Source organism: Tissierella sp. MB52-C2 (genome assembly GCF_030931715.1).
Taxonomy (GTDB): domain Bacteria; phylum Bacillota; class Clostridia; order Tissierellales; family Tissierellaceae; genus Tissierella.
The window spans coordinates 3,114,261-3,344,946 of sequence record NZ_CP133261.1; the positions used below are offsets into that span (position 1 = coordinate 3,114,261).

Genomic DNA, 230,686 nt, shown 5'->3' on the forward strand with positions numbered 1-230,686 from the left:
ATTATAGTATTGATTTCATGGTAATTGTCTTCTCTTTTATATAATACATCTAAACCTAAGTTTATTTTCCCATAGGATTCTATTTTCATTTCTTTCATATAGGTTACTCCTTAAAAAATTTAACTCCTATATTATATCATAGTCCTTGAGATAATTTAAAGGTTTAAATTTAGAAAGATATATCTACTGTTTTTTCAATGATTATTTTTTCCCCTACTACTATATCATTTGGGCTTATACTATCATTTGCTTGAAGAATTTCCTCTACAGTTGTATTATATCTCTTAGCTATATCCCATAGTTTATCTTCTCTTTGTACTATATAGATTGTTATACTAGGACGGTTTCTCTTATCTATTATTTCTCCAGTCTCCTCTAGAGACTTAATTAAGGACAAAGATCTATTTCTATTGATTTTAATATTATGTTTAACAGAGGCTTCTACTACAAATATATCTTTAGATAAGTTTGCCCTAATAGTTTCTAAATCTAGACTAATTTCCGCCAATGGATCGACTACTTTCTCATCTAGAGATAGATAGTATTTATAAGGAATTTCTTCCCTTAAAGTATCTATGCTTTCTGTTACATCATCTAAGTAAATTCCCTGTACTATACAAATACCCTCTACTATAAACTCTCCATCTATAAATCTACTTTCTATAATGGAAGGGTAACCTGTTAAGTCATAGATTTCCCTTATTCTATATTGTGACAAATCCTTAACTATACTTTCTCTATGGACTACATTTTTTATATTTTCAACTAAAGTCAGTTCTTCCTTCTCAATCTTAACTTTTTCCTTAGTAGAATATGCATCTACTATTAAATTCTTTTCATTTTCTGAATATGCTAATCCGGATATACTAATCTTTGCCTCTATATCTAGTACTTTAAGTTCTCCTACATCATTTTCCAATACCTCATATCCACCTTCTACTACTTCCATAAGAATTTCTCCTTGAGATCCAGATAAAGCTCCAGGTATTTCTAGGAAATGGTTAAATGGCATTTCTTCTTCTATTGTGGCAATTTGACCTTCACCGTAATAAACTACTCTAGCATTTACCATACCAGATATGATTATTCTATCATCTGCCACAGTGGCATCTTCCTCATAGGCTTGAATAGATAACTTAAGTATTTCCTCTATGGCAGGCTTATCTTCTCTTAATTCAAAGGCCTCCTTTACAAAGGCATAGGCAGTTTCTCTACCATGGATTTCTTTATATTTAATTGTTTCCTTTAGAGTTTGAAGACTTTCTTTTCTTTCTATGTCTTTTATTATTTCTATATTTTTTACTTCTTCCACTTTTCCCTCTAGGCTGACTAAAGCCTTTAGAGATACCTTTCTTTCATCTAATAACTCATGTTCAATATATTCTATATTTGTCTTTACAGTTGCTGACATATCGTCTGTTATTCCCTCTATTCCTATTTCTTCTCTAAAATCTGCATTGGAATCTATAGTATAGATGCTCTTTTCCTCTTCCTTAGATTTATATACTACTTTAAATTTTACTACTCCTGATACTACTAGCCTATCTCTAATGACTTTTGTACTAAGTACTTCTACGACTCCATCCGCCCATAGTATACTTTCTAAATCCGGTCTTGATGGGTTTAAGTATATTTCAGTTTCTACTAAGGCTTGGGTATCTTCTTTTCCTCGTAGTTCCTCAATTCTTAAGATATCTTTTATTAACTCTATAGACATATTATCCCCCCTAATCTTTTCCTATAACTATCCTATGAGAATATATATGCTTTAATGTCCAAAATAATGAATTAAAAAAAATAACTGTACAATTAGCTGTACAGTTATTTCTAAGATATCTTTACTTTCTGTTGAGTTTCTGAGCAAACAGTTACTTCTACTGTTCCTGTTAATATATCGGTATAGGTATATGATACTTTCCTTGAGCTATCGTATTCATTGCAAATCCTTACTACAAATAGGTTAGGATATGCAGCTTCCAATATTCCATCTCTAACTACTGTTCTTTTTCTACCTTTATTAGCTCTTAATATTACCTTCTTACCAATATATTTTTCGATGTCCTTACGAATTCCAATCAATATGTTTTTTTCCAATATAGCAAACCACCTTCCATTATTTGCTCCTTAAACATAAGGGCAGAAAGAAGTGTTTGGGACACTCATATTATACTATAACATATTATAATATATTTGTCAAATAAATAGTTTATTATACTATAACTTCATATAGGTTGTCAATTGGAAAATATAAATTTTTTTATAATTTTTTATTTGATACGGAATTTAACCTCAATAAATCCTTTTCTGTAAGCTGTATATGTTCCATCATTAGATTAACTGCCTTTTCAGGATTTCTTTCTTTTATGGCATTTAATACATTTCTATGTTGTTCAACAAAATAATATGTTTTTAAATACTCATCATGTTCCTTATATATTTCTCTTATGGACTTTATAAAGGGCTGCATAAGGTTAGATACTGAATCTGATATGATTTGAAACATTACATTATTCATCATCCCTATTAACTTCCCATGAAATTCTATATCTAACTGTGATTGTTCGTCTTCGTCTATTGCATCTTCCATTTTGTTAACAATAACTTCTAATTCCTCTATTTGCTCTTCTGTCGCTTTTATTGATGCAGTCCTTACGGCTTGAATCTCCAAAGAATGTCTTAGCTCCAATATATCTTCTATGGTTCCATTATTTAGCTTATATGCTATTGATATGGATTTCAAAATAGTTGAATTTACATTATTAGATATATAACTTCCCTCACCTTGTTTAGATTCAATAAGACCCAGAACTTCCAATGCCTTTAGGGCTTCTCTTAGGGATGATCTACTTACACCTAATTTAGTTGTTAGTTCTCTTTCTGGCGGTAATTTATCTCCCTTTTTAAAAGTACCATCCAAAATAAGCTCTTGAATTTGTTCTACTATTTGTTCATAATTTTTCTTTGTATTTACTGATTCAAACAAGGTCAGCACTCCCTCTTTTATAAAGTATCGTTATATTTTTATCTATATCCATTATATGATTTATAATCTTTAGTATCAAGCACTAATTGATTTTATTGTGACTTAAATACTTTTCAATCTTTTCTTTATCTCTTTCTGAAGGTTTTGTAATTAGAGACATTGGTATAAATACTAGGGCTGAAACCAATAGTCCAGGCCACAGTGGATCTATATTAAATATGGGTCCTAAGTTAAAGTTATTACCTAAAAACCATAGTACAACAGTACTTAAAGATAATGTCATACTCCAAAAAGCAGATTTACTGTTTGCCTTTTTCCAGAAAAATATTCCTATGGTAGGTAAAAATAATCCTGCTGAATTTATGGTAAAAGCTAAATAAAGTATATTTACTATATTCATCATTTTAATTGCCATAATTGTGCTCAATGCTCCAATTAACATAGAACTTATTGTTCCTAAGTTTAACAAATGTCTTTCTGAAGCCTTAGGATTAATATATCTTTGATAAATATCTCTAGTTATATTTGCTGATGCAGTTAAAGTAGATATGTCACTAGTTGACATTAAGGCTGATATAATTCCTATTAACATAATCCCCTTTACACCAGTAGGAAGTAAGTTGCTTATTATAGTAGGTAATATTGCACTGGTATCTCCTATATTTGGGAATATAATCCTACCTGCCATCCCTATATAAGTGGAAACTATAGCTATAAAAGCTGTTCCTATAATTGCAAGTAGTGTACCATTTCTTGCCGATCTTTCATCTTTGGCAGCAAAGCATCTAGTATAACTATCCATACTTGTGAAAAATGTTAAGGTAATTGATACTATAAATCCTAAAATTGTACTAGTTCCCCATGCTCCTAGTTTAAAGAAAGATGGAGGAAATTGAGATGGAAAATTTGTTATACTTCCTGATGCTTTATATATAAATGGTATAACAATAACTAATGAACCTAAAATCAATACAGTTTGAGCCACATCAGTATACGTAACTGCTAAAAGCCCGCCTGTTGCCGTATATATACTAACTACGACAGCAGATAATATTATACAAAATGTAATATTCCATCCAGTAAAGGTATAAAGTATACCTCCAGCTGCCACCAATTGTCCAGCATTATAGGCTATATTTGCCAGTATCGTGGTAATTATGGAAACCATTCTACATCTACTATCATATCTGTCTTCTATTAAATCTGGATAGGTTATATGGCTAAACTTATCTCCTACTTTCTTTATCAATGTAGTAAATGTTAGTCCGAATACAGCGAAACCTACACACATAGCACCCACATACCAAACAGCCGTAATACCTAATTCATAGGCATTGGCAGCTGTGGCAACGATTGCAGCTCCACCTACCCAGGATGATAACCAAAGACACATCATAGAAATAGTTCCCGTCTTCTTTCCTCCAAGGTAAAAATCTTCCATACTGTTTTGTTTTTTACTTGCATAAAATCCTAAATAAAGCATAAAAACCAGATAAGAAATTATTAAAATTATATCTATTATATTCATACCCATCCTCCCATAAGGATTTTTTTCATTAGATTCAAGGCTCCATTACTAGGAGCCTTGGTATTTTAGTTTATTTTTATTTTCTTACACCATTTACTATACTAAGCTTGTCATATTCACCTTTTAAGTAGGTGTCTATGTTTTGAGCAGATAGCTTCTGAATTTCATATTGTGATGTTTGAGAGTAATATGCTACGTGAGGTGTTATGATCACGTTGTTTCTTCCAACTAACTTAGACTGTCTTAAGTCTGGATCTTCTTCTTCTAACACATCAAGTCCTGCTCCTCTAACTAGTCCTTCATCTAGAGCTTTAGCTAAACAGTCTTCATTTATAATAGCTCCCCTACCTGCATTTATAATTAAAGGTTTCTTTTTCATCATATTATATTTTTCCATGGTGAAATATCCCTTAGTTTCATCTGTAAGAGGTGCATGGATAGATATAATATCTGATCTTTCCATTAGCTCCTCCATAGTAACTACTTCTACATTTAACTGTTTAGCCAGTTCCATATTCATATATGGATCTGATGCAATAATTTTCATTCCAAAAGCATTGGCTCTTTTTGCAACTTCTCTAGCTATATTTCCAAAACCAAATAATCCCAATGTTTGTTCACTAAGTCTAGTTACATCTTTACAAAGGTCATATCTCCATTCTTTATCTTCTTGTACATTTTTATCGAATTCTTTTATTCTTCTATCTAATGTTAAAATTAAAGCCATAGTATGGTCTGCTACTTCTGGCGTACAATAGCTAGGGTTATTTAATACTGCTATGCCTCTTTCAGCCGCTGCTTTAATATCTACACTATTAAATCCTATAGCAGCTTGAGATATTATCTTCAGCTTAGGTAAAGCATCCATTACTTTAGCTGTAAAAGGTTCATAGGCAGATATTACTGCATCTACATCCTGAAGATTTTTTATAAGGTCCTCTTCTGTAGGAGAATGTTTTATTTCAAGAGTTGCTCCTTCAGGAATAAATTTTTCTTCTATTTCTGCTGTTTCTTGGGGATGAGTCAAAACTATTTTATACATTTATCTCTTCCTTCCCATTTATTATTCTTTTAGTATGATTAAAGAGTCTGCCACAGATAGACCTTCTCCCTTTTCATATAGGAATACTGGATTTATATCTATTTCTGCCACAATATCTTTATTTTCTACTGCAAAGTTTGATACCTTGACGATTAAATCTACTAAGGCATCTATATCTAATTCATTACTACCCCTATAGCCTGTTAGAAGCGGATACCCTTTTAGAGATTTTACCATTTCTAAGGCTTCGTTATGGTTTAGTGGTGCTGGGTATAATGCAACATCCTTAAATATTTCGACAAATACTCCACCTAATCCGCAAAGAATCATCGGCCCGTATAATGGATCATTATTTACTCCTATTATAAGTTCTGTACCTTTTGGTAACATTTCCTGGATTAGTATTCCATTGATCTTTGCATTTGGATTATATTTTGCTACACTTTCCATTATCTCATCATACGCTTTTTTAACATCTTCTTCAGATTGGATATTCAGTTTAACTCCACCTGCATCTGATTTATGTGGAATATCTGCTGATTCAATTTTCATTACTAGAGGATAACCGATTTCATTTGCCATTTTTATGGCTTCTTCCTTATCTTTTGCAATATCTTCCTTTGGTACTGGTATTCCTGCTTTAGACAGCATGGTTTTACTTTCATGTTCTGATAAAAACTTTCTAGTTTCCTTTTTATCATCAGTTGGCAGACCCACATCTAATGTATGTTCATCTGGATTATACTCAATAAATTCACTGAATTTCTTTAATATTTCCATGGCATAAACAACTGGAGGTAAAATAGAAACCCCTGCTTTTTCTAGTCTTTCTGCATATTCTTGATTTCTTGTGTTCTCAATATAAGGAATCATTACCATAGGCTTTGTATTACCTTCTTTAACTACCTTTTCTATACCTTCTGTCATATAGTATATACAAGGGTCTGCTATATTAAGTAGTAAGGTATATCCTATTAGAACCATGTCTACATTAGGATCATCCATTACTGCCCTTAAGGCTCCTGCATACTTTTCACTATCATAGGATAGACTTGCTGTCATATCCAGTGGATTGTTTGGAGTTGCATAACTTGGTAACATTTCTGTTAGTTTTTTCAGTGTACTATCTGTAAAATCAGGATAGTTTATTCCCTTTAAGGAACCTATATCTGCTGTAATTATGGTTTCTCCGCCTGAAAGGTTCATAGCTGCAAATCTTGCGTTCTTTGGATATTCTTTTATGGTAGATAATAGGTGAGTCATGGATAATAATTCTTCCATATCATTTACCCTTATTACCCCAAACTTCTTAAATAATGCATCATAAGTCTTATCAGAGCCTGATAAACTTCCTGTATGGGATGCAGATATTGCTGAACCTTTTTCTGACCTACCAGTCTTTAAGATTACAACAGGTTTTCTTTTTATTGCTGCTTTTTTAAGGGCATTTACAAATACTTCTGGTTTAGAAACTCCCTCTAAATATGCTGCTACAACTTTTGTATCTTCATCATCTACTAAATAGTCTAAATATTCTTCTACTTTCACTACAGAACTATTTCCGGAAGAGATTACATAAGAAAACTTACCCTTTGGATTGTCCATAAGTGAAAGACATAGTTGTCCACTTTGAGATACTAATCCAACTGTACCTTTTCTATCTCTTTTTTCTGCTACAAAAGCAAAACTATAAACATCATCAATATAGTTGATAAATCCACCACAGTTTGGTCCAAGAAGGGCAATTCCTAATTCTTCACAAGTATTTATTAATTCTTTTTCTGCCCTTCTTCCCTCTTCTGTTCCTGTTTCAGAATATCCACTGGCGTATACTACTGCTCCCTTACAACCTTTTTTGTGAGATTGTTTTAATATATCTAAAACTGTACTTTGAGGTGTACAAATAATTACCATATCAAAGTTTTCTGGTATATCACCTACTGATTTATAACATTTTTGTCCAAATACTTCTTCTCTTTTAGGGTTTACGAAGTAATATTTAGATGGATTACTGAAATCCATTATATTTTTACAAGTATCTCCACCGAAGGAACCTTCTCTTTCACTGGCTCCTACTAAGGCGATTTTGTTTGGTTTTAAAAGGTTAGATACGTTCATTAATCCGCCTCCTAGTTTTCTACTGAATTATATCCCATTTCAAAACAAACTCCGTTTGCTGGATTTACTTTGCCCTTATCTGCAAAGAAGTTTTCAATTCCTTTAGCAAAAGTATCTTTATCAAGAAGGTTTGTTGCCTTTATAAAAGCTCCTAAAATTGCAATATTTACTCCTCTAGGATTACTTGCTTCATGGGCAATATCATTTGCTGGTACTTCAACTACTTTTATATCATCTCTATATTGTCTATCTTTTACCATGGAGGAATTTACTATTAAGACTCCACCTGGTTTCATATTTTTTTCAAACTTGTCTATGGAAGGTCCATTCATGGCAATAAGTACATCTATGTTCTTAACGAAAGGACTGGCAATTTCATCATCACTAATTTTTACTCCACAGTTAGCTGTTCCTCCACGCATTTCTGAACCATAGGATGGAATCCAAGTAACATTTTTACCATTATCCATGGCAACTTTCGCTAAAATCAGTCCTGCTGTTAATACTCCTTGACCTCCAAAGCCTGCAGATATAATTTCCATCATTACTTTGTTCCCTCCTTGTCAATATACTCACCTGTGTTGAAAAATTCTTTAACTACACCGTCTATTCTTTCGGAACAAGCTACAGGTGCCATACCTAAGTTAGTTGGGCAAGGTGATAGTATTTCTACTAAACAGAACCCTTCATTATTCATATGCTTTTCAAAAGCTTTTTTTATATATTTTTTTGTTCTCCTAATATCTCCTAGATTAGATACTGAGCCCCTTGCTAAATATGGAATATCTAAACTTCCCATAACTTTTACTACGTCAAAGGGTTGTCCTGTTTTTGAAGTATCTCTTCCCTTAGGAGAAGTAGTAGTTTTTTGTCCTTCTAAGGATGTAGGTGCCATTTGTCCACCTGTCATTCCGAAAACTCCATTATTTATAATTATTGTTACTACATTATCGTTTCTTAGAGCTGCGTGCATGGTTTCTGCAATACCTATGGAATAAGCTGCTCCATCTCCTAGGTACGCAAGTACTGGATTATCTTTTCTAATCTTTTTTACACCTGTCGCAGTAGCTATAGGTCTTCCGTGAGCTGCTATTACGGTATCAAATTTCCATGTATCTATGTGTAAAGAAGAACAAGCCACATCTACTACTGTTAATAGTTTTTCTGTTAATCCCATTTCTTCCATTGCTTCTCCGATTAAACGTGAAACAATTCCATGTCCACATCCTGGACAAAATGATGTCTGTGCAAAGGATATTGATTCTGGTGCTCTTAATTCCATTATTATACCTCCTCACCTGATAATATTTTATTTGCTTTTTCAATAATAACTTCTGTTTCAGGTACATCTTTAACTGTTGTATATTTGTGTACAGGATACTTATTACCTGTAGCTAAAATCACATCGTCTACCATCTGACCTAAAATGTTCATTTCCACTGTCATTAACGCCTTACATGAAGCTGATAATTCTCTGAAAGCCTTTATAGGGTATGGCCATAAGCTAATAGGCCTTATTAAACCCAACTTTATTCCTTGACTTCTTGCAACTTTTACTGCCTCTTTACATACTCTTGAGCTGATTCCATAGGAAACTAGTACAACTTCTGCATCTTCTACTTCCATTGACTCCCATCTTTGCTCGTTTTCTTCCATTTCTTTATATTTATTTGCTAAGAACTCATCATAATTATCCATATAGTATAAAAGATTTGTGATTTTCTTTTGTTCTTCACCTTTCTTACAACCTTTCATGGACCAATCAAACTTGTCTATATTATGTTCTTCCATTTCAGGTAAAGCTACTTTTTCCATCATTTGACCAATGGCTGCATCTGAACCAATAATTACTGGATGTCTATATTTTTCTGCTAAGTCGAAAGCCAAGTGAGTTAAGTCAACATTTTCTTGAACAGAGTTAGGTGCCAGTACTATGGTTCTATAGTCTCCATGTCCTCCACCTCTAGTTAATTGCCAGTAGTCTCCTTGACTCTGTCCAATATCACCTAGTCCATTTCCATATCTCATAACATCTACTAGTACAGCTGGAAGATCTGCTGCAACAAGGTAAGATATTCCTTCTTGAAAAAGACTAAATCCTGGACCTGATGAACTTCCTATTACTCTAGCTCCAGCTGCTGAAGCACCAAGCATCATATTTATTCCACCTAGTTCAGATTCAGTTTGTACAAACTCACCACCTATTTCATCCATTCTCCATGATAAATACTCTAATATTTCAGTTTGCGGTGTAATAGGATAACCGCTATAAAATCTACAACCTGCTCTTATGGCAGCTTCTGCTAATGCTTCATTACCTTTCATCAATACGTATTCCATATATTTACCTCCTATCATTTTGTTCCTAGTCTATATCGAATAAAGTCTTATTCTATTGTATAAACAGTATCTGGGCATACAGTATAACAAGCCCCGCAACCTATACATTTTTCTTCATCTACTTGAGTTGGTGAGTAACCTTTTTTATTTACTATGCCCATTATGGATATGGCGTCTTTAGGACACGCCTTGATGCAATAGTAACATCCTTTACATTTCTCAGGATTTGTTTTAGCTTTCGCTGTATTTTTTATTGCTGTTGCCATGTTAATTCCTCCTATATAAGTTATTTTGTTATATATTATTTTGTTTTTTATACTTATTAGATAATTTCACAGCTACTAAAGCTACTAATAAGGATACAATTGTTACTCCTATGGTAAATATAAATATACGACTATATCCTGCATCCCCATAAGTATCTAGCCACTTGCCAAATAAAGTATATACAAACATATCAGGTAAGTAACCGATTACTGTAATAATAGCTAAAGCTGTTCCAGTAACTGCTGCTGGTACTTGTAGTTCTGATATAACTGCATATAAAGGTCCTTTGGCCATATATAAAGCAATGGCATTAAGAAGCATTACAGCTATTATTAAAATATTATTTCCTCCTGGCATAAGTAAAAGCATAGCCATGGATATTGCACATAATCCTAAGGAAACTACTTGACCTTTACTAGCTGATTTAAATACATTATCTGAAACATAGCCTCCTAATGGTCCACCAATAAATCTAGTTGCATAGTTTCTAATAGTTCCTATACTTGCTGCTAATGTTAATGACAATCCTAGTACACCTGTGCTATATGGAGTTAAATAACTTAGTCCTGCAATAAATGTAACTTGTCCAAACATTATAATTGCCACAATCCATACTGCTGGGTATTTTAATACTCCAAAGTAATCTTTAATGCTGATTTTTTCAGTTGTAGTAGTTTTTTCTTCAGCATAGGTAAGTTTTTCATCGTATAAAAATATAATTAATATTCCTGCTATTACACATAAGACACCCATAGTTGCTACAGCACCTTTGAATCCTAGTAGAAGGTTGTCAGCAAATAATGATAATACATAAATCATAATAAAGTTAATTAATAATGATGCCACACCATTCATGGCTTCGAAGATTCCAAACATTCTACCTTGTTCTTCTTCACTGCCTAATAAACGAATTCCCTTTAAAAGGGCAGGCCAGAATGCAAAACCACCTGTTATGGCTGCTCCAAACCACACTAATTTCACCATTGTAAAACTTCTATAAGTCACCATAAGTAAGAAACATATTGCTGCATTACCAAATGTAGATGCTAATAGAACAGTTTTGGGTTTAAATTTATCCGCAATCCATCCACCTGGTAAATATGATAATGTACAAGCCATTGCATAGATTGATAACAATGAGCCAAGCTGGGCATTGGTAACTCCCATAGCTGCAATCATTTGATCATAAAATGTACGGCTCATATATGGTAGCGTATACATAAATCCGTAGGTCAGACCTAATGCAAATAGCAATAATAATCTTTTAACTTTTTTATTCATGTTTATCCTCCTAATTTCACATTTTAATCTTTAGTTTTTATCTGAGAATAAAATACAATAATGCATCTATCCCTCCTTATATAAATAATATTAATTTTATGACAATTCATCTTGATAATCATATTATAGTATGGTCATACCAATAATGCAATAATTGTTATTTTTCTTTCATACCTCTTAGTATCTAAATAAAATATATTTTTTTGTTTAATACCATGATATACCAAATCTTTAATTGGTTGTGATATAATATATTTAAATTGTACAGAGGAGGAATTACTGTGAAAGGTACTATAGTTTCTGCATGGGTTGACACTTGCAGGGAATTGTATGGAGAAAAAATAACAAACCAAGCATTGGAACATTTTAATATAAGTCCTAATAAAATATTTTCGCCTACAGAGGATATAGAAGATAATGTGGCTCGAGGAATTCTTGAATATATTGCTGAAAAATTAAATAAGTCTTCTGATGAAGTATGGAGAACCATGGGAAACCATAATGTTCTTACTTACTCTAAAGTTTATCCCGCATTTTTTAGATATAAAAATTTATATTCATTTCTCCAAGCAATGTATGATATTCATGTAGTTGTTACTAAAAGAGTTAAAGGGGCAAATCCCCCTATATTAGGAATTAAGCCTATAGATAAATTTACTGCCCATATGACCTATTCTTCTCAAAGGGGAATGTTTTCTTATTTCCATGGTATGCTAGAAGGTGCTAGTATGTATTTCAAAGAAGACATTGTGGTGGAAACTGTAGAAAAGACGGAAGACTTTTTAAAACTATCTATTACATTTCCTGAAGAAATCTACTATAAAAAGAAATACAGGTTTAATAAACTATTATCTCTAGGATTTATAAAGAATATAGAAGGAAAAATTGCCTTGGCATCTCTTATATTTTTAGGTATTCCAGTAAGCATTCTCTCTAGATTCGTAGATTCTTCCATTACAATACCTTTAACTTTAATTTTATCAATTTTAGTTCCATTTTTAGTTACTAAGGGTCTTTTTATTCCTATAAAATCTATCTATAGTTCCCTTGATGAAATTATAAATAAGGATTTGTCCATGATTCATGATATATCTACTGGAGATTTTTTTGAAGATATTAATCTTAAATTAAAGGACTTAAAGGAATCTATCAAAAAAGATTTTGTTGGATTTAAAGGTACTACAGATGAATTAAACGTCTTTGCTGATAAATTCGCTGATATTTCTGCTAACATGAGTTTTACCTCTGGAGAAATATCAAATGTGGTGGAACAAGTGGCAACCGGTTCAATTAATCAGGCTGAAGAAACAGAACAGACTGCTTATAGCCTAAATAATTCTATTATCTCATTAAATGAAGTAGTAGATAAGGAAATCAAAGGAAAAGATCAACTAGAATCTGCCGTGGATCAAATCAATAAGGGATTTAATGATTTGAAGTCTACTTCTGATAGTTTAAATAATATATTAGCTCAATTTTCCCATGTAAAATCTAAAGGTCAAGATTTACAAAATAGGGCCAATGAAGTAAAAGATATTGTTGAAACTGTAGAAAGTATTGCGGAGCAAACCAATTTACTTGCCTTAAATGCAAGTATAGAAGCATCACGTGCTGGAGAATATGGTCGAGGTTTTACTGTTGTTGCCATGGAAATCAGAAAATTAGCAGAAGGCTCTAAGGAAGCGGTTCAAACTATAAATAATAATTTAGAATCTTTTGTAAGAGATGTTGCTGGATTTGTTGTTTCTATATCGGATCAATTTAGTATTCTTGAAAAAGAAAATATTAAATTAAGTTCAGTTGCAGAGGAAAATTACTCTGCTGTAAATTCTGTAGCTAAGGTATCTCAATTGATTACTGAGCTAACAAAAGAACTGACAATGGAAACTGACAATATAAATTCCCTTTTCCAAGGTATAGAGTCATTGGCAGCAATTGCAGAAGAAAACTCTGCGTCATCACAGGAAGTATCTGCCAACGTTCATGCATATACTGAAGAAATTAAAAAGATGACAAAAAGTATATATGAGTTTAAGGAAGTTAGTATGGAATTTAGTAAAGAGCTGGAGAAGTATGTAGTTTAAGGTAGAAGCTTATTTAGTGAATAGTGAATAGTTGTGAAAGTTTCTAGTAAACTAGAAACTATTAACTGGCGACCAAAAGGTCGCCTTCATTATTCACCATTCACTATTAGATATCAACTAAAAAAAATTCTCGCCACGTACACTGCCGACACCAATCCAACCAAGTCTGCTATTAATCCTGCTGACAATGCGTGTCTATGTTTTTTTATGGATACTGAGCCAAAATATACTGCTAGGATATAGAATGTAGTTTCACTGGAACCCATCATCACTGCTGCTGTTCTACCAAGTAAAGACTCTGGTCCATGGATCTTTATTAATTCACTCATAATTCCTTGAGCGCCGCTGCCTGATAAGGGTCTCATAAATATCATAGGGACTACTTCTCCTGGAATCTTAAATAGCTCTATGACTGGACTGAAAAGCTTAATTAGCATATCCATAGCTCCTGATTCTCTAAAGACTCCAATGGCTACAAGCATGGCTACAAAAGAAGGTATAATTCTTATGGCAGTAGTAAATCCATCCTTTGCTCCTTCCATAAAGGATTCATAAACCTTAATATTTCTAATAATTCCATAAAATATAATCCCAACAATCATGAAAGGAATAGCAAATCTAGATAAAATCTCCATTACTTCAATGAACATTCTGCCTTCCTCCTTTACTTCTACCTCTTTTTATTTTGTATTTAGGTAATCTTTGAAGTGTCTTTGCTGCTATTATGGCTGTAGTTGTAGATATGGTAGTGGCAATTATGGTAGGCCCTACTATTTGCGTTGGATTAGTGGCACCTGCTGCTGCCAGTATTGCTATGGTGGAAGCAGGTATTAGAGTTACAGATGAAGTATTTATGGCAAGAAATGTGACCATTGCATCTGTTGCTGTGTCTTTCTGTCTATTTAACTTTTGTAATTCTTCCATTGCCTTTAATCCAAAGGGAGTTGCTGCGTTACCTAAGCCTAAAATATTGGCAGATATATTCATTATCATGGCTCCCATGGCTGGATGATCAGCTGGCACGTCTGGAAATAAAAGTATCATTATTGGTTTAAGAAGTCTTGATATTCCTTTTATTAGTCCAGAATCCTCTGCTATTTTCATGATTCCTAACCACAAAGCCATAACTCCAATGAGTCCCATGGCTAATTCTACAGCTCCTTTAGCACTTTCTATGGCACTTGTAGTTACATTATCTAAGTTTCCAGTAATAGCTCCAACTATAAATCCAATAATAATCAAAGCTGCCCAAATAAAATTAATCATATAAACACCCCTAAAAAAACAATTGATAATTATTTATTTTTATTATTAATCTTTATATTCTATTCTATGAAGCTTATCCATATTCAAAAAACAAAAGAACCCAAGACTTTCCTTTGAAAAATCTTAGGTTCTAATTCTTTAAATTATCAATCGTTAATCGATTTTCTTCATTATTAATTATATTCCAAGTAATGTTTTTGCTATACCAAAGTATACCATTAATGCTAATGCATCTACTATGGTTGTAATCAGTGGACCTGCCATTATTGCTGGATCTGCCTTTAGTTTTTTTGCTATTAGCGGTAATATTCCACCTACTATTTTTGATGCCATAACTGTAACTACTATAGTTATGGAAACAGTTAAAGCTACAGTAGCATCTACTTTTTCTAAAAATATAATTCTTATGAAGTTAATCCCAGCAAGGACTGTTCCAACTATAAAGCTTATTCTTAATTCTTTCCATAATACTTTCCACCAATCGTGGGTAGTTATTTCACCTGTTGCCAACCCTCTTATTATTAAAGTAGATGATTGGCTTCCTGAATTTCCTCCAGTATCCATTAACATTGGAATAAATGTACTAAGCACTACTACAGACGCCAAGACATCTTCAAATTTACCCATTATTCTTCCAGTAAATGTGGCTGAAACCATTAATACTAAAAGCCAGGGCAATCTATTTTTAGCCAGTGTCATAACTCCTGTGTTTAAATAAGCATCTTCAGATGGAGACATAGCGGCCATTATCTGAAAGTCTTCTGTAGCCTCTTGTTCCATAACATCCATAATATCATCAACAGTAATAATTCCAGTAAGCCTATTTTCATTATCTACTACAGGAAGTGCTAAAAATCCATATTTTCTAAATACATTGGCTACACTTTCCTGATCATCATGGGTATATACTTTTATTACTTCATCTTCCATTATATCTTCTATAATTTTATCTTCATCTGATGTAACTAGAGTTCTTAGGGAGACAAATCCCTCTAGAGTTCTTTTTTTATCTGTTACATAGCAAGTATACACAGTTTCTTTATTTAGCCCTATTTCCTTTATATGATTCAAGGCTTCTTTTACAGTTGCTTCTTTTCTCAAATCAACATATTCTATAGTCATTATGCTACCAGCAGAGTCTACAGGATATTTCAAAAATTGATTTATTAATTTCCTTTCTTCCTCTTTTGATGATTTAAGAATCTTTTTTACAATATTTGCTGGCATTTCTTCAATTAAATCTATCATGTCGTCAAAAAACAATTCATCCACAATATATTCCAACTCTTTATCGGTTATGGAATTTATTATGCCTAATTGTTGTTCTGTAGAAAAATGAGCAAATACTTCTACTGCTAAATCCTTTGGTAACATTCTAAAGATTAGAAGAGTTGAATGTACATCCAAGGGATCTAATAGTTCTGCCACGTCTACTTCATTCATTTCTGATAATTCTTTTTTAATTTGTACGTACTTCTTTTCTTGTATTAATTCCAATAATATTCTTTCATCCATGTTCTCCCTCCAACTAGAGAACCACTATTTGTGACGAAAATGGTTCTCCTATTATTCTCTTTATTTTTCTTTTATTTATACTGGGTAAAGGCCCCGAATCCATTTTCATCACCAACCTTCCTTTCTTAGCGAATAACTAATAGTGAATAGCTAATAGCTATCTGTTATTCACTACTTATAAACTTTAACTTTTTCTATTATACCATACTTTCCTTATCCACCCAAATAAAAAAAGATAGGGCATCCTATCTTTTTTTATTTAAACTATTCACTCTTAACTAATTAACATCCACCTGTGCCTCTATCTGGAATTACTGTAAATCCTCTTCTTAGCCAATCATCACTATAATCTACAGTAAACTTTCCATAGTTATCTTCTAATCCTTCTTCTATTAAAAACTTAAAGTCTCCAACTGACATTTCTAAATCTCCATCTTTGTGCTCATCCAGAGCTATGCCAAATGATGGACCGCCTCAACCATAGCCTGCAACATAAATTCTTAAAGGTTTATCCGTTTGTTTAGATTCTATGACTTTGGTTAGTTCTTCTGATGCTTTTGAAGTTACATCTATTATCATATTAATTGCCTCCTTTGAGTGTTTTCTTATTACATTATATACCCACTAGGGGTATTTGTAAACAGTTATTTATAAATTCTATCTATAAATGAATTTATACTAATAGATTACCCTTATCGTTTGCTTTTAATTATTAATTATAAAATAAAAAGAGCTTCTAAAAAAGCCCTTTAAGAAAGCTTTTTTTGAAACTCATTGAAAGTGGAACTTTCATATTCCCTATAAAAAATAGAGGAAATATCTTCCTCCATTTTTTATAATTTAAAATCGTCAATTGTCAATTATATATTGTCAATCCTACTTCTACATTGCTCTTCCTGGTATTATAGCATCTACTATACCTATTACTAAAGCACCTATTATGGCACCCCAAACAGATATATTAAATCCAGGGATTATAAACTTGGTAACATAGAGAATAAGTGCAGCTACTAAGAATCCTGATAATCCTCTTCCGAATGGAGAAGCATTTACACCAGTAAACTTTTGGATTAAGTGATCCAACACTCCAATTACTACTGATGCTAGTAATAAGCTCCATATACCGTCTATTGTGAATCCTGGAGTAAAGTAAGCTGCTATAGCTACAACTATTGCTGTTACTAATATCCTTATGATCATTTCTCCTATGTTGAAACTATCATCTCTGTCTCTATCTCTGTCTTTTTCTGGATTTTTATTTCTATCATTATTATCCATAGTTTCACCTCCTGATATAGTATTCTCCAAGAATGCTTTTTTTTATACAAAGAAATATTAAATAATTTTTATATTTTGAGAAATGATATATTTATACTAGAAAGGGTATAAAATATATGCTACTATATTAGTAGAGTATAAATAAGGAGGTTGAAAAATATGGAAATCACAAAAGATATGCTTATTGGCGAGTTAATTAGGAAAAAGCCAGAATCAGTAGAAACTCTTATGAGATTTGGTATGGGTTGTGTAGGTTGTCCATCTAGCCAAATGGAAAGCTTAGAAGAAGCTGCTATGGTACATGGCCTAGATTTAGATAAATTAATGGCTGCTTTAAATGAATAATATGAAGCTATAATTACAAAAAGGAAGAGATTTTTCAGTAAATCATCTTCCTTTTACTATTATTTTTCTAATAGCTCATCGATTTTTTCTTTATCAAAGCCAACTATTTCTTCATCATCTATAACTAAAACTGGAACACCCATATGCCCCATAGCCATTAGTTCTTTTCTCGCATCTTTATCTGTTTGAACATTTTTTTCAGTATAATCAATACCTTTTTCTGTCAAGTAATCTTTAGCTGAAACACAATATGGGCAGGTGTTACTAGTATAAACTATTACATTTGCCATTAAAACCCCTCCTAAATTTTTCTGATTTATATCATCTTTGAATAATTAATCAATATTCTCTGATGTTAGTATTTTACCCATAGTTTTTAATAATAATCACATATTAAAATTTAATATCATAGGTTTGACAACAATATTTTAAAATAATATAATATTAATTATTTGAATTAGAGCGAATATAATATTTATAACTAAGGATGATGGTATGATAAAAAACTACATGGAAATATTAGTAGATGAAATCTTTAAAGAAATGAAAATTTCTAATAAAATGTGTAAAAACGAAAGTTGTGAACATGATATAAAAGTTACTGCTTTAAATAATTTACATCCTGTTTACTTTAAATACGATGTAATAGCAGGAGAGAAGAAAGCTTTCTTGCTAGACCGTCAAAGAAGAATATCTGTATTGGCAAAGATAATTGAAGCTACAGATATAATATGTTCATCTTGCATTGAAAGTGGAGAATAAACCTACATCCCATAGGGATTGTAGGTTTATTTATGTTTGACGTGATCTAATGCCTGTTCGAACAGCCCCAATACATGATCGTCATCTAAGGAATAAATTACTAGTTTTCCTTCTCTTTTAAACCTAACTAATTTCATATCTCTTAATATTCTCAGCTGATGGGATATAGCTGATTGAGTCATATCTAATATACTAGCTATATCACATACACATAGAGATGATTTTGATAATATATAGATTATTTTAAGTCTAGTGGAATCTGACAAGGCTTTAAATGTACTGGAAAGAATATCTATCTCCTTTTCATCTTGTAACTCTTTTTTTAACTTTTCTAAAGATATATCGTCTATATGATGAGTCATACATATTAATTTGTCTTTAGTTTCGTCCATTTATCTATACCTCCTATTTTAATCTGTGGGCATCATAGATACAGGTGAATCTACTGGCTTCCCCGTCATAGGATCTATGTGTATTATCCAATATCCTTCCGCATTTATACCTTCGTACCAAGTATTAAATTCTCTTTCTCCAACATAAGGGTGTTCTTCTCGCATAAACTTGCCTGGTATTCCATATACAAAATATTTTACATTTTCTCCCTCATTATATAGTCCAAATAAATAGTGTTGATATTTATCCATTAACTGACTGCAAGTGGCAGTATTTTCCCTATAGAATTCTTTATTATTACCACCAATAATATAGGAGAAATATGGAAGGAATGCTCTATATTCATTTTCTTTATCTAATTCAACTATCCACCAATTATAACCTTTGAGTTTATATTTGAAAGGTTCTATATATGGGAAAAACCTTAAAATACTAAGCACATAATTAGTCGTCTGATTTTTTTGGTTTAGCTTTTTCATATAATCTAGAGTTTTATAATCAGGCTCAAAGTCATCTTCGTCATCTTCATCATCTGCGTCTAATCCTACTACAGTTTCTTCTATATTTTCTTCTAATTCTTCCACTTCTAATTCTTGTACTTCTTCTTCTAATATCATTAACTCTTCTATAGCTTCCTCTTCTAATGCTTCCGCTACTGGTTCCTTTGCAGGTATATCATATTTTGGGTTATATTCAGGCTCCCTAGCTGGAATATCATATAATGGATTATATTCCATTTCTTGAGCAGGTACATGATATATTGGTTCAATTTCTTGTTCTTTAGCCGGTATATCATATATTGGATTATATTCTTGTTTTATAGATTCAGTATATACCTCTTCTTTTGGTTCAACACATACTTCTTCCTCTGGTTCTTCTATTGTTTCCTTCTCCACTTCCTGAACTTCTTCCACTACTTTAGTCTCCTGAATTTCCTGAGTTTCTTCTATCTCTTGGATTTCTATGACTTCTTCTACCACCGAACTCTGTTCTACTTTTTCTATTTTTTCTACTTCTATGCTTTCCTCTACTTCTTCGACCTCTATCTTCTCTTCCTTTGGTTCTTCTTTAGACTCTATAATTGGACTTAAAGGCATTGTATCTATGTACCTTTGAATTGTTCCATTTTCTTGGTCTAAATATCCACCTAATAATACTTTTCCATCTCTTACTATTAGAATACCCGATATTTTATCTAAGAAAAGGTTTTCTTTTTCCAATTCCTGTTGCAAAAATACATATTCTCCCTTTCCTTTTCCAAGTTCATCAGTAAATATCTTCCCTAGATTCCAAACATTATTTCCACTGTCGTTTAAAACAAATACTACATTGTATGCCTTATCTTTTTCTGCATTTTCAATATTTACAGTAACTAATCCCCTAATCCCCTTTATTTCTAATTTACAGTGGCCCTTGGGATTTCCTCCTATGTTTGAAAACTCTTTTTTCAGTATTATAAACTTTCTCGTATACGCTAATGATGATGGCATAAAATTACCCCCTTTTCATACTATATTTAATTATATGTCTAATGGGGGTAATGTTTTACTAATCTTTATAAAATCTTCTACAGAAAGGCTTTCTGCACGTATATTTTCATCAATATCTAAAGTTTTTAATGTATCTCTTATGACTTCTTTATGGATATTAAATCCATAGGTAGACAGAGCATTGATTAAAGTCTTTCTTCTTTTACTAAAAGAGGCCTTAACTATCTTAAAAAACTTTTCCTTATCCACATCTGGTAATTCCTTTTTTATATCTAGCTTTATTACAGCGGAGTCTATCTTTGGTTGAGGCATAAATACAGTCTTAGGCACTTTAACTATGATTTTAGGTTCGCTATAAAAATTAACAAATATGGAAAGTGAACCATATTCTTTTCCACCGGGGGATGATTCCATTCTTTCTGCCACTTCTTTTTGAACCATTACTATTATAGAATCTAAATTTAAATTATCTTCTATCAATTTCCCGATTATAGGTGTAGTTACATAATAAGGCAGGTTTGCCACTACTTTCACAGGCCCGCCATTTAGCTTTTCATTAATTAGCTGTTTCATGTCAACCTTCAATACATCTCCATGAACTATTTCTACATTTTTATATTTCCCAATAGTTTCATCTAATATAGGCAGCAAAGTCTTATCTATTTCAATGGCTACAACCTTCTTTGCCCTTAATGCCAACTCCTCCGTTAGTGTACCTATACCTGGTCCTATTTCTATTACATAATCTTCTGATGTAATTTCTCCTGCATCTGCTATTTTTCTTACGATATTTCCATCCATTAAAAAATTTTGTCCTAGACTCTTTGAAAACTTAAATCCATATTTCGATAAAATCTTTTTTACATAGGCTGGAGAATAAAGTCTTTTATCTTCCATTTTCTTTTTCAATCCTTTCCAAAGCCTTTTCAAATTCTTCCCTAGTTATACCAAAATTATTTAATCTATTTAGCAATTGTTTAGAATTAGAATATCCAATTCCTAAAATATTGCCTAATCTTTCTCTTTTCTCCCTAGAACCTTCTCCACCCGCTAATCCAAGAGCTATTATCTCTTCTTTAGTATATTCTTCTTTTCGCTCAACATTACTTGGTCTAGCCTTTAAGATTGCCTCAAGTATATCTTCTTTAGTGGCATTTTCCACGCCAATATCACCTTTTTTTAAGGCCTTACCTTGAGGTAAAAAAGCGTGTTTACAATTCTTTATATGTTTAGATAAATCCTTCCTTATCTGTTCTCCAGCATAGTCTGGATCTGTAAGTATGATTATCCCAGTCTTTTCGGCTATATTTTTTAAATTGTTTATAAACTCTTTTTTATATCCAAATCCACCGGTGGCAATGACCTCTGCATCTACAGCAGATTTGACGGCAGTTATATCGTCTCGCCCTTCAACAACAATGACTTCCTTTATCAATAAATCAACCCCGTTCTTTTTAGTGAATAGTGAATAGTTGAAAAGATTGAAAGACATTTCTGCCTAACTACAAGCTATTCACTTTTCACTTTTCACTGTCCTTTTAACTATTCACTATTTATCAATTCCAAATAGGTCTCTAGTATTTTTATTAGTCGCTTTTGTCAATTCCTCGTAGGTTATACCTCTTAATTCAGCAATAGTACCTGCTACATATTTTACAAATACAGGCTCATTTCTCTTTCCTCTATGAGGTTCTGGAGTTAAATATGGACAGTCCGTTTCTATTAAGAGTTTATCTAGAGGTACTGCCTTAGCTACCTCTTTACTCACTCTAGAGTTTTTAAATGTAACTGGTCCTCCTAGAGATATATAAAGTCCCATTTTTATATACTCCATGGCTATTTCAGGACTTCCTGAAAAGCAATGAAGAACTCCCCTTAGTTTTCCATCTTTAGCTGCATCTTTTATTATATCGAAGGTTTCCTGCTGTGCTTCCCTAGTATGAATAACAACTGGCAAATCCAATTCTTTAGCAAGGTTCAATTGCTCTATAAACCATTTTCTTTGTAAATCTCTCGGTGAGTTATCATAGTAATAGTCTAATCCTATTTCTCCTATGGCAACTACCTTATCTCGTTTGGCAAAGGATTTTAAGACTTCAATAGTCGAGTTATCAACTTCTTTAGCTGAATGAGGATGTACCCCTATGGCAGCATATATATGATCGTACTTTTCAGCTAAGGCAACAGAGGCAATACTTGTTTGTAGATCTGCCCCTATATTGATGACTATTTCCACCCCATTATTCTTTAAAGAGTTAATCAACTTATCTCTATCATTATCAAATCTTGGATCATCTAAATGTGCATGGCTATCTATTAACATTTTATTCTCCTTTTATGATATAGTAGCTCCTGATTGTAAATCTTCTAATGTAGATACTAGGCTTAATTTTCCAGTACTATCTTCAGCCGCAAGTATCATTCCCTTTGATTCTATTCCTCTTAATTTTACAGGTTTTAGATTTGTAACTACTACTACCTTTTTACCTATTAAATCTTCTGGTTTATAATATTCTTTTATTCCTGATACTACTTGGCGTTGTTCTTCACCTAGTTTTAGTTGGAATACATATAGTTTATCAGCCTTTGGGTGATCTTCACAGGATATAACTTCTGCCACCTTTAGCTTTACCTTATCAAATTCATCTATAGTTATTTCTTCTACTTTTTCTTCTACAACTTCCTTGTTTTCTTCCACTTTATTGACCTTCTTTCCTTTAGTTCTTTCTTCTATAAGTTTTTCATTGGCATCATTTAATTTAACCAATTCTTTTTCAATCTCAAGCCTAGGGAATATTATATTTCCTCTTGCAACTTTAGTACCTACTTCTAGTTTACCCCATTCTTTGGCATCGTCCCATATAGCTTCATTATTTAATCCCAATTGTTTTCTTATTTCCATAGAAGTCTTTTCCATAAATGGTTTAATTAATATTGAAGTAATTCTCAAGGATTCTGTTAAATTATATAATACTGTATCTAATCTTTCCTTATTGTCTTTAGCCAGTATCCATGGTTGAGTTTCATCTATATATTTATTTGTTCTTCTAATTAGTTTCCATACTTCTTCCAATGCATTGGAGAAACTAAGTTTATCCATATGTTCTTCTACCTTAGCAGCTGCATTTATTCCCACTTCTTTTAGAGAAGTATCAAATTCTCCTTCTTCATTAGGTGTAGGTATAAAACCTTCATTATATTTCTCCACCATAGTCACTGTTCTACTTACTAAGTTACCTAAATCATTTGCTAAATCTGAATTAAGCCTTTGTAAGAATTTATCTCTATGGAATGAGCCATCTTGCCCAAAGGAAAATTCTCTAAGAAGAAAATATTTAAATGCATCTATTCCATATAATTCAATAATTGGTTCTGGATATATGACATTTCCTTTTGATTTAGACATTTTATCATCTTCAAATAATATCCAACCATGACCAAATACTTTCTTTGGTAATTCCATATCCATTGCCATTAAAAGTGCTGGCCAAATTATAGTATGAAATCTCACTATTTCCTTACCTACTAAATGAACATCAGCAGGCCAAAATTCTTTAAATTTCTCATCATTATCGCTACCATATCCTAGTGCTGTAATATAGCAGGATAAAGCATCTATCCATACATATACAACGTGCTTAGGATCAAATGGTACTTTTATACCCCAGTTAAAGCTAGTTCTTGATACACATAGATCTTCTAATCCATCCTTTAAGAAGTTATTTACCATTTCATTTTTTCTAGATTCTGGCTGAATAAAGTCTGGGTTTTCTTCATAAAATTTTAAGAGTTTATCTCTATATTGAGAAAGCTTAAAGAAATATGCTTCTTCTTCTGCTAAGTGAACTTCTCTATTACAATCTGGACATTCACCATCTACTAGTTGTGATTCTGCCCAAAAGGCTTCACAAGGAGTACAATAATGCCCCTTATATTTTGACTTATATATTTTACCATTTTCATATAGTTTTGTAAAAATCTCTTGTACTGCCTTCTCATGGTGAGGATCTGTAGTTCTTATGAAAGTATCGTAATCTATTTCTAGAGTCTTCCATAACTCCTTTATATCTGCAACTATTTTATCTACATATTCCTTTGGTGTTACACCACTTTCCTTAGCCTTTTCTTGAATTTTTTGCCCATGTTCATCTGATCCAGTTACCAAATATACATCATATCCTTGCATTTTCTTAAATTTCTTTATAGCATCAGAGGCAACTGTAGTATAGGTATGTCCTATATGCAAATTATCAGATGGATAATAAATTGGCGTAGTTAAATAATACTTTTTCATATTTAAAACCTCCTCTTAATATGGTGAATTAGCTGTTCGTTAAGTTTGACTTAACTCAAAGCTCACTTATCGTTCGCTAAGTTAGGTCATTTCCCACAGTTTCGCAACTCAAATCTATTTACTCGCTACGCTCGTATAGATTTGGTGCTCATTGCCTTTTTGTCCAATGAGCATAGCGAATTGTAGACAAAACGGACAGCGAAGTGAACGCCAGTGAGCGTAGGAATGAGCGTAGCGAATGTTGCGTTTGACTTGACTCAAAGCTCACTGGCTTAGGTTCTGTGACGTAGTCTCGAAACTCAAATTCATTTGCTCGCTACGCTCACATGAATTTGGTTCTCGTTACGTTTGACCTACCTACAGTTCACTCACTACGTTCGTTTACTAAGTTAGGTCATAAAAAAAGCCTTCGCCTCCATATAGAGACGAAGGTATTCTTCGTGGTACCACTCTAATTTATCTAAATCTTGCGATTTAAGAACTCACTAGGTTAAAAAACCTTGCAGTATAACGGCTGCCTCCGTCTTAGCCTAATTCTTTGGCTAAAAGGTTCAGGGGCCATTTTCAGAATAGATTAATCACTGGTTTTCACCTTTTTCCAGCTCTCTAAAGAATAATCTTAGTCTTACTCTTCCCTTCCACACCTTTAACATGAGTTTACTCAACAGTCAAACTTAATATCTAATTTAGTCTAATTTATCTTTAGTATATCTTTCCTTATTTGATAATATATTATACTCTAACGGAAATATTTAGTCAACTAAATAATTGGCATTACAGTATTAGTTAAGTGAATTTTATAATCCTTGTTTTTTAATTGCATAAAGACACATTTAGTCTGCAATCTATTTAAGAGGTCCGCTAACATCTATTGTATATGAACCTGTTCCCGAATATTTATATATATAAAGATAATATCTACCTACTGTTGCATCATAAGAACCTGTTAGTCTTTCACCTGTAGTTGAAGTAGGATACGCTACATAATTTATAGTATCTGATGCTTTATAAAGCATCCAGCTAATTCCTAAATCCCTATCTGGTGTTACATTGATATCGACTTCTCCATTGGAGATTACATCAAAATAGTATATATCTTCATTGTCATTACTATGAAACTCTGCTAAAACTGTAAGTTCACTGGTTATAGGTCCATTTGCATTATCAAATATATCATTTGGTTCAGCCTCAGATGTGATACCATCACTAGGATTAATTTCAGGTTCATTAATTATTACCTGTGCCTCATCTGTATTTATCTCTCCTTTATCATCTACTACTGTCAAAGTTGCTGTAAATGTACCTGCCGTTAAGTAGGTATAGTATGGATTTGCTTCTGTGCTTGTACTGCCATCTCCAAAATCCCATAGATATGATATTATAGTCCCATCACTATCTTTAGAGCCCATACTACTAAAGCTTATCTCCTCACCTTTCGTCGCAACATATGGTCCATTTGCTTCTGCTACTGGAGGATTGTTTACCTGTATTGTCCCATCACCTGTAAGTATTCCATGAAATACTACATCAAATTCTGCTTCATCTAATGAATTCACTTTATAATTTGTAAAGTAGCATACTACTGTTTCATACCCACTCCATGGATAAGATGTAAGTGCGTTTAAAGATTCATTCGCCATTAAATCCATGTATTCCCAATCTGCTATAGGTCCTTGAGATGTTGCTTTTGTATATGTCCCACGTAATGTGAATGTTTTAAAAAATTCTGATTGTGATTGAGTTGTTGTTATATTTGTCAAATCCACAACTGAAGTTATATCTGAGTATATTGACTCCAGGTCTTTTCTTGTATGGGTTTCTAAGTAGTCATCAGCTACAAGAGGAACATAGTAAGTATTTATGTTGTCTACTAAATGTTGCATTTGATTTTGATATTCTGTGTTTAATCGATTATCATTACTATATTGGCTTATTAAGTTATCATATTCCCTTACATTATTTGTCTTTACGGCATTATTTAAACTGTTAAACATATCCTTATTCTTTTCATGCATATAATTATAAACAGCAAAACCATAGGTATAAAAAGTAAAACCACTATCATATGATGAATGTAAAGTTTTAGATAAGGAATATCTGTCTTCCACTCTTCCAATATTGGATACCATAGTTTTTCTCGGAACAATCCCATCAGTACGAGTAGAACCAGCAAACCATTCAGCTCCACCTTCTTCAAACCATGTTAATCTTTCATTATTATAAATCTCCGATTCCCCCCACATACCAGGTACTAAATATCTACCTTGTAAATAGTGAGTAAATTCATGGCGGAATAACTCTTCTAATGTATATATGCTATCTTGAGGAGTTCTTTCATAGGTATAAAAGGATCCCCAGCTCTCTATATACATACCGCCATTATTAGTATCTAGCCCAAACAAATATCTATTCATATTATACTCATGAGGACTATTATAAATATAGCATGTCAATACTTCATCAGTATTATTGGCCTCAAGTGGAGTATCACTTCCTATGGCTCTATAAAATTGTGCTCTAACTTCATGTGAAGCCCAATATAGCCTTTTAACTTTATCAATTGTAACATCATCTCCAGCATATATGATTAATTTATCATCATCAAAAGTATATCTTTTAGGCAGATATTTATTTATTCCATCTTGTGTGATTTCCTTAATATCTATTCTTCTGCCATAATAATCTAATCCATCATAATTATCTACTATGGATGAAGCAGCTTGAAAATACGGTTCCTCTAAATACGGATAGGAGCTCATTGCCTGTGTGAGGACTCTATTTCCTTCACTTGGATTACTATGAACTTTCCCTAACGTTCCCATCCAGTATAGTCCATTATTTATAAGCCATCCATTATCTGAATTAAAGTTTCCTAATAGTGCTATATTGGATACTTGTGTTATAAAATCATCAATTCTGCCGTACCAAATAGTTTTTGATGGTATAACTCCATTATAAAGTTCTTCATTAATGTCATATTCTATACCACCACCTAAGTTGTAAATAGCTGTTCCTTTTGCATTATCCTTTATATAGGTATTTATATTTGATTGAAATTGCTGAAATATAGGAATAGTGCGGTTGATTATATCTACATTGGTTGACCCGTTCCACATAAGAAGACCTATGGAAGATACTAAATCATCCTGCTGTGCTGTACCTAATTTGAAGTTAACATTATTCATAACTGAAACTATTGCAGGTAAACATTTATCATGATAATTTCTACTATTAAGCTCACTTAATTGACTATTATAAAATCCTAAATAAAAACCTGCTCTAACTACTTCACAAAGTGTAGGGATACCTTTGTTATCTGTACTTGTATATTGTCTTCCACGAACATTTATTGCATCAATAAGCGCTTCCATACGACTTTGATTAGAATAAAATTCATATGCATCTTGGCTATATTGAAATAAATCTGTAATATCACTGTATTTAAGGGTAACTAGCAGGTTTACTAAATCAGTATAATTTAATGTCTTTAGATAAGACATTGAGTAGGTGCTTTCCCCTGCAGCAAATGGTCTTATATCCTGGAAACTTTGGTCAATAGATTCCGACTGTGGCGGTTCAGGTGATTTGATTGCTAATAAATCATCTGTGATTTCTCTTGAAAATATACTACTCTCCTTTTTTTCTCTATTCTCTATTTTTCCTATAGGTAGTTGATTTGATACTGATGAAGCATTGGGATTATCATTTACTGCTAAAACTAAGCCACTGAAAACATTGCTTAACAACAAAGTAATAATGCAAAACAAACATATAATTTTATATAATTTATGACTGCCTTTTTTTTGATTTTTACCAATTGTTTTTTCCATAATATAATCCTCTCCTTTAAAACAATTTTATTTTATAAACAGCTCTTGATAAAAATGCAATAGTCACCTCCTTGGATAATATAGTTAAAACTTAATTGATATACTTTCTTCCCTACTGATTTAATGAGATAATATTCATGACTTTTATATAGTTTCTTTATCTGCCAAACTTGCCAATAATATTGATATCATTTAACTTTGTTCAGATTGGGAGTATGAAAGTATTAATCTTCAAATATTCCAATATTCTGAATATTTATTCCGTGCATAAAAGTAATAATGCTATGCCTCTTAATCTAGTAATAATATGGGAAAGATAATATTAAATGATAGAAATTACAACATCTATATTACAGTAGGAGCTGGATACTATTTTCAAGTAAACTATGAGTCAACTTTTTTAGAAAGACCATGTACTAAGAACTGAGTATAAAAGATATAATTGTATATTGCAATCTTTATGCCACTTTTGCACTTTATTGAAATACAATGATATCAATAATATTAATACATTAAAATTAAAAATAAATAAGAAAAAGTATTAAATTTAATACTTTTTCTTATTTATTTTTAAAAATCAGTATGAAATTTCAGACCTAATCCAAAGTTATAGTAAAATTAATTCATATCCTATCTACCCATTTGTATTATTACCGCTCTTTTAATCCAGCAATATAACTTTTAAAATTAAATTTAAGTTCTTCTATACTATCTCCGCCAAATTTTTTCATTATTTCATTAGCCAATACATATGCCAGCATATTTTCTGCTACAATGCTAGCTGATGGTACAGCACAAACATCTGATCTTTCAAATTGAGCATAAGCCTGCTCTTTTGTCTCCATATCTATAGTATTTAAAGGTTTCTTTAGGGTAGGTATAGGTTTCATAACTGCTCTAAATACTATATTTTCTCCGTTGGAAACTCCTCCTTCAATTCCACCTGCATTATTGGTTTCTCTATGGTATCCATTGACATCATAGTATATCTCATCGTGTACTTTTGAACCAGGCTTATTAGATGTATTAAATCCTAGACCAAATTCAATTCCCTTTATTCCAGGAATACTCATTATGCTATAAGCAATTTTTCCATCTAATCTTCTGTCCCAACTAGTATAACTTCCTAACCCTACTGGAACATTCATACCTATTACCTCTATGACTCCACCTAAAGTATCTCCTTCCTTTCTTATATTATTTATTTTTTCTATCATAATTTTTTCGGTTTTTGAGTCTAGAACCCTTAGAATAGATTTATCTGCCTTCAGAAGTTCTTCTTTATTTATATTAACGCAGTTTTCTTTGGGAACTTCAACTTCTCCAATTTTAATTACATGGCTATATACTTCTATATTGAGAGTTTTTAATAACAATTTACATATACCGCCTAATGCAACTCTCATAGCCGTTTCTCTTGCGCTAGCCCTTTCTAAAACACTTCTCCCACCTTTCCGATTATACTTCAACGTCCCTGCTAAATCTCCATGACCTGGTCTAGGTCTCATTACCTCTGTTAATTCAATATTAGTTCCTCTATTTTTAATCATAATTGATATTGGATTTCCTGTAGTATGGCAATTATTTATCCCAGATAAAACTATTATTTCATCTTTTTCTATAGCCATTCTTTCACTTCTTCCATATCCTTTTTGTCTTCTTTTAAGCTCATGATTTATATATTCTATATTAAAATATAAATTTGCTGGAAGTCCTTCTATTATTCCCTGCAAACTATCACCATGAGATTCTCCCGATGTTAAAAACCTAATCATTTAGACCCTCCTATAAAATTAAATAAATTAATATTTTAAACAAAGAATTTTATTTTATTACAATATTTTATTTTCAACTTTTGCAATAAGCTTTAAAGATTCCATAAGCTTTTTAAATCTACCTGTGGTTATAGACTGCTCCCCATCACACCTAGCATTTAAAGGGTCATTATGAACTTCAATAATTAATCCATCTGCTCCTACTGCTATAGCAGCTTTTGATAGAGGTTCTACTAACCACCACAAACCAGTGCCATGGCTAGGATCTACTATGACTGGAAGATGACTTAGCTTCTTCAGTATAGGAACTGCACTTAGGTCTAAAGTGTTCCTTGTATATCTTTCAAAAGTTCTAATTCCTCTTTCACATAAAATTACATTTTCATTTCCTTCCAACATAATATATTCAGCAGCCATTAAAAACTCCTCAATAGTAGCTGACATTCCTCTCTTTAAAAGCACTGGTTTTTTTATCTTTCCAACTTCTTTTAAAAGAGGGTAATTCTGCATATTTCTTGCTCCAATTTGGATAACATCTACATCTTCTAAGAACCTATCTAAATATTCTAAAGACATGAGTTCTGTCACAATAGGAAGTCCTGTTTTTTCCTTGGCTATTTTTAATAACTCTAATCCATTTTCACCTAATCCCTGAAAGCTATAAGGTGAAGTCCTGGGCTTAAAAACTCCGCCTCTTAAAAAAGTTGCTCCTGATACCTTTACTCTTTTTGCTATATTAACTATTTGTTCTTCACTTTCTACAGAACAAGGTCCAGCTATTATTGTTATATTATTACCGCCTATGCTATTTTCACCAACATTTATTGTTGAGTTAATAGGATGTAAAATTCTATTAACCTTATTAAGACCTATTTCCATGAGCCTCCCCCTATTCATCAATTGCTTCTTTTAAGCTTTTCACAAATTCATAAACTCTTCTTTCACTATTTCCTGATTCTATACCTTTCTCTATTTCTTTAACAATTGCACTTCCAACAATCAATCCATCAGCTAAACTCTTTAATTTTCTTAGACTTTCTGCATCAGATATGCCAAAACCTATAGCTAAAGGAATCTTTGAATACTTCCTTACTTCCTTAATAAAATTCTCTAATCCTTCATCAAAATTCTCTCTTGTTCCTGTAACTCCTTTGGAAGAAATGCAATAAATAAATCCTCTCCCTTCTTTAACTATTGATTCTATCCTGCTATGAGAAGTTGGAGCAACTAGGGCTATTAAATCCATAGAATAATCCTTAATCATTTCATTTAATATTTTCCTCTCTTCCAAAGGAAGATCTGGGATAATCAAACCATCTATTCCACATTTTTTACATTTATTTAAAATTTTTTTTACTCCATAAGAAAAAACCGTATTGTAATATACTAAGAAAACCAAGGGAATTTCTGTTTTGATTCTTAGTGTTGAAACCATTGAAAAAATAGATTCCATATTAATATTTTGACTTAAGGCCCTTGATGAAGCTCTTTGTATAACAGGTCCGTCTGCTAGGGGATCTGAGTATGGAATTCCTAATTCAACAATGTCAGCTCCTGCTTTTTCCATTTCCAAAACTAATTCTATGGTTTTATCCAAAGAAGGATCTCCCAAAGTAATATAAGTTATTAAAGCTTTTCTATTTTGTTCCTTAATTTGGTTAAACTTCCTTTCTATTCTACTGTCCATCTTCCAGTTCCTCCAACACATTAAATAATGTATCCATGTCTTTATCTCCTCTTCCGGATAAATTCACTACAATAATATCTTCTTTATCTGTTTCTCTAGTTAATTTCATTAAATAGGCTATAGCATGAGCACTTTCTAAAGCAGGTATAATTCCTTCTATCTTAGTTAGGTATCGAAAAGCTTCTATTGCCTCATTATCATTTATGGCTACATATTTAATTCTGTTAATAGAATTAAAATAAGCATGTTCTGGTCCAACCCCTGGGTAATCAAGACCTGCTGATATTGAGTGCACTGGTTTAATCTGCCCATTTTCATCCTGCAACAAATAAGTCATCATTCCATGTATGACTCCTAATCTGCCTTTGGAAATACTAGCTGCATGATATTCTGTATCTATTCCCTTTCCTCCTGCTTCAACACCATACATCTCTACCTTTTCCTCAATAAAAGGATAGAATAGACCCATTGCATTACTTCCTCCACCTACACAAGCTACTAAATAATCTGGCGTTCTACCTTCCTTCTCCATAATTTGCTCCTTCACTTCATCTCCTATAATTCTTTGAAAATCTCTCACCATTGTAGGATAAGGATGGGGTCCTACTACTGATCCAATTACATAAAAAGTATCTTCTGGATTAGCAACCCAATGTCTAATAGCTTCATTAGTAGCATCCTTCAAAGTTTTTGTACCTGAAGTTACAGAGTTTATTCTAGCTCCTAGCATCTTCATCTTCAAAACATTTAATCCTTGCCTTTTTATATCCTCCTCACCCATAAACACTTCACAAGAGATATCAAACATTGCACAAATAGTAGCTGTGGCTACTCCGTGTTGCCCTGCACCTGTTTCTGCAATTATTTTCTTTTTTCCCATTTTTTTAGCAAGTAGTACCTGACCGATTACATTATTTATCTTGTGAGCTCCTGTATGGTTTAAGTCCTCCCTCTTTAGATAAATCTTACCTCCACCTAGTTTTCTTGTTAAATTTTCCGCGTAATATAGTGGAGTAGGTCTTCCAGAATACTCTTGACAATAATACATATATTCCTTTTTAAAACTATCATCATCTTTTATATTAACAAATGCTTTTTCAAGTTCTATTAATGGATTCATTAAAGTTTCTGGTACAAACTGCCCTCCAAATTGTCCAAATCTTGTATTCATATAAATTATCCCCTTACTTTTTCTATAAAATCTTTTATCTTTCCATAATCCTTATATCCATCTGTCTCTACTCCAGAGCTTACATCTACTACTGTAGGTCTAACTATCTGTATAGCATTTTTAATATTTTCCGAATATAATCCCCCTGCTAAAACTATAGATTTAGTTTTACCAATCTCTTTAGCTAATTCCCAATTAAACCTTTTTCCTGTCCCCCCAACTTCTCCTTCTATCCAAGTATCTAAAAGATATTTATCAACCTTATATTCTTCTAATAAACCTAGACTTTTTTCATCCTTTACAAGAAAGGATTTCCATACTTCATTTTCAAAACAATTACAATAACTAGGGCTTTCATCTCCGTGGAATTGAAGTATATCCAGATTACAAAGTTTTTCTATTTCTTTTACTTCTTCTATAGAGTGATTTAGAAATACACCAACCTTTTTTATATCTTTATTTAAGCTATTCACTAATCTCCTTGCCATATAAGGATCAATTTGTCTTTTACTTTTTGTAAATACAAATCCTATATATTCTGGTTTTAATCTATTTACATAATCTATGTCTTCATATCTTCTCAATCCACAGATCTTTATTCCTACCAAATCATTCACCTCTTAATTCCTTTATCTTATCTTCAATAGATTTAGATTTCATAAAACTTTCCCCAATTAAAACACCGTCTACACCTATGGTTTTTAGATACTCCATATCTTTTCTATTAGAAATACCACTTTCACTAATGACTACTTTATCCTTTGGTATATAGCGTATTAATTTTTCTGTAGTTTCTACCTTTACTTCAAAGGTCTTTAAATTTCTATTGTTAATCCCTATTATTTCTGTCCCAACCTCTAATACTTTTACTAACTCATCTAAATCATGGACTTCCACTAAACACTGAAGATTAATGTCTTTAGCTATTTTTTGGAATTCTATTAATTCTTTTTTTGTTAGAAGAGCTGCAATAAGCAAAATAGCATCTGCTCCTAATGCCTTGGACTGATATATTTGATATGAATCAATTATAAAATCTTTTCTAAGGATAGGTATTTTAGTTTCTTTTCTTATTAAGGATAAATATTCATTTTTTCCAAAGAAAAATTCTTCTTCAGTCAAAACTGAAATAGCATCTATTCGATTTTTTTCATAAATTCTACCTATTGATATAGGGTTAAAATCTTCCCTGATAATACCTTTTGAAGGAGAAGCTTTTTTTACTTCTCCTATTATATTTAATTTTTCTTTTTTTCCTATAGCTCTTTTAAAATCTCTAGTATCTAAATTTCTAATTTGTTTTTTCAAATTTTCAATGGACATAATTGACTTTTCTATTTCTACTTTTTTTCTTTTTAAAGAAGCAATTTTTTCTAATATCACTTCTTCATCTCCTGACTAAGTTTAATCAATTGATTTAATTTATCCAATGCAAGTCCTTTATCTATTGTTTCCTTTGATTTCTCTATTCCTTCTCCCAAGGAGTTTGCTGCTTTTCCTACATATATGGCTGCCCCTGCATTTAATAAGACCATATCACGCTTAGGTCCTTTCTCACCTTTTAATATATCTAGTAAAATCTTTGCATTTTCTTCTGGATTACCTCCTTGGATTTTTTCAATTTGATTAAAAGGTATTCCATAATCCTTAGGGTCTAAATAATATTCATAGATTTCACCATTTTTTAGTTCAGACACCTTGGTCTTTGTGGTAATAGTAATCTCATCTAAGCCGTCTAATCCATGAACTACCATACATCTTTCCAACCCCAATTCTTTAAGAGACTTTGCCATAGTAGTCGTGAGTTTTTCACTAAACACACCAAGGACTTGCCCTTTAGGGTTGGCAGGATTTGTTAAAGGGCCTAAAATATTAAATATAGTTCTCGTTCCTAATTCTTTACGAGGATTTATAGCATATTTCATACTCTGGTGAAAGTTTGGGGCAAATATAAATCCTATTCGTAGTTCGTCTATACACCTTTTAACATCTATAGGAGAAAGATTAATATTGACTCCTAAACTTTCTAATACATCTGCACTTCCACATTTGCTGGACATAGACCTATTTCCATGTTTTACAATAGTCACTGAGGCAGCTGCTGCTACAAAAGCTGCTGCCGTTGATATATTAAATGTATTACCTTTATCTCCTCCAGTCCCACAAGTATCTACTGTATAGTTGCTATTTGCTTCAATCTTTATAGATCTTTCCTTCATAACCTTAGCAGCACCAGTGATTTCTTCTAAGGTCTCTCCCTTCATGCGAAGAGCTGTAAGAAATCCACCTATTTGAGAAGGAGTAGCCTTACCTTCCATTATGCTATTCATTACACTACTTATCTCATCTTCCGTTAAGTTTTTATAATTTATAACTTTATCTATTGCTGACTGCATATTTTACTCCCCTCCCCAATACACTCCACAAGTGCTCTTGCTTTCCTTAAAGTCTCTTCATATTCACTTTCAGGGTTTGAATCCGAAACTATCCCTGCTCCGGCTTGTATATATGCTATATTATCCATAAAGACTATAGTCCTTATGGCTATACAAGTATCCATATTGCCATCAAACCCCAAATATCCAATAGCCCCTGCATATATTCCTCTTTTTCTATTTTCTAGCTTTTCTATAATCTCTAATGCTCTTAATTTTGGTGCTCCAGATACAGTTCCTGCTGGAGCACAAACTTTTATAACATCATAATTACTTAAACCTTTTTTGATTTTTCCTGTTACATGGGAAACTATATGCATTACATGAGAATATTTTTGTATTTCCATAAATCGATCTACTTCCACTGTTCCATCTTCTGATATTTTTTCTATGTCTTCTTTAGACAAGTCTACTAACATCAAATGTTCCTTTTGCTCCTTTTGATCTTCTAATAAATTTTTTGCATAAATTTCATCTTCCTCTAAGTCTTTTCCTCTAGGTCTAGTGCCTGCAATAGGGCAGGTTTCTACCTTATCTTTGTTTACCTTCACTAAAGTCTCTGGAGAAGAACCAACTATATGATAAAATCCAAAATCTATATAATACATATATGGAGAAGGATTTAAAACTCTCAGTTTTCTATAAGATTCAAAAGGATCAATTTTTGTATGGAAATCAAGTCTTTGGGATAAAACTACTTGCAATAACTCCCCACTTTTTATATATTTCTTAGCTTCTAAAACCTTTTCTATAAAACTTTCCTTTGTTTCATTACTAGTATAATAAACTTCTTCAAAATGTATTTTTGCCTCTTTCTCTATATAAAGTTTAGTTTCGAGTATTTCTTCCTTTGCTTTTTCTATCTCTAATACTCCTTCTTCATAGGTTTCTTTTAAGGATTCTCCTATTTCTAGAATTACAACAATCTTTATCTTTTGTCTTATATGATCATAGATGATGATATTTTTAGGCAATAAAAGGTGTAAGTCTGGAGTTTTTATGCTATCCTTATTTGTACTTACTACTCCATTGCCATCTTTTATTAAATCATAACCAATGAAGCCTACGGCTCCACCTGTAAAATCCTCTGGACTTTCTATTGGAGCTATTTTGTATTTGTCTATAATTTCTTGTACAATACTAAAAGCGTCTCCCTCTTTTTTTATTGTCTCATCCTCTTTAATTATTGTAACTTCATTGCCATAAGCCATAATCTCCATAAAAGGATTTCTTCCCATATAAGAATATCTCCCCCACTTAATTCCCCCTTCAACACTTTCCAATAGAAAGGTCTTTTTACATTTGCACAACTTACTAAATAAAGAAATAGGTGTTTCCATATCACCATCTATTTCCAATGAAATAGAAACTACTTTTCTTTCTTTACTTAGTCTTTTAAATTCTTCATAATCTGGATACATAGTATAATCCCCCTTTTTTTGGTACAAAAAAAGCACTTCGTCCTAATAAGGACGAAGTGCTTAACACTCCGTGTTGCCACCTTTTTTAGGTAATCTTATATCCTAGGTAATAAAACAAAAAAACATTTCAATCCTAATGTTTAGGACGAAATGTTACACCTCGCTATGCCACCTAATATAGATAGTTGACTACCTCACTCTAAAGATACGGAAATAATAATATTTCGATATCCCGTCTTTATAACGTAAGACACTCGGCTAATGATACTCTCCTAAGATTTCACACCGCTTCTCATGGAACCATTCAGCAGACCATCCGTATCGGGCTTCCACCGTCCCCGACTCTCTAAACCTTCAAGTATTGCTTACTTTTTCCAATCAATGAATTCTTTAACTTTTAAAGATTGTAATATAAAAAAACTTTTTTGTCAATATTTAATTTTATGAATATTTTTCCAATTATTGTATATCATATCTAATATAACTAATCACACAGTCCTTTTTTCAGAATAATATGTATATTATCTTGAAAATTTGACAAAGTAAATCTTTTTGATTACAATACTAGAATAGTGAATTTATAGGAGGTATTTTATGGAAAATTATCCAATTAGCAAGACTTGGAAATTCTTAGTCTTGGCAGCCCTCACTATAGCTATAACTGTATCTTTAGGGTTTTTTATGTACCAAGGTAGTATAAGTGATATTACCTTACAAGTGGAAGACGAAGTCATTGAAGTGGCTTCAAAGGCCAAAACAGTGGAAGCCTTTCTTAAATCTGAAGGCATCTCCATTGAGGAGGATACCTACATCAATGTAAATTTGGACACAGAAATTGAAGACAATATGAATATAATTATAAAACAACCTAAGTCATATACTATTTCATTCAATGCTGGGGATTTGGATATTAGATCTGTCCATTCTACTGTTCGAGAAATATTAGATGACCAAGGCATTGTATTAGGTGAGAAAGACTTTACTTATCCTGAACTGCATAAGAAAATATCCAGTGGTGATAAGATTGAGTTATTCCAAGTTGAGGAAAAAATTGAAACCGTTGAGGATGTTATTCCCTTTGAAAGGACAGTAAATAAAAATCATAAATTAGATTATGGAGTAGTACAAACTGTTCAACAGGGTAAAAATGGACTTAAGAAATCTCAATACAAAAAAGAATATGTAAATGGTGTATTGAGATCAACGGAATTAGTAAAAGAAGAAATAGTCACTAAACCTGTTTCTGAAATTGTGGAAAAAGGTACAAACAATTTAATAGTTACCTCTAGAGGTAACACTAGCTATAGAAAAGCTGTGACTATGACAGCTACTGCATATGATCTATCCTTTGAAAGCTGTGGTAAACGGCCAGGGGATAAATATTATGGCCTTACAGCTTCTGGTACAAAAGTTAGGCCTGGAGTAGTTGCTGTTGACCCTAAAGTAATACCACTTGGCACTAAACTTTATGTTAAGAGCCTTGATGGAGCTAAAGATTACGGTTTCGCTGTAGCAGAGGATACAGGTGGTGCAATAAAAGGAAATAAAATAGACCTTTTCTTTGAAAGTGGCAAAGATGTATCTAATTTTGGAAGAAGAAAGGTTAAAGTATATATATTAAATTAAAGTAGGCTCCAAAAGAGCCTACTTTAATTTATTTCATTCCATTTGCATTTGAGAACTTCTTCTACAAATACTTTTGCCAAATAAGGATCAAATTGAGTTCCTGCATTGTTTTTAAACTCTATTATTATTTTATCATGGGGCAGTGCCTTTCTGTAAACTCTATCAGCTGCCATTGCATCATAGGAATCAGCAATTGCTATGATTCTTGATATTAAAGGTATCTCATCTCCTTTTAACCCCTTAGGATAACCAAGTCCATCATATCTTTCATGATGACTAAGGATATATTCTGCTATTTCTGACATTTCATTGACTGTACTAAGTATTCTATATCCAATTTCAGGATGTTTCTTCATCTCTTTCCATTCAGATTCACTAAGTTTTCCCGGCTTGTCCAATATATTCTCATTAATTGCAATTTTTCCTATATCATGGAGCAATCCAACATTTTCTACCTTCTTTAATATATCCTCTTTCATTCCTAGGGCCTTTCCTAATTCTTGAGATAATTTTGCCACTCGTTGAGAATGTTCTTCTTCCCTTTTATTTTTCTCATATAGTGTCTTTATTATGGTTTCTATGGTTTTGCTTCTCATACTAGGTCCTTCAAAGAGTTTATTTGAATACATACTATCTTCAGCTTTTTTCAATACCTTGGAAATATTAGTATCCATATTATATTTAGTTCCAACGCCAAAGGATACAGATATTTCTATTTTAGATAATTTCTTATTTTTTAATTTAGCATTCAAATTTAATTTCTTTAATCGATTTACAACATCTTCTGCCTGTTTTTCACTAGTCCCTGGTAGGATAATTACGAATTCATCTCCACTGACCCTTGCTACTATATCTCCTTTTCTACAACCATCTGCCATAAGACTGCCCACAGTCTGTAACAACTCATCTCCAGCCTTATGCCCAAAGGAGTCATTTATGAGTTTCAATCCATTTACATCTGCCATTATGATTGTAAGAGGTAAACATTCTGGCATATCTAATCTAATAAGTTCCTCTTCAAAAAATCTTCTATTATATAATCCTGTTAATTGATCTTTATAGGATAGCCTCATTAGTTCCTTCTCCATTTTCTTCCTATTTGTTATATCTCCAACTACTGACAATACTTCTTTATGATTGAGTTTTACCATTCTAACTTCGTAATCATAACTAGTATTTGAAAATTCAAGAGCATATTCAAAGTTTTCCATAGTATCATTTTCCAATACAGATCTTATTTTTTCCATGGCAATATTTGATATTTCAGCAGAAAATAGTTCATGAATTTTTCTTCCTAAGAAATCCTCCTTTTGGAAATATAATTCATTACTATTAGATGCCTCTACTTCTAAGAACTTCCCCTCACTATCTATTATAAATAATATATCAGGCAGAGCTTCCATTATTGCATTGTTTTTTTCTAAAGCTTGTTTCAATTCTTTTTCCGATTTAACTAAATTAATATATTGATACCTCACCTCTTCTTCCATGGCTGCTAATTGTCCATAAGAGGCTTCTAATTCTTCATTTTGAGCTACTATTTCCTCACTATCTTGTTCTATTTGTTGAAGAAATTCTTGAGTTTTATTTAATACACAATTAATAGCATTTCTTAGTTGGGCAAAAGGATCTTTTTCATCTATTGACATACGATAACCGATATTTTCTTCGATATTTATATTTTTAATATCTCTGTCAAATTCATATATGGGAATTATTAAATTAACTTTTTGTAAATATATAAAGGATCCATAAATGATTATAGATATGATTAATGCTATAATAAGCATTCTTATAATAACCTCATTATTGCCTTTAAACTCCTCTAAAGACATGAAATTTCCAATAACCCAATCTGTGTCTTCCATTGATTGGTAAGATAGGTATCCTAAAACTCCATCTAGCTCCATCTCTATTCTTCCAGTCTTATTTTTGATAATCTCTTCATATATACCATTATATATACCATTTCCTATGGAATTGATATTCACCAAATCTTTGTTTACCTCATATTTATACTTTGGATGTGCCAATAGGTTCCCTGAACCATCTATTAAAAATGAATATCCTAAATCTCTAATTTTAGTACCTTGAACTATTTCTATAATTCCCTCCATACTAATATCCGCTGCTATGACACCTAGTAATTCTCCATTGTTATTATATACAGGTTGGGATATACCTATTATGAGTTCATTATCCTTTGCATCCTTATATATATCTGAAAATACAAGATTTTCTTCTTCTACAGCCTTTATATACCAATCTCTTTTTCTAATATCATAATCACTAGGCGGAATCCAACTGTCTGAATTTATGAGGACATTATTTATATCTCCAAAATATATTTGCTTAATTAAAGGCTGAATCTCCACTATTCTACGAAAATAATCCTTTACTTCATCCTCTGCCCATTTTTCTGTTGCCATATGTACTCCCATTCCAATAATATACTGGCTATAATGGTCTAAATTGTCTTTTATTTGGTAGCCTAAGTTTTCTATGGATTTTTCCATATTTAATTCTTTATTTTTAGTTATTACATTATTAAAATAAGAGTATTGGATTATTAATCCCATACAAACAATTATAGTCAATATCAGGGCGAATAGATAAAATCTCCTTTGAATAGTCCTCATATATACCACCTCGACAATTTAATATAAGCATATACTTTATTTGACGTGAACCTCACATGACTACAGTCACGTGCTTCTAGTATCAATACTTATACCCATATTATATACATTTACCATCCCCATAGGTAATGTTTTCCAAATATTCAAAAAAATGTTTCTTAAAGAAACATTTTTTCATAGTTATATATTAAATTCATTAGTTAACTTTACTAATTGTATCGCCCTATATTTCTTTATATCTATATCCGAATATGGTCTCTTCCTTCTTTATATAGCTCTTATCTACCATTTGTTTCAGCCTATCTTCTAAGGAGTCTAAGGTAAATGTAATATTAGCTTCCTTTTCAATTTCTATAACTATATCTAAAAGTTCTGTATCATTTATAGGTAGTTTAGATTTTATTATATTTAAAAACTTTTCATCATCTTCTTTTCCCTTGGTTTTTAACTCATCAAAGGGATTCTCTGTATGGGGGCTTGAACTTATGGCTGCTCTAATCCTTGCAAATATGGTTCTTCCCATGGAAGCCGAGGAAATAAATACGTCTCCTGTCCTTAAATAAGGAAGCCTTCTAGTTTCTTCCATTGTAAGGTCTGTTTCTTCCTTTATAGTCTGTATATCTGATGCCCTAACTGTTCTAAATATAAATTTAGTATTCAATTGAGCTGTTATAGTTTCATCTAATAATGTAGGTCTTTGAGTTGCCAAGATTAGAAATGCTCCATATTTTCGTCCTTCCTGAGATATTTCCTTAAGTATAGATTTAGATGGAGAATCATATCCTTTAGGCGCAAAGTTGTGGGCCTCATCTGTAACTACTATGAATGGTGGAAAATATTCTGAATGGATTTTCTTATATAAAGCATCTTTATAATCTCTTCTCTTATGATATAGGCTATTTAACAGGTAGGTACTAAATACTTGAAGAATTCTAGTATTACCTTGAATAACCATTAATTTCCCCCTTTGAAGCCCATCTTCTATTTCACGTACATCTTTAGAAAATATACCTTCGTTATCTAACCTTTTTAGTCTCCATATTATTCCCTTTACTGAGTTGTAAGGGCAAGTTTTATCGTAGGATAAATAAAGCTCTTTTCTCTTCTCCCATGCCTTTTTTTCTTCTTGATGATCTGCATAGTTAATCCTATTGTCTATCCTATCTATAGAACCTTCCTCTTGAGCCTCTGTCAACATCTGAAGTTTATTATAGAAGCTGCTGAAGGAATCCTTTCTCTTAAACAATACGTCTACTACATTGTTCATGGAATCAGTAAGGTGAGAAGCCGCATCTAGCAAGTTTTTTAAGTCCTGACTAGATAAATCCTCAAACTTAACTCCTACATGATACCCTACTTGCAGACATTTGAACTTGTCCTTAAAGTCTATGGTATGATCTTCTAAATATCCTGCCCTTTCACTAAAGTCCATTTCAAAATGCGGGTCTAATACTATAGTAGGAATATTTTGTTTCATTAATTCTTCCAGCACTACCCTAAGTCCAAAGGACTTACCTGAACCTGAACCACCGAATACTCCTATGTGAGGATAATGGTGCATAGATCTTACATCTAATATATATGGTATCTCCCTTTGAGGACACAGTCCCTTTTCTTCAAATGTATATAAAAGATTTTTATATTCTTCGTCCATATCTACAGCCATATCATCTGTATTTTTAATAACACCTAAAACTAAGCCATCTTCTTTTTTAGTCTTTATCATTAAATCTTTTACTTCATGGAATTCTGGAAGTCTAACATCTGCTCCTGTTTGTACTGGATACAAAGCTTCATTTAAAAGTCTTACCTTAGCTATATAAATAGTTTCCTCATCAATATTATAGCCTAGAGTCTTCAGAGATTCCAATACAGAAGAATCTACAAAGTCTCCTGCTATATTTAAGGGAATATATCTATTAAAAGTCTTAGCCTCAACAACTTCCCCCATCAAATCATTTTGATAAGGATCTTCTATAATTAAAAATTCATTTATTCTAAAATTCCTAGTCTTAGATCCTATAAACACTTCCTGTTGAGTAGTAATGCCGACTATTTGCATATTTTTCCTCCTTTTTAGTGATAACTATTTACCCTTTACTGCCTTTTAGCTCTTTCTGATACAAAAAACCTTTCATATAAATCTCTATCCATATATCTTTCCATAAGCCCCTTCATTATGGCATCAGATATCTGTACTTCTTTATCTACTATATCTAGCCATAAAGGCACACCTCTGCTATTTTCTGGTGTTAAGGTAAATACTAGTCTGCCCATTTCTTCTAAGTATTCCTTTTGACTATCTATTATGTCCATACCTATGACTGTAGGCTGAAGAGATGATCTCATAAAGAGAGAAGAATATCCTTCTATATTCTTTTTATTTACTTCATCATTTATGATTATCATTTCACCATATTTAAGCTGCCCAAAGAGCAATTCTCTATCATAAACATCTACACTCATATTAGAGTATACTTCCTTTAGTTTATCTCCTATAATAGAAGTCTTTATATCCTTTATAACTCCAACTAATAATATCCCTTGTTTTTCACATTCTTCCCTTAGATTTATCCAGGAGTCATAGGAATATATATTATATCTAATTAAAGAACCATCCATAAGTATTGCATAGGGCTTATGGCTTCTTACAGCTTCAAGGGCAACTTCTACTTCTATACTGGCTAATAATTTGTTTCTCTGTTCAGCTATTTCCTTTTCATCCTCTGCTAATATGCTTCTCTCCTTATCTGGAATCAAAGGTGTATATAGATCTGACTTAAATATAGGTTTATTATTGACTATTGTAGACTTTGCCAATCCCTGAAATATATCTACAAAATGAGGATAAGCTCCGCCTATACGATTAGTAGAGCCATCTACCCCAACAATACCACCCTTAGCTTCATATAAGGCTAAATATTTATTATCTAGCTTTTCAAGAAAAGTAACCTTTCCTATATATTCTTCTATAAACTTTCTCAAAGATGGCTTGTCTATGGAAAGAACTTCCCTATACCTCTCTTCCATGGAACTATTAAGACTAGATACTTTCTCCTTTAGTTCATTATGTATATTATAAATAAAAATCACCCCCGCTATTTTAGTGAATAACTAATAACTAATAGTGAATAGTTGAAAAGATTAAAAGACACTCCTGCCTAACTACAAGCTATTCACTATTAACTATTCACTGATTTTAACCGATATTCTATATACTTCATTCTTCGCCACTCCATATTCATGGGCTATTTTTTTTACTGCTTCTTTTTTTGTCATTCCTTCCTCTATAAATTTCCTAAGTAAGGATTCTATATCTACTTCTTCCTCTACCTCTTCCTCTTGGTTTCCTTCTAGAATAAGTACAAACTCTCCCCTAACTCCAGAGTCTCTAAAGTAATTCAAAGCTTCATCTATGGTCCCTCGAAAGGTTTCTTCGTATTTCTTTGTAAGCTCTCTTGATATGGAGATTTTTCTTTCTCCCAGGGCATCTAACATATCTTCCAATAAATTTAATAATCTATGAGGTGCTTCATAGATTATAGTTGTATATTTGTATTCTTTAATCCTTTTTAATTCCTTTACTCTCTCATTTTTCTTAGGAGATAAAAATCCTTCAAAAATAAACTTATCAGTTGGTAATCCTGACCCTACTAGGGCAGTAATAGAAGCTGTTGCTCCAGGAAGGACTATTACCTCTATACCTTCATCTATGGCTTCTCCTATGAGGGCTTCCCCTGGATCTGATATACCTGGCATTCCAGCGTCAGATACTAAGGCTATATTTGTACCATTATTTAATCTTTCTATTAGCTCCATACCCTTTTCCTTTATATTATGTTCATGGTAAGAAGTAAGGGGCTTCTTTATATCATAGTGATTCAATAATTTTATAGTATGTCTTGTATCTTCTGCTGCAATTAAATCTGCTTCTTCCAATATCCTTATGGTTCTAAAACTAATGTCCTCTAAGTTTCCAATAGGTGTAGGACATATATATAATTTTCCTCGTTCCATCTTCTTCTCCTCGTTTTCAGAATGTTTAATAACTCCTATTTTTGATGCCTGGCTCCATAAATCGGAGTTATTTCTTCAGTATAACTTCCATCATCATTATATACTATAAGGGGATCGTAGAATTTTAAATCTGGCTTTCCACCTTTTACTGCTTCTATTAATATTAAATTTGGCTTCTTATTTAATTTTGGTTGAACAAATCTTATGTATTTTGGTTCTAATTTATGTTTTCTTAGTAGGTAAATTATATCTACTAGTCTATCAGGTCTATGTACCATATAAAACTTTCCTAATGGCTTTAATAAATAATCTGTCACTTCTATTATATCATCTAAAGTACAAGCTACCTCATGGCGAGATATGGCAAAATTTTCATCTGGATTTACTAAGGCTCCTCCCGACTTCATATATGGCGGGTTTGATGTTATAGTATCCACTGTATTTTTTCCAAAGATAGATGGTAGTTTTTTCAAATCCATATTTAGTATCTTTATCTTCTCTTCCAATCCATTTAATTCTATACTTCTCTTAGCCATTTCAGCTACTTCTTCTTGAATTTCCACACCATAGATTATACCCACTTTATCCTTTCCATATAGCCTAAGAGGAATAATTCCAGTTCCTGTACCTAAATCTACTACTACACCCTTAGATTTAGCAAAGTCAGATAAAAATATGGCATCGGTACCATAGGAGAATCTTTCTTTATTTTGTATTATCTTAAAATCAGTACCTGGTACTATGTCTATTCTTTCATTTTCCTTTAACATAAATTTCTCCTTTAAAATAATTTAAATGATGAAGATGCCTTACGCCTAAAATACAAATTACTAAAAAAGACCCTTAAGGGTCTTTTTTATAAGTACTATTCTGGTTTTGGTGCATCTACTGGACAAACGTTAGCGCAAGCACCACATTCGATACATTTATCTGGATCTATTACATATATATCGCCTGCTGATATAGCATCTACTGGACATTCTGGTTGACAAGCACCACATGCAATACAATCATCGTGAATTTTATATGACAATTGTTTCACCCCCCTAATTATTCTTATGTTTATACACGCTTCTATTTTAGCAGATTTTTTATAAGAATAAAAGGTATTTTGAACTTTTTTATTATTTAATTAATCTTCCAGTATTTTTATATCTATATCTTCATCTGATATTTCTATGATTTCTTCTCTTTCCTTTATATAAGCTGGATCTATTTCTCCAGTATTTGTAATATCTTTTACTAGGAAATAAAGTAAGTCCTCTGTATTATCCTGTAGTTTTACCTTTGCTTTTACTTTTTCAAGTAATGTAAATGTTTCTACTACAGTACCTTTTCCCTCTGGAGTAATTATTATATCTCCAACATGAGGCATTTTTTCTAAAAGTTCTTCATATACATTATGTTCATATTTTAGACAACACATAAGTCTGCCACAAAGTCCTGAAATTTTAGTTGGATTCAGAGACAAGCTTTGTTCTTTAGCCATTTTTATAGATACCGGTTCAAATTCACCTAAGAATTGTCCACAGCATAATACCTTTCCGCAGGGACCTATGCCACCTACCATTTTAGCCTCGTCTCTTACTCCTATTTGTCTAAGTTCTATTCTAGTCCTAAATATTGCAGCTAAGTCCTTTACTAATTCCCTAAAATCTACTCTACCATCAGCAGTGAAATAAAATATTACCTTATTATTATCAAAGGTATACTCTACATCTACTAGTTTCATAGATAATTTATGTTCTTCTACTTTTTGCTGACATATGATTAAGGCTTCCTTTGCCTTTCTTTTGTTTTCTCTATGGGTATCAAAATCCTCATCCAAGGCTACTCTTATGACCTTTTTTAAGGGCGCTACTATTTCTTCTTCTGTGATTTCCTTTGGTCCTACTACTACATGTCCAAATTCTATTCCCCTGGCTGTTTCTACCACTGCAAAATCATTAAACTTTACATCTATATCATCGGGATCAAAATAATAAATTTTCCCCGCCTTCTTAAATCTTACTCCTACTACCTTTACCATATTTATAATTCCTCCTATATACCGAGAAGCATAATTTCTATAGATAAATTAAAATTCACATTTCTTTTTATGTTTATTTTAGTATCTTCTATTGTATATATTATATCATTAATTCTATGTAAATCTATATAGGTTTCTTTAGACAATATTTCGACTTTATCCTTGTTTACTAATAGGGATGTATCACCTATCTCTTTATAGATGAGCAGATCCCTAAACCAATAGAGAAAAATGTCTAAAATTTCTTCAATATTTTCCTTATCTTCATTAAATAGGTCTATGGAAGTAAGTGCTTTTATCTTATCTCCTTTTAACAAACTATCAATAACCTTTATGATTTCTTCTCTCTTTTGAAAGAAGTCTTCTGAAGTGGCTAATTCTCGCGAACGCTCTAAGGATCCTTTGGTGAAGCTTGCAATAAATTGTGCTTTATCTTCATCTATTCCATAATCCCTTATTAATAAATCCTTTACCTTATGTATTTCCAGTGGATAAAACTTAAATATTTGACATCTTGATAATATCGTAGGTATGAGTTTACTTATACTATTTGTAATCAGAATAATATTAATATACTCTGGGGGTTCCTCCAGAGTTTTTAATAGTGCATTTTGACTTTCCAGTCTCATCATATGACAATCTTCGATTATAAAAACTTTTCTCTCGCTTTCAAAGGGAGATGTTGACATGGAAGATATAAGTTTATCTATATTTTCCTTCCTTATTATTCCTTTTTCTGGTGATAATATTTTAAAGTCTGGATGGTTCATTGTATCAAATTTAATACAAGAGCTACATTTATTGCAGGGTCTTTCTGCTTTATCTTTACATAAGAGAGATTTAGAAAAGGCTAGGGCGACATTTCTTTTCCCCAAGCCTTTTTCTCCCTCAAATAAATAACAATGACTTATAGTTCTGTTTTCCATTGATTTTTTTAAAGCTTCTATTTGTTTTTCATGACCTATTATCTCGTTAAAATCCATATTATCCCCTAACTTATATCTTCATGTATTTATCTATATCCACTACAAATAAATTAGCTCCCCCAAGGGTTATTTCATTATTTCCATCCTTAACCTTCTTACTAGAACATTCTTCCTTGATTAAATCCACAACCTTGTCAATTTCCTTATCCTCTACTCCAATAAAAAGTGTTGTATTTCCTGATTTAAGAAAACCACCTGTTGAGGAAAGCTTTGTTGCTCTTATTTTGTTATCCATTAAAGCCTTTATAAGCTTTGTAATATAATCATCCTGAACTATGGCAATAATAAGTTTCATTTTCCTCACTCCTAAATTTTAATATGTTTTTCTACATCAAGTATAAATACTGTTGCTCCACCAACTTTTACTTCCAGTGGATATGGTATATAAGTGTCTCCTGGCATAGTTACTGTAAGCAGTGATGTAGTAAGTTCCCTAGTTTTACAGTTGTCCTCTATTACTTTGAGTACAGGGGAAACATCTTTCTCATCTACTCCTACTAAAAGAGTCGTATTGCCTGACTTCAAAAAACCACCTGTAGATGATAATTTAGTAACTCTGTATTCTTGTTCTGTCAAATCATCAATTAAAGCTCCTGCATCTTGATCTTGAACTATACATATAATTAGTTTCATATTATCACTCCCTTTTTTTAGTTAACAACTCTTCTATTTCTCCAATGCTTTGTTCTAATACTTCTTCAATAGTTTTAGTTGCATCTATTATTTTAATATTTTCAGGATATAGTTTTAAAAGTTCCATATAGCCTTCATATACCTTTTTATGAAACTCACTTCCTTCTTGTTCCAATCTATCAGGGGAATCCTCAAGAAACTTTCTCTTTAAAGTCAACTCTGGATCTATATGGAAAAATAGGATTAAATCTGGATTTAATCCTTTAACCCCAAAATCATTAATAGCCTTTACTTCATCTATACCTAAACCCCTTCCCACACCTTGATAAGCTAAGCTAGATAATACAAATCTATCACAAAGCACAAGCTTTCCTTCTTCTAAGGCAGGCCTTATCTTTTCATGAACATGCTGAGCCCTTGAAGCTGCATATAGTAAAGCCTCTGTTTCTTTTCCCATATTTGTATTTTTCTCATCTAGGACAATATGACGAATTTCCTCAGCTATTAAAGTACCACCAGGCTCTCTAGTCATTATAAAGTCTATGCCTTTTTTCTCTAGATAATTTCCTATTAATTTTATTATTGTAGATTTACCTGAACCATCTGGTCCTTCTAAGGTTATAAAAAGTCCTCTCACCTAATTCTTCCTTTCTATTCGACAACTACTAATCTATCTTTATTATACCCCATCAGACCTACTATTTCTATATCGTTTTCCATTAGAAAGATTATTTGGTCGTATAATTCCTGAGTTATTTCTTCTCCTGGAACTACTAAAGGTACTCCAGGTGGATAAGGAATAATAGATGTAGCAGAGATCCTTCCTATACTATCTTTTAATTCTCTTTGTTTTTTCTCACCATGATAAGCCTCATATATAGGTTTTATTATTTTAGGTTCTGGCATATTTATACTAACTGGAGATATTTCCTCATAAGATGCATTCTTTGCTAAATCCTCCACAGCAGCTATTAGTTTTTCATAGTCTTCATCTTCATTCATTAGTGATGTAAGGGCTAATGCGTAGTAGTAATCAGTCATTTCAAGTCTTATATTATATTTTTCATATAATCGTCTCTTCACCTGGGCACCCTTCATACCTTCTATTCTAAATAATATCTTCGTATTATCCTTTGCAAATATTGTTTTATCGCTTTCATCTCCTGTAAATACAAATACTCTATCTATGGCATTAAGTCTCTTTATAGTCTCTTCACATTTATCTATATTCCACTCTAACTTTTTCTTAGCCTCATCAGTATCCATATATGCTACTGCTATTTCATTAGACGCAGTAAATAAATATGATGGTGAAGTAGTAGTATATAGTTGGAATCTATCCTTAAGTTTATTCAAATCTACCCTATCTGACCCTATATGAATCATAGAAGTCTGTGTAAAGCTTGGTAAGGTCTTATGGGTACTATGAATTACTATATCTGCACCACATTCTAAAGCAGATTTAGGTAATCTGTCTGAGAAAGTCATATGAGGTCCATGGGCCTCGTCTACCATTAATATTCTGTTATGTTTGTGAACTATATTTGCTATTGTTTCTAAATCTGAACACACTCCATAATAGTTTGGATAAGTTAAGACTACTGCTTTTATCTCAGGATCATCAGATAAAATCTCATCAATCTCCTTTGGATCTATACCAGTCATTACATGATATTCTTCATTATAATTAGGATACATATAAATCGGTTTTAATCTATTTAAAATCATCGAATTGTATACTGCCTTATGACAATTTCTTTGCACTAATATTTTATTTCCTGGCTTTGTTATGGTAGCCAAGGCTATATATATACTTCCCGTTGAACCGTTTACTCCGTAGTGGGTAGATTTTGCTCCAAATATACCAGCTGCCAAATCTTCACTCTCTTGTATAATTCCCCTTGGATCTAGGAGATTGTCCATGCCATAAGTTTCTGTTGTATCTATTTGAGGTATATATTCTCCCCAATTAATCAGTGAGTTTTTGCCTTTATGTCCTGGCATATGGAAGAAAACGCTATCTTCTTCCATCAATTTTTTTAGTGCTTCAAATACGGGAGTTTTCATCCCTGTCATCATCCTCCTAATAAAAAATAAATTTTCTTACTTATTATATATCACTTTTTGAGATATATAAACTATAATTTGAAAAAACCCTGTATTAATTTACAGGGTTCAGTTGGTGCTTTTCAGATATGTAGTATCCTAATAAAATTCTAATAAAATTTTTATACAAGTCATAGTTCTCATCGAATATGGATACATTTACTATTTCGTCTATACAATCTTTACATACTGTTTGCCTCAATAGTGTTATCCCTGTTTTTTCATTTCCACATATTATACAATACACATAGCTCACCCCTTATTTTATTTCCATTAGGATTATTGCCTTAATACTATATTTTATTCTTTATAATTTATTTCGTGCTTGGCAAGGGTGAAGTATTGTTATTTAAAATTTACTGTGTACTGGCATTTTTTGGATTTTGCTTATATTATATTGAAAAATAAAAACCCATAGGAAATATGGGTTTTTATATGACGGATAGGAAAACTCTACTTTTGTACTTTTCCTATTATAAACTTAATCTGACTTCAACAAGTCTTGACAAAAACTAATTTAACATTTCTATAAAAGCTTTTATCATATTACTCTTTTGATTCAATTTCATCTGGTGCTGCTTCTGTTGCTTCTGGTATATCATCTTCATCTGTTTCTTCCTCAGATACTGATGGCTGAGATAATGTACAAACTACATCTTCTAAATCTCTTAATATTGTAATACCTTCTATATTTGCAATATCTAAATCCTTTACAAGTATTGGCGTTGTAAAGTCCATATTTTCTACATTTACTTCTGCTCCATTTGGAATATTGGTTGGTAGACATTCGATTTCTATCTGGTCTAACAATTGCATTAATATTGAAGGTTGTAGTCTTATATTATCTCTATTAACTAATATAACAGGAACAGACATTTTTACTTTTTCATCCATATTTAATTTTTGGAAATCAATATGAAGTATTTCTCCCTTTACAGGATGTCTTTGAATATCCTTTATAATAGCTGGCATTACTTCTCCTGCTACATCTAATTCTAATAAGGATGATGCTCCTGCTTCTCTATATACTTTTTGGAATTCCGCTGAAGATACTGAAGCGCTAATTGTTTCTCCGCCTCTACTGTATATAACTGCAGGTATTATATTTTTTTCTCTTATTTTCTTTACTAAATTTTTTCCAGTCTCAGTTCTCTTTGTCATTTGCATTTTTATCGCTGGCATATAATATACCCCCTGTTCATTTTTATATTTATTATTACTAGTATATCATATTTTAGCCACTTATACAAACTTCGGATTTCATACCCTAGTATACTATATTATCATTTGAAGAATAAGTAATAATATCACACCAGGGACCCCTAATAATCCCACTATAATAGCATTTAATGGATTAATCGCTATACCTAATCCAAAGTATTTTCCTATGGTATTAAAAAGAAGTAATATCAATCCTCCTAAAATACCATTACCTACCAATTTAAATATCTTCTTGATAGGCCATACTAGTATAAGTCCTATGATATATAATAAAAAAAGACCAATGATATAATAAAAAATTGTACCCAATTCCATTACTATCCCTCCCGTTCCTATTATACTATAAATATAGGAGAGAATTAGAAAATATTACATATTTTTGTACTAGCTATCAACTGAAATATTTTCCATCTGTTGATTTATGAGTTCTTCTGAAATATCTTTATCCCACTCTTTTATTTTCTTCAACAAATATATATATTTTAGTTTAGATGCCTCTGCTTCATATATGGCATAATCTATTAAATCCGGGTCTGAAACCGATTGAAAAAACTTTTCATTATCCTGCCATTCCTCATGAGCCTGTCTTAGATTTTCTAGCATCTGAGTTTTTAATTCATTTAATTTATCTAATTCTGTCTTTTCTCTTTTTCCTAAGTCTTTTTTTATAAAGCTCAACATAAAAACACCCCCTAATTTCTATTACTATCATTGACAAAAATTAAGGGGTATATACGTATTAAAGTTTTTCTACATTTATATATCTGTTACACTAAATAACATTTTTGAAACCTTAGTTGCTTCTTCAGCATTTAAACAGAATATCTGAGACTTATCTAGTTCCATCATTTCAACCCAAGTATTATATTCTTTCTCCGTACAGAAGAAATTCATTATGTTTCAGCAGTTACCTGACCAGTTTAGATTTTTATTTAAATCCACATGGAGTATATGTAAGTCACTAGGTTCATAGCTATATAATTCACCATTTTTTATACTTACTTTAATATCAGAACCACATTGACTACATTTTGATTCTATATTCGTATCTTGTTTGAAAGTAAAGGCTGCTCCAATAGCATCTATTGCACACATAGCAGTAAATTCTCTACCATCCTGAAGTCTTACCCTATGATTCGTAGGAATTGCTGAAACCGGATACATAAAATTAACATTTCCTTCTTCATCTACTACTAGCCCATTTTTTTCAATTAAACTATCTAATACATTATTTACCTCTTCACCTATAATTCTCATGTCTTTTGCAATTTTAGATGTATTAGATAAATTGAATGCCCGTCTTTTATTGATGACATAATTCATCAAATATCTTCTAATTTTCTTTTCCTCTTTTGACAATCTACTATCTATACTATCTATTTTCAACTGTTCATTAGAATAGTATCTATATTCAAGTTTATCCACAAAACCATTCCTTTCCATTCTATTACTCAACTTATAATATCATTTTAAAAAATGATTGTTAAATAGATAATATTAATAACTTGTCCTCTTGTCATAATATATTTAAATTGTTAATTTTTATCCAATTATGATATTATTTAGGGGATTTTAAAGATATAGGGGGAATTTTTGTGAAAGTTGCATATGTAATAAGTTCTGATAATGCAAGAACTATCTTAAGAGACATGGTAATACCACAGCTTGAAGCTGGTAACCATGGAGCAGAAGTGGTAGGTATGTTTTTTGTATTTGATAATACCTTCTTATTATTGAAGGACACTGATATTGGGGAAAGGCTTCAAAAGCTACATGAAGAAACCGGTATGATACTTCTAGCCTGTGATCAGTGTGCCATTGAAAGACAAATAGAAAACAATCTTGTAAAAGATGCTGCTATTGGATGCTTCCCAGTATTATATGGTGCCCTTAATTCAGTAGAGCTTGACCAAGTAATCACATTTTAGAACAAGGTCCGTTAATACGGGCCTTGTCTTATTAGACCATGGAGGTGGAAGTATGTCTAAGGTTTTAGTGGAATTTATCAACACATGATCTGGATGTGACGGTTATACCCGTGCTGTAGAGGATGCTGCAGCTAAACATAAGGATAAAGTAGATGTAAAGATTTATTATGCAGGTAAAAACATGGACTATATAAAAAAATATGGAGTTATATTTCGAGGAACTTTAATTATAAATGAAAAAAAGAAAATTCAAAGAATATCTAAGGATATTATTGAAAAAGAAATTGAATCTGCAGTAAGAGAATTAGAAAATAGGAAGTGATTTTATTGTTATTATTAAAATTTTTAAAAGATATTTTATTATCTTCAATTAATTTATTAAATGGTGCTTCAGGTTGGCTTGTTTTTAGTTACATAGTTGCAGGACTCCTTCACGATGTTATAACCCCAGCTAGATTTCATAAATCCTTGGGAAACACTAAAATCAGCTCCATTTTTAAATCAACCATATCAGGTATGTGTCTGCCTATTTGCAGCTGTGGGACAATTCCCCTTGGTATTAGCTTATACTACTCTGGAGCTTATGTAGGACCCACATTGGCATTTATGGCTTCTACACCTGCCCTTAATCCCATAGCCTTAATACTTAGCTATGGACTATTGGGAAAGGAATTGACCATGATAAATGTAGCTGCAGGATTTCTACTCCCTTTTATTATTGGAATAATAGGCAATAAATTAGGTGGAGATGAGTTAAGAAAGCCTAACCTAGAGGAAGAGATAATGTTAGCATCATTGGATCAGACAGAAAAGATTCCTTTATTAGAAAAATTAAAATCAGGTATGCATTGGGCTATACATGATTTAGCCACAGTTTTAAGCAAATATGTGGTTTTGGGAATGTTATTCGGTGGATTTATCTTAACTGTATTTCCAGATTCATTTATACAGAAATACTTAGGAAATCCTAGTATGTTGTCCCTTTGGAATGTGGCAATCCTGGCAGCATTGATGTATGTTTGTGCAGTTGGACATATTCCGTTCATAGCAGCTTTAATCGCCAGTGGAGCTTCACCTGGAGCCGCAATTACCTTTTTAATGGCAGGGGCAGCTACTAATATTCCAGAACTATTAAGTATATATAAGATGATTGGTAAAAAAACTGCTATTATATATGGTTTAGTAATCTCTATTTTTGCATTTAGTGTTGGATATTTGACCAACTTATGGTTGATGCCTGGATTTAAACCTGCCATTAATTTCAATAAAATCGATAATAGTATTGAAAGTGCAAATAAATTTCTGTTTACTTTACCAGAACCGCTTAAATATTTATGTTCTCTTATAATTTTCTTATTTTTCTTAAAGGCTATATATCCGAAAATCAAAGACTTATCCAGAAGTCTTGCAAAGCAAACGAGGTAGAGAAATGAAAAAAAGTACTAAAATTATATTAATAGGATTGATACTCTTTATATTGGGCTTCTATGCTTATTATTTAGAAAACGGCAATACTTTGCAGGCCTTAGGAGTAGAACCAGACAATGAACTTCTTCTTTATTTTAATGAAACTCATCCTGAGAATAAAGTAATACTGTGTGGATATGAAGATTTAAATGATGATGGACGTAAGGATTTACTGGTTATATATAATGAATCTCATAAAAAAAATGCAATGGTTGTAGTTATAGATACAGGTAATGGATTTAAATTATCTGAACATGTAAAGGCTCCCATAGATAATCAAGTAATTGAGTTTAAAGATATTGACAAAACTGGGCCAATAGAATTTATTATCTCTGGTTCAAAGGATGGTAATTTCGGATACTCTATATTTAGACTAATTGATGATATTGAAATAAGAGATTTATTTGGTGAAGGTATGGAAGATTGTTGCTAAAAACAAAGAGCTGCTGAGAAGTAATTACTTCTCAGCAGCTCTTTGTTTTCCCACTATTTATTAGCTTTTATTGCCTTATTTATAGTTTCCATTATAATTGAACCACAACATCTACCTAATGGATTATTTAAGGTACAGTTTCCATTCTCCATTGCCCCTGTAATTTTTATAACATCATTCATATTTTCTGCACCTTGATTTATTACAGCATCTATAATTTCTTCTTCAGTAACCTTACTACAATAACATATATACTTAGGGTCGGCATCCTTCTTGAACCATATAGGCACCTTTATTTCTGTCCTATTAAAAATATCTTCTCTATCTAAATTATAATATACTACGTCACAGTCTTCACTCATACACAAATAATAAATCTCTTTATCAGGAACTTTCTCAGCAAGACTTTCTGTTACTAGATGCTTTACAGTTATACTTTTTACCTTTTTTCCTGATTGATTACACCTCGGACATTCTATTCCCATAAACCCACACCCCTTTACTTAGTTTTATTATAAACCTTAAAGTAAACTTTAATGTCAAGTTATATTATAAAACATATGTCCTTATTATGAAATATAAAAATGGAGCTTAAATAAGCTCCATTTTTATGTTTATTAATCTAATTATTACTAGCAGTGCTTTCTTCAATTCCATCTACGGCTTTTGCCTTGACTAACCATTCCTCATAGGTATCTCCAATTGGAAAGTTTGTATCAATATTTTCTTTTATGAATGTATTAAAATCTTCAATGCCGCAAGTCTCAAGTAAATCCGTTGACATGAACTTTTGAATATCATTTATATTTGGAATTTCTTCTTCTGGAATTTCAAAATCATAGAAATATTGAATATAATTATCTAAATTCTCCTCAGAAAATTTCCATGTAATAGTTCTACCTTCTGCTACAGTCTTCATATATACAGTTTTTAATCCAACTTCTGGAGCAGTACCAAATCCTTCTGCAAACATCATTGAAGCATTGTAAGGATGTTCATATAGATATTTAATAGATAAAGCGTGGGCAAGTACTAGCCTTTTTGCTAATTCTGGATGATCATTTAAAAAATCATTGTTCATACAATAAATACAGCATATACCCCATCCTTCATCCATATTATCTGAAACATGGGCACCCCATCCTGTAGCCATGATACGGCCAAAACCTTCAAATTCTACCATAGATCCATAAGGGTCACAAGCAGAAAAAGCATCAAGCTGTCCAGCTTTTAATGCAAACACCTTATCTTTATCACCCATATCAACCACTTCATAGTTTTCTAATCCCACTGGAATATCCAATTCTTCTGCCCAGTTTCTCCATTCTGGTCTTGTTTCTGCCCCTGAACCAATGGCTAAAGTTTTACCGATTAAATCCTTTGGTTCTTTTATATCATTGCTTACAACTAAATATCTAGAACCCCCTAAATGATTTGCTGCTGCCATAAATAATGGTGCTCCTTGATTAACTGATTTAATAGCACCTTCAATTCCTTGGTATCCTACGTGCATTTCACCTGAAGACATAGCTTCCATGATTTTACCAGTCTTCGTAACAACTACATTTAGACCCAATGCTTCGTAAATTCCAGCTTTTTCTCCTATAATAGATGGAACCATATGGTCACAATCTCTGTATCCCAATTGGATTACGAAATCCTTATCTCCAGCTGATAGCTCTCCTAATTCATATTTGGCTACCTCTACAGTTGGATCATAGTCAACCTCTTGAATTACAGTATTTTTGCTGCTGTCTGTACATCCTACTACAACTGCTGCCATCATTGCCAATACTAAACTCATAGCAATAATTCTTTTTTTCATATTACATTTCCCCCTATTTTTTTATCTTGTTCTTCTTCAATGCCTTCAATATAATGACATATTTTGCCCTTACATCCATCTACTTTTTTTGCATCAGATAAATATTTTTCCAATTTATCATTTTCCTTCTGAAGTCTAGCTATTTCTGTTTTTATAAAAGATATCTTTTCCTGTATCTTACTACTTACATAATTACAAGGGGCTATTCCACTATCTTTTAGCATCAATATTTTTTTTATTTCTTCCAATTCAAAACCTAGGCTTCTAGCTTTTTTTATGAAAAGTAATCTTTCTATATCTTTTTCATCAAATATTCTATAGTTATTATCTCGCCTTTTTACTTCTCCTAATAAGCCTTGGCTATCATAATATCTAACGGCAGAACTATTAAGTCTGGTGATTTTACATATATCTTTGATAAATAACATGGGCTGTTACCCTCCTATTATAAACCTTAAAGTCGACTTCAATGTCAATAGAAAAAATCTCCACCAGTTTTTCTAACTGGTGGATGATTTTAATCTGCTTTCCACCTAAGTAATATACTTTCAATTAAGAGCATCAATCTATCAATACCAAATCCAATTAAAGCAGCTATAAACATATATGCTATAATTGTATGAGTTTCCATTCTAGATTGAGCTTCTACCATACAGTAGCCGAACCCGGCACTGGTCGCTATGAACTCCGCTCAGATAACAGACATCCAGCCCATACCAATGGATAGTCTTAAACCAGTAATAATCCCTGGCAACGACCCTGGAAGTACAATATCTTTAATAATATCCATAGTCTTTGCACCCATACTCCGTGCTGCATTGTAATAATCTTTACTAATGTCTTGGACTCCTGCAATAGTATTTAAAATAATTGTAAAAATACCAGAAAAGGCAATCATAAAAATCGTAGGTCCGTCACCAAGACCAAACCAAATAATAGACAGTGGTACCCATGCCATTATAGGAACCTGTCTTAAAGAGTTTATAAAAGGCGCAAAAGCTCTTAACATAGTCTTAGAATATCCCATAGTCATTCCAATAGGTAGTCCAATAATAAATGCATAAAAAGCACCTGTTAAAACACGCCTCATAGTAATACCAATATTCCTAAGTACGTATAAATCTGTAATAGCCTTAAATAAAGCTTCCATTACACTTTTTAAGGAAGGGAAAAGAAAAGGTTTATCAACGATTTCTGCTGCAACCCACCATATTGCGGCAATTACTATTAATGCAATTGGTGTATAAATATTGAAGTCTTTTCCATTGAGCTTTCTCCAATTATTTCTATCTTTCATCTTAGTAGCATGTACCATTCTCTTTACATCTTTTTCTTGAGAATTCAAATTTGTCACCTCCTTTTAAAACATCTTTAAAAAAGCCCTATTAACTATTCTAATAGAAGCTTATTATCTTACCCTAAACTTTTGTTATTCTTAAAGAACACCAGTCTAAATAAATGCTGCCTTCTTACTATCTTTTTTCTCTGTTTTCTGAATAAACTCTAATAATTCCTCATCTCCTTGATTTTTCACTTCTCCATTTAAGGCAGATCTTAAAACATCAGATAGTTCATTAGTATATTGATGATATTTTTCACTTTTTCTATCTCTAGGTCTAGGAAGTTCTATCTTTATATCTGCCAATATCCTTCCATGATCCCTAGACATAACTATAACTCTATCACTTAAATAAATAGCTTCATCTACATCATGGGTAACCATAAGTGCAGTCTTGTTACTTCCTTGCAGCATTGCTTCTAACTGTACCTGAAGCATCTGACGCATCTGAAAATCAACTGCACCTAGGGGCTCATCCATTAATAATATCTTTGGATCACAGGCTAAAGCCCTTAATAAAGCAACTCTCTGTTTCATTCCACCAGATATTTCATGGATATAATAATTTTCGTATTCTTCAAGGTGTGCCATCGTTAATAGCTCTTTAAGTCTTTCTTGACGTTGTTTTCTTGGTATTCCTTGCTTCTTCATTGGATAAACAATATTTTCTCCTACTTTCATCCAAGGAAAAAGTGCATAATTTTGAAATACAAAGGCTCTATCTGGCCCAGGCTTGTTTACATCTTTACCATCTATTGTAATATTTCCACCTTCATGTTTTAAAAAACCTGCAATAATATTTAGTGTTGTCGTCTTTCCACAGCCCGATGGCCCTAATAGTGACACAAATTCTCCTTCCCTTACATCAAAGGAAATATCCTGCAATACAGTATTCATTGACTTCTTATCTCTTCTATTGGAAAAAACCTTAGTAATTCCTTTCACTGATATTGACATATCTTCACCTTTCCTATTCTAAACTTAAAAGTTTTATATTTGTATTATCCCAAAATTCCTTTGGCATACTTATATATTTTTTAAGTGTTTCCACTTCATTTAACTCTTCTATTGTTTTGTTGTATTCTATCAGAAATTCTCGAAAAGCTTTTGTATTTACCACATCTTTCCTTACAATTAGGCTATAGGAAATATAATCATTTTTTGAAAGAGAAGTAAATTTAAACTTAGGCAATAAAGCTGCCTTCGTTATATCTAAAACTGCCCCATCAATTTGTCCTCCTTCTAATGAATAAGGTAGATTAACAGGAGATATTTCAACAATTTCCTCTATATGTCCATAACTTTCTTTAACCAATTCATATAAATGTTCTCTCTTTTGCCCTATGCCAAGTTTGTGTATATCACTTACTTCATCTTTATAAGCAATGACTTCTGCATTCATAACAACAGGGCCATATATTTGAAAATCATCATTGGCACGGACCAAATGTAAAGCCATATGATTACAATAAAAGGCCATATCAACTTCATCTGAGCTCAAGGCCCATTGTGCTGTGTTACTTCAGCAGTCTTTAAATGTAAAATCAAATAGAGTATCTTCTTTTTCCTCTATAGTATAAGGACTGTCTGTACCCATTTCTTTACTCTTATTAATGATCTGCTCTAAAAGTAGTCCAGTTATATCATCTCCTGAACCAATCCTTAATCTTATGTCTGTTTTTTGTATCTTTTTCTCTTTAGGCATGAATTTAGAAAATCCTAATCCTAAAACTATAACTAATATAAAGAAAAAGAATATTTTTTTTGTTATGTTCATGTAATCATCACTCTATACTTTAGTTTGTAAGCCCATGTAAAGTATTGTCTAAAATTATCTATCAACACTTCGAAAATAATATATCAAACTTTGTCGTTTAATAAAATAATTATAGATATTTTTGATGGTATTATTCACCACTATAGGAAAACATAATGCCATTTTCCAGCGGCTTCCAGACCCTTATCTATTTTTTATAACATTTCTATAAATGCTGATATTCTAGTAGTTAGCTGTCCAATAGTTTCTTGAGAATAGTCTGTTTCTAAATGAAGATAAGGTTTTCCTTTCTCGTTTACTGTGTGTTTTACTCTATCGCCTTCCATATTGTAAGTATGGCAGGATTGAAGGGTTATATCTATTACTCCATCTATCTTATATTCATCAATATAATCTGATATCATATTCATTCTATGGTTATTTGGACTCATACAGGCACATCCTGATTTTAGATATCTTTCAGTAAGTGCATCAAATGGATCTCCATCTTCCCTTACTTGTTCTTCCTTATCCTTTATGGATGAACACATTTCAAAACATACTACTACTCCACCATTTTCTTCGATTATTTTTATTATGTTCTCAGTGGCATCACCAAGGGGTGAACCTGTTACAAGTATTCTCTTTGCTGAAAGAGGTACTTGGCTGCCATTTTTCTCATAGTCCTCCATTATATCTCTAGTCAATTTCTCTATTCTTTCTATTTCTTTTTCCTTATCAGAGATAAATAATGTGGCTTGAATAACACGTCTTAAATCAAATCCACGAATCGGTGGTGGAGATAATTTACCTATTTCATAAAAACTTCTCAAGGCCTTTCTCTCTCTATTTCTAATCTTAATCCTATCTCTTATATCTTCATCTGTTATCTCTACATCAAGTTGCTTTTCTATGACTTCTTTTAATTTCACCATCTCAGATCTATAGTATTTAAAGGAATTAGGAGCATTGGGATTTTGAGGCAGATGCATTATGTGCATAGGTTTAAAATCACTTAAAAACTCATACATTTTTTTCTTGCCATCACAGGTTGTCTCACCTATTAACATATCTGAAAAATAGAAATAAGGACATTTATCTGCAACAGCAAATCCATAACTCGATTTAATTAGAGGACAAAGGTTAGCTGGAAGATGTTTTTCTGCATATGGAATAGTCTCTGCCGACATACCGCATAGCCATGCAGCCATAGCTCCAGAGGCTGTAATTATCTCCCATGGTGCAAACCCACAGTATACTCCTATTACCTTCTTACCTTGATCCTTTAGTTCCTTAGTAGTAATAAACCCATTTTCTCTAGCTTCTGCAAATTCATTTAACAATTGGGTAAAATCCATATTATCATCCTCCTTTATAGTATCTCCATGAATGCTTCTATTCTAGTACGAAGTTGTCCTATTTCTGCTGCCGTAATGTTAGTTTCAAGATTTAAGTATCCAATATTTTTTTCCTCTGTTATAAATCTCTTCATCAATACAGTTTCAACCCCAAATGTAAGACAGGCTTGAAGTGACAAATCAATAACTCCATCTATATTATATTTATCAATTAATTCAGATATAAGATTCATTCTTCTATTGTTTGGCGTCATTGCTGGACAGGGGATTTGTAAGTATTTTTCTGCGATTGCATCTATCGGGTCAATATCTTCATTTATTAAGTCCTGATTATCTTTCATCCAATCACAAGTCTCTAAACAAATAAGATTTCCACCTGCTTCCTCAATAATGCCAATTATCCTTTCCATTTTTTGTCCCAATGGGCAGCCAGTAAGTAGAATTCTAGGAGCATTATTCTTTCCTTTGTTATCCAGTTTAGGTTGAGATTTAATTATTTCCGTTATAGTCTTTATATCTTCTAATGCTTTCTCATTATCTAGCCTATAGCCAAAATTGGTCAATATTGTGAAAACATCTTTACTACTTATTAATTCAGTATTTTTAATCCAAGATTCATAGAAGTTCTTCAATGTTTTTCTCTCAGTATTTTTTATTTTTATTGCTTCTCTAATTTTTTCATCTAAAATCTCAATATTAAACTGCTTCTCAAGATTTTCTCTTAATCTCTGAATTTCATTTCTCCATAATGATGATTCTTCTGAACCTTGATTTTTTTGAGGTAATTGTAAAACGTATGTTGGCTTGATACTTTCTAAATACTCATACATTTTTTTCTTACCATCACAGGTTGTCTCACCTATGACTAAATCAACAGCATTAAAATATGGAGAATCAGATAAGGCTTCACCATAGCTTGATTTAACTATATTACAGATATTGCTAGGTAAAACCTTTTCTCCAACAATTACATATTCATCACTTGTATTACACATCCTAATAACCTTTGCATTGGCTGCTAATATTATTTCTTCTGGAGCGAATGAACAATATGTACCAATTATTTTTACTTCTTGATCTTTTAACTTTGCTATTTCCATGGCTAAATCGGATCTAGCGTTGATAAATCTTTCTACGATTTTCTTTATTTGCTCCATCAAATATCCACCTTTCCTTGTATATCTAGTCTTTAATTTATCAAAGATTTATCTCATATTAAAGTTTTATTAGTAGATTTTATATGACTGAAGGATAATATACGTCTTCTTAATAACATAAAAACTCCACCTATTGGCTGAAAGATTTCAGCCAATAGGTGGAGCCAAATGGTTTTTATTTGTTCCAAATAGATACTCTATTTTTTCCATATTTTTTAGATAAATAAAGTGCATTATCTGCCTCATTCAAAAGATCATCTATAACCATTCCCTCTGCAGGGATAGTACTAGCTACACCTATACTTACAGTTTGATATCTATCTATAGGGGAATATTCATGGCTTAGCTTTAAATTGTTTACTTCCTTTAATATTTCATTTGCTACTATTTCACTTTGATTTAAATCTAGTTTCGGAAATAAGATCAAAAACTCATCTCCTCCATATCTGCATGTATATCCGTCTAGAGCTGCAGCTTTTCTCTTGAGAACAGATCCCATAGCTTTTAGTAAAGCATCACCAGTTACATGACCATAGTTGTCATTAAATTCTTTAAAATAATCTAAATCTATTAGAATTAAGGATAGCTCTTCTTTCTTTTCCTTAGCATCCTTCCATAGTTTTTCAGATATTTCATTAAATTTTCTTCTATTAAATACACGTGTGAGATCATCTATTCCCGAAATAATTCTTTCTTCCTCTAGTTCACTATATATATTTTTCATATGTTTATATAAGAAAAAAACTATATACCCTATTACAAGATTTATAACTATATATAATATTATAATGTTCATATAATTATTTATTATAGTTTTAAAAATATTTGCAGAAACTTCCACGCCTATTAATCCTATATAATTACCTTCCACCGTATAAAAAGGAGCATATGCATTTATATATTCTCCCCTTTTGGTTTTAATAAAATTGTAATTTGAAATCTTGGTGTTATTCACTTCTTCAAATAATTCATTAGCCTTATCATATCTTAAGTTTTCATTATAACAGCCTTCATTATCTGCAGCATCTAAGATATATATTATATTGTTGGAATTATTAGTATCTCCTTCTTCTAATCTAGATGCTAAGTAAATACACTTATAATCTGAAATTTCCATTATAGTTCTAGCGTTCTTTTCAAATTTTTGATTTGTTTCACTCTTTAATAACTCTTCAAAGGATAGAGATTTTAGGTACACTATATCTTCATCTGTCAATTCTAGTGTATTTGCTATATATGTTGCTAAAATAATAGCCCTATCACCAACTTGCCGTTCCACATTGCGGCTTATTTTATGATTAGAGTAAAGAGTTAGACTAACTAGTATGATAAACCAAAAACTGATAATGGCTTTAAAACAGGTCTTGATATTATAATGTTTATCCTTAATAATACACATGCCCATTTACCTTATCCCCCCGTATGTATTTGGTCACTACTTTCTATTAATCATATCATAATTAGGAATAAAGTCCTATATTTTTTGCCAAAATTTGGCTACTGCTAATTTTTCATAATTTATATTACAAATCTCTGCTATATATGTTATAATTATGTAAAGAAACATTTTTAAGTAGGTAAATGATAAAATTAAATACCTATTATAAATTTTTTACTTGTTATAAGAGCTTATTACTCTATTCATGATATAAAGACTCCTTTACTCATTAGTCTAATAGCCCAGTGATAAATCTTTTATTAGACTTAACACTGGGCCCTATTACGGGAACTAATAGAATTGGAAATACATAAATAATAGAGATGATTTTTGATAATCATCTCTATTTCTTTATTTTATTTTACAATTGATAATTTCACCATTAGATTTATTTAGATTTAAACACCAATGACCTATGAATTTTATATCTTTTCGTTCTTCTTTTATGTTTTTAATTATATCTAAATAATCTTGTCCTTCAGCCTTTATTCTTTCAACTTCAATAAGTCCTATGGCTTCCAAAGATGTAGAAGTCTTTCCACAAATATGAATTATAGTTTTTCCCAATCGACTTTCAACTCTTTTTAATATATTATATGTAGATTGTCCCGATATATCTTTATATATCTTAGGTCCAACTATATCCATAGTACCTACAGGATCTGCAAAGGAAATGAAATCTACTCCTTGTTTGATTCCTGCTAGGATAAACTCTACTATACTGCTTTCTATTATTTCTAAAAGCTTATTAATCTTTTCTCTATTTTTTCTGACAGATCTATAGAACAACCCACTATCCATAATAGATGTAGCTACACTAAAGGGACCTGTTATATTGAGGATTACATTTTCTTCATTCTTCTTTAGGATATTTATTGCCCTTAGAACTTCAGCAATTCTTCCCATGTTTAAATCTATTTCTGATATATCTTCAAATAAATTTATATCATTGATTTTATATTTTTCAATCCTATTGCCTACTTTTTGATCAAAAATTACTTTTGAACCGAAAGCCTCAGCTTCTACAGTATGACAGAAAGGTAATTTACAATATTTTTCATTTCTATATTCTTTTAAAGCCTTTGCCAATATAGCCATCTCATAAGCATTTTTATTTGATTCTTCATATGATATATTTAATCCTTCTAGAATACTATCAGATATTATTTCGACTTCCTTTCCTACACATTTAAAAATACTTATAGCTCCCATATTCTCACCTTTTCTAAAAATTTAATTGAGATACAAAAACATCTTGGAAGTTTTCCCTAAGAGATAATTCCAACACTTCTATGTTTTCACTAATATTATATGTCTCCTTAAAACATCCTTTATTAATTAATGCCAACCTAGTTCCTTCTAAGGAAGTATTACCTAAAAAGCTTATATCTCCTTTAAATCCCTTAGGAATAAGCCCTATTATTTTCATATTAGAGGGATTAACATGGTATCCAAATGCACCAGCAATATATATCTTTGATATTTCTTCTATATTTAGTCCTATTTCCTCCAGCATTAAAATTACACCAGTGGCTATGGCTCCCTTTGCCAGTTGAATCTGTCTTATATCCTTTTGAGAAATATATATATCTTCTGTTATATAAAATTTCTTATCTACTAATCTATTTTCGAGTTTAGAGTTTAAATTTTTATTCCATCTTCCAGTTTTCAAGAGGATATTTCTTTTTACTAAGGCTCCTACTATGTCAATAAGCCCACTTCCGCAGATTCCTAATGGTTTATCATCTCCGATTGTATTATAGCTAATATTAAATTCCTCATCTATATCAAAGGTTTCAATTGCTCCCTTTTGTGCACGACAGCCACATTCTATATTCATCCCCTCTAGAGCAGGACCTGCCGCAGTAGATGTGGCTATTATCATTCCATCCTTTAAAACTGCCATTTCACCATTGGTGCCAATATCTATAAATACAGCTTTCTCATCGTTCTTAAAACCTGATGCCATAATACCAGATACTATATCTCCCCCTACATAGGATGAAGCCGATGGAATTATACTAAGGATGGCTTCATCATTGGCTTCAATAGATATATCTTTTGCTTTAAAATCCTTTGGATTTAAAAATATTGACCTATAGGGAGCCTTAGCCAATAAAGTTGGATCAACTCCCAGTAGGAGATGAAGCATAGTAGTATTGGCAGCAATTATAATATGATAGATATCATCTATATTATAGCTGTTCCCTGTTAAGATTTTTATTGAATTATTTATTTCATCTACTATCAATTCCTGAAGCTTAATAGCTCCTAATGGATTTTCCATACAATATGTAATTCTCGTTAACACATCTCCTCCATATTGAGTCTGAGGATTTAAGGATGACAATTTGTCTATTATTTCCCCACTGAATAAATCTATTAAATAATAAGAGATACCCGTGGTTCCAATGTCGATTCCAATTCCTAGAATATTATTTTTGTGACTCTTTATATCTAATAATTTATCCTCAAATACAACTCCCCATAATTCTTCAAAATTGTTTTTTTCTAATATACTAATTTTTCTATATAATCCTACTGAATTAAGTTCATATCCTAAATAGTCAACATATGGAATAGAACTATCTTCATTGATCCTAGGAAGTTTTTTAATTTTAACAGGACTATCTACTGAAACATGAATACTAAACCCTTTGTTAATAGTCTTTAAAATCCTTTCATTTTCCATAAGCTCCACTTCTATTTCTCCAAGTATTATTGCCATACAGGACAATCTTTCAGATTTATTCTCATCTATGATTTTTCTTTCTCTATCACTAGTTTCAGATAGTCGTCCCCTTGCTATTACCTTACACTTGCCACAAGATCCCATGCCATTACATGGAGTTTCAATCTTTAGCTTAGCTTCTCTAATAGCTTCTAGTAAAATTGTACCTTTCTCTACTTCAATATCTATATTCTCTTTAATGAATTTTACTATAGGCATTATATACTTCCTTTCACATAGTCTGTCATAGCCCTAAGATTTCCTATTGGAGTAGACATACCTAAGCCGCATGCTGGAGATACAATATCTACCTTAGAATCCATTGCATTCTTTGTAATTGAGATAATCTTGTCTATGGGCCCATTTTGTATAAGTAATGTACTTACATTGCCCATGAGTCTTGTACTAAGTTTTGATTTGGCGAATCTCATATTTACTATAGAATCAAAGCTAAGTGCTTCTACATCTAAAGAGTTTAAGCTATCAATTATTGTCTTTGCATCACCACATATATGAATGATTACAGGAGTATCTATCTCTTTCATAGCCTCTAAAAACTTAACATACATAGGCATTGCAAATTTATCAAAGTTTTTCTTACCTAATATTTCACCTGTTGCTGTAGGGTCTGAAATTGCAATAAGATCAGCACCTACTCCTACCATTTTTCTTGCGTATTCTATCAGATAATTATTCACATATTCAATAAATCTATATGCTTCATCAGGTTCTTTTCTTAGCATTTTAAACAGTTTAAGAGGATCTACAATTGAAGTGGCTGTGCTTATTGGTCCTGTAATATTTCCAATTACAGGAATTTCATCGTTCCTTAACCTTTCAATTGCTTTGATTACAGTCTGACCCTTTGAATTTATAGATAATTTGGGATTGAAATTTCTCATAATTTCTTCCAAATCAGAATCATTATATTTTAGTATCCTTGGTTCGTTGTTTTTATCACCTTCACTAATGACTACACCAAAAGGCTCTGATTCGCAAGTCATACAAAAAGGTACCCCATAGTTTTCAAACCCTATGATTTCTCTCACTTTAATAGCAGTAGACACCATAGCATCTAAATCAGTATTATGATTATCATTTATCTCTCCTAAGAGTTCTGTAACTGCTGCATTCATCATGCCTCCGGGACATATTACAGGAGGTCTATCTACGTTCTCACCCCTAAGGATTTTTAGCAATCTCTCTTTTTCATTCATTATATTTTCTCCTAATCTTCACTAAATAATAGTTCTTCATTGATAGGATAGCTACCATATATCCTGGCCGCATCCATTAATGCATCAATATTTTCCATTGGCGAATCCTTTGGAATCTGACATCCAGAACTAAGTATATATCCTTTTTTAGTTCCATAAGTCTTTCTAATACATTCTTTGCCCGCTCTAAGTACATCTTCCCTGGTACCTTTTTGTATTACATCAACTGGTGGAATATTTCCTGATATTGTAATTCTATCTCCCATTATTTCCTTAGCATCTTGAAGATCTTCTACATTATCTATGCTAAAACTTGAAATCCCCGTATCCATAACAGATTCCCAGATACCTTTGCTTTTACCACAAATATGAATTGAAAGACTACATCCTGTCAAGGATTTCATCTTATCCACATTTTTCTTAATATATGGTGCGGAAAATTCATTAAATTGTTTAACACTTATTAGACTTGTGGATGAAACAGGATCTGATAATCCTACTCCTATACCTAGTTCTGCAGCCTTTTCTATAAACCTATTATTAGATTCAGTTACTATCTCCATTAATGTATGAACCTTATTTGGATATTTTAGCATCCATTTTAATAGATTTTCCGTACCAACCACCGAAGCAGCAGTGCTAAAAGGTCCAGCCAATCCTGCTCCAACATTTACCTCATGTCCTATCTTATCTTTTATAATCTGTACAGCCTTGAGAACTAAAGGTAGTTTGCCATCCTTTTCAGGGTTGGAAGGTTTTAAACTTTCTATTTCATCTACATTTTTTATAGCAGGTGCATCCATAAGTGAAATATTATTATCAGGATAATACATTTTTGAACCCATGGCCTCCGCAACTCCCCTTAAAGTAGCTGAGACACTTACACCATCATGTCTTAATCGTTTAAACAATGCTATCTCTAGTTCTGCCATTCTCTCTGCTGAATGATAATATTCTTTTAGAGTGATACCTATAAATGGTGCCATAGTCACTCCCATATGTGGATTGCACGGTATACGATCTATTTCAAGTCCTTGAGCGAAGGCTGTCATTCTTTCCTTTGGAGTCATTTGATCCTTTTTCAATTTTACCCCTCCAATCAATTAATTAGCTATCATTGATTTCATTCTCTTTACTGCTTCATTTGCATCTGCAGTATATGCATCTGCTCCAATTTCATCTGCAAATCTTTGGGATATAGGCCCTCCACCAATCATTACCTTATATTTATCTCTTATATTTTTTTCCTTTAAGGTATCTATTACAGTTTTCATCCCCATCATAGTAGTTGTCATCAGAGTTGACATACAGATAAAGTCTGCTCCTACTTCTTCTGCTACTATGATAAAATTTTTTAATGGGACGTCTCTGCCTAAGTCATATACCTCAATACCTGATGATTCGGTCATTATTTTGACCAAATTCTTTCCTATATCATGGGTATCTCCTTCCACAACTCCTATAACTACCTTAATAGGATTGTCTGTAGCTTCTGCCTTTATATGGGGTTTCAATATATCTAATCCTATGTTTAATGTATCTGAACAGGTAAGCACCTCTGGTAAAAAGTATTCTTGCTCTTCATAGAGTTGTCCAACCTTATCCATTCCTACTACCAAGCCTTTGGTGATGGTTTCATCAGCCGGTATGGATAACTCTAGTGATCTATTGCAAAGTTCCTCTACTAATTCATCCTCCATCTCTACCACGGCTTCACTTATTTCTCCAAATAATTTTTCTTTGTTCATCCTTTAACCTCCTTGATTTGCTAGACTTATTAATTACCATTGTATATTAATTGACAATTGTATTCTAATTGTGATTATCTATCAATGTTATGATTGCTATAGAATAAAATAATATGTTTTGAATTTAACAAACCTGCTCATAGTCTTATTTATGTACTTTATTTCTTCTACATATAATTTTTTATCCTATCTAGTTGATAAATAAGAATTTACAAAGAACCAGTGAAATTTCTTCTCTGGTTCTTTGGTTAACCATTATTAATTTAAGTAATAATCATCAAAAATATGTCTTATTTACTATCTACCTTGCCAATCTAGTCATTAAATAATTTATATGCACCACCATAAAATTCATTAAATTTTTCTTTAAACTCATCTGTTTGTGTAACTTCAATTAAAGCCTTTACCCACTCTACATCAACATTTTCTGGTTGTACAACTAGGCCTGTTGGAAATTGAGTAGAACTTTCATCTTCATAAAGATATACTTTTGGATCAAATCCAGCCATCTTCATTGTACTGGAGAAAGTTATTATTGCATCTACATCTTCAATACTTCTAACTGTTGCAGTAGTTTCCGTTTCAATCAATTTTACATTTTTAGGATTATCCTCAATATCTAATAGCGAATAAAAATTTCCTGTTTTCTCACCTAAAGTAATAAGGCCTGCATCTCTAAGCACCCTCAAACTTCTATCCATATTAGTAGGGTCACCTGCTATTGCGATTTGGGCATTTTGTGGCAATTCATCTATACTATTATATTTAGATGAATATACTGCAAAATAAGAATAGTAAACATAAGGCTCTACCATAGTAAGATTAGTATTATTTTCTTGGTTAAAAGTATTTATCCAAGGTAAGTGATTGAGAATCAGACTATCGATATTACCTTCCTTAAGAGCTACAGCAGGAAGATGATTACCATCAAATACAGTTACCTCTAGGTCGTAGCCCTTTGACTCAAGCAATTCCTTCATTATTTGAACCGCTGGTTCATTTAGGGGCATACATCCAACTGTAAATTTTTTCTTTTCTTCTATCTTAGTTTTATTATCTAGTTCATCATCTGAATTAACTATAACATCCTGCTTTTTATCATCTTCTCCACAAGCCGTCAATATGGTAGATAAGATTATCAAACTCATCATAAAAATTAGTATTCTTTTTCTCTTTTTCATTATTTCGCCTCCATTGACTATTTTACTTTTATTTATAGTTATCTAGACCCTTTATACCTATGTATGCTCCATCATCATAGTTTTTGTTATATTCAATATTTAAAGTATCCTCTAAATTATTTTCTTTAAGCTTTTTCTCAATTATTTTCTTCTGAGGATTTCGCTCCAAAGGATTTACAGTCTGCTTTATTCCATCTAATATAGTTGCAAATTTATTAAATGGAACTCCTATAGCCAGCTCATCTCTTTTCCACTGCGCTAAAAATCTTGTGCCAGAACACATCATTGATATATTAATCTCGTTAGTTTCAAATGGAAAGGAAGTGCATTCCTGACATAATGCCTGCATTCCTGCCATTTTTATCCCTTTAGCTTGTCCATTATGATAGGCATTCCCCTGTATAATTCTCATGGCATTATATGGATCGGTTATTATTATAACTACGTCTGGGTTTTCTTCATATTGTTCTAATGGCATTATTCCAACTCCATAAATCTCATGCTGGCAATATACCATATCCCTTGATAAACTTCTGCTAATGCATAAATCTTTATATGACCCATTTTCTGAACGTCTTCTCCCTGATATAGTTCCATTATTCGGTTTTAATAAACCTAATGCCATAGCTGCACCAAGACATGCGAAGTTTTTCAAACAAACCTTATAGGATTTACCCCGTGATGCATTTCTTACCATGGTACAATACGCCATCATATTATCTATTGTGTTGGCTTTAAATTCATCATATTCTTCCTTTTCAAATATAAATTTTATACCTACTGCTTTTCTCTCTAATTCCAATAAAGATTCTAGCAAAATTGAACTAGTATTAATATCTAACATATTTAATTTTCACCTCCTGAATCTATAAGAATTTTTTATATAACCAGGACCCAATTGCCTGAGTAATTATTACCATTATAAATAGTATAAATACAGATGTATAAAGTATTGAATTATTAAAGCTTTGATATCCATAGTTCAAAGCTACAGCACCTAATCCTCCTCCTCCTACTGCTCCTGCTATAGTTGTACTTGCAATATAAGTAATTGTAGACATGGTAGCAATGGATATTATAGAGGGTACAGATTCCTTAACAATAATCTTAAATATAATCTGCATATCTGTTGCACCAAAGGATCTAGCTGCTTCTACAAGCTGCTTGTCCACTTCTCTAAAGCTATTTTCCAGCATTCTTGCAATAAATGCAGTTGCAGCAATAGATAAAGGCAATATAGCCGCCTTTTCACCTACAGTAGTGCCTACAATCTTTCTAGTTAAAGGAGATATGGCAACAATAAGTATCAATATTGGAAACGACCTTATGGTATTAACAAGGAAATCAAGTAGCTTATATATCTTCTTTTTAGGATTTAAACCGTCTGGTCCATAGATTGTAAGCAATATTGCAAGACCAAATCCCAAGGCAAATCCAATAGTTACTGTGGCTATAACCATCCTCAATGTGGCAAAAATAGATGGTCCAATTATCTTTTTAAAATATTTTAGCCATAGTGTCCAAAATTCACTATTCAACATATTTCCTCCTCTCCTAAGAATTCCTCATCTAATTCAAAATATTTCCAAATAACATTTTTTTCATCAAGATACTTCCTTACATTATTAAATTCATCATTGGGTATATTTATTATTATTGAACCTAATGGACTATTTTTATAGTTTTCCATCTCTCCGCCTAATATTATGCAGTCTATATTAAGCTCCCTTGCCATCTTTGTAATAATAGGCTGAGAAGCATTATCTTGAGAATAAAATATCTCGATATTTACTCCTATTTCAGGTAAAGCTATTTCCTTCTGTCCTATAAGGTTCTTTAAGGCTGGAGGTTGATTTAGAAACACTTTATCTACTGGTCCAACTGCCTCAATCCTTCCATCTTCAATAATTGCTATTTCTTCGCATATACTTCTCAAAACGGGCATTTCATGGGTAACAATCACCATTGTTATTCCTAAATCTTTATTAATCTTATTCAACAATGAGATTATAGATTTAGTACTTTTAGGATCTAATGCGGATGTTGCTTCATCACATAAAAGTATCTTAGGTTCCATGGCTAATGCTCTTGCTATTGCAACCCTTTGCTTTTGCCCTCCTGATAATTCTCTAGGTTTTGAGTTGATTTTATCTGGTATATCTATTACCTCCAACAATTCCCGTACCCTTTTGTCTATAAAGGATTTGTCATAATTCCAGCATCTCAAAGGCAAAGCTATATTCTCATAGACCGTCAGCCTTTCCAGCAATGAGAAATGTTGAAATATCATACCTATATCCTTTCGAAAACTTCTTAGTTCCTTTTCTGAAAGATTTTTTACATCAACATCACCTACATATAAACTTCCTTCATTATATTTCTCCAAGCCATTTATGCATCTAAGCAAGGTTGATTTTCCGGTTCCGCTTCTTCCCACTAATCCAAATATTTTGCCTTCTTCAATTTGTAAATCTATACCTTTTAATACTTCCAAATTACCATAGAATTTCCTAAGGTTTTTAATTTCTATCATATTTTCACTGTCTTCCTTTCCTTCCCATAATCTGATTTTTTCCCTTAATCAATAAAGTTCTTATTAGTTAACTTTTAACATCTTTTATCAGTGTATATTAATTTTAAAAGCTAATCTAATTGTTTTTCCAAATACTAACAGTTCAATTTATAGCTACAATTTATGGTGAAATCATCGCTAAAATTCTTTTATATTTATTAAATGTAATATTATTAATCTAATTATGGGTGAATTTACTACAAAGTGTAAAATAGCTAGTATTAATAGAGTATTATTCAATAAATTACTGTCTTTTATATGGTTAATTCATTTGCCCAAATACTATTTTCAATTAATGACTTTAATTGCAGTTCAGAGGATTTTCCAAATGAAAGCCTATCTATCATAGCATTTGCTGCGGGATGATAATATTCTCCTCTTTCTTCTGCTTCTTTACCTGCATTTTTAGCTTTTTCTATTATAGTTAAATCTTTTAATCTAATCTCATTTGGTATGGGATTTAATAGTAATGTTTTTTCTCCTAAAGGTTGTCCACTATATTTACCTGTAAGTTTAATTGACTTAGTGGTTAGCATAAAACCATCTATAGTATCTGTATCTTTTCCCCATATGCTGACATTATGTTCTAATAGCCATTTAATAGTTCCCTCTATATCTATAACATCCTTTGGTGAAGTAGCTATCAATGTTACATTCATAGTTGCTATAGCAGGTAAATCTGCACATAGTTCTTCTCCTACAATATCTCCAGTACCACCCATTCCAGCAGTTACTGCAATCCGAATTCCTTTTTCCTTTGCTGCCATCATAGTCCCAGAGGCAGTTAATGCACCACTTATACCCTTATTACAGGACTCTATAAAAATATCTCTATCTATACGTATCAATTCCTTTGCTCTGGCTCTAAAGCCAATAAACTCCTCTATATCTCCTATTATTACTTCTCCCTTATCAACCCAGGCTATACATCTATGTTCCCAAGGCCATAACTCAAGAAGAGTTTCATTATCGATGGATTTTAAGCCATGGGTCAATAAAGCTGTTTCTACAAGAAATTTTGTTTCTACATTCATTAAATCTTCACTTCCTTAAATTAATATTATTTTATCTAGGATTATTCCTCTGTAGTTCTCACCATTCTATCTAATATATTATGCTCTAATATCTGCTCTTTTCCATATCTTATATTGCCATAATTCACGTGTATACCATTTTTAAGTCTCTCAAGATCAGATTTCTTCACTAGATACCCGCTTACTCTAACTAAATCTCCATCCTGTGTATATGCTGAAATATATCTCATGCCAACTTCAAAGGCACCTCTAAATATATTTAAAATAGCCTCTGGATTATTTATTGCTGTACTGTCAAATGGAAAATGGTCACTGACTCCTGATGGAAAATATTTATGAAATAGACCTGAATGTCTTAAATGAGCATATATAGGGAGTTCTTCTCCATTGGCTATTCTAACTCCAGCAGTAGTTTCTGCTGTTGATTCTATTTGAGCATGAAGTAAAAAACGATTATTCATTGATTTTCCATACTTGCTCTTAAAGTTCTTCACCCTATTATCTATAAAATCCATTATTTTTAACCCTAGTTTATTTGCTTCCTGATCCTTTCCATATATAAATGGTTTTCCTTGAATTTTCATTAAATGTGTAACACATTCATGCATACCAACTATACCAAACATTCCTACAAATCTATTAAGGTCTATAAATCCTTCTGTTACTAGGAAATTAGTTTTGAAAAAGGTACTCTCCTCTACTAAAAATCTGATTTTCCTTTCCATAAAATCACACAATATATCTATGGCATAGGGTAAGTCCTTTTCAAAAAATTCTTCCATGGATTTTGAATTCAAAGCTACTTTGTTTAATCTAATCTTTGATAATGTAAAAGCTCCTCCATTTGATGGAAGTCCGTTAAAGCAGCTTGCTATACCATAATCATCACCGAAATCTTTTCTAAACATTTTATCGTTGGCAAAGGCAGGATTTGCACATATAAGAGAAGATTCTATACATTTAACAGCAAACTTATCTGGAGTTTTTTCTTTATCATATAATAGCGTCATATTTGGAATGGCATTTTGTAATTCCTTTTCTAAATCAATTATTATATTCCCTGCCAATGTTTCTTCTGGTCCTATATTGGCATGACAAAAACTATCATTTATAGTTCTATCCAGATGAATTAGAAACCATTTAATCTGTTCCCTTGCCATATCTTCATCCTCAATATATGGGTCTAATAATTTATCTATTCTTCCAATAAATACTGGATAATTACTAAAGGATGGCACATGATGATAAAATATTAAAAGAGAATTTATTGCCTCTGTCAATGTCTTGGCTGGTTTTAATCTTAAAAACTCACAGCCTTCTTTCAAAAGCTTTTCATAATTTGGCAATATATATCGTGGAGTAAATATGGCATGTCCCTCACCAAGATCTGATATTATATCTTTTTCCGATAACTCAAAGTATTTTTCATCAACACCCTCAGGATATGGAAGTTGATTTTCTGCTATTTTGGCTAATCTTGATACTATCTGATGATATGTTAAACTTGGGTTTTTTATTTCCTTTAAAACATCTGCTTTGGTTTCATCTATATTTTTATATATCAATATGTCCACCTCCAGCTATTGATTATCTATTATAGGATTCTTGCTGAAATTCTTCAAATTACTAATTATCAATACTAAAATAACTACTACAAAAGGCAGCATTTGCAATAATTGAGTAGGTACTCCGAAGGATGTTAAGGTAAGGGTTATTGCATTGGTATAAGCAAATAACATGCCTATAAATGCGGCTTTTAAAGGATTACCCTTCCCTACAAGTATAGCTGCAAAGGCTAAAAATCCACGACCTGCTGTCATATTTTCTGAGAACATACTTAGGCCTGATAAAGGCATATATGCACCTCCTAAGCCAGACATTACCCCCATAATAATCAATGCTATCCATCTATATTTCAATATATTTACTCCAGAGGTCTGTGCTCCTACTTGGTTTATTCCAATACCTCTAAGTCTTAGCCCAAAGGGAGTTTGATACATGATTATAGCTCCAATAAATATGGAGATATAAGCTATATATACTAATATGATTTGATTATTTAAAACCTTATGGATATATGGGATTGATCTTAAAATAGGTATATCTATAGGTTGGAAATTCACAATTTTAGGACTGTGAAAAAATCCCCTTACCTTAAATACCTTAGTTAATAATAAGGTGGTCATTGCCCATGATCCAAAATTAAGTGCTATACTTACTATCATTGGATTTGCATTAAAATGAAGGACAAATACACCAAAGACTGCAGCAAGAATTACTCCCGCAACTATGGCGAGCAAAGCACCTATATAGGGATTTGCTGATAAATAACTTCCCCATGCAGCAAAAAATGCTGCTGAAAGCATAAAACATTCAAATGCAATACAAAATGTTCCAGTTTGTTTACTAAATGAACCACCTACACTTGTTAATATAATTGGAGTGCTCAATCGAAATGTAGCTGACCATGTTACAGTTCCAAATAAAATTTCCATTATAGTCAACATATTGAGGATCCTCCTTTATAATTAGTTTTCTTTAATTTTATTTTTTCCTTCCATTTGCTAAATAAATTATCATAATCAATAGAAACAAATAGTACAAATAACATTTGAATTATAATAACTACGAGCCTGTTTAATGTAGTCATACGCTCCATATGTAATGACCCTTGTTTTAAAGCTCCCCATATAATAGAAACGATTATTACTGCAATTGGGTTATTATTTGCTACACGAGTTATCATAATTCCATCCCAACCTAAATTATTACTGAAATTAGGCATAAATCTATAATATGAACCAGTTACCTCTATACCTCCACCCATTCCAGATATTAATCCTGACATTAGAAAAACCATTATAAATGATTTATTGATATTCACTCCGCCCATTCTAGCGAAATTCATATTTTGTCCTATTTGAGTAAATTCATAGCCCTCTAAAGTATATTTATAAATAAATGCTATGAAAAATAAAATTCCCAATGCTATAAAGATTCCTGTATTGGCAGTTGTACCTTTAATAATTGTAGATAGTCTCGCAGTATTGAGTATCTGTGGAGTCGTTATAGATGCAGAACCATTGGCAGACTGCTGTCCTCCCATTATTACCCACATGGTTATATATTCGGTTAAATATTTTGCTATGAAATTAAGTATTAGAGTTGTTACAAGCTCATTGATTTTAAAATACATCCTCAGCAATGCTGGTATTAACGCATATAACATTCCAAGTATAGATGCAGCTAACAGACAGACTATTATATGTAATCCTTGAGGTAATTCCAAAGAATATCCAATTATAGCTGCTGATAATGCTCCCATATATAGCTGGCCTTCAATACCTAGGTTGGAAACTCCTGATTTAAAGGCAACTGTAGCCGCTCCTCCTACCATTAAGCTTGATATAACCCATCGAATTGTATTTCCAATATTTATTCTATTTCCAAAGGCACCTTCAAAAATATGTCCTACAGCTTCCAAAGGACTTTCTCCTTGAATGGCAATCAGAATACCTCCAAATAAAAGTGTCAATATAATGGATATTCCATATCTTAATATTGTTTTCTTAACCTCATGACTAATCTTAAGCTTCATGGATTTCACCGCCTAACATCATAAGACCTATCTGTTCTTCTGTTAATGATCTGCTGTCTTTATGTTCAATCATTGAGCCATTATACATTACTAATATTCTATCAGAAAGCTGCATTACTTCATTGAGTTCATGGCTAATCAATAAAACTGCCACTCCCTCTTTTGCCATCTGAATTATTCTATTCCATATGAATTCAACTGAACCAATATCAATTCCTCTAGTAGGATCTTCTATAATTAGAAGCTTTTGTCCCTGTAGAAACTCACGTCCCACTAAAAGTTTTTGTATATTACCACCAGAAAGTGTTTTTACTTTATCCTCTACTCCTTGTATCTTTACTGCATAGTCTTTAATTATTTTATTTGTAAATGAATTTATATCTTCATAATCAAGTAAATGTTTAGTTCTAAATCCTTTGGCTCTATGATATCCCATTATTGCATTTTCCCATATAGTTCCCTCTTTATTAGTGCCTACTGCTGACCTATCTTGGGCAATATAGCCAATTCCTAATTTACGCCTTTTAGCCACTGTTTGATCTATTATATTTTCTCCATTGAATAGTATTTGTCCCTCTATATTACCATTTGATAATCCCACTAATGCTTCCACTAACTCAGTTTGTCCCGAACCTGCTACTCCAGATATACCTACGATTTCTCCAGCCTGTACTTTAAAACTAACATTTTTAACTCTTTCTACTCTTGAAGAATCTTTAACTGATAGATTTTCAACCTTTAATATAATCTCTCCAATATTGTATTCTGGTTTTTCAACCTGTAATATTACTTCTCTCCCAACCATAAGCCTAGCTAGTTCTAATTCATTTGTATCTTTAGATAATAAAGTTCCTGTCACTCGACCATTTTTTAGGACTGTAATATCATCAGCTATTTCTAATACTTCTTTCAATTTATGAGTTATGAGTATTATTGTTTTTCCTTGAGCCACTAAAAATCTTATGGCATGGAATAGACTCTCTACTCCTTGAGGAGTTAATACAGATGTGGGCTCATCTAATATTATAATATCAGCATTTCTATATAAGACCTTTATTATTTCTACCTGTTGCAATGCAGCAACAGGTAGTTCATCTACTTTCGCATCAATAGGAATATTAAATTTATACTTTTTACAGATTTCTTCAACTCTTCTTCTAGATTCTTTATAATCTATGAAAATTCCCTTTTTCTGTTCAAATCCCATTATTATATTATCCAAAACTGTCATTTCTGGAAAAACCATGAATTCTTGATATACCATTCCTATTCCATGTCTCACTGCATCTAGGGGATTTTTAAAATTTACCTGCTCCCCACGAAGATATATCTGACCACTATCAGGGTTTTGAATATTGGTTAATATATTCATTAAAGTACTTTTTCCAGCACCATTTTCTCCAATCAGTGCATGTACTGTACCTGACCTAACTTTAAATGTAATATTATCATTGGCCAGTAGATTTTTAAATTTCTTGCTGATATTGTGCATTTCCAATACAAATTTATCTTTTTCCATATCCCTATCTCCTTGATATGCAAATATAGGAACGATTAAACGTTCCTATATTTTAAAAATATTATTAATAATTTAATCTATATTGTTCGAATCCTTCATAAACATCTATTTTACCGCTTTTAATATCATCAATTAATTGATTAACTTTTACTAATAATTCTTCTGGAATATTTTTTTCATCTCTTTCATCATAAACGGCACCACCTGAACTTAGGTCAAAATCCACTGATGTTTCAAATTCTTTTCCTGCTGCATGATCTTCAGCTAAGGATATAACTGCAATATCCATTGATTTAACTGCTGACCAGAATACAGCTGGATCTATATCTCCTTGCCAGTCATCAACACCGATAACTTTAATACCTGCTTCAGCACAGGCTGATATTACTCCAGGTCCTCCTAAATATGCACTTTGATATATAATATCTACATCATTATTTTGAATCATTGTCTTAGCTGTCTCTTGTCCCTTGACTGGATCAAATGGGTCTCCTGTAAATGCAGAGATTATAGTTTTTCCATTGTTAGCATAGTTAACACCTGCTGTATATCCATCACGGAATCTTTGAACTTTTAGTATATCCTTATGTCCAATCCAACCAACTATATCTTTTTCTGTCATATTTGCAGCTACATAACCTGCTACAAAAGATGATTCAAATGGATCAACAGATACACTTGTTGCGTTTTTCTTATCATGTTCCATATATGTATCTAACATAAATATATGAAGATCTGGATAAGTTTCTGCCAACTCGTCTGAAAGCTCTAAAGCTACCGTGCTTAATTCATCAAACATAGTAAACATAGCTGTATATCCTTGAGCTGCCATTGCTCTAATTTGCTCTGGATATTCTGATGCCTCTGATACTTCAATTGCTTTAACTTCCCATCCCTTTTTCTCTAACTCTTGAAAACCACTCCATATTAAATCTGTAAAGTCGTTTCCTAATGGTGTTGTTGTTATTAAACAGGCTTTCTTTGCAATTCCATCTTCTACAATTTCTTCTCCTGCAGCTGCTGGTTGTCCTTGTTCTACATTATTTGGTTCTACATCTTTTTTTGTACAGGCACTAAGTGTTACTATCATCATAATTGCCATAATTAAACTAAGTAGTCTTTTCACTTGTATCTCCCTTTCTTTTAAACTTATAGTTTTTGTAATTATTATTTTTCCCTGTACCGGAATTAAAGTATAATTAATTTATGATTACCTAATTTATTAGTTGAGCTTTAATTATATCGCCTTTGTACAAAAATAATTGCTCAACATTTTGTCGAAATTATATTTAAAAAATTAAATCATCTGAATGTTCTGGTTATTATTTTGAGCAAGTGGATTTGCCGCCATATCCCCAATTTTCACTTGGATGTTCTTCAATGATTACAGTAGTCTTAGTATAATAGTCTTCATTGCCTATGGCTTCTGCTAAGGCACGACTAACCTTCTCTATTGCATCTTGCTTCATATTGCTATCTTTTAATACTCCTTCTCTCATCTTCAATATCACTAATGGCATGAGATTCGCTCCTTTCCAATGATTATTTTAAAATAGGCTTTCGACATATATCGACACTCTTTTATCCTATCATACTAAATTTAGATAGTACAATTAAATATATCTATTCAAATACCACCTCTATCAATTTTATCTATGATAATTAAATCTCAAAAATACAGTTTACTCCTCGCTAAATAATAATTCCTTATTAATGGGATAACTCCCATATATCCTGGCTGCATCAACTAACGCTTCAATATTTTCCGCCGGTGTATTCATAGGGATTTGGCATCCTGCTGAAAGAACAAATCCATTCTTAGAGTCATAAGCTTTTCTAATACACATTTTAGCCGCCCTCAACACATCTTCTCTAGTACCCAATCTGATTACATCTACTGGTGGAACATTTCCCGATATTGTTATTCTATCCCCCATTATTTCCTTTGCATCAGCAAGATCCTCTGCATTATCTATGCTAAAGCTTGAAATTCCAGTATCCATTACAGACCTCCAAATCTCTCTGCTCTTACCACAGATATGTATGGATGCACTACGTCCTGTTAACTCTTTTATTTTGTCCACATTTTTCTTTAGATAAGGTGCAGAAAACTCATTAAAATGCTTAACACTTATTAGACTTGTAGATGAAACAGGATCAGAAAATCCTACTCCTACTCCTAATTCTGCAGCTTTCTTTATAAATCTATTGTTAGCTTCAGTTATTATTTCCATCAATATATAGATATCTTTAGGATATTTAATCATCCACTTTAATAAATTTTCCGTTCCTACTACTGAGGCAGCTGTACTAAAGGGTCCAGTCAGTCCTACACCAACTTTTGCTTTATTGCCTATCTTTTCTTTTAGTAATTTCAAAGCTTTAAGTACAATGGGCAGTCTTCCATCCTTTTCAGGATTTGATGGTACTAAGTTCGCTATATCCTTTACATGGTTTATGGCAGGTGTCTCCAATAGTTGGAGACTATTATCTGGATAATGTAATTTAGACCCCATAGCCTCACCAATTCCCTTTAATGTTGTTGAAATCCTGACACCATCAGCTTCAAACCTTTCATATAATGCAAGTTCCAGTTCAACCATTTTCTCAGCAGAATGATAATATTCTTTAGTATTGATGCCTATGAAAGAAGCCATAGTTTCTCCAGTACTAATGCTACAAGGTATTCGATCTATTTCTTCTCCCTTTGCAAAAGCCGTCATTCTTTCCATTGAAGTCATTTGATCCTTCTTAGGCTTCAGCCTATATCCTTTCAAATTTATTCCTCCCTTGATTATTATATAAACAATAAGAGAACAGCAATCTCTTTATACTGTTCTCTGTTTTCTATTTTGTATTAATTCTACAAGTTTATTTATTAGAACGAATAAACTGTACTACATCTTCAACAGTTGCTCTTGTTCTTGGACCCTTATACATACATTTTAGGGCAGCTGATGCAGAGGCAAATTCAATAGTTTCTTGTTTGTTCATTCCTTTGTAAAAATAAGCATAAATAAATCCTGCTAAGAAACAATCCCCAGCACCTGTGGTATCTATAGCTTCTACAGGATAGGCATCCCTATGAATAAAATCTTTAGCATCTCGCCATAATACCCCTTCATCTCCAGCAGTACAGATTACCCCCTGTGGAACAGGATACTTTTTGAAAAATATTTCTACCCCTTTATGATAATCCACTTCACCAGTCATTTCAAAATAGCCTTCTCGGCCGCTGGAGAAGACGGTAGAAAGGCTAATCATTTCTTGTATTTCTTCAATGGTAACGCCACATGTCTTCATAAAGCTCGGCGTACACTGCATATTATATACAACAGGAATGCCTTTTTCTTTAGCCAATTTTCCTAGATAAATCGATGCACGAGATGAAAACATATCTGTATAAAATACATCAATTCCCTCCAATATATCTTTTGGAAGTTCTTCTGGTTGTAAGTTTGCTACTGAATCTCCTAGGTTTGCAATTATGCAGTGTTTTCCACCTGGAGTAGTTATAATAAATGTATGTAAAGTTGATCCACTTGGTTTAGTAACTAAAAAACGATCATCAACACCATCTTCAACCAAAGTCCTTCGGAATTCATTTCCATATTTGTCATCGCCAATTTTCCCAGTCTGATAAGCCTCTATACCATAACGAGCCAATGCCACTGAAAGGTTAGCAGCACTACCTCCAGGTACAAGTCTTTCAGAATCTATAAAACCAAATCCATCTTCTTTCGGTAATTCTCTTGTTTCTAATATAACATCCATGGCCACTGTACCAAGGGAAAGTACTTTCTTCTTTTGTTCCATTCAATATCCACCTTTCTTTGCCATACTAATTTTAAATCTATCAAACTCTTATTCTTGATTAAAGTATTATTAGGAGATTTGATAACTTGCATTGTTGTTATAGATAATTTTAATACCGATGTAAAATATTCATCTATACAGATAATCTATTTACTATTCTTTGCAAAATCCTTTGCACTAAAAGTGCTTATGATAACAGACATTATAGCAACTGTTTTCCAAATATATATTTTCAAAAGAACTTAAAGCAAAGGGATTTAAATAAGGTTTTACATGTAAATATATAAAAAATGCCAGAAGAGCAACTCTTCTGGCAATATTTATAAAAAGCAAAAATATACGTCTATGGTCAAGGGGTATTCATACTAATTATCTAGTGATGATGGAATATACTCATGGATAATGCCATGACTATCATACCTGCTATAGCTCCATATACAGATACATGATGATTTTCATATCTCTGAGATGATGGCAGTAATTCATCTAATGATACAAATATCATAATGCCTCCCACTATGGAAAAAAGAATTCCAAAAACTAAATCGTTGAAAAATTGCGAAAGAATTAAATACCCAATAATTGCACCTAAGGGTTGGCAAAGACCTACAAATAAGGGATATAAAAATGCTTTCTTTTTACTTCCTGTTGAATAATAAATTGGCACCGATATGGCAATGCTCAATGGTATATTATGAAGAATTACTGCTGCTGCTATTGGGACTGCTACAGATATGTCTTTTAATCCGGCAGTAAAAATTGCCAATCCTTCAGGCAAATTATGTATGGCTATTGCAACAGCTGACATAATTCCTAGTTTTGATAAATGCTCATCATTTGGTCCATGGTGGTGATTACCATGTCCATGATAATGTCCTCCAAATTTGTGGACTAATTTCTCTACAGCTGCAGTAATTAACATTCCTCCAAAAAATCCCATTAAAGCTATTAGATGACCTCTTCGGTCTCCAAAATATGATTCTATCAATTCCATACTCTCTGGTAACATGGCCATAAAAGATACATATATCATTATTCCAGCTGAAAAACTTAATGCGATGGCTAAAAATCTTTTATTTGTTTCTTTTATAAAAAAAGATAATAAACTACCAACCCCCATGGATAAACCCACTATAGTTGTAAGTCCTAAGGATAATATTGCTGCTTTATTCATTTTTCACACCCTCTCTTAATCTTTGATTCTACTAAAATAATATATCCGACAATGACTTAACTACCTCTATAACTATTATATCTAATTTCATAATCTTTATTAAAGTCCTTTCATAAGCCGTGAATAATTCTTTTATTGAAATCATAATCTGTTTCCTGGTGAAACTTTTTAAAATACATATTGCCAAGAGAATCCTTTCCCTTGGCAATACTCTAGCTAGTTCCTAATGTTATAATTGGTACAATAATAGATATTACAAAAGATGCTATAAGTAAATATACTATAATTTTAGTCATTTTTGATCTATTCATAGCACACCTCCAACTATATAAATTATACTCCAATTATATACAGGATTCCAGTATAATATATTGTAAATTCTTAAATTTTATGATAATATATTGTAGAACTGTTTAAGGGTGGTTAACTCAGCTGGTAGAGTGTCATCTTGACGTGGTGAAAGTCGTAGGTTCGAGTCCTATACCACCCACCAAAGTTCAGTTCACATAAATAATTAAAACATTGATTCAGGAGACAGCATAAGGTATTTGCTGTCTTTATTTTTTTGCCTACTTTTTCCTGATTATATTTGGTATAATTAGAGTATCTAAATAAATTAAAAGGGGTGTTTTAGTTGAAGATATTGATTGGTAAAGGTGGACAAGTAGAAGTGTTACTTATCTTTAAGGAAACTGAGCAATTAGATAAATCACAAGAGTTATATGATTATCTAAAAGAGAGAGAAATCTTTAAGGCTGCCTCTGGTGAAGTCTATTCAGATATTTCACCTAAGGGAAATAATATCATCCTATTGGGACTGGGAGAAAAAGAAAAATTAACTCTTGAGTCTCTCAGAAAAGCCTTTTACACATTAGGTAAAGAGCTGATGAAATATAAGGTAGAATCAGCAGAAGTAGAAGTACCTAAATTTGAAAATCTTTGCTATAAAGAGACTAATATGGCCATAGCAGAAGGTCTTTTACAGTCAGAATATGCATTTGAAAAATATCTATCAGAACAGAAAACAAAACCTACAGTTAAAGAATTTTTCCTAAATGTACTAGAAGATAAAAAAGATAAAGTTGAAGAAGGAATTGAAGAAATCAACAATATAATAGAAGGCATATTCTTAGCAAGAGACTTAATAAATGAGCCTGCAATAGTTATGACACCTAAGGAATTAGCAATTAGAGCAAAGGAAGAATTGTCTCCTTTAGGAGTTGAAGTAGAAGTCTTTGGTGAAGAAAAAATAGAAGAACTTGGTATGAAATCATTTTTAGCCGTATCTAAAGGCTCTGCCAATGAACCTCAATTTATTATAATGAAATGGAATGGAAATAAAGCATCTAAGGAAAAACTTGCTTTAGTAGGCAAGGGATTAACTTATGATTCAGGCGGATATTCCATTAAGCCATCAGAAGGTATGGCAACTATGTATGTAGATATGGCAGGTTCTGGGGTTGTTATCGGAGCTATGAAATCCATTGCTAAGTCTAAATTAAACAAAAATGTAGTAGCCATAGTGGCAGCTTGTGAAAACTTAATTTCTGGTGAAGCTTATAAGCCCGGAGATATAATTGGTTCTATGGCTGGGAAAACCATAGAAGTATTAAATACAGATGCAGAAGGAAGGCTGACTTTAGCCGATGCATTATACTATGCAGCAACTATTGAAAAAGCTGATAAAATAGTAGATGTGGCAACTCTTACAGGAGCTTGTATCATAGCTTTAGGTAGTATATATACTGGTGCCATAACCAATAATGAGGAATTTATGTCAGAAGTAGAAAAAGCATCTAAGAAAGCTGGAGAACCTGTATGGCAACTTCCATCAAATGATGAGTATAGAGATTTAATAAAGGGAACTACTGGAGATTTAAAAAATGTTGGTGGAAGGCAAGCAGGTACCATAACTGCTGGACTTTTCTTAGAAGAATTTGTAAATGATATTCCTTGGGTTCATTTAGATATAGCTGGAACATCATATCTACCTGCTGGAACTGGATACCTACCAAAGGGCGCTACAGGGGTTTCCGTGAAGACTTTATATAATTTGGCAAAGGATTGTAATTGTAGCTGTGAACATAAATAAAAAAAGCTAGAGGAAACTCTAGCTTTTTTTATTCCTAATGGAAAACTTCATAATATATTTATTTCTTTTTCCCTGTAAATGTAATTCCTATGGCAATTATAAGAAGTATTCCAGCCACCATATATGCATAATTATAAGTTCCTCTAGAATCCAATATAGTAGCTGCCGTCATAGGTCCTATTACTCCCCCTAGTCCCCAAGCTGTAAACAATATTCCATAAATCATTCCAAAATTTTTACTTCCATAGGCATCTGATGCCATGGCTGGAAATATGGAAAATCCTCCTCCATAGCATAATCCTGCTATTGCCACTCCGAGACTAAGAAGTATCACATTTGAATACATGGAAAAACTAAACATATTAATCATTTGTAATATAAATATTATCCTAACTAAAGTAAGTCTTTCTACTTTGTCAGATATAAGACCCCCTAATACTCTACCTAAACTATTGAAAATAGATAATATAATAACTAAAACAAATCCAGCTTCCCAATTTATCTGAAGCTTTGCTATATTAGATATATGCCCAATAATCATAAGTCCCGCCGATGAAGATAGTCCAAGCATTACCCATAGTTTATAAAAGTACTTATCCTTAATTATATATTTCCAATCGTAATCTATACTTATATTTTTATCTTTATTTACTTCTCCACCTGCTTCCATTAATTCCTGTGGTGGATTTTTTATAATTAAGGATAATGGAATCCCTGTAAGCAGTACAAATACTCCAAGATAAGTAAAGGTCTTTCCCATGCCAACAGACCCTATGAGATAGTTAGCTAAAGGTGAATAAAATGCAGAGGATAATCCTACTCCTGCAACGACTATTCCAGTTACCATACCCTTTTTTTCAGGTGGAAACCACTTCACCCCTGTGGCAGCAGTGGCTACGTTTATTATTCCAGATCCTGCACCTACTAAAACACCCATGGTGATTGTCATAATAGCTGGACTCTCAGTTAAACCAGAAAGAAATACTCCTACTCCAACTAAAATACTACCACCTAGTGCTGGAATAGTAGGCCCCTTTGAATCTACTATCTTTCCAAATATAACCATAGCAATTACAAAAGTTATAGTTAATGTAGTATAGGGAAGTGATGCTTCCTTACCTGTCCAGCCTAATTGATTTATTAAAGCCTTGCTAATTACGCTCCACACATATAGTATGGCTGAAATAAAGTTAATACCTGCTGCTGCCAATAAAACCATATAGCTTTTTTTATTTGCAACTCTTTCCATAGTCCCCTCCTTATGAAGTTATTGTTTACAAAATTTCTAACTGCTGTTCGCCTGTTAGAGCACTGCTTTCACCTGATTTTCATAGCTATATTATATATAAGAACGAAGGTTTGGTCAATCTGTTTATTCTAGGTTACAATTCACCCCTTTGCAAAACTAAAGATATTCTTAATAGTCTTTTTGATAAAGATAATATAATTATTTAAAAAACATATAAATTAATATTGGACTTTTTTTAAGAGGTGATTTTTTGAATAAAAATGGATTTATTTATGGTTCAGTATTTATGGTTTTTATGAATTTCTTTATGAGGATTATTGGATTTGCTTATGATATTTTCCTATCTAAGCTTTTGGGAGCAGAAGCCATGGGATTATTTCAAATTGGAATGTCTACTCTTATGACATTTCTGATTATAACTATTTCTGGAATTCCCACTGCCCTTACAAAGATAATCGCAGAAGAAAACTCTAAAAGTGGTTCCAATAATGCGGAGGGCATCTTTAAATTAACATTTATATTTAATTTTTTCCTAGCCATTTTACTTAGTGGAATCTTAATATTTTTCTCAGATATTATTGCTACTAAAATGCTTAAAAATCAAGATATGATCCTTGGAGTATATTTCATGGTTCCAGCGATTATTATTCTTTCTTTAAGTAACGTCTTAAAGGCCTATTTTTATGGAATGAAGAATATGGTAACTCCTAGTCTTGCACAAATAATTGAACATCTAACTAGATTTATCATAGTGTTGGCTATCCTCTATTATGTAAAACCTACAGACCCTATTGATGGAGCCATAATAGCTTTACTTGGTATTAGTATTGGAGAATTTTTTGACTTATTATGGTCATATTTTTTTAAAAAACATTTATATAAAAAGAAAAAAAGCTCCTATAAAGTAAGCAGTATACCTTTATTCCTGAAACTTTTAACTATGGCAGTGCCTCTGACTATTGCAGGCTCATTTCAGGTTGTATTTAGATTTACTAATACTGTTTTGATTCCCAATAGACTTATGGCTGCAGGATATAGTAGTAGTGAGGCTGTGGCAACCTTTGGTAGAATCATGGGGATGGCTATGCCACTTATTCACTTATCATTTATAGTCACCTCTGCCTTAGTTCTTAATTTAATTCCAAGTCTATCAGAGCAGATGGCTTTAAAAAGATATAGGGAGATGAAGAGAGATATAAATTTGTCCATAAAGGCAACTATTCTTATCTCCTTTCCATTGGCAGCAATATATACTGTATTCTCTAAACCTTTAGCAGTATTATTATATAGCGATGCAAAGGTTGGTCCCTATATATATGCCATGGGCTTTGGTACTATTCTTATGGCTTTACAGCATACTATATCTGGTGCCCTCCTAGGTTTAAATCGACAGGTACAGGATACTATAAATGGGATTATCAGTATGGTTATTAGAATAATTCTTATTTACGTTTTAGTAGGAGATCCTCGATTTGGAATTAATGGATTTTTTATTGCATTTTATGTATCTATGATTATTACTATTATTTTAGATTTAATAGTCTTACGTTCTGTAATTAAGCTTAATATTAATTATATAGATATTCTAGGTAAACCAATTTTGGCAACTTTATTTATGATTGGAGCTATATTTTTAACTACTTACGATTTGTCTAACCTTCAAAATCCTAGTCCTATTGTGTTTATATCCAGCCTTCTTGTAGGCACCATAGCCTATATATTTATTCTAGTACTTACAAAAGCCGTACCTAAGAATTTCTTTAGACGATTCTTTAAATCTAAGTAGATTTGTAAAAATTTTGTAACCCATACTTTTGTATATCATTGTATAATTATGGTAAAGGAGATGAGATTAATGAGAAATAAAAGGTTGATATTTATAATAACTTTTATTTTATTCACCACAGTTATTTCAGGATGTGCTAAGAAAAACATATCAAAAACGGAATTATCTTATGATTTAGCTCCTATAGAGGCAGAGAAAAATATGTCTTCCGATACTAGGGATGATTCCATAGTAGAAAACTCTATTGATAATCTAATTGAGCCCGAAAAGATAATAACTACAGTTTCAATTTCTATGGAAACAAAAGAGTTTATGGATACTACTGGAAAATTAAATGAATTGATCACCAATTATAAAGGCTATGTGGAAAACTCAAGTATATATTATAATAATTATATTGAGCATAGTGGATTAAAAAACTCTCATCATTCCATAAGGATTCCGAAGGAAAACCTCAATCAATTTGTAAATGAGCTAAAGGAAATAGGCAATGTTATTTCAGAAAACACTTCTAAGGAAGATATAAGTAAAGCTTATAAGGACACCGAGTCTAGACTTAGACTTCTGGAAACAAAGGAAAATAGAATTCTTGCACTGTTAGATAAAGCAGAGAAAATGGAAGATATTATCGCCTTGGAAAATCAACTTAGTTCTATTATCTATGAAAAAGAAAATTTAACTATAAATATAAAAGATATGGATGACAAAGTAGATTATTCTACTGTGTATTTTGAACTAAGAGAAGTGGCAAAGCTAAGTTCTAAGGATAATAATAAGACTCCTTTTTCTACTAAGATCGTAAATGCATTTAAAAATTCTCTGTACTTCTTTACTTCAAATATTGAAAACTTAATTATATCCTTTATATATTTCTTGCCATATGGTGTAATAATAGGTGTAGTAGTTTATATAGTATGGAGATTTAAGAAAAAGAAGAATAACACACTGTAGAGTGAAACGGTGGATTTGAGGGAACTCTCCTCAGTAAGCAAATTATAGCTTTGCTGGGTACGCTCCTAAAGAGAAAAAAGCAAGGAAATCCCTTGCTTTTTTCTATATACTTCTGGTTTCTTCCTTTAACCAAGCTCTTTCTTCATCATTTAAATAAGGCGACAGTTTATTAAACACATCTTTATGATATTCATTTAGCCACGTTCTTTCATTTTCAGTTAATAGTTCTACATCTATTCCCTGTAAATCTATTGGAACAAAGGATATTGTCTCAAATTTCATAAATTGACCTGAATCAGTTTTTATATCTTCTTCTACTACTACAACGTTTTCTATTCTTATACCATGACTTCCTTCCTTATATACGCCTGGCTCTATGGTAACTATCATTCCTTTTTCCAATACAACAGTATTTGACACCATGGCAAAACCATGAGGACCTTCATGTACATTTAGTAAAAAGCCTACACCATGTCCAGTGCCACATTTATAGTCTATACCTTCCTGCCATAATGGGTATCTTGATAACACATCAAGGCTATGCCCCGTGGCACCATAAAGGAATCTAGCGTTTCCCAGATTTATATGAGCCTTTAATGTTAGGGTAAAGTCTCTTTTTTCTTCTTCTGTTATTGGACCCATTACTGCTGTTCTAGTAATATCCGTAGTTCCATCAAAATATTGTCCACCTGAATCAATTAAATATAGACCTTCCTTTTTAATCTCAGAGCTTGAGTTTTCATCAGCTGAATAATGCATCATTGCAGCATTTGCTTTATATGCGGATATAGATCCAAAACTTGGTTCAATAAATCCTTCTTGTTCTTTTCTAAATTCTAATAATTTTTTTTGTGCTGACATTTCAGTTACTGGAATATTTCCTACATTTTTATCTAACCAATGGAAAAATTTTACCAAAGCAACCCCATCTTTTAGATAAGCATTCTTTTGGTTTTCAATTTCTGTAGGATTTTTGATTCCCTTGAGCTTTGTTGTAATATCCATTCCTGATGCTATAGTACATTCTGAAGGTATTGATTTATATATCCATCTATTTATTCTATTTTTATCTAAATATATTTTCGAATTTTTATCCAATGATTTTATATAGTCAATTATTTCTTCATATGCAACTATTTGTACATTATTTTCATCTAAGAAAGTTTTAACTTCAGAATTTATCTTTTCCTTGTCTACAAATAAATAAGCTTCATTCTTTGAAATTAGGGCATAGGAAATAACAACAGGATTATGTAATACATCTTTTCCTCTAATATTATAAGTCCAAGCTATATCATCTAGGCTACCTATTAAAACATAATCTATATTTTGTTTTTCCATTTCTTTTCTAACTTCTTCTATTTTTTCCTTACCAGTTTTTCCTGTATATTTTACCTCATGTATGAATGCCTCTCCCTTAGGAATACTTGGTCTGTCTTCCCATATTTCTCCCACTAAATCATATTCATCAATAAATTTAATATCTTTTCCCTTAAATTCTTTTTCTAAACTTTCAACTGAAGACTGCGAAAATACTTCTCCATCAAAGCCTAAGGTATCTCCATCTTTTAATTTCTCATTTAGCCATTGACTATAGGTTGGATATCCTGGAATCCTCATTTTAAATAATTTATATTCTGAACCCTCTAGTTCTTTTTCAGCTTGAATGAAATATCTACCATCAGTCCATAGAATTGCTTCATCCTGTGTAATCACCACAGTACCAGCTGAGCCTGTAAATCCTGATATCCATATCCTTCCTTTATAGTAATCTGCCACATACTCAGATTGATGTGGGTCTCCTGTATTTACTATATAGGCATTAATTCCCTTCTCACTCATTAAACTCCTTAGTTCTTTTAGTCTTTCATTAATAGTCATATTTGACCTCCTTAACCTTTTCTAATCTTAAGAACAATATAGATATAAAAATAGCAGAAATTCCTCCTACTAATTTACTGACTATAAATGGATTAATATTATCCGGTGAAACAGAGGATATATATGCAAGCTGTCCTCCAAAAGTAAATGCACCTGATACAATAAATGAAGCATTTATTACCTTACCCTTTTCATTCATTTTATCATAAATTCCTAACATGGGAATACAATTGGCCAAGGAGCTTAAGATACCCAGTATAGAGTATTCATCAAGCCCTACTTTTTTACTAATATTAAATAGAAATTTATTTAACTTTTGGGATATAAAGTGAAACATCGGATATGCTCCAGATAGTATAATCCCTATTTTGGCAACTAATAATATACCTTCTTCTAAAGGTATCATACCAGGAATCAAATTATATCCAAAGATAAAGCTAATTATATTTAATATTAAGCCTATGGTGCTAATTATAACAATAACCTTACCTAATATATTAAAAACCTTAATTATCTTATCTGGAGATTTAAGTAGTCCACAAATTATTAAAATGGAAAATATAATGACTGGTATTAGGTTGTATACAATGTCGATAAATTCAATCCCCATTATAACTCCACCTACAATCATTCCCAAAGGTAAGGCAGTAATACCTCCCAAAATTCCTTTAGCAAAGAATTTAAAATCTTCCTTAGATATAAGGCCAACTGCTACTGGAATAGTAAATGATATAGTAGCTCCTAAAGTAGAAGCTAATATTAGTCCATTGAATTTACCTATTATTTGTGAGTTTGCTATTTCAATACTAGTATTGTATCCTCCTAAATCTACTGCTAATATGCTACTTAAAAAAACAGAGGGATCTACATTAATTAATTTTGATAATGGACCTAATACAATCATAAGCTTTTCTCCTATAATTGGAGATAGACTATAAATACCAATTATACTTAGAGCCAAATCTCCCATGGCTTTAAATCCCTCTTCAAACTTCTTTCCTAATCCAAATTTATTATTTAGTATCCTATCTATTCCTGCTATAATTGAAAATACAATCATTATCTGAATCACTTTACACCTCGCTATTATGGATTAGAGGAATATACAATTTTTCCATCTATTATTGTGTTAATCAGTTTTGCATTTGTATTGTATGTTGGTATTCCTTTAAACAATAATAAATCAGCATCTTTTCCTTCTTCTATACTTCCTACTACATCATCTATTCCAAGTATTTTTGCAGGATTTATTGTTATCATTCTTAGGGTTCTTTCCACATCTAATCCTGAACGAACTGCTTCTCCAGCATGATGAACTAAACTATCTATACTAAGTATTGGAGCATCTGTTGTTATGGCAGTTAATACTCCTCTATTATCTAATTCTATTACACTTTCTATATCTATTAATCTAGCCTCTCCAAAGCTTTTTATTGACCCTAAAGGTCCAAAAACTATTGAGCATTTAGATTCTACTAATTCTTCTATATAATCACTAGCACCCCACGCATGGTCAATGGAAAATTCTAAATTAAATTCCTTTGCTATTTCTATTGCAGTCATCATATCAAATTGAGTACAATGTATTTTTAGTGGAATTTCCTTTTTAATTGCTGGTATAATAGCTTCTAAATCCCTATCATATTTAGGCATCTCACCTTTTCCTAATTCTGCTGCTTCCTTTTCTTCTAAGTATTTAATGGCTTTGTTAAATGAATCTATTATTATATTAGGAATAGCCATTCTACTTGATGGCGTCTGGTTTCTCTCACCATAAGTTCTCTTAGGATTTCCTCCTAATGCCACCTTTAATGCTACTGGATTTTTAATTGTCATATCAAATATATTGTCTCCATATGTCTTAGTAGCAAAAACTAACCCACATATTACATTTCCGCTACCTGGTGTAATTCCTAGTGTAGTTATACCATTTTCATAGGAATATTTAAAGTCTGGAGACTTGGGATCAACTCCATAAATTGCCTCCATATTAGCTGTTACACTGTTGGTCATTTCATTCAAATCATCAATACTAGTGGATTCACTGAAGTTCATACCACCTATATGGGAATGACAATCTACAAACCCTGGTAACAAAACTAATCCATCTCCATCTATTATTTCAATATCCTTAGATTCAGAAATAATTGATTCTAAATAAGCCTCATCATCTCCAACTTTAATTATCTTTTTCCCCTTAACTATTACATAACCTTTTTCTATTATTCTATCAGCCATTGTATAAATCTTACTATTTCTTATTACTAACACCCTAACTCCTCCTTTGAATATACAAGTTCTCCACCAACTATTGTATTAGAAACTCTTGCATCATAATATTCAATAGGGTTCTTTGTATATATAACTATATCAGCATACTTTCCTTCCTCAATACTTCCTAAGATATTATCTATACCTAGTATTTTAGCAGGATTTAGAGTCATGATTTTTATAACATCTTCCTTATCTATTCCAGCTTTATAAAACTCTATGGCATTCCAAAGGTATTTTACTTTTCCAGCCATACCATAATCTCCAGAAATTGTAAAACTTACTAAATTTCCTTCTTCCATTAATCTAGAAATCTTATATAGATCTGTGTTATTATATTTTCCTTTTGTAAGATATATTTGTTCTCCAACTATAACAGAGGCATTAGACTTTATTATACTATCAATGCACTTATCTCCTTCATAAGCTCCTACAATAGCAAGTTTTATATTAGTTCCCTTAATTATTTCAATAAGGGCATTTATTTCGGCTGAAGTATTTGCAGTAATAATTAATGGTAGTTTTCCTTCTACAATAGAATTAACTATTTCCTTACTTTCATCACTTAATTCTAATTTATTATTTAGAAACTCCTCTAATCTTGAAAATATGCCCATCTTTGTCATTGGAAACAGCTTTTTCTCACCATACTGTTCCTTAACATTGTTAATGACAGAACCCTTTATTCCTATAGGTTCCTTTATTAACATAGTCCTTGAATTTTTCCCCCAAGTTCTATAGGCAGCCATTTGTCCTCCTATTATATTTGAATTTCCTGGAGATGCACCTATAGTTGTTATTCCTACATTATATAATTCCTCTAAGTCAATTTCTCTATGATTAAAAGAATACTTTATTTTACATTCTGGTGTTATAGGACTTGATATTTCATTATTGTCCTTTATACGAAAGGAAATATCTGTACATCCAAAACTACTTACAGGATCAATAAATCCTGGGAAAACTTCCTTACCTTTTGCATCAATTATTCTTTGACTTGTTGCTGCAATATTGTTATCTATTCTCTTTATAAATCCATTTTCTATTAAAATATCATGATCAATTAATACAGTTCCATTACCAACATGAATATTTCCATTTTTAATAATCAAATTTCCTAATCCTCCTTGTTTATAATTACCTATTTAAGTGTTTTAAAGCAAGACATAGTTTCATAATTATCCTATGTCTTGCTTATATATAAATTGAAAAGGGTTAATAAACTACTATCTCGTGAGGTACATTAAATTATAGCTTAGTTCAGCATGAGGATTTATATAGAATCCTTTTAAATCCTTTGGTATGAAATAAGTATATGATAAACAATAGGTAGGTGCTATTACTCCTGTGCCTACAAGAAGTTGCTCTGCTTCTAATAAAAGCTCTGCTCTCTCTTGATTATCTGGTGAATTTGCAGCTGTTTGAAGTAATTCCCTATATTTATCTGCATCTGGTCCTGTCCAACCTGATTTACTACTATTAAAATATCCATCTATTGGATCATATATTTCTAATAGGGCATTTGGATCATTATAATAAGGTCCCCAACCAGATGTACAGATATCGTAATCTCCTGCGTCTACCTTATCCCACATTACATTCCACTCTACCATATCAATTTTTATTTCTACTCCTAATTTTTCCTTCCACTCCTGTAGTAGCCATTCTGCTGACTTTTTAGAGTATTCAGTTGTTCCTCTAGTGGAGTAACTTACATCCATTTTTGCTGGATCTGGATCTAGACCCTCTTCTTTAAGTCCCTCTATTAAAAGCACCTTTGGATCTGGATATTTCTTTAAAAGTTCCTTTATTATTTCGTTTCTTCCACCTACTCTTTCACTATATAGTTCATCTCCAACATTAGTAACTGCTGGCATTAATGAATATAGAGGTTCTGCCTTTCCTTCTCTTAAGTCTTTAACATACTTCTCTCTATCAAAAGCTAGGGAAAAAGCTAACCTTATCTTAGGATTTTTAAAATATTTGTTGTTAACGTTGAATCCTAAAAACTCTGGTGCGTTATCTGGAGATATCTTTGTTTCAAACCTTCCATCTTCCATAATAAGTTTTTGCCATTCTGGTTCATTTGTTGTCATATAATCTATTTCTCCACTTAATAATGCCTGTGCTGTTGTTGCCGTTTCCTGAATAATTTTTCTTTCTATTTTTTCTAAAGTTATATTTTCTGCATTCCAATAATCTGGATTTTTAACAAATGTAATTTGAACATTTGGATCCCAGCTCTCTATTAAAAATCTACCATTCATCATTACTTTATCTATTGAAGAACCATAAGCTGTTCCCCATTCTTCATATTTATCTTGTCTTACTGGCTGTGCACCTGTAAGTAACTCTAAGAAATATCCATAAGGTTTAACTAATGTAAACTCTATAGTTTTGTCGTCTATTACCTTTACTCCTATATCTTCCGGTTGCTTGTTTTTAGTTGGATCAGTTCCATCATTATATAGAGACTCTCCAAAGTTTTCAATTACTCCATCAAATAACCAAGCATTAGTTGAACCCGTTTCTGGGTTAGCCATTGTTCTAAATGTAAATAAGAAATCATTAGCCGTTACAGGTACTCCATCATTCCAAACTGCATCTTCCCTAATGTTAAAAGTATAAACTTTACCATCTTCACTAATAGTCCAATCTTTAGCTGCTCCAGGTACTATTGCAACATTACTATCTTCATCTGTAATTTCAGCTACTAAAGTTTCAAGAATAAACTTTTGAACTCCATTATCTGGTGCTGAAGTGTTTACCATAGGATTTAATCCTGTCGGCTCACTTCTATCACTATATTTTAACACTTGCTCACCTGTTGCCCCTTCTGCTGTTTCTTCTTTGTTGCCTTCTGATTTTTCTGCAGTATTATTATCTGTAGTTGCTGGTACTTCTTCTTTTCCACACGCTACCAATGTACTAAGAGATATAGCCATAATCAAAATAAAAATTAATAATTTTTTAAGACTTTTCATAATTTCCTCCTCATAATTTAATTTTATATTTAATAAGCTATTAGCTTATTAAAGTCCTTGATTATTTAACTAAATGACAAGCTACAAAATGCTCATGACTTACTTCTTTAAACTCTGGCACTTTTTCTCTACATATGTCTATAGATCGATTACATCTTGATGCAAATTTGCATCCTGGTGGAGGATTAACTGGGCTTGGAATTTCTCCATCTATTGGAATCCTTTTTTTAATCCTTTCCTCTTCAGGATCTGGTACTGGGATAGCTGATAATAGGGCTTGAGTATAAGGGTGTAATGGTTTTTTATATAGTTCATCACTAGTAGTAAATTCTACTAAACTTCCTAAATACATTACTCCAACCCTGTCTGAAATATGTTTTATCATTGATAAATCGTGTGCTATAAATAAATAGGTTAATCCTCTTTCCCTTTGTAACTTTATTAAAAGATTTACTACTTGAGCTTGAATAGAAACATCAAGGGCTGAAATAGGCTCATCGCAAACTATAAAATTCGGATTTATGGCTAAAGCCCTTGCTATTCCAATTCTCTGTCTTTGACCACCAGAAAATTCATGGGGGAATCTGGAGGCATGCTCCTTATTTAATCCTACGGTATCTAACAATTCAAATATTTTTTCTTGTCTTTCTTTTTTTCCATTAGCACCTCTATAGGTATGATGAATATCTATTCCTTCTCCAATAATATCTCCTACTGTCATTCTAGGATTTAATGAGGAATAGGGATCTTGAAATATTATTTGAGACTTTTTAGTAAATTCCTTTTTTTCTTTTGGATTAAATTTATGTATATTTTCTCCCTGATAGATTACTTCACCATCTGTAGCACTATAAAGTCCCATTATGGTTTTTCCACAGGTAGTTTTTCCACAACCCGACTCCCCTACTAATCCTAGAGTTTCTCCCTTATATATATTAAAACTAACATTATCAACAGCCTTTAATACATCTCTTCTTCCTACTTTAAAATATTTCTTTAAATTTTTTACTTCTATTAATACTTCTTTATTTTCCATATGTTTCACCTCTTGATATTAGTTCTCTTGGAACTCCAGTAATATCTGCCCTACTATCATGAAGCCAACATGAAGCCTCTTGTGTTTCTCCAAAGGACATTGATTTTGGTTCTTCTACCCTGCATATTTTCATTCCAAACTCACATCTTGCTGCAAATGGGCATCCCTTTGGAGGATTTATTAAATCAGGTGGTGTGCCTGTTAAGGAATATAGGGTCTCTTTACTATGGGAGCTTAATTTAGGTACGGATTTCAAAAGTGCAGAAGTATAGGGGTGCTTAGGATTGTAAAATATTTCATCTACTGTACCTCTCTCTACTATTTGGCCAGCATACATTACCTGTACTCTATCTGAAACACTGGCAACCACTCCTAGATCATGGGTTACTAGAACAACTCCCATATTTAATTCCTTCTGTAGTTCAGAAATCAACTCCATAATCTGAGCTTGAATTGTTACGTCTAGTGCAGTTGTAGGTTCGTCTGCAATTAATATTTTAGGATTACAAGCAAGAGCAATAGCTATCATAGCTCTTTGTCTCATTCCTCCTGAAAACTCAAATGGATATTGGTTCATTCTTAATTTCGCATTAGGTATTCTTACTAATTCCAACATATTTAATGCGACTTTGCTTGCTTCATCACCTGATATATTATTATGAAGAAATACACTTTCTGCAATTTGATCTCCTATTTTCATAGTAGGATTTAATGATGTCATAGGGTCTTGAAATATCATAGATATATCTCTACCTCTTATTTCTGCCATTTTATCATCGCTTAATTCTAGTAAATTTTGTCCTTCTAGTTTTATATATGAGTTTTCTTTTTGAATCATTGATTGAGGACTAGGAAGTAATCCCATTATTGCTTTAGACGTAACAGTTTTTCCACAACCAGATTCTCCCACTATCGCTAAGTTTTCTCCCTTATTTAAATGAAAATCTACTCCTCTAACTGCTTGAGCAATACCTGCATAGGTATTAAAGGAAACTTGTAAGTTTTTTACTTCTAATAATCTATTTTTCATCTAGTACACCTACTTTCTTAACTTTGGATCTAATGCATCTGAAAGTCCATCACCAATTAAGTGAAATGCTAACATGGTTATAACTATCATTAAACAGGGAAAAAACAATTGATGAGGATAGAACATAAGTTGCTCTTGTCCTGCTGATGCTAAAGCTCCCCAGCTTGTTTTTGGGGCTTGTACTCCTAATCCTATATAGCTTAGGAATGCTTCTCCAAAGATAAATCCTGGAACTGACATGGTTATATCTACCATTATGATCCCAAGGGTATTAGGTAGTAAGTGTTTCATTATTATTCTTCCTGTACTGGATCCTAGTGCAGTTGCCGCTTCTACATAGTCCTGTTCTCTTATTTGAAGTATTTGTCCTCTTACCATTCTTGTAGTACCGACCCAAGATGTAAGACTCATAGCTAGAACTAAAGCAAATATACTTCTTCCCAATACAACTGAAAGTATCAATACAATAATTAGATAGGGTAGATTCCCTATAAACTCAGCAAGTCGCATGATTACATTATCTACTACTCCACCTTTTAAACCTGCTAAAGCACCTAATAAAGATCCAATTATAAACATTACAAGGGTACAACAAAGACCTATTAGTAAAGAAATCCTTCCACCATAGCAGACTCTAGTGAATATATCTCTTCCCATATCGTCTGTTCCAAACCAGTATTCTGCACTTGGTTTTAGATTCTTCATATCAGAGTTTATATACTGATAATCATGTTTAGACATTAAAGGTCCTGCCAATATAATAAAAACTACAATAGTAAGTAATATTAATCCAAATATAGATAATTTGTTTGATCTAAATCTTCTCCAAACATCAGACCAATAAGTTAAAGATGGTTTATTAATTTCTTCACCTGAAAGTCCTTTAGTACCAACTCGTTCAAACATATTTTCTTCCATTACTTTTTCACTTTGAACCACATTTAAATGGCTTTCGAAACTATTCATATTATCCCTACCTCACTATTATTTTCTCTAAGATTGTGTAACTCTTATTCTTGGGTCAACTATTCCATATAGAATATCTACAACTATTAAGGCTACAGTATATAAAATTGCATAAAATATTGTAAGACCTATTATCATGGTATAATCGCCATCAGAAACGGATTTTACATAGTAGTTTCCAAGTCCTGGGATTGAAAACATTTTTTCTAATATAAAAGAACCACTAAATATTCCAGCTACTGCTGGACCAATCATAGTAATAATAGGAATCATAGAGTTTCTTAAAATATGGTTTTTAATAACTCTTCTTTTTTTACAACCCTTAGCTTTAGCAGTAATTATGTAATCCTCATTTGATACTGAAATAATACTACTTCTCATAAATTTAGTATAGGAAGCTATTCCTCCTATGGCATAGGCTGTTACTGGCAAAATATAATGTTTTAATTGTCCCCATCCAAAAACAGGAACTAGTTTCCATTTAAAAGCTACAAAATATTGAAGTAATGCTGCTATAACAAAACTAGGAACACATATAGCTAAGACAACACAAAATCTTATAACATGATCTCCTAATTTTTCTCTATTAAATCCAGATATAATTCCTAAAGAGATTCCTATAACTATTTGTAAAGTAACAGCTATTATACCTATTTTAGCTGAAATAGGTGCATTTGCCTTTATTACATCATTAGCAGATTTACCAGTATAGATAATGGATTCTCCAAAATCTCCTGTTGTTACAAGGTTCTTCATATATAAAAAGTATCTTTCAGCAACAGGCTTATCAAGCCCATATCTAGCTCTAATTACTTCTTGTGCCTTGTCCGGCATCTGCCCTACTTTAGCCGCAATAGGATCTCCTGGTGCTCCTGCTATTAAGAAAAATGTAGCTGTAATAATTAAGAATAAGGTAAATATAGAATAAAGAGTTCTTTTAGCTATGAATTTAAACATAAATGAACCAACCTTTCTTATGATTTTTAATAATGAAAATTAATTTATCTTTGCTGCACCTTAATTCACCTCCACCTTATTACTTATAAAGCAATCTTCATGCCAGTTTTTCACTTTAATAAACTCTAGTGTTATCAATGTATTTATCCATTTAGATAAAAAACAGGTAAGAAAAAGTATTAAATTTAATACTTTTTCTTACCTGTTTTAAAATTAGTATGAAATTTCGGACTAAATTCAAGTTTATAATAAAATTTAATACTTCAAATCTATTCTATATTTTTAAAATTTGCTAGATTTTATTATCTATAGTAGTAACTTTGATGTAGCCCTTTGTAAAAGGAATGATTGTTTACACTATTTTATAAAGTTATGATTTTATATCAGGTTAATTTCTTCATCCGCAATATCATCAAAGTGGTCTTCATGGCTTGTAATTAAAATTATCTTTTCCTTCTTTATATTCTGAATTACCTTCTTTAAATCTAATATGCTTTTTTGATCCAATGAAGATGTTGGTTCATCAAAAAACAATATATCTGGATTTTTTAAAATTTCTCGAAGTATTAATACTTTTTGCCTTTGTCCACCTGAAAGTTCTTGCATTTTTCTATTAAACAAATCTACTATATTGAAACTATTATTTATAAAGAAGTCTTCCATTTTATATTCCTTTATTTTCAAGATTATTCTATTACCTAATGATTCAGTTGAATCTCTTTGAGTTTCTGTAATAACATAATCTCTAGAGTCTAAAAATAATAATTCTTTATTTAAAAAGTTAGAAGCAAGGAATTCTAAAACAGTTTCTCCTCCATAATAAATTGTTTGGCTAACAAACCCAATATGGTCTCTTCTAAACTTATACATATCAATCAATTCTATTTTTTTGTCATTAAATTTAATAGTCCCTGATTCAATCTCTTGTTGATATATACCAATTATAATATCAAATAATGTAGATTTACCGCTACCATTTTTTCCTTTAATAAGATATATATAATTAGCTTTTAAAAAAAGGTTCAGATTATCTAAAACCAATATTTTATCTTTTTGATCAGTTTCATATGAAAATGTTATATTTTCAACAGTTATTGTTTCAATAGAATTCAATATTTGATCTCCATTATGTTCTTTATGCTGAGAAATAATTTCTTCTAATCGTTTTTTTGATACTCGCACGTCCTGATAAGATTTGCCTAGGGACATAAAGTACTTAATTGAACTAATAATAAAGTTAAAGTAAGTATTAATCATTGTAAATTTCCCAATTGAAATTTTTTTTAAATATACTTGCTTTGCAAAAATAATAAAAACTGTTACTTGGAAGAATATGGTGATAATATTATCTAGTGAAAAGAAAATATATGAAAGCTTTGTATAATTGATAACATCATTAAACATATTATTAAATTGTTCTCTTATTTGAGAAATGCTTTCTTTAAATGAAGAATATATTTTTATTGATTTAATTAGTATGACTTGTTGTGTTAGTGTTTTTGTAAATTGATCAGTAGAATCTTTAGCCCTATAACCTTTGCTATACAATGGTTTTTTTATAGTTTGATAAAGCAAAAAATAAACCGGCAAAAAGAATACTAAAAGATATATAAAAGCTTGAGAGATATTTAATAAAAAAGCCAATGAAACAATTATAGTTAAAATATTCATACAAATATTTATTATTTCTTTTAACAAGAAATTAACAATGACAAAGGTATCATTTTTTATTCTCTGGGTTATATATATAGGATCATAAACATTTATCCTACTTAAAGGCAAATGTTGAAAATGATTAATAATATCTGATATATACATATATGAAATACCATTGCTTAATTTTGTTTCTGTTATTCCTAAAATATAACTTAGAAAAACATATAGCAAATTTATTGAAATAATCGCATAAATTATTAACCAGATAAAAGAAATTTCTTTTGTTTCAACTAAACTGTCTATAAAAAGAGCAGAAAGATAAGGCTTGATTAATGAAATTCCCCAAATGGTAACTACTAAGATTAAGTACAAGACTATTTTATACTTAAATGGTTTCATGTTTTTAAAGTAATATTTCATATTGCTAAAACCTCATTTCAACTTAATCATTTGAAAGTCGAATAATTTTTAATTATTATTTAGATTCTATGTTGAAGGCAAAAATCTATAATCAGAAAGTTTATTAGGCTTGCCAATAATTATTTCATATAATACGAATGTATCTTCATCATTTAATTTTAATAGTTCAAGAATCTCTACATCTAAAAAACCTCCAGAAGCAACTGCACCTGCTCCTATAGCTGTTGAAGTCAAATAAAAATTCTGAGCTAAATGACCAGCTTCCAATTGCATAAACCGATAACCTCTATCGCTATATTTATATCCTGTTAAACGAGTTGTCCCTAAAATATAAACTACAAAGGCAGCCTGCATACTTAAATTAAATGAAAGAGTTGTTTTTTTGAAATCATTAGGCCTAAAACCTTCCTTTATCACTTTTAAAATATGCCTTATGGGGTCATAATAATATATTCCTGAATTTATATCTTTTACATTACTAATGAATATATATGAATCTAAAGGCATTAATCCACCAGCAGACGGATAAGCAAATAAATACATATGAGGCTTGTCCTTCGTCTGAAAATATTCCCCTGTCATACCACTGCTGTAAAATAATATAGTCGATAGCTCTTCAAGTGTCATAGCCTCTTTGCTAAAATTTCTTACACTTCGTCTTTTAGATATAACATCAAATAAATTCGATGTGGTTAACTGTGCATTAGGAGATGGGAGTTCTATTGTTTCTTTTTCCTTATATAAGGATTTAGGAGTTAAACATTCCTTTATAAAGCCCTTATCTGAAATAGCTTTTGATATTATATCACTAAAATTATATCCATTTAAAGAATTAATCTCAGAATTTCTATGAAATAATTCATATAATGGTATGTCATTTATTTTTTTAAAAGTACTTTTTTCTTTGAAAGTTTTTTTTTCAAATGTATCACTTTTCATAATTAATTCTCCTTAAATTTTCAATCTTTTAATATCTAATAACCACAAGTATTACAATTTGGAAGCCTTAAAATAGGTCTAACTGTATAATATAAATTTAAGCCATTTATGGTAATAATATTATTAACTGTTATGGGAGTTCTCTGTATATCCTTATGACAAAAATATTTTAAGATTTCATCTAATACATATCCAAATGCAATATATAAATTTGATCTCCGATAAATTTGATATGTTTTTAAAGGCAATTCAATATTGTCTTCATAGTTACCATAAATATTTACTTCTTGGTTTTGGGCAAAGTATTTATAACAATCATAACAAGCTGTTTTCTTAGAAGCAACAAGTGGACCTACTTCTATATTCATATCATTAACTACGAGATTTAGCCAAGGTATATTAAACCTTACGCTATATCTATTCATAATTGAATTTATTTCAATATTTTTCGCTGAATGTAATGTAACTAATAGATCACTTGGCAATAGATGTTTTATAAAACTTAATACATTTGAGTGCCTTTGATAAGTGATTTCAATGTTTTGGATATCTAAGTTAAGTACTTTCTCTTTCGTTATATCTAATATATCAGTATGAAAATTGATTAAATTAATTTTTTTAAATGGAATTTCTTTTAATTCATCCATCAGAAGTCTAATATCTTCTAATTTTAAAAAATTAATTATAGTCATAGTTTTAGATTCTACAATATCATCCATATCTCTCTGGCTAACATTGAACATCTTAAAGTTATCTGTAATTTTTTGTTTTTTTATGGATAAACTATCATTATCAAATACTTCAACAAGATTTAATTTATATAGTCTCAGCAAAACATCTAAGAAATCTTCTTTGGAGGTTTCCATGTCTTCTTTTCCATCGTTAAACTTATCTTTTATATTTTGAAATAAATCAAAAACAAAATTGGGTTGAAATAATTGATAAAATATTGGTGATATATATTTTTCTACATTAGCACCTTTAATATTATATTTTTTCTTATCTGTTCTATAAACAAAACAATCCTTTGATTCAAGATAAATATCTTTATAATCAGAAAACTTTACAATATCACTAATGTTAATCATCTTCTCCTCCAAATTTAAAATAGATTTATATAATAAACTAATTATTGTAATCCTCTAATCTCTTTTCCAAACTTTCTTCATATCCACTCTTTTCTAAAATCTCTTTAGCATCCATATTTGTCCATTCTTCTACGCTAACATCTGGATTATTTTTTATAAATGCTTGCATTATATTGTATCCTATTGTATAGCCGCAATTTCTCGGAATTCCTTTAATGCCTCCAAACATTATTTCTCTTTGATATCCATAGTCCATACTATCAAAGTTTTCTTTTATCTTATCCCACATTTCTTTTTCCCTTATTATTGAAAGTGGAGATAATGTTCTTTCTACATCTGGATAAACTATATCTGCAAACGAATCAGCACGTCCTTCTAAAAGTAAATTTTCTAACATAGATATATTCCAAACACCTTCATAGCTTTTATCCTTCATTAAAACACTATGGTGATATTCATGGGCTAGAGCATAGGGAAATAATTCTTCCCAATCATCAATCATAGGATTGATACATACTAATATTTTCCCATCAAGACTTGTGACTCCTGTAACTCCCCCCATTGAAAAATGTACATTATCAGGATCAAGTGGCATTATATATACTGTAGCATCTTCCCTAGACAAAAAACTATCACACTGCCATAATACATTCTCTGCAAAACAGATAATATCTTTCTCAATGCAAAAAATCTCTAGTGATTTCTCTAATTTATCTAAATTTTTAATAGTATATTGGATATTAGGAAACTCATAATCAGGATATTCAGTATCCTTTGTGAGTTCACTCCGTATAGGCTCATATACAATTTCTTTATATAATTCATCTATCTCTTCTTCATTTTCTTTAGCCTTTCGAATATATTCTCTTAACTCTTCTTCTGGAAAAATTATATTAAATTTAGATTCAGTTTCTACCTTAGAAGTCTCTTTTTCACATCCTATTGTTGTAAAGATTACTATAATTAAAAGTAATAAAACTATGATACTTTTTTTATTCATAATTATAAATCATTCCTTTCGCTTCGCTCAAGGCACAAAACTGAATGAAATATATTTGCTTCGAGCGAATTATTTTATTATTCTATAACCATAGAATAATAGTAAACTCCAAATCATGGGGATGTGAGTGGGCTACTCCATTTTTGGAGTGACCCCATAATTATATGTGTAGATTGCCTTTCCAAGCGCAAATAAGTGTGACTATTGATCACGCATAATTCACGGTTCCATGAAAGATAATATTCCCGAATTAGAACTCCCCATTAATGGATTTATTACACCTAAACAGGCTGAAAAACTAAAGGTTATTAAATATCACTATGAAGACCTTAACTCTCGTAAATCTGAACTTGAAAAAATAATTCTTTCTCTTGCCGGGCCCTACACATAAAAAATTAATTTAATCTTAACTGTTCCGTCCTTTAATAGCATCTTTTCTGCCATTACAGTGGTTCCAGAAATAGGTGTCAATATGGATGTCTTCCCGACAGCTAAGCATTTGTGTTCTTGGGCAGGACCCACACCTACCAATAATGAAAGCAAAGCGCTGGCAATAAAAAATCAGTAAGAATTTCAAGAGCTGGCTACTATATTAAGCCTCTCTTAGTACAGTGTGCAACCACTGTAGTAAAAAACGAAAATCATCCTGAAACTTTCTTTAAGGAAAAGGTATAAATTCACATCTGCGATCTAGTTTTTGGTTTGTCGCATTCTCTACAAAATCATATACCTTTTCATTATATGTTTTGGGGAATAAATTTGGAAACCAGTTAAGGTCCAATACTTTGACAAATTTTAAATTCTCTATTTCCCTCAAAGGTTCTAAAAAAAATATTAAAGGATTCATTTGATACTGTTTATGTAATTGTTTAAATATATTTTCAACGGAAAATCTTTTAGGTGCTATTTTTTTATACTTCAAAACGGTATGATTCTCATCTAAATATTTATAAGCTTCATCTAGTCGCTCAGTTGATAAACTCATAAATATATCTAAATAATCATTGCTTTTCTTATTATTAGATTTTAGTGTGTTTGATTTTTCATAAGAATAGATAGAATTCATTTGAAATATTTCCTTAATAGATTGAGAAATTGCTTCATCTAAACAATTAGAAGCTCCTAATCCAATATAAAACTTCCCATCATAAATTCCCTTACATAATATAACGTAAAACTTGTCAACAAGCGAAATGTCATAAAATTTAAAATCTTTGAACTCTTTAAGTATATATTCATATTTTTCTACACTATACAAATCTATTAGTTTCCCATTTGCTTTTGATAAGTAATTAAAAATAAAACTTTGTCTTTCTATAAATTCCTTAACAGCATTAAAAATACAATCACTAGAATTAGTATGGCTTGCTAACCCACAAGAGTCAACAAAATTATTTCGATCTCCAATAATATCATTTATATATATTTGAACTGTTTTTTTATCTATAAGTGAATATCCAGTTATTAAACCATCTGTAAAAATTTTTCTATTTAATTTATTTGGCATCATTCTTTCTCTTTCAAAAAACTCTCCTATAGAAGCAAGAATAGTGGGCATTTTAGCACCAAAAATATTTAATGATCCTCCAGAAACCATAGGATTATTTATGGCATTAATTTGTCCAAGCCTTTTATCATTTAAATATACAGGTTCAATAAATCTATATTTAACATCAACATTTCTTACTATATCCATATTTATCTCCTCAATTTCTATAATATAATACATGATGGTTTTTTTAATATACCATCTTCATCCAAATGATATATCCTAAAAATTTTTTTATCTAAGTTAGCAAGAATATTTCCATCACTTGGTATAGCATTTAAAAGTTCCTTAGAGAAACATCTAATTGTCACATATTCTTGATAAGAATTAGTATTTAATACAGCAAATTCTATTGAATTAATCCATGGTGAAAGAATAATATCTTGCTGTATGTCATCAACAAAATTTATACATTTCATGCTTTTACTTAATTTATCTATAAATTCATATATTATTTTATAATTATATTGATTAAATGATTTATAAGGAGATGTTTCCGAGTCTCTATAAAATGATTCTAATAATTTTGCTTCTAAAAGGGCATTAGTTAAGGCCTTCTTTGGGTCTTTATTCAAACTTACACCTGTAGAAACTATCCCTTTATCATCAAAGAGAAAAACAGCAAATGTGGTAAGGTTGCAAAGATTACTTGAACAAAATATATAAATATCTTCCGAGTGAAATCCAATACTGTTAATTAATTTCTTGATCTCTTCATCTATCAAAACATTAAATCCTTTTTCTAAGTACCAAATTAACATTACTTCGTTTTTTTCAATTAACTCAAGAAGAGCTTTTTCCTTAAGTTCCTTTGACGACAATCCAGAGGCTGTACCAGTAGTATCCATAGTACCATATTCCTTATTGTCTCCATAACCTAGAACATTTCTAGTATGAGTGTTTATTTCCTTTGTTAAAGGATTAAATGACTGAAATTCTGAATAGTTATTTACATTATGTGCAATTCTAAACCTTTCAAGATATTCTTGGTGTATCTTTTTATACATATTATATTTTGATAAACTAATAGCTGAAGGAGTGAATGGTGATAGTTTGTCTCCTATCTTTATGGTGCTGAAAGCACCAGTACCTATTTTATAATTCGATAAATAGCTATATTTTAATATTTGATAGTGTTTTCTAACGTAACAAAAAATCATTTATATCCCTCTCAAAACTTGATTTTTTATAAAAAGTTGTAGCCTACAATTAATTCCTAATTTATGGGTAAAAGATTGTTGTGGTACAAATTTTGAATAGGTTTCAAACTCCTTCTCCTTTGCTACAGATTCAATATTTTCATATAATCTTCCTATTTGAATAATTCCATTTATAAATCCTAATTCTCCATCTAAAAATACACTCTCATTTAAATCAATAAAATAAGATATACATATATTAAAACTTTCTTTAAAAACTTCCATACCAAAGTTTTGTCTCTCAAATTCCTTATATTTATATAAAACTTTATTTTTAAAATCTACGCTATATATACCTGATGGAATGTTATTAGATTTATCAATAATAAATATTGGTAAAATGTAAATAAATTCTTGATTTTTAAAAAAATCATTCATTTTTTCCATAACAATTTTCTCTTTGATTGATAATCTATTAAAAGATACTGATTCCATATATGACTCTGGAAGGTCAAAGTAATTATCATATGCCTTGATATTTATTTTATCTACTATGTATTCTTTGTTTTTATACCATAAATTATATAATTCTTGAATATTAACAGTAGATTGATAAAACTTTAATACATTTTGTACTCGCTTATTATCCATAAAACCTATGTATTGATCAGTAATAAATTTTTTATTCATAGCAATCACACAGCTCCCAATGTATGGCTTGATCTGATAACACAATATTTTTATTAAAATCTATATATTTAACATTGTTAATTTGTGAATTATCAACAATATCTAAATCATTTAAAAGGGTATCTACAAAAGTTAAAATACTATAGTTATTGAAGGCATTTTCAACTTCAAATCCGGGTTCCTTCTTATAAATCAAATCTAAAAGATTTTGAAAAGATACTGTATTTAAAAGTTTAGAGTTCCCTCTTAAAGAAGATTCCATATTACCAAAAAAACATAGAGGGCAAGGATTATACCACTCCTGTTTATAGTAGTTTGATAAAAATATGCGTTGTTCATAGTAGAATCCAAACCTTGATAAAATATTATTCTCTCTAACTATATTAACTAGCTCTGTGTAGTATTTATAATGAAAGGGGTTTGTAAAAAATATATATAAATTTTTTGGATTATTAATTTTAAAGTCATAGAAATCTCTTGGTAATAATTCATATATAAATTTTTGATTATGGCCTTTGGAGTTGAATTTCATGCTTTTTATAAAGATTTCATCATTAGATACTATTGTGACATCTTCATAGCTTATAATTTTCTGTTTTATTTCTCCTATTAGATTATTCTTTTGCATAAATTCTATTGCTTTCTCCGTTTGCTCATTAAATATTTCATTTAACTGCTTCATGGAAACTTCATATACTCCATTAGAATCAATCCAATTAAAAAAATCAATCATCTGTAAATTTTTTATAATTACTGTATTTTGAGAATTTTGTATTACTGACATTTCTTCACTATTTGTTATAAGAAAAGGAAAAACTTTATATTTCAATTCTACACCCCCATATATGTTAACTTTATATATTTTCTAACTTTAGATGTGTCTTATAAAACCTCCATAATAAAAGGAGGTTTTATAAAATACAATTTACTCTAATGCCAAATTACAAAATTATGTCTTCTTCAAATTCCATAATAGTTGAACCTCCACCTTTACCACAAAGTGGATTTGGATAACCTATGTGACAACACGGACCTCCTCCTGGTCCCCAATCTTTATCTAGAGTTCCATACAATTCATGAACATTTGCACCTAATCCAAACTCTTTTTCATTAAACTTGTCGTCATTATTTTGTGGCCCTGATTTCCCAGGTGCACCTGAATCAAATGTTATAATTTGCTTCATTTCTTTCCCACCTCCTTTACTATACTTTTATTATTAATATAATCATCTACTATGAATAGAGTCATATATTATAATCCAATAAAAATTACTAAATCTTTCATTTACTGCGCATCAGTTATTATATTCCTTCAACCTCTTTTCCAAACTTTCTTCATATCCACTCTTTTCAAAAATTTCCTCAGCTTTCATGCCCGTCCATTCTTCTACACTAACATCTGGATTGTTCTTTATAAATTCTTGCATTATATTGTATCCTATTTTATAACCACAATTTGTTGGAATACCTTTGACCCCTCCAAACATTATCTCCCTTTGATATTTATAATCTACACTATTAAGATTTTCTTTTATCTTATTCCATATTTCTTTTTCTCTTATTATTGGAAGCAAAGATGTCCACGATGTTTCTAAGTCTGGATAAACTATATTTGCAAATAAATCGGCTCTTCCTTCGAACAGTAAAGCATCTAGCATAGTAAAAACTCTTTCCTTATCTTTATCCATGGACACACTATGATGATATTCATGGGCAATAATATGAGGAAATAAGGTTTCCCAATCCCCAATCATAGGATTAACTTCTACCAGAATCTTTCCATTTGTACTTGTAATTCCTTCTACTGGCCCTATTGGAAAATATATATTATTAGGATCAAATGACATTATATATACTGTAGTCCCTCCACTAAATAAAACATCATCACATTTATCTAAGGCTTCTTTTGCTATTTGAACTATGTCCGATTCAATAAATATTTCTAATTGGTTCTCTAGTTTATCTAAATTTTTAATGGAATATTGAACTCTAGGAATATGATCATCAGTATAGGAAGTTCCCTCCCTAAATCCAACTCGTATAGGCTCATATATTATCTCTTCATATAGTTTATCTATATCTTCTTCATTTTCTCTAGCTTTTTCAATGTATTCTCTTATCTCTTCCTCTGGAAAAACTATATTAAATTTAGATTCAGTTTCTATACTAGAAGTTTCTTTTTCACAGCCTACCATTGCGAAGATTGAGATAATTGAAAAAATTAATGCTATAAATCTTTTTTTCTTCATGCTTAATCTCCCCTGTTTTAGAACAATCTACAATTCTATTTTATAATCTTATATATGCAATATACTTGCCAAATTTTAATTGAGCAAAATACAGATTTTGCAAAAATAAAAAAAGAAGATGTATTAAATTTCGTACATCTTACGTCCTAAAAATGAGACTTCATCTTTATCTGCGCTTGCTTCATCTATTAATATTAAACTGATTGACAAGTTTGCTATGGTATTATGACTCCAAAATCTTATACTAGTATTCGTGGTATACATTACGAATACAAAAAATAGTCTAATCTTCTATCATTAAGTTTATTTTGCATGCTATGATTTTTTCATAGCTACCTTTTTTAATTTAATGGAAAAAGAAAAGCTTTCCTATTAAATTAAAAAAGGGACACAAATCTTATCTCTGTGTCCCTAAAAGATCCCAAAGCCTTGGGGGTTCTATCTTATTCTGCTGGATTAATAACAGTTATTCTTCCTTCCAATTCTGGAGATACTGTTTTAACCTTCATTAGATATTCTACAAAAACATCTCTTAAATAAAGTTTAGTTCTTAATATTTCTGTTGCTTCATCCTTAAGCATAGTGAAGTTATCTCCTCCACCTGTTAGGAAATCATTTGATACAACCTTATAAACCTTATCCATTTCTATAGGTTTACCATCAAATAGAACTTCTGTAACTCTTGAACCTACCTCTTTAGATGCATCAAATGTATATTTAAGTCCTGCTACTTGTAAGAAGCCACCTGCAGCGCCTGGATACCATGATACTCCATGCTCTAAAGTCTTCCATATAGTTTCACCAGTAGCTTCTACTACAACTACTGTATTATCAAATGGTAAAACTGCATACACGTCATTCATAGTAATAGGTCCTTGAGCAATACTCGCCCTTACTCCACCACCATTTTGAAGAGCAATATCAGCACCGGTTATATCTAATAAACTATCTGCAATTACATTTGCTAGATTAGATTCTTTCATCCTTGCTGTTCCTCTTTCACCATCTAAGGCTACAGTAGATTCTCCTACTACTTCTTTCATCTTTTCATCTAGTTGAGTTCTATACTTTCCTATTATATTTTCCACTACTGGATCATTTTCAAGATTTTCAGTTAGGAAAATATGTGCAAAATTAAGACCTATCATTTTATTATCTAATACATTAATATTTATCTGATTTAATACTTCTGCATGTTTTCCAGGAGAAATTAACCAAGTTCCTTCAATGTCTTGTGGAAACCCAACTACGTCTTGTCCACCGCCGATTTCTATATCAATACCCTTTACCTTTGTAGGAAGTATAGGATTGTTTCCATGAATATGTGCAAGAGTTATTATTATATCTGTTTCATCCTTAATAGCATCTATAGCCTTTTGTGTAGCTTCAAATTGCTCTTTAAAAGTAATTCCTTTAACATTATTAGGATGAGTATATACATGACTCATATCATCTGTTATACCAACAATCCCTACTTTAATTCCATCTACTTCCTTTATAACAGATGGTTTTAAAAACTCTGGATATTTTTCTTCAAAATAAGTATTTGATGATAAGAATGGGAACCTAGCACTGCCAGCATTTCTTTTCATAACTTCGAAAGGAAAATCAAAGTCATGATTTCCTAATGCCATAGCATCATAACCCATTTCATTCATTACCTCTATAGTTGATGCTCCTTCAAATAAATTAGCAATATTGGTATTATAAGGTGCATCACCACCATCTATTAATAGAGTATTAGGTTGTTTTTTTCTAAAATCTTTTATAATCTTACTCATTTTAGAAAGTCCACCTATTTCTCTTTCCATTCCTGTCGCCTTATATGGCTCTAAATGACCATGGATATCAGATGTTGCAAATACAGTGATTACCTTAAAATCAGGATTGGATAAGATACCGTGAAGAATATATGCAGCTTCTTCTCTATTTATCAACTCATCAGAAGTAGCAAATTCCTTAGAAACAAGACCTAAATCAACTATTTCTTTGATGAAATCAATTTCTTTATCTACTCCAAGTACTACTTTCGCTATCATCTCAGTAAATTTTGCTTTTGTAAGAGTGTCATTTGGTTTATATTCATTATTTTCAACTTTATCTACTCTTACTTTCAATAATCCTTCAATATAACTCATTCCCCAATGATTAATTAGATCCTTTGAAGAAGGAATAGAGAATGCATCTGTTATTACTTCTAATGGATTACTATAGCTAAATTTCTTTTCTAACTCTACATCTTCTACCATAAGTGGCTCAATTTCAGATAGCTTGAAACCTCTCACTAATAATGTAGCAGCTTCTGCCTTTGTTAATATTCTTTCAGGATAAAACTTATTATTAGGGTTGGAACTAATAACACCCTTAGTATGTAACTCCATTATAGCTTGTTCATAGGGTGATTCCGAAACATCACTGAAAACAATCTCCTCTGCTGCTAATGTTGGCATACCTAGTCCTAATATTAGAATGATTGCCATAAAAATGCTAATAAATCTTTTACTCATTGTCATGCCCCCTTAAATTATTATGATCTATTAAATTATAGTATATATAAGTTAAGGGAACAAGACCTCTAAGTTAAATATTGGTAAATTTTAATTACCCTCCTCTCACACCACCGTACGTACCGTTGAATATACGGCGGTTTATTAAGACAGTCTAGATTTCTCATATTGTAAAAATAAACTTTTAAAACCATAATTAATCAGTCTTTGTAGGAGTCTTGTTCCTCCATATGGTACCAATGTATTTATCCATCTTAATAAAAAAGAATTAAAGCAGAGTACTAAATGTAATACTTTGCTTTAATTCTTTTAAAACTAGTATGAAGTTTTAGACTAAATTCACAATTATAGTAGACTTCCTTCTTTTTCATTTATTTTATATTTCTTCAATTTACTGTAAAGTGTTTGTTTTGGTATCTTAAGATTTCTTGCTGCCTGAGCATAGTTATTACCTGCTTCATCAAGAGCTAACTTAATAATATTTTTTTCGTATTCTTCTACTGCCATTTTAAGTCCTATATCTTTTGATATTCTATGTTCAAAATGTTCCATTTCTATATTTTTTGTATAAGGCCCATTGTAGGTTTGGAGATCTTCCAATCTAATATACTCATCCTCAGCAAAATTCATAGCACCCTCAATGGTATTCTGTAACTCCCTTACATTTCCCGGCCAATCATTATTCAAAAAATATTCCATTACATGCTTATCCACTGATTTAACTGATTTGTCCATCTTATCATTACAAATCTTGATAAAATGTTCAACCAAAATTGGAATGTCTTCTTTCCTATTTCTAAGAGGTGGTATACTTATATTTAGTACATTTAATCTATAGTATAAATCCTCTCTAAGTTTATTTTCCTTTACAAGTTTCTTAGGCTCTTCATTAGAAGCTACGACTAATCTAACATCTACAACAGTAGTTTTGGTACTTCCTACTCTCCTTACCATACCATCTTCAATTACACGTAGCAACTTTGATTGCAGCCCTAATTTCATAGAATTTAATTCATCTAAAAACAATGTACCACCATCAGCTAATTCAAATAACCCTTGCTTATCCTTGGCACCAGTAAAACTTCCCTGCACTGTGCCAAAAAGTATACTTTCAAGCAAGTTTTCAGGTAATGCTCCACAGTTTTGTGCAATAAAAGGCTTGTTTCTCCTATAGCTTAAATTATGTAATCCTTGTACTACCAATTCTTTTCCCGTACCTGTCTCTCCAAATACAAATACTGGTGAATTGCTATTAGCAACCTTTTGTACTTTTAGTTTAAGTTCACTTATCAATTTACTTTGACCAATCATATCAGATAAATGGTATTGTGTTCCATTCTGAAAAAACTTATTAAAACCCACATCTTTACCATGTAATGTGCTTTGTAACATAAGTATCTTCTCTGATAATTCTACTACATTAGTCAAGTCCTTAAAAATTTCAATTGCTCCTTCAATTTTGCCATCATTAATTATTGGAATTGTAGATGTAACTATTGAAACACTTTTTCCCACATAATTAATATAGTTTTGAACATGTTCAATTATAGGTGTTTTACTATTAATTACTTTATGAAAAGTACTGTTTTCTTTTTTAATGTTTGGAAATACTTGAAGAATGTTTTTTCCTATGGCTTCTTTAGGATCAAATCCTGTAATATTTCTAGATGATTCATTGAAGTATCTAATATTTAGATTTGAATCTACAACTATTATGCCTTCTTCTAAATTATTGATGATCAACTCTATGACATTTTTGTAATCCATAATATACCACCGTTCTCTATTATTTGCTTACATAATATCTATATATTTACTTTACCAAATTATCCCATCATTGTCCAACAGATTTGATTATATAGCTTTTAGCTTGTAACATGGAGATTTATAAAAAGCAAGAGATAAGATATATTAAAATAGTGACTAAAGTAATTATATTACTTACTTCATTCCTTTTTACAATATTTTCCCTTGTCTTACTAATTCCTATACCCTATAATTTAAAATATATATTTCATAAAGGGGCTGATTTTATGATACTTGAGATAAAAAACATACGCAAAAGTTTTTCAGGGACTGAAGTGTTACATGGCGTATCTTTTTCAATAACGAGTGGTAAAGCATTGGGATTTCTCGGTAGAAACGGTGCTGGTAAAACTACAACCATTAGAATACTTATGGGATTATTTGATGCAAATGAAGGAGAAATCCTTTTAGATGGAAAACCTTTTAACCCTAGAGAACATTCAATAGGTTATCTTCCAGAAGAAAGAGGACTATATCCTAAGCAAAAGATATTAGACCAACTTATTTATTTTGGAGAGTTAAGAGGATTATCTAGAAAGAAGGCTAAAGAAAATACATTATATTGGCTAGAAAAACTAGGTGTATTGGAGTACAAAGATAAAAAGCTAGAAACTCTTTCTAAGGGAAATCAACAAAAGGTACAGATAGCAGAAACCTTACTATGTAATCCAGATATAATTGTATTAGATGAACCCTTTAGTGGTCTAGATCCTGTTAATTCTCAGATACTTAAGGATGTCATTAATGAGTTAATAGATAAGCAAAAATTGGTTATCTTCTCTAGCCATCAAATGACCTATGTAGAAGAATTTTGTGAAGAAATTGCTCTTATAAACAAAGGAGATATTGTTTTGACAGGGAATCTAAAGTCTATAAAGAAAGAGTATGGTGCTAATAGAATAACATTAAGTGCTATTAATCTTAATATTAATGAATTGCAAAATGTTTTGTTTAATAAAATGAAAGATATAAATATACTTGAATCTAAAAATGATTATTTAATTATCGAATTAATTAATGGTAAAACCAAAAATGAGCTGTTAAATGATTTAATAGGACTTAATATTGATATTGAAAAGTTTTCAATATATGAGCCAACTCTAACAGATATATTTGTACAAAAGGTAGGTGATAGATAGTGAGAGATCTTTTGACAGTGCTTAAATTTGAATTATTTAATTTCTTAAAAAATAAGGTATTTAAGGTTTCTACTATTATCCTATGTTTATTAGTAATAATAGGACTTACTATACCAACTATAATGGATGCCTTTGGTAAACCAATTTTCGGTGATAAAAAGAAAGAAGAAACATCTCATACTGAGTCTAAGATTAAATATGGAGTTTTAATTAAAGAAGATACAATTAAATTAGATGATTTACAATCTCAATTACCAGATAATGAATTAATCAATGTAAAAAATGAAGATGAGTTAAGCAATTTAGTTATATCAGATACTATAGATGCAGGATTTATAGTTAATAGTCCTATAAATTATGAATATCTAGTAAAAAACACTAGTATGGATGATGGGAATAGGTTTACATTTGAAAATGTTTTATTGAATCTATATAGAAATAAAACTCTTTCAGAAAAGGGCATAGATTATAATGAAGTCCTAGAAGTTTATAATACGCCTATAGAATATGAAACTACTGTCTTAGGTAAAGATGGTATGAAAAATTATTTATATACCTATATCTTAATCTTTGGATTATATTTTGTTGTACTATTTTATGGTCAGTTAACAGCTACTTCCGTAGCTAGTGAAAAGAGTAATCGTACTATGGAAATTTTAGTAACTAGTACCAGTACAAAAAATCTTATATTTGGGAAAGTAATAGCTGGAGCTTTAGCTGGAATAATACAGTTTGGTGCTTTGATTTTGGTTGCTAGTATAACTTATAGATTAAATGATCAAGCCTGGAATAATAATTTGGATTTTATCTTTAATATTCCCGGAAATGTATTGGCTACATTTTCTACCTTTGGAATATTAGGATATCTTTTCTATCTATTTATCTATGGTGTCATTGGTGCCTTAGTATCTAGAACTGAAGATGTAGGCACAAGCTCTACACCACTTACCATAGTATTTATTGTTGCTTTCTTTATATCTATGATGGGTCTTACAAACCCAGATATGTATGCATTAAAAGTAGCTTCATTTGTTCCATTTACATCCTTTATGGCAATGTTTGTAAGAGTATCTATGGGAAATGTATCAACTTTTCAAATAGTAATTTCCCTATTGATATTAGCTGTATCAACTATTATTACTGGAATATTTGGCGCCAAAATATATAGATTAGGTACTTTAATGTACGGCAATCCTATAAAAATTACAAAGGCTATTAAGATGTTAAAAGATAAATAATCATATAATAACTAAAATAACAAGGGATATCCCTTGTTATTTTAGTATTCTTTTTCTATTTTATAATCTTTTCCATCTTTTATCATAGGAATAGATTTGTTTCCTTTTTGCTTGCCAGCATCATAAGTTGTATCTATAATAATCCATTCATTGCTATCTGCTAAATATACTTGGTTCCATGCATGATATTCATTTATATCATTCTTATGTCCCATAAGCAGTTTAGTAGGTAATCCTACTGACCTAGTCATTGCTGCAAATAGAGATGCATAGTCATAACATATTCCTTTTTGTGATTTTAAAGTTTCATCTATTTTTGGTATATAGTTTGAGCTTAACTTATTTGCCTTGTCATTATCATAGCTTACATTAGTTATGATATAGTTATAAATTGATTCTACCTTTTCCTTATTATTCTTAGCGTTTTTAGTTAATTCCTTTGCCTTTTTTATGGCATTCATATCATTGTTCCAATTAATCATTTGAATAGATTGTAGATATACTTCATTTGAATCTATAGATTTTAATGTAATAGTTTCCTTAGCAATTTGTTTAAATTTATTGCCTCCTGCATTTTCTAACACCAATACAGTATATTCACCATTTCCAAGTTGTAAAGGTATAGTCTCGTTTCCCTTTAATATATAATCATAGCTTGTACTACCTTTGCTAACTCTTACTGCTCCAACTTTACCATTATTGTAGTTAATATTTATTACTCCGCTATTCACTTGAGATTTATCAATATAACCACCAGCTGCTTGAGCCACTGTTGAAAATAATAACAAAGTCACAACTAGCAAGAGTATAATACTATGTTTTCTAAACATAAAAAACTCTCCTTTCGGTAACTGGCTGCCATCTTATTTCTAAGGAAGGCCCTTTAGTTTTGCGTCTCTAGCTTTCGCTAAATTTGCCTTTATCGGTGGAAAGCACCAATAAAATATATTTATTTTCTTCAGTTTATCATATCTTCCAATTCAAGTAAATAGGAATTTCGTCCTAGTTGCTTGAATTATCTTATAGAGATTTGTATTTATTATATACCCAATACTTGTTGTTTAAATCTGGTTTCAAATATGAACAAAAAAGACAGAGAATATTAATATTCCCTGTCTTAGAGTATTAGACTGTTCTTCTTCTTAGAACTATTCCCACTACTATGAATAATAGCCCTACAAGATAGATTAATATTGAACCTACTTGCCCCGTCTTTGGTAGTGTAGGTGCTTTTTGATCTGCATCTGTTCCACCTAATGGAGCATCTACATCTATTTCTATTAATTCCTCTGTTCCATCTGGATGTTTTAGAACAAAACTATCCTTTCCTGTAAATTCTGGATTCGGAGTATATTTCCAATTACCATCTTCATCAAACTCAACGGTTCCGCCCTTTGGTGGTGTAATAACTATTGGTATTTCCGGTTCCTCTGGCTCTGGTACCTCTGTTATTTCCACTGGCTCCGTCGGGTCAACAGGCTCTGTTGGCTCTGTTGGTTTTTCTGGATCTACTGGTGGTTTTGTCGGTGGTTTTACTGGTGGTCTGACTGGTGGTTCTGGATCTGTTGGATCTGGTCCTGGTCCTGGGTTTACTGGAATCCTAGTATTTTTCACTGTCAGAGATACTTCTATATTCTCACCATCATCTTCGCCATTTACAGTAACACTATATTCTTGTCTATTTAATCTATAGCCTGATGGTGCTTTTGTTTCACCTATGGTATAAGTTCCATATTCCAACTCTTCTACCATAGCTATACCATCCCTATCTGTAGTTACTGTATCTATTACAGCTCCTTCAATATCTCTAACTTCAAATATTGCTCCTGATAAACGTCTATTTTCATTTGCATTGTCTACTTTAATTATCTTTATTCTTCCAAGCTCAATATTTGTTACTATTAGAGCATTATCATTTATATCCTTTTCCACAGTTACTCCATCTTCTTTAATGGATATGTGATATGCTTTTTCTACTTCAAGTTTATATCCTTCTGGTGATTTTATTTCCTTTACTTGATATTTTCCATAAGGTATATTCTCAAATAGGACTATACCTTTGTCACCACTTATTGCAACTATATTTTTTCCGTCTTTATCAAGTACTGGATTTTTTCCATTCTCATCATATAGAGCAAACTTTGCACCTTCTAATGAATTACCATAGGCATCTTGTTTTAGTAGTTGTATATTTCCTCTAATTTTGGTGTTATGGAAAATGAATTCTTGTGTAACATCATCATTTGATTCATTAACTGTTACCTGTTTTGGTAAGTCTTCATCCGATATTAAATATCCATCTGGTGCTTCCATTTCTTTTATGAAATAAGTGCCATAAGGAACTTTTTCAAATATTAGATATCCAGTCTCACCAGTAACTCCTTCAAGTCCTGCTATTGGTTCAATATCTGTTTTATTTTTAAATAGTCCAAATTTTGCACCTTGAAGTCTATTCTCACCTTCACCTTTTTTAATTATTACTATATTTCCTTTTATCTTTTCATTTACTACATAGTTCTTTTCATCTAAAGTTAAATCTATTTTACCGTCTGTTGCAGAAATAAAGTCTTCTTTTAATACTTTTATATCTTCTGATGAAGGTTTATATCCTCCTGTTGGTGGATTTGTTTCTACAATGATATAATCATCATAAGGTACTTCCTTGAATTCAACTATACCGTTAGAATCACTTGTCGCTGATTTTATCTCATTTGTAAGCTCAATATCAGTTTTATAATACAATTTAAAGGTTGCACCTTCCAAGGCTCCCCCATTTTCATCTACCTTTTTAAGCTTTATGCTTCCCTTTTTTCTTGCATTTATAAATTCTTCTACTTTTTCAGTACCAGCTTTATCTTTTGTTGGAATAACGGTCTCTCCATTATCATCGTCTCCAATAATTACATATAGGACATCATCCGATTTTACATATTCATCTGGAGCACTCGTTTCTTTTATGGTATATTTGCCATAAGGTATGTTCTCAAATAATACTATACCATCAGAGTTACTTATTGCAACTATATCTTCTCCATCTTTATCAAGTACTGGGTTGTTTCCACCCTCATCATATAATGTGAAGGTTACTCCTGATATTAGGTTGTCATCATCGTTCACTTTCGTAAATTGGATTTTTCCTTTGATTTCTGTATTTAATATTGGTGGTAAAACATAATCCCAATTGGATTTGTTAAGTTCTATAATCAGCTCATCTTCTGGTAACACATATCCTTTTGGAGCTTCTATCTCTTTTAGATAATATGTTCTATAGGAAAGATCTTCAATTACATATATTCCACCACTTACCGTAAATTCATCCCCAATCTGTACCCTAGTACCGTTTAAATCGTAGTATAATTTGAATTTTGCACCGTCAATATATTCGCCAGTATCTTTATCTTTTTTCGATAAAGATATTCTCCCTGTATACTCTCCATATCCTGAACCTGAGGCTGCTTGTTTTACCTCAACGTCTTTAGTAGTTTCAGTAGTAGTAACAGTTTCTATTCCCTCAGTTATCCCTGAGTTACCTTTAAATATTGCCCCATTTTTAACACTTCCACTTTCTACTGCTACTACTGTACTATATTTTATGATGTAAGCTTCACATATTATATCAGAGGAAAATTTGATTTCTAGGATTGACTCTCCTTTACCATCTTTACTTCCAGTCCAGCTATATTTTACTAACGGATTAGTATCATCAGTATTTTTGGAATCATACACCTTTACATTATCAGAATTATAAATCTTTATACTATCTTCTAATAATATAAGCCCCTCTCCAATTTTATCTGTTATAGTAGCACCTGATATATGAGATAACGACTTATTTATAGTTAACTCCCAATTAATCACATCATCTACCCAAACTGAAGGCCCAATACCAGTAGGTTTCTTTTCTAAGAAATTATCATGGTCCTCGTATTTTTCAGTTTTAGTATAAGGTGGATATCCTTCTACTTTAGCAGTATTGGTATAAGTTTCTTCAGATATACCTACTATATCTGTGGTATATTCTACAAGATATGGCTTAGTTACACCTTCTTCGAAAACTATTTTGAATTTTGTATACCCATTTTCTGGGTCTCCCTCAAGCCCTACTATCTCAAATTTTTCAGCTTCAGCAGAACTTCCTACTACTACTCCATTAAGTTTACCATCTTTAGAAATAGTATATGGTTTTACAACAATACTATCTAAATCTTTTATAACTTGCCCATCAGATAACTCATCAACAACCTCAAATCTTGCAAGTTTTTTCCCCAAGTAATTTAGATATAGTTTCCAATCTATACTTCTATCTTTTTCACTAAGCTTTCCAGTCTTTGTTCCATTGTTATATGGTATATCATCTATCGTTTTATCAGCTTTTGTAGATTGCGTTATAGTTTTATTAATTTCGCCTAGATAATCTAATTTACCTTCATATTTAACATTATTAATATAAATTTTTGAAGTTTTATCCTCAGTATCAAGAGGCCCACCTTTTTTTCCAGTATTGTTTGGATCAAAATCTGTATCATAGATTATCTCAATTCTACTATCTTTAAATTCATCTATTGTTATATTCTCAAAATTAAACACAATCTCGAATCCATTTTGATAGCTACCATCTTTCTCTGATACTGTATAATGAGTTCCTTCTGATAATGGTTTATTGAACCCGCCCACTTTATAATGTCTGACCTTTAGAGTATCAGGCTTAAATATCATATCTTTATTAGGGAATTCATCTGTTACTGTCAATTCTGTTACTTTCCCCTTATATATATTTATATCAGTCTTCCAGCTTATAATTTTCTTATTATAATCTATATCTGTAGAAGACTTATTTATAGTTGGTTCACTTGGTATACCTGGATTTATATTACCCGTACCAATCGTACCTTCTACATCTTTACCATTTTCAGTAGCAGTTACTTTAGCTGTATTAGAAACACTCACTGTTTCTAAATCTACTATTGTTGTAGTATAAGTTATGGTGTGATGTGAATCTATACTTCCTAAGTTAATTGTAAAAACACCATTTTCAGCCGTTAATGTTTGTGTAGTAATATCACCAGTTTTATTGTTTTTTATAGTGAAAGTAACATATTCCAGATTTAATCCACTATGATTAGTTAGAGTATCCGTTATTATTACATTTTTTAAATCTGCATTACCTTTGTTTATATCTATAGTCCATGTTATTTCTTTCTTTTCTGGGTCTGTAGATTTTTCTCCATTTTTCTCTATTAAGGTATCTCTTTTTACCTCTACAGGTTCTGATGTTGTATCAGTTTCAGCATTATCTACTGTTATTTTCGCTGTATTCACAAAAGAATATTCCTTATTAAATGGTGTATTATCAGTTGTATCTATCTCTGTATAGTCTATTTCTGTTTGATACTTAACTCTGTAGGGTTGCCCATTTATATTTATAAACTCAATTTCAAACTTTTTGTTGTTATCCAGATATTTAATATCAAAATCTTCTATGGGATTACCAACAATTTTATTATTGTCTATATCTAGTTTATAAATTTTTATAGTACCAGGAACTAATCTTAATCCTGGAACCAATTCATCTGTAACTACAGCATTTACTATATTTGCTTCTCTGGTATTTATATCGAAACTCCAGTCTATGGTTTTCGCATTTAAATACCTATCTCTAGTACCTATTTTATTTTCTATAAGTTGCCCAATCTCAGTGGTTACTTCCTTTTCTATTGGAGTGCCCCCATTTAAACTAGCTTCGTTCTTAAATGATGTTTCTCCTGGGTCTGTTATTTTTGTAGTATACTTTATTCGATAAGCACTATCTATGTCTCCAAGTTTTATTGGAAAATTTGCAATTGTATCCCCTTCAGAATCAACTGTAAGCTCTTCAACCTCTTCTAAACTCCCATCATATCCTACTTGAAGTTTCCATACCTTTATTTCTGTAATTACCTTAGAGCCACTAGGTAGTTCATCTTTTACTATAGCATTTGTGATAATATCTAAGGAAGTGTTTACATCTATTTCCCAATATATTTCCGTTGCATTTTTATCTCTATCTGCTTTTCCTCTTTTATCTATCTCTTTCCCATCTTTAGGTTTTAAAGTTATCGTATAAGTTTTATCTGCATCTTCTGTAAATTTTATTTTTTGAGTTGTGTTCTGATTAAAGTAGGTCGTGTTAAATACTAGCTCTGCCTTTACTTCTCCACCTCTATTTCTCATATCATTAAACTCTTCAAATCCAGAAGCACCATCACCAAATATTATTTTTAATTCATTATTATCTTTACTTATATAAAAGTTACCAAAGTGGAGTCCACCAAAATTTAGTGCTCCTTTCATGTCAGATTCTAATTTAAATGCATCTGGAATTTTTACTGTTACCCAATCACCTGAGTTTAAAGCTCCATCTTCAATCTTCCAATCATATTTAACTTCAATTTTGTCATTTTCACCCACACTGATATTATCATTAGGGTCAACTATTTTATTATTAATTTTAACTTCTACTGAGGTAATTGTAAATATATCTCCTAGATCTCTTCCTGCTGCAAAAGTCATACGTTTCGGTTGCTCTGCTTCAACCACAATCCCCTCAACTTCAAAACTCCCCTCAAAAGTATAACTTTCATCATCTAAATATAATTCTTCTATATCTTCTATAGATGCTAATGATACTAATGGTTTTCCTATTCTTCCTGTTTCTACTGGTTCTTCTGTTGCTGGCTCTTCAGTTTCAGGTGTTTCAATTATATCAGTTGAATCATCTGTAATTCCTTCATCATCATCCTCAGTTTCATCTGTCACCTCAGAAGCATCTGTTTCTTCTTCACCTTCTATATCAGTATCATCATCCTTGTTATCATCAGTTATTGGATCTTCTTCTGGTACCTCCGGTTCTTTTGGTATTTCAATCTCTTCTCGGAGTTCTCTAACTATTTCTTCAATGTTCTCATCAATATTTATAGTTATTGCCCCATCTTGGGAAATTGTATATTCTCCTATTTCGCCTTCATCTGCAATTAGAACACCCGATTCTTCCTTATATTGTTCAAAGATAGAGCCAAGATTCAGTTCATATTCTGTCTTTTCTCCAGGTCTATATACATATTCCCAGCTAACAGTTGCTTTTCCTTTTTCTGTCTTGTGTGCCTCTATTGCAAAATTTCCATCTACTAGTGTAACTGTATCTCCTTGAGCATAGACAGATTCTGCAACAGGAACTATTATTTGTAGTAGCATGGCTAGAACTACCATCATTACTATTCCATATCTACTTTTGTTATAAAATATTTTCACTATTTTTCCCCCTTTCCTTTATATTTACTGCTATTATATTATGATATTCTATTCCCCCCTTGATATATATGCTATTTTTAGTAAATCATATCCCTTTTTTTGCTATTTTCATAAGTTTATTTCTCCCTTGCATGGATTTACCTAGACTATATTTGCTTCTCAAGTATTATCAGTTCCACTCCATGAACCGGGATATATAGACTATTATAATAGTTTCCATCTATATTTAGATATTCCACAGAGATTTTGGGATTTGCCTTACCCTTTAAATAATGGACTTCTGCTTTTGTCATATTCTCAGGTGCTCCCATCTTCACCCATTGGTCGAAGGACGATCCATTCTCTCTGTTTAGCTCATATCTTGTAACCTTATAATATCCGAAAATTCCCGTAGCATTAATCTCTACTTTCTTAGTTTCCTTATTTTCGTATACTAAATATCGCTCTGTATTAGTTAATGCAGATGTATCTCCATTCATAAATAGTTCGTCAAAGTATGCAAAATTATAGGCTAAAATTTGAATATTCTCTTCACTTTTAGTTATTATATATTCTTCACCTTGTTCTATAATCTTTTCTCCTAGCTTTGATAGCAAATAATATGCAAAATAAGATGGTTTTTTTATTCCATCCTTATTTATCAAACCAAATCCACCATGGAAATGGGAAATACCAGCCTTTGTTTCTTCCATAATATCTGTAAATGTCCAATATCCAAGGGAATCTACTTTACCTATGGATTTTAAAGTATTTCTAATGATAAAATTCGCTTCAAAGCATGTATCATGTATAAGGTTTCTTCCATAGGCCGAAGAACTCCACTCTGTTATATGGATTTCAGGTTTATAAGATAAATTTTGATTTAGTTTGTCATGAATGGATTTCAATGTGTTATATGTGTGGTCTTTATCATGGTAAATTCTTTTCATAGCTTCCAATGATGATATTAACTTTGATAAATCTTCCCCTTCTTTGACCCTAACCATTATATCCTCTACTTCTTCTGTTGATGAAAACGCTTCAGGATAAATATGTAGGGAAGCAAAATCCAATAATAAATTATTTTCATTACAATAATTTAAGAAGTCGTCAAACCACGTTCCTTTATTCATAATTTCATAAGTAATGGCAGGTCCCCCTACCTTTAGTTTCTTGGAAATAGACTTAATAGCTAGTGTAGTTTCTTTATAAAACTCAAAATACTCTTCTTTTCCTCCAACCCAAAATACATTTTCTAATTCTGGTTGGTTCCAAACTTCAAAATACCATGTTTCTACTTCTTTTAGTCCATATCTGTTTATGCAATGTTTAACAAATTCCTTAACTAAATCTGTCCATAAATTAATATCTCTTGGTCCAGATATATTTGCCCTCCACCAAAACATAGTTTCATTAGATTTTTTTATTTCAGATGGCATAAATCCCAATTCAACAAAGGGCTTAATATTTACCTCCTTAAAAAAATCAAATAACTCATCTACATAAGACCAATTATATATAATGCTTCCAGCATCACCTATATTACATACCATCATTTCGTCTGAAAATATACCATGAAATCTAATGTATTCAAATCCTATTTCAGATTGAAGCTCTTTTAGTTGATTTTGCCAATTTCTCCTTAGCCCTTCTGCTGCCCTTCCAAAGGTTATGAGCTTTTTCCAATAGAAGTTATTATTAATTCCTTTACAATGCACATCTATGTCAATTGTCTCCTTAGTATGTAAATATATATTATTCTCTTGTGATAAATCATAGTCTAGATATGTGTACAGTTTCGAAAAAGCCTCTGTCCTATCTACATCTAAATATGTTCTGTCTTTTAGATTCTCTTCATCTGCGCTTAGATTGTATAATTTATTTGCTCTATTCTTATTTTCTTTCCTGAATTGGGAAGGAGTACAATTGTACACATTTCTGAAAAGAGAATTCAGGGATTTTGTGCTAGGAAATCCGCTTTCAAAGGCTACATCGGTTATTGTCTTATCTGTCCTTACCAGTAGAACAACAGCCTTTTCTAATCTCAGTGTATTTAAATATTCTCGAAAGGTCATTCCAAGACTTTTCTTTATATAATGAGATAAGTAGTAGTTATTAAGGTTTTGATTATTAGCCACATCCTGTAATGTTACACCCTTATCAAAATTATCATCTATATAGCTTATAATACTACTGAGCCTATGGATATCATCGCTAATAGCCTCCACCCTATCCTCTGCTAATAATTCATTATGAAAATTGTTAAGAAGGTGTTCTGCAAGTAAAAATAGCTCTGAGGCTATTTTCAGTGAATGTCCTTGTTTTCTTTTATTTAGATTCCATATTATTTTAGCTAAATGGTTTCTAATAATATCAAACCTTCCCTGCTCCTCTTCCTCAAACATAAAGGATTTACAATCAAATATTCTCTTGCTAAATCCATTAAAATATCTATCGTAATGTTTAGTATCAATTTGTAAGGCTAACACTATATTGTCTTCATGTGTTTTAGTCGTATTATGAATTTCATTGTTATTAATTAATATAAGATCATTTTCCTTAAGTAAATACTGGTCATCTCCTATTCTAATATTAATAGACCCCTGTAGGACCAGTAATATTTCCAAATGCTTATGCCAATGCATTTTTAGCTTGTTAACCGAATGTATAAATACTTTAATAGGTACCCCTACATCAGATTTTACAAGTTCATAAAGACTCTCTATACCCCTCACCCCATTATATTTTCATATTAATATGTCTATTTTCTGTGGTGCTAGAAATTTAATACGCTACGACCTATTTTTACCCTTATCCTTTGCTTTTCTTAGATTTTCATCAACCTCATAAATTATTCCATCAAAATCCTTTTCCCCAGGATTTACTATAGAAGAACCAATACTTATATTTATGTTTATTTCATTGTTATCAAATCTAATACTCATATTTTCTACAGTATCTTGAATTTCCTTCATAACCTTAGCAGCTATTTCTTGATCTGAGTTTTTTAATATAATAAGGAATTCATCTCCACCATATCTGGCAACCCAATCGTAATCTTTTCTAATATTTGCACTTAGTACTCTAGATAATCCTTTTAGTACTAAATCGCCGGCTACATGTCCATAAGTATCATTTACCTGTTTAAAATAATCGATATCTAACATTATAACCGTTAGTCTCTCCTTATGCTTTTTAGCGTAATCAATATCAGTTGGCAGTCTTTGATTTATATATCTCCTATTATATAGTCCTGTTAAATCATCTCTTAGAACTTTTTTATTGAGTTCAGCTATTATATCATTGGTTTCTTTAATACTTAGACCACTTAATCCAGTTGCAATTCCTGTTTCAGTAATATCTTTAACTAATTCTAAGACATATAAATCATCTCCGAAAATAATAGGAGATGCTATAACCACGTATACTCCGTCACCTAAGTACTCAATTTTGGTAAAGTTTTTTCTTTCTTTAAAGGCTTGGGAAGATATACAGTTATGACAGGGATTTCCGGTCTTCCAAAATTCATAGCAATTTTCCCTGTGAACTATAGTATCTGCAAACCCATTTTTATAAATAACCTCCTTAGTTATAGGATTTACTATCCTGACAATATCGAATAATCTGCTAATCCCATCTAAATATCTTTGTAAATCATATACTCTAAAAACGTCCATCTTAACAACTCCTCTTACTTTGTAAAACAGAATCTTTTAAATAACTATATTTACTTAGTGTTGTACAATATCTCTAACTTGCTCATTAGGCTTTCAGACACCATTTTTAAATTATTACTTAAATCTTCTAATTTCAAAGTGCTATTATTTTGTTCTTCTACCTTGGCACTAACTTCCTCCGTATTAGCATTATTTTCCTGTGCAATGGCACTTAGATGTTCTATTACTTCTGTTATTTTCTCTTTTCTTGATTCAAGGATACTTCCACCTTCATTAAGTTCATCTATTACATTTTTTATTTCTTCTATTTTTTCTCTTATTTTGTCAAATTTTTCTCCTGTCTTTTCTACACTTTCTGTCTGATATTCAGCTTCTTTCCTTACTCTGTCCATTAAATCTACTGCCTTTCCAGATCCCAATAATAAATCTTTTATAACTTCTTCTATCTCTAAAGCAAATATACTAGATTCTTCTGCCAATTTCCTTATTTCACCTGCTACAACTGCAAAACCACGTCCGGCATCTCCTGCTCGAGCAGCCTCTATACTTGCATTAAGTGCTAAAAGATTGGTTTGATTGGCTATTCCTTTTATCTTTATACTTGCCTCCTCTATTTTACTGGCATTAATATTAGATTGATCTATAACGTTTTTTACTTGTATAGCTGCATTATTACTTCTCTTTGTATATTCTACTAAGATTTCTATTATCTCATTTCCTTCTTCCTTGAGCTTGTCTATATCTTCAACTCTTAAATTTAATACCTCTAATTTTTCCTGTTCTTCATCAATGATTTGTGCTAATGAGCTCAACTCTTCTAAACCTTTCATAGTCTCATTTGCTTGTTTTTCGCTTCCACTTGCAATTTCATCTACTGCAATGACAATCTCCTTGCTTCCAATACTATAGCTTCTACTTAAATCTTGCAGAGTCTCTCCCTCTGATAGTAACTCTTCACTATTATGACTTAAGGTTTTAATTATATCTAGCATATTTTCAGAAGAATCTATTAAAACCTCATTAGTTTCAGATATTTCATCTCTAACTCTAACCTGGAGTGTATCTAAGTTTGTAAAGTCACCTTGTCCAAATTTTTGAGCATTACTTTTAATGATTTTCATCTTATCTCCCACTAGCCTATTAATTAAATAAATGAAAATCACTGCAGCAATTACAATCCCCAATAATAGAAAAATAAGTATTTTCATTATTGCCTGTTTAGCCTCTGCAACAATTGAATATTCATCTAGTATACTTGCTATATAGAGATCTTCCCACATTTCAATTCTTCCATAATGATCTTTTCCATCTAAGGTAAATCGTTCTTCTCCTATGAATTTTCTACTGAAATCTCCATCATTGTCCGAAACTTCTTTAGGTGTATTTTCTAATGAATAATTAAGTATGTCTTTATATATTAAGGCATAGTCACCCTTGATTTCGAACCCATATTTTTGCATATATTCTCTATCTGAATGTAATTTTATTTCTCCTTCTTTATTAAATGCTACGAAAAATCCTTCTTTCCCAATATTTAAGCTTTCTATATAATTTTGAGCAGATAGTATTCTATTTAATTCGTCGTCCGCTCCTTGAGCATTGGATTCTATGTACTGAACTTTACTGGCAGAAGCCAATGCATCTATATCGTCATTCCCTAGAATATTGGTCTTTACAAATTGACTTGCACGACTAGCAGAAGCTAAAGCATCTATTGCAACATTATTTACATTTTGTAAATTTCTCTGTTCTGTACTAACTGCTATATTGACATAACTTTTTAAACCAACAAAAGCTAATATTGATACAAATAATAAAAATATCATTAGAACAGATAATAATATTTTTATGTTTAAACTTAAGTATTTCAAATTGATATTTAACTTTTTTTGCATTTTTTACAGCCATCCTTTCTTATACCTTGTCATAACTATAGAACGGAGTTCTTCAATAATTTTATTAATCTGTCAAACATCCTTAAGTATAAGACAATCAATACCTATATACTTAATTATATATATAAACACTGAACAAACTCTGAACAAACAAGTCATATATTTTACGTCACTAAATTTTTTCCATATATCTCCTATACAAATCTACTGTACTTTTCATTGGTCTAAGTCCCATCTCTTCCCGAAGACTTTCTACATAGTCATTGAAGAAAGCTTCTAAACTAATCCTATTACTTTGCTTACCATAATAATGAATCATCATTTTAGCCACTTTTTCATTAAATGAATCCATTTTATGAACTTTATCTAAACAAATCTTTAAAATTGGAGTTAACTTTCCATATTCCAATTGAGACATTGCATATTTTTCTAGTACATTAGATACTGTGTCTTTATATGTTTGTTGAAATTCCATCGCCCAATGATAACCTTCCTCTTCTAAAAAGTCTCCCTTATAAATTTTTAAGATTTTTTCTATCTCCTTCTCATTATGGTTTTTCAAATTCAACACTTGATTTAATTCTTGGACATCAGATTTAATTGGGACTTCTAATTGATAACAGTCATTGAAATAAGTAATTCCATTTAGATAACCCAATTTCTCTAAATTCTTTCTCAGTTGATAAATAGTCGTGTGCAATAGAGTGGTGGCCTTATCTAAATCTCTATCGGGGAAAATAGTCTCCATGATTAACATTTTGGAAACAGCTCTTTCCCTTTTATTCCATAAATAAGCAAATAACTCCTTGGCTTTTTGGGTACGCCAAATTAAAGGCTTATCCATGCTATCCAGTACCTCAAAAGAACCAAAACCATTTACTTTCAATCTATTATCTGAAATATTTATTCCATATTCTTCTTTCGTTTTGTCCTTTAATCTTTCAATAGTTTTATTGAGACGTTTTTCTTGGATAGGCTTTAATAAATAATCAATAGCATTTATTTCAAAGGCATCTACTGCATATTCTGAATAAGCTGTAATAAATACTATTTCCACAGTATCAAGTTCCTTCATAAAAAGTTCAGCAAGTTCTAATCCATTTATCTCTCCCATTTCAATATCTAAAAATATAACATTAGGTTGTATTTTCTTAATCTCCTTTAATGCCTCAATAGGTTTTGTATAACTACCCACTATATCTATATCTTCATAGGAGGAAAGCATAAATCCTAATAAGTCTAATGCAATGGGTTCATCATCAATTAAAATGGTCCTCATTATGTCTCACCTCCGGAATAACAATCTCTACTTTTGTACCTTCTCCTAATTTACTTTCTAATGATAATGTTGCTCCTCTTAATATCTTTATTTTTTCCACTACATTTGTAAACCCAACTCTTTGGTTGTTTCCTCTTAGAATTTCTTGTTGCTTTTCATATGTCATTCCCACCCCATTATCTTCTATTCTTATACTTATAAACCCCTTAGGTTTTCTTTTCACGATAATCTTCACTATCCCGCTATTATTTTTAGTTGCAAGACCATGTCCTATAGCATTCTCTACTATAGGTTGTAATGTTAAAGGTGGAATCATGGCTCTTATTCCTTCTTCAATATTATATTCAATCTTCAACCCTTCTCCATATCTCATTTGCTCTATTTCAAGATATGCAATTATCAATTCCAGTTCCGACTCCAGAGTAATAAGCCCCTTCTTCCTATGGATATCTAACTTTCCTCTAAAATAAATAGATAGATTATTTAAAGCTTTTCTTGCTTTTTCACTATCTTTATAACTAAGACCGATAATAGTATTTATTGTATTATAGAGAAAATGTGGCGATATTTGAGAATAAAAATATTGGAATTCTTTTTCCAGCCCTTCCTCCACTGATTTTTTCATTAGTAATAAGGATTGAATTCTAGATTTCAATTCCTCAGAATCTATGGGCTTTCTTTGAAAATCATTGGCACCATAGTCAAATGCATTCATTAAATCAATTGTCTTTCCTGATGCCGTTAAAATTAGAATGGGAAGTTCTACCATAGAGTAATCTCGACGAACTATTTCGCATATTCTATCTCCAGACATATCTGGTAACATAAAGTCCAAGATTATTAAATCTATTTCATTTCTTTTAAGAATATCTAAAGTCTCTTCTCCGTTATCGGCTAAGATCACATTGAACTCCAGTTGTTCCATAATATCCCATAGGATTTTTTGGTTCAATGGTTCATCATCTGCTATTAAAACCATTGGTTTACCTATATAGTTTCTTTTCTCTCTTTCTAATTTAGGAATTTTCTCTATAGAATTATTAGATTTAAAAATATCTTCTTCAACAGAAACCATTCCATCTTGTTGCTTTATCTTTACATCATATATTGGTAATGTAAATTTAAAGCTAGAACCTTTGCCATAAATGGATTCCACATCTATTTCACCGCCTTGACTCTCCACTAGATGCCTTACTATGGATAATCCCAGTCCTAATCCTATTCTTTGTCCTTCTTCATTTTTCTGATAAAAAATATCAAAAACTTCCTTAAAATATTTTTCTTCAATTCCAATTCCAGTATCTGATACTTTGATTTCTGCCTGTCTGTCAACTACAGATGCAAAAACCACAACTTCCCCTTCTTTTGTATATTTAATAGCATTATGGACTAGATTATAGATAATCTGCCTAAATTTATCTGAATCTGCCCTTAATGCTGGAAATACTCTAGGAACCTGATTTTTTAATACGATTGACTTATTTTCAGGGATTAAAATTCTCATTTCCTTTAAAATATCTTCTACAATTTTATATGGTTCAATTGAGCTTAATCTTAACTTTATTTCGCCACTTTTTATTTGAGAAGCATCTAATAAATCTTCTACCAAACGAGTTAATCTTTGGCCTTCCTGATTTATAAAGAACAAATCTTCCTGCTGTTGAGAATTCAGTGCTCCCTTTTGCCCCTCTAATAAGTTTTTTGTTAAATTGAGTATTACATGTAAAGGTGTCCTTAATTCGTGGGATGCCTTAGCTAGAAATTCATCCTTTAGCTTATCGTACCTTATAAGCTTCTCTGAGAGAGAGCTTGCCCTTTGATAATCTAGTTGAAGACGATGGCTCATCAATGCAGCTATACTAAGCATCAATAATAAAATCAACAAAATAGGAATATTCCCCAAATCTATTTCGAATAATATCTTCAACGTCATTATGAACCAATAGGAAAACATAGAGGTTGTAATTATTAAAATATATTCTAAGGAATCTGCTTTATTATATATTTCCTTTAATAAAATATATAATATGTAGCTATATCTCATCATCAAAAGCCCCAAGAGAGTCGCATGTAAATAACCCAGATAGATAAGTAAGGGGGTATTTGGATTACAAAAGAAAATTGCCAGCGTAACAAAAATTATTATAGATATTCTATTTATAATCTTATTACTACCCTGATTGCTGAAGAAACAATGCGTAAATTGCGAAAAACAAAGGATTACCATTATCATTGTCAGAACCTGGATTGCAGTTCTAGTTACATAATTGTAGTTATATACTAAATCTAAAAGCTGTTCATTCATAGTTGATAAATATATTCCCATAAAGAAATTCATTCCGCTAAAATATATTAAATAAAGTTCTTTCCTTCGCTGAGAGTATATTATAAGAAAATATATACATAAGGTTAGACAAACTGAAATCGTCAGTGCATCTAATGCACGGCTCTTATTGTTGCTCTCCATAATTGACTCAAAAGTTCCAAATTCAATGGATTTGATAATGCCTCCTGTTGGATAATCATAATTTGAAACATGAATTATTAGTTCAATTTCCTTGTTTACGCTATTACCTGCTGCTACCCTATATTTGCTCCCTCTTCGAAAGTCCTCCTTATTTATAGATAGGCTTCCTACACTAGCAACCTCATGCCCATTTAAATAGACACGGCTTGCTGTACGTATAGTCCTAGTTTTGATACCATATACTTCATCCTCTGGCACTCTAACAATAATCCTATATGTACCTGATCCATCAGGAGAACCTTCCTCATTTAAATAGTCCTTCCATGAACCAGGAACATTTACGTATTTTTTGATGTTCTCATACTCTTTAAATCCATAAGCTTTTGTATCTTCAGGCTTAAGCAATAAATCTGGATAGAATTCCCATTCCCCATCTAGCTTAATATTTCCTTCTCCGTCTATTTTCCAATCCTGAAGATTTAAAACTCCTTTTTCTGCCATATATTTACTCTTTTGATTCGGAAAATTAATTATTAGAAGGCTACCAATAACCATAAGTACAACTATGATTGAAATAGCTATGGATATGATATGCTGGATTTCCAGCTTTCTATGATTTGTCATATTTTCACCCTTTTGCTTATTATAAATACAAAATCCGATACCTTTCATTACCAGTCCCATTATTACCCTTAATTTTAATTTATTACCAAAATCTTACATAAAAATGCTTATAATAGAAGCTCTTCAAAAAAGCCTTTCTAGGAAGTCATTTAAGTCAAATTAAGCTCTAAGATGAAAAAGAGAAGAAGAAAAGGAATTAGCAACAGAATAATTAATTTAAAACTTTACTATTGGGTATATTATATTTACTAAAAAAATGAGGGTGATTTTATGTCAAAATTTCATGAAAAACCAAATATATTTGTTAATCATATAGTATTAAAAGTAGTGGATGTAAAAAGGACTGTAGAATTTTATACAGAAATAATGGGATTAAAAATATTAGATAGAAGAGAAAAAGAAGTGATATTGACAGCAGATGGAGTTAATCCTATAGTTACAATTGTAGAACCTGATAATGCAATACCAAAACTACCAAGAAGAACAGGAATTTATCATTTTGCACTTCTTTTACCAAGTAGATTTCATTTAGGATTATTTTTAAAACATCTAAGAGAAAAGAGCTATCCTATAATTGGGGGAGCACATCATGGAGTTAGTGAGGCTATATATTTAGAAGATCCAGATGGGAATGGAATAGAAGTCTATAGAGATATAGACAGCGAGGAATGGAAACGTAAAGAAAACCAAGTAGAAATGGTAACAGATCCTTTGGATTATGATAGTATTATACTTGACGCTGGTGAAGGAAAGTGGGATAAGATTCCAAAAGAAACTATAATAGGACATATCCATTTACATGTAGGAGATTTAGATGAAGCAAAAAAATTTTATTGTGATGGATTGGGATTTGATTTAGTAATGAAACTGGCTAATTCAGCATTATTTATTTCATCAGGAGGATATCATCACCATATAGGACTAAATATCTGGAACGGAAAGAATTCTCTAGCTTTGCCAGATAATGCTGCAGGTATGAAATATTATAGTATAATATTTCCTGGTATAGATGTAAGGGAAAATACAATAAATAATTTGAGAAATTTAGGTTACGATGTAATAAGAGAAGATAATAATATATTTACAAAAGACCCATCTACTAATTTGATAAAATTAGTAGTATAAAAGATTATTGTATCTTAGGATGATTCTAGTTATAGAATCATCTTTTTTATATGGAGAATAAGTTATAATGGTCTATTACAATAATTATCAATATCAATGGAACGTGAAAAAGATGACTCCCGTTCAATACAGAAATCATCTTCTTACTGCTTAGTTCTCTTTTTTAAATGTCCTTGACAAAGGTACCATTTTATATGAACATATACTCTTTTATAGTATTATTTGCTATTCTTTTTTCCTTCTAAGATAAATGGCAAGCCACCATATGTCCTGATTCCCTTTCTATTAGCTTTGGTTCTATCTCATAGCATTGGTTCATAGCATATTTGCATCTAGTAACAAACTTACAGCCTAATGGTGGATTTAGAGGACTAGGTACATCTCCTTCCAATACTTTAATAGAGTTTTCTCTAGCCATTCTTGGGTCAGGCTCAAGAACTGATGATAAAAGGGCTTGAGTATAAGGATGGAGCGGATGTTTATGTATATCATCACTAAATCCTATTTCAATCAATTTCCCTAGATACATTACTCCTATTCTATGGGATATATGCCTTACCATAGATAAGTCATGGGCAATAAATAAATATGTTAACCCCATTTCATTTTGTAAATCCTCCAGCATATTGACTACTTGTGCTTGAATAGACACATCAAGGGCTGATATAGGTTCATCACATAATATAAATTCTGGATTAATAGATAATGCTCTTGCTATTCCTATTCTCTGTCTTTGTCCTCCGCTGAACTCATGGGGGTATCTATCCATATGGTTCTTTCCTAGTCCTACTTTTTCTAACAATTCTAAGACCTTCTCCTGTCGTTCCTTTTTACCACCTATATGATAAACATCTAAAGGTTCTGAAATTATGTCTTTTACAGTTAGAGTTGGATTAAGTGATGCATATGGGTCCTGGAATATTACCTGCATTTTTCTTCTATAAGGTCTTAAATCTGGCTCCTTTAATTTAGCTAAATCTTTTCCTCTATAGAGAATTTCACCATCAGTTACATCGAAAAGTCTAATGATACTTCTACCTGTAGTGGATTTACCACAGCCAGATTCACCTACTAACCCTAAGGTTTCTCCCTCATTTATATAAAAGCTCACATCATCTACAGCTTTTAAATATTGTGGTTTGCCTATGAAAGACGATTTTTTCACTGGAAAATATTTTTTTAAATTATTAACTTCAATTAATTTTACTTTTTCCCTATTTTCCATTATATTCATCTCCTTTATCTAAAAGCCAACACATAGCTCTATGGTTATTCTCTCCATAATATTCAGGTTGTTGCCTTTTACATATATTCATTACATAGGGACAACGCTCTGCAAAAGGGCAGCCTTCTATTGTCTTAGATAAATCTGGTGGGTTTCCTTTTATTGGTATAAGTCTTTGTTTCTTTTTACTGTCCTTCTTTGGTAAAGATTGAAGCAATCCCTTTGTATATGGATGCATTGGATTATAGAATATATCGTCTACGAACCCTTCCTCCATAATAAGACCACCATACATAACTATTACTCTAGAACACATATTGGCCACTACTCCTAAATCATGGGTTATTAAAATAATAGAGGTATCCATCTTTTTCTTTAACTCCATCAATAATTCAAGTATCTGAGCTTGAATTGTAACATCTAAGGCAGTAGTAGGCTCATCTGCTATAAGCAATTCTGGCTCACAGCTCAATGCCATGGCAATGATGGCTCTTTGCCTCATGCCACCACTAAATTCATGGGGATAGTTATTATATCTTTCCTCTGGAGAAGGAATCCCTACTATTCTTAACATCTCTATGGCTTTATTTTTGGCTTCTCCTTTACTTAATCCTTGATGCCTTCTTATTACATCAGATATTTGTGATCCCACTGTAAATACTGGATTAAGTGAAGTCATAGGGTCTTGAAATATCATAGCTATATCATTTCCACGAATTCTCATCATTTCCTTTTCTGTTTTATTTACTAAGTTTTCTCCTTTGTAAATAATCTCGCCTTCTGTAATCTTTCCCGTTCCCTTAAGCAATTTAATTATAGACATGGAAGTAACTGATTTTCCACTTCCAGATTCTCCAACTACTCCAAGGACTTCCCCTTTTTCCAAATTAAATGAGACCCCACGAATTACTTTAACTTCACCACTATTATTAAAAAAAGAAACCTTTAAATCCTTTAAACTTAATAAGGGCTCTTTCACGTTAAATCTCTCCTTTTCCTTACCTAATCATTATTTGCCTTAGGCTCAAATGCAACTCTAAATATATCTCCTAAAATATTGAAGCTAAGTACTGTTAGTAATATTAATATCCCGGGAAATAATGCTAAATATGGTGCATCTCCAATATATCCTTGGGCATATTTAAGCATACTTCCCCAGGATGAATCTGGCTGACGTACTCCTAATCCTAGGAAAGATAGAGATGATTCTGTTAGAATTGCTCCTGCAATATTTAAAGTTGATGCTACTATTACTGTAGGAAAAATATTTGGTATAATATGTTTTAACATAATAATATTAGATTTTTCTCCTATAGCTTTTGAATATAATACATATTCCCTTTCTTTAATTGATAAAGTCTCTGCTCTAACAATTCTTGCTATTCCCATCCAGCTAAATAATCCTATTATGATTATTATATTTTGAATTCCAGGTTTTAAATAAGCATTTAAAATAAGTATCAGAAAAAACGTAGGTATACTCATAAGAATATCTATTGTTCTCATAATTAAGTTGTCAATTCTTCCGCCAAAATAGCCACTAGTAGTTCCTACTATAGTTCCTATTACTGTGGATATTATCATGGAAAGAAAGCCAACTGTTAGAGATACTCTTCCCCCATATAATGCACGAGCAAAGTAATCTCTTCCCATTTCATCTGTACCAAATATATGATCCTTACTAGGGAAACTCAAACTATTCATTACATCAATCTTATTTGGATCATGGGGCGATAAAAATGCAAGTATAGATGCAATTACTAATACAAAGATTATTATCAAAGCTATGGTTCCTAATTTATTTTGTTTTAACTGATATTTAAAATTTGATTTTAATCTCTCATTCATTATTATCTCAACTCCTTAATCCTTGGATCTGCAATACCGTATAATATATCTGATAATAAATTTCCTATAATCAATATAAAGGACGAAAACATGGTAATTGCCATAATAAGCGGATAATCATAGCTAAATATAGATTTGATCCCTAATTGTCCCATGCCTGGCCATCCAAAAATACTTTCTGTAATAAATGCTCCAGATACTAGTCCTGGCAAGGACATACCTAATATTGTAATTACAGGTAAAATTGCATTCTTTAGTACATATTTATATAGAACTTCTCTTTTACTAGCTCCAGATGCATATTCCACTATTACATAATCTTCTCTTAACTGAGATATGGTACTTGACCTAATGTATCTAGTAACTGTAGCTGTGTTTTGTAAACTTAAAACAATTGTAGGCATTATACTATGCTTTATTAAATCCCAAGTAGTATGTACTCCTATGGTTCTCATTCCAATACTTGGTAAGAGTTTTAATTTTAAGGATAATACGTATACTAACATCATTGCAAACCAAAAACTTGGTATAGATATGCCAAGATAAGAGGTGAAAGTAGCTATATTATCAAATAGTTTGTTCTGGTTTGAAGCTGAAACTAGACCTATTATAATTCCCAAAATCATAGAAATCACTAGTGAAGCACCCATAAGACCTAAAGTTGCGGGAAGTCTTTCAATTATTTGCATTGCTACAGGCCTGTGATTTACTAGTGAATATCCTAAATCTCCCTTTAGTGCAGACTTTAACCATCTTATATATTGTATGTGTATAGGACTATTAAGACCCATACTTTCTCTTATACTCTCTATCTCCGTCGGACCCATCTCAGGAGTGATATAGGCCTGTACTGGATCTCCTGGTGCTAATTTTATAAGAAGAAATGAAACTATAGATATGGCAATCATCATTGGTATTGCTTGAATCATTCTTTTTATAATCATTCTTACCACGTAAATTCCTCCCAATATAATTACAAAAGTAAACTGAAATTCAGTTTACTTTTGTAGTCTTTATTTAATTTATTCCATGATATAAAGCTTAGATAAATCTCTAAACATAGAGATTGGAACTAGCTTAGCCTCTTCTATTCCACCGTATTTTTTATTTACTGCAACTATTGAATTTGGATAAGCTATTGGATATACTACCATATCATCCATTAATTGTTTTTGAATAGTTTGGTAAATTTCAGCTCTCTTAGTCTCGTCTGTTTCAACTACTCCTTCTTCCCATGCTGCATCTAATTTTTCATTTGCATATCCCATGAAATTGTTAAAATCTGCTGTTCTAAATAATGGCTTATATCCATTTGGCTCTACACCCATTACATAGCCATTGAATGCTAGATCAAAATCTGTATTTGAAGCATCAAGTAGTTTGTCATAAAATGCTCCTCTTTCCATTGGTAGAAGCTCTAATTCAACACCAATTTCCTTTAATTGTTGTTGCATAATAAGCCCAAATCCTTCATTTTCTTTACTTGAGTTAATATATGCTAATCTTAATTTTAGATTTTCAACTCCTGCATTTTCAAGAAGTTCTTTTGCTTTTTCTACATTATATTCATATTTTTCCACGTCTGAAGTATGAAATTGTGTATTTGGTACAAATACTGAATATGCTTCTTCTGCATATTCTGATGATTTATAAACTCCTGTTATTATTTCTTCTCTATTTATTCCATAAGCAATTGCTTTTCTTACATCTTCATTTTGTAAATCTTTATTAGTTAATCTAAATACCATATTATTTAGCATACCTTCTTTAAAAAGAACTACATTGAAGTTTTCATCTTCATTAAACTTGTCCACTTCTGCAGTAGTGATATATTTAGCAGATAATTCTCCATTTAATAACGCTGTATTGGAAGCATTTGCATCAGCTATTACTCTGAATACTAATGATTCAAGATTTGGCTTACCATCAAAGTATTCATCAAATCTAACTAATTCTACTTTTTCACCACTCTTCATTTCTTTAAATTTAAATGGACCTGAACCTATTGGCTCTAGATTCTTTGTACTCTTTGCTAAGTCTTCTTCTCCTTCAAATATATGTTGTGGGATTGGGCGGATACCACCTAAACTCCCCATAAATGGTACTGAAACTTCTGGTAATATAAATTCAACTGTTAAATCATCTATTTTTTTAGCCTCTACTGGCTTTCCAGCAACTACAAATGAACCTCTTGAATTAGCTTTTTGTTTTTCATCTGTAATTGAATTTAATGTAAATATTACATCAGCTGCAGTTAAATCTTCTCCATCATGCCATTTAAGTCCAGATTTTAACTTTAAAGTATAAGTTAAATAATCTTCTGAAGGAGTAATACTTTCCGCTAAAAAGAATTGTGTTCCTTCTTCATCAATAACATAAAGTGGTGCAAATATTGCATTGTTAATGGTCATAGTAACTCTATCACCAGCGTATAATGGATTCATTACATTTGGATCACTGCCTATTCCGAATATAAAAATTCCACCATCTACCTTCTGTGGTGCTTCTGACTCCTGTCCTGCATCTGTAGGGATATCAACTGATGCTGGTTCCTCTACATTTTTATTTCCACAAGCCGTTGATATTAACATAACTAAAGCAAGTATCAATACTAACCATTTTTTATTGCTCATTTTATTCCTCCTATGTTCTTTGAATTTCAAATACAATTGATATTATAAATGTAGGTATTAACATAAATCAAATTGATTATTTATATATGGAAAAAATTCATATAGATTGAATTAATTGAATCAATTTTCATTCTTTGCCATATTTGAAATTCAATAAACAATAGTAAAATGCTAGGTGAATTTCCACCTAGCATTTATTTTCCCAATTTAAATAAAGACTTTTCCTCTGCAAAATTTTTTATATTAAATAAAAGCAACACTTCATCAATATCTTTGCCTTCAATGAAATCGTTTAGATTCATATTAAAATATCTAGTATCTATTACTATAATATTTTCGTAATGATTTGTTAGAAATGGAATAAAGCTATTCCCAAAGGAATCTTTAAATATCAATGTGGTTTTATTGTTTTTTATAGAGGTTTTTATTTCTATTAAAGATTTATCTCCACCTAGAAAATAAGAATATTTATCGGTCTTATTTAAATATTCTTCATCATAAAGACTATTTCCCTCGTCCTTATCATTAATTTTTATATTATACTCTACTATATTTTTAGGATTGTAAATATATATTTCGTCTGGTAGTCCTAGATAAAAATTAGCCTTCCTATAATTTGTTCCATAGAAATCTTCTGCTACCTTTTCTATTAGGAAGTCTTCTTCCTTTAAAGGTTGTTTTCCTATTTGTTTCATATAGTATTCATAGGCATAAAAAGCACCTTTACTGGTCCAATGGTGATCAGTTTTATAATATATTCCATCTGATTTTCCATTTAGTACTTCAATTAAATCTATTAACTCCATATTCTTATTAAGAGATGCTTCTAGTTTATCTGCTATATATTCCTCATCTATTGTTGGTGCGTATAGAGGTAGCTTTTCCTCTAATACTGTAGATTTGCTAGGTACTAGCAACGAAGTAACTGGAATATTATATTTAGACATATTTTCTAAGAACTTATTAATACTCTTTATGTTTTCATCTAACTGTTTTTCATCTATTTCCTTATCTATGTCAAATAGATAATCATCTTTCCCAAAGTAAATTCTCCCATTATCCTTTTTCAATAGAGATAGATCTCCTAAAGTTTTAAGACTTATCCAATTATCTCTAAAGACAAATTGATCTATTGTATATGTTTCAAATTCCCGAGTAAATTTTCCTGATATTATATCTTTAAAGCTTAGACTAGGTAATTCTTGTAAATATCTATTTTCTTTATTTGAAAATACTTTTATAGGTGATAATATATTTCCTATGAATAAGGATAATATTAGACCCATAAATATTATAACTCTCGATTTTTTCATGGCTGCCTCCTAGAACCTAAAGTATAGAAATGGATTATAAGATTGATCTACTAAATATGCTATTGATAATAAAAACACTAATATTAAAAATACATTTTCTATAATCCACCCTACCTTATTAGATTCATTTTTTATATGATTCCATATTTTTTTCGGTATATCCGTTGAACCTATTGTCAAGATTAAAAATAGCAATATATTTGTATACAGTAAATATAGAGACCTATTATCTAATAAATTAATATCTCCAAATCTAAATAAAACCTTAATATAATTTAATCCACTACCTAAGGAGTCGAAGGCAAATATAACCCAGGATATAAGAATTAAAAACATACTATAAATTCTTCCAATAAATGAGGGGAGTTTCTTCAATATATTAAGAAGAAATAGTTTTTCCATAATCAATATAATTCCAAAGTAAAGTCCCCATAATAAAAAGTTCCAACTGGCACCATGCCATATTCCCGTTAATCCCCAAACTATTAATATATTTCTAATATGATTTACTTTGCCTTTTCTATTTCCTCCTAAGGGAATATATACATATTCCTTAAACCATGTACCTAAGGATATATGCCATCTTCTCCAAAATTCCGTAATAGATTTAGACATATATGGATAATTAAAGTTCTCTAGAAAGTTAAATCCAAATATTTTCCCAAGTCCTATGGCCATATCTGAATATCCTGAGAAATCAAAGTATATTTGAAAACTAAAGGCAAATATTCCAATCCAAGCAGTTAGAACGGGGATATTAGACATTTTGGATATATTATCCCAAAGCATACCGATATTATTGGCAAGTAATACCTTCTTTCCTAAACCTAATATGAATCTTTTTATACCTTCACTAAACAAATCATAGGATTCTACTCTATTATCTATTTCTTCTGCCACAGTTCGATACCTAACTATTGGCCCTGCTATAAGTTGAGGAAATAGTGTTACATAGGTCCCAAAGGAAATAATATTATTTTGAACTTCTGTATCTCCCCTATAAACATCTATGGTATAGGACATAGTTTGAAATGTATAAAAGGATATTCCTATTGGCAATACAAGGTTTAATAATGGAATATTAAATCCTAATAAATTATTTATATTTGATATGAGAAAATTAGAATATTTGAAAAACCCTAATAGTCCTAGGTTTCCAAATATAGATACTCCCAGCCATACCTTTGCTTTACTTAGATCTCCACTTTCCCTATAATAATGAACAAATCTACCGCATGTATAATCAAGAACTGTTGAAAATATCATAATCCATATATATTTAGGCTCTCCCCAGCTGTAGAAAAATAGGCTGGATACTAATAGTATAAAATTTTTATATTTCCTAGGAGAGATAAAGTATATAGTTAAAACAACAGGTAGAAAATAAAATAAAAACAACACACTGCTAAAAACCATGAAATCCCTCCTTAAAAGATATCTAGTCTGATAAAATCAGACTAGATTGCAATTTATTCAAAAAATTTATTTATAACATCTTCTACTTTTTTTACTTCTTCCTTTGCGAATTCAAGTCTTTCTTCATCTGTAGCTTCTTGCCTATCATCGTGTTTTCCAAGCATTACAAAGAACACATAATCTTCGTGTCTAATTACTTTAGCTGAATTTACTTTAGCTATATTCATAGGGTATTGCATAGATTCTTCCACAAGATATTTTCTATATTTGTCCAAACCTTCTTCTACTATATCACCTTTTCCTTCTTTTGCCTTAATTCCTATAAATGTGTCTACATTAACACTTATCATTGGTGATTCTGCTATGATTTTTTCGATATTATCTTCTTTTATCCCTGTAAGATTTTCTATTTCTTCCATAGTCAATTCTCTATTTGGAGCATAATCCTCACCAAGAGTTTCTTTTACTGCCTCATGTATCTTGTCCAAATCTACTGTTTTTGCTTCCTTCTTAGTTGTACAGCCTATTAAAAATGTAGTCATCATTATCATTGCAAAAAATAAACCAAATATCTTTTTCACTGGGTTTCTCTCCTATCTATATTGTTTTTTATATTTTCTATACTATATTTATTTCCTTGTTTATCTTCAAATACATTGTCTTCTAGTTCTAGAAATTGGCTTTCAGCACCATTTAATAAATAATATATTCCTTTTTCTTCATATAAGAATAATAGAGACTTCTCTCTCTTTTTAAATCTACCTTCCATTGGAGAAAAAACCTTCTCTTTTCTTATCTTTCCTCCTTTCACCCTAAGGGTTATTTCCTCTTCATTAATATTTCCTAAAAATACTTCTTCAGGTTCTATTGTAATATCCGTATAGATATAGTTATTATCCTCTACATATTGGCTCTTACCTATATTTTTAACTTTTCCAATGACTATATTTTCTGCATTATAGAAGTTAGTCATTGGGTCGTCTATACTAAGGCTTCTGGCTACTTGAGGTATTTCTATATAATTTTTTGTACTTAAATTTATATTATTAAATGCCAATGGTATTATTATAGCAATAGCTGCAGCCACAGTTCCAAATCTTATGGTATTTCTATAAATTCTAGTTTTCTTAATCTTTTCTCTTTTTAATACTTCTGCTTTTTTATATACGCCCTCTAGGAAGTCCCTATTATCTTTCATTATCTCCAGCTCCTTTCTCCAGTATTTCTCTAAGGGCTTTTCTAGCCCTATGAATCAATACTTTTGTCTGTCCCAAGGTTTTTCCTAGAATCTTAGATATATCTTCATAAGATAATTCCTCAAAATCTGCTAAGTATATTGCTCTTTCGTAATCAGGCTTTAAGTTCTTTATACTATTTATTAGCAACTTTTTTTCTTCATCCTTTATTACTTTTTCCTCTAAGGTGTCTTCACTTCCTAATATTTCATTATCTCTTTCAAAGGGAATAATATTTATTTTTGATTGTTTTCTTATATAATCTATTGCTTTATTTTTTCCTAGAGTATATATATAGGTCTTAAAAGAATAATTAAAATTATACTTTTCCTTATAAGCATAGATATAGGCAAATACATCTTGAGCAATATCTTCAGCTATGAAAATATCATTAGTATATCTTGAAATAAAGTATATTAAATTATCCTTGTGTCTAAGTACAAGGGTTTCAAAGGCGTCTATACTGCCTTCGAGAAAATCTTTATAAAAAATTTTATCATCTATCATTGGAGGCCTCCATCGTCTTTCATATATTATTCGTTTAAAAATATAAAAAGTTACAGTAATTTTAATATATTTTTAAATTAATTTAAAATATATTAAAAAAAACTAGGTGATTTGATTTCACCTAGTTTTATTCTACATATCAAATAATGACATTATTTCTTCTTCAGATAATTTAGATATTAGAGTTTCTCCCTCTTTAATAACCTTATCTATCATTTCCTTTTTTCTTTCTTGTATATTAAATATCTTTTCTTCTATGGTTCCCTTAGTAACTAGTTTTATTACTTGTACAGTCTCTTCTTGACCTATTCTATGGGCTCTATCCGTTGCCTGATCTTCTACTGCTGGATTCCACCAAGGATCAAAATGAATTACCATATCAGCTGAAGTTAAATTAAGTCCTGTACCTCCAGCCTTTAGAGATATTAAAAATACATCTCCTATACCCTTATTAAAATCTCTTACTAAATTACCCCTTTCAACCATGGGAGTAGAGCCGTCTAAGTATAGAGTTTTGATTTTTTTACTTTCTAAAAGAGCTTTTATTTTTTGCAGCATGGTAGTAAACTGGGAAAATATCAGTATTCTATGCCCTGATTCTACGGCTTCAATTACTATTTCTTCTAAGGAGTCTAGTTTCCCACTTCCCCCATTATAATCTTCCACAAATATTCCAGGATGACAACATATCTGTCTTAGTCTAGTTAAACCAGCAAGGATTTTTATATGACTTCTGCCATAGCCCTTTGAATTTATTTCATCATCAATTTCTCCCTTTATCGCCTGTAAATACGCCAAGTATAATTTCTTCTGTTCCTTTGACATTTTGACAACTATTTTTTGTTCTATTTTATCGGGTAATTCTTTTAATACTTCCTTCTTTGTTCTCCTAAGAATAAAGGGTTTAATCTGATTGCTTAATTCCTTTAGCTTTTCGTCGTCATTTTCCTTAGTTATGGGTTTTTCATATTTATCTCCAAACCTTCCACTGGTTAAAAGATATCCTGGCATTAGAAAGTCAAATATTGACCAAAGTTCAGATAAGGAATTTTCCATGGGAGTTCCTGTTAAAGCAAAGTAATTCTTAGCCCTAATATTTTTCACAGATTTGGCGTTTATGGAACTTTGGTTTTTAATATGTTGAGCTTCATCTAATATACAATATCTAAAAGATATATCTTTATACTCATCTATATCTCTCCTAATCAATGGATAAGATGTAATTAGCAAATCGTAATTCTTAAAATTGCTAATCAAATTAGCCCTTTCCACCTTATTTCCAGCTATAACTAAAGTTCTAAGATTTGGAGCAAATTTATCTACTTCATCTTCCCAATTATACACTAAAGATGTGGGAACTATGACGATACTAGGTTCAGTTCCCTTTTCTTTTTTTTCTGATAATAGAAAACTTATGACTTGAATCGTTTTCCCTAGACCCATTTCATCGGCTAAAATTCCACCAAATCCATAATTAGTCAATGTTTTTAACCATTTAAATCCAAACTTTTGATAATCTCTTAAATCTGCATTTAAATTTTCTGGTAACTTATATTCTATATCTTCTGGATCATTTATATCTCTAACTAACCTTTTGAAGTCTATATTTTTTTTAATAAACTCAATCCCTCTATTATGGATAAATTTATCTAAATACATTGTCCTATACTTGGGAATTTCCACTGTACCATTTTGAAAACTTCCTACATCTATATCTAAATAATCTAACATATCTACCACATCGTTAAATTCCTTATTATCAAGGGATAAAAAGGAGCCATTCTTCAGTTTATAATATCTTTTCTTTTCTTTTAAACCTCTGAAAATCTCCCATAGTTCTTCATTTTCTATACCTTCTATATTAAAATCAAACTGAAGCATATCTAATTTATTATCAAGTCTAACTCTACCTCTGAAACTTTGTGAACTTATGAGCCCAATGCTTTTGAAGCTTTCAGAATAATATATTTCCGAGTGTTTCTGTAGCTCTGGAATAATATCATTTATAAAGTCAAAAATGTCTTCCTCCTCCTCGAGATAAAAGCCTCCATCTTCAACTTTAAAATCCCCATTCTCTAAAAATGACATTATTATTCTTTCCTTTTCTACATCTCTTAATAGAATTTTATTTGTTTGGGTCTTTATATCCTGAGATGAAAAAGGATTAATATCTATATTCCCATAATTAAATATTACTTTTCCGAGAATTGTATCTCCCTGTCTATCAAAATATATGCTTGAATGTAGGGGTTCACTTTGGATTGAATCCTCCACAGTTTTATCTATATCTAGATTAGAATATTTTTTAATGATTGGAAGGACTTCAGATACAAAGGTATCCTTTAGCTCCTGCTCTATTCTTATTGTTTCTGTTTTCTTTTTATTTATTTCAATATATATAGGCTTTATAGTATTTGATTGTTGTTCTGATATTTTATGAATATTTCCTTTATAAAAAACATATTTCCAGTCATCAACTAAAGGTATTATATTTATATCATCTGCCTTTAAAAGAAGATCGTTTTTGTCTTTTTCCAGCTTTAAATTTAAGTCTATATCTCTATTAATAATTAATATTTCTTTAAATTCTCTATGATTTATTTCTGCATTAAATCTTCTGTTTGCCATTATTTCAAAGAATTTTTCTAGGGATTTTGGACTAAAATTTACTTGACTTCCTTTAAAGGTACTGAAATATTTTGTGCCATAATAGTTTATTTCGTAGTTTTCGTATAATATAGTTAAATAATCTATTAATTCCTTATCCTCATTAGCAAAACAATGAATTTCTGGAGAATATATGAAATTCTTTCCAAATTCTATTACCTTTTCTTCGCACATGTCTGATATGAATTTTCCTAGATTCCTAATTACATACAGTTTATCTTCTCCAATTCGCATTTCCAGACTAGGAATTTCATCTGCAAATTTAAAATTTATTTCTAGGTTTAAAGGTATTTTAGCATTACTTGGTGTTCGTCTATAATGATGAAGTATATTTTTTATATCGCCTTCAGATTTTTGTCGTTTTATAGCTCCTGTTTTTTCATAATCCATGATTAATATCAATAAAGCTACTATGTGTTTACAATCTCCGTAATATTTTTTAAAGGCTTGACAGGTACAGGATGTTCTTTTTATTGAGTGATTGCTATTGAATTCAGCTATTGATTCGTATTTAGAACTGCCGTATACATTGGCAACATAATAGTTGTGACTTGGAGTTGACCTTACTTCTCTTACTTTACCAGAATTATAGTATTCCTGTCCTCTTATGAAAGTATCATAAGATTCCACTCTATCTATTATTGTTTGATTTGTTACCCTTGACATTTATTCACCACCATCTCTAATCCTTAAATATACCTAATTATTTCTTTGCATCACTTCTATTATAATGTATTTTGAATGTTTATTCCATATGCTTCACTGTTTAGATAACAAGAAGGAAGGAGAAGATATTTAATACTAATAGGTTTGTTTGACTTAGTATGCCATGATATAATAAGTTGAGGTGAAAATATGAAAATATTCTTAGATGCAGATGGATGTCCAGTAGTTAGTATAGCAATAGATATTGCTAAAGAATATAAATTAGAAGTAGTAGTAGTGAAAAACTATGCCCATGAAATCATGGATCCTTATGCAACTATTATTTCAGTAGATATATCTAGAGACAGTGCCGATTTTTATATAGTAAATAGGATAGCAAAAGATGATATAGTCATTACCCAAGATTATGGATTAGCAGCTATGTGCTTATCTAAAGAAGCCATTCCTATGAATCAAAATGGGTTAGTATTTACTAGAGAGAATATAGATGGAATGCTTAATCGTAGACATTTACATAAAGAGCTTAGAAAACAAAATAAATATTATGGCAAAGCTAAGAAAAGACGCCCTGAGGCTGATATGGAATTTAAGAGAAGATTAAGGGAGTTGTTAGATAAAATGTAAAAAAGTGATTGTCCCAAAATCAATTTTGAGACAGTCACTTTAAAATCTAATTCTTTGATTTAATTGAAGAAATACAGTGATGTACAATATTTTGAAATACTGTTGCTAATATAAAACAAATGCTTAAAATATAATATGCACGGTTTGTCTCTGTACTATGAAAAAGTAAAAAATACAGAACCCATCCATTTACAGCAATAGTTAATATTGTCGCAACTGTATAAGCTTTGGAGCTTATTCTTATATTACGATAACGTAAATATGAAATAATCATAAGAGCAATAATAATTATTATTGCAATCCATTTTATCTTTGTAATAGATAGCATCTTCTCCCACTTACTATTAAGATATATAATGTGTCGAAGCATCCCCATACGAGTTTTAGTAAAGTGATGAAATGCATATGCCCCAACTATTGCAACGAACTCCAATATACTAAATAAAATTATACATATATAGTTTCTCCTATTTTGCAGCCTTGTCATTTGGAAGATCACCTACTGTTGTGTCAACTACTTCGCCAGTATCTGGATCTCCAACTTGCACTGGTAAATTATCATTCATTTGCCATTGATACCATCCACCGTCATACATACTCATATTTGTATATCCATTCTCATACATGATTAAAAACGGAATAGATGCACGCCAGCCTGTACCACAATAGAAAGAAAGTTCATTATCTAAAGTAAAGTTAAGACCTTTCCAAAGTTCTTTCATTTCATCCATATTAATATAAGTTCCGTCTTCATGGGTATAGTCCTCCATGTGATATGGATCGCTGCCTGCCTTGCCCCATACTGCACCTTTAGGCTCACCAGCTTTTTCTATATAAGAGTAACCGCTAGTTTCACCGATGAATTCTTTATATGAACGAATACTTACTAGACGGAAATTAGCATCGTCTTTCAATTTCTTTTCTGCATCTTCAACCGATAGCCAGAATTGTGGATTTACTGGAACTTTTGCACCAAATTCCGTTGCAGGTATTGCAGCATTTGCAGTAGTCTCTAACTCATATCCTGCTTTTGTCCATGCATCAAGACTACCATCTAATACCTTAACATTATTAACTCCTGCCCAAATATAAGCATATGCTACCCTTGCAGTACCTGAAACATCAGATCCATATAAAATAACAACTGTATCCTTTGTAATTCCAAGTTCTAACATTGCTTGTTCTACTTCTTCCGGAGATTTTAAATTCCAATAAGGCTCTCCCTCAATACTTGCAATATCCACATGTATAGCACCTGGTAAATGACCAGTATTATAATCTGGACTATCGTTAGCAGTTCCCCAAGAAGCTTCCAAGATTACATAATTCTTTGATTCCTCTTGCTCTCCATCAATAACACTTTTAACCCATTGAGGAGAAACAAATACTTTCTTTACATCAAGGACTTCAACCTTTGGAGCATCTGCTTCTTCTATATTTTCATTTGTTGTGTCCTCTCCTGCCAAAGTGTCTTCAGGCTGTTTTGGTTCTTGCTTACATCCTGAAAGCGTTGCCAATACTAACATTCCTACGAGTAACAAAACAAAAAACCTTTTTTTCATTTTCACGCCTCCTATATATTTTTGTCTAGTACCTCTAAAAATGTAGCACTAATATTTTGTAAAGTCCAATTAATAAAATCCATAGGTGGCGATATTAATATAGATAAATGAAATAGTAACTATTATCATCCCATAAGAATACTGGATGGTCTATATTCTTACTTTTTCTTAATATATTTAAGGTTTTTTATTCCATAATCTCTTCAAACCGATTAATTACATTCCCTTCCCGCTCTATCTTTTCTAAAAACATATCTAATGGTCTGACCCAAATTCCATATTCTCCATATAGGGCTTGGTATACAACCATTTCTTCTAAGGTCTCTGAATGCTTTGCTATATGAAGGACTAAATATTCTTTTCCTTTGAAATGTTTATATTTTGTATTAGGCTTGATTGTTCTAGTATTTTTATTGTCCATATAATGACTCCTCTTCTTTGTGTAATTACATTTTAATTGCTTAGATTTTATTCATTAAACTTCACATTATATTCTCCATCTGTTTTTTCTACAATAACAGTAAAACTGCTTTTCTCTAAAAATTCGTCTGGAACTTTGATCTCTTTCTTTACTAGATTATAGAGTAGCTTCTCTATAGATTCTACAGCCTTAGATTCTGTAGCATCAACCTTAGCATTGAGAATTATATCTTTCGTTGGATTTATAATTACCGATAATCCCTTTCCTGATAATTTAACTCCTTCCTCTGTGATTATTTCTTCCTTTAGGTAGTTAATATCAGAAGAAATATTAGAGGACAACTCCTTTAATGACATATCAATAAGTGGCTTATCCTTGTATTTAAATTCACTTATCTTAATTTTAACTGTTTCAACGGCATTATCTACTTTCTCACTGGTTTCAGGATTAAACATTCCCAAAGCATTAAATATCAAAATAAATATAATCCCTATTAATATAAATTTTACAAGCTTCATGATTTTGCCTCCCAAAAATTACTGATACCTTCTTATTATATTCTATTACCTCCGTATAGTCTAATCTACCTCATTTTATCGTATTACCTCTATTATACTATATTACCAAAAATCCACCTATTCTTTTATCTGCTATTTTGTATTTATTCCCTACTTATCCATTACTTATTATATTATTTCTTGTGCTAGATGTGTACCTTATTAAGATAATGGAAAAATAATGTATAACCAACATACTTCATACAAAAATAACCACCCTGCTGTGAATCACAACAGAGTGGTTATCAGTAATTAATTATTTGCATCCAATTATTACAAACATATCCGTACTATCTACTTCCTTTAGAACTTTCAACCCAGCATCTAAAAAATATTGTCTCATAATTTCCATTGATGGCAAATTGTCTTCTTTTACAGCTTCATCTACTCCTCTATGAAGATTGTTAATAGACTCCCTGCTCTGAGAATGACAAATAGTGAAGTTACCACCAACTTTTAATTTTTCTGCCATCCTACTAACTGCCTCTGCCTTTCTACATTTGAAATGAGGAAACATAGAATAGCAGATAATATGGTCATAGATGTGTTCATCCTCTTTACTCTCGAGTACATCTACACATTCAAAGATGACATTCTCATATTTGTTTTTCCTCTGAGCAACCTCAATCATTTTTTCAGCTAGATCAATTGCCTTAATGCAACCTGACTGAGTTACTCTTTGAAATAAACTTGGGATCAATACTCCAGTTCCTGTTCCCACATCTAAGACATGACTACCCTTCTTTATATCTATTAGATTCAATATATATTCTACCTTTATCATGTCATGATTACAGATTTCATCCCAAGTATCTGCCATATTATTAAAGAAGTCTTTTTGTGACATCATTTCCCTCCTCCTATGATGCCGTACTCTTAAACTTATTAGTCGATAATACAACTATAGGTATTAAGATTAATTGTATTACAATTCCTGGAATCCCTTTAATAATTGCACCTTGTATAAATACAACTGGACTTGGAAGTTGTACTGTAAAGAATGTTATCAATGCCCATACAGCTATACCAGCCGCTATTCTACCGCATATCATACTAATAATAAGTGATATATAAACATTAAGTTTTAGTTTTCTATAAAGTAAACTTACCATCGCACTATAAACTGCCAATTCTAGAGCCATATATGGTAGCACTGGGAAAAGTGGCGGCATTCCAGTTAGTAATGAACTTAGAACAGGAGTCAATATACCTACAGCAATTGCAAAGGGCAATTCTAAAAAGAAACCAGCAATTAATACAGGAATATGCATTGGAAGAAAGACTGGACCCCCTCCCCCAAACCCGTGAAATATCATAGGTAATATAAGTCCCATAGCTATAAATATTCCTGATAATACTAAATTATTTATTCTTTGATTTTTCATAAAATCCTCTCTTTCAATATGCAACAATTTCTTTAATCATAAACTCTTTTCCACTTAGAATCTCTATATCTTCTCCACTACAATAAGGGCAACAATATTTATTCTCAACTAAGTTAAATACATTGCGGCAGTTTCCACACATTCCATTTGCTGGTAAGATTTCTATTTCAAGCTTTGTGTTCTCAAGGGTGGTTCCATCAACTGCCGCTGGATAACAAGCTTCAATATATCTGGGTATCATGGAAGATAATTGTCCTATTTGAAGCACTATAGTATCTATATTTGTTACTCCATTGCTTTTAGCGAAGTTTTCCACTGTTTTAACTACTTTAATAACTACACCTAATTCATGCAAATAGCTCACTCCTACATATTATGCTTAGTATATATACCCATAGATTTCTTTACCTTATGAACAACTATTCTGCCCTTACGCTTAATCATATTTTTGACTATTATTGGTTTAAGATCTTCGAAGGATACATTTTCTTCATCATACTTTCTTATAAGAGATATGGCATCAAATTTACATCTTGTGGTACATGCCCCGCATCCTATGCAGGTATATTCATCTACTGTTGTAGCTCCACAGCTTAGGCATCTCTCGGTTTCCTTCTTTACTTGTTCTTCTGTAAGAGTCTCTCTTAGGTCGTTAAAAGAAGTCTTAGCCTTTGCTCCATCTACATGAGTTGTGCTCTGTCTTGGAGTGTTATCATATCCTTCAAGTATTAGATTTTCTTTGTCTAAGGCATGGTATGCTCTTCTATCACGACCAAGTACTAAGCTTTGCCCCGGCTGAACAAAACGATGAATAGAAATTGCAGCTTCTTTTCCTAGGGCAATGGCATCTATGGCAAATTTAGGACCTGTCATAGCATCTCCACCTGCAAATACATCTGATTCAGCAGTTTGAAGGGTAAAAGAATCAGCTTTGATAGTCTTATTTGGATTAAGCTCTATTTTAGAATCCTCCAATAGATTTCCCCATTCTATTCCTTGTCCTATGGATAATAATATATGGTCTGCTTTTACTGTAATAGTATTATCTTCATCATACTTAGGATTGAACCTCTTATTCTCATCAAATACTGAAATACATTTTTTAAATTCCATAGCTACTACACGGCCATTTTCCGTAATAATTCTCTTAGGACCCCAGGAATTATTGATTACAATATCCTCTGACTCTGCCTCTTGGACTTCTTCATCTAAGGCTGGCATTTCTTCTCTACTTTCTAGGCAGAACATATCAACCTTTGATGCTCCTACTCTTGTAGCTGTTCTAGCTACGTCTATAGCAACATTTCCCCCACCTATGACTATTACATTTCCTTCAAGCTTTACTTCTTTTCTTAGATTTACTTCTCTAAGGAAATCAACTCCTGTAATGACCCCTTCTCCATCTTCTCCTTCAATACCTAACTTTCTTCCTGATTGTGCTCCTATTGCAAGATAAAATGCCTTGTATCCTTGTTGTCTTAATTCCTTTAGGCTTATATCCTTTCCTACCTCTATACCTGTCTTAAATTCTACACCTAACTCCTTTAAGATGTCAATCTCAGCATTTACTACATTTTTTTCCAATCTATAGGATGGAATCCCGAGAGTAAGCATACCACCTAAAGCATGTTGTTTCTCGAAAACTGTTACTTTGTATCCATCAATAGCTAAATAATATGCACAGGATAAGCCAGAAGGACCTGCTCCTATAACGGCTATTTTTTTCCCATAATTATGCTTAACCTTTGGTATATAACGATTTGCCGTGTTTAAATCCTGTTCTGCTATAAATTTTTTAATATCATCTATAGCTACTGGATCATCTATATCTCCTCTAGTACATACAGATTCACATTTCCTTGGACATATACGTCCACATACTGCAGGAAATGGATTTTCGTTTTTTATCAGCTCAAGGGCTTCCTTATATTTACCTTGAGAAGCTAACTTAATATAGCCTTGCACAGAAATATGGGCTGGACACTGTGTCTTACAAGGGCTGGTTCCAGTATCCACTACATTTTCTCTATTTATACGATAATCTGGATTCCATTTGTCTGAACCCCATTCTGTATTAGATGGGAAATCTATCCTTTGATTTTGTCTAATTGGTGTTTTAGCACATATTTTTTGCCCTAACTTTAATGCATTTACAGGGCAAACTTGAACACATTCTCCACAGGCAACACATTTGTCCTCATCAATATGAGATATATAATTTGATCTAACCATATCATTATTTAGGAACATCCCTGCAGTCCTTAGAGATAGGCAGCTACATCCGCAACAATTACATATTGCATGAGTCTTTCCAAATCCATCTAAATTAGGTATTTGATGCATCAAACCATTTTCTTCTGCTCTTTCTATGATTTCGAAGGCTTCTTCTTTAGTTATTTGCTTACCTCTACCTGTACGAATATAGTATTCCGCCGCATGACCTAATTGAATACACATATCCTCCTTTAAGTGACCGCATCCTTCTCCCATAATTTCCCTAGATGTACGACAGGAGCAATCAGATACTGAAAATATATCACTGTCATTTAAATATTTTGATACTTCTTCATAAGATGCTCTTCTTGTCTCACCGTCAATGGCTGTTTCAATAGGAATAACACGCATTAAACCTTTACCCACTGGAAATGCTCCCGCTGTTTTTGGCCCTCTTACTCTTCCGTAGGCTTCAAAGGCTTCTGCTATTTGAGGATATTTTTTTACGTTTTCCTTATTGTTTACCATCATTTCCATAACTCCCGGCACCCAAGTATCAAGCCAGTATTTATCTTCTCCATCTATTTTATTTACAAAACAAGCACCTGCAACTGCTAATTCCCATAAATGTTTTTCTGCATCTTCTACAGATTTTCCACATAAAGCTGCTACTTCCTTTGAACTTTTGGGTTTTCTGAATTCTAGGCATAATCCTACTTCTGCCATTTCATCCGTAACTACTGGTTCTAATATCATATATTCAGGGTCATTATAGTTATATGCTGACTTTGAATTAGGTTTCTTTCTACCAATATGATTTGCTAAATCTAATACTTTTGGCTTTCCCATAAATCTCACCCCTTAGTTTTTATTCCTGCCAGCTTTTTACTTCATTACGAATCCAATTAGCCCATTCTTCAATTCCTTCTCCAGTCTTTGCAGAAATAGGAATAATTTTTATATTTGGGTTTAATTTCTTTGCACGAGTCTTCACTGCCTCTAGATCAAAGTTAAAATAATCTATAGTATCTATTTTATTAATCAATAAAACATCTACAATTGAAAACATCAAGGGATATTTAAGGGGTTTATCATCACCCTCTGGTACACTTAATATCATAACATTTTTAGATGCACCTGTATCGAATTCTGCTGGACATACAAGATTGCCTACATTTTCCAGTATTACAAAGTCAAGATTTTCTGTTCCTAATCCATCTAGACCTTGCCTTGTCATATCAGCATCTAAGTGACACATTCCTCCAGTATGCAATTGGATAACTTTTGTACCTGTTTGAGCTACTGCATGGGCATCTACATCAGAGTCTATGTCTGCTTCCATAACACCAATTTTCATATCGGATTTCAAAGCTTCAATAGTCCTTAAAACTGTGGTTGTCTTCCCAGATCCTGGTGATGACATGAGATTTAGCAGAAATGTTCCTTTCTTTTTCAATTCATCCCTAAGGATATTCGCTTGTTGATTATTATCTTCGAAAATGCTCTCCTTGATTTCTAAAACCTTAAATTTTTCCACTTATTACCCACCTCTCTACAAATTTTTACTACATTTACAATACCTTAATACAGCTTTATGGAGATTGTTATCATTTTATCACTTTTATTGTATTTAAAATAAAATTTACTGTCAAAAAAGGCGAAACAGTAAGATTTCAATGCTTATGGACTTTGTATTTCAAGTATTGTTTACACTTCTAAACCATATAATCCCGATTTTAAGTGTTTCTTATAAAAAAATATGTAAATATAACTTGAATGTAAAAAAGTCATTAGAATATGCTGAAATCCTATAGATCAGGAGTCAAATTAATGATAAACTATAGTTAAAATTACGTTATTTTTTTAACGTAATGTTTTAAAAGTATGAAATCATAATATTTATATGAAAGGGGTTTTGGTTATGTTCTTTTTTGAAATGCTTCCCTGGTATAACATAATTATGTGGTTTGTCGTTCTTGGTATTCTTATTGGATTAAATGAGCTTTCACGTATCAGTAAAAGAGTAAGTATTTTTATATTTATGGTTTTGCCAGTAATCCTTACTATAGTTTGGATCACTAGGGCTCCTAATGAAATCACATCTTGGTTTACTTGGGTCAAAGTGTATTCAGCACTAGCAGGTTGCCTTATTTATATGGTTGTTCGGTTTACAGACTACCATAAGAGACACAAATGGTATCTAACACTTATTCCCTTTATATTAGCTATAAATATATTGGAAGCCGTAGCACGAGAATTTCAAGTTGGTATAGCCGGCTTTAATGGAATGGTTGATGGAATGTATTATATATCTGGAGGGTGGAACTATTTAAATGCAATAGCTGGTATTTTAAATATTTTAGTGATTTCCGGCTGGTTTGGTATCTACTCAACTTCGGGTAAGCGTAAAGATATGGTATGGCCTGACCAAAATCTCCTCTATATTATAGCTTATGGAGTATGGAATATATCTTATGTATATTCCTGTGCACCTGGCAACGCTCTATACTCAGGACTAGCATTAAATCTTGCACCTACTATCCCTGCTCTTTTATGGTCAAAAGGAACTTGGATGCAAAACCGTGCACATACGCTATTTTTTTGGATGTCATGGGTCATGACATTCCCATATTTCTTTGCTACAGGAAGTATTTTTAATGTAAAGGTAAGCTACAACCCTACAGCTAACTGGACCCTAGCAATAATATCTTTAGGTCTTAATATAATATTGGTAGCTTGGCAATTCTACAGAATTGCTAAGAATGGTCTCAATCCTTTAAAGGACGAGATCTGGAAGGATTCAAAAATAAGTTCAAAGCTTGAATCTATATAAACTAAAAAATCTCCTTGATCGTCACTGATTTAAGGAGATTTATTATATAATCAATTGGTTAGAAAAAACGATTTAATAAATCTATAGAATACCGTATACAGTTTTCCATTGAAAGTGTACTCATAATTTCACCTGCTAAAAATACATTGTGTTTACCCTGCATGGATTCCATTTTATTATAGAATCCACTTTCTAAGACGCAAGTATCTATATAGGGGCAATGCTGCCAACTTTTAGCCTGATAAAGCCTTGGATTCTGTATACCTAGTTTTAACAAATCATCTTTAATAATATCTAAAGCAGATACTTTAGAGTTATCACTGGGATTATATGCATAAAGCATCACCATCCCTTCATCATCATCTTCATCCCACCTAGAGTTCCATATGGTAATATGTCCTTGACGATTGGATGATAAGTTTTCTAATATACAGCCACAGCCTTTAGGGATTTTATCGGCTATGAATGCATAGACGTTAAAAGATTGATATCTTATGCCCCTTAGATACTGTTTCATATCTTGATCCCAAAAATGAAGATTTGAAAATTGATCCAAGGGAGCAGCAATGATAACTCGATTAAATTCAAGTATTTCAAATTGGGTTTGCACTAATAGAGTTTCTCGCTGAGACAAAGAAATATCTATTACTTTTTGACCCAGTCGAATGTCTTTGATTTCCTTTCCTAGTCGTTCTATTAATGAAGACACTCCATTCTTCCAAGTAATAAACTCTGGTAGCTCCATAAAGGACATTAAATGATCGTAGTTTAAGATTCTGAGTACATATAGAGCTGGTACTTCATCAATATTACCTAATCCAAAGATAGTAAAATATTGGGTGTAGATGGTCTTTAAAATCCGGAATCCATGTATATCACACCATTTCGAAAAAGGAAGCATTAGTACAGGCTCAATATTTTCAATATTTGATTTTTTAAGGGACTTATACATCTCTAATACATCTGGCAATCGATCTAGTTCATCCACAAAGTCTTCCAATTTTTCCTTCGGTATAGGTATAATCTTCTGCCCGTCAGTATTGTAATTGGTACGGGATAATTTTGGTCCGTCTGCTTTGATATTTAGCCGTTTCATCAAAGCCTTAAGATATGGCTGAGAGGGTAAACCAAAGATTGCTCCAAGCTCGTGGGACTTTTCCTTATGCCAGATTGTATATAATTTACCACCTATCCGCTCGTCTTTTTCAAAAACAGTGATATTTTTATATCCCCTTTTCTGTAGACCTTCAGCTATAACAAGTCCTGAAAGTCCTCCCCCAATTACTGCAACTTTACAGTCTTCCCTATTCACCTTTCCCACCTCGCCTTGAATAGTTTATCAGTGCCATAATCCAAAGTGGCAATGTATCTAAATCTACATTATTTTGTGATGCCCTTTCAAGTACAACCTCAACAGGTGTTTTATCTGCATTGTACCCACTTGGGATTACACTGTAGAAATTATACTCCCTTATAAATTTATTAAGTGCATGTTCAACTTTTACAAAAGAATCAAGCTCATTGTTTAAAGGAATTTTGTTGTAGAATTCTGTAACCAAAAACTTATTTAATGACATCATATCCTCTAATATCACATTATCTTCAGGAGGAATAAATATATGATTTATACGAAGTTCTTCTATAACTTCCTTATACTCATTATCCTTTACAAAATAAGGCAAAAACTCCTTTTTCCTATCGGTGGCTAAATTTTTAATATTTATATTAAATAGCTTCAATAAATAACCTAGTTTACGCTCAAAGTAGCTCCAAATATCAATATCCTGTTTTTTATTGTACAATTTTACTGCTACCCATTTTGAAGCAGTATCGTAGATACTATATTGATATATTTTACCAATCCCATCAAAGGTTCCCATAAAGTCAATCCGTTGGATGACTAAATATCCTGGATATACCTCCTGTTTATTAAAAAGCCCAAGTATTTCCTTATTATCCTTTCGGTTAGTTTTTACATGCGATGCTTTATTCTTAGAATATTGTACTCTCTGATCCTTTCTTGTTAAATTGTTTCGCCTCAAGACATTATAAATACCTGTCTCTCCAATATCGATTCCTTCAGCTCTTAGCTCATAGTAAATTCTTTTGGGTCCATCAGCAGGATATCTTCCTACATATGCTAATATTTCCTGCTCAATAGCCTTACTAACTTTATTGGGCATCTGTGGCTTTTGTGGCTCCTTTATTTCCAGTCCAATCATGCCATGCTTCTCGTAGGCTCTTTGCCAATTATAAAAGGTTGTCCTAGAAATTCCAAACAACTCACAGGTTCGAGAAACGTTATTCTCCTTCAATGCATATTTCAATATCATATATTTATTATGTGCATTAAATCCTTTGGATTTCATAACAGTAACTGCTACTCAAAATATGAACAAATATACCCATACTGAGATTTTTACTGCTTCACCGTATCTGTTCTCGTTCCGCAAAACTACTAACATTTGATATAATACTCCACAGTCGTAAATTCCCGAATTAGCCTTCGGTACATATCTATAAATAACTTGATTATGCTATCTTATAGATTTTAGCATCTCTTAAATTAAGACTTGCATTAATATCTCTATCCTCACTATAACCACATTCACAAATATAAACTCTATCAGATAACTTTAAGTCCTTCTTGATAATTCCACATTCGTGACATAATTTACTACTCGGATAAAATCTATCAACTATTCTTAATTCAATCCCTAACAGTTTACATTTGTGTTCAAGTTTCTTTCTAAACTCATAAAACTTTTGACTTGCAACTGCTTTAGAGAGATGTCTGTTCTTCATCATACCTTTTACATTTAAGTCTTCAATAGTTATATGGCTTGGTTTTTGCCCAACTATTTCATCAACTGTTTTATTTATATAGTCTGTTCTAATATTGATTAATTTCTGATGAAGTTTTTGTACCTTGATTATTTGTTTTTGGATATTTTGTCTAGTAACAGTACCCCCCTTTTCATTTTTATTTCTTATTTTTAAACTTTCGTATTTTCTCGAAAGTTTTCTTTGCTCTCTCTTTAACTTCTTTTCTAGCTTTTTAATTCTAGCAGTTTTATTTATATTATTTTTAACTAATCCGTCACTGCAAACTACAAATTGGCTTAGTCCTAAATCAATTCCAACTCCTTCATTTGTATTTTCTTGTTTTTCTATTTCGTCTACATCCACAACTACCGATACATAATATCTATCAGCTTTTCTTGATACAGTACCACTAATAACTTTTGCATTTGTTGGAATATAGCCAAATTCTTTTAATCTAACCATTTTTAATGATGGTATCATTATTTTATGTCTTTCTATTCTCCAATCGGTTTTATTATTTTTAGGAAAATAGATCTTTACATCTTGTTTATTTTTCTTTTTAAATCTAGGAAATTTTGCTTCACCATTAAAAAATTTCTTATATGCAGTTTCAGCATTACATATAGCTTTCTTTCTAGCCTTAGAACCACAATTGTTAATCCATTGATATTCATCTAATGTTTTCACTTCATTGTTAATGTATTTATCAAAGTCATTGGCATTCATAAATGCTTGTTTTTTATCAATTATTCCATCTTTATACTGTTGATATAATTCTTTATTTTTAGCTATGTATGAGTTATATAGCCATCTACATACACCAATGCTTTGATTTATCTTTTTCTTTTGTTCTGGAGTTGGATTAATCTCTGTTTTGTATGATCTTAACAATATCCTCATCCTCCTCAATTTTCTTTTTATATTTTATTAATCTATATATTCTACAACTAAATACATGGATTATAGATATTAAGTCTTGTATCATTTCTTCTTGAGGAGAGAGTTCTTCATTGTTTACAACTATAAGTTCTACTCCATTAGATTTAATAAATTTTTCAAACCATTCAAATCCAAATCTTATAAATCTGTCTTTATGTGATACAATTATTGTTTTTACCAATCTTAGCATACAATCTTCTAAAAGTTTATTCCACTTTTTACGGTTATAATTTAATCCACGTCCTATATCTTCAAAGATTTCGTCAACTATAGCTCCTTTTGCATTAGCATATTATCTAAGAAAATCTTTTTGATTTTTTAAATCGTCTTCTTGACCACTTCTAGAAACTCTAGCATATATAATGGTTTTTCTCTATTCCATCACTTATGTCCATGTTTGTCAATGTATTTATTAACAATAACTCCTTTCCTTTAAGAGCATCAAAATCATATAGCCTTCATATCTCCTAATCTACTTCAGATTATCGTGTTACCATCATTATACTATATCCTCAAGGATTTCCCAATTTTTTCCTTACGATCTTTATTTATTTCTTATTTAATATATCTGTCATAATATGAATTTACTTTCATCTATTATATAATAATAGGTATAATAATAAATATGGAGGGATTATATATGACTAAATTTAAGGAAATTAGACCTGAAGAATTTAACTATAGCCCATTTAAACTAATTGGCAAGGATTGGATGCTGATTACTGGAGAAAAGGATGGAAAGACTAATACAATGACTGCATCTTGGGGTGGCTTAGGTGTTATGTGGAATAAAAATGTGGCATATATAGTTATTCGTCCACAACGCTATACTAAGGAGTTTATAGATAACTCTGACTCATTTTCATTGACCTTCTTTGATGATAGCTTTAGAGAAACACTATCTTATCTGGGAACCAAATCTGGTAGAGATGAGGATAAAATTAAAAAGTCTAATCTTACAGTTGCACATGATAATAATACTCCTTACTTTGAAGAAGCAAATATAGCAATTTTCTGTAAGAAATTATTTGCTCAGGAATATAAACCTGAATCATTCATAAACCAAGAACTTAATGAAAAAATCTATCCTAATTCTGACCATCATACACTCTATATTGGAGAAATAACTAAGATACTTATAAGAGAATGATTCTTTTTCCTTATGAAATTTAAATCTTGCAACATAATCATACTAGAAAGATTTTTAATAATATACTAAAAAACTAGGCTTACGCCTAGTTTTTATTTAACCAATCTATTGTGCTCTGTATAATAAGAGCTGCACCCTTCCACATTTCTCCCTCGTCTATATCAAACTTAGGATTATGATGTGGGTGGAATTCTCCATCTATTTTTCCAAGATTACTTAGATAGAAGAATGTGCCTGGAACTCTTTGTAAGAAAAAGGACATATCCTCTGCACCCATTACAGGTGATTTCATCTCTACTATATCATCTTCTGGAATTATCTTCTTAGCCGATTCTACAAATCCCTTAGTAAACTCTTTCGAGTTTATAAGTGCCGGATAACAAAATTCATAATCAATCTCATAGCTAGCCCCATGTGCCATGGTTATTCCCTTTACTATTTCCTCTATTCTTCTAGAGATTCTCTGCCTAGTATCTTCATTTACTGTTCTTATTGTTCCTTGGATTTCAACTGAATCTGGGATTATATTATGGTTAAATCCTCCATCTATTCTAGTAACAGACACAACTGCTGGTTCCACTGGATCTACTTCACGACTGATTATTGTCTGTAATGCTAAAACTATTTCTGAAGCTGTAACAATAGGATCTATGGATTGATGGGGATATGCACCGTGAGAGCCTTTTCCATTTATTTTAATATACATTACATCTACTGCTGCCATCATTGCTCCATAGGATACTCCTATTTTTCCCTTAGGAATTTCCTTACCTAAATTTCCTAAATGTAATCCCATTACAGCATCTACTTTGGGATTTTCCAAAGCACCTTCTTCTATCATAGGTTTTGCACCACCTGGATATTCTTCTCCAGGTTGAAATAATAACTTTACATTACCTTTAAATTTATCTTTATTTTCATTCAATACCTTAGCTACTCCCAGCAAAATGGCAGTATGTCCATCATGTCCACAGGCATGCATACATCCATTATCTGATGCAAATTCTAATCCCGTTTCCTCTTTAACAGGAAGAGCATCTGTATCAGCCCCTTAACCCTATGGTCTTTCCTTCTTCTTTACCCTTTATTAACCCTACGATGGCATTTCCATTTACTAAGGTATGATATTCTATATTCATATTATCTAATTCATCCATTATAAGCCTTGAGGTTTTTGGTAAATTCAGCCCTACTTCTGGTATTTGGTGAAGCTTTCTTCTCCAGCTGATTATATCTTTTTCTATTTTCTTCACTTCTTGGATTATATTGAACATATTCACATCACCTCAAGGATAATTTATCAATCTATAATGCAAATTATGTTCTGATTATATCATATAATCCATCTCATTATTACTCTAACTATTGTATATTATTGTTCCACTTTCTCCAACCAATGCTTCCTTTGCTTTTTCTAATGAAGCTATTATTGCTTGTCTTCCTTTTCTTGATTTAGCAAAATTTACTGCAGCTATTACCTTTGGAAGCATACTTCCCGGTGCAAATTGTCCTTCTTCTATATATCTATAAGCCTCTTCTATAGACATCTTATCTAGATTAATTTGATCTTCCTTTCCAAAGTTGATGGCTATTCTATCTACGGCTGTTAGGACGAATAAGTAATCTGCATCAATTAATTCTGCAATTTTGCCACTAGCAAAATCTTTATCTATTACACCATTAACTCCTTCATATCCAAAGTCTTTTCTAACTACTGGAATCCCGCCACCACCAACTGTTATTACTATATGCCCATCCTTAACTAGGGTTTTTATGCATTCTTTTTCAACAATATCTGTAGGTTTTGGTGAAGCCACTACTCTTCTATATCCTCTTCCAGAATCCTCTATCATTTTATATCCTTTTGCTACTACTAATTCTTCTGCTTCCTCTTTAGAATAAAATCTTCCTATAGGTTTTGTAGGATTCTGTAAAGCTTCATCATTTTCATCTACCACAACTTGAGTTACTATAGTTACCACATTTTTATTTATATTTCTTCTATTTAACTCTTCATATATTCTATTTTGGAGATGGTATCCAATATATCCCTGACTCATTGCAATACATTCTGGAAAAGGCATAGATATTTCTTCCATAGCTAGGTTAATCATACCTACTTGCGGTCCATTTCCATGAGCAATTATTACTTCGTGCCCTTTCTCTATAAGGTCTACTATTGGTCTCGCTGTTTCCTTTACTAGTTCAAATTGTTCCTTTGGAGTATCTCCTAAAGCATTTCCTCCTAAAGCAATTAATATTCTGCTCATATTTACCTCCTAGTTATCTTTATTAAACTCAAGAATTGCTTTCTTAAAGCATTCCATTGGCGGACTTACTAAACCTGCACCAACTTGTCCTATTCCAGCAACCTTATGTGCCATTCCAGTATTGATTATAGGTAGAATACCTTTTTCAATTACTTTAACAATATCTATTCCTATGGCAGAACCACGGAAATCTAAAGTTGGAATAGAATAATTGGTATTTTCACCTACAGTTATTTCATACATTTTTTCACTATATCCTATGGCATCTTCTACAGTTCCTCCTACGAATTGAACTATAGCAGGAGAACCTCCCATGGCAAATCCACCTATTCCCATTGTTTCTGTAATTGCACTGTCTCCTATATCCGGACTAGCATCATCTTCTTTAAAACCTGGGAACATTAATCCTTTTATCATATTTGCTGGAGCAGTAAACCATTGATTTTTTCCAAGACCACTTATTCTTATTCCAAAGTCAACACCATTTCTAGCCATTGTAGTTACTATTGTGGAATTTTCTATTCCATGTGCTGCATCTGTTGCAACTTTACAAGCTGGCATAGAAAGGTTTAAGAAATAGTGTTCATTTGTCTTTATAAAGTTTAATACTCTTTTTATTATAGCTGAATCTACGTCTGTATCTATTATATAGGAAACTATTTCCCTAAAGAATAAACTAGTAGCAGCTTTATTTCTATTATGACATTCATCTCCCATATGAACTGCTTGAGAAATTATAGATTTTATATCTATTCCGCCATCAATACTCTTTAAAGCCTTTTTCATAGTAGGAGCAAACTCTTCTTCTATCCATTTAAGTCTTTCAATAACTTCTTCATTAAATGCACCATATCTTAGAACTTTTCCTAATCCCTCATTAATTGTACAATAACCATAATTTTCATAGGTTTTATTATAAATAACATGTACTGGCATAGATGGAGATACTATACCTGCCATAGGTCCAACAGTACCGTGTTCATTACAAGGTGAAAACTCAATTTCTCCTGAGGCTGCTATTTTTTTTGCCTCTTCTTCATTCTTAGCTTTTCCTTCATAAATTAAAGCTCCTATTATAGCACCCTGCATTGGACCAGCCATTCTTTCCCACTCTATAGGTGGACCTGAATGAAGTATCATATTTTCTTTCATTCCCGGAATTACATTTATTGCCTTATCTATGTCTACAAGGATTGGATGAGAATTTATCATTCTCCCAACTGCTTCTTTATTTGCTTCTTTTATTTCTTCTCTAGAAGATAATTTATCTATTATATTTAGTAACTCTATATCTCCACCAGCAGCAGGAGCCCAATCTAATTGCAGCACACTTTGACCTTGAAGTTCTAAATCATCTTTAAATTTACTTGTTCCTATATTTAATATCTTTAGTTCTTGTGAAAACAATTTATTAATATTACTCATCTCAAATCCTCCTATTATGATAATATTTCTATTACTATATTGGCCGCTTCAGAATTGCTCTCTGCAATTATTACTCCTTCTTGTTCTAAAAGACTTCTTTCCTTTGCATAGTTTTGTTTATCTATATCTGTTCCGCAAATATATGCTACAAATATTATATTTTTTCCATTATCACTAGCAACTTTCTTTGCTTCTTTAATAGCTTTTATAGTAACTCCTACTGGCTCATCATGGGAACCATATCCTAATTCAAAATCTAGTAGAATAACTCCCACTTCTGCATCCTTGGCTTCCTTTACAATCTTATCTAATCTTAAAGTAGGTTCTATCATAGGATGTGGTTTACCTACTGTAAATTGGTCTTCCCCTAAATCTAACAATACATTTCCAGAATAAATTTTTATATCTTCAAGTTTTTCATTTTGATTTTTTGCTACATTACTTTTTATAGAATCAAAATTTCCTCTTAATATAGATAAAGCTTCTGCACAGAGAGTTCCTCCACAGAATAATCCTCTAAAATACTTTTGTTCTGGCTTTAAAGTCTTCTTTAATTCTTTTGCTCTTGTTAAAAGTTCACTATGGATTTTATCTTTTTCATTGTTCATACCTGCTAATTCTACTGCCTTTCTGGCTGCTTCATAAAGATCATAAACAAAGGATGTATTATTTAAATCTTTTTCTTCTTCCTTATTTCCATCTATAAAGCAAATAACTACTGATTTTTCTATGTTTTTTACTTCTTCTAGTATTTTCTTTTCAACAGATTTTGCTGGTGGTTTAGAAACTAGAACTATTATTTCTGTATCTTTATCTCTGCTTAAAGCTTTTAGACCTTCTAACATCATTATTCCGCCAATTTCTTCTTTAAGATCCCTACCTCCAGTTCCTATTGCTTGAGATATACCTCCACCTAGTCTGTGAATTTGAACCATTACTTCTTGCAGTCCTGTACCAGAAGCACCTACTATTCCTATATTTCCTTTTCTTACTTCATTAGCAAAACATAATCCTATATTGTTTATGCTAGCAGTTCCACAATCAGGTCCCATTACTAAAAGTCCTTTTTCTCTACCTAATTCCTTTAATTCCTTTTCTTGTTCTAAAGTTACATTATCACTAAAGAGCATTACATGAAGACCTTTTTCTAAAGCCTTTCTTGCTTCTCTAGCTGCATGTTGTCCTGGTACTGATATTACTGCAAAGTTAGCATCTTCCATTTGCTCTAGTGCAGCATCTATAGTTTTAGGACTTGGTACTTCACCTTTTTTCTTCTTAGTATTTCTAGATGTTAAAAGCTCTTGTACAAACTCAAATGCTTTGTTATAAACTTCATCTGCTGTTGCTTTTATAGCTATTAAAAGGTCATTGTCTCCAGCTTTTTCAACTTCATCTGTTGACATACCTATATTAGCCAATAGTTCCTTATTCATTTTTGTTGCCATAGAAACTACTGTTTCTTCTACTCCTTCTATTTCTAAAACCTTACTTGATAAGGACATAAGTGTAACTGAATCATAATATTCATTTTTTCTTACTATAACTTTTGATATCATCTATATACCTCCATTTTCTAAAATGTCCAAACTATACATTAAACCTATAATAACTCCTACAGATAAATCTACTCCTGAAGATGAACCTATTGAAAATACATTATTTATACTATCTAATAATCCTTCTTTATCTTCACTAAATAGTTTTCTAATAAAGTCCGTTAAATGCTCTCTCTTATTTCCTTCAATACATGAGTTTATCATGCTTATACTAATATCAGTTGTAGGTAGTTTGTTTTGTCTTAAAATATATTTTATTTTTCTAAAAAGCGCTTGTGTTTTTTCTATTTCTACTACATTTAAAGCTGTCATAAAACCAACTAAAAAGTCATCTCCTGATGGTGTAAGTCCATTGCCAAGTCCAATGATTGAAAATATACTTTCCTTAAAATTTAGATACTCACTATCTATACTTGTTATAAAATTGGAAACTCTCTTATAAAGCTCTCTCTCTATAAGAGTTGGTTTATAACTTACAGGGGATTCCATATATGTTTTTATATAGCAATGCTTGACTCCACCATAATTTCCCTGATGAAATAAATAATGATTATATACTTCTATATTTCTTTTAAACAGTTCTAAATTGCTTTTATCTATATCAATCTTTAATTTCATTGGAGACCATAGTTGAACATTATCAAAATTTATTGATAATTTGTTTTCTATTCTTAGAACTTTATTTTCAAGAAAAACTAAATCATTTATATCTATTTGTAAACTGAAAAAATCATCTATATTTTCATTATCTATTCTTACAGCGTATGGTCCGTTGTCAAAACTACTTTGTAATATACTGTATATTTGATTGTCATCATCTACAAAGTTAATGACTTTTTTAAATATGCTATGAACTTTTCCTACTACATGATTACAATTCTTATTTTTTGTATCTATGAAGGTTTTTAGCCCTTTATCATAAGAGAGGGCATAAAATGATTTATCTCTCACCCTATCCCTCCCACTTTTAATTAATAGTATTAATTTTCAACACTTATATTCTCTTCTTTTTTATAATATTCCATAACTAAAAATACAACTGTCATCGCTACATATCCTAAAGAAATATATCCTCCAGTACCAAGACCAAGTTCTGAAGCATGAATTATACCGAAAAATGCTAATGCTGCTGTTATCAAACTATACACTGCTGATAATTTAAACTTCTTATCTATTGCAAAGATTACTATTGTTGCAATCATCATACTACTTAAGATATCTCCTGCACCTAATATTTTCCATCCTATATATGGAATACCAGCATTTACTAAAGTCTCTGCTCCTACATCCGCTATACTTGTACCTGCTGCTCCAAGGGCATTATTTATTTGAGTTACTATATAACTAGCTATAAATGGCATAAATGCTATTATTAATGCTGGTATATGTTTCTTTTCTGTTGAACCAAAGGCTTGTGCTCCTATAACCATGGAAATATAAACTAAAATTGGTAATAATGCTACTAATGGTATTATAGTTAATGCTAATGGTAATAGTCCCAGGAATGATACTACAATGATTACTAATCCAGTTAACAATCCATAACCTACTCTAGCTCCTGTTGCTTTCCAACCTGGATGGCCAATATATATTATTGTTGGATATGGACTTCCTAATGCAGCCCCTAAAAGAGTAAGCAATCCTGGTATTAATAGAGCCTTTGTAGTATTGTAATGATCCCCTGCTACTTCTGCACTTTCAACATTATCTAAACTTTCTAAAAAGTCATATATTGCAAGTGGAATTGCTGCTGCTAAAAAAGGTGAAAGGTATGCAAATCCTTGCGCTAAGTCTCCAATGGCTAATTTTGGAAATGCTATTGCAAACCCACTAGCAGCTTCTTTTACTGCATCAATATCCATATAACCTGTTGACCATGCTAATACTGAACCAGCTATAATAGCCACTAATCCAGCTGGTATATTTCCAGGCATTTTCTTATTTGCAAGCCATCCTACAACTACTATTGCTAATGTTGTAAGTCCAATGTATGGAGTACTAAATATTTCTCCCATAGGATTCATTGCTATATATGTTACCGCTAGTCCTGCTAAAGAACCAAGCATAGCTGACCTAGGTATATATTTTCTAATGTATGGGCCTACAAATGCCCCTATAGTCATAATAACTCCCTGTACAACATTCCATGCTAATGCAACTGACCATGCAAGATGCCAATCCTTCGTTTGAAGATATACTGGAAGAATTACTGCAAAGGCTACCACAAAATAATGGGGAACACTAAGTCCATAAGGCATAGCTGTTACATCGCCTTTTTGCTCTTTTAACGAAAGCTTTCTTGCTTGATATGCTAGCCATATATTACCTATACCTATACTTATTGCTGCAGCAGGTACAATCCTACCATAAACGATTTCTTTTGGCATATTTATAGCAAATACCAATAGACCTATTGCTGCTAAAAAGTTAGTTAATGAGTTAGTAAACAAACCGAAAAATCCATTTAAGTCTCCCTTTACCCACCACGGAGTCCCTTGTGTTGCAATTGTTTTTTTATTCGTCATATATAAGTCCTCCTTATAATTTCAACTTTAACTTTATTTATTTAATACTTCTAGTAAGTTTTTAGATTCTGTTGTCCATCCAAATATACCGCCTTGTTGATTTATCATTCTTATGGACGCTTCTTGGTCCCTAGGATCAAAAGCTGCAGTACAGTCTTCTAGCATCAAACACTCAAAGCCACGGTCATTAGCTTCTCTTATTGTCGTTTGAACACAAACATGCGTAGTAACTCCTGTAACTATTAAATGAGTAATTCCTCTAGTTTGTAGTATAACCTCTAGGTCAGTTTGATAAAATGCACCTTTACCAGGTTTATCTATTATTGGTTCTCCTTCAATAGGCTTAAGTTCATCAACAATATCATGACCATATTCTCCTCTTACTAGAATTCTTCCCATAGGACCCATATCACCTATTCCAGCACCTTGTTTTTTTCCTCTTTTTAATTTGCTTGGTGGACAATCTGCTAAGTCTGGTCTATGCCCTTCTCTAGTATGAATCACAAACATACCTTTTTCTCTAGCTGCTTCTAATACTTTTTGTAATGGTTCAATAATACTCCTTGTAGGAGTTATATCATTTCCAAGTTTTTCTCCAAATCCACCTGGTGCACAAAAATCTCTTTGCATATCAATAATAACTAAGGCTGTTTTTTCTAAATCAAAATCATATTCATAAGGTTTTGCATTAACTATATACTTTGTCATTGTAAACTCCTCCTTGATTTTATAATTCTTTTTTCATCTTTCTATTACTTGAATTTTCAATCTTTTTTACTATAAAAAATAATATAGCAATTATCAAATATCCTGCTAATACATCATTTGCTTTTCCTATTCCTACACTTGAAGTATGAATTATTCCTAAAAATGTCAATCCTGCTGCTATTAAAGTTGTAATTAGTGCTTTGTTTAAATCTTTATCTATGATGTAAACACATAGGCTAGACCAAATCATACTTACTAATATTGCACCTGCTCCTAAAGTTACCATTCCGCCATACTCTAGTCCTGCTATAGCTAATGTATTAAATCCAATTTCTCCAGCAGTTTTTTCTGCAAGACCTAGTGCAGTATCAATATTATTTTGTGCCCAATTCGCAATCCATGGAATAATACCAAGTAATACTGCGGGGGCATATTTACTTTCAACTGCTGTGAAAGCCTGAGAACCTATTACAAGACCGATGTATAATAAAATTGGAACTATTGCAACTAAAGGTATTAACTTTGATAATAATGATATTACATTAAACCAGGTTATCAATAAAATTACTATGCCTGTAAGCAGAGTATATCCTAATCTTGCACCTGTACTTTTCCATCCAGGATGTCCTACAAATACTGCAGTTGGGAAGGGACTTCCAAAGAGACTTGCTAGTATAGATGTAACTCCATCTGCTATAAGTGTTTCTCTAACACTATAGTCATCTCCAGCTATTGAAGCACTTTCTACATTATCCATGGTTTCAAAAAAATTATATACTCCTAAAGGTATTGCAGCTGTTAAATAAGGTATTGCATATTTAATTCCTTTAACTACATTCATTACTGAAAATCTTGCATAAGCAGGCTGAACATTTGTAAATGATGATACTAAAGCATCATAATCCATATATCCAGAACCCCATCCAATTGCAGTACCCAATATTATTGCAAATAATCCTACAGGTATATTGAATGGCATCTTAATATTTCCAAACCATCCAAGGAGTATAATTGCTAGAGAAACAAAACCTATATATGGCATTCTAAAAGTCTGCATTGCTGGGTTCATTGCAATAAATGTTATTGATACACCTGCTAAGGCACTTAACATAGCCGCTCTTGGTAGAGTATTTCTTACTTTAGGTCCTATTATAGATCCTGAAACCTCTATTATTCCTTCAATTAAACACCATGCTAAACCTGCATACCAAGCTAATTCTGGATCCCCTGTATCCCAATAAACAGGACCCATGATTAAAAATACTATAAGAAACATGTGGGGAACACTAGTTCCAGAAGGTAATGCAGTTATATCCTTTCTCTTTTCCTTTAAAGAGAGTTTATATCCCATCCAAGTGTAATACAATCCACTTAAGAATATAGAAAGTCCAACAGCTGGTAGTATTCTCTCATATACTATCCAATTAGGCATACCTATGGACACTGTTAATAAACTAGCCATAACCAAAATGTTACTGAGATTATTGGTAAATAATCCAAAGAAACCATTAATATCTCCCCTGTCCCATAACCTTACCTTGTATTTATCCATATATTGACCTCCTTTCGGAATATATTTTAATGATTGTCTACATATTATCATTCCTCTTTTTTAAAGTCATCATTATATATAGCCAAAAAAAAAGAGTACAATTATCAATTATTGACAATTGTACTCAGTTTATTAACATTTTTATTATATTATTTATATAATAAAAATTTAAGTCCACATTTTAATAAATATATTTACTTTATTAAATTAATATGTCTTAACTGACATATTAATTTAGACTCGTTTTATTATATAATTAATCTTTATTTGCTAACAACCACAAGTAAATATTGTAAGCTAATACTAATTCTCCAACAACAAATCCATCATCGATTTTTATACCTAATTCTTTTATCCTATCTACCCTATATCTTAAAGTATTATAATGTATAAATAATATTTCTGCTGACTTCTTTGCATTGAAATTTTGTTCAATTAAAACTTTTAATGTTTCCATTAATTTCATATTATTTACTTTATCATATTCTATTAATTTTCCTAGCTTACTATCTACATATGTATTTAAAATATCTATATCTTTTACTTCTTTTATTATCTTAAACATTTCATAATCACTATAATGGCTAACAAAGGAGCTTTTATTCAAAATAGCACTAATAATTATGCTACTTTGGGCTTCTTTGTAAGCTAAAGAAAAGCTACTAATATCTTTTGCTATATTAGATATACCTATTCCCAATTTCACTTTATCTTTTAGTCTTTCAACAATCAATCTTCCTACTTCTTTACAATTTTCTTTAATATTTGTCATAAAAACCACATTAATGAAAACTACTATTGAATCATCTATATATACTGTTTTAAGTTTTTTATCATTTATTAGCAATTTCTCTTCTAGAATTTTCTGTATAAGTCTTGAATCTAAAAGTTCTCCGTATAATTGTTTCTTTTTTTGGTCATCTTCTACTAATAATTTTATAATCATTATTACTTCAGGAAACTCCATATTCCATCCAAAAACCTTAGCTTTATTTATAGTATCTATTGGAGAATCTATTTTCCCCTGTAATATATCTCTAATAAATGCATCTTGAAAACTTTTCTCTTTCTCTAATACGGCATAATTCTTATAAAATACAGAGGCTATCAGCAAGGAAGCTTGCTCAACAGCTACTATTAAACTATTATTGTCAACTTCTCCTTTTAATAATACTATATATCCAAACCTAGTCTTTCCTGCATTAATAGAGTATTTAATATAAGATTCTTCTCCATATTCAACATCTTGTACTTTAACTATGAAATTATTATTTCTATATCTATTAGAAGGCAGCATTATTGTTACTTCTTGTTCAGTCAAATCTTTAGACATATATGTAATATTAAAATCATTGTCTAGTAAGAGGACCGGATATTTTACGATTTCAGATAAACTATTTACCAATGAATCTATATCTTCTCCTTTTAAAAAGAGTTTCATAAGACTTTCATGGACATGATTCCTAAAGTTCAATATATTTATATGTTTATTTAAAGATAATTCCAGAATTTCTGTTACCAACTTAGATAAATTAGCATCTTGAGGCAACTCTATAATTGGAAAATCTAATTCATTAGCTTGTTCTATCATTATTGGCTGTATTTCCTTTATATATCTAGCTGGTTTTATACATATACCTGCTAAATTTAATTCTACTAGTTTAGGTATAAGTTCATTAGTAGCAGTTTCATTATTATATATTGGATACAAAGTAGTAATTAGCAAACTATGGGCATCTACATAGGAAAATATATCTGGAACTTCCATTAAGGTTGCATTATTTACAACATTAGATAATCCCTTTTTACCAGCAACTATTTTAGCATGTTTAAATCCGTCTAATTCTAATACATCTTTTACTGTTATAAGCATATTAATCACCCATTTCTAATTTAGATAATCATCCTATTGATCTTTTTATAGTAGTACTGAAATTATTGGTATAGTCAATATAGATAATATATGACTTATTATGTTGAATTTTAAAGCAAACTCTATTTCACAATCATGCTTTTGAGTCAAGACTACAAGTAGTATTGCTGTTGGTAAGGATTGCATTGTAACTACTATACTTGTAAGAAGTTGTGGTGCATTTATAGCCTTAAGCAGCAATAATGCCGTAATCGGTGCTACAATTAATTTAATAAAACAAGCATAATATATATCCTTATCTCCGATTATTTCTTTTAATTTCAGCTTAGTCATTTTTTCACCCAATATTAACATTGATAATGGTGAGGTAAGTGCTGATAACATTGAAAGAGGTTTACTAACTACATAAGGCATCTCTATTTTTAGTATAAACATTATTGTACCTAGAAATACTGCAATTAGTGCTGGAGTTTTCACTAATACTTTAAATGGTGATTGTGTTTTTTCCTTTGAAAGCATTCTTTCTCCATAGGTCCACAATATAGTATGATAAGGTATCATAAATACAGAGGCATAAAGCACCGCTTCTTGTCCAAACAATTCAAATATCAATGGAAGTCCCATAAATCCGGAGTTAGGAAATGCTGTACCAAATATTAAAACAGCTTTTTTCTCTCTAGGATATTTTATAAAAAGAATCTTGGATATTAATAGAGTGATAATGTGTACTCCTATAGAATATACGAATATTAATAATACTCCCCTCAATGTATCCTTTGAATAGCTCATATTAAAGGATGAAATTATAAGTGCAGGTAATGCTATTGCTGTAAGTATCTGAGTCATACCCTTAGATATATTTTCATTTATTATATCTTTCTTTGTTGCTATGTATCCTACTGCCATTAATATTGCTAATACTATAACCTGCTGTATTACAAAAGACGTTTGCATATTGTTCCCCCTCAATCTCAATTACTTCTATTATATATTTATATTATTAAAAAAACTAGGTGAAGTCCACCTAGCTTTCGACTTTATATCTTCATTATATCTTTAAATTCATTTAATTTACTCCGACTAATGGGTATCTTTTCCTTTACTCCTGTTAATTCTAAGGCATATGTGGCATTGTACCAGGGAATTATGCTTTCAATAAAATTCAAGTTTACTAAATAACTTCTATGCCCTCTAAAAAAATCTGGATAGTTTAATTGTTCCTCTAAACTGTTTAATGTTATACGGGATTTAAAGCTCCCCTTAGTAGTTATTATGTATGCATATCCATCTAAACTACTAATGTATACTATATCAGAAGGGTTCAGAACTATTATCTTGTCTTTCTCATTAATATATATCTTCGTACTCTTGTACTCTTCATTTTTACGCAATTCTGTGATTATCTTTTCTACATCTTCTATATGCCCTCGATTCTCCTCTTTGTTTAATTCCACGATTTTTTCAATGCTTTGTCTTAATCTAGATTTTGATATGGGTTTTAATAAATAGTCTACTGCATTAACTTCAAAGGCTTTTATTGCGAATTCATCATAAGCTGTTGTAAATACAATTCCAGCGCGTCCTTTCTCTTTCATAATAATATCTGCAACTTCCAATCCACTCATTTGTGGCATTCGAATATCTAGAAAAATTAAGTCTGGCTTTAATTCTTTATTCTTACTTATGGCCTCATATCCATTAGAAGCCTCTCCAACTACGTCTACTTCGTCAAAGTCTCTAAGCAATGAAATTAATCCCTTTCTTGCATAATCCTCATCATCAACAACTAGACACCTTAACATTGAGTTCAACCTCCCTTATTTTAGGAATCTTCATTGTTACAGTTGTCCCCTGATTATATCGACTATTTATTTCTAGTCCATAGCTTTCTCCATACTTGTTTTTTAACCTACTGTTTACATTAATCAATCCTATAGAGTCATTATTTCTTCCATTACTAAATATCTTAGATAGAAATTCTTCTTTAATACCTATGCCGTTATCTTCTACTATTAAAATAGTCCTTTCTTTTCCATCTATAGCTGTTATTCTTACTGTACCTCCCTCTATTTTTTCAAATATTCCATGATTTATTGCATTCTCAACTATAGGTTGAAGTATTAAAGGCGGCAAATAACAATCTAAATCATCAGGTATATCAAATATGACTTCTAATTTTGACCCAAATCTAGCTTTCTCAATTTCAATATAGGATCTAATATATTCTATTTCTTCATATATATTTACTTCCTCAGAGTTCTGTTTCAAACTTTTCCTAAAGCAAGCTCCCAAATGCAATAATAATTCTTTAGCTTTTTCCGGTTCTGTTTCAGTACAAAAAGCTATAGTATTTATTGAGTTAAACAAAAAATGTGGATTTATTTGAGATTGGAGTGCTTTCAATTCAGCTTTTGCTAAGAGGCGCTTCTGATATTCTAACTTGCTCAAAGCTATTTGAGTTGAGAATAAATCGCCTAAGCCTAGAGTTAGTTCTAAATCCACCTTGGTGATGGAGTCTTCTCTCTCCCTATATAATGTTAAAGTACCTATGGTTTCAGTATTTTCTTTAAGTGGAACAATAATCGCTGAACCTAGTTTTTCCTTACGCCCCTTAGAATCTATTTTTATATTTAATACTTTTGTATATCCCATTTCTATAACCTCTCTTGCCAAGGTTTTTATATCATTTTCTTTAATCTTGTGATTTCCCTCTTTAGTCCCTATATATGATAATATATTTTCTTTATCCGTAAAGACTATAGCCTCAACATCTATCATTTCTTGTATTATCTTCGAAGTTGCCAAAGCTGTTTCTTTATTAAATCCTTTTATAAAGTATGGAAAGGATCTATTAGCTATTTTTAGAGTCACTTGTGCTTGTTTAGCAGCTACCCTTTCTTGTTCACTAGATATACTATCTATTATTGCAATGAACACAGCTATACCTGTAGAATTTAATACAATAATAGGAAGTGCAATTATTTTTACTATTCCTAGAGCATCGGAAAAGGGTCTAGAAATCAGTAATATTAAAGCCATCTGTATGATCTCTACTACTACTCCTCCTACTGTTGCCATCACACATTTATTTTTACTTTTATAGTACCTCTTGCTTAATAATCCAGATATTATTCCTGTTAATATAGTAGAGATAGTACAAGCCATAGTGGTTAATCCATTTATATCTATTATCATTCTATGAAAACCTGCTATAATTCCAGCTAATATTCCCACCATAGGTCCACCTAAAAGTCCTCCTACAACAACTCCAATAGCTCTAGAATTAGCAAGTCCTCCATGTATATATATTCCTATATAAGTTCCAATTATCCCAAATACTCCAAAGATTACAGATAAAATTAATTTATCTCTAATCTTAATATTTTTCTTGGCTAATAATCTTTTAACTGGCTTTACCCTAGAAATTATAAAAGCAAGTATCATTATTATTCCAACTCTATTAACTAGATCCATAAATATAGTTGACATTTTGTTTTCACCTCTTACGTACTATAAGTCAATTATATATCTTTTTAAAAATATTTAACAGAGTTTATCTTTATAGAAAAAAGGATGGCTGCTACCATCCTCTTCTATCTATTATTTAAGCAATTCTACCATTAATACCCCTACGCCTTTACCAAGTTCTACTTCAATTCCTAATCTATATAAAGCTCTTTCTATGGCCGCTATTGTGGAAATCATATCGTGAATATCTATATTCCCCATATGACCTAATCTAAACATTTTTCCTGCATAAGCTGCTAATCCTCCTGCTACGACTACTCCTTCTTCTCCTAAAATCTTTCTGAATTCTAAATCATCTACTCCGTCCATATATAGAACATTCGATAATGTAACTGCTCTATGGTCTTTTTCTGCTAGTAATGTAAAGCCTATAGCCTCTAAAGCTGCTTGCATTGCCCTAGCATTTTTTCTATGTCTTTCGTATCTATTTTCTATTCCTTCTTCTTTAATAATTCTTACTGATTCTTTAAGTGCCCAAATCATATTTATTGCTGGTGTAGCAAAGTATTTTGAAGGATCATTCATAATTGGGAGCCATTTATCAAAGTCTATATAATACTCTGGAATTCTTCCAAGTTCTTTCCTTCTTTCCATTGCTTTAGGTCCTGCCCATACTATTGCAAGTCCTGGTGCTACTCCAAAGGCTTTTTGTGATCCAGTGATTAGAATATCTATATTCATATCATCTACATACTCTGGTTCAGCTGCTGTAGCACAAACTCCGTCTACAATATATATTGTCTCAGGGAATTTTTTTAACATTTCACCAATTTCTTTTATTGGAGCACAAACTCCTGTTGATGTATCCACATGAGTTACTGTAATTCCATCGTATTTCTTTTCATTTAGTTTTGCTTCAATATCTTCTATAGGTACGATTTTTCCCCATTCACTGCTTATTACATCTACATTTATACCTTTTCTTTCAGCAAGATCAATAAATCTATCTCCAAAGAATCCATTTGATACGATAAGTAAATTATCGCCTGATTTTAAAGTATTTGCTATACCCATTTCCATTGCCATGGTACCAGTACCTGCAATAACAAATACTTCTCCTTCTGTTTTCCATAATTCCTTCATATCTTTAAGTAATTCTTTATAGTCATTTATAAATCCTGGATCTCCAAAAGCAACTGTTTCTCTTCCCATCTGATTTTGAATAGACCTTACAACAGGTGTTGGTCCTGGTATCATAACTAACTTTCTAGGTTTCATCCTATATTCCTCCCTTTATTTTATATTATTTAAGCCTTCATAATTAAGCCTATAAATTCTAAATCCTCATTTCCAATGTTTTTTATTGAATGACCCTCACCGCTTTTACATAAAGTGAAATCTCCTTCTTTAATGGTCATTTCATTTCCATTATCGCTATAAAGCGCCTGACCCTTAAGTATATAATAAGCTTCTTGCTCTCCTTCATGTTTATGGAATCCTATGGAATTTCCAGGTTCTATTATATGCTTTGCAAATAATCTACCGTGTCCACAGAAATCTTCTACTTCAAATAAATGAGTTCTCTTAATTTCTCCTTCTCCTTGCATTAAATTTACAACTACGTCTTTTCTTAATTCATCAGATCTTTTTATCATTTTGAAAACCTCCTAATTAAATTAATATCTGAAGTAACCATGGTGTTAAAAATACGGTAATTAATCCTGCAACACTTATGGCCAGTGAACCCATTGCCCCTTGTACTTCTCCTAATTCCATAGCCTTTGCCGTTCCTATAGCATGTGAAGCCGTCCCCATTGCTATTCCCATAGCAACTTCATCTCTAATTCCAAATAGTTTACAGACATAAGGTCCTATAACATTTCCTGTAATTCCCGTAAGTACAGTTACAGCAACAGTTAAAGCTGGTATTCCTCCTATTTGGGCAGATATTTCTCTAGAGATAGCCGCTGTTACAGACTTTGGTATAAGCGACACAGATACAGATTCAGTTAATCCAAACATCTTACTTAAATAGAATATACTAATTATTGATGTAATACATCCCACTATTATACCTAGCAGTACTGAAATTCCACTGCTCTTTAGCCTTTCTATTTGTTTATATAATGGCACTGCCAGAACTACTGTTGCAGGTCCTAAAAAGAAAGTAATTATACTACCTCCTTTGTTGTAAACTTCATAATCAATATTAAGATATGTTAATAAAATTATTATCAATCCTATTGCTATAATTAAAGGATTAAATATTGCCTTCTTAGTTTTCTTATTTATAAAAAGCCCTATTTGAAAAGCAATAATTGAAATAACGAATCCAAATATAGGTGTATCTAAATAAACCATTATTTGATTCCCTCCTTTCTTCTACCTTTTAACATTTGGACAGTTAAACCTGTAGCAGCCATTACTAATGCTGTTGTCAGAATTATAACTGCTAGAATTGGCAGCCATTGCTCCTTTATTAGATCTAAAGATGCTATTAATCCCACACCCCCAGGAATAAATAGAAAAGTTAAATGATCTAGAAAAAACTGAGATACAGATTCAATTTGCTCTAATTTTACTATTCCAGTGAGTAAACAGATTAATAATATTATCATTCCTAAAACTGTAGCTGGAATAGGTATTTTTGTTATGTACTGGGTAATATGCGCTGTAAATAATATTCCAACTATGATAGCTAACTCTTTGAGAATCTTCATTAATACCACCACCTTATACTTAGTAAATTCTATTTAACTTTAACTACATTTCCTCCTTTCCTTTTTCTAAAAGATAAATATTTCACATTAATATAGTAGAGTATTATCTTTATATCAATTATATGAAGCTTCCCATTTTTATACAATATCTTTGCTATGAAATGCTAACAATCATAGATAAAATACAAGATTAATTCATTGATTGACAATTAACAAATTAATGACATAAATCTTTTATTTTCAATGTAAAAATTTCTATCGCCCTATTAAAAGCAAAAACTAGGTAATATATTACCTAGTTTTTTATTCTGCAATTACTTCCCTTTTTTAATCCAACTGGCTACTTCTACCGTTCTCTTTGCTTGATGTTTCACTGCGTCGTTTACATCCTCAACCATGTTTCCATCTTGCCCCTGTGTAACAGATGTACCGTATGGATTTCCTCCTGCTTTATATATTGAATCATCAGTAAATCCTGGTGGCACTATAATTGCTCCCCAGTGCATCATTGACGTATATAGTGATTTTACTGTAACCTCTTGCCCACCGTTAGGATTTCCAGCTGATGCCATTGCTGAAACTACTTTATTTGTAAGCTTCCCTTGTGCCCACATTCCACCTTGCATATCTAAGAATTGTTTCATTTGTGAAGGTAAGTTTCCAAATCTAGTTGGCATTGAGAATATTATAGCATCTGCCCAATCTAAATCTGCCGATGTAGCTATGGGTATATCCTTTGTTGCCTCTACATTGGCTCTCCATGCTGGGTTGGAATCTATAGCAGCCTCTGGTGCTAACTCTTGAACTTTAAGAACCCTGACTTCTGCCCCTGCTTCTAAGGCTCCTTCTTCCGCCATCTTAGCTAATTTATAATTTATCCCTGTTGAACTATAGTATATTACTGCTAATTTAACTTTTTCCATCTTCATTTCTCCCTTCAATAATATATATGTCAATTCGATATTGTCCTTGAATATTGATAATATACCCTTACGAAAAAGTCACCAAACATTTTATACTATACTAGGGTATTTATTGTTAGAAATGATAATATTATTCCAGCTAAAACTGATAGAACTAAATTTCCTTTTATATATGATATAATAGCCGCAATTCCAACACCTATGACAGTTACTATTTTCATCCCATCAGCAGCAGTCAATATACCTCTTATGATTAAGATACTCAAAGAGGTATAGGGTATATATAGGAGAAATTCCTTCAAACTTTTATTTATATTTCTGTTGTTTAATAATGCTAATGGTATTAACCTTGGTAAATATGTAACTAAAGTCATACCTATTATTAGTGGCAAATAGCTTTTCATCTTATTCCTCCTCATTTTTCCTAAAGATAACCACTCCTATGGAAGAAGATATAATAATTCCAAGGATTATATCCCAGCCTGAAGTAAATATCTTAGAATAAAATAATATTACATAAACTACTGCTGATATTATGGATAGGAATAAAATATTCTTTGATTTCTTTATTTCTGGAAAAAGTAATGCTGCAAACATTGCATATAATCCTATACTCAGACTAGACTGCAAAGAAGCAGGAAGTATTTCTCCCACTAAATACCCCGCAATTGTACCTAATGCCCACGAACTATAGGCTAATATATTTATTGTAAGCACAAATGGTAAGTCAATCTTATCTTTATTAAAGGAAATTACTGAAAATGTTTCATCAGTAATTCCAAAGGCTACTATCGGTAGAAACTTTTTATTCATATCTTGAAATTCTACTGCCAATGATGCTGACATCATCATATGCCTAAGATTTAATAAGAAAGTTGCAAGTATTATGCTGCCTGCAGATACTCCTGCCCTTATAAGATCCAATGCCATAAATTGACTAGCCCCTGCATATACCATTACAGATAAAAGGCTTGTATTTCTAAAAGTAACATCCGTATTTTTTGATAGTAGCCCAAAAGCCATAGCTATGGGAAAATACCCTATTACTATTGGTAGTACAGCTATAATTCCCTCCTTTATTCTATCTTTTGTCATATTCCCATCTTCCTTTCTTACATTATCACAATAAAAATTAATAATATTATATTAGTATTACTATGAAAACACAAGAAAAATAAGACAAGTTCACAATTTATACTTAGTATAAATTGTGAACTTGTCTTTTGAGGTCATTATATTGTAAAAATATTTAATCGTTCTTTTAGTTCTTGTGATAATCTTTTTAATTTTAATGCTGTTTCATTAAATTCTGTCATAGTTGCGTTTATTTCCTCTGCTGATGCAGATACCTCCTCCGTACTTGCTGAAGATTCTTCTGCTACTGCTGCTATACTTGACATTGTGTTTACTATATTATCTGTATCCTTGTTCGTATCTTCTATGGTGTGTTTTACATTCTCTATACCTTCCATTAAATTATTGATACTCTCTAATATTTTACTAAATATCTCTCTCGTATCTTCTACAGCTTCCCCTTGATCTTTAACTATTATTTGAGTATTATCCATAGAATGTACTGCCAGTTCAGATTTTTTCTTTATATCTTCTATTAGTTCTTGAATCTTTCCTGTGGCAGCACTTGATTGTTCTGCAAGTTTTCTTATTTCATCTGCTACTACAGCAAATCCTCTGCCGGCATCTCCTGCTCTTGCTGCCTCTATGGCTGCATTCAATGCTAAAAGATTTGTCTGAGACGATATGCCATTTATGGCCTCAGTTATAATTCCTATTTCTCCAGTTGCTTGATTCATTTCATTTATGGCTTTAGACATATCTCCAGTAGATATATTTACTTCTCTAGTTCTCTCCGTTAATTTATTCATATATTTAAGCCCGTCCTGACTTAAGGCATTGGTTTCTAGAGATATTCTATTCATATTATTTGCTAGTTCTTCTATATCTTGGATTTCTTCTGCCAATTTGTTTATGCCTATTACTCCTTCGTTAATATCTTCAGCCTGATTTATAGTTCCTTGAGCCAATTGATCGATTGTTATACTTATCTCGTCTATTGCTATGGAGGTTTCATTTGCACTGGCACTCATATTGTCCGATGTAGAAAGTATAATATCTGAAGAGTTATTTATATCTAAAACTAGGTTCTTAATAGTATCTACCATACTGTTAAATCCCTCTGCCAGAGTTTGGAATTCATCTCCAGTATTTACCTCTGCATGAACTAGCAGATCACCACTTGATACCCTTTCAAAAGCCTTTAAAATCTTATTTATATTATTATTTATCCCTTTAACTACAATTAAAGATAATACCAATGAAACAACACCTATAATGACTACTATAATTTGAATTATTAATCTTAATTTATGGATGTGGTCTAATAGTTCCTTCTCATCTAAAGTAACTACTATTTTCCATGCCCTTTGGCTATCGGTTGTATGTCCTATATATTGTTTTTTTCCGTTAATTTCATATGTTTTAAAATCTTGTTCTGTATCTAATATATCGTTATACCAAATCATCTCTTTAGCTGTTTCCTTACTTAACTCTTGAGAATCTTGATGAGCTACTGTTATACCTTTTGAGTCAATTATATGTAAATAACCATTTTCTCCAATCTTAATAGATGAAAACATATTGGTCAAGTCCTCTAAAGCTATATCTATTGCAAGTGCACCTACTATGTTGCCATTTTGTTCTACAGTTTTAGATATAGTTATTATGTTTTTTCCTGTAAATGCGTCTATATATGGGTTAGAATAAGTTATATTTCCCTTATTTGCTACTGCATCCTTATACCAATCCCTTGCTGTGGGATCATAGTCAGGTGCTAATTCAGTTTTAGGATACAATATGGTCTGTTTATTTTCTAAACCTATATATGCTCCTAAAATAGCCTTATCACTTTTCTGTGCATATCCTAATCTTTCAAAGGCTTCATCTGTCAAATCATAATCAAAATACACATCCTTAAACATCTTATCTTCACTAAACATATTAATTAAAGACTCAAACCTTCCAAAGGAAAAATCTATGGAGTTTTGAACTTCCTCTATATTTTGTAAAGACATGATCTTCAGTTTATCATATAAAGTATTAAAAGATATTTTATATGATAATATTCCCAACAATACTAGTGGCACTACTGATACAAATAGAAGTAATACTGTCAACTCTGTCTTAATACTTTTCTTACCTTTCTTCAATTCCTCTCCCCCCTAATATTCTTGTTATTATAAATAATTTATTGATAATATTATATCATATATTAGTTTATTTTATAGCTTTATATATACCTATAGATTTTTTTATGCTTATACCCATTAAAGCGATAAATAAAAGGGGGTCTAAAAAATATTTCAAAGAAAACTTTTTGAAACTCTTTGATCCCATAACAAGTTCTTGATATTAAAGTATTGAAAGCAGAACTTCTCTATTAGCTATAAAAAAAGAACTAATTTTTCAAATTAGTTCTTTTTATAACTAAATATTCTTAGCTAGCAAAGCTGCTCCAATGGAACCTGCATATCTTGCTAAATCATTTGTCTTCACTTCATTCTGTAATTTTTCTGAGAGAAGAGTAACAAAAGGTTTTACTTCACATAGTCCACCTGTTAAAAATATTGTATCTGTAGCCCCATGTTTATGAAGTAAAGCATATACCCTTCCTGTAATAGAGTTTACTATTCCTCTTGCTATACTTTCCCTTTTTGTCCCAGAGCCTATAAGGCTTATGACTTCAGACTCTGCAAATACTGTACACATACTGGTTATATTTACATCCTCTCCTAAAAGAGCCATTTCACCCAATTCATCTATACTTACACCTAAAGTATTTGCCATTAGCTCTAGAAATCGACCTGTGCCCGCTGCACATTTATCGTTCATGGTGAAATTAGACACTTTTCCATTTTCTAATGTAATTATTTTTGTATCCTGTCCGCCTATGTCTATTACAGTACAATCTGCTCCTAATAGATAATGAGTCCCTCTACCATGACAAGTTATTTCTGTTATGGTTTTATCTGCATAAGGTACAGATATTCTTCCGTATCCAGTTGCCACAACTTTTGAATCTTCTATTTTTATATTTTGCTTCTCTAGTCTTTCCTTTATTGTTTTCGAAGTTTCCACACTGCTCCATCCCGTAGGCATGGTGAAATTTTCTATTAGTTTATCATCACTAAACACCGAAACCTTTGCAGCTGTGGAGCCTATGTCTATTCCTATATAATGCATTTTAATCATCCTTTAATTTGCCATCACTGGTTTTTCTATTGTTTCTAAGAAAGCTTCAACTCTTACTTTTACTTGTCCTGTATCTGAATCTGAGTAGTCAGTCTCTATTTGAATAAATGGAAGATTTAATTCCTCTTGAACAAATTTCTTAACTGTAAAGGATTCGATATTATATGTGTGACATGCTTGCCAAGTCAAATCTACTACTCCATCTACATCATATTCCTTAGCTAATCTTCCTATTAATTCTAATCTTCCATTATTATTGGTCATACATGAACAAGGAGTAGAAAGATATTTTTCTGCTAAAGCAGTTATAGGATCTTTATTTTCATCTACCATAACATCTAATCCCTTATATCCAGTACAATTTTCTAAAGCTACTACAGATGCACCGGCTTCTTCTAATGCCTTTAGTACCTTCTCTGAACCAGATCCAATTGGACATCCTGTAAGTAGTATTCTAGGTGCCTTTTCATCAAAGGCATAGATTCCTTTTTCCATTCTTTCTTCTACTTCGTCTATAAGTCTTTCAATTAAATTAATTCCTGCTTCTTTATCTACATTGAAGCCTTTTAGCCATTGAGCCAACATCATGTCCATTCCTGATAAGGGTGCAGGCTTATGAGCATTTAATTTATGTAGTCTCTTCATCGCATCTCTTTCTCTATTCATCAATTTAATTGCATCTCTCAATTTGTCATCTGTTATTTCTACTCCAAGCTTTTCTTCTAGGAAGTTTTTAAACTTAACCATTTCTTTTTTCCATAATTCCAAGGAATCTTCATCATCAGCTGTTTGAGGTAGGTTCATTATATGCATAGGTTTTATTTTACCCATTAGTTCATACATCTTTTTCTTTCCATCGCAAGTAGTTTCAGCTAATAGGATATCTGAGAAATAGAAGTATGGACATTTATCTGTAATTGCAAAGCCATAACTTGATTTAATTAGTGGACATAAGTTTCTTGGCAGCTCTTTCTCTGCATCTTCTATAGGTCCTTGAGTTGTCCCACATAATGTTACGGAAATGGCATCTGCCGCCAATGCTATCTCTGAGGGTGAAAATACACAATACATTCCTACTACTTTTTTTCCTGCTTCATGGGCCTCTTTGATTTTGACTGAATTTACACCTCTTAAAGCTTCCACTTCTTCCATTATCAATGGTCTCATATTATCGCTCCTTTTTAAGAATTAAGTACACATAAAATATTACCATGTAAAAAAACCATGTACCAATTGTTTTTATCAATAGGTACATGGTTTCATATAGATATTTTTTATAAGGATCTATTTTTTTCTAAATAGTCATTTATGGCAGCCCTTAATCCTTTTACTCCAAGAACTGAACAGTGAATTTTACTTTGAGGAAGTCCATCCAAAGCATCTATCAGCTGTTTTTCTGTTATACTTAAAGCCTCTTCAATGGTTTTGTTCTTTGCCATTTCAGTTATCATACTGCTTGTAGCTATAGATGCAGTACATCCAAATACTAAAAAACTAATATCTGTTATTACATCATCCTTTACCTTAATGTAAATAGTTAATGAATCACCACATTTTAAGTCTCCATATGTTCCCTCACCATCAGGATCTTTCATACTTCCAACATTTCTAGGGCTCATAAAATGTTCTATTACCTTCATTGAGTATTCTGAATACATTTAATCACTTCCTGTTATAGTATACTATATGTTTATTTTAACATAAATTTATATTCTCGTATAAGCATTTCTGTTTCCACTTTATACATAAATATCTGAGAATTCAACTTGTATTCTTTCTGTGTTAATTGGAATATTACTGTCTTCCATATCATAGAACTCATCAATTAGCTTATCTGGTAATCCTACTATAAATTCTGTTCCCTGTCCTAATTTACTTTTCACTGATATAGAACCTTCATGTAATTCTACTAATGCCTTAACTAAATGTAATCCAACCCCTGAACCCTCTGCCCTTTTCTTTAATGGAGAATCCACTTGAGAAAACCTTTCGAATATAATATCAAGCTTATCCTCTGGTATTCCCATACCATTGTCCTTTACAGAAATTATAACTAATCCTTCTGTATTGTTTATATTGACTTCAATTTGTCCGCCGACCTCTGTAAACTTAATTGCATTTGATAGTAGATTTAATATGATTCTTTCCATCATATCTGAATCAAAGGCAATTATTTTTTCTTCCATATCTGTATCAAATATGATATTAATATTTTTCAATTTAGTATATTCAACAATAGACATGGTGATGTCTTCAACTACTTTGACTATGTCGTTATTCATAGGTCTGAAGTTAAAGTGATTTGTCTCCAATTTATTTATATCAATAATATTATTAATCAATCTAAGCAGTCGGTAACTATTTTGTTTCTGCATATAAATATATTTATTAAAATAATGTATAAATTCCTCATCCTCTACATCACAATTCTCCAACAATTGAACACAGCCTAATATTATATTTAATGGAGTCTTTAATTCATGAGACATAGTCGCTAAAAATTGAGACTTTAAATTATTATACTCCTCTACTTCTTTTACCTTTCCATCAACAGCTTCTATCATGCTATCAAAAGCCTGTCCTACATCCCCTAAATAATCATCGTTGTGGATTTCTGTCCGTACATTTAAATCGCCCTTTGTAACCTTATTTGCAGTATCTTTTAGTTTATCAATAGATTTAATAAATCCTTCCGAGACTAAAACAGCTGTAATAAATGATAAAAAGTAGAAAAAAATAAGGATAAGTATGTCTTTTGTAAATGTCTGTCTATTATCTATTAGTAATTCTTCTATAGACGTTATCGCAAAGGTTGACCATCCTATTTCTTCTATTGGGTATTTTATTTCCATTTTTTCTTTTTCATCAAATTGAGAATATCTTGAATTAGTTCTAACAATTTGTCCCTTTAATGCCATTATATCAGGTGAATCTAGGACTGTTTTTCTTTCCTCCATTGACATCTGCTTAATGATAGAACAATATACATAGGTTCCTTTTTTGTCTATTATTCCATATGTACTTTTTCCACTTATTCCACCTAGTGGGATCATTTCTTCTATATCATCAGCTCTTAAGGCATTTATAACTATTCCCTTTAATTCTCCGCCAACCCTTATTCCTCTAGCTATAGGGACTATTAATTCTCCATTTATAGAGCTATATTGTAAATCCCCTATAACTTTTTCCTTCCCTGATAAAATTTCATTATAGTATGTAGTATCTCTTATGTCTATTCCCAAATTATTATTATAAAGTCCTGAGGTTATGGTTCCATCCTTAGTTGCCCAATAATATTTCATATTAAGAGGATTATTATTTGAATTAATGCTATTGAAATATTCTCTTATATTGTCATTATTCCAATCATCATGTGCAGTTATGGAATTACCAATTGTATACTGATTGTCCCATATTCTTTCTAAAAAGTTCACAAATACACTACTGATCATTGCTGCTATATCTTGATTTTCTCGCACTTCCGTTTCAATACTTAGCTCCAGTTGACTTTTTATATCTACAAACTTCAGTATTGATAATGGGATCAATGTTACAAAGATTATGTAAATCATTTTCAGCCGTATATTTTTACTTTTCAAATTCTACCCTCCCCACTGTTTCTGACATTAAAATTGGATTTTGAGGAATCTTTATTATGACATCATTGTAACATTATTTACATTCTTTTACAACGAATTAATGTACTAGTTCAATAAAAAAATCAGGAAATTGCGATTAAATCACAATTTCCCGATTTTTAAGGAGGTCTTATATTATAGACCTATATTGATTATGCCCTCTTTTGTTATTTCTACTCCTACTTTTAATACTTCCTCTAAGAAATTAAAAGGAACATAGGTAGCCGAACCCTTGATTTCTGGTGCCACGCCTAGTTTAACTATCATTTTTGCAAAGTTATAGTTATCTTCACCAATAACTATAGATGTCCATTGAGCACCTTTCGTTAATTCTACACTTCTTGCTTCATTACTCCATTTTATTTGATATTCTAATGCCTCAGCTATTTGTCTAAGGGGTATCATCTTTATACCTTCATCATTAGTGTAGATTGGAGAAAGTAATTTAACTTCTTTTCCATCTATGATTATCTTGTCTAAAGCTGTAATTTCTACTTCTTCTACATTTCCTACTTCTTTTTTATCTCCAATTACAACTATTTTTTCTGGTGTTGTCTGTGCTGGGATACTTTTTGTTGATATAGTATAGAAAACTACTAGATCTTTGTTTTTAATATTTTCTTTTTCTACCTTTTCACCATCTTTATTTACTATAACTGTATCTTCACTAATATTTAATTTTAAGTCATTTTCTCCACTTACTAATTCATCATTAAATCCAGATACTTTAATAAATGATGGTTCTTCGCTTCCTTTCACAACTATTACACCTGGTGTAAGTTGTCCTGGTAAGCTCATTGCCATTGGAGTGTTTTTACCATAATATGCAGTAATAATAGCTCCTTCTTTTAATTCCTCTTTATCAATAAAATCCTTAGTTTCATCATTTAATAAAATTACATCTTCGCTAATATGGAATATTAATCCATATTCATCTCCTTCTTCTTTTACGTGTATAGAAAGATTTTCTCCATTTTTTCTTATTTCAGCAACTTTTCCTTCATAGTTCATATAATCTTGAACCTCTGCTTTTTCTATATTAGTAACCTCTGTAGAAACAGGTACCACATTTGAGTCTGCATTCATATTTGCCCTAGCTACCGCTGGACTTAGAGTCATATATGTTGCCAATGATATTGCTATATATTTTGTAGTTCTTTTCATTTTTAAAATCACTCCTTATCTTTATTATAGTATATCAATGATTTGTAATAAAATGGTTACATATATATTACATTATGATTACACTAGTTATTATTCCTATTATCATGGAATACTTGGTCTAATACTATAACTAAGGATAATATAAAGGCATGATTTTCTTCATCTGCTATATCTATAGAATAAGTGTCTGAAAAACTAAGGAACTTCTTACTTATCCAAGCAACAGGTCTTCCATTTTTGATTATATTAAAATTATAGGCAAAAACATCTCCATCTATGGTAAAGTCTCCATAGGAACTATCTATTGTAAACTTAGGTTTGAAAAAGGTAAACTCCTTCTGGATCCTTGCTACAACCTTATTGCCTTCATAGATAATATACTCTGGTAAAAATCTAAATATCTTCTGTTCAATATATAGTAAATTCCTTCCATTCATATCATATAAATTTAATTTATTACCTATGGAAAATACTTTTCCTACTACTTCATAATAGGGTCTATTGTTTTCATCGTTTATAGTGAAGCTATCTGAAAAGGAAAATATCCTTTCCCTAATTAAATATCTCATAAAATCCACCTCTATATATTATTTTCTTTCCTTTATTTTTTACTATACTATAATATAATATTATTATAACTAAACTTTTTATGTAGAAAAATGGTAAAATATATGAAAATAAATTTATGGAGGAAAATATGGATATTAAAATTATTTTTGAAGATAAAGATATACTAGTAGTGGAAAAACCGCCGAAACTTCCTTGTCAAAGTGATAAAACCTCTGATGAAGATCTAATGAGTATATTAAACAGACCTTATCTTGGACTGATACATAGATTAGATAGGCCTGTTGGTGGAGTTATGGTCTATGCAAAAACTAAAGAATCTAATTCCTTTCTTTCAAGAGAAGTTTCAGCTAGAAGACTTTATAAGGAATATCTTACAATAGTATGTGGAAGCCCTTCAGAAACTGAAGGAGAATTAAGGAATTATTTAAAAAAGCTTCGTACTATAAATATGAGCAAAGTTGTTGATGAAGGCACCCATGGCTCTAAAGAAGCTATCCTTCAATATAAGGTACTGGATACGATAGATACCGAAAAATATGGAACATTAACATTGCTAAAAATTATATTAAAAACTGGTCGTCATCATCAAATAAGAGTTCAATTATCTCACGCTGGTTTACCAATATGGGGAGATAATAAATACAATAAGACCTTTGTAAAGAAAAAGGAATGGACCCAGATTTCTCTTTGGTCTTATAAAATAGGATTTAACCATCCTAAAAGTAAGGAATATGTAGAATTTACTTCTTTGCCTTATGAGGAATTACCTTGGGAAGAATTTAATATTAGTGACTAAAAAACATCTCAAAAATTATTATTTGAAATAATTTTTGAGATGTTTTTAGTGATAAGAACTTATTTAAAGTAGGGACATCCTAACTTTAAACACTCTTTATTATTAGATTTGAAAGTACATAGAGGTTTGTATTCCTGATAATCATACATCTTAGTTTCAAGATATTCATCTGCAAACTTTGATGCTGTCTTTATTGCTGTAAATACATTTCTTTTACAACATCTTGGACCACCAGTTTTAGATATTTCTATTAAAGCCGTACCTGTCATTAAATTTGCTAGTCCCCAGTTTTCCTTTGTCAATGGAGTTGCCTCTGTTATTATGCTCATAAAAATCCCTGTACCTACTGCAGCACCACAGTTTCCATAAAACCCACATATTCCTCCCTTCACATCCTTAGCTCTCATCTTTGCAACAGCAAGCTTTTTGATTTTATTCTTTTTTTCATCTTTAATATTATAATAAGATGTTATAAGAACTGCTGGTACTAAGAAGTGGTGTTCTGGTCCATGCATATTTATTAGAGGATTTTTCATAATTTCAATTGCCATCTCAATAGGATCTACTTTATCTGTATTCTTACAGTAATTTTCTATTAAATCATTTCCACTCATGGAGTGGCAAGAATCACATACATAATGTCCGTCTTTACAACTTACATTGGATTTAAACTTTTTATGACAATATAGACATTCTAAGTCCTTATACTCTTCAAAATATTCTAGTTCTTGTCCACAAATCATACAGTCCTTTGAATGTCTTTTTTCATTAATTTCTTTAGTCATTATTATCACCTCTACTTTTATTTAAGTTTAACATTTTAGCTATATATCTATTGTTTTTCGACATAAATTAATTTCACATCATAATTATTATACCATTACTGTAAATTCTATTCTAGAATATATTTTGAGGTTAAAATAAAAACATAGGTAAAATTTTACCTATGTTTTTCTATATATCTATTAGACTTTAAACTTTGCAATAATAGATTGTAAGTCCTGTGCTAATTTATATAAATCTTCACTTCCTTTAGATATTTCTTCTGTGGAAGCTGCTTGTTCTTCCATTGATGCTGTTACTTGTTGTGTAGCAGCTGAGTTTTCCTCTGCAATAGCAGAAAGATTTTGTAAAAAATTAAGTATTTCATTTTTTGTTTCTTCTTTATTTTTTCCTGAAATATTTATTTGCTGCACAATCTTTTCTGTATCTCTCATTGTTTCTGATATTAATATATATTTATCTTTACTGTTTGTAACATTTTTTGTCTGCTCATCAACTATAACTCCTACTCGTTCCATGATTCGTACTGTATTGTCAGCATTATCCTGTAATTCATCAACTACTTGATTAATAGCTTCTGTTGAAAAAGAAGATTGTTCTGCCAGTTTTCTGATTTCCTCCGCCACAACTGAGAACCCTCTTCCTGCTTCTCCTGCTCTTGCTGCTTCTATGGCAGCATTTAGGGCTAATAAATTAGTCTGTTCTGATATTGATGATATTAGATTGCTTGCTTCACTGATTTTATTGGAACTATCCTTTGTTTTAGATATAGAATTCTGAATTTCTTTTGCTGCATTATTGCTTTCTTGTGTTATATTATATAAATTTTCGATTTCTATCATACCATCATCAATTATTTCTATTATCTTATTAGATTCATAGGTTAATTTTGTTATATATTCAAGATCTTCTTCAATAATATTTCCCAGTTCAGTTGCCTTTGATGAAGCTTCTTCAGTATTTTGTGCTTGTTCAGAGGCCCCATTTGCTATTTCCTCTGCCGTTTTAGCTACTTCGTCTATGGCAATAGATGATTGATGAGTAATCTCTGTCATTTCTTCTGAGGCAGCGGCAACTTCATTTGACGAATTATTTATATCCTTTATAATATCTTTAAGATTATCTGTAATATGTTCTAAAGCTCTGCTAAGACTGCCAATTTCATCTTTTCTTTTAGCATATTTTTGAGGAATCTCATTGGTTATATCATATTTAGCTATTTGCTCCAAATGCCTTACCCCTGCAATAATTGGTTTAGTAATTGCATTTCCTATAAAATATACAATGACTATACCACATATTACATTAATAATCATGTCTTTTATAATCTTCCATCTTAATACGGAAACTATATGTGATGCTTCTCCTATTTCCTGTGTCAATAATTTGTCAGCTGTAATTATAGTTATGAGACCTGTCGAAATAGATGCTACTAAAAGCAGAATAGAAAAATAAATAATGAGTTTAGTTCTAATACTTTTCATTTCAAGACCTCCTTCTAATTGCATTATCATCCTATCTTTAATATCTCTCTGAAATAATATGATATATGAATAGCAGCATATTTATAAAATTAGACTTATGAAATTTATTATATATTTTATTCCAGTTTATAACAATACTTGACAAAATTACCTCCTTATGTATAATACACATGACGTAATTATTATTAATATATTTTATAATTTTATTTTTTTGCTAAAACAAGCTATTGCAGACTCTCTTATGATTATTTATAAACTATATTTAGGACTTACTTACCATATTTATATTTCTTAGTATATATTTTTATCAAGATATGAGATTATTGTATTGTAAATATATGTAAAACAATGGAATAATTTTGCTATTTATTTCAATTTTTACAAGTCTTTGTTAAATATTTATTATAAATCTAAAGGAGGATTTAATATGAAAATTGTTGTACTAGGTGGAAGTGGTGCTCAAGGTATATTTGCTGTAGAGTCACTGCTTAAAGGAAATGTATTTGATGAAATTGTTCTAGCAGGTAGAAATTTAGAAAAAATTGAAAAGGTAATTAAACAATTTAATTCTCCAAAATTATCAGCGGCACAGGTAGATATCTTTAATAAAGAGAAGTTAATGGACTTAATTTGTAGTGCCGATATTGTAGCAAATTGTACTGGTCCTTATTATTTATTAGGAGAGCAGATCATTAATGCTACTATTGAGGCTGGAGTCAACTATGTTGACTATTGCGATGATGTTATAGTTCATGAGAAAGTATTTACAGAGGAAAGTCAAAAACTAGCTAAAGAAAAAAATATTTCTGTTATTGTCGGATTAGGCGCTAGTCCTGGATTGATTCCTTTAATGGCTATGAATAGTGCCAATGAATTAGATAAAGTTGAAGATATTAATATATATATGGCTATTAATAATAGAGAGCCAGAAGGTCCTGCTGTATTAGATCATACTATTGAAAACTTTTTTGGACAAGTTCCATTAATAAAAGATGGAGAGAAAATTTACGAAAATGGCTTTGAAGGAAAAGAAGTTTATGATTTTGGGCCTCCTTTTGGAAATTTATTAGTGTCTACAATGGGACATCCAGAAGTATTTTCATTACCAAGAGTTCTTCCAGAAATTAAAAATCTTGTAATAAAGCTTGGAGTATTCCCAAGCCAAATCCTTGAATTATTTAGCATATTTTCAGCAGTAGGTTTAGCTAGTAAAAAACCATTAATGGTAAATGGTATGGAAGTTGTACCTCGTGACTTTTTAATAAGTCTACTTATGTCTCATCCACCTAGAACTGAACTTCTAGAAGGTGAGCCAGAAACTATTTATTCTGCTACTTCTGTTGAAGTTAAGGGAACAAAGGATAATTATCATGTAACACATAAATATGATTTTCTATCTCAAATGGGTCCAGTAACTAGTATTCCTTTAGCTCTAGGAGCCGAAATGCTTGCTCAAGGTAAGATAGATAAAACTGGAATATTAGTTCCAGAAGAATGTTTAGATCCAAAATCCTTCATTGATAATGTAATAGAAAGAGCTAAGAACAACAACTATCCTATCACACTTAAAAAGGAAATAAAAATTAATAGTGAATGGATTTAAGATATCATAAGTCATCTCTAAGTGAAAATGAGCTTTTCTTAAGGGAGATTAACGATTAAATATAAAGGGAGTGTTCTTCTATTTATTATATAGAGAGCACTCCCTTATATTTGTATATATTATAGATAACCAACATCATAATGAAAAAATACACGTTCGTGCTGTTTCGAATATGGATAACTCCTACAATTCATTCAGCTACAAAATCCTAAAATTTATAAACTCGCTACGCTCAAACATATAAATTTCTTTACGGATTTTATAGCTTCATTCATTGGGAGTTATTCCATATTCTGCAAATGCACTCTCTTAGTACTTTTTATTATGATTTCATGTTGGTTATCTATATAAACGTTAAATTATCACATGGATTTCTTATAAAATATTACTATTTTATATCTCAAGTTTCCTAAATTATCTACGTTCCAATTCTTTATAGAAACTCTTTTATTAGGCTTTATCTAGGGAAGAACCCTTCTTGCAGTATAATAGCTACTTGCATAGTATCCTGATGCAAGAGTAGTTATCTTTACTACATCTCCTGATTGAGGAGCGTGTACGAAATTTCCATCTCCTACATATATTCCTACATGATTTATATTTCTACCATCTCTTGCAAAAAGAACTAAATCTCCGTATTTTAAATCCTTCTTTGCCACTTGGGTTCCAGCTGTTATTTGCTCTCTTGATGTTCTTGGTATTGTTATACCAAGTCTACCAAATATATATTGAGTTAAACCAGAACAATCAAAACTATTAGGCCCTACTGCACCCCATACATAAGGTTTTCCCATTTGTTGTGATATAATATTTTTTATTTTGGCACTTGAATCATTTTCTTGACTATTTAGCTGCCTGCTTGTCCCGCCTCTTGATATGGTTATACCATTTCTTGATGCTCTGTCAGATGCAATTACTTTATCATATGCTCTCATTGCAAAGGCAATTGCCTGCTCTCTGCTAGTATAGCCTTGAGGGTCAAATTCCTGCTCAGCAACGCCATTTATAATTTCTGCACCATATAAATAGTTTATAGCTTGTCTTGCCCAACTAGAAATTTTATTATAATCATTAAATTCGTAGTCATTAGAATTTGAGTAATCATATCTTGGTTTTGCTGTCTGTAGTGTACGATATAAAATTACACTTACTTCTTCCCTAGTGACATTTTCATTTGAACCAAAAGTTCCATCCCCTTTACCATCTATTATACCTAGCTTATTTGCCATTGTAATATATGGATTTTTTGTATCAATAAATGGACTTTCTCCCTGTAACCCAATTTCTTTTTTACTTAAAACTTGATATAGTCTTACTGCAAGTTCCGTAAATTCCTCCCTTGTAATATTTCCTCTATAATCTCCTTGAATTTTTTCTGGTAGAATATCTCTTTCCTTAGCTTTCTCAATTTCTAATCTTGCCCAGTTACTTGGGATACCTCCTTTATTCTGTGATAATTCTAAATTAGCATATGTATTTTTAGGAATTATGGCAACGACCATAACTGTAAGTATTAACATTAGCCAAAATCTTTTAAGTCTGCTTATCATTAGCTCCCACCTTTCTTCAAAAAGTAATAAAAATTAGGTTACAATTTTGTAATATTTATATATTAACATAGAACCTTTAAATCTGTTACTTACTTCTTATGGCATATATTCCATTATATGGAATAACTGTAAATCCAAAAATAAAAATCCCAGAAATATTTACGAGATTTCTCCCGGGAATACTTCTAGGATTTAATTATCCTTATGATTTATAAATCTATTATATATAGCTTTACTTAATGTTCTCATGCTTCTCCATATTATCATATCTGCCAATTCCAAATATTATAGTGACAAACATTACTAAGATCATTCCATAGGAATATAATACATAGGGTGTTACCTCAATGGCTGAAAGTGGAGCTGCACTATCTTTTGCAAAACCTATGGTATAAATTATGGCAGGAGTCCAAGGCAGAGAATAAACTAATGTATTAGACTGAGCATCCAAAAGGTTTGCTATACGATAGGGACTAATACCATGTTTCTTTCCAAGGGGTTTGGCAAAAGAAGCACCTACTGCTAGTATTGCAGGAGCATTTAGACCCATTAAGCCAGAAAGTATTATAATCATAAAGCTTATAACTAATTCAGCACTTCTAGCATTTTTAGCCACTTTTCCTAAAGCATTTAATAATTTTATATCTCCATGACCCGCCCTCATGATTTCAATGGAACTAAATAATAAGAGAGCTAAAACTACAACTTGCATCATACTATTTATACCTGTATAAATAACACCGTCTACTGTTCTATCAAGTCCAATACCTGATACCCTAATTAAAGCTTCCTTAACTACATCAGCAGCAGGATCTATCTGGATAAAATCCATTAGCCCTAATAAAACTGCTGTGCCACCCGCTAATACAGACCCTATTGTGGTTGCAATAATAATATCACCAGATTTAACAGCAATCCATATTGTTAAAGCAACTGGAATAAGCATGAATAAAGTCTTAGGATCATATGAAATAGATTCCACAGCGGAAATATTTCCTTTATAGCCACTTCCAATAATGATAATTCCAATAATAACTATAATCCCTGCGGCAATGGCATATTTTAAACGAGACTTAACTACACCGGGAACATCAACACCTTGGGAGGTGGCTGAACAAATAGTTGTATCAGAAACTGGTGCAAGATTATCACCAAAAGCAGCGCCAGAGATAATAGACCCGGCTAAAAGAGCTGGATGTGCTCCTAAAGCAATACCTGCTGGATATAAGACACCCATTCCTGCAGCAATAGTACCAAACCCTGTCCCTGAAGCTGTGGCAAATACTGCTGATGCTAAAAATGATATTATTATGAAAAAAGTGCCTTGAATTCCCATGGATGCAGCCACACCAGCAATGCCAGTTGCCAATCCTGATGTACGAAGAATTCTAGAAAATACTCCTGCGAAGATCCAGCAAACTATAGGAACTATGGCCTCTCTACTAGCCATACCACTTATTAAAGCATCAGAGTACCTCTCCTTATCCTTTGCGAAGAAGAAAGCAACTACTAATGCAATAAATGCAGGTACCCAGAGAGCACCATCTGATATGGAGCCATAGTGAAATGTTGTAAGTATAATCATACCTAAAAATACAACAAAGGGTAGGAAAGAAACCCATTCTCCGCCATAAAACTCTAGTTTTTTTGTTTCATTATCCATTTTACTCCCCCTTAATATTATTTATCTATATTTATATGCAGCTAAATTTTAATCTTGTCTAATATGTGAACCCCTAATTTTACTTTAGGATATAAAATTTCATAAGAAAAATAAATGACTATTCTTTCTCTAACTTATCATCTTTATGGTATATGGTTCTAGATATTACAAAACTATTTTTTCGCAGAAATTCTCTATTAAAAAACTCAAAATAAGCTCCTGGTGAAATAAGTCCTTGGATTTTTACTAAATCTATTCCTGTTTGTCCAACTATGGTATCTGCTAAAAGAACGCAATTTGTATTTAAGGCAAAATACGTTTTAAATGGGCCTTTTATAAATTTATAGAACTTACCCTTTAGTTTTTCATACACCATACTTGCATAATCTTTACAGGGAATTTCAGGTATTATCCCTAATTCTTCATCAGTTTTACTTTTAGGATACCATTCATATAAGTTTTTATGAATATCTTCTATTTTGTCTCTTACTCTTTTCTTTTGACCTTCATTAAGTTTTAAACCAAATCCAAATAAAGTTTTTCCCATATGTTTTTGAGAAAATTCTATATACTTTTCCTTATTAAAGATTTCCATCAGAACTCCATCTGATATAAGCCCAGCTAGCTTATATGTATCTTCATCATAGCTGCCATAAGTCATGACCTTGCCTTCAAACCAAATGTCCACATGGCCAAAAGCAGAAATACCTTTATCTCCTACATGTATTAAAACTTCTAAATCAAAATCAGTATCTTCTTTTAATATAATTAAGTTTTCTTCATTTATTTCTTCCGTTTCCAAGGCTTTATTAATTTTCATTAAAATCTTATGGGGAATAAATGCAACCATAAACACAGGCAGATTAATTCTAATTCTTCTTTTAAAAGAATTTTTCATCTCTATAGATAATCCATCCAATAGAGCATCTATGATAAATGAAATTCCATAGATAATGAAAAATACTCCAATTATACTATAAATGGACAAAATTGATGCTAAAGGATGTACTATTATAATCATTCCAAAGAGTATCAAGATTATAGCTACCACTACAATAAAAAACCTTCTCTCTACTTTATTTTTCCTATATTGCATATAAATTAAGAGTCTAATTATCCCACTAAAAAAAGCATAAATCCCAAAAGATATTGGAAAAATCGAAAGAACAAATGTAGGCTTAAAATAGAGAGTAGAAGCCATAATTAAGTTAGTCACAAATCCAAAGAGCCTAGATATTGAATTAAGCCTCTTTTTCTTAATAGGAGTAAAACCTATAATTTGAAAAATTGCAGTTATAGTAAAAAGTATGGCAAGTATATTTAACATACTCTTTACTGCCAATGTGACAGTCTCTTTCTGGGTTAAAAACACTACTCCAAGCCCTAGATATAAAACGCCTGAAAAGGTCATGGAGTAAACATCAATATTCTTTATTTTCAATGCCTTTATATTCATATATTCACCTCCTGTGATAATGTAAAATTATTTAGTTGATTAAATTTTGCTATTTAATTAATGCTATAGCCATTCCTAGAACAAGAGGAAAATTAGAATATGTATATAATATTTCGTATACTTATTATGATTAATCTGAGTCTAACATAATTTTGATTTTCTCTTCTACTTCTATCGGCAAATTCCCATCTAATGCTCTTTTCAATAAAAAAGGGTTCTTAATTCCATTCGATAGAAGATGTTCTTCTATCATCTTCACTTTAAATTCTCTGTTAGGAATTAATTGATAAAGTACATACCAATCCTCCAATGAAGTAAATGGAATATCTACTCCTTTAATGCTTTTTAATTCTGAAATGGAATTGTTATCAAAAATATACTCAAAAACTCCTTCAACATGATTAACTGCAAATCCTGCCATTACATCAACATCAATTCCTCTTATTATATATTCATAAAAGTATTCTGTTGAGTAAATAGAAGTCTTTTCCCACAGTTTCTTCTTACCTATTTCTTTAAGAATTTTATCTACCTTATGAATATCCTTAGTATCTACAAAAATATCTATATCATTAGGTTTTTCCACTAGATTGTATTGGTTTAGCAATATTGAAGCACCAACTGCCCAAACTACTTTAGCATTATTAAGCTTCTCTCCAATATAACTTAGGGTACTTAACATTTTATAACCACCTCTAATTTACTATATTTTATAGAATTATTCTTAATTACTGAACCAATTATATTCCATAATCAATTACATAACCTACTTACTTTTACCCTATTTCATTTATTTTAAATACATCAGAACATTGTTTTCGAGGTAATTCACTTACGGATTGTTAGTTGCTTAAAATAAAATCAGACATCTTTATTTCTTCCCACTCAATTCCTTTTGGAGAAATATTAGAGTATAAAGTTATTAAATCATTTTCATCTATAATGAGCCTTAGCTCAAAATTCATTTCCTTTGGTTGCAAGTATTCATCATACATTTGCTGATAGTTATTACTTCCACGTTCCTTTGCCTCTTTAATATATCCCACTGTATCTGGATCTTTATCGTAATTTTTATATATCAGCTTATAGAAAAAAATAGATTCAATCTTTTCATTCACAGCTTCTTCCTGATAATTTGATATTTCAAAATCTAGCAGCTCATAATACGACGAGAAAACATTTCTACATTCTTCTTCCATATATGCACTTATTTTATCATAATTTTTACTAGTCCTTTGAATCAACTGTACACGTTCTGTTGTTGTTCGTGATGGATAGGTCTCTACGACCTGAACTACATCTATTGTTATCTTATCTTTTACAGAGAAATCATTAAATGTAATATCAACAGGCTCACCATCAATAACTTCAATAAAGTAAGCATTTTTACATCCTACATAGCATTTATCACCTAAGATGCTATTTTCATCTAAGCCTTTTACTAACATAGTTTTTTCTTCTTCAATAATTTCTAAAATTTCTGCATTTACTCCCATATGCACAACATCCTTTTTAGCCCCACAAGAAACAAAAATAAAAGCAGCTAAAATAAAGCATAAAGATAATACTATTGATTTTCTCATACCCTACCTCCTGTTTTAATATAATAATATCTTATTCATACTGTATGGAAGAATACCATCAAAGATATTCTGTCCTTATTCTTTATTATCTTATAATCTATCTTTTAATGCCATAAAAATACAACTTTTTTATAAAATAAAGAATAAATCTTTGGATTTTGAAAGGATTAACAAGAGCACAATTACTATTCTTTATTATCTTTTATTTATTTCTTGACATTATTATCATGTATGATAAAATGTACTTATTCGATATGTACACTACTGTACAGTTAGGGGGTGTGATGTGGAAATTATTATAAGCAGCAATACAAGTAAGCCAATCTATGAACAGATAACATCACAAATAAAGGCAATGATTATGAGCGGAAAATTACAAACAGGCGAGCCCATTCCTTCTATGCGTGCACTGGCAAAATCTCTCCATATAAGTGTGATTACCGTTCAAAGGGCTTATGAGGATTTACAAAGAGATGGATTTATAGAAACTACTGTTGGTCGTGGCAGTTTCGTATCAGCTCAAAATAAAGATTTTTATCAAGAAGAACAGCAAAGATTAGCTGAAGAACATTTACAGGAAGCTGCTGATATTGGACGGACCAGTGGTATTCCATTAAGCAAATTGGTTGAGCTTCTAACCATATTTTATCAAGAGGAGGAATAATTATGGAACCTATTTTAACAGTAACTAATTTGACAAAGCAGTATCCAGATTTCAAATTAGAAAATGTTTCATTCTCAATTCCAAAAGGTACTATCATGGGACTAATTGGAGAAAATGGTGCTGGCAAAAGTACAACTATAAATGCGATTTTGGATTTGGTTCAAAAAGATAGTGGTAGTGTGACTTTTTGGGGTGAGGAGCTATCTTCCAATCCAAAACAACTTAAAGAGGATATAGGTGTAGTATTTGATAGTATCAATTTTTACGAAACCCTAACCCCAGCAAAGGTGGAAAAAATTTCTGCAACAGCTTATAGACAATGGGACACCTCTACTTATCATAACTATATCAAAAGGTTTCAGCTTCCCTTAAATAAAGAAATTAAAACATTTTCTAAGGGGATGAAAGTTAAACTATGCATTGCAGTTGCTCTATCCCATAATCCAAAACTTTTAATTTTAGATGAAGCAACCAGTGGTCTCGACCCTATTATGCGTGATGATATTTTAGATGTTTTTCTTGACTTTGTTCAAGATGAAAATCATTCGATTATGATGTCATCACATATTACAGCAGATTTAGAAAAAGTAGCTGATTATATTACTTTCATTCACAAAGGAAAGGTCATCTTCAATAAGAAAAAAGATGAACTCATCTACAATTATGGTATTATTCGTTGTGGGGCTACTGTTTTTGACACAATAGATAAATCAGAAATTCTTGCATATCGTAAATGTGATTATCAATGGGAGGTTTTAGTTGATGATAAAGAAAAGGCAAAAAGGAAATATAAATCAGCAGTAATAGATAATGCCTCTATTGATGATATTCTTTTACTTTATGTAAAGGGGGAACAGGTAAAATGAAAAGTTTGATATTGAAGGATTTACTTAACATTGGGCATAATGCAAAATCTATGTTATTCATGCTTATTGTTTTTGCAATAATTATAATACCACAAGGAGGCATAGAAAAATATATTATTACAAGTGGAATTCTCTGTAGTATGATGGTTATCACTACCTTTAGCTTTGATGATAATTCTAAATGGGCTAAATATGCCATGGTTACACCTATTTCAAGACAAGAATATGTTCTCAGCAAATTTATTGTACTTCTCATCTTTTCAACCATAGGTGTAATCTCCGGTCTTATTGTCGGTAGTATTGGGGGAATTTTCCTTAACAAATTGGTATTGGATATTAACAGTATGATTACAATTTTAACCGTTACCATAGTAGGCCTAATGATTTCTATAATTTTAGGAAGTATGTCCATTCCATTATTGTTTAAGTTTGGTGCAGAGAAGGCAAGAACTCTATCCATAATTACATTTGTTATTCCCGTTGTCATTTGTTTTGCTATCTACCAATTGCTGCTCTTATTAGGAATTGAATTGACAGAACAATTTATCGTTATTCTCCTTTACAGTTCTCCACTAATTGCAATAATTTGGAATTTTATAATGTATAAAATAAGTTATTCAATTTTCTCCAAAAAGGAAATAATACTTTAAGGATCAAAGGGATTTAGGGGTTAAAAAAGGAAGAAACATGGGATTTTTCTCATGTTTCTTCCTTCTCGATATAGAACTTTATTTTGAGAGTATAAGTCACAGTAACTTTTTAACTTTCATCTATTTTTTAATCCTTTTTCTCTATATAAATCTTTATCTGCCATAGTCATTGTGTCCGCCATATTTTTTAATGAATTGCTATAAGCAATTCCTGCACTAAATTGAATATTTAACCCATAACTTACTGATAATCTATGGATTTCTCCCCTAATTCTTTCTATAACTTTATAAGCTATATTTCTGTCTTGTTTAAAAAGCAAAATTATAAATTCATCCCCCCCATATCTTAACCCCACATCACTTTTCCTTATGCACTTTTTAATCCCTTCTCCTACAATCTCAATGACTTTATCACCTGCCGTATGACCATATATATCATTTATTCCCTTTAAATTATCCACATCAATAATTATCAAGGTAAAGTTTTCTGCCACAAGATTAGACATTTCATCATTGATAAGTCTCTCCCAGTAGTTACGATTATATAGTCCTGTGACCTTATCAATGAATACCCTACTACAATCAGTACACTTATCATATTCCTCTATAATTGTAATTAAATAGTATACTTTATTGGCAATATTAACCTTGTCAAGGTTTACATAACAATCCCCTAAATCATATTGAATTGGCAAATCATCAGACAATCTTTGTAAAATCTTTAGTTTTTCAATATATGATATTGCGTTTTGATTGTCTATGCTGGTATATTCTATATTACATCTTTTATCTAACACAATATGAACTATTTCCCTATGTTTATCCCCTTTAGACATAATAAATATCCCCCGTTATTAAATTTTGTTCTTTATTAGAACATATTATTACATAGTTTTGGATAAAATACAAGTGTTCCAATAAAGAACAAAAGGGTGGTATATTATGAAGTTAATATTAGATTCTAAGGAGCGTAATGTTGCAGGACCTAGAGTAAAAATTGCAAGATTAAAAAACAAGCTTACACAACAGGAATTATCAGCAAAACTTGAAACACTTGCTGTCTATGTAGATAGGGCAAGCATTTCAAAAATTGAACAACAGAAAAGAATTATTACGGATATTGAGCTGATAGCATTCTCTAAGATACTTAAAGTTAGTGTTGATTGGTTGTTGGAGATTGATAAGTAAATTTTGATTCAATTAGATAGGAAAAGAAGAATTATATGTCTCGATTTATCTATTTTAATATTTTCATATATACCTTTTAGGGTATTAAATAGCTATAGGCGGAAAATGATGGTTTAATGCTAATTTGGAATTTTATAACGTATAAAATAAGTTATTCAATTTTTTCAAAAAGGGAAATAATAATGGAATAAGTATGTTGCAGTTATTATCTACAGCATTTTTATTAAATTACAATAATTCACGTAGTCTTCTACACCCTTGATTTTTTATAGATAAAATGAGGGACAATAGTTTTGTCCCTCATTTTATCTAAATTATTTATCTAACCATATATAAGTATATTCTGATTCTGATGCTTTTTCCACAGCATCTCCTGCTGGATGACCTTTTACATAAGATTTAACCACTATCTTTGCTCCCTTTTCATATAAAAATATATTTGGAAGATCCTCTGATAATATTTTTTGTATTTCTTTATATATAGGTGCCCTGTCTTCTTCTGAAGATAAGATTACCCCTTGTTTCAATAATTCTTCTACTCTAGGATTATTATATTCTCCTAGATTCATTGAAGTACCTGCACCAATACGATTTCCTATTGCTGATATATCTGGACCTTGGTATCCGCCAAGCATTGTTAATTCAAAATCACGTCCAAACCAAACCTTCTCATCATAAGCTGCATCGTCCATTGCATTAACTTGTAGATCTATGCCAAATTCTTTGAAGTTTGATTTAAGGACTTCTACTATATCATCAAATCCAGGATAAGTATCCACTGTTGTAGTGAAATATATTCCATTATCATCAGCCTTATATCCTGCTTCTTCAAGTAAAGCTTTTGCTTTTTCAATGTCTCTTTCTGGAAGCTTTGCGTCTTCATTTATTGCCCAATCATAAAGAGGTGATATGAAATATTCTGCTTTTTCACCAATGCCTTTTAATGCCTTAGTAAAAATTTCATCTCTATCTATACCATAAGCTACTGCTTGTCTGACTTTTAAGTCAGCAAATTTGCCCTTATTTACATTAAAATGTATATATCCTTTGTTTGGCCAAAGTTTGTCATATATTACATAATCCGGATTGTTTTCAAATCCACTAAGCTCATTAGCGGGAACACCATGTTTATTTTCGTCCGTTTCCCCATTTAGCCATGCTTGATAAGCAGTACTCTGCTCTGGAATTATAGAGAACACTACCTTATCTAAATATGGTTTATCTCCCCAATATTCATCATTTCTTTCAATAGTTACACTTTGTCCCTTTTTATGCTCTACAAATTTAAATGGACCAGTACCTATTGGACTTTGATTTGCAGGGTTTTCTAACCAATCAGTTCCTTCATATATATGCTTTGGCATTATATATGTTCCAAACCATGCTACATATCCTAATAATCCTGAATTAGGTCCTTTAAGCTTAAATACTACTGTATTTTTGTCAGGACATATAATTTCTTCAATATCTGAAAGTGATGCTGAAGCAAAGCCTTTTTCCTTTATTATCTGGTCAAAAGTCCACTTTACGTCTTCTGAGCTGAAGTCTTTACCATCATGCCATTTAACATTTTCTTGTAGATGAAATGTTATAGTTTTAGCATCTTCAGAGAATTCCCATTCCTTAGCAAGATCTGGAACTACTTGATCATATCCATTAATCTTTACAAGCTTATTGAAAACATTTTGAATCACCGGGTATGCACCATCATCAGAATGAGCATCAGGATTATATGTTTGGGGCTCTCTAGATACACTTGCTATAAATGTTCCACCTTCCTTAGGTCCAGATGAAACCTCTGATTCAGAATCAACCTTTGCCACAGCTTCTGTCTCCCCAGCTTCTGGAGCTTCATTTTTCTTAGCACATCCTGTAAATAGTCCAAGACATAGAACTATAACAAGAAGTAAGGATATCTTTCTCATTTACTTTCCCTCCATTTTTTATGTAGTATATTTCTTTATACAGCTTGATTAATTATGTAATTTCAAGCTAATCCAATTAATTTTTTGTCATTCGGACCTCATTTTTCACCTCTGCTTTCATTTTTTTATTTATTTAATTAAGGAATTAATTCCTTAATTAAATAAATAAAAACAGCTTGCATAATGATTATCTCCTACTTCTTCCATAATAGGATATGATTTGTTACACTCTTCACCTGCTTTATAGCATCTCGGAGCAAAATAACAGCCTGGACCTGTATCAATAGGAGTAGGCGGTTCTCCCTTTATTCTAATTAAATCTCTATTATCAAATGGATTTATGGATCCACAGTTTGAAATCAATGCCTTTGTATATGGATGCCTTGGATTATGTATTACATCATCTGCTTGCCCAATCTCTACTATTTTCCCTAAGTACATTACTGCAATCCTATGGGATATATAACGTGTCGTTGCAATATCATGACTTATAAACATCATCCCAGCCCCTTGCTCCTCAGTGAGATGCAGCAATAGATTTATTATATCTGCACGAACTGACACATCTAGCATGGATACAGGCTCATCAGCAATAATAATCTTGGGATTTAATAGCATAGCTCTAATTATGGATATTCTTTGAAGCTGCCCTCCAGAAAGCTCATGAGGATATCTGGAAAGATAGTCCTTTGCTGGTCTTATACCTGCTTTCTCCATAACTGATATACAAATATTTATTCTTTCTTCCTCAGAATTACCTATACTATGTATTTTTAACGCAGTAGTCAATATCCTTTTAACATTATCTCTAGGGTCAAAGGTATCAAATGGATTCTGAAAAATCATTTGACAATCTCTCCTAAATTTTAAATCTTTATTTCTCAATATGCATTCAATAGGCCTGCCTTCAAATTCAATAATTCCCTCTGTAGGACTCTCTAAAGCAACTAATAATCTCCCCAAAGTAGATTTACCACAGCCAGACTCACCTATTATTCCCAATATGTTTCCTCTTTCAAGGGAAAAGCTAACTCCATCTACAGCCTTGATGGTTTGTTTCTTTTTTTGAACATACCATTTCCTTAAATCCTTTACTGTTATGAGGCTAGTCATTATATTCACCTCCTACTAAATGACATGCTACCTTCCAATCATTTGATAGCTCTACTGTCTTTGGCTCACTGACAAAGCATATATCCATAGACTCTTTGCATCTATCAGCAAAGATACAGCCCTTATGTACTGCACTAAGATCCGGAAAAGAACCTGGAATCCCCTTTAACCTATTTCTCTCTCCTGTAAGAGATGGATGGGAATTCAAAAGCTCCCTAGTATAAGGATGCTTAGGTAAACTAAGGACATCTTCCACATATCCAGATTCAAGAAGATAGCCTGCATACATCACTGCAACCTTTTTACATGTTAAAGATACTACTGACACATCATGAGTTATCATTATCCTTGTCAATTTTAACTTTTTTTCAAGCTCCATTATCTCCTCAAGTATCTGTCCCTGTGTCACAACATCTAAAGCAGTTGTTGCCTCGTCTAATATCAATAGTCTCGGGTAATGAAGTAAACTAAGAGCTATACTGACCCTTTGCATCATTCCCCCTGATAATTCATGAGGGTAAAGATCATATACTCCCTCTGAGAGATTCACAAGATTAAATAATTCAAATATCCTCTCTTTAGCCTCTCTATCGGTGGCATATGCTTTATGAATTTTATATATATCATTCATTTGAAGTCCGATTTTATGTACTGGACTTAGTGAATTCATTGATTTTTGGAAGACATATGCAATTTCCTTCCACTTTATTTGTCTCAATCTTTCTTCATCTATTTTTAACAGATTAGTCCCATCAAATATAATATCTCCCGTTATCTCTGTTATTTCTTTGGGAAGGAGACTAAGAATCGACATAGCAAATGTTGACTTTCCTGACCCAGATTCACCAACTATTCCAATGGAATCTTCTGATTCTATATTCAAAGATAAATCCTTTACTGCTTTAATTCTTTTCCCTTTAACTTTATATACAATATTTAGATTATTTATATTAAGTAATGACATTTTATCCTCCTCAGTCTTTCCCATTAAATTTAGGGTTTAACAGACGATTCATTCCTTCTCCGATTAAATAAAAGGAAAGCACTGTACATACAATTGCCAACCCTGGAAAAGTGCATATCCACCAACTACGGGGAAGATATACTTTTCCATTTGCAATTATCTTACCCCAGCTTATAACGTTAGGGTCTCCAAGACCCAAGAAGGATAAGCCTGCCTCGGATAATATTGCAGACGATATAGCCATGGTGGAATCTGCTATAATCGGGAAAATTCCATTAGGTATAATATGCCTAAATAATATCCTAATATTACCTTCACCAATGGTTTGAGCACTTTTTATAAATGTCCTTTCCCTTAGGGATATTGCTTGGGAGCGCATCAATCTTGCAGTGCCTGTCCAACTTGTTAATGCCATGACAACTATTATATTGGTTAAACTGCTTCCATAGATTGCAATAATAATTAATATTAGAAAAAAAGTAGGCAGCATTAAAAAAATATTTATTATCTCGGAAATTATTTTATCAGTCTTTCCCCCTAGGTATCCTGCAATACCTCCTATTAATGTCCCTATAATCGACGATATAAAAGCAACTACAATTCCTACCTTTAATGATGTCCTAGCACCCCAAACTACCATGCTAAATACATCTCTGCCTAAACCATCAGTACCAAAAATATATTTAGAAGAAGGTCTTGCAGTTAAATCATCGTTTAAAAAATAAGGGTCATTAGTAGCAATAAAGGGGGACAGTATTGCTACTAAAATCAATATTATAAGAATTGTAATGCCGAGCAATAGTTCCTTAGTAGAGCATATTTTCTTCAATATATATTTCACATTCTTCATAATATAACACATCCTTATTCAAGCCTGATTCTTGGATCTATTAAAGCATAGATAATATCAGTAATAATCATAACTACACAAATAGATACAGAGATCATCAGATATACACCTGTTAGCAGTGGATAATCCCTTTTCATTATTGCATCCATAATAAGTCTGCCCATACCGGGCCATGCAAAAACTATCTCTATCAAAGCTACCCCACTAATTATAAATGCTAAAGATAAGCTGAGTTTTGTAATAGTAGGGATTATAGCATTTCTCAACACATATTTATTAAATATCTTATTCTCTTTCATTCCCGCCGCCCTTAAAGTCAAAATAAAATCCTCTGACATAGTCTGTAAAACTGAGGATCTGGATATTCTGAAATACATTGGCATCTGAATTATAAATAGAGTACTGACAGGTAAAACCATATGCTTTATAGTGTCTAAAACACGAGCAAATCCTTGATGATCAGCCCTTAAATCATACATTCCTGAAGTAGGTAAAATTCCAAATTTAGATGCAAATATAAGTATCAAAATTAATCCAAGCCAAAAGCCTGGAATAGCATCAAAAACATAGCAAAAACTACACATAAGCCTGTCAAATATAGACCCTGCCTTCCTTGCTGCATATACACCCAAGAATGTTCCTACTACCACTGACAATATAACCCCTGTTAAAGTAAGTAAGATTGTGGCAAATAACTTTTCACTGATTAGCTTTGACACAGGCTCATTGCTCATATAGGAATATCCAAGATCACCTTTTAATATATTTTTTATATAATTGACAAACTGGATTGGAATCGATTTATCTAATCCATATTTAGCTGTTAAATGCTCTATAAGCTCTGGATTAGGATTTTCTGTACCTGCTAAAACCTTTATAGGATTTCCTGGAGCGTATCTAATCAAAAAAAAGGTTAAACAAAAAGAAAATAATATTGTTAAGATTCCAGTAGTAATACGCTTTCTAATATAATCTCTCATAATATTTCCTCCCAATTAATCCATTATTTCCACAAATCATTCTAAAATATATGATAAACTTCTAACAATTTCTTTTTCCATTGAGTAGTATAACATTTAATCTCCAGTATGTTAAATAGGATTTATCTATTCAAAAAATTTATTGATATATTTTAATAATACTCAAATTACCATTAATATAATATTTTATATCTATAACTTGAAAATTAAATTTTTCAAATAAAAAAAGCAGGAGATTTCTTGGATTTTAGTCCATTCTTTCTCCTGCTTTTGAATACAATATAGTTTTATTTCTTATATCTCTCTTCTATTATCCATGGCCTTTGCTAAGGTCACCTCATCAAAGTACTCAAGATCTCCACCTACTGGTATACCGTGGGCTATTCTTGTTACTTTTATACCTAAGGGCTTTATCAGCCTTGATATATAAAGAGCTGTAGCTTCACCCTCCACTGTTGGGTTAGTAGCTAGAACTATCTCCTTTATTTCATCCTTTGATAGTCTATTTAAAAGCTCTTTAACTCTTATATCATCAGGTCCCACATTATCCATTGGAGATATTACTCCGTGGAGTACATGGTACTGTCCCTTATACTCCCTAGATTTCTCCATGGCTATAATATCTTTGGCTCCTTCCACTACACAGATTATAGACTTATCTCTCATATTATCTCTACAAATATTACATGGGTCTTCATCTGTTAAGTTGCAGCAAATACTACAAAGTCTTATTTTCTCCTTTGCATCTATAATGGATTTAGATAACTTTTCTGCATCTATGTCTTCCATTTCTAATATATAGAAGGCTAATCTTTGAGCAGTTTTTCTACCTATACCTGGTAAATGCGATAGCTGCTCTATTAAGTTGGCTATAGGTAGTGCATACTGTTCCATTACATACTCCCTTTCTATTAGAACAATCCTGGGATATTCATTCCACCAGTAAGTTTATTCATTTCCTTAGTCATCATATCTTCAGCTTTTCTAAGTGCTTCATTTACAGCAGCTAAAACTAAGTCTTGCAGCATTTCCACGTCTTCTGGATCTACTACGCTTTCATCTATGGTGATTTCAAGAACTTCTTTTTTGCCATTTACTTTACATGAAATAGCTCCACCACCCGCAGTTGCTTCTACCTCTGTTTCTTCTAATTGTTTTTGCATTTCCTCCATTTGTTTTTGCATCTTTTGCATTTGTTTCATCATATTTCCCATATTTCCACCCATTCCTGGGAATCCACGTTTTGCCATAATAAATTCTCCTTCCTTATTTTATTTCTACTATATCTTCTCCAAAGAAGTCTATAACTTCTTTTATAGATTCATCTTTGTTTTTTTTTTCATCTTTAACTTTTGGTTTTTCACTACCCATTATAAATTTTATGTCTATGTTTTTCTTAAAATAAGTAGAAACAATATTTTCTACAAATTCCTTATTAGCAGGTTTTTCTATGGCATCCTTATGGAAACCAAATCCTTCTTTATATCCTATGGTCAATGTGTTGTTGGAGTAGCTAATAAGTTCACCCTCAATAAGTAAGGCAAAAATATTCATCTTTTTAGACTTTATACTTTGTAGTATTTGTTGCCACTCTTTAGTTATTGCCTCAAACTCTAAGTCTTTTCCATCATCTGTAAAACTTTCTTTTTCAGGTAATTCCTCCTGATATTCTTCCTTCTTTATCTCTTCTTTTTTTACTTCTTGTATATTTTTTACATAAGTATTTTCTAATTTAGGTTGTTCTTTTACAACTTCTCTTTTCTGAGGTACACCTTGTTCTAATCTTTTTATTCTTTCTTCTAAAGAAAAACTATCTTCTATTTTTGTTATTTGAATTACTGCCATCTCAAGAATTATCCTAGGTTGAGTTGACCATTTTGCCTTTTCGTCTGCTGTTGTAAGTATATCTAGAGATTTAAGTATAAAGCTTAATTCTAAGTTTTTACTTTGCTCCATATACTTTTCTAATAATTCTTCATCTATATCTATTAACTCTAAGGGATTTTTGGATGTTTTAATTATCATTAGATTTCTAAAGTGCATAATTAAATCCTTAATAAATTGATGAATATCCTTACCATTTTGGATGACTTCATCTATTATTTCCAATACACTCTCTAAGTTCTTGCCTATTATATTATCTATAATATTAGTTATTAGCCCAGTATTTACTATACCCAATATACCGATGGCATCTTCATAATTGATTTTACCTTTACCAAAGGATATACATTGATCTAGTAAACTTAAAGCATCTCTCATGGCTCCATCAGAATTTCTAGCTATTAAACTTAATACCTTTCCATCCACCTCTAATCCTAATTTACTACAAATCCCCCTCATATTTTCTATTATATCCTTTGTAGTAATTCTTTTAAAGTCAAACCTTTGACATCTAGATAGAATTGTTTGAGGTAGTTTTTCAGGTTCTGTTGTTGCCAGAATAAATATTAAATGCTTTGGAGGTTCTTCAAGGGTTTTTAGCAATGCATTAAAGGCCTGAATAGTTAACATATGAACCTCGTCTATTATATAAACCTTATATTTTGCTCTAGCCGGCGGATATACTACTTTATCCCTTAATTCCCTAATATCATCTATACCCCTATTGCTGGCTGCATCCATTTCTATAACGTCAATTATACTTTCATCTAGTATTCCCTTACATATTTCACATTCATTACACGGATTTCCATCATGGGAATTTAAACAGTTTACAGCTCTAGAAAATATTTTTGCTGTGGAGGTCTTACCTGTACCTCTGGTTCCAGAGAATAAATAAGCGTGACCTACATTCTCTTTCTGTATTTGATTTTTTAATGTAATTGTTATATGTTTTTGACCTAAAACATCATCAAAGTTTTTAGGTCTATACTGTCTATATAAGGCTTGGTACATATTCTCACCTACATTTTTATAATATAATATATTATATCAGATTTGGCCTTATATTACACCCATTAATCTTATTCTGTGCCAGCCTTAAAAAGTAAATACAGCTTTTGTTGAAACTCATTTACTGAAAGTTCATTATTTATAAAAGATAAAAAGGTGGTAGATCCCATGAACCTATTGGTAACAATAGGTCTAGATAAATGACTATTTAAACAGAACATGGCTTATAGACTTACTCGTGTACATATATAAAAAATCCTAAATAGTATACTCCTTAGGTCTTTACTTAGTATAAAAAAATATTTTTTATACTATGAGTCAATATTAAGCTACGGGGTATTTATTATTGGTATGGATTAGAGACTGATAATATATTTAAAAAATTTGATATTAACTAAGGAGGAAATATATGAAAATAGATTTTAAGCTAAAGATTATAGTAATAGCCCTATTGTTTTTTTCACTAGTCAGTACAGTATCAGTATTTTACCAGCTGGAAAAAATGGGGGCTGATAGTAGAGTAATTAATGATGCAGGCTCTGTTAGAGGAGGAAGTCAGAGACTTATTAAGCTGGAATTAACAGGGGAAAATGCAGATAAGCTTATAGAGACATTAGAGAAGAAAATAAATGGATTAATTGATGGAGATTCCGAGCTAGGGCTACCAAAGGCTACAAATGAAGAATTTATTTCATCTATGGCCAAAGTAAAAAAAGACTGGGAAGATATAAAGGAAACCATATATGAGGGTAGAAAGAGTGGAGACAAACCTAATTTAATAAGCAAAAGTGAGAATTTCTTTGAGACCACTAACGAAGCTGTTGCAGCAGCCGAGAATTACTCAAGAGAAAAGGTAATATTTCTTAAATTAATTCAAGGTATAATATTTGTTTTTAACTTGATAATCTTAATATTTATTTGGATTATGAGCAGTAGAGGAATCTCTAAGCCACTTATACATTTATTTGAAGCAATCGATAATTTAGATGTTTCTGAGAATATCCCAGAAGAATTTATGGTTAAAAAAGACGAGATAGGTCTGCTATCTAATGCCTTTCAGAAGGTTATAGATAGATTGAGGAACCTTATAAACCAAATATCAAAGCTATCTGTTGAAGTAGCAAACTTTTCCGAAGAACTTAATTTAACAATTAATCAATCAGCAATTGCAACGGATGAAGTTTCCAGAGTGATAGAGGAAATTGCTAAAGGAGCAACTGAACAAGCAGAAGAAACTGAAAAAGGAGCAATGAGAATAGTATATTTAGGTTCTTTAGTGGAGCAGGAGCAGGAATTATTAAGTGAACTAAAGAAGTCTACAGAAAAAGTAAATATACTAAAGAATGAAGGAATGGAAATCATAAAAGATCTTGTTGAAAAAACAGCAGACAATAATGAAGCCTCTAAAAAAGTAAGAGAGGTAATAATAGATACTAGCAAAAGTGCAGAAAAAATTGAAAATGCAAGCCATATGATAAAAAGCATTGCTAGTCAAACTAATCTATTGGCATTAAATGCAGCCATAGAAGCTGCAAGAGCTGGAGAAGCAGGTCTTGGATTTTCAGTAGTAGCAGACGAAGTGAGAAAGCTGGCAGAAGAGTCCAATAATTTTACTGAAGAAATATCAAAAGTAGTCGCTGATCTTATGGAAAAAGTTGACTATGGTGTTGCTATTATGAAAAATGTAGAAGAAATAGCGGTTTTACAAACAGATAGCGTAGAGCTGACTAGCAATAAATTTGAAGGGATAGCTTACTCAATAGAAAGTATTAGAGAATCCATAGAAGATATAGATGCATCTGGACAAGAGATGATAATAAAAAAAGATGAGATAATAGATATTATAGAGAGTCTATCTGCTATATCAGAGGAAAATGCAGCAGGAACACAAGAAGCTTCAGCTTCAGTAGAAGAGCAGACTGCATCTATGCAAGAAATTGCAAATGCCAGTGATTCTTTGTCTAGTTTGGCAGCGAAGATGAAGGAAAGTATTGATAAATTTAAATCTTAGAAATTAAGTACAGTATTCATAGCTTAAATAATATTATGGATGCTGTATTTTTATGCTTTATTTTAGTATATAAATATTTTGATTAAATGTAGAATTTATAGTATAAATTTGGCAGCCTTAAAGAATAAATATTTTTGTAAAAAATTAGAACTTTCCTATTTGTTATAAAAAGGTTTACTTGTTCTTACTGATACTATGAATTTATAGTTGACAGTTTTATATATATTGGTTATAATATAGTCCTGTGAGTGATTAAATATTTATGGAGAGATGGCTGAGCTGGCTGAAGGCGCTCGCCTGGAAAGCGGGTAAACGTGAAAGCGTTTCGAGGGTTCGAATCCCTCTCTCTCCGCCATTACCGTGCTAGATGGGGAGGTAGCGGTGCCCTGTAACCTACAATCCGCTATAGTAGGATTGAATTCCCAGTCCAGGCATCTCTGTTGTGAGGTCTGCCCTAGATAAGTGGCAGTGACGATTGGGTCCTACGCAACGGAAACTCATGAACCTCGTCAGATCCGGAAGGAAGCAGCGATAAGTGAATATTTTCGTGTGCCGTAGGGATGCCTAATCTGAGTTAACTGTCTAGGTAACGCTTGGAGCAGGATTGTCAAATCTGGGTGCACGGTTACATAAAAGAAAAGCTGTGGTTTTCCACAGTTTTTTTGTTTTTTGTGTATAGAATTGAAAAAGGTGGGTTATCCCCACCTAATATTATCCTTGAAATGTTTTTGTTGACTTTGTTATATATTCAGATAACTCTTCTTTTCCGTAAGTAAGTCCTGATACTATATTAGCATCTTCTCTAGATTCAAGCCCTTTAAATCCTAAGTATATAGGATTTATTATATTTATAGCCTTTTTAAAGTTCGATGAATCCTTCTTTATCTCACCTTCCGTTATTAGTTTATTTGTAAATAAATAAAGTGATCTAAGATTTGTGGATAATTCATCTTTTTCTCTAAAAGTTATTAACAATTCAGATATAATATCTCTTGCATTGTTGATAAGTTCATTTAGCGTAGTATAATTTCCCTCAACTATGGCATTTCCTGCATCCTCAAATCTTTCCATCAAACCTTCATGTAAAAGAGCTAATAACCCCCAATTATTGGCTGATAATATTTTCTTTTCTAAAGTAATACTTGACATCTATATGTCACTCCTATCTCTGTAATAGTTGAAGCACCATTTGCGGCAGCTGATTTGCCTGGCTTAACATACTTGTACCTGCCTGTTGTAAAATATTTAACTTTGTAAATTCGCTCATTTCCTGTGCCATATCTAAATCCGCTATTCTAGACTTTGATGCAGTTAAATTTTCAGCTGTATTGTCTACATTTTTTATTGTATGCTCTAATCTATTCTGGATTGCACCAAGTTTTGAACGCATTTTAGATACCTGTTCTATAGCATCATTGTATTTTTCAATGGCTTTCTCGTAATCTTCTGATTTAGAATCTTCCTTTATGATGTCTTCTATACCTAATGTATTAGGATCTACCTTTACAGTACTCATATCTACTTCAATAAATTGACTTTCATTAGCTCCTATTTGAAGTCGTAAATCCGTATTTCCGCCTCCATCTAAATCACCTTTTAATAAGGATATTCCATTAAACTCAGTATCATTAGCTATCTTGTCAATTTGCTCTGTCAATTGTTTTATCTCGTTCGCTATGGCCTCTAAATCTCCATCCTCATAAATGCCATTTGCTCCTTGTACACTTAACTCTCTCATTCTTTGAATCATTTCATGTACTTCATTTAATGCTCCTTCTGCCGTTTGAATTAGAGATACTCCGTCTAAGGAGTTTCTTGAAGCTTGTCTTAGTCCTCTTATTTGTGCCTCCATTTTTTCTGATATGGCAAGGCCTGCTGCATCGTCTGATGCTCTGTTAATTCTCTTACCTGATGAAAGTCTTTCTAATGATTTTTGTAATCCTTCTGTATTGATATTTAGTAGTCTATGAGTATTTAATGCTGGTATATTATTATTAATTCTCATGGTTTTTATCCCCCTCTAGTTTATTTGTTTTTTCTATAAATGAAATTACCTCTCCTAATATCTGGAACATTTCTTTTGGTAACTTATCTACTTTTTCTTCTAATGATTCTTTTTCTAAAAGTTCTTCTCTTACCTCATCCTTAATATAAGCCTTTTCAATATATTTTCGTGATATTAATCTTGTCTTCATTATATCACCAATTTATATCCTAGGTTTTCTAGGGACTTCTCCAATATATTAATTCTATTGATTAAAGAATCTTCTTCTAAATTTATATATACTTCTTTGCCCTTTACATTAAAATCTATATTTATTAATCCTAAGTTTTCTGTTTCAAGGCTTATATAAAAACTCATATTATTCTTATCAATACCTTTTTCCCCATAGGGAACTATAATATTTAAGCTTTTATATTCGTTTCCAATTTCTATTGGTAACTGAAGTATTATATCTTTTTTAGATATCTTTCTTTGGATACTTAAGTATTCATCCTTTAGTTCTCTTTTTTCATTAGAATCAAAAGACTTTTCTCCACTATTCAATAGACTTACTAGATCGTTATACTCCTCTTTAAAACCATCATCACCATTTTTAATAGATTCTGATATCTTTTCTTGAAGTACTTTTATGTTTTCCTTAAATTCTTCATTATATTTAGAATTATGAGGATCCTGTATATCCTTTAATATATTGGCAATTCCCTTATCTCCGTTTAAAAAGAGATTTATATCCTTAATCTCCTTTAAGGTCATGGGAATTTGATTTTTCATTATAATTGGTAAGATTTGTTCTTCATTTCCTTTAATATCTTTTATTTCCTTGAACATCTTATGGCTTTCTTTATATCTATTTATCTTTTTTTCTATATAATTATTTAATTCTTTGATTTCCATATGTTCCAAGGTTTTTCCTTCTTTAATACTTTCCCTTATTATATTTGTAGTAAGGCTATTTTTTGCCCTTATATATTCTTCAAATATTAACCCCTCACTTATTTTATCGACTGGGTTAATGGTTTCGCTACTTGTATTTATTTCCTTATGAACCATGTATAGGTTATTCAGGGTAATAGAGTTAAATCTTCTCTCTGCAAGAGATACTGTAGTAGGATTTAATTCTTCTCCTAGAGTATTAAATATATTAGATATATAAATCGTCTTATCTAGGGTCTTACCCTCTATATTTAGAGCTTTATCCATGTTTTCATTGATAACTTCCTTAATTGTTTTTATGGTAAAATCCTCTCCATTCTTTATTAAATGTAGAAGATCTTTATCTGTAATTCTTCCTAAGGTTTCCAATTCTTCCTTTATCTTATATATAAAGTCTTTAGTTAAAGGCTCTGATATTTCTTCAGATGAAGGTTCTCTTTTTAGTTCCTTCACAAGCTCATATATATCTTCTTCTAATATATTTACACCATTTGTATTTAAGTTTATAATTTCACCATGGTCTAATAATGTTATTAACTCTTTCACAGCTTCCTTCATGTCTACGACCTTATTATACTTTTCATTGTCCATGGTCATGTTATTTACTATAAACTCCCTAAGAATATTTATGTTTTCCATATTATTTTCTATATTTAAATCTGCTAATATTTCTCTTAAACTATCTATTGATGTTTCCTGTGCTACTGTAAAGCCTTCAAAATTCTTAGCCTCAAAATTACCTTTTATTTCATTTGTAACATAGGAATTATTTAATTTATATAGAGTCTCTATATTAAACTCTTTATCTTCACATATTATTTTTACATATGTTTCTTCCTTTAAAGCTTTTAGGTTATATAGCTTCTTCATTACATCCATGGTCTTATCTATATTTTCCTTTGTAATAGGGAGCTTTTCTTTATGTAACACTATTATAGTATCATATACATCTTTTCCCATTTTTTGTCCATAGATTTCTTTACTTATTTCCTCTGCTTCTTTATAAGTAAGATCCTTTTCTAGCCTTAAAAATCTCTTAAAGGAAAAGGGAACCTTCTCATTTTTGATTTCCTCTAGAGCATCATTTATTTTCTGTAAATTTACATTTTCTAAATCAATTCCTCTATCTAAAAGTTTTACTATGGAATCTGCATCTATATCCTCTACTATATTGTTTAGATACTCCTTTGATTTAATATACGAATCTACATTGCTCTTTGTAATCCCTATGCCACTACTAAGAAGGAATTCTATCATCCTTATATTTTCTTCTGTATATTCTAGCCCTAATTCACTTAATATATCTGCTACTTTTCTTGTTTCTGATTCCTCTTTTATTACTTCTTCTTTTTCTTCTACCTTAGAGGAAACTATATTTTCTTTTTCAACTATTATATCTTCTCCTATATCTTTTGCTATTTCTTCATTTAGTCTCAAAGAATATTCTATAGTCTTATTATCTATAATCTTTTGAACCTTTATATCCTTACCATTCTTATCTACAAGTACCCCTTCTACATCATAGGGAAGAGTTGGTGTGTTATAGGCATTTATTATATTGTCCTTATTATTTATCTTCAAAATTTCCATGGTAATTTCCTTCCTCATTATAAATACTAGTTCACAATACTAAAATTTATTTAATGTTTTTAATTGTTATTTATCCTTACCCTATCTATCGACAATTTTCAAAATTTCCTTGAGGGACTTATTACTTATTTCTTAACTTATGCCGATAGTATATAATGAATTGATAGGGGGTGTTTTAGTGAATAGAATTAATAGAACCGGTATGGAAAATATTTCACCTATAGAAATTTCCCGTGCTGTAGATAAAAAAGCTGTGAAAGATACTTTTAAATTAAAATTAAATGAATTAGAACAAGAGAAAATTAGAACTGAGCTAAAATCATTATATGATAAAATTGAAGATCACTCCAATCGATTATCCAATAAGTTATTTATAGATGATTTAATTTCTTATAAAAAATTAGTTAAAGAATTTTTAAATATTACAGTAAACAACTCCCATGTATTTTTTAAGGAAAACTCTCTTGATCGACGAGGTAGGCATAGAATTTATTCTTTAGTTAAGAAAGTGGATCAAGAATTAGATGAATTGACTCAGGAATTTTTAGACTTAGAAAATAAAAGATTAAATATACTTAAAAGGCTAAATGATATACAGGGGATTCTAATGGATATAATAGCATAGAATAATGGAATATTTTTTATATAGATGGGCATATTCTTTCATAGGGAGTGATTATTATGGAAGATATGTTAAAGAAAATATTTTTAGCAGGTATTGGCACCTTAGCTTTGACTTATGAAAAATCTAATGAAATGGTACAGAACTTAGTGCAAAAAGGTAAAATCACTGTAGAACAAGGCAAGGAATTAAATGAAGAATTAAAAAGAGTTATAAATAATAAGGACAACACTAAGGATAATAAAGAAGATTTAAAGGAAATCCTAAAGGATTTAAATCTTGCTACTAAAGAGGATCTTGCTAATCTAGAGCTAAGGATTAGAAACATTGAAAAAAATCAATAGTTTGGAGGGAATTAATACCTTGATCTTTCAAGGTATTTTTCAATATGGAGAATAATTATACTAGATTAAGATTTAAAGAAATTATCTCGGTAGCCATTAAACATGGTTTAAGAAATGGAGTAGGAAATCCTTCAGATTTAAGGTTGGTTTTAGAAGAACTAGGCCCAACCTTTGTTAAAATTGGTCAAATATTGTCTACACGCTCTGATATATTTCCTAAAGAATATATATTAGAGTTAGAAAAGCTTCAGAATAATGTAAAACCTGAAGACTTTAATATTATGAAAAAAATTATAGAAGAAAATCTTAGTGGAAATATCTCAGACATATTTTTAGACTTTCAGACTACACCTCTAGCCTCTGCCTCCTTAGCCGAGGTCTACTTAGCTAAGTTAAAAACAGGTGAGCAAATAGTGCTAAAAGTTCAACGTCCACTTGCAAAGGAAAAAATCTTAGCTGATATTCGTATCCTTAGAAAACTTAGTCCTTTTATTAAATTCACAACCAAAAATGAATTTTTTAATATTGACGAGGTTGTTGAAGAAATACAAGCTGCAACAGAAAAGGAACTAGATTTTTTAAATGAAAAAGAAAACATCAAGAAGTTTAATTTAAATAATAAGGATATAAAATATATTAAAGATATTAAAATATACGAAAAATATTGTACTTCCACTATGATAGTTATGGAGTACATTAACGGTATAAAGATAGATGATACTTCCAGATTAGTGGAAGATGGATACGACACTAGGGAAGTGGCAAAAAAACTTACCTTTAATTATTTTAAACAAATCTTTGAAGATGGGTTCTTCCACGGAGATCCTCATCCAGGAAATATCTTAGTTCACAATAATAAAATTGGATTCATTGATTTTGGCTTAATGGGAAATTTGAATTTAGGACTTAAAAAGAAGTTTAACCTCTTTTTAGAAGGAGTGGCTACAAATAATGTGGATTTAATGACCAGTTCAATTTTAAGTATTGGTATTAAGAAAGATGATATTGATATAAACAACCTTTATCAAGATATAACCCTGCTTTATAATACATATATAAATGAGTCTATGTACGAATATGACTTAGCTCAAATTCTAGAAGAAGTCATCATTACTTGTAGAAAAAATAAAATATCCATGCCTAAAGATGTGATTTTCCTTGCAAAGGGCATATTAACTTTACAAGGAGTTCTAGCTAAAATAGATAAGGATTTAAATATTATGGATATTGCTATCCCCTACTTTAAAAGTAAAATTATAGAGGAAAAATTAAAGGATTTTGATATAAGTTTATTAGGTGGAAAAGTCTTATCTGTTGGTACTTCATTTTTAGATCTACCTTTGAAGCTTTTACAACTTATTGATAGAGGACTGGAAGGGAGATTAAAGTTAAATTTACAATTTAAAAATATAGATGAAAACTTTAATGAAATCAATAAAATGGTAAATAGAGTTATTTTCTCTGTCATGGTAGCAGGATTATTAGTAAGCTCTTCTCTAGTTATAAATGCCAACGCAGGACTAAAAGTATATGGTATATCTGCAATAGGCATTGTAGGCTATCTCGGTGCAGGATTGGCAGGGTTTTGGCTTCTGATATCTATATTAAAATCAGGAAAATTATAAACGAAATGTCTTTAGATTAATCTAAAGACATTTCATTTATAGGAGAGGATAAGATTATGGAAGTAAACTATTTTTCCCAATTTCTACACATCTTTGAGCTAATATAAAAACAGGATCTATATATTCCTTTGGAGCACCTATCTCTTCTGCTAAAAGAGGTAGCTCCGTACATCCTAAGATCACTGATATATGTCTATCTTCAATATATTTATCTATAAGACTCTGAATCTCTATTGGTTCTACATTAAATTTTGATGATTTAACATCATATATCCAATTCATCAGAATTTTCTTATGAGTATCATCAGGATATATAATATCTAAATCAAATTCTTGAAATATGATTTTATAAATTTCAGATTTATAAGTCCCTTCTGTTGCAAGAAGTAGATATTTCTTATGGGTATAATTTTCTTTTAAATATTTTGCCGTCTCATATATCATATTCAATATCTTTACTTTAGTATATTTAGCTATTTCATCATAAAAATAATGAGCAGTATTACATGGCATGGCTATATAATCTGCCCCCATTATTTCTAGTTTCAAAATAGATTTCACCATCTCCGTAATAGGATTTTCTCCTAGTCCTAAAATATATGCTGTCCTATCGGGTATTTCTACATTATTGTCAATAATAATATGTAAATGTTCTTGATCTTTAGTTGCAGGTGTAAGACTTATAATCTTATTAAATAAGTAGCAGGTGGCTGCTGGCCCCATACCTCCCATTATTCCAAGAATCATTTTTACCACCCCATAATTTTTTTATCTGTTTACCCATTTTTTATATAATAATATCTTTTTAATATTATATTTAAGAAATATTCAAAAAAACACCAAGACTATAAATTTATAATCTTAGTGTTTTAATATTTATTTTCAACAATTAACTTTAATTCTCCAAATTCATAACACTATCTCAATTATAGTATAGATATAAAACCTATTAGAAGAAAGAAAACCACATTAATTATTATATTTTACAGTAGAAAAAGTATCTATAATTTAGAAAAGAGCTACTCTGACAATATTGTAAGATATAAATCTAGTTTGAAAGGCAAATCAATAGGATGATTCCCCTTATTTTTATATAGTATAACATAAGCTAATAAAGAAGGGGGAGAATACTTTGGAAATATTAAGAACTGAAAATCTTACAAAAACCTATGGAATAGGTGATATAAAGGTCACTGCATTGGATAATTTAAATTTGAGAATAAGCAAAGGACAATTTGTTTCAATAATTGGATCAAGTGGATCAGGAAAATCTACACTCCTGCATATGTTAGGGGGAGTGGATCGCCCTACAAAAGGAAAAATATATATTGAAGGCACTGATATTTCATCAATGGATGAAACTAATTTAGCCTTATTTCGCCGAAAAAAAGTAGGGTTAATCTATCAGTTTTACAATCTTATTCCAACATTAAATGTAGAAAAAAATATATTATTACCTATGCTGTTAGATGGTGTAAAACCTAAAAAAGAACAGTTTGATGAGATTGTAAAAATGCTTGGTTTAAGCGAAAGGCTTAATCATCTACCAAATCAGCTTTCAGGAGGTCAGCAACAAAGAGTTGCCATAGGACGATCATTAATTTATAAACCCTCCATTATTCTAGCAGATGAGCCTACTGGAAATCTTGATAAAAGAAATTCGGAAGCTACTCTTGAAATGCTAAGGCTTTCAAATAAAGAGTATAATCAGACCATTATATTAATTACCCATGACGAAAAAATTGCATTATCAGCAGATAGAGTGATTACAATTGATGATGGCAAAATTGTGTCAGATGAGGTGATTAAGCAATGAATATTATGAGTGAATACACATATAACCATGTGAAAAAAAATAAAAGGCATACAGTTTCTATACTAATTGCTATTACAATTGCTTCTGCATTGCTATGTTCACTAAGTATATTTCTACATTCTATATGGGAAACAAAAGTAACTTCAACAATTGAAAAGACAGGTTATTGGCATGGAGAACTATGGCACTCTATATCTGGTGATAAATTAAAATATGTCACAGAAAATCCTGAAGTTGAAACCACCATGATTAAAGGAACTTGGATTACTGCTAAACTTTCCAATACAAAACGCCCATATCTATTAATGAGAGATGCAGATACAAATTTTTGGTTAGACATGAGCTTCAAAAACACTCTTACGAAAGGTAGGCTTCCTAAAGAATCTGGAGAAATTGTTATGGCAAAAGTATTCTTCTTGGATAATCCCTCGTATAAAATTGGTGATAAGTTAACTCTTCCCATAGGTAATCGTATGTTGGGCAGTGAACTAATTAAAACTCAATCTCACAAACAATCAGGTGAGACTTTTAAGACAACAGGAACTAAGACATATACCATAGTTGGAGAGTTAGATGTTTCTAGTACTTCTGCCTACCCTGGATATATTGCCATGGGATACTTAGATACTTCACAAATTCAACCTGAAGATGAACTTACGGTTTATATGCGTTTAGTGAAACCTGGTAAAATCTATGAAACATTACCGGAGATTGCGAAATCTACAGGATTGACTGAAGATGAATATGGACAGTATGGAGTTAGGTATAATACACATCTATTAAATTTATATGGGATTAGCGATAAACGTAATACAAATATTCAACTCATTATGGTGCTATTAATAGCAATAACAATGACTTTACTAGTTATGGGGGCATTTATTCTTATTATCTATAATGCATTTTCTTTATCCGCCAACAGCAGGATTAAGGAACTAAGTATTCTAAAAAGTTTAGGAGCAACTCCGAGGCAAATTAGGTATTCTGTTCTCTATGAAGGACTTTTGCTCTGGATTATTCAATTACCAATTGGTATCATGATAGGATATCTATTTAGTCATATGGTGTCTTCTAAAATTAATCAAATTCTTAGTGTTACAGAAGATTATAGGAATATATATGTTTCTTTCTCATGGGTAGTAGTTGTTTTTTCTATCATTATCTCATTGATTACCGTTTTAGTTTCAGCATATATTCCAGCAAAAAAAATTGCGAAAGTATCAGCTATTGCAGGGATAC

General features: G+C 31.4%; 207 protein-coding genes, 2 tRNA genes, 1 other RNA gene, 3 pseudogenes, 1 riboswitch and 1 other annotated feature (2 of these 215 only partly in view). Of the genes and pseudogenes, 34 read left to right on the forward strand and 179 right to left on the reverse strand.

Annotated features, from left to right (window positions below; all coding sequences use genetic code 11):
* From ispE to RBU61_RS15770, 12 genes are all read right to left on the reverse strand, one after another.
* Positions 1-98, reverse strand: partial view of a 4-(cytidine 5'-diphospho)-2-C-methyl-D-erythritol kinase gene (ispE, locus tag RBU61_RS15715; RefSeq protein WP_308876585.1) — the beginning only. The gene continues 757 nt to the left of window position 1, outside the view; the window shows 98 of its 855 coding nt (coding positions 1-98); its start codon is at positions 96-98; the stop codon falls past the left edge of the window.
* A gap of 71 nt (positions 99-169) precedes the next feature.
* Entirely contained in the window at positions 170-1,717 is a 1,548-nt protein-coding gene (locus tag RBU61_RS15720) for an SPOCS domain-containing protein (protein ID WP_308876586.1), read from the reverse strand.
* 110 nt (positions 1,718-1,827) lie between these two features.
* Positions 1,828-2,094 carry a Veg family protein gene (locus RBU61_RS15725; RefSeq protein ID WP_374212455.1) on the reverse strand — a complete coding sequence of 89 codons (267 nt, stop codon included), beginning with the start codon at positions 2,092-2,094 and terminating at the stop codon, positions 1,828-1,830.
* A 163-nt stretch (positions 2,095-2,257) separates the two neighbouring features.
* On the reverse strand, positions 2,258-2,983 hold the full coding sequence (locus RBU61_RS15730) for a FadR/GntR family transcriptional regulator (RefSeq protein ID WP_308876587.1): 726 nt from the start codon (positions 2,981-2,983) through the stop codon (positions 2,258-2,260).
* A gap of 82 nt (positions 2,984-3,065) precedes the next feature.
* Positions 3,066-4,511, reverse strand: a complete 1,446-nt coding sequence (locus RBU61_RS15735) for a sodium:solute symporter family protein (RefSeq protein ID WP_308876588.1) — start codon at positions 4,509-4,511, stop codon at positions 3,066-3,068.
* Between the two features lie 76 nt (positions 4,512-4,587).
* The gene (locus RBU61_RS15740) at positions 4,588-5,553 is read right to left on the reverse strand and encodes a C-terminal binding protein (RefSeq protein WP_308876589.1); all 966 of its coding nucleotides are present in this window, start codon (positions 5,551-5,553) and stop codon (positions 4,588-4,590) included.
* Positions 5,554-5,574: 21 nt separating this feature from the next.
* Positions 5,575-7,671, reverse strand: a complete 2,097-nt coding sequence (locus RBU61_RS15745) for an acetate--CoA ligase family protein (RefSeq protein WP_308876590.1) — start codon at positions 7,669-7,671, stop codon at positions 5,575-5,577.
* A gap of 11 nt (positions 7,672-7,682) precedes the next feature.
* Positions 7,683-8,216 carry a 2-oxoacid:acceptor oxidoreductase family protein gene (locus RBU61_RS15750; RefSeq protein WP_308876591.1) on the reverse strand — a complete coding sequence of 178 codons (534 nt, stop codon included), beginning with the start codon at positions 8,214-8,216 and terminating at the stop codon, positions 7,683-7,685.
* Positions 8,216-8,953, reverse strand: coding sequence for a thiamine pyrophosphate-dependent enzyme (locus tag RBU61_RS15755; protein WP_308876592.1), 738 nt, complete (start codon positions 8,951-8,953; stop codon positions 8,216-8,218). The genes RBU61_RS15750 and RBU61_RS15755 overlap by 1 nt, the downstream gene beginning before the upstream one ends.
* Positions 8,954-8,955: 2 nt before the next feature.
* The gene (gene vorB, locus RBU61_RS15760; protein ID WP_308876593.1) at positions 8,956-10,011 is read right to left on the reverse strand and encodes a 3-methyl-2-oxobutanoate dehydrogenase subunit VorB; all 1,056 of its coding nucleotides are present in this window, start codon (positions 10,009-10,011) and stop codon (positions 8,956-8,958) included.
* A gap of 47 nt (positions 10,012-10,058) precedes the next feature.
* Positions 10,059-10,277: a 4Fe-4S binding protein gene (locus RBU61_RS15765; RefSeq protein ID WP_308876594.1), complete on the reverse strand. Its 219-nt coding sequence runs from the start codon at positions 10,275-10,277 to the stop codon at positions 10,059-10,061.
* A 28-nt stretch (positions 10,278-10,305) separates the two neighbouring features.
* Positions 10,306-11,559 (reverse strand): MFS transporter, encoded by a 1,254-nt coding sequence (locus tag RBU61_RS15770; RefSeq protein ID WP_308876595.1) that lies wholly within the window; start codon positions 11,557-11,559, stop codon positions 10,306-10,308.
* Between the two features lie 281 nt (positions 11,560-11,840).
* Between RBU61_RS15770 and RBU61_RS15775 the strand changes: the two genes are divergently transcribed.
* Positions 11,841-13,643, forward strand: a complete 1,803-nt coding sequence (locus RBU61_RS15775) for a heme NO-binding domain-containing protein (protein ID WP_308876596.1) — start codon at positions 11,841-11,843, stop codon at positions 13,641-13,643.
* 113 nt (positions 13,644-13,756) lie between these two features.
* Here the strand turns inward: RBU61_RS15775 and RBU61_RS15780 are convergent, their stop codons facing one another.
* The 5 genes from RBU61_RS15780 to RBU61_RS15800 all read right to left on the reverse strand — a co-directional run bounded on the left by RBU61_RS15780 (position 13,757) and on the right by RBU61_RS15800 (position 17,702).
* On the reverse strand, positions 13,757-14,293 hold the full coding sequence (locus RBU61_RS15780; protein ID WP_308876597.1) for a spore maturation protein: 537 nt from the start codon (positions 14,291-14,293) through the stop codon (positions 13,757-13,759).
* On the reverse strand, positions 14,283-14,909 hold the full coding sequence (locus RBU61_RS15785; protein WP_308876598.1) for a nucleoside recognition domain-containing protein: 627 nt from the start codon (positions 14,907-14,909) through the stop codon (positions 14,283-14,285). Before RBU61_RS15785 ends, RBU61_RS15780 begins: the two co-directional genes overlap by 11 nt.
* 177 nt (positions 14,910-15,086) lie before the next feature.
* On the reverse strand, positions 15,087-16,424 hold the full coding sequence (gene mgtE, locus RBU61_RS15790) for a magnesium transporter (protein WP_308876599.1): 1,338 nt from the start codon (positions 16,422-16,424) through the stop codon (positions 15,087-15,089).
* 282 nt (positions 16,425-16,706) lie between these two features.
* Positions 16,707-17,003 carry a HesB-like (seleno)protein gene (locus RBU61_RS19635; protein WP_374212456.1) on the reverse strand — a complete coding sequence of 99 codons (297 nt, stop codon included), beginning with the start codon at positions 17,001-17,003 and terminating at the stop codon, positions 16,707-16,709.
* A 303-nt stretch (positions 17,004-17,306) separates the two neighbouring features.
* Complete coding sequence (locus tag RBU61_RS15800; protein WP_308876601.1) at positions 17,307-17,702, reverse strand: phage holin family protein; 396 nt, start codon at positions 17,700-17,702, stop codon at positions 17,307-17,309.
* Between the two features lie 159 nt (positions 17,703-17,861).
* Between RBU61_RS15800 and RBU61_RS15805 the strand changes: the two genes are divergently transcribed.
* Positions 17,862-18,047 carry a DUF1858 domain-containing protein gene (locus RBU61_RS15805; RefSeq protein WP_308876602.1) on the forward strand — a complete coding sequence of 62 codons (186 nt, stop codon included), beginning with the start codon at positions 17,862-17,864 and terminating at the stop codon, positions 18,045-18,047.
* Between the two features lie 59 nt (positions 18,048-18,106).
* Here the strand turns inward: RBU61_RS15805 and RBU61_RS15810 are convergent, their stop codons facing one another.
* Positions 18,107-18,337: a glutaredoxin family protein gene (locus RBU61_RS15810; RefSeq protein WP_308876603.1), complete on the reverse strand. Its 231-nt coding sequence runs from the start codon at positions 18,335-18,337 to the stop codon at positions 18,107-18,109.
* A gap of 205 nt (positions 18,338-18,542) precedes the next feature.
* Here RBU61_RS15810 and RBU61_RS15815 point away from each other — a divergent pair, with 205 nt between their 5' ends.
* Positions 18,543-18,809, forward strand: a complete 267-nt coding sequence (locus RBU61_RS15815) for a late competence development ComFB family protein (RefSeq protein WP_308876604.1) — start codon at positions 18,543-18,545, stop codon at positions 18,807-18,809.
* Between the two features lie 26 nt (positions 18,810-18,835).
* Here the strand turns inward: RBU61_RS15815 and RBU61_RS15820 are convergent, their stop codons facing one another.
* From RBU61_RS15820 to trpE, 15 genes are all read right to left on the reverse strand, one after another.
* Complete coding sequence (locus tag RBU61_RS15820) at positions 18,836-19,201, reverse strand: metalloregulator ArsR/SmtB family transcription factor (protein ID WP_308876605.1); 366 nt, start codon at positions 19,199-19,201, stop codon at positions 18,836-18,838.
* A gap of 18 nt (positions 19,202-19,219) precedes the next feature.
* Positions 19,220-20,692 carry a hypothetical protein gene (locus RBU61_RS15825; protein WP_308876606.1) on the reverse strand — a complete coding sequence of 491 codons (1,473 nt, stop codon included), beginning with the start codon at positions 20,690-20,692 and terminating at the stop codon, positions 19,220-19,222.
* A gap of 30 nt (positions 20,693-20,722) precedes the next feature.
* Positions 20,723-21,589 (reverse strand): 16S rRNA (adenine(1518)-N(6)/adenine(1519)-N(6))-dimethyltransferase RsmA, encoded by an 867-nt coding sequence (rsmA, locus tag RBU61_RS15830; protein WP_308876607.1) that lies wholly within the window; start codon positions 21,587-21,589, stop codon positions 20,723-20,725.
* The gene (gene rnmV / locus RBU61_RS15835; protein WP_308876608.1) at positions 21,579-22,127 is read right to left on the reverse strand and encodes a ribonuclease M5; all 549 of its coding nucleotides are present in this window, start codon (positions 22,125-22,127) and stop codon (positions 21,579-21,581) included. The genes rsmA and rnmV overlap by 11 nt, the downstream gene beginning before the upstream one ends.
* A 114-nt stretch (positions 22,128-22,241) precedes the next feature.
* Positions 22,242-23,015 carry a TatD family hydrolase gene (locus RBU61_RS15840; protein ID WP_308876609.1) on the reverse strand — a complete coding sequence of 258 codons (774 nt, stop codon included), beginning with the start codon at positions 23,013-23,015 and terminating at the stop codon, positions 22,242-22,244.
* A 12-nt stretch (positions 23,016-23,027) separates the two neighbouring features.
* The gene (gene metG / locus RBU61_RS15845) at positions 23,028-24,986 is read right to left on the reverse strand and encodes a methionine--tRNA ligase (RefSeq protein ID WP_308876610.1); all 1,959 of its coding nucleotides are present in this window, start codon (positions 24,984-24,986) and stop codon (positions 23,028-23,030) included.
* 418 nt (positions 24,987-25,404) lie between these two features.
* Positions 25,405-25,636, reverse strand: a binding site (T-box leader).
* Between the two features lie 195 nt (positions 25,637-25,831).
* Entirely contained in the window at positions 25,832-28,816 is a 2,985-nt protein-coding gene (locus RBU61_RS15850) for a collagenase (RefSeq protein WP_308876611.1), read from the reverse strand.
* Positions 28,817-29,466: 650 nt separating this feature from the next.
* The gene (gene aroC, locus RBU61_RS15855; RefSeq protein ID WP_308876612.1) at positions 29,467-30,591 is read right to left on the reverse strand and encodes a chorismate synthase; all 1,125 of its coding nucleotides are present in this window, start codon (positions 30,589-30,591) and stop codon (positions 29,467-29,469) included.
* 57 nt (positions 30,592-30,648) lie between these two features.
* Positions 30,649-31,470 (reverse strand): 3-deoxy-7-phosphoheptulonate synthase, encoded by an 822-nt coding sequence (gene aroF, locus RBU61_RS15860; protein WP_308876613.1) that lies wholly within the window; start codon positions 31,468-31,470, stop codon positions 30,649-30,651.
* 10 nt (positions 31,471-31,480) lie between these two features.
* A complete protein-coding gene (gene trpA, locus RBU61_RS15865) occupies positions 31,481-32,299 on the reverse strand; it encodes a tryptophan synthase subunit alpha (protein ID WP_308876614.1) in 819 nt (272 codons plus the stop codon).
* On the reverse strand, positions 32,268-33,449 hold the full coding sequence (gene trpB, locus RBU61_RS15870) for a tryptophan synthase subunit beta (RefSeq protein WP_308876616.1): 1,182 nt from the start codon (positions 33,447-33,449) through the stop codon (positions 32,268-32,270). The genes trpA and trpB overlap by 32 nt, the downstream gene beginning before the upstream one ends.
* A 5-nt stretch (positions 33,450-33,454) precedes the next feature.
* Complete coding sequence (locus RBU61_RS15875; protein ID WP_308876617.1) at positions 33,455-34,057, reverse strand: phosphoribosylanthranilate isomerase; 603 nt, start codon at positions 34,055-34,057, stop codon at positions 33,455-33,457.
* Position 34,058: 1 nt separating this feature from the next.
* Entirely contained in the window at positions 34,059-34,832 is a 774-nt protein-coding gene (gene trpC, locus RBU61_RS15880) for an indole-3-glycerol phosphate synthase TrpC (RefSeq protein ID WP_308876618.1), read from the reverse strand.
* Positions 34,829-35,845, reverse strand: coding sequence for an anthranilate phosphoribosyltransferase (trpD, locus tag RBU61_RS15885; RefSeq protein WP_308876619.1), 1,017 nt, complete (start codon positions 35,843-35,845; stop codon positions 34,829-34,831). The genes trpC and trpD overlap by 4 nt, the downstream gene beginning before the upstream one ends.
* Positions 35,830-37,305: an anthranilate synthase component I gene (gene trpE / locus RBU61_RS15890; protein WP_308876620.1), complete on the reverse strand. Its 1,476-nt coding sequence runs from the start codon at positions 37,303-37,305 to the stop codon at positions 35,830-35,832. Before trpE ends, trpD begins: the two co-directional genes overlap by 16 nt.
* A gap of 594 nt (positions 37,306-37,899) precedes the next feature.
* Between trpE and RBU61_RS15895 the strand changes: the two genes are divergently transcribed.
* A complete protein-coding gene (locus RBU61_RS15895) occupies positions 37,900-38,931 on the forward strand; it encodes a 3D domain-containing protein (protein WP_308876621.1) in 1,032 nt (343 codons plus the stop codon).
* Positions 38,932-38,954: 23 nt separating this feature from the next.
* Here the strand turns inward: RBU61_RS15895 and RBU61_RS15900 are convergent, their stop codons facing one another.
* The 17 genes from RBU61_RS15900 to saoL form a co-directional block, all read right to left on the reverse strand.
* Positions 38,955-41,570, reverse strand: coding sequence for a diguanylate cyclase (locus RBU61_RS15900; protein WP_308876622.1), 2,616 nt, complete (start codon positions 41,568-41,570; stop codon positions 38,955-38,957).
* A 223-nt stretch (positions 41,571-41,793) separates the two neighbouring features.
* On the reverse strand, positions 41,794-43,632 hold the full coding sequence (locus RBU61_RS15905) for an ATP-binding protein (protein ID WP_308876623.1): 1,839 nt from the start codon (positions 43,630-43,632) through the stop codon (positions 41,794-41,796).
* A gap of 35 nt (positions 43,633-43,667) precedes the next feature.
* Complete coding sequence (locus RBU61_RS15910) at positions 43,668-44,663, reverse strand: DNA double-strand break repair nuclease NurA (RefSeq protein ID WP_308876624.1); 996 nt, start codon at positions 44,661-44,663, stop codon at positions 43,668-43,670.
* Between the two features lie 93 nt (positions 44,664-44,756).
* Complete coding sequence (rsmI, locus tag RBU61_RS15915) at positions 44,757-45,587, reverse strand: 16S rRNA (cytidine(1402)-2'-O)-methyltransferase (RefSeq protein WP_308876625.1); 831 nt, start codon at positions 45,585-45,587, stop codon at positions 44,757-44,759.
* 35 nt (positions 45,588-45,622) lie between these two features.
* Complete coding sequence (locus tag RBU61_RS15920; RefSeq protein WP_308876626.1) at positions 45,623-46,357, reverse strand: tRNA1(Val) (adenine(37)-N6)-methyltransferase; 735 nt, start codon at positions 46,355-46,357, stop codon at positions 45,623-45,625.
* Between the two features lie 95 nt (positions 46,358-46,452).
* Positions 46,453-46,620 (reverse strand): 4Fe-4S binding protein, encoded by a 168-nt coding sequence (locus RBU61_RS15925; protein ID WP_308876627.1) that lies wholly within the window; start codon positions 46,618-46,620, stop codon positions 46,453-46,455.
* A 99-nt stretch (positions 46,621-46,719) separates the two neighbouring features.
* Positions 46,720-47,616 carry a stage 0 sporulation family protein gene (locus RBU61_RS15930; protein ID WP_308876628.1) on the reverse strand — a complete coding sequence of 299 codons (897 nt, stop codon included), beginning with the start codon at positions 47,614-47,616 and terminating at the stop codon, positions 46,720-46,722.
* A 14-nt stretch (positions 47,617-47,630) separates the two neighbouring features.
* Positions 47,631-48,599 (reverse strand): DNA polymerase III subunit delta', encoded by a 969-nt coding sequence (gene holB / locus RBU61_RS15935; protein ID WP_308876630.1) that lies wholly within the window; start codon positions 48,597-48,599, stop codon positions 47,631-47,633.
* Positions 48,600-48,612: 13 nt separating this feature from the next.
* A complete protein-coding gene (locus RBU61_RS15940; RefSeq protein ID WP_308876631.1) occupies positions 48,613-48,897 on the reverse strand; it encodes a cyclic-di-AMP receptor in 285 nt (94 codons plus the stop codon).
* An 11-nt stretch (positions 48,898-48,908) separates the two neighbouring features.
* The gene (locus RBU61_RS15945; protein ID WP_308876632.1) at positions 48,909-49,235 is read right to left on the reverse strand and encodes a cyclic-di-AMP receptor; all 327 of its coding nucleotides are present in this window, start codon (positions 49,233-49,235) and stop codon (positions 48,909-48,911) included.
* Positions 49,236-49,239: 4 nt separating this feature from the next.
* On the reverse strand, positions 49,240-49,872 hold the full coding sequence (tmk, locus tag RBU61_RS15950) for a dTMP kinase (RefSeq protein ID WP_308876634.1): 633 nt from the start codon (positions 49,870-49,872) through the stop codon (positions 49,240-49,242).
* Positions 49,873-49,886: 14 nt separating this feature from the next.
* The gene (locus tag RBU61_RS15955; RefSeq protein WP_308876635.1) at positions 49,887-51,302 is read right to left on the reverse strand and encodes an aminotransferase class I/II-fold pyridoxal phosphate-dependent enzyme; all 1,416 of its coding nucleotides are present in this window, start codon (positions 51,300-51,302) and stop codon (positions 49,887-49,889) included.
* A 94-nt stretch (positions 51,303-51,396) separates the two neighbouring features.
* On the reverse strand, positions 51,397-51,588 hold the full coding sequence (locus RBU61_RS15960) for a sigma factor G inhibitor Gin (protein ID WP_308876636.1): 192 nt from the start codon (positions 51,586-51,588) through the stop codon (positions 51,397-51,399).
* A gap of 299 nt (positions 51,589-51,887) precedes the next feature.
* Complete coding sequence (locus RBU61_RS15965; protein WP_308876637.1) at positions 51,888-52,523, reverse strand: 50S ribosomal protein L25; 636 nt, start codon at positions 52,521-52,523, stop codon at positions 51,888-51,890.
* A 93-nt stretch (positions 52,524-52,616) separates the two neighbouring features.
* Entirely contained in the window at positions 52,617-52,877 is a 261-nt protein-coding gene (locus RBU61_RS15970) for a pro-sigmaK processing inhibitor BofA family protein (protein WP_308876638.1), read from the reverse strand.
* Between the two features lie 69 nt (positions 52,878-52,946).
* Positions 52,947-53,243, reverse strand: coding sequence for a DUF2508 family protein (locus RBU61_RS15975; RefSeq protein WP_308876639.1), 297 nt, complete (start codon positions 53,241-53,243; stop codon positions 52,947-52,949).
* Positions 53,244-53,318: 75 nt separating this feature from the next.
* Positions 53,319-54,005, reverse strand: coding sequence for a MerB-like organometallic lyase SaoL (gene saoL, locus RBU61_RS15980; RefSeq protein WP_374212458.1), 687 nt, complete (start codon positions 54,003-54,005; stop codon positions 53,319-53,321).
* Positions 54,006-54,157: 152 nt separating this feature from the next.
* Here saoL and saoD point away from each other — a divergent pair, with 152 nt between their 5' ends.
* From saoD to saoC, 4 genes are read left to right on the forward strand one after another with little or no spacing between them, the layout of a single operon-like run.
* Positions 54,158-54,490, forward strand: a complete 333-nt coding sequence (gene saoD / locus RBU61_RS15985; protein ID WP_308876641.1) for a DsrE-related protein SaoD — start codon at positions 54,158-54,160, stop codon at positions 54,488-54,490.
* Between the two features lie 52 nt (positions 54,491-54,542).
* The gene (gene saoT, locus RBU61_RS15990; protein WP_308876642.1) at positions 54,543-54,812 is read left to right on the forward strand and encodes a thioredoxin-like (seleno)protein SaoT; all 270 of its coding nucleotides are present in this window, start codon (positions 54,543-54,545) and stop codon (positions 54,810-54,812) included.
* A 5-nt stretch (positions 54,813-54,817) separates the two neighbouring features.
* Positions 54,818-55,915: an efflux transporter SaoE gene (saoE, locus tag RBU61_RS15995; protein ID WP_308876643.1), complete on the forward strand. Its 1,098-nt coding sequence runs from the start codon at positions 54,818-54,820 to the stop codon at positions 55,913-55,915.
* Positions 55,916-55,919: 4 nt separating this feature from the next.
* On the forward strand, positions 55,920-56,390 hold the full coding sequence (gene saoC / locus RBU61_RS16000; protein ID WP_308876644.1) for a Cys-Cys-COOH (seleno)protein SaoC: 471 nt from the start codon (positions 55,920-55,922) through the stop codon (positions 56,388-56,390).
* 53 nt (positions 56,391-56,443) lie between these two features.
* Here saoC and RBU61_RS16005 read toward each other — a convergent pair whose 3' ends face one another.
* The 28 genes from RBU61_RS16005 to zupT form a co-directional block, all read right to left on the reverse strand.
* Positions 56,444-56,875, reverse strand: coding sequence for a Csac_0668 family 2Fe-2S cluster-binding (seleno)protein (locus RBU61_RS16005; RefSeq protein ID WP_308876645.1), 432 nt, complete (start codon positions 56,873-56,875; stop codon positions 56,444-56,446).
* Between the two features lie 137 nt (positions 56,876-57,012).
* Positions 57,013-58,215: an ABC transporter substrate-binding subunit SaoX gene (gene saoX / locus RBU61_RS16010; protein WP_308876646.1), complete on the reverse strand. Its 1,203-nt coding sequence runs from the start codon at positions 58,213-58,215 to the stop codon at positions 57,013-57,015.
* Complete coding sequence (locus tag RBU61_RS16015) at positions 58,212-58,643, reverse strand: MerR family transcriptional regulator (RefSeq protein WP_308876648.1); 432 nt, start codon at positions 58,641-58,643, stop codon at positions 58,212-58,214. Before RBU61_RS16015 ends, saoX begins: the two co-directional genes overlap by 4 nt.
* Before the next feature lie 89 nt (positions 58,644-58,732).
* Positions 58,733-59,530: an ABC transporter permease subunit SaoP gene (gene saoP / locus RBU61_RS16020; protein WP_308879837.1), complete on the reverse strand. Its 798-nt coding sequence runs from the start codon at positions 59,528-59,530 to the stop codon at positions 58,733-58,735.
* A 135-nt stretch (positions 59,531-59,665) separates the two neighbouring features.
* Positions 59,666-60,511: an ABC transporter ATP-binding protein SaoA gene (gene saoA, locus RBU61_RS16025; protein ID WP_308876649.1), complete on the reverse strand. Its 846-nt coding sequence runs from the start codon at positions 60,509-60,511 to the stop codon at positions 59,666-59,668.
* 13 nt (positions 60,512-60,524) lie between these two features.
* Positions 60,525-61,331 (reverse strand): ABC transporter substrate-binding (seleno)protein SaoB, encoded by an 807-nt coding sequence (gene saoB / locus RBU61_RS16030; RefSeq protein ID WP_311144035.1) that lies wholly within the window; start codon positions 61,329-61,331, stop codon positions 60,525-60,527.
* 194 nt (positions 61,332-61,525) lie between these two features.
* The gene (locus tag RBU61_RS16040; RefSeq protein ID WP_308876651.1) at positions 61,526-62,668 is read right to left on the reverse strand and encodes a double-cubane-cluster-containing anaerobic reductase; all 1,143 of its coding nucleotides are present in this window, start codon (positions 62,666-62,668) and stop codon (positions 61,526-61,528) included.
* 14 nt (positions 62,669-62,682) lie between these two features.
* Entirely contained in the window at positions 62,683-63,825 is a 1,143-nt protein-coding gene (locus RBU61_RS16045) for a double-cubane-cluster-containing anaerobic reductase (protein ID WP_308876652.1), read from the reverse strand.
* 175 nt (positions 63,826-64,000) lie between these two features.
* Positions 64,001-65,230, reverse strand: coding sequence for a GGDEF domain-containing protein (locus tag RBU61_RS16050; protein WP_308876653.1), 1,230 nt, complete (start codon positions 65,228-65,230; stop codon positions 64,001-64,003).
* A gap of 384 nt (positions 65,231-65,614) precedes the next feature.
* Positions 65,615-66,475: a uroporphyrinogen decarboxylase family protein gene (locus RBU61_RS16055; RefSeq protein WP_308876654.1), complete on the reverse strand. Its 861-nt coding sequence runs from the start codon at positions 66,473-66,475 to the stop codon at positions 65,615-65,617.
* A gap of 13 nt (positions 66,476-66,488) precedes the next feature.
* Positions 66,489-68,213, reverse strand: coding sequence for an ASKHA domain-containing protein (locus tag RBU61_RS16060; RefSeq protein ID WP_308876655.1), 1,725 nt, complete (start codon positions 68,211-68,213; stop codon positions 66,489-66,491).
* Positions 68,213-69,211, reverse strand: coding sequence for a uroporphyrinogen decarboxylase family protein (locus tag RBU61_RS16065; RefSeq protein ID WP_308876656.1), 999 nt, complete (start codon positions 69,209-69,211; stop codon positions 68,213-68,215). Before RBU61_RS16065 ends, RBU61_RS16060 begins: the two co-directional genes overlap by 1 nt.
* An 11-nt stretch (positions 69,212-69,222) precedes the next feature.
* Positions 69,223-70,296: a uroporphyrinogen decarboxylase family protein gene (locus RBU61_RS16070; RefSeq protein ID WP_308876657.1), complete on the reverse strand. Its 1,074-nt coding sequence runs from the start codon at positions 70,294-70,296 to the stop codon at positions 69,223-69,225.
* Between the two features lie 18 nt (positions 70,297-70,314).
* Positions 70,315-70,959 (reverse strand): corrinoid protein, encoded by a 645-nt coding sequence (locus RBU61_RS16075; protein ID WP_308876658.1) that lies wholly within the window; start codon positions 70,957-70,959, stop codon positions 70,315-70,317.
* 314 nt (positions 70,960-71,273) lie between these two features.
* On the reverse strand, positions 71,274-72,140 hold the full coding sequence (locus RBU61_RS16080; RefSeq protein ID WP_308876659.1) for a MetQ/NlpA family ABC transporter substrate-binding protein: 867 nt from the start codon (positions 72,138-72,140) through the stop codon (positions 71,274-71,276).
* A 28-nt stretch (positions 72,141-72,168) separates the two neighbouring features.
* Positions 72,169-72,984 carry a DUF169 domain-containing protein gene (locus RBU61_RS16085; RefSeq protein ID WP_308876660.1) on the reverse strand — a complete coding sequence of 272 codons (816 nt, stop codon included), beginning with the start codon at positions 72,982-72,984 and terminating at the stop codon, positions 72,169-72,171.
* A gap of 22 nt (positions 72,985-73,006) precedes the next feature.
* Entirely contained in the window at positions 73,007-73,681 is a 675-nt protein-coding gene (locus RBU61_RS16090; protein ID WP_308876661.1) for a methionine ABC transporter permease, read from the reverse strand.
* Complete coding sequence (locus tag RBU61_RS16095; RefSeq protein WP_308876662.1) at positions 73,675-74,673, reverse strand: methionine ABC transporter ATP-binding protein; 999 nt, start codon at positions 74,671-74,673, stop codon at positions 73,675-73,677. Before RBU61_RS16095 ends, RBU61_RS16090 begins: the two co-directional genes overlap by 7 nt.
* A 293-nt stretch (positions 74,674-74,966) precedes the next feature.
* Positions 74,967-75,746, reverse strand: a complete 780-nt coding sequence (locus RBU61_RS16100; RefSeq protein WP_308876663.1) for a pseudouridine-5'-phosphate glycosidase — start codon at positions 75,744-75,746, stop codon at positions 74,967-74,969.
* 41 nt (positions 75,747-75,787) lie between these two features.
* Positions 75,788-77,311, reverse strand: coding sequence for a YjjI family glycine radical enzyme (locus RBU61_RS16105; protein ID WP_308876664.1), 1,524 nt, complete (start codon positions 77,309-77,311; stop codon positions 75,788-75,790).
* A gap of 15 nt (positions 77,312-77,326) precedes the next feature.
* Positions 77,327-78,253: an ABC transporter permease gene (locus RBU61_RS16110; protein ID WP_308876665.1), complete on the reverse strand. Its 927-nt coding sequence runs from the start codon at positions 78,251-78,253 to the stop codon at positions 77,327-77,329.
* The gene (locus tag RBU61_RS16115; RefSeq protein WP_308876666.1) at positions 78,247-79,344 is read right to left on the reverse strand and encodes an ABC transporter permease; all 1,098 of its coding nucleotides are present in this window, start codon (positions 79,342-79,344) and stop codon (positions 78,247-78,249) included. Before RBU61_RS16115 ends, RBU61_RS16110 begins: the two co-directional genes overlap by 7 nt.
* Entirely contained in the window at positions 79,334-80,863 is a 1,530-nt protein-coding gene (locus RBU61_RS16120; RefSeq protein ID WP_308876667.1) for an ABC transporter ATP-binding protein, read from the reverse strand. Before RBU61_RS16120 ends, RBU61_RS16115 begins: the two co-directional genes overlap by 11 nt.
* 64 nt (positions 80,864-80,927) lie before the next feature.
* A complete protein-coding gene (locus RBU61_RS16125) occupies positions 80,928-81,989 on the reverse strand; it encodes a BMP family ABC transporter substrate-binding protein (RefSeq protein ID WP_308876668.1) in 1,062 nt (353 codons plus the stop codon).
* A gap of 196 nt (positions 81,990-82,185) precedes the next feature.
* The gene (locus tag RBU61_RS16130; RefSeq protein WP_308876669.1) at positions 82,186-82,383 is read right to left on the reverse strand and encodes a tautomerase family protein; all 198 of its coding nucleotides are present in this window, start codon (positions 82,381-82,383) and stop codon (positions 82,186-82,188) included.
* 162 nt (positions 82,384-82,545) lie between these two features.
* Complete coding sequence (locus RBU61_RS16135; protein ID WP_308876670.1) at positions 82,546-83,640, reverse strand: uroporphyrinogen decarboxylase family protein; 1,095 nt, start codon at positions 83,638-83,640, stop codon at positions 82,546-82,548.
* Positions 83,641-83,734: 94 nt separating this feature from the next.
* Positions 83,735-84,679, reverse strand: coding sequence for a carbohydrate kinase family protein (locus tag RBU61_RS16140; RefSeq protein ID WP_308876671.1), 945 nt, complete (start codon positions 84,677-84,679; stop codon positions 83,735-83,737).
* Positions 84,680-85,052: 373 nt separating this feature from the next.
* Positions 85,053-85,853 carry a zinc transporter ZupT gene (gene zupT, locus RBU61_RS16145; RefSeq protein ID WP_308876672.1) on the reverse strand — a complete coding sequence of 267 codons (801 nt, stop codon included), beginning with the start codon at positions 85,851-85,853 and terminating at the stop codon, positions 85,053-85,055.
* Between the two features lie 417 nt (positions 85,854-86,270).
* On the opposite strand from zupT, the gene RBU61_RS16150 reads away from it, so the two are divergent.
* Both RBU61_RS16150 and RBU61_RS16155 read left to right on the forward strand, forming a co-directional pair.
* A tRNA-Val gene (locus RBU61_RS16150) sits at positions 86,271-86,346 on the forward strand.
* A gap of 141 nt (positions 86,347-86,487) precedes the next feature.
* Entirely contained in the window at positions 86,488-87,945 is a 1,458-nt protein-coding gene (locus tag RBU61_RS16155) for a leucyl aminopeptidase (RefSeq protein WP_308876673.1), read from the forward strand.
* A 58-nt stretch (positions 87,946-88,003) separates the two neighbouring features.
* Here the strand turns inward: RBU61_RS16155 and RBU61_RS16160 are convergent, their stop codons facing one another.
* The gene (locus RBU61_RS16160; RefSeq protein WP_308876674.1) at positions 88,004-89,194 is read right to left on the reverse strand and encodes an OFA family MFS transporter; all 1,191 of its coding nucleotides are present in this window, start codon (positions 89,192-89,194) and stop codon (positions 88,004-88,006) included.
* Between the two features lie 250 nt (positions 89,195-89,444).
* On the opposite strand from RBU61_RS16160, the gene RBU61_RS16165 reads away from it, so the two are divergent.
* Positions 89,445-90,980, forward strand: coding sequence for a polysaccharide biosynthesis C-terminal domain-containing protein (locus RBU61_RS16165; RefSeq protein ID WP_308876675.1), 1,536 nt, complete (start codon positions 89,445-89,447; stop codon positions 90,978-90,980).
* A 69-nt stretch (positions 90,981-91,049) separates the two neighbouring features.
* Entirely contained in the window at positions 91,050-91,931 is an 882-nt protein-coding gene (locus RBU61_RS16170) for a DUF4349 domain-containing protein (protein WP_308876676.1), read from the forward strand.
* Between the two features lie 102 nt (positions 91,932-92,033).
* Here the strand turns inward: RBU61_RS16170 and RBU61_RS16175 are convergent, their stop codons facing one another.
* The 13 genes from RBU61_RS16175 to RBU61_RS16235 form a co-directional block, all read right to left on the reverse strand.
* Positions 92,034-93,812, reverse strand: a complete 1,779-nt coding sequence (locus RBU61_RS16175) for an aminopeptidase P family protein (protein WP_308876677.1) — start codon at positions 93,810-93,812, stop codon at positions 92,034-92,036.
* Positions 93,802-94,884 carry an ethanolamine utilization protein EutH gene (gene eutH, locus RBU61_RS16180; RefSeq protein WP_308876678.1) on the reverse strand — a complete coding sequence of 361 codons (1,083 nt, stop codon included), beginning with the start codon at positions 94,882-94,884 and terminating at the stop codon, positions 93,802-93,804. The genes RBU61_RS16175 and eutH overlap by 11 nt, the downstream gene beginning before the upstream one ends.
* 14 nt (positions 94,885-94,898) lie before the next feature.
* Positions 94,899-96,083: an amidohydrolase family protein gene (locus RBU61_RS16185; protein WP_308876679.1), complete on the reverse strand. Its 1,185-nt coding sequence runs from the start codon at positions 96,081-96,083 to the stop codon at positions 94,899-94,901.
* Positions 96,077-97,195 (reverse strand): amidohydrolase family protein, encoded by a 1,119-nt coding sequence (locus RBU61_RS16190; RefSeq protein ID WP_308876680.1) that lies wholly within the window; start codon positions 97,193-97,195, stop codon positions 96,077-96,079. The genes RBU61_RS16185 and RBU61_RS16190 overlap by 7 nt, the downstream gene beginning before the upstream one ends.
* 114 nt (positions 97,196-97,309) lie before the next feature.
* Entirely contained in the window at positions 97,310-99,067 is a 1,758-nt protein-coding gene (locus RBU61_RS16195) for a peptide ABC transporter substrate-binding protein (RefSeq protein WP_308876681.1), read from the reverse strand.
* A 61-nt stretch (positions 99,068-99,128) separates the two neighbouring features.
* Entirely contained in the window at positions 99,129-100,103 is a 975-nt protein-coding gene (locus RBU61_RS16200; RefSeq protein ID WP_308876682.1) for an oligopeptide/dipeptide ABC transporter ATP-binding protein, read from the reverse strand.
* Positions 100,093-101,133, reverse strand: a complete 1,041-nt coding sequence (locus tag RBU61_RS16205; RefSeq protein ID WP_308876683.1) for an ABC transporter ATP-binding protein — start codon at positions 101,131-101,133, stop codon at positions 100,093-100,095. The genes RBU61_RS16200 and RBU61_RS16205 overlap by 11 nt, the downstream gene beginning before the upstream one ends.
* Positions 101,134-101,142: 9 nt before the next feature.
* Positions 101,143-102,099, reverse strand: coding sequence for an ABC transporter permease (locus tag RBU61_RS16210; protein WP_308876685.1), 957 nt, complete (start codon positions 102,097-102,099; stop codon positions 101,143-101,145).
* 27 nt (positions 102,100-102,126) lie between these two features.
* Positions 102,127-103,056, reverse strand: a complete 930-nt coding sequence (locus tag RBU61_RS16215; RefSeq protein ID WP_308876686.1) for an ABC transporter permease — start codon at positions 103,054-103,056, stop codon at positions 102,127-102,129.
* Between the two features lie 378 nt (positions 103,057-103,434).
* Positions 103,435-105,132 (reverse strand): ABC transporter ATP-binding protein, encoded by a 1,698-nt coding sequence (locus tag RBU61_RS16220; RefSeq protein WP_308876687.1) that lies wholly within the window; start codon positions 105,130-105,132, stop codon positions 103,435-103,437.
* Between the two features lie 66 nt (positions 105,133-105,198).
* Positions 105,199-106,071, reverse strand: coding sequence for a SagB/ThcOx family dehydrogenase (locus tag RBU61_RS16225; protein WP_308876688.1), 873 nt, complete (start codon positions 106,069-106,071; stop codon positions 105,199-105,201).
* A gap of 35 nt (positions 106,072-106,106) precedes the next feature.
* Positions 106,107-107,159 carry a hypothetical protein gene (locus tag RBU61_RS16230; RefSeq protein WP_308876689.1) on the reverse strand — a complete coding sequence of 351 codons (1,053 nt, stop codon included), beginning with the start codon at positions 107,157-107,159 and terminating at the stop codon, positions 106,107-106,109.
* Between the two features lie 37 nt (positions 107,160-107,196).
* Positions 107,197-108,159, reverse strand: coding sequence for a DUF2268 domain-containing putative Zn-dependent protease (locus RBU61_RS16235; RefSeq protein WP_308876690.1), 963 nt, complete (start codon positions 108,157-108,159; stop codon positions 107,197-107,199).
* Between the two features lie 448 nt (positions 108,160-108,607).
* On the opposite strand from RBU61_RS16235, the gene RBU61_RS19640 reads away from it, so the two are divergent.
* The gene (locus RBU61_RS19640) at positions 108,608-108,727 is read left to right on the forward strand and encodes a hypothetical protein (RefSeq protein ID WP_374212461.1); all 120 of its coding nucleotides are present in this window, start codon (positions 108,608-108,610) and stop codon (positions 108,725-108,727) included.
* A 90-nt stretch (positions 108,728-108,817) separates the two neighbouring features.
* On the opposite strand, the gene RBU61_RS16240 is transcribed toward RBU61_RS19640, so the two are convergent.
* The 8 genes from RBU61_RS16240 to RBU61_RS16275 all read right to left on the reverse strand — a co-directional run bounded on the left by RBU61_RS16240 (position 108,818) and on the right by RBU61_RS16275 (position 118,060).
* Positions 108,818-109,855 carry a YcaO-like family protein gene (locus RBU61_RS16240; RefSeq protein ID WP_308876691.1) on the reverse strand — a complete coding sequence of 346 codons (1,038 nt, stop codon included), beginning with the start codon at positions 109,853-109,855 and terminating at the stop codon, positions 108,818-108,820.
* A 17-nt stretch (positions 109,856-109,872) separates the two neighbouring features.
* A complete protein-coding gene (locus RBU61_RS16245; protein WP_308876692.1) occupies positions 109,873-110,868 on the reverse strand; it encodes a YcaO-like family protein in 996 nt (331 codons plus the stop codon).
* A complete protein-coding gene (locus tag RBU61_RS16250; RefSeq protein WP_308876693.1) occupies positions 110,869-111,537 on the reverse strand; it encodes a hypothetical protein in 669 nt (222 codons plus the stop codon).
* A complete protein-coding gene (locus tag RBU61_RS16255) occupies positions 111,530-112,366 on the reverse strand; it encodes an McbB family protein (protein WP_308876694.1) in 837 nt (278 codons plus the stop codon). Before RBU61_RS16255 ends, RBU61_RS16250 begins: the two co-directional genes overlap by 8 nt.
* Before the next feature lie 112 nt (positions 112,367-112,478).
* Positions 112,479-112,721, reverse strand: a complete 243-nt coding sequence (locus RBU61_RS16260; RefSeq protein WP_308876695.1) for a hypothetical protein — start codon at positions 112,719-112,721, stop codon at positions 112,479-112,481.
* Positions 112,722-112,832: 111 nt separating this feature from the next.
* On the reverse strand, positions 112,833-113,786 hold the full coding sequence (locus RBU61_RS16265) for a DUF2268 domain-containing putative Zn-dependent protease (protein ID WP_308876696.1): 954 nt from the start codon (positions 113,784-113,786) through the stop codon (positions 112,833-112,835).
* Between the two features lie 443 nt (positions 113,787-114,229).
* Positions 114,230-116,293 carry a 5'-nucleotidase C-terminal domain-containing protein gene (locus RBU61_RS16270; RefSeq protein ID WP_308876697.1) on the reverse strand — a complete coding sequence of 688 codons (2,064 nt, stop codon included), beginning with the start codon at positions 116,291-116,293 and terminating at the stop codon, positions 114,230-114,232.
* Positions 116,294-116,638: 345 nt separating this feature from the next.
* On the reverse strand, positions 116,639-118,060 hold the full coding sequence (locus RBU61_RS16275; RefSeq protein WP_308876699.1) for a sigma 54-interacting transcriptional regulator: 1,422 nt from the start codon (positions 118,058-118,060) through the stop codon (positions 116,639-116,641).
* Positions 118,061-118,326: 266 nt separating this feature from the next.
* Between RBU61_RS16275 and RBU61_RS16280 the strand changes: the two genes are divergently transcribed.
* On the forward strand, positions 118,327-119,238 hold the full coding sequence (locus tag RBU61_RS16280) for an ATP-binding cassette domain-containing protein (RefSeq protein ID WP_308876700.1): 912 nt from the start codon (positions 118,327-118,329) through the stop codon (positions 119,236-119,238).
* Positions 119,238-120,476 carry an ABC transporter permease gene (locus RBU61_RS16285; RefSeq protein WP_308876701.1) on the forward strand — a complete coding sequence of 413 codons (1,239 nt, stop codon included), beginning with the start codon at positions 119,238-119,240 and terminating at the stop codon, positions 120,474-120,476. Before RBU61_RS16280 ends, RBU61_RS16285 begins: the two co-directional genes overlap by 1 nt.
* A 41-nt stretch (positions 120,477-120,517) precedes the next feature.
* On the opposite strand, the gene RBU61_RS16290 is transcribed toward RBU61_RS16285, so the two are convergent.
* From RBU61_RS16290 to RBU61_RS16320, 7 genes are all read right to left on the reverse strand, one after another.
* A complete protein-coding gene (locus RBU61_RS16290; RefSeq protein WP_308876702.1) occupies positions 120,518-121,306 on the reverse strand; it encodes a transglutaminase-like domain-containing protein in 789 nt (262 codons plus the stop codon).
* A gap of 13 nt (positions 121,307-121,319) precedes the next feature.
* Positions 121,320-121,404: riboswitch (cyclic di-GMP riboswitch) on the reverse strand.
* Positions 121,405-121,601: 197 nt separating this feature from the next.
* Positions 121,602-127,763, reverse strand: a complete 6,162-nt coding sequence (locus RBU61_RS16295) for a SpaA isopeptide-forming pilin-related protein (protein WP_308876703.1) — start codon at positions 127,761-127,763, stop codon at positions 121,602-121,604.
* 146 nt (positions 127,764-127,909) lie between these two features.
* A complete protein-coding gene (locus RBU61_RS16300) occupies positions 127,910-130,477 on the reverse strand; it encodes a helix-turn-helix domain-containing protein (RefSeq protein ID WP_308876704.1) in 2,568 nt (855 codons plus the stop codon).
* Between the two features lie 57 nt (positions 130,478-130,534).
* Positions 130,535-131,419, reverse strand: a complete 885-nt coding sequence (locus RBU61_RS16305) for a GGDEF domain-containing protein (protein ID WP_308876705.1) — start codon at positions 131,417-131,419, stop codon at positions 130,535-130,537.
* A gap of 50 nt (positions 131,420-131,469) precedes the next feature.
* Entirely contained in the window at positions 131,470-133,314 is a 1,845-nt protein-coding gene (locus RBU61_RS16310; RefSeq protein WP_308876706.1) for a methyl-accepting chemotaxis protein, read from the reverse strand.
* A 172-nt stretch (positions 133,315-133,486) separates the two neighbouring features.
* Complete coding sequence (locus tag RBU61_RS16315; RefSeq protein ID WP_308876707.1) at positions 133,487-134,593, reverse strand: response regulator; 1,107 nt, start codon at positions 134,591-134,593, stop codon at positions 133,487-133,489.
* Complete coding sequence (locus RBU61_RS16320; RefSeq protein ID WP_308876708.1) at positions 134,574-137,684, reverse strand: ATP-binding protein; 3,111 nt, start codon at positions 137,682-137,684, stop codon at positions 134,574-134,576. The genes RBU61_RS16315 and RBU61_RS16320 overlap by 20 nt, the downstream gene beginning before the upstream one ends.
* Positions 137,685-137,954: 270 nt before the next feature.
* Here RBU61_RS16320 and RBU61_RS16325 point away from each other — a divergent pair, with 270 nt between their 5' ends.
* Positions 137,955-138,809, forward strand: coding sequence for a VOC family protein (locus RBU61_RS16325; RefSeq protein ID WP_308876709.1), 855 nt, complete (start codon positions 137,955-137,957; stop codon positions 138,807-138,809).
* Between the two features lie 67 nt (positions 138,810-138,876).
* Positions 138,877-138,963: pseudogene (locus RBU61_RS19645) on the forward strand (IS3 family transposase); the annotation flags it as partial.
* An 87-nt stretch (positions 138,964-139,050) separates the two neighbouring features.
* Here the strand turns inward: RBU61_RS19645 and RBU61_RS16330 are convergent.
* The 11 genes from RBU61_RS16330 to RBU61_RS16380 all read right to left on the reverse strand — a co-directional run bounded on the left by RBU61_RS16330 (position 139,051) and on the right by RBU61_RS16380 (position 152,319).
* Complete coding sequence (locus RBU61_RS16330; protein WP_308876710.1) at positions 139,051-140,034, reverse strand: oligopeptide/dipeptide ABC transporter ATP-binding protein; 984 nt, start codon at positions 140,032-140,034, stop codon at positions 139,051-139,053.
* Positions 140,024-141,013 carry an ABC transporter ATP-binding protein gene (locus tag RBU61_RS16335; protein WP_308876711.1) on the reverse strand — a complete coding sequence of 330 codons (990 nt, stop codon included), beginning with the start codon at positions 141,011-141,013 and terminating at the stop codon, positions 140,024-140,026. The genes RBU61_RS16330 and RBU61_RS16335 overlap by 11 nt, the downstream gene beginning before the upstream one ends.
* A 23-nt stretch (positions 141,014-141,036) precedes the next feature.
* Entirely contained in the window at positions 141,037-141,882 is an 846-nt protein-coding gene (locus tag RBU61_RS16340; protein ID WP_308876712.1) for an ABC transporter permease, read from the reverse strand.
* A 2-nt stretch (positions 141,883-141,884) separates the two neighbouring features.
* Positions 141,885-142,826 carry an ABC transporter permease gene (locus RBU61_RS16345; RefSeq protein WP_308879838.1) on the reverse strand — a complete coding sequence of 314 codons (942 nt, stop codon included), beginning with the start codon at positions 142,824-142,826 and terminating at the stop codon, positions 141,885-141,887.
* Between the two features lie 78 nt (positions 142,827-142,904).
* Positions 142,905-144,515: an ABC transporter substrate-binding protein gene (locus RBU61_RS16350; RefSeq protein WP_308876713.1), complete on the reverse strand. Its 1,611-nt coding sequence runs from the start codon at positions 144,513-144,515 to the stop codon at positions 142,905-142,907.
* Positions 144,516-144,709: 194 nt separating this feature from the next.
* Positions 144,710-145,828, reverse strand: coding sequence for a DHHW family protein (locus RBU61_RS16355; protein ID WP_308876714.1), 1,119 nt, complete (start codon positions 145,826-145,828; stop codon positions 144,710-144,712).
* Positions 145,829-145,837: 9 nt separating this feature from the next.
* Positions 145,838-147,244, reverse strand: a complete 1,407-nt coding sequence (locus tag RBU61_RS16360) for an MBOAT family O-acyltransferase (protein WP_308876715.1) — start codon at positions 147,242-147,244, stop codon at positions 145,838-145,840.
* Between the two features lie 53 nt (positions 147,245-147,297).
* On the reverse strand, positions 147,298-147,825 hold the full coding sequence (locus tag RBU61_RS16365; RefSeq protein ID WP_308876716.1) for a DUF4358 domain-containing protein: 528 nt from the start codon (positions 147,823-147,825) through the stop codon (positions 147,298-147,300).
* Positions 147,822-148,442 (reverse strand): hypothetical protein, encoded by a 621-nt coding sequence (locus RBU61_RS16370; RefSeq protein ID WP_308876717.1) that lies wholly within the window; start codon positions 148,440-148,442, stop codon positions 147,822-147,824. Before RBU61_RS16370 ends, RBU61_RS16365 begins: the two co-directional genes overlap by 4 nt.
* Positions 148,432-148,986 (reverse strand): RNA polymerase sigma factor, encoded by a 555-nt coding sequence (locus RBU61_RS16375; protein WP_308876718.1) that lies wholly within the window; start codon positions 148,984-148,986, stop codon positions 148,432-148,434. The genes RBU61_RS16370 and RBU61_RS16375 overlap by 11 nt, the downstream gene beginning before the upstream one ends.
* 132 nt (positions 148,987-149,118) lie before the next feature.
* Positions 149,119-152,319, reverse strand: coding sequence for a DEAD/DEAH box helicase (locus tag RBU61_RS16380; protein ID WP_308876720.1), 3,201 nt, complete (start codon positions 152,317-152,319; stop codon positions 149,119-149,121).
* A 189-nt stretch (positions 152,320-152,508) separates the two neighbouring features.
* Here RBU61_RS16380 and RBU61_RS16385 point away from each other — a divergent pair, with 189 nt between their 5' ends.
* A complete protein-coding gene (locus tag RBU61_RS16385) occupies positions 152,509-152,943 on the forward strand; it encodes a DUF188 domain-containing protein (protein ID WP_308876721.1) in 435 nt (144 codons plus the stop codon).
* 46 nt (positions 152,944-152,989) lie between these two features.
* On the opposite strand, the gene RBU61_RS16390 is transcribed toward RBU61_RS16385, so the two are convergent.
* From RBU61_RS16390 to hypB, 9 genes are all read right to left on the reverse strand, one after another.
* Positions 152,990-153,430, reverse strand: coding sequence for a hypothetical protein (locus RBU61_RS16390; protein WP_308876722.1), 441 nt, complete (start codon positions 153,428-153,430; stop codon positions 152,990-152,992).
* Positions 153,411-154,505: a rhodanese-like domain-containing protein gene (locus RBU61_RS16395; RefSeq protein ID WP_308876723.1), complete on the reverse strand. Its 1,095-nt coding sequence runs from the start codon at positions 154,503-154,505 to the stop codon at positions 153,411-153,413. Before RBU61_RS16395 ends, RBU61_RS16390 begins: the two co-directional genes overlap by 20 nt.
* Positions 154,506-154,692: 187 nt before the next feature.
* Positions 154,693-154,926, reverse strand: coding sequence for a DUF1653 domain-containing protein (locus tag RBU61_RS16400; protein WP_308876724.1), 234 nt, complete (start codon positions 154,924-154,926; stop codon positions 154,693-154,695).
* A gap of 47 nt (positions 154,927-154,973) precedes the next feature.
* Positions 154,974-155,444: a hypothetical protein gene (locus RBU61_RS16405; RefSeq protein ID WP_308876725.1), complete on the reverse strand. Its 471-nt coding sequence runs from the start codon at positions 155,442-155,444 to the stop codon at positions 154,974-154,976.
* 295 nt (positions 155,445-155,739) lie between these two features.
* Positions 155,740-156,333, reverse strand: coding sequence for a class I SAM-dependent methyltransferase (locus RBU61_RS16410; protein ID WP_308876726.1), 594 nt, complete (start codon positions 156,331-156,333; stop codon positions 155,740-155,742).
* A 10-nt stretch (positions 156,334-156,343) separates the two neighbouring features.
* A complete protein-coding gene (locus RBU61_RS16415) occupies positions 156,344-156,868 on the reverse strand; it encodes an ECF transporter S component (protein WP_308876727.1) in 525 nt (174 codons plus the stop codon).
* Between the two features lie 13 nt (positions 156,869-156,881).
* The gene (locus RBU61_RS16420) at positions 156,882-157,223 is read right to left on the reverse strand and encodes a hydrogenase maturation nickel metallochaperone HypA (RefSeq protein WP_308876728.1); all 342 of its coding nucleotides are present in this window, start codon (positions 157,221-157,223) and stop codon (positions 156,882-156,884) included.
* 11 nt (positions 157,224-157,234) lie between these two features.
* A complete protein-coding gene (locus RBU61_RS16425; RefSeq protein ID WP_308876729.1) occupies positions 157,235-159,931 on the reverse strand; it encodes an FAD-dependent oxidoreductase in 2,697 nt (898 codons plus the stop codon).
* Between the two features lie 19 nt (positions 159,932-159,950).
* The gene (hypB, locus tag RBU61_RS16430; RefSeq protein WP_308876730.1) at positions 159,951-160,619 is read right to left on the reverse strand and encodes a hydrogenase nickel incorporation protein HypB; all 669 of its coding nucleotides are present in this window, start codon (positions 160,617-160,619) and stop codon (positions 159,951-159,953) included.
* A gap of 384 nt (positions 160,620-161,003) precedes the next feature.
* Between hypB and RBU61_RS16435 the strand changes: the two genes are divergently transcribed.
* Positions 161,004-161,915, forward strand: a complete 912-nt coding sequence (locus RBU61_RS16435; protein WP_308876731.1) for a DUF5692 family protein — start codon at positions 161,004-161,006, stop codon at positions 161,913-161,915.
* Positions 161,916-161,973: 58 nt separating this feature from the next.
* Here the strand turns inward: RBU61_RS16435 and RBU61_RS16440 are convergent, their stop codons facing one another.
* From RBU61_RS16440 to RBU61_RS16455, 4 genes and pseudogenes are all read right to left on the reverse strand, one after another.
* Complete coding sequence (locus RBU61_RS16440) at positions 161,974-163,227, reverse strand: FAD-dependent oxidoreductase (protein WP_308876732.1); 1,254 nt, start codon at positions 163,225-163,227, stop codon at positions 161,974-161,976.
* On the reverse strand, positions 163,220-164,284 hold the full coding sequence (locus RBU61_RS16445) for a helix-turn-helix domain-containing protein (protein ID WP_308876733.1): 1,065 nt from the start codon (positions 164,282-164,284) through the stop codon (positions 163,220-163,222). The genes RBU61_RS16440 and RBU61_RS16445 overlap by 8 nt, the downstream gene beginning before the upstream one ends.
* A 163-nt stretch (positions 164,285-164,447) precedes the next feature.
* The gene (locus RBU61_RS16450) at positions 164,448-165,632 is read right to left on the reverse strand and encodes a transposase (RefSeq protein ID WP_308876734.1); all 1,185 of its coding nucleotides are present in this window, start codon (positions 165,630-165,632) and stop codon (positions 164,448-164,450) included.
* A pseudogene (locus tag RBU61_RS16455) lies at positions 165,604-166,053 on the reverse strand (IS607 family transposase); the annotation flags it as partial. The gene RBU61_RS16450 and the pseudogene RBU61_RS16455, both read right to left, overlap by 29 nt.
* 267 nt (positions 166,054-166,320) lie before the next feature.
* Between RBU61_RS16455 and RBU61_RS16460 the strand changes: the two are divergent.
* Entirely contained in the window at positions 166,321-166,830 is a 510-nt protein-coding gene (locus RBU61_RS16460; protein WP_308876735.1) for a flavin reductase, read from the forward strand.
* Positions 166,831-166,915: 85 nt separating this feature from the next.
* Here the strand turns inward: RBU61_RS16460 and RBU61_RS16465 are convergent.
* From RBU61_RS16465 to RBU61_RS16595, 27 genes and pseudogenes are all read right to left on the reverse strand, one after another.
* Positions 166,916-167,821, reverse strand: a pseudogene (locus RBU61_RS16465) (M20 family metallopeptidase); the annotation flags it as partial.
* Between the two features lie 52 nt (positions 167,822-167,873).
* Complete coding sequence (locus RBU61_RS16470) at positions 167,874-168,104, reverse strand: hypothetical protein (RefSeq protein WP_308876736.1); 231 nt, start codon at positions 168,102-168,104, stop codon at positions 167,874-167,876.
* An 84-nt stretch (positions 168,105-168,188) separates the two neighbouring features.
* Positions 168,189-169,100, reverse strand: coding sequence for a carbamate kinase (gene arcC, locus RBU61_RS16475; RefSeq protein WP_308876737.1), 912 nt, complete (start codon positions 169,098-169,100; stop codon positions 168,189-168,191).
* Between the two features lie 9 nt (positions 169,101-169,109).
* Complete coding sequence (locus RBU61_RS16480; protein WP_308876738.1) at positions 169,110-170,525, reverse strand: DUF1116 domain-containing protein; 1,416 nt, start codon at positions 170,523-170,525, stop codon at positions 169,110-169,112.
* A 14-nt stretch (positions 170,526-170,539) separates the two neighbouring features.
* A complete protein-coding gene (fdrA, locus tag RBU61_RS16485) occupies positions 170,540-172,081 on the reverse strand; it encodes an acyl-CoA synthetase FdrA (protein ID WP_308876739.1) in 1,542 nt (513 codons plus the stop codon).
* The gene (locus RBU61_RS16490; RefSeq protein ID WP_308876740.1) at positions 172,082-173,032 is read right to left on the reverse strand and encodes a DUF2877 domain-containing protein; all 951 of its coding nucleotides are present in this window, start codon (positions 173,030-173,032) and stop codon (positions 172,082-172,084) included.
* A 29-nt stretch (positions 173,033-173,061) separates the two neighbouring features.
* Complete coding sequence (locus tag RBU61_RS16495) at positions 173,062-174,606, reverse strand: hypothetical protein (protein ID WP_308876741.1); 1,545 nt, start codon at positions 174,604-174,606, stop codon at positions 173,062-173,064.
* A 33-nt stretch (positions 174,607-174,639) separates the two neighbouring features.
* A complete protein-coding gene (locus RBU61_RS16500) occupies positions 174,640-175,314 on the reverse strand; it encodes an isochorismatase family cysteine hydrolase (RefSeq protein ID WP_308876742.1) in 675 nt (224 codons plus the stop codon).
* Between the two features lie 19 nt (positions 175,315-175,333).
* A complete protein-coding gene (locus RBU61_RS16505) occupies positions 175,334-176,866 on the reverse strand; it encodes a hypothetical protein (protein ID WP_308876743.1) in 1,533 nt (510 codons plus the stop codon).
* A gap of 256 nt (positions 176,867-177,122) precedes the next feature.
* The gene (locus RBU61_RS16510; RefSeq protein ID WP_308876744.1) at positions 177,123-178,739 is read right to left on the reverse strand and encodes a PucR family transcriptional regulator ligand-binding domain-containing protein; all 1,617 of its coding nucleotides are present in this window, start codon (positions 178,737-178,739) and stop codon (positions 177,123-177,125) included.
* Positions 178,740-178,784: 45 nt separating this feature from the next.
* Positions 178,785-179,693, reverse strand: coding sequence for an AEC family transporter (locus RBU61_RS16515; protein WP_308876745.1), 909 nt, complete (start codon positions 179,691-179,693; stop codon positions 178,785-178,787).
* A gap of 83 nt (positions 179,694-179,776) precedes the next feature.
* Positions 179,777-180,541 carry a LytTR family transcriptional regulator DNA-binding domain-containing protein gene (locus RBU61_RS16520; RefSeq protein WP_308876746.1) on the reverse strand — a complete coding sequence of 255 codons (765 nt, stop codon included), beginning with the start codon at positions 180,539-180,541 and terminating at the stop codon, positions 179,777-179,779.
* Complete coding sequence (locus tag RBU61_RS16525; protein WP_308876747.1) at positions 180,519-182,228, reverse strand: LytS/YhcK type 5TM receptor domain-containing protein; 1,710 nt, start codon at positions 182,226-182,228, stop codon at positions 180,519-180,521. Before RBU61_RS16525 ends, RBU61_RS16520 begins: the two co-directional genes overlap by 23 nt.
* Before the next feature lie 111 nt (positions 182,229-182,339).
* A complete protein-coding gene (locus RBU61_RS16530; protein ID WP_308876748.1) occupies positions 182,340-183,485 on the reverse strand; it encodes an alanine--glyoxylate aminotransferase family protein in 1,146 nt (381 codons plus the stop codon).
* A 29-nt stretch (positions 183,486-183,514) separates the two neighbouring features.
* The gene (locus RBU61_RS16535) at positions 183,515-183,862 is read right to left on the reverse strand and encodes a cupin domain-containing protein (protein WP_308876749.1); all 348 of its coding nucleotides are present in this window, start codon (positions 183,860-183,862) and stop codon (positions 183,515-183,517) included.
* Between the two features lie 16 nt (positions 183,863-183,878).
* Positions 183,879-184,568 (reverse strand): LrgB family protein, encoded by a 690-nt coding sequence (locus RBU61_RS16540; RefSeq protein ID WP_308876750.1) that lies wholly within the window; start codon positions 184,566-184,568, stop codon positions 183,879-183,881.
* Complete coding sequence (locus RBU61_RS16545; protein ID WP_308876751.1) at positions 184,568-184,927, reverse strand: CidA/LrgA family protein; 360 nt, start codon at positions 184,925-184,927, stop codon at positions 184,568-184,570. The genes RBU61_RS16540 and RBU61_RS16545 overlap by 1 nt, the downstream gene beginning before the upstream one ends.
* Positions 184,928-185,241: 314 nt before the next feature.
* On the reverse strand, positions 185,242-185,850 hold the full coding sequence (gene wrbA / locus RBU61_RS16550; protein ID WP_308876752.1) for an NAD(P)H:quinone oxidoreductase: 609 nt from the start codon (positions 185,848-185,850) through the stop codon (positions 185,242-185,244).
* Between the two features lie 95 nt (positions 185,851-185,945).
* Positions 185,946-186,254, reverse strand: a complete 309-nt coding sequence (locus RBU61_RS16555; RefSeq protein ID WP_308876753.1) for an AzlD domain-containing protein — start codon at positions 186,252-186,254, stop codon at positions 185,946-185,948.
* A gap of 1 nt (position 186,255) precedes the next feature.
* Positions 186,256-186,945, reverse strand: a complete 690-nt coding sequence (locus RBU61_RS16560; protein ID WP_308876754.1) for an AzlC family ABC transporter permease — start codon at positions 186,943-186,945, stop codon at positions 186,256-186,258.
* A 137-nt stretch (positions 186,946-187,082) separates the two neighbouring features.
* Positions 187,083-189,074, reverse strand: coding sequence for a methyl-accepting chemotaxis protein (locus RBU61_RS16565; protein ID WP_308876755.1), 1,992 nt, complete (start codon positions 189,072-189,074; stop codon positions 187,083-187,085).
* 277 nt (positions 189,075-189,351) lie between these two features.
* A complete protein-coding gene (locus tag RBU61_RS16570; RefSeq protein ID WP_308876756.1) occupies positions 189,352-190,107 on the reverse strand; it encodes an acyl-CoA dehydratase activase in 756 nt (251 codons plus the stop codon).
* A gap of 12 nt (positions 190,108-190,119) precedes the next feature.
* Entirely contained in the window at positions 190,120-191,283 is a 1,164-nt protein-coding gene (locus tag RBU61_RS16575; protein WP_308876757.1) for a double-cubane-cluster-containing anaerobic reductase, read from the reverse strand.
* Between the two features lie 107 nt (positions 191,284-191,390).
* Positions 191,391-191,774: an iron-sulfur cluster assembly scaffold protein gene (locus tag RBU61_RS16580; RefSeq protein ID WP_308876758.1), complete on the reverse strand. Its 384-nt coding sequence runs from the start codon at positions 191,772-191,774 to the stop codon at positions 191,391-191,393.
* 81 nt (positions 191,775-191,855) lie between these two features.
* Complete coding sequence (locus RBU61_RS16585) at positions 191,856-193,715, reverse strand: sensor histidine kinase (protein WP_308876759.1); 1,860 nt, start codon at positions 193,713-193,715, stop codon at positions 191,856-191,858.
* Positions 193,716-193,889: 174 nt separating this feature from the next.
* The gene (locus RBU61_RS16590; protein WP_308876760.1) at positions 193,890-194,918 is read right to left on the reverse strand and encodes a stalk domain-containing protein; all 1,029 of its coding nucleotides are present in this window, start codon (positions 194,916-194,918) and stop codon (positions 193,890-193,892) included.
* 83 nt (positions 194,919-195,001) lie between these two features.
* On the reverse strand, positions 195,002-195,487 hold the full coding sequence (locus tag RBU61_RS16595; protein WP_308876761.1) for an LURP-one-related family protein: 486 nt from the start codon (positions 195,485-195,487) through the stop codon (positions 195,002-195,004).
* Between the two features lie 128 nt (positions 195,488-195,615).
* Between RBU61_RS16595 and RBU61_RS16600 the strand changes: the two genes are divergently transcribed.
* A complete protein-coding gene (locus RBU61_RS16600; protein WP_308876762.1) occupies positions 195,616-196,284 on the forward strand; it encodes an RNA pseudouridine synthase in 669 nt (222 codons plus the stop codon).
* A 59-nt stretch (positions 196,285-196,343) separates the two neighbouring features.
* On the opposite strand, the gene RBU61_RS16605 is transcribed toward RBU61_RS16600, so the two are convergent.
* A complete protein-coding gene (locus RBU61_RS16605; RefSeq protein ID WP_308876763.1) occupies positions 196,344-197,069 on the reverse strand; it encodes a DUF5714 domain-containing protein in 726 nt (241 codons plus the stop codon).
* Positions 197,070-197,249: 180 nt separating this feature from the next.
* A complete protein-coding gene (locus RBU61_RS16610; protein ID WP_308876764.1) occupies positions 197,250-198,551 on the reverse strand; it encodes a HAMP domain-containing methyl-accepting chemotaxis protein in 1,302 nt (433 codons plus the stop codon).
* 427 nt (positions 198,552-198,978) lie between these two features.
* On the opposite strand from RBU61_RS16610, the gene RBU61_RS16615 reads away from it, so the two are divergent.
* Positions 198,979-200,154: a saccharopine dehydrogenase NADP-binding domain-containing protein gene (locus RBU61_RS16615; protein WP_308876765.1), complete on the forward strand. Its 1,176-nt coding sequence runs from the start codon at positions 198,979-198,981 to the stop codon at positions 200,152-200,154.
* Between the two features lie 461 nt (positions 200,155-200,615).
* On the opposite strand, the gene RBU61_RS16620 is transcribed toward RBU61_RS16615, so the two are convergent.
* From RBU61_RS16620 to RBU61_RS16640, 5 genes are all read right to left on the reverse strand, one after another.
* The gene (locus RBU61_RS16620; RefSeq protein WP_308876766.1) at positions 200,616-201,704 is read right to left on the reverse strand and encodes an NlpC/P60 family protein; all 1,089 of its coding nucleotides are present in this window, start codon (positions 201,702-201,704) and stop codon (positions 200,616-200,618) included.
* A gap of 232 nt (positions 201,705-201,936) precedes the next feature.
* Positions 201,937-203,367, reverse strand: a complete 1,431-nt coding sequence (locus RBU61_RS16625) for a Na+/H+ antiporter NhaC family protein (RefSeq protein WP_308876767.1) — start codon at positions 203,365-203,367, stop codon at positions 201,937-201,939.
* Between the two features lie 118 nt (positions 203,368-203,485).
* Positions 203,486-204,823, reverse strand: coding sequence for a DUF308 domain-containing protein (locus RBU61_RS16630; RefSeq protein ID WP_308876768.1), 1,338 nt, complete (start codon positions 204,821-204,823; stop codon positions 203,486-203,488).
* Between the two features lie 130 nt (positions 204,824-204,953).
* The gene (locus RBU61_RS16635; protein WP_308876769.1) at positions 204,954-205,505 is read right to left on the reverse strand and encodes a hypothetical protein; all 552 of its coding nucleotides are present in this window, start codon (positions 205,503-205,505) and stop codon (positions 204,954-204,956) included.
* A gap of 160 nt (positions 205,506-205,665) precedes the next feature.
* The gene (locus RBU61_RS16640) at positions 205,666-206,406 is read right to left on the reverse strand and encodes a hypothetical protein (RefSeq protein WP_308876770.1); all 741 of its coding nucleotides are present in this window, start codon (positions 206,404-206,406) and stop codon (positions 205,666-205,668) included.
* 286 nt (positions 206,407-206,692) lie between these two features.
* Between RBU61_RS16640 and RBU61_RS16645 the strand changes: the two genes are divergently transcribed.
* From RBU61_RS16645 to RBU61_RS16655, 3 genes are read left to right on the forward strand one after another with little or no spacing between them, the layout of a single operon-like run.
* Positions 206,693-207,070 (forward strand): GntR family transcriptional regulator, encoded by a 378-nt coding sequence (locus RBU61_RS16645; protein WP_308876771.1) that lies wholly within the window; start codon positions 206,693-206,695, stop codon positions 207,068-207,070.
* A 2-nt stretch (positions 207,071-207,072) separates the two neighbouring features.
* Positions 207,073-207,936, forward strand: coding sequence for an ABC transporter ATP-binding protein (locus RBU61_RS16650; RefSeq protein WP_308876772.1), 864 nt, complete (start codon positions 207,073-207,075; stop codon positions 207,934-207,936).
* Positions 207,933-208,586, forward strand: a complete 654-nt coding sequence (locus tag RBU61_RS16655; RefSeq protein ID WP_308876773.1) for an ABC-2 transporter permease — start codon at positions 207,933-207,935, stop codon at positions 208,584-208,586. The genes RBU61_RS16650 and RBU61_RS16655 overlap by 4 nt, the downstream gene beginning before the upstream one ends.
* Before the next feature lie 116 nt (positions 208,587-208,702).
* Here RBU61_RS16655 and RBU61_RS16660 read toward each other — a convergent pair whose 3' ends face one another.
* Positions 208,703-209,422 (reverse strand): GGDEF domain-containing protein, encoded by a 720-nt coding sequence (locus RBU61_RS16660; protein ID WP_308876774.1) that lies wholly within the window; start codon positions 209,420-209,422, stop codon positions 208,703-208,705.
* A 106-nt stretch (positions 209,423-209,528) separates the two neighbouring features.
* Here RBU61_RS16660 and RBU61_RS16665 point away from each other — a divergent pair, with 106 nt between their 5' ends.
* Positions 209,529-209,774 carry a helix-turn-helix transcriptional regulator gene (locus tag RBU61_RS16665; RefSeq protein ID WP_308876775.1) on the forward strand — a complete coding sequence of 82 codons (246 nt, stop codon included), beginning with the start codon at positions 209,529-209,531 and terminating at the stop codon, positions 209,772-209,774.
* Between the two features lie 314 nt (positions 209,775-210,088).
* Here the strand turns inward: RBU61_RS16665 and RBU61_RS16670 are convergent, their stop codons facing one another.
* The 8 genes from RBU61_RS16670 to dnaX form a co-directional block, all read right to left on the reverse strand.
* Entirely contained in the window at positions 210,089-211,699 is a 1,611-nt protein-coding gene (locus tag RBU61_RS16670) for an ABC transporter substrate-binding protein (protein ID WP_308876776.1), read from the reverse strand.
* Positions 211,700-211,852: 153 nt separating this feature from the next.
* The gene (locus tag RBU61_RS16675) at positions 211,853-212,812 is read right to left on the reverse strand and encodes an ABC transporter ATP-binding protein (protein WP_308876777.1); all 960 of its coding nucleotides are present in this window, start codon (positions 212,810-212,812) and stop codon (positions 211,853-211,855) included.
* The gene (locus tag RBU61_RS16680; protein WP_308876778.1) at positions 212,805-213,776 is read right to left on the reverse strand and encodes an ABC transporter ATP-binding protein; all 972 of its coding nucleotides are present in this window, start codon (positions 213,774-213,776) and stop codon (positions 212,805-212,807) included. The genes RBU61_RS16675 and RBU61_RS16680 overlap by 8 nt, the downstream gene beginning before the upstream one ends.
* Before the next feature lie 10 nt (positions 213,777-213,786).
* Positions 213,787-214,626, reverse strand: coding sequence for an ABC transporter permease (locus RBU61_RS16685; protein WP_308876779.1), 840 nt, complete (start codon positions 214,624-214,626; stop codon positions 213,787-213,789).
* A gap of 14 nt (positions 214,627-214,640) precedes the next feature.
* On the reverse strand, positions 214,641-215,606 hold the full coding sequence (locus RBU61_RS16690) for an ABC transporter permease (RefSeq protein WP_308876780.1): 966 nt from the start codon (positions 215,604-215,606) through the stop codon (positions 214,641-214,643).
* A 294-nt stretch (positions 215,607-215,900) separates the two neighbouring features.
* On the reverse strand, positions 215,901-216,500 hold the full coding sequence (gene recR, locus RBU61_RS16695; RefSeq protein ID WP_308876781.1) for a recombination mediator RecR: 600 nt from the start codon (positions 216,498-216,500) through the stop codon (positions 215,901-215,903).
* Between the two features lie 17 nt (positions 216,501-216,517).
* Complete coding sequence (locus RBU61_RS16700) at positions 216,518-216,856, reverse strand: YbaB/EbfC family nucleoid-associated protein (protein WP_154440604.1); 339 nt, start codon at positions 216,854-216,856, stop codon at positions 216,518-216,520.
* A 16-nt stretch (positions 216,857-216,872) separates the two neighbouring features.
* Positions 216,873-218,504: a DNA polymerase III subunit gamma/tau gene (dnaX, locus tag RBU61_RS16705; protein WP_308876782.1), complete on the reverse strand. Its 1,632-nt coding sequence runs from the start codon at positions 218,502-218,504 to the stop codon at positions 216,873-216,875.
* Positions 218,505-218,910: 406 nt separating this feature from the next.
* Here dnaX and RBU61_RS16710 point away from each other — a divergent pair, with 406 nt between their 5' ends.
* The 3 genes from RBU61_RS16710 (at position 218,911) to ffs (ending at position 221,137) form a co-directional block, all read left to right on the forward strand.
* Complete coding sequence (locus RBU61_RS16710) at positions 218,911-220,512, forward strand: methyl-accepting chemotaxis protein (RefSeq protein ID WP_308876783.1); 1,602 nt, start codon at positions 218,911-218,913, stop codon at positions 220,510-220,512.
* A gap of 264 nt (positions 220,513-220,776) precedes the next feature.
* Positions 220,777-220,867: transfer RNA gene (locus RBU61_RS16715), tRNA-Ser, on the forward strand.
* A 3-nt stretch (positions 220,868-220,870) separates the two neighbouring features.
* Positions 220,871-221,137, forward strand: an RNA gene (gene ffs, locus RBU61_RS16720) — signal recognition particle sRNA large type.
* A gap of 86 nt (positions 221,138-221,223) precedes the next feature.
* Here the strand turns inward: ffs and RBU61_RS16725 are convergent.
* From RBU61_RS16725 to RBU61_RS16740, 4 genes are read right to left on the reverse strand one after another with little or no spacing between them, the layout of a single operon-like run.
* On the reverse strand, positions 221,224-221,661 hold the full coding sequence (locus tag RBU61_RS16725) for a flagellar protein FliS (protein WP_308876784.1): 438 nt from the start codon (positions 221,659-221,661) through the stop codon (positions 221,224-221,226).
* Between the two features lie 13 nt (positions 221,662-221,674).
* Positions 221,675-222,517 (reverse strand): flagellin, encoded by an 843-nt coding sequence (locus RBU61_RS16730; RefSeq protein WP_308876785.1) that lies wholly within the window; start codon positions 222,515-222,517, stop codon positions 221,675-221,677.
* Complete coding sequence (locus RBU61_RS16735; RefSeq protein WP_308876786.1) at positions 222,507-222,707, reverse strand: hypothetical protein; 201 nt, start codon at positions 222,705-222,707, stop codon at positions 222,507-222,509. Before RBU61_RS16735 ends, RBU61_RS16730 begins: the two co-directional genes overlap by 11 nt.
* Positions 222,707-225,040, reverse strand: coding sequence for a DUF6240 domain-containing protein (locus RBU61_RS16740; protein ID WP_308876787.1), 2,334 nt, complete (start codon positions 225,038-225,040; stop codon positions 222,707-222,709). Before RBU61_RS16740 ends, RBU61_RS16735 begins: the two co-directional genes overlap by 1 nt.
* A gap of 178 nt (positions 225,041-225,218) precedes the next feature.
* Here RBU61_RS16740 and RBU61_RS16745 point away from each other — a divergent pair, with 178 nt between their 5' ends.
* The 3 genes from RBU61_RS16745 to RBU61_RS16755 are packed head-to-tail and all read left to right on the forward strand — an operon-like array spanning position 225,219 to position 227,631.
* Positions 225,219-225,665 carry a YaaR family protein gene (locus RBU61_RS16745; RefSeq protein WP_308876788.1) on the forward strand — a complete coding sequence of 149 codons (447 nt, stop codon included), beginning with the start codon at positions 225,219-225,221 and terminating at the stop codon, positions 225,663-225,665.
* A gap of 56 nt (positions 225,666-225,721) precedes the next feature.
* Positions 225,722-226,006, forward strand: coding sequence for a hypothetical protein (locus RBU61_RS16750; protein WP_308876789.1), 285 nt, complete (start codon positions 225,722-225,724; stop codon positions 226,004-226,006).
* A 44-nt stretch (positions 226,007-226,050) separates the two neighbouring features.
* A complete protein-coding gene (locus tag RBU61_RS16755) occupies positions 226,051-227,631 on the forward strand; it encodes a lipopolysaccharide core heptose(II) kinase RfaY (RefSeq protein WP_308876790.1) in 1,581 nt (526 codons plus the stop codon).
* A gap of 54 nt (positions 227,632-227,685) precedes the next feature.
* On the opposite strand, the gene RBU61_RS16760 is transcribed toward RBU61_RS16755, so the two are convergent.
* A complete protein-coding gene (locus tag RBU61_RS16760) occupies positions 227,686-228,378 on the reverse strand; it encodes an amino acid racemase (RefSeq protein ID WP_308876791.1) in 693 nt (230 codons plus the stop codon).
* 385 nt (positions 228,379-228,763) lie between these two features.
* On the opposite strand from RBU61_RS16760, the gene RBU61_RS16765 reads away from it, so the two are divergent.
* Positions 228,764-229,447: an ABC transporter ATP-binding protein gene (locus RBU61_RS16765; protein ID WP_308876792.1), complete on the forward strand. Its 684-nt coding sequence runs from the start codon at positions 228,764-228,766 to the stop codon at positions 229,445-229,447.
* Positions 229,444-230,686, forward strand: the 5' end (the start) of a protein-coding gene (locus RBU61_RS16770) for an FtsX-like permease family protein (protein ID WP_308876793.1). It continues 1,388 nt past the right edge of the window; the window shows 1,243 of its 2,631 coding nt (coding positions 1-1,243); it begins with the start codon at positions 229,444-229,446; its stop codon lies beyond the right edge, outside the window. Before RBU61_RS16765 ends, RBU61_RS16770 begins: the two co-directional genes overlap by 4 nt.

Bases quoted from the DNA above. Each gene is read 5' to 3' on its own strand.
- trpD (WP_308876619.1), bottom strand. From the start codon at position 35,845: ATGCAGTCAGCAATAGATAAAGTTATAAATTATAAAAACTTAACGGAA.
- wrbA (WP_308876752.1), bottom strand. From the start codon at position 185,850: ATGGAAAAAGTTAAATTAGCAGTAATATACTATAGTTCAACAGGGATA.
- RBU61_RS15755 (WP_308876592.1), bottom strand. From the start codon at position 8,953: ATGGAATTAAGAGCACCAGAATCAATATCCTTTGCACAGACATCATTT.
- trpB (WP_308876616.1), bottom strand. From the start codon at position 33,449: ATGAATACAAGATTTGGACAATTTGGAGGGCAGTTTGTACCAGAAACT.
- RBU61_RS16750 (WP_308876789.1), top strand. From the start codon at position 225,722: ATGGAAGATATGTTAAAGAAAATATTTTTAGCAGGTATTGGCACCTTA.
- RBU61_RS16730 (WP_308876785.1), bottom strand. From the start codon at position 222,517: ATGAGAATTAATAATAATATACCAGCATTAAATACTCATAGACTACTA.
- RBU61_RS16530 (WP_308876748.1), bottom strand. From the start codon at position 183,485: ATGAAACCTAGAAAGTTAGTTATGATACCAGGACCAACACCTGTTGTA.
- RBU61_RS16080 (WP_308876659.1), bottom strand. From the start codon at position 72,140: ATGAAAAAGAGAAAAAGAATACTAATTTTTATGATGAGTTTGATAATC.
- fdrA (WP_308876739.1), bottom strand. From the start codon at position 172,081: ATGATATCAAAAGTTATAGTAAGAAAAAATGAATATTATGATTCAGTT.
- RBU61_RS16270 (WP_308876697.1), bottom strand. From the start codon at position 116,293: ATGAGTAAAAGATTTATTAGCATTTTTATGGCAATCATTCTAATATTA.
- RBU61_RS16620 (WP_308876766.1), bottom strand. From the start codon at position 201,704: ATGATAAGCAGACTTAAAAGATTTTGGCTAATGTTAATACTTACAGTT.
- RBU61_RS15750 (WP_308876591.1), bottom strand. From the start codon at position 8,216: ATGATGGAAATTATATCTGCAGGCTTTGGAGGTCAAGGAGTATTAACA.
- RBU61_RS15825 (WP_308876606.1), bottom strand. From the start codon at position 20,692: ATGCCATCATCATTAGCGTATACGAGAAAGTTTATAATACTGAAAAAA.
- vorB (WP_308876593.1), bottom strand. From the start codon at position 10,011: ATGGAATACGTATTGATGAAAGGTAATGAAGCATTAGCAGAAGCTGCC.
- RBU61_RS16260 (WP_308876695.1), bottom strand. From the start codon at position 112,721: ATGAAGCAAATTATAACATTTGATTCAGGTGCACCTGGGAAATCAGGG.
- RBU61_RS16100 (WP_308876663.1), bottom strand. From the start codon at position 75,746: ATGAATGTAGAAACAAAATTTCTTGTAGAAACAGCTTTATTGACCCAT.
- RBU61_RS15720 (WP_308876586.1), bottom strand. From the start codon at position 1,717: ATGTCTATAGAGTTAATAAAAGATATCTTAAGAATTGAGGAACTACGA.
- RBU61_RS16540 (WP_308876750.1), bottom strand. From the start codon at position 184,568: ATGGTTTATTTAGATACACCTATATTTGGATTCGTTATTTCAATTATT.
- RBU61_RS15965 (WP_308876637.1), bottom strand. From the start codon at position 52,523: ATGCCAGCGATAAAAATGCAAATGACAAAGAGAACTGAGACTGGAAAA.
- RBU61_RS16065 (WP_308876656.1), bottom strand. From the start codon at position 69,211: ATGAATGAAAAAGAGAGATTGCTAAAAATCCTTAGGGGTGAGAACGTA.
- RBU61_RS16520 (WP_308876746.1), bottom strand. From the start codon at position 180,541: ATGTTAAGGTGTCTAGTTGTTGATGATGAGGATTATGCAAGAAAGGGA.
- RBU61_RS16400 (WP_308876724.1), bottom strand. From the start codon at position 154,926: ATGGACAATAAAAATACTAGAACAATCAAGCCTAATACAAAATATAAA.
- RBU61_RS15780 (WP_308876597.1), bottom strand. From the start codon at position 14,293: ATGTTCATTGAAGTAATGGAGATTTTATCTAGATTTGCTATTCCTTTC.
- RBU61_RS16425 (WP_308876729.1), bottom strand. From the start codon at position 159,931: ATGGGAAAGCCAAAAGTATTAGATTTAGCAAATCATATTGGTAGAAAG.
- RBU61_RS15945 (WP_308876632.1), bottom strand. From the start codon at position 49,235: ATGAAACTAATTATATGTATAGTTCAAGATCAAGATGCAGGAGCTTTA.
- RBU61_RS16480 (WP_308876738.1), bottom strand. From the start codon at position 170,525: ATGAGTAATATTAATAAATTGTTTTCACAAGAACTAAAGATATTAAAT.
- arcC (WP_308876737.1), bottom strand. From the start codon at position 169,100: ATGAGCAGAATATTAATTGCTTTAGGAGGAAATGCTTTAGGAGATACT.
- RBU61_RS16385 (WP_308876721.1), top strand. From the start codon at position 152,509: ATGAAAATATTCTTAGATGCAGATGGATGTCCAGTAGTTAGTATAGCA.
- RBU61_RS16600 (WP_308876762.1), top strand. From the start codon at position 195,616: ATGGATATTAAAATTATTTTTGAAGATAAAGATATACTAGTAGTGGAA.
- RBU61_RS16665 (WP_308876775.1), top strand. From the start codon at position 209,529: ATGAAGTTAATATTAGATTCTAAGGAGCGTAATGTTGCAGGACCTAGA.
- RBU61_RS16370 (WP_308876717.1), bottom strand. From the start codon at position 148,442: ATGAAAGATAATAGGGACTTCCTAGAGGGCGTATATAAAAAAGCAGAA.
- RBU61_RS16555 (WP_308876753.1), bottom strand. From the start codon at position 186,254: ATGAAAAGCTATTTGCCACTAATAATAGGTATGACTTTAGTTACATAT.
- RBU61_RS16200 (WP_308876682.1), bottom strand. From the start codon at position 100,103: ATGGAAAATAAAGAAGTATTAATAGAAGTAAAAAATTTAAAGAAATAT.
- RBU61_RS16340 (WP_308876712.1), bottom strand. From the start codon at position 141,882: ATGAATGAGAGATTAAAATCAAATTTTAAATATCAGTTAAAACAAAAT.
- RBU61_RS15820 (WP_308876605.1), bottom strand. From the start codon at position 19,201: ATGGACGAAACTAAAGACAAATTAATATGTATGACTCATCATATAGAC.
- holB (WP_308876630.1), bottom strand. From the start codon at position 48,599: ATGGATTTTAACGAGATAATAGGTCATGAAAAACAAATAGAAGCTTTA.
- RBU61_RS16220 (WP_308876687.1), bottom strand. From the start codon at position 105,132: ATGAAATATTACTTTAAAAACATGAAACCATTTAAGTATAAAATAGTC.
- saoA (WP_308876649.1), bottom strand. From the start codon at position 60,511: ATGTCAATATCAGTGAAAGGAATTACTAAGGTTTTTTCCAATAGAAGA.
- RBU61_RS15800 (WP_308876601.1), bottom strand. From the start codon at position 17,702: ATGGATAATAATGATAGAAATAAAAATCCAGAAAAAGACAGAGATAGA.
- RBU61_RS16595 (WP_308876761.1), bottom strand. From the start codon at position 195,487: ATGAGATATTTAATTAGGGAAAGGATATTTTCCTTTTCAGATAGCTTC.
- RBU61_RS16290 (WP_308876702.1), bottom strand. From the start codon at position 121,306: ATGTTTAGAAAACATAGTATTATACTCTTGCTAGTTGTGACTTTGTTA.
- RBU61_RS16435 (WP_308876731.1), top strand. From the start codon at position 161,004: ATGTTCTTTTTTGAAATGCTTCCCTGGTATAACATAATTATGTGGTTT.
- RBU61_RS16005 (WP_308876645.1), bottom strand. From the start codon at position 56,875: ATGGGAATAGAATGTCCGAGGTGTAATCAATCAGGAAAAAAGGTAAAA.
- RBU61_RS16215 (WP_308876686.1), bottom strand. From the start codon at position 103,056: ATGTTTAAATTCATAGCTAAAAGAACTCTTTATTCTATATTTACCTTA.
- RBU61_RS16360 (WP_308876715.1), bottom strand. From the start codon at position 147,244: ATGGTTTTTAGCAGTGTGTTGTTTTTATTTTATTTTCTACCTGTTGTT.
- RBU61_RS16175 (WP_308876677.1), bottom strand. From the start codon at position 93,812: ATGACTATTAATGAAAGACTAAAAGAACTAAGGAGTTTAATGAGTGAG.
- RBU61_RS16570 (WP_308876756.1), bottom strand. From the start codon at position 190,107: ATGCATTATATAGGAATAGACATAGGCTCCACAGCTGCAAAGGTTTCG.
- mgtE (WP_308876599.1), bottom strand. From the start codon at position 16,424: ATGGATGAAAGAATATTATTGGAATTAATACAAGAAAAGAAGTACGTA.
- RBU61_RS15900 (WP_308876622.1), bottom strand. From the start codon at position 41,570: ATGAGGACTATTCAAAGGAGATTTTATCTATTCGCCCTGATATTGACT.
- RBU61_RS15805 (WP_308876602.1), top strand. From the start codon at position 17,862: ATGGAAATCACAAAAGATATGCTTATTGGCGAGTTAATTAGGAAAAAG.
- RBU61_RS16040 (WP_308876651.1), bottom strand. From the start codon at position 62,668: ATGGATTTTACCCAATTGTTAAATGAATTTGCAGAAGCTAGAGAAAAT.
- RBU61_RS16015 (WP_308876648.1), bottom strand. From the start codon at position 58,643: ATGTTATTTATCAAAGATATATGTAAAATCACCAGACTTAATAGTTCT.
- RBU61_RS16090 (WP_308876661.1), bottom strand. From the start codon at position 73,681: ATGTTGAATAGTGAATTTTGGACACTATGGCTAAAATATTTTAAAAAG.
- RBU61_RS16110 (WP_308876665.1), bottom strand. From the start codon at position 78,253: ATGTTGACTATAATGGAAATTTTATTTGGAACTGTAACATGGTCAGCT.
- RBU61_RS16075 (WP_308876658.1), bottom strand. From the start codon at position 70,959: ATGAACAAAGAAAAATTATTTGGAGAAATAAGTGAAGCCGTGGTAGAG.
- RBU61_RS16120 (WP_308876667.1), bottom strand. From the start codon at position 80,863: ATGGAAAAAGATAAATTTGTATTGGAAATGCACAATATCAGCAAGAAA.
- RBU61_RS16590 (WP_308876760.1), bottom strand. From the start codon at position 194,918: ATGAAAAGAACTACAAAATATATAGCAATATCATTGGCAACATATATG.
- RBU61_RS16115 (WP_308876666.1), bottom strand. From the start codon at position 79,344: ATGAAGCTTAAGATTAGTCATGAGGTTAAGAAAACAATATTAAGATAT.
- RBU61_RS16045 (WP_308876652.1), bottom strand. From the start codon at position 63,825: ATGGAGCAAATAAAGAAAATCGTAGAAAGATTTATCAACGCTAGATCC.
- RBU61_RS16050 (WP_308876653.1), bottom strand. From the start codon at position 65,230: ATGGGCATGTGTATTATTAAGGATAAACATTATAATATCAAGACCTGT.
- RBU61_RS16130 (WP_308876669.1), bottom strand. From the start codon at position 82,383: ATGCCATTAGTGATATTGAAGATGAGAGAAGGAGTATTAAAAGATAGC.
- RBU61_RS16395 (WP_308876723.1), bottom strand. From the start codon at position 154,505: ATGAAAAAAAGGTTTTTTGTTTTGTTACTCGTAGGAATGTTAGTATTG.
- RBU61_RS16390 (WP_308876722.1), bottom strand. From the start codon at position 153,430: ATGACAAGGCTGCAAAATAGGAGAAACTATATATGTATAATTTTATTT.
- RBU61_RS15815 (WP_308876604.1), top strand. From the start codon at position 18,543: ATGATAAAAAACTACATGGAAATATTAGTAGATGAAATCTTTAAAGAA.
- RBU61_RS15975 (WP_308876639.1), bottom strand. From the start codon at position 53,243: ATGTTGAGCTTTATAAAAAAAGACTTAGGAAAAAGAGAAAAGACAGAA.
- RBU61_RS16375 (WP_308876718.1), bottom strand. From the start codon at position 148,986: ATGATAGATGATAAAATTTTTTATAAAGATTTTCTCGAAGGCAGTATA.
- RBU61_RS16655 (WP_308876773.1), top strand. From the start codon at position 207,933: ATGAAAAGTTTGATATTGAAGGATTTACTTAACATTGGGCATAATGCA.
- RBU61_RS16345 (WP_308879838.1), bottom strand. From the start codon at position 142,826: ATGATTATAAAAAGAATGATTCAAGCAATACCAATGATGATTGCCATA.
- RBU61_RS16160 (WP_308876674.1), bottom strand. From the start codon at position 89,194: ATGGAAAGAGTTGCAAATAAAAAAAGCTATATGGTTTTATTGGCAGCA.
- RBU61_RS15940 (WP_308876631.1), bottom strand. From the start codon at position 48,897: ATGAAACTTATTATTGCCATAGTTCAGGATGATTATATTACAAAGCTT.
- RBU61_RS16210 (WP_308876685.1), bottom strand. From the start codon at position 102,099: ATGAATAGTTTCGAAAGCCATTTAAATGTGGTTCAAAGTGAAAAAGTA.
- RBU61_RS16095 (WP_308876662.1), bottom strand. From the start codon at position 74,673: ATGATAGAAATTAAAAACCTTAGGAAATTCTATGGTAATTTGGAAGTA.
- RBU61_RS15765 (WP_308876594.1), bottom strand. From the start codon at position 10,277: ATGGCAACAGCAATAAAAAATACAGCGAAAGCTAAAACAAATCCTGAG.
- metG (WP_308876610.1), bottom strand. From the start codon at position 24,986: ATGAAAAAGTATTATTTAACTACGCCAATTTATTATCCATCTGATAAT.
- RBU61_RS15785 (WP_308876598.1), bottom strand. From the start codon at position 14,909: ATGATTAATTTTATTTGGGCAGCTTTGATTATTATTGGATTTATAGTT.
- aroC (WP_308876612.1), bottom strand. From the start codon at position 30,591: ATGATTAGGTTTTTAACATCGGGAGAATCTCATGGTGATAGTTTGCAG.
- RBU61_RS16495 (WP_308876741.1), bottom strand. From the start codon at position 174,606: ATGACGAATAAAAAAACAATTGCAACACAAGGGACTCCGTGGTGGGTA.
- RBU61_RS16245 (WP_308876692.1), bottom strand. From the start codon at position 110,868: ATGATTTTTTGTTACGTTAGAAAACACTATCAAATATTAAAATATAGC.
- RBU61_RS15930 (WP_308876628.1), bottom strand. From the start codon at position 47,616: ATGGTAAAGGTAGTAGGAGTAAGATTTAAGAAGGCGGGGAAAATTTAT.
- RBU61_RS16225 (WP_308876688.1), bottom strand. From the start codon at position 106,071: ATGAAAAGTGATACATTTGAAAAAAAAACTTTCAAAGAAAAAAGTACT.
- RBU61_RS16650 (WP_308876772.1), top strand. From the start codon at position 207,073: ATGGAACCTATTTTAACAGTAACTAATTTGACAAAGCAGTATCCAGAT.
- RBU61_RS16535 (WP_308876749.1), bottom strand. From the start codon at position 183,862: ATGATAAAAAGATCTGATGAATTAAGAAAAGACGTAGTTGTAAATTTA.
- RBU61_RS16515 (WP_308876745.1), bottom strand. From the start codon at position 179,693: ATGCAAACGTCTTTTGTAATACAGCAGGTTATAGTATTAGCAATATTA.
- RBU61_RS16315 (WP_308876707.1), bottom strand. From the start codon at position 134,593: ATGAGGACCATTTTAATTGATGATGAACCCATTGCATTAGACTTATTA.
- RBU61_RS16630 (WP_308876768.1), bottom strand. From the start codon at position 204,823: ATGAATATAAAGGCATTGAAAATAAAGAATATTGATGTTTACTCCATG.
- recR (WP_308876781.1), bottom strand. From the start codon at position 216,500: ATGGAACAGTATGCACTACCTATAGCCAACTTAATAGAGCAGCTATCG.
- RBU61_RS16380 (WP_308876720.1), bottom strand. From the start codon at position 152,319: ATGTCAAGGGTAACAAATCAAACAATAATAGATAGAGTGGAATCTTAT.
- RBU61_RS16470 (WP_308876736.1), bottom strand. From the start codon at position 168,104: ATGTTCAATATAATCCAAGAAGTGAAGAAAATAGAAAAAGATATAATC.
- RBU61_RS16660 (WP_308876774.1), bottom strand. From the start codon at position 209,422: ATGTCTAAAGGGGATAAACATAGGGAAATAGTTCATATTGTGTTAGAT.
- RBU61_RS16725 (WP_308876784.1), bottom strand. From the start codon at position 221,661: ATGTCAAGTATTACTTTAGAAAAGAAAATATTATCAGCCAATAATTGG.
- RBU61_RS16755 (WP_308876790.1), top strand. From the start codon at position 226,051: ATGGAGAATAATTATACTAGATTAAGATTTAAAGAAATTATCTCGGTA.
- RBU61_RS16305 (WP_308876705.1), bottom strand. From the start codon at position 131,419: ATGGACGTTTTTAGAGTATATGATTTACAAAGATATTTAGATGGGATT.
- RBU61_RS15970 (WP_308876638.1), bottom strand. From the start codon at position 52,877: ATGGAATTGGGTACAATTTTTTATTATATCATTGGTCTTTTTTTATTA.
- RBU61_RS16310 (WP_308876706.1), bottom strand. From the start codon at position 133,314: ATGCAAAAAAAGTTAAATATCAATTTGAAATACTTAAGTTTAAACATA.
- RBU61_RS16700 (WP_154440604.1), bottom strand. From the start codon at position 216,856: ATGGCAAAACGTGGATTCCCAGGAATGGGTGGAAATATGGGAAATATG.
- RBU61_RS16610 (WP_308876764.1), bottom strand. From the start codon at position 198,551: ATGAAAAGTATTAGAACTAAACTCATTATTTATTTTTCTATTCTGCTT.
- RBU61_RS15905 (WP_308876623.1), bottom strand. From the start codon at position 43,632: ATGCAAATAGTCGGCATTACTACTCAACAGGAAGTGTTTATAGGATCT.
- RBU61_RS16415 (WP_308876727.1), bottom strand. From the start codon at position 156,868: ATGAAAAATCAAAGAATAAATAATTTAGTATTATCAGGAATATTTATA.
- RBU61_RS16320 (WP_308876708.1), bottom strand. From the start codon at position 137,684: ATGACAAATCATAGAAAGCTGGAAATCCAGCATATCATATCCATAGCT.
- rsmA (WP_308876607.1), bottom strand. From the start codon at position 21,589: ATGGAAGATAAAAGACTTTATTCTCCAGCCTATGTAAAAAAGATTTTA.
- RBU61_RS15770 (WP_308876595.1), bottom strand. From the start codon at position 11,559: ATGAATAAAAAAGTTAAAAGATTATTATTGCTATTTGCATTAGGTCTG.
- saoX (WP_308876646.1), bottom strand. From the start codon at position 58,215: ATGAAAAAAAGAATTATTGCTATGAGTTTAGTATTGGCAATGATGGCA.
- zupT (WP_308876672.1), bottom strand. From the start codon at position 85,853: ATGAATAAAGCAGCAATATTATCCTTAGGACTTACAACTATAGTGGGT.
- RBU61_RS15920 (WP_308876626.1), bottom strand. From the start codon at position 46,357: ATGTTAAAGGAAAATGAAAGAATAGACATAGTACCAGGTACTGATTTT.
- rsmI (WP_308876625.1), bottom strand. From the start codon at position 45,587: ATGGAACGAGGAAAATTATATATATGTCCTACACCTATTGGAAACTTA.
- RBU61_RS16690 (WP_308876780.1), bottom strand. From the start codon at position 215,606: ATGAGAGATTATATTAGAAAGCGTATTACTACTGGAATCTTAACAATA.
- RBU61_RS16500 (WP_308876742.1), bottom strand. From the start codon at position 175,314: ATGACAAAGTATATAGTTAATGCAAAACCTTATGAATATGATTTTGAT.
- RBU61_RS16740 (WP_308876787.1), bottom strand. From the start codon at position 225,040: ATGGAAATTTTGAAGATAAATAATAAGGACAATATAATAAATGCCTAT.
- RBU61_RS16055 (WP_308876654.1), bottom strand. From the start codon at position 66,475: ATGGGAGCTATAAGTATTTTTAAATGTGTAGGAAAGGAAGTCGAAATA.
- aroF (WP_308876613.1), bottom strand. From the start codon at position 31,470: ATGGAAATAGGTCTTAATAAGGTTAATAGAATTTTACATCCTATTAAC.
- RBU61_RS16675 (WP_308876777.1), bottom strand. From the start codon at position 212,812: ATGACTAGCCTCATAACAGTAAAGGATTTAAGGAAATGGTATGTTCAA.
- RBU61_RS16760 (WP_308876791.1), bottom strand. From the start codon at position 228,378: ATGATTCTTGGAATAATGGGAGGTATGGGGCCAGCAGCCACCTGCTAC.
- RBU61_RS16170 (WP_308876676.1), top strand. From the start codon at position 91,050: ATGAGAAATAAAAGGTTGATATTTATAATAACTTTTATTTTATTCACC.
- RBU61_RS16355 (WP_308876714.1), bottom strand. From the start codon at position 145,828: ATGAAAAAATCGAGAGTTATAATATTTATGGGTCTAATATTATCCTTA.
- RBU61_RS16330 (WP_308876710.1), bottom strand. From the start codon at position 140,034: ATGGAAAATAGGGAAAAAGTAAAATTAATTGAAGTTAATAATTTAAAA.
- RBU61_RS16710 (WP_308876783.1), top strand. From the start codon at position 218,911: ATGAAAATAGATTTTAAGCTAAAGATTATAGTAATAGCCCTATTGTTT.
- RBU61_RS16460 (WP_308876735.1), top strand. From the start codon at position 166,321: ATGACTAAATTTAAGGAAATTAGACCTGAAGAATTTAACTATAGCCCA.
- dnaX (WP_308876782.1), bottom strand. From the start codon at position 218,504: ATGTACCAAGCCTTATATAGACAGTATAGACCTAAAAACTTTGATGAT.
- RBU61_RS16685 (WP_308876779.1), bottom strand. From the start codon at position 214,626: ATGAAGAATGTGAAATATATATTGAAGAAAATATGCTCTACTAAGGAA.
- RBU61_RS16670 (WP_308876776.1), bottom strand. From the start codon at position 211,699: ATGAGAAAGATATCCTTACTTCTTGTTATAGTTCTATGTCTTGGACTA.
- RBU61_RS16605 (WP_308876763.1), bottom strand. From the start codon at position 197,069: ATGACTAAAGAAATTAATGAAAAAAGACATTCAAAGGACTGTATGATT.
- RBU61_RS16575 (WP_308876757.1), bottom strand. From the start codon at position 191,283: ATGAGACCATTGATAATGGAAGAAGTGGAAGCTTTAAGAGGTGTAAAT.
- RBU61_RS16240 (WP_308876691.1), bottom strand. From the start codon at position 109,855: ATGGATATAGTAAGAAATGTTGATGTTAAATATAGATTTATTGAACCT.
- RBU61_RS16545 (WP_308876751.1), bottom strand. From the start codon at position 184,927: ATGAAGATTCTCAAAGAGTTAGCTATCATAGTTGGAATATTATTTACA.
- RBU61_RS16195 (WP_308876681.1), bottom strand. From the start codon at position 99,067: ATGAAAAGTCTTAAAAAATTATTAATTTTTATTTTGATTATGGCTATA.
- RBU61_RS16265 (WP_308876696.1), bottom strand. From the start codon at position 113,786: ATGAAGAAAAAAAGATTTATAGCATTAATTTTTTCAATTATCTCAATC.
- RBU61_RS15895 (WP_308876621.1), top strand. From the start codon at position 37,900: ATGGAAAATTATCCAATTAGCAAGACTTGGAAATTCTTAGTCTTGGCA.
- RBU61_RS16525 (WP_308876747.1), bottom strand. From the start codon at position 182,228: ATGTCAACTATATTTATGGATCTAGTTAATAGAGTTGGAATAATAATG.
- RBU61_RS16325 (WP_308876709.1), top strand. From the start codon at position 137,955: ATGTCAAAATTTCATGAAAAACCAAATATATTTGTTAATCATATAGTA.
- RBU61_RS16625 (WP_308876767.1), bottom strand. From the start codon at position 203,367: ATGGATAATGAAACAAAAAAACTAGAGTTTTATGGCGGAGAATGGGTT.
- RBU61_RS16205 (WP_308876683.1), bottom strand. From the start codon at position 101,133: ATGAAAAATAGATTATTAGAAGTAAAAAACTTACAAGTTTCCTTTAAT.
- saoC (WP_308876644.1), top strand. From the start codon at position 55,920: ATGAAAAAAAGTACTAAAATTATATTAATAGGATTGATACTCTTTATA.
- RBU61_RS16635 (WP_308876769.1), bottom strand. From the start codon at position 205,505: ATGTTAAGTACCCTAAGTTATATTGGAGAGAAGCTTAATAATGCTAAA.
- RBU61_RS16410 (WP_308876726.1), bottom strand. From the start codon at position 156,333: ATGATGTCACAAAAAGACTTCTTTAATAATATGGCAGATACTTGGGAT.
- RBU61_RS16280 (WP_308876700.1), top strand. From the start codon at position 118,327: ATGATACTTGAGATAAAAAACATACGCAAAAGTTTTTCAGGGACTGAA.
- RBU61_RS16235 (WP_308876690.1), bottom strand. From the start codon at position 108,159: ATGAATAAAAAAAGTATCATAGTTTTATTACTTTTAATTATAGTAATC.
- RBU61_RS16510 (WP_308876744.1), bottom strand. From the start codon at position 178,739: ATGCTTATAACAGTAAAAGATGTATTAGAATTAGACGGATTTAAACAT.
- RBU61_RS15955 (WP_308876635.1), bottom strand. From the start codon at position 51,302: ATGAAAACTCCCGTATTTGAAGCACTAAAAAAATTGATGGAAGAAGAT.
- RBU61_RS16505 (WP_308876743.1), bottom strand. From the start codon at position 176,866: ATGGATAAATACAAGGTAAGGTTATGGGACAGGGGAGATATTAATGGT.
- RBU61_RS16615 (WP_308876765.1), top strand. From the start codon at position 198,979: ATGAAAATTGTTGTACTAGGTGGAAGTGGTGCTCAAGGTATATTTGCT.
- RBU61_RS16640 (WP_308876770.1), bottom strand. From the start codon at position 206,406: ATGAGAAAATCAATAGTATTATCTTTATGCTTTATTTTAGCTGCTTTT.
- RBU61_RS16275 (WP_308876699.1), bottom strand. From the start codon at position 118,060: ATGGATTACAAAAATGTCATAGAGTTGATCATCAATAATTTAGAAGAA.
- RBU61_RS16060 (WP_308876655.1), bottom strand. From the start codon at position 68,213: ATGCCTATAGTAAAATTCATTAAAGAGAATATAGATATTGAAGTAGAG.
- RBU61_RS15745 (WP_308876590.1), bottom strand. From the start codon at position 7,671: ATGAACGTATCTAACCTTTTAAAACCAAACAAAATCGCCTTAGTAGGA.
- RBU61_RS16350 (WP_308876713.1), bottom strand. From the start codon at position 144,515: ATGAGCAATAAAAAATGGTTAGTATTGATACTTGCTTTAGTTATGTTA.
- RBU61_RS16405 (WP_308876725.1), bottom strand. From the start codon at position 155,444: ATGAAGCTTGTAAAATTTATATTAATAGGGATTATATTTATTTTGATA.
- RBU61_RS16735 (WP_308876786.1), bottom strand. From the start codon at position 222,707: ATGAAGACAAGATTAATATCACGAAAATATATTGAAAAGGCTTATATT.
- trpA (WP_308876614.1), bottom strand. From the start codon at position 32,299: ATGTGTTGGAGGAACTGGAAGATGGACAGTAGAATAGAAAGGAAGTTT.
- RBU61_RS16680 (WP_308876778.1), bottom strand. From the start codon at position 213,776: ATGTCATTACTTAATATAAATAATCTAAATATTGTATATAAAGTTAAA.
- RBU61_RS16250 (WP_308876693.1), bottom strand. From the start codon at position 111,537: ATGAATAAAAAATTTATTACTGATCAATACATAGGTTTTATGGATAAT.
- RBU61_RS16580 (WP_308876758.1), bottom strand. From the start codon at position 191,774: ATGTATTCAGAATACTCAATGAAGGTAATAGAACATTTTATGAGCCCT.
- RBU61_RS15850 (WP_308876611.1), bottom strand. From the start codon at position 28,816: ATGGAAAAAACAATTGGTAAAAATCAAAAAAAAGGCAGTCATAAATTA.
- RBU61_RS15810 (WP_308876603.1), bottom strand. From the start codon at position 18,337: ATGGCAAATGTAATAGTTTATACTAGTAACACCTGCCCATATTGTGTT.
- RBU61_RS15740 (WP_308876589.1), bottom strand. From the start codon at position 5,553: ATGTATAAAATAGTTTTGACTCATCCCCAAGAAACAGCAGAAATAGAA.
- RBU61_RS15735 (WP_308876588.1), bottom strand. From the start codon at position 4,511: ATGAATATAATAGATATAATTTTAATAATTTCTTATCTGGTTTTTATG.
- RBU61_RS16085 (WP_308876660.1), bottom strand. From the start codon at position 72,984: ATGTTAGATATTAATACTAGTTCAATTTTGCTAGAATCTTTATTGGAA.
- RBU61_RS16140 (WP_308876671.1), bottom strand. From the start codon at position 84,679: ATGGAACAAAAGAAGAAAGTACTTTCCCTTGGTACAGTGGCCATGGAT.
- RBU61_RS16445 (WP_308876733.1), bottom strand. From the start codon at position 164,284: ATGAAATCCAAAGGATTTAATGCACATAATAAATATATGATATTGAAA.
- RBU61_RS15840 (WP_308876609.1), bottom strand. From the start codon at position 23,015: ATGTTAATAGATAGCCATGCACATTTAGATGATCCAAGATTTGATAAT.
- trpE (WP_308876620.1), bottom strand. From the start codon at position 37,305: ATGTATCCAGATTATGAAGAATTTAAAAGACTAAGTAAAGAAAGAAAA.
- RBU61_RS16230 (WP_308876689.1), bottom strand. From the start codon at position 107,159: ATGATTAACATTAGTGATATTGTAAAGTTTTCTGATTATAAAGATATT.
- RBU61_RS16560 (WP_308876754.1), bottom strand. From the start codon at position 186,945: ATGACAAAAGATAGAATAAAGGAGGGAATTATAGCTGTACTACCAATA.